This window comes from Paenibacillus sp. FSL K6-3182 (assembly GCF_037976325.1).
Lineage (GTDB): Bacteria > Bacillota > Bacilli > Paenibacillales > Paenibacillaceae > Pristimantibacillus.
The window spans coordinates 1,607,501-1,838,186 of the sequence record NZ_CP150265.1; the positions used below are offsets into that span (position 1 = coordinate 1,607,501).

Consider the following 230,686-nt stretch of genomic DNA (forward strand, 5'->3'; position numbering starts at 1 on the left):
GGTGCCTCGGTAGGGTGAATAGCCCGAGGGGGCCGCAGTGAAAAGGCCCAAGCGACTGTTTAGCAAAAACACAGGTCTGTGCGAAGCCGTAAGGCGAAGTATACGGGCTGACGCCTGCCCGGTGCTGGAAGGTTAAGGGGAGCGGTTAGGGGTAACCCGAAGCTGTGAACCGAAGCCCCAGTAAACGGCGGCCGTAACTATAACGGTCCTAAGGTAGCGAAATTCCTTGTCAGGTAAATTCTGACCCGCACGAATGGCGTAACGACTTGGGCGCTGTCTCAACGAGAGATCCGGTGAAATTTTAATACCTGTGAAGATGCAGGTTACCCGCGACAAGACGGAAAGACCCCATGGAGCTTTACTGTAACTTGATATTGAACTTTGGTACGATCTGTACAGGATAGGTGGGAGCCTTTGAAGCATGAGCGCCAGCTTGTGTGGAGGCAACGTTGGGATACCACCCTGATCGTATCGGAGTTCTAACCTAGAACCGTGAAACCGGTTCGGGGACCGTGTCAGGTGGACAGTTTGACTGGGGCGGTCGCCTCCTAAAATGTAACGGAGGCGCCCAAAGGTTCCCTCAGAATGGTTGGAAATCATTCGAAGAGTGCAAAGGCATAAGGGAGCTTGACTGCGAGACCTACAAGTCGAGCAGGTACGAAAGTAGGGCTTAGTGATCCGGTGGTACCGAATGGAAGGGCCATCGCTCAACGGATAAAAGCTACCCTGGGGATAACAGGCTTATCTCCCCCAAGAGTCCACATCGACGGGGAGGTTTGGCACCTCGATGTCGGCTCATCGCATCCTGGGGCTGAAGTAGGTCCCAAGGGTTGGGCTGTTCGCCCATTAAAGCGGTACGCGAGCTGGGTTCAGAACGTCGTGAGACAGTTCGGTCCCTATCTGTCGCGGGCGCAGGAAATTTGAGAGGAGCTGTCCTTAGTACGAGAGGACCGGGATGGACGTACCGCTGGTGTACCAGTTGTTCCGCCAGGAGCACCGCTGGGTAGCCAAGTACGGACGGGATAAGCGCTGAAAGCATCTAAGCGTGAAGCCCCCCTCAAGATGAGATTTCCCAGTATGTAAGACCCCTTGAAGACGACGAGGTTGATAGGTTCGGGGTGGAAGCACAGCAATGTGTGTAGCTGACGAATACTAATCGGTCGAGGGCTTATCCTAAACACGTTTACTGTGACCCATACATCCAGTAGACAGCAGCTAAAAAGGCTTCAGCAAGCCTAATCTTTCGTATCCAGTTTTCAGAGCGCAATTTGCTTTGAATGCTTAATATTCCCTGATAGCTCAGTTGGTAGAGCACTCGACTGTTAATCGAGTTGTCACAGGTTCGAGTCCTGTTCGGGGAGCCATTGTAGAGAGGTGTCCGAGTGGTCGAAGGAGCACGATTGGAAATCGTGTAGGCTCTAACCGGGTCTCGAGGGTTCGAATCCCTTCCTCTCTGCCAGCAAGGCCCGTTGGTCAAGTGGTTAAGACACCTCCCTTTCACGGAGGTAACAGGGGTTCGAGTCCCCTACGGGTCACCAACTTTTCTTTTAAAAAAAGATTGACAAAAAAGAATGACCTATGATAAGATATAAAGGTCGCTCAACATGGAGGATTAGCTCAGCTGGGAGAGCATCTGCCTTACAAGCAGAGGGTCGGCGGTTCGATCCCGTCATCCTCCACCAATTAATCTATAATAATGACGCGGGGTGGAGCAGCCCGGTAGCTCGTCGGGCTCATAACCCGAAGGCCGCAGGTTCAAATCCTGCCCCCGCAACCAAATTCTTTACCTTTCGGAACTTTCCGAGAACATGATGTGGAGCTGTGGTGTAGTGGCCCAACATGCCTGCCTGTCACGCAGGAGACCGCGGGTTCGAATCCCGTCAGCTCCGCCACTTAAAAAAACAACATCAGGCTCGGTAGCTCAGTCGGTAGAGCAGAGGACTGAAAATCCTCGTGTCGGCGGTTCGATTCCGTCCCGAGCCACCATTGATGCAGTACAAGCAACACAAGTGAATATGCCGTTGTAGCTCAACTGGTAGAGCAACTGACTTGTAATCAGTAGGTTGGGGGTTCAAGTCCTCTCGACGGCACCACATGGAGGATTAGTGAAGTGGCTAAACACGGCAGACTGTAAATCTGCTCTCTCTGAGTTCGGTGGTTCGAATCCATCATCCTCCACCATTTTTTTACCTTAGGGGCATAGTTTAAAGGTAGAACAAAGGTCTCCAAAACCTTTGGTGTGGGTTCAATTCCTGCTGCCCCTGCCAATAAAACATTTGAATATGGCGGTCGTGGCGAAGTGGTTAACGCATCGGTTTGTGGATCCGACACTCGGGGGTTCAATTCCCCTCGATCGCCCCATTAATTCAAAAATTAGCATCACGTATTTTGTTGGGGATTAGCCAAGCGGTAAGGCAACGGACTTTGACTCCGTCATTCTCAGGTTCGATCCCTGAATCCCCAGCCATTTATATGCGGAAGTGGCTCAGCGGTAGAGCATCGCCTTGCCAAGGCGAGGGTCGCGGGTTCGATTCCCGTCTTCCGCTCCATTTATTTGGCGCCATAGCCAAGTGGTAAGGCAGAGCTCTGCAAAAGCTCTACCCCCAGTTCGAGTCTGGGTGGCGCCTCCACAGATTTCTCTTTGCAACAAATATGTGCCCTTAGCTCAGCTGGATAGAGCGTTTGACTACGAATCAAAAGGCCAGGAGTTCGAATCTCTTAGGGCACGCCATCTTTACTGAAATGCCGATGTGGCGGAATGGCAGACGCGCGCGACTCAAAATCGTGAGGGAAACCGTGGAGGTTCGAGTCCTCTCATCGGCACCAACTTTACTAACACAAACTCTTAAGATCATTATGATCTTAAGAGTTTTTTTGTGTTTAATTTCATAATAGGTAAAATCGACCTAAAAATTGCCCCTTTACATCTGCTTAGACCTAGTGTACTATTTAACTAGAACACTAAGACGATGGAGGTAAGGAAATGATGAAATCATCTTCTGAAATAAAGGGAACAATCCCCGTACTTTCTTTAAAAAATGTATCCAAACGTATTGGAGGCAAAGCAATCGTAGATCGAATGTCATTTGATATTCACAAGGGAGAAATCGTAGGGTTGCTTGGGCCAAATGGTGCAGGCAAAACAACGACAATCCGAATGATTGTTGGTTTGATTCAAATGTCCGAGGGTGATGTGCTTATTCAAGGAAAAAGCATACGTAATGATTTTACAGGAGCCATTAGGCATATCGGAGCTATTATAGAAAATCCCGAGTTTTATCCATATATGACGGGGTATGATAATCTAAAGCAATATCAGAGAATGTCATCAGACATTACGGAAGAACGGATAAAAGCAGTTACGGAGCTGGTAGGTTTAGAGGCAGCAATGAACAAGAAAGTAAAAGCGTACTCTCTAGGAATGAGGCAGCGTCTAGGCATTGCACAAGCACTGTTAGACAATCCATCGTTATTAATACTGGATGAACCAACTAATGGCTTAGATCCAGCAGGCATTCGTGAAATGAGACAATATTTGCAAAGAATAGCAGTCCAAGAAGGGATATCGATTCTTGTATCGAGTCATCTGCTCTCAGAAATGGAGCTCATGTGCAGCAGAGTCGTTGTTATTCAAGAAGGTAAATATGTGACTCATCGTTCACTAAGTGATAAGGAAGAGCAATTCAAGCAATTATCCGTTGTTGTTCGTGTAGATGATATTGAGCGAGCAGGCAAGATTTCTACAAGTATAGATGGGGTTGAGGTTATTCAGCTTTTAAAAGATAGCAGCGAGCTTGTACTAGCGCTTCAGAATGAACTTATTCCTCAGGTTGTAAACAAGCTAGGGGAAGAAAATATTAAAATTTATCGAATCACTGAAACGAAGATATCACTGGAAGACGAGTTTTTGAAATGGACTGGGGGTAGTCGCATTGCTTAATTTTAACGGACTAGTATTAAACGAATGGTTGAAAATGTCAAAGAAACGCAGCTTCTTCATTGCATACGCAGTAATGCTCCTTACGATTGTAGGTTTCACCTATTTAATCTGGAAAATGTCTGGCGATCAATATCCAACTATGCTAGAATTTGCTGGATCGATTATGACAACAAATGGAGTCGGACAGATTGTAACGATTGTAGCAATTATTTTCACAGCTGGTATCGTTGCAAAGGAACATCAATTAGGAACCGTTAAGTTTTTGCTCATACGAGCTCATGGTAGAAGCAAAATTTTAGCATCAAAATATACAGCCGTTATATTGTTTGTTTGTTCGCTCATTATTTTCACAGTAGCTGCTGCTCTCGCGGCAGGAGGAATCGCATTTGGATTTGAAGCGACAGGGGAAGTATCCTGGTTGGATGTTGCGAAATCAATGTTATTTCAAACGGTTTATACAACCATCTATGTAACTTTAACGTTTATGTTCGGCATTTTAACTAGATCATCTGGAGCGACAATAGGCATAGGCATGACTGCTGTCTTATTGGAAGGCTTAATGAAAATGTTATTATCAAGCTACGATTTCTCTAAATATCTACTATTTATGAATACAGATCTATCGTTATTTACAGGTAATGAATCGTCATCTGGCGGAATGATATTCCCGAGTGTTGTGTGTGCAGCATATGTGTGTTTGTTTTTGGTCATTAGCTTTGTTACGTTTAAAAAACGGGATATTGCCTAACATGCAACGTTTTCGAGTGGGCAGTTGAGGGGAGAAGGACATATTGTGAGCATAGAATTTGATAATAATTTGCCAATCTACTTGCAGATCATGAATTATATTAAGAAAGAAATTGTCATTGGCAAGTTGAAGGCTGGGGATAAAATACCGGCGGTACGAGAACTTGCATTAGAACTACAAATCAACCCGAATACGATACAACGAACCTTTCAGGAGCTTGAGCGAGAACAAATCGTCGAAACGAAGCGTGGGCTTGGCCGATATGTCACTAGTGAGGAGTCGAAAATAATGGATATCAAAAAAGAAATGGCAGGAGATTTGCTCGGTCGCTTTATTCAAGGGATGCAGGAGCTGGGCTTTGCAAATAACGATATCGTAACGATCGTTTCACAAGCGGTAAAAGAAGAAGATAAAGAAAAGGAGTGATAGGACTGTGGAAAGCATTTTGAAGCTGACTGAGGTATCAAAGTCATTCGCCGGCAAGAAGGCGCTAGACCAAGTATCACTCACGTTGGCGCATGGCAAGATTGTTGGTCTGTTAGGCAGCAATGGCAGTGGCAAAAGCACATTGATGAAAATAGCTGCAGGACTCATTCATCCAGGTTCGGGCACGGTAACGGTTAACGGGCATCTTGTAAGCAACGAGACAAAAGCAATTACATCTTTTATGCCAGATCAACCTCTCACAGAGAGCTGGATGCGCGTAGAGGATGCAATAGATTTTTATAAGGATTTTTATGCCGATTTTGATCATAAGAAAGCCAATGAAATGCTTGCTTTCATGAATCTGAATAAACGGGATCGGGTAAGCGCGTTATCTAAAGGGATGAATGAACGTCTTCAGCTTACACTCGTATTATCACGAAATGCGAGGTTGTATTTGCTTGATGAGCCAATCGGAGGCGTAGATCCAGTAGCAAGAACGAAAATTTTGGATGCGATTGTTAACTACTATAACGAAGAAAGCAGCTTAATCATTTCAACCCATCTTGTACGCGATATTGAGCGGATCTTCGATGAAGTTGTTTTCATACGCGAGGGTAAGATTGTATTGCAGGATGAGGTAGAAAATATAAGACTGGCTCACGGTAAAAGCGTTGATGAAATGTTTAAGGCGGTGTTTGGGGAATGATTAAGCTGTTGAAATACGATTGGAAGCGAAGCAACGATGGTATCCTCAGCACGCTTGCAATCTTTATCATACTAGAAGCAGCGTTCAGTATTACGGGATTGACGCGCAACTGGAATGAAGGTCTAATTACTGCGTTTAGTATTTTCGGCTATGTAATGGTCTTTATCTTGTTGTTCATCCATTGCTGCCGGACGTTTGAACGAAACATTAAATCCTACAGCCGGCGCTTACTGCCGCTGCACCCCATCAATGGAATAGGTGCTGCTATCCTTTTAGGCTGGATCATCATGCTGCTCGTTTTGATTATTGCAGCTATTCATATCTCGATCTTCATAGCTTTTTCGGATATGGATATTCAATATTTCAAAGAACATGTTTCTTTAGAGAACGGCGCTTTATTCGGAATGGTAATAAGCTATATTTGGATGTACACATCCTTTATGCTCTCGATTCTATGTTCGATTACAGTGGCTCGCAGCTTCCGAATGAAGCATTCTACATGGATCGGGATTGTCTTTTTCTTTGGAGTACAAAGCATTGCTTACTGGTTAACGAGTCAGTTGTTTGACGAAAGAGAAGGTATGATGGGTATAATTTCAATCAATGTACCTCAAGCGAATAGCGGATCAGTAACCTTTGGTTCATCATTTAATGTGGATTTTTTATTCGGACCATTTTTACTGGAGTTAGCGTTTACTTTAGGTTACTTGTTTCTAATGATTTATTTGTTAAAAAAGAAAGTCGAGATTTAAAAAAGAATGACGTTGGCGCATGTGGGGTGAAAATCCTATATGCGCTTTTTTATGCTTTAAATAGATTTGAAAAAAGGATCAGCATATCTTTTTTAAGTGATTTCAAGAAAACGCTTTAAATGGTAATATGATTATGATTCAATCGATATTAGGGGGAAGCGGAGCGTGAGGTTCGGTAAATCGATTAGAACTCGTCTTATTATTGGGTTTATGGCAGTTATGCTGCCGGTAGTTATTTATATGCTCATTAACAACAGTTACTCACGTGAGATCATTCGAGAGAAAGTATCTGAGACCTATCGAAACACACTCGATATTTACGTGGGTCAAACGGATCAAAATCTATTGCAGATTAATGATTATCTTTATAAAATGTCTGTGCTTGATACCGACGTAGGTTTGCTGATGTCCTTTCCGATGGATAGTGACGGTTATACGTTAACGAAAATAAGAATTGATGGGAAGCTAAATCGCGACGTTGGTGTTTATAATCTGATTGATGCTGTATTTCTATATCACGATAAAGATATTATTTTTGGAACAAAAAGCGTATATAACGATACAAAAAAAATAATAAAAACGCATATGGATTCAATGACAAAGGAAGAAAATCTGCTTATGAATGATCAACATTTATGGGAGGTCAGAGCAGATGAGCGGATGCCAGGGAAGTTTTTTTTGATCAATTTCATTAAGGTGTCAGATGATTTATACGTCGGCGCAATCATTAAAGTGCAGGATATAAATAGAATGTTATCGATTCAATGGAGTGACGGTGATATCGGCCATAACGGCATTTATTTACGCGCTGGCGATCAACTTGTTCAGTCATTGACGGAAAACTTAGCGCCGCTGGAACTCAGCTATAAAATATCGAAGAAACCGTATGAATCGCTGACTGATCGAAATACAGGCGAAACCTATCTTGTTATGAACAGAATGAGTGAAATGGTGGATATTGCTTATCGAGTCGTTATACCAGAGCGGACGCTGCTGCGTAATTTATTATTTTTTAGAAATGCGACGTTATTTGCTCCGATTGGGTTTCTAGCGATTTTGCTTATTTATTTGTTCTTTATGAGGAATATGCTGTTTAAGCCGCTGCATGAGCTTATTCTAGGAATGAAGAAAATCTCTTTAGGAATGCTGGATGTTAGATTGAAGAAAAACAAATCGCTTGAATTTGAGTTTCTAGGAAACACCTTCAACATCATGGCTGAACAAATTAAAACCTTGAAAATCGATGTTTACGAGGAGCAGCTCCGTGTGAAGCAAGGAGAGCTTAAGCAGCTCCAAGCGCAAATTAATCCGCATTTCTATATGAACAGCTTAAATATTATTTATAATTTAGCAGCATTAGGCGATACGGAATCGGTGAAAAAGATGTCGCTGCATCTCGCTGATTATTTCCGATTTATTATGAAAGCCAATCGCGACACGATCACACTTAAGGAAGAACTAATGCATATCGAGAACTATATGACGATTCAAAAGATCAGGTTCCCTGAGAAGCTGCAATGTACCTATGAGGGAATCGATGACATTTTGCATTATCCAATTGCTGCATTAACCATTCAGCCTTTTGTAGAAAACTCCATCATTCATGGGTTCAAAAACAGGAGGCAGCTTTTCCAAATCAAAATATGTGCGGAAATGGACTCCGAGCATGGATTTACGTTATCGATCAGCGACAATGGTACGGGCTTTAGTCCTGAGGTGCTGGAGAAGCTGCAAAACAAAGAACCGCTGCAGGAAGGTGAATCGAGCAGCTTAGGCATCATGAATGTCATTCATAGACTACAGCTGCTGTATGGCGAGCGGACATCAATTACTTTCCGCAATCAAGCGGAGGGCACCGGAGCAATTGTCGTTATCGTATTTCCTAAGCTTACGGAGGGAGTGAAAGCAGTTGTATAACTTATTGGTTGTAGATGATGAGGAGATAGCAATTCGAGGCATCGTGAATGGCATAGACTGGTCAACGCTGCCGATTGCGAGCATTTATACGGCTATAGATGCGGAAGAGGCCCAGGCGTTGCTGACTGCGCATACGATTCACATTATGATATCTGATATTGATATGCCAAATCAAAGCGGTATCGAATTGCTAGAGTGGGCGAATGAGCATTCCCCTTCAAGTGTAACAATCTTTCTGACCGGTCATGCGGATTTTAAATATGCGCAGCAGGCGGTTCAGCTTGACTGCTTCGATTATTTGCTCAAGCCGATTGATCATAACGCTCTAAAAGCATGTGTGAATGAGGCGCTGGAAAAAGCTCGTGATTTGGAGCAGCTGGCAAAAATTCGCGGGACGTACAACTTATTTTATGAGCAGTGGAGCAAGCAGCAGCCTATATTAATTGAGCGGTTCTGGCAGGATATCATTCATTACCGTTTATCAGCGGCATCGCAGCAGCTCAATTTCTCATTGCAAACCTATGGGTTACCGCTTGAATCGGACAGCTTGATTCGTGTCGTGCTTATTAGCATCGAGCAGTGGCGGGAGGAATGGTCGGCCCGTGATGAGGAGATCATGACATACGGTATTAAGAATGCAGCTGGAGAGATCGTGCTTCAAGGTGAATCTGGCCATATTGTTCAAGATGGCAGCGGGATTTTATATGCAATATTTTATAGTGGAGCGTTTGGTGACAAGCAAGGCAATAATGATCTGCATGACAGATGCAAAACATTTATTGATCAATGCAAAACGATGCTGAATTGCTCGTTATCCTGTTATATAAGCGAAGCAGCGGAAGTGAAGCAGCTCCGTACTACAATACAAACGCTGCTTACCTTAGAGAGAAGCAACGTCAGCAATACTTGTGCGATTATAATGGAGCGTGATCATACACAGAAGCAAGGACTGAATACACTTCAGCAAGCCCCCTTCGCTGACTGGGCACTATTGCTGGAATCCGGCAAGCAGACGGAGTTGTCCTTGCGAATAGATGAATGCTTCGACCAGATGTTAGAGTTGAAAGTTGATTATACCCATATGGCATCGTTTTATTATGGATATATGAATATGGTGTTCCAATGGTTGAATAAAAAGTCGGTTCAAATGACGGACGTGTTTGTACATAGAGAATGGGAGGTAGGCGAGAACATTCTCAAATCATTGCCGCGCATGCGAACATGGACACAGCAATTGAGCCAGCAGATAACGGACTATGCCAACCAAAACGGCAAGGACGTGTCACAAGTTGTGGAGAAGGTTCAGCGTTACATGGAAGAGCATATGGGAGAGGAATTCAGCCGTGAGCAAGCGGCAGAGTCTGTTTATTTGAATCCAGCTTATTTATCTCGTTTGTTCCGAAGGGAAACGGGTTACTCGTTAACGGATTATTTGGTTCGAATGCGTATAGCTAAGGCGAGAATCGAGCTTGAAAAAACAAATAACCGAATAAGCGATGTTGCCATAAACGTAGGATATAGTAATTTCTCGCACTTTTCTAAGCTGTTTAAGAAAACGACCGGGCTTACACCGCAAGAGTATCGTAAAAAATTTCAGGATGTATGATTGAAAAGTCACTGTACCGTTAATATGGTCACGGCGCCGACAGATGTCGGCGTCTTTTTTTTATACAATTATACCTAGATGGAACACAAGAGTTTTAGAAAGAGGAGGGGGAAGGCGTTGGCGAAACATACGTCGGAAGCGATAACAACAGCTGCCTATATTCCGAAGAGTTCAATGAAAAAAATGTCTCAACTCCGTATTTTTCGCAAGTATTGGATGTTCTACCTAATGATGCTGCCAGCCATCGTATTGCTGCTGCTGAACAATTACATTCCGATGTTCGGAATCATAATTGCTTTCAAAAACATTAATTACGCAGATGGAATATTTGGAAGCGCCTGGAGCGGGTTGAGAAATTTTGAGTATTTGTTCAAAACGTCAGACGCTTGGATCATTACAAGGAATACGCTGCTGTACAACTCAGGTTTTATCGTATTGAACTTGGTATTCCCGCTCTCTTTTGCAATCATGCTTAATGAAATCAGAAGCCGTTTTCTCGCTAAGCTTCATCAAACGATTATGTTCCTGCCCTACTTTTTATCGATGGTCGTCATTAGTTATTTGGTCTATGGCTTCTTGAGCGATCAGCATGGGTATCTGAACACTTCGCTGCTGCCGGCGCTTGGACTTGAACAGGTTCAATGGTATTTCACGCAGGAGGTATGGCCTTACATTTTGCCTATCGTTAACACCTGGAAAAGCATGGGGTATTTTACCGTCATTTATATGGCAGCCATCATTGGCATAGATGATGAGTATTATGAAGCCGCAACTATAGACGGAGCAAGCAAGTGGAAGCAAATGACGAGTATTACGATCCCGCTCATCATGCCGATCATTACGATTATGACGCTGCTGCAGATCGGAAAAATATTTAACGCGGATTTCGGCTTGTTTTTCCAAGTGCCAAGAGAATCGGGTGTGTTATTCCCGGTAACAAATGTTATCGACACCTATGTTTATCGCACATTCCTAACGGTTGGTGATATTGGCTTATCCTCAGCGGCAGGATTGCTGCAATCTGTAATCGGCTTCGCATTAGTATTTTTCTCGAATTGGGTGGTCCGCCGAATTAACAAAGATAATGCGTTATTTTAGAGTCTTGCAATCGAAGTGTATTTACGAAAATTTTGTTTGGAGGTGATCCTATGGAAGCAGCTGAGATTGAGAAAATACCTTCCGGATCTAATATCAAAAACCAATTATCACTTCCGGCTTCTCTAGGCATCAATATATTTTTTATAGTGTATTCGTTGCTTTGTATCGTACCGCTCATTTTAATTATTATGGTTTCGATCTCCGATGAAAGTACAGTTGTCAGGGAAGGGTATCAATTTATTCCATCAAAGTTTGATTTGGCAGCGTACCAGTTCCTATTTAAGGATGCGACCCAAATTTTTCGATCCTATGGTATCTCTATCTTTGTAACGATTGTCGGAACATCACTTAGCTTAATGATCATGGCGCTGTACGCTTATCCAATATCCAGATCAGATTTTCCTCATGCCAAGTTTTTTACCTTCTTCGTGTTTTTTACGATGCTATTCTCAGGGGGCTTAGTTCCTTGGTATCTCGTATATGTTCAAATGCTCGATTTGAAGGATACGATAATGGCTCTTATTGTACCGCTTTTAGTTGCTGCGTTTTTTGTTCTAATCATTCGAACGTTTTTCCAAACGACCATTCCTGTTGCCATTCTGGAATCTGCAAAAATTGATGGAGCGGGAGAGCTGACGATCTTTTTCAAAATCGTTTTGCCGTTATCGCTTCCGGTACTTGCCACAGTAGCACTCTTCCAGACGTTAACGTATTGGAATGATTGGTTTCTCAGCCTTGTGTTCATAACGAAGGAATCGAACATTACTGTTCAATACCTCATGTATAAGACGATGCTGAACATTCAGTTTTTAGCTAATAACAGTACGGCGGCGGCAGCTATTATTGCGGCTGGAGGCACCTTTAAGTTTCCGAGCGAGACGGTTCGTATGGCAATGGTTGTTGTTGGAATCGGTCCTATCATTTTTGCATACCCGTTCTTTCAAAAATATTTTGTAAAAGGGCTGACTGTCGGCGCTGTAAAAGGTTGAGTTCATGACTATCAGCAATCATACGGCTGTAATCGGCAACGCCGATTTAGCATATAATCCAAATTTTTGAGGGAGGTCCACCCGCTATGAAGCAAGTTAAACAAAAAACATCGATGCTTCTTCTCATGCTGATGTCCATCGTACTGATTGTGTCCGCATGTTCAGGAAACAACGGGAAAAACAACGCAGAGCCAACAAAAGCGCCAGCTGCCGAAACGGATAAACCAGTCACTAAGGATGAAGAGCCGCCAGCATCAGATTTGAAGCCATATCAGATTTCTCTCGTATATCCTGGCACACCGCAAACGGATGAGAAAAAAGTAGAAGAAGCACTCAATAAGCTGCTTACTGAAAAAATCAACGCAACGATTGATCTCAGGCCGATTGATTGGGGTGCATGGGATGATAAAATCAATTTGATGGTTGCTTCGAGGGAAGAAGTGGACATCGTGTTCACGGCGCAATGGAATGGTCATGCTAAATATGTAGCCAAAGGCGCATTTCTGGATCTTGGTGACCTAATTGATAAATACGGTCAAGGCATTAAAGATTCATTAGATCCTGCGTTTCTGGAAGGGGCGAAAATTAGCGGCAAAAACTACGGTGTTCCAACGAACAAGGAACTAGCGGCTGCTGGTGGTATCGTCTACCGCAAAGATGTTACCGATGAGCTCGGCATTGATATGAGCAATGTGAAAACACCAGAAGATCTTGATGCTGTATATGCAGTCGTTAAGGAGAAAAAGCCGGAATTAATTCCGCTGTATACAACGGCAGGCGCTTTCAACTCGCACTTCTTCGCCAATTACGACTTCTTGGGCGATTCAACGATTCCTGGCGCCATTCTTAAAGATAAAGACGATACTAAAGTGATGCCTATGGAGCAGCTTGACCGCTACAAGCAATATTTAAATCTGACTCGTGACTATTTCAAGAAAGGCTACATTAACGCAGATGCTGCGACTACACAAGTTGCTTCAGCAGACGCTTGGAAGGCAGGCAATGTATTCTCTACGATTGAGCCAATGAAACCAGGCAAGGACGCAGAGATTGCAAGCGCTTCTAACCTGACTGGGAAGCTTGCTCAAATCATGATGACAGAAAAAACAGTCGCCACATCTGAAACTGCTGGTTCAATGCTAGGGATCTCTTCCACTTCTAAGGACCCAGACCGTGCGATGATGCTGATTAATTTGCTTCATACTGATAAGGAAATTAATAACTTGCTTAACTTCGGTATTGAAGGCGACCATTATACACGCAGTGGAGAAATCATAACAGCTACAGGAAATACAGCTAACTATAACCCAGGCTCGGCTTGGATGTTCGGCAGTCAGTTCTTGAACTATGTTTGGAATACAGAGGACCCAGATAAGTGGGCCAAATTTAAAGAGTTCAACCAAAATGCGAAGGTTTCTCCTGGCCTTGGTTTCGTATTCGACAGCGAACCAGTGAAATCAGAAGTTGGAGCATTGGCAAACGTAATCCGTCAATATCAAAGAGCGCTTGAAACAGGCTCGGTAGACGTCGATAAAACATTAGCTGAATATGATAAGAAATTGAAGGAAGCAGGCGTGGATAAAGTAGTTGCGGAGAAACAAAAGCAATTTGATGCGTTCCTAGCCAGCAAGTAAACAGCCTGTTGTTACGATCAATGAAACCCGCGCCTTCTAAAGGCGCGGGTTTTTCTTGCTTGCAATTTTTTGTGTATTCCTTACAATTAAGCTAACAAATGCAATTCATCCATGCAGTAGGGGGCTATACGGGTATGACTCGATCGATGTACCATTTGATGCGTGCAAGGATGCTCCTGCTGACCTGCTTCTTTCTAGTCATAGCTTGTTCAAATGAGTCAGGCACAGAACCGGCATGGAGCAACAGTGAAGCCAAGAGCCAACTTGAAATCAATAATGAAAGCGTTTCAATGATTTCAGGAGAAATGGATGAAGCTGATAACTCTGACATTCATCAACTAAAAGCGTATACGCTTAAGTTTGTATATACAGGTGCACCGCAGAAAGATGAAGAAGAAATAGAAACGGCCATGAATGACTACTTATTAACAAAAATAAATGCAAAAATAGATCTTATTCCAATTGACTGGGGACCATGGGACGATAAAGTCAATTTGATGATCGCATCACGTGAAAAGATTGATATTTTATTTACAGCGCAATGGAATAAACATGCGATTAATGTGTCAAAAGGTGCTTTTTTAGCCGTTGATGAGCTTCTAGATCAGTATGGCCAAGGCATTTTGCAATCGCTTGATCCTGTATTTCTGGCAGGCGCCAAGATTGAGGGACATAATTATGCCGTTCCAACAAACAAGGAGCTTGCTGCGCAGGGAGGCATTATCTATCGCGCGGATATAGCCGAAGAGCTTGGAATAGATATGACTAAAGTGAAAAGTATAGAAGACTTAGATGAGGTTTATCAGATTGTTCGAGAGAAAAAGCCGGAGATCACACCCCTTTATCTGAAGATGGGGGAATCGTTTAATACACATTATATTGGAAATTTTGATGCATTAGGAGATACATCCATTCCTGGGGTTATTTTAAAGGATGAAGAAAGCACTAAGGTTTTGCCTGCCTATGAAGTGGGACGCTATATAGATACACTGCACATTACACGCAAGTTTTTTCAAAAAGGGTACATTAATAAAGATGCGGCTACGAATCAGACGATGAACAGCGAGGCGCTGAGATCCGGCGATGTTTTTTCAATAACTGGTGCATTGAAGCCTGGCAAAAGTGAAGAGCTGGCAATTCAGACGGGGATGATTGGAAAGCTTGCACAGCTGCCGTTAAATGTGAAGACGATAGCAACGTCAGAGACCGCGGGCTCCATGCTGGCCATATCCTCGACCTCACAAGATCCAGCGCGAGCAATGATGTTTATTAATCTGCTGCATACAGATGTTTATTTAAACAATTTATTGAATTACGGGATTGAAGGCAAACATTATGTAAAGGTTAGTGCGAATGTGATCAGGCCGACGGAATATACGCAAAATTATAATCCAGGAACCACTTGGATGTTCGGCAATCAGTTTTTAAATTATGTATGGGAAAGTGAAGACCCAATGAAGTGGAATAGCTTCAAGCAATTTAACCAAGAGGCAAAAATTTCACCAGGTCTTGGCTTTGTATTTAATGGAGATACGGTAAGGGCTGAAGTAGCTGCGGTCGGCAATGTGGATAGGCAGTACCAAACTGCGCTTGAAACAGGATCTGTAGATGTTGATAAAGTACTGCCTGAGTATATCGAGAGGCTGAAAGCGGCAGGTATCGAGAAAATAATAGCGGAGAAGCAAAAGCAATTCGATCAATTTCTTGCAAGCAAATAAGCCTCAAAGCTTATAAGTTGTGCCGGCCATGCGCTTTCGTTGCTGGACCGGCACTTTTTAATGATAAGAAAACGGCTAGAGCGCGCTTCCGCCAAAAACAAAACGGTACTCCCAATGCGTATTGTCGATGTTGTCGATTCGTACGCCGCCGCTTTCCTTCGAATAAGTATCGAGCATTTTTCCATTGCCTAAATAAACGCCTACATGAGTGATCGTTTGTTTTGACTTTGTTAAACGCGAATAACCTGCCGTACTGCTGCCGTGATAGGACATAAAGAACATGAGGTCACCGCGCTTTAGGTTTTTCCAGTCAGTTTGAATCGCTGAATTTTTCTTAATATAAGCTGCTTGCAGAGCAGAGGTAGAAGGAAGCGTTACGCCCGCTGCTTTTTCAAATATGTGTTTGGTGAAATCTGAACAATCAAATGTTTTCGTTGTGCTTCGATTAGAGCCGAACTCATAGGGTGTCCCTAAGTATTTCATTCCTGTTGCAATTATTTTCTCCACCGATGATGATGCTGCATAGACATGTCCATTTGTTTGGAAAGGAATGGTCCCAGTATTTAATAATACGGTAGTCAAAAAGCCAGCTACAATGAGTTTCTTAATGGAATAGTTTTTCATTGGCAGCGTATACACCTCCTGTGTGATAATAACGTAACACAGGGATATTAGTAGTTTAAGCTGTAAAATATGGGTATTAACCCGTATTTGACCCTAGAGGCGGGCTGCCCACTCGACCTAAGTCTAGTGAGAAAACCGCCGAAAGTCCGTTTTATAAAAGGAGAAATTGATCTAAACTAAGTACATAAGCAAGAGCAACACACGTAAGGCAAGAAAAGAAAAATGAATAAATTCTAATAGTCGAAAGGAGTTGGAAATGGAGATGAATGGAAAAAGCGCTTTGGGCGTGTTGCTTGTCATCGTCGGCAGTATCGCGGTACTTAATTTTGTCGGAGTTCATTTCGGTGCAATATTCGGATTTTTGCTCCCGTTCATACTAATCGGATTGGGGGTTGTCGGTTGGTCGAACAATAAGAAATGGATTGGCGGAATACTTATTGCAATCGGCGGCATGATGATTTTCGGTAAACTCGGCGGTATCATCTTACTGCTTCTAGCAATCGGCTTAATCGTTGCTGGTGTGAGCCTCTTTAAGAAAGACAAACGCAGAGCATTCTAGTTGCTGCGAATCATTATAAAATGTAAAGATAGATGAAGCTGGTTTTGCACCGCAAAACGTTAAGGAGGACATTGAATGAGCATTATGAAGCGAGTTCGCGACATTACTGTCGCTACATTAAATGAACGGCTTGAGAAATCAGAGGATCCAGTACGGTTGATTGATCAATTCCTCTGGTCGACAAGAGAAGATATTATCCAAGCTGAGAAGTTGTATCAGCAGTATGCAGGACATAGCAATCACCTGAAAGCACAATGGCTGCAAGCTGAAGAGCAAAAGGAACGCCGTGAGAATCAAGCGTTGACAGCTCTGAAGGCTGGCGAGGAGCAAATGGCAAGAATCGCATTGCATGAGAAAGCTAGCTGCGAAGAGCGTTCAATTCAATATCGTGAGCTGTTCGAGCAAAGCCGTCAAAACACGCTTGATCTTGAAGAACAACTGCGCGAGATGCGCAGTGAATACCAATCGGTATATGACAAGCGTGAATATTATGCAGCACGTATGGAATCACTAAGGCTTCAACAAAGAATGAACGCTAGATATACGAGCGGCTTCGGTGATCAAGGCATTCAATCGGGTTCTGTGTTTAGAAAGCTGGAGGATCGTATAAGCGGTATGGAGCATGAAGCAAAGAGTCTTCGCGACATTCGCAAAATGGGTCAAGAATTCGTATCCGAAGCGGGCAACACATTGCAATCGGTTATTGAACGAGAGCTTGAGCAGCTGAAACGTAAGCTTGAGAAAGAGGGATGGTCGTCTTGAAAAAACTGTATCGATCTTCTCGAGACAAAAAATTATTCGGTCTTTGCGGTGGATTAGCAGAAATGTTAAATGTTGATGCGACGCTGCTGCGGATTCTACTTGTAGTCGTTACGATCTTCACAAGCGGAGCTGTTATTCTGATCTATATTATTGCAGGCTTGGTTGTTCCTAAAGAACCGCCGGTCTACTCCGGCTTTGGTCCAAACGGCTTTGGTAACGGAAACGTGAACGGTTATGGCGGAGGTTATAACCCTGGATTCGATCAACATACAAATTCGCCTTTCGGCGGTCCTTACAAAAACCCGCCGCAAGCGCCAGGCTCTTGGAGTGCACCGGCACCTTCATCCCAGCCTACAACATCGTCACAGTTCGATAGCATGATGGACGATTTGGAGAAAAAAGCACTACGTCGTGAAATTGAAGAATTGAAAGCCAAAATTGCTAAATACGAGAAGGGGGATTTTTAATATGGGAATTTTCAAACGCATGAAAGACATGACTAAGGCATCGGTAAATGAGGCATTGGACAAAATTGAAGATCCGATTATTATGTTAAATCAATACTTGCGTGACATGGAATCTGAAATTCATCAAGCTGAGGTTACAGTAGCTAAACAAATGGCGAATGAGCGCCGGATGAAGCAGCGCTTGGAAGAAACAGTACGCAGCGCGGCAGATCGTGAATCAAAAGCAGAAGCGGCTCTAAGAGCTGGACAAGAAGAACATACGCGCAAGCTGCTTGAAGAGAAGCTTTATTTTGATCAAAAGGTAACAGAATATACTGATTTGCACGCACAATCGAAGACTCAGGCTGAGGAATTGATGCAACAGCTGCACGCAATGAAAGAAGAGTTCTACCAGCTTCGCAACAAGCGCAATGAGCTTGCTTCCCGTGCACAAGTAGCAAAAGCTCAAAAGCAAATGGCGCAATTGACTACAAACAACACGATTGATAGCGGTTCGGCATCACGCGGCTTCTACCGGATGGAAGAGAAAATTATGCAGCTAGAGGCTGAAGCAGATGTTTTGCGCACGCCTTACTCCTATAACAGCTCTTCGAACAGCTTTAATGCAGCAGATGCTGAGAAAAAAAATAAAGTGGATGAGCAGCTGCAAGCACTTAAAAACAAACTAAACCCAACAACTTCATTAACAAAGGCTCCGACTGAAGAATAAGACTATAGGCTATGAAGGAAGCGGACCGTTTTGCGGTCTGCTCTTTCATATGTTTTTTGCTTCATCGTGGTTAAAATAGCGAAGAGAAGGAAGTGAGCCGTATGGAGCAAGGCAATAAGAGCGACCATTCGAATCATGCGGCCCGCAAGCGTCTGGTAACGGAAACGATATTGTGGCTGCTGATCATTGTCAGCTTGGTTGTTATCATATTGCAAGGAATCGGTTATGTTGATCTCTTCACGCTTCAAGGGAAATGGGCAATTATCGGACTAGCTTTCGTTGGCGCAGGTTTAGCGGCTGCTACATTAAACGGTTATTTGCAAAACTCCAAGCTAAAGGAATCGCTGAAGCGGCTGACCGAGCAGCAAAAGAAACGTCGATTTACGGTTACGCTAAGCAATGGGGAGACGACGGAAAACGAAATTTCAGAACAAGAGCAGGTTGATCCTAACTGGGCGAAGAAGGTTAAGTTCACCGCAGTAATCGAAGAGCGCCAACGGCTTGCGCGCGAGCTGCATGATGCAGTAAGCCAGCAGTTATTCGCCATATCGATGACAGCGACTGCTGTTAGTCGAACGATTGAGCGAGATTGGGAGCGAGCCAAACGTCAGGTTCAGCTTATTGAGGAAATGGCTGCCGTTGCTCAATCAGAAATGCGTGCGTTGCTGCTACATCTTCGGCCCGTCCACTTGGACGGAAAAAATCTGGGGCAGGCGCTTACTGTTCTAGTGGATGAGCTGAAGCAGAAAGTACCGATGAAGATTACACTTGAGGTTGATGATACGATCCTGCTTCCTCCTAATGCTGAGGATCATTTATTCCGCATCGCTCAGGAGGCATTATCGAATACGCTCAGGCATTCGAAAGCGGAAAGCATGGATATCAAATTGCTTCAATTCGGCAATCAAGTACACATGAGTCTAAAGGACAGCGGCGTTGGATTCGATCTTGAGGCGAAGAAGCAAACGTCCTATGGCTTACTGACTATGGAAGAGCGGGTAATTGAAATTGGCGGCTCCTTGCAGATGATTTCGAGACCTGGCGAGGGAACTGTTATTGAAATTTGGGTGCCCACTGATGTTTCATAAGAGAATGTAATATAATTAGAGATAATGATGAGCTTTACGAAAAAATGAGGGCGGTGTAAGGTGTGGAAGCAACCCAGCAATTGAGTCGGCCTATAAAGGTTCTGCTTGTAGATGATCATGAAATGGTGCGCATCGGACTTGCAGCGGTGCTTGATACCGAGGATGGAATTGAGGTTGTCGGTGAAGCGAGCAACGGCATGGACGGCATTCGATTAGCACAGGCATACAGACCGGACGTTGTACTTATGGATTTAGTTATGGATGGCATGGATGGTGTCGAGACGACAGCAAAACTGCTCGAGCTGTACCCGGAATGCAAGGTAATTGTATTGACGAGCTATTTGGATGATAGCAAGCTCTACCCTGTTATTGAAGCAGGCGCATTCAGTTATTTGCTGAAGACGTCCCGAGCGACCGAGATCGCGGATGCGATAAGGGCCGCTGCTCGCGGACAATCGGTACTGGAGTCCCAGGTAGCAGCTAAAATGATGAATCGCTTCCGGCAGCCAAAGCAGCAGGAGCAAGCTCCGCTGCATGATGAGCTGACTGAGCGCGAGATGGATGTATTGAAGCGGGTTGCACAGGGACGCTCCAATCAAGAAATTGCCGATGAGCTGTTCATTGGTGTGAAAACAGTAAAATTTCATATTACAAATATTTTTAATAAGCTTGATGTGGATGATCGCACGCAAGCAGCCATTTATGCACATAGACAAGGAATTGCCGAATAAGTGTAGGGCTATGGCTTAGCGGATATTGATAATACTTTTTGGTATAGCTGCTCGATATCATCTACATCGATTACTGGGATGGACTGGGGAACGATTGTTACAAGGTTGGCATCATTCCAAACCGCGGCTGCAAGAGGGTTGGGTACGCTGTTGAGCAGCTCGGAATCAACCGCAGTTCGAATCATAATGATTTTTGGGTATGAGGCATCTTTGAAACCTTCGATAAGAATAACGTCGGCCTCGGTCATTTGTAAAAGTAACAGCTGAAGCGGTTCAGCATGCTGTTTCAAAATTGCTGTGCGCTTTGAGGATGTGATAGCTGTTATATCAGCCCCTGCCTCTTGATGTCTCCATGTATCCGTTCCTGGTGTATCGATCTGAAAATCATGCGCGTCGCGTTTGATTGTCCCAACTTTATATCCTGCTTGTTTGAAGCGTTCTGTTAGCCGGCAAACCAATGTGGTTTTGCCGGTGTTTTTGTATCCAACGATTTGAACGATTAATGGCATAGGCTTCTCCTTCATGGCGCTTGATGACTGTAATTGCCAATAGTTTAACATACATTGTAAAATGGATGCTGAACAAGCTGCCGAATGTTAAAAGGCGGCGAGATGAGCGGAGGGTGAATATGACTGAGAGTGGCGAATCGAGCGGGAATATGGATATGGCTAATCGCGGTGAGGCGAGTGAGGGGATAGAGAAGGCTGATCGCGGTGAGGCGAATGAGGGGATAGAGAAGGCTGATCGCGGTGAAGCAAGCGAGGGCATAGATAAGACTGACCGCGGTGAGGCGAGTGAGAGGAAACAGATGAGCCGGTTCAAACGGCAGGCTGTGAAGGTGGAAGAAGCGCAGCAGCGGCTGCTTGCTGCTGCGGACGGGCTAGCCCTCGGCAGCGAGCTTGTGCCGCTGCGGGCTATCGGCGGCCGATGGCTTGCGCAGACGATAGCTGCGACAAGTGACTGGCCGCCCTTCGCGCGCTCGGGCCTCGACGGCTACGCCGTGCGCGCGGCAGATATCGCGTCAGCGTCGCCAGGTACGCCGGCGACGCTGCGCGTGGTTGATTCGGTTGCAGCGGGCGAGCTCGCCCTTGCGACCGTGCAGAAGGGCACTGCCGTGCGCATCATGACTGGCGCGGCTGTGCCTAAGGGGGCTGACGCGGTCGTCATGCTTGAGCAGACCGCGGAAGCAATGCTGGCCGATGGCTCGTCGGCGGTGCTGATTAAGCACGCCGCCGCGGCAGGCCAGCACATTGCGCCTCAAGGCGAGGAGTTTCGCCTTGGGGGCGCGTTGGCTTGTCCCGGTACGCTTGTGCGACCGGGACATGTTGCGCTGCTAGCCACCTTCGGCTATGCCGAGGTGGCGGTTGGCAAGCGCCCGCGCGTAGCGATCTTTGCGACCGGCAGCGAATTGCTGGCGGTCGAGGCTCCGCTGGCGCCGGGACAGATCCGCGACAGCAACAGCTATATGGTCGCTGCTATGGTGGAGCAGAGCGGCGGAGTAGCAGTTATGTGCGGATCATTGGAAGACAAGCCTGATGCCGTTGAGGCTGCTTTGGCGAGTGTATGGGATGATGTTGATTTGATTGTCACAACAGGCGGTGTATCTGTAGGGGACTTTGATGTCATGTCAGACATCATTAGGTCGATAAAGAACAATAGTGTATCTGGCAGCGAAGATGCAAACCGGGTGCTCTTTGACAAAGTTGCGATGAGACCGGGCAGTCCAACGTCAGCAGTAATGCTTAACGGCAAGCTGCTGCTCGCCTTGTCGGGCAATCCCGGTGCTTGTTTTGTCGGATTTGAATTATTCGTTCGTCCGGTGCTGCTGCGATTGCAGGGAGCAAGTGAAGCATTGCCTCGTAAAGTAAGAGCAAAACTGCGGACAGCTGTGAATAAGCCAAGTCCCCATGATCGTTTTGTGCGCACAACACTCATCAGCACGGAAGATGGAAGCTTGCATGCTGACCCGCTAGCCTACTCCAAATCGAGTATGATGGCTTCCATTGCGGATGCAGAAGGATTAGCAATCATTCCGTCAGGCTCGAGAGGAGCGGAAGCGGGTGATATGATTGAGGTCATTATTATCCCTTAACATAGAAGTTAGTGAAAATAAAGGTTTTTATTAAATAAAATGGGAGGATATAGTCGGTACGGAGCCGAATATATCACTTACATAGAATGGCAAGCAGCAGCTTTGCTAACGTAGCATGCCCTTTCGGATTTAACTTTAAAGGAATCGATTCAAGACTAATCCAACATATGGAATTGGTGAATAGGTTTGCATAGAACTGTAGTAAGCAGCGTAAGGAAGAGTTGATGTAAGAGGTGGCTGGAGCAGATCAACGGCCTTGTGCTGCTCGGCATAAGTAAGTGCATATTTTAAGCCAGTAAGCATACCTTCTGATCCAAGCATTAGCCTCTGCATACGGCTGGAAGAGTACGACAGCTTTTGTTTTTGCTCCATATGAATGGAAGTTGGCAGCTTGCTGATTTCGTTCTGAACAGAAAAAAGGCTAGCTGTTCGGTCTCTATTTTCTGAAGAAATGGTATAGGTAGAATCCGCAATCCACTTGCCGTCTGTTGTACTGCGTCGCAGTCCGATCTCCTCCGCTGCGGGATGCCTCAAAGCCAGCTCAATACTTTCCCACAGCTCTGGTTTCAAATCATCAGCATGTGCTCTGTAATGATCCTCCAACTGATTGAGCATCGTAGTAAGGCGATGCAAACTGCCTGCAATTGGCTTGTCCGTGTACAATTCGTTACTTAATTGCTTGTTAATCTGCTCGATGTCGTACTGCGCTTGTTTAGCCTTATTAAGCCAAGAAGCAGCACTGTTAGCAGCTTGCTGGAAATCACGTGTTAAGCTCTTGTTATATTCTGGGGCTTGCTGAGCTTCGCCATCCCGATAAGGATAATAAGCATAAGGGCTAATGGCTTGTACGGTGGAGTATGCGTAGGAACGTTCAATGCCTCGAATGGAACGTATCGATGTGCTCATTAGAAAACTCCTTTCTCACTCCATTGGTATGTTGTGTTAGCGTACTATACGGTGATTAAAAAGACTGGCGAAAGCTGTCAGCAGCATCAATAAAATAAATAAGCGGCGCATCTCTGCTGAGCTCGCCGCTTTGCCATTTACAGCAATAGAAACAAGAATGCGATTGAAGCCAAATCAAGAGCAAGCGCTTCGCCCCATGGATAATAAGGCCGTTCTCCATAATAGTAAGGATCATAAGGGTAAGCCTGCGTTTGAACTTGCGTTGAAGCGGATTTATGAGCCATCTCTTTTTTACCTTTACCGCCTTTTTTGTTTTTTGAAACTTGCGGCTTCGCATTTGCAGTCGCGGCTTCCGTTTCGCCGGAGCCTGCGTTTAAATGCAATCTGCCGCTCTCGCAGGAGCTAAGTATGCCAAAGTGGCGCATGCCGTCATTCATAATCACACATACTGGATACCCGCAAAAACGACTGACGACTTCTTCGTGCAATGGATAAATGCGTTCCATTTGCTGATGACACCTCCAAAGTGTAATTGGAATAAAGCGCTTGAGCGTGTTGTATTGGCATTTTGCTATGAGAGGTTAGACTCAAAGCATTTATTCCAGCATTCCTGCAACCAGTGTATTCACCTACAGGCAAACGTGTATGGATGTTTACCCATTTGGAAGAGGACAGGAGTGAATAATAATGTATATCCCGAAAAACACACCTCCCGCTCGCCACCGTATGTCTGCAAAGCAGCGAGCCAAACAAACGAAGGTTGGGATCATGCTAGCGATGCTCGTGATTTTGATATGTGCAGCATGGGCGATGTGGCAGGCAGACAGGGAACCAAAGGAATCAACTTCAGCGGAACAGCTTCTTCAGCATGATTTGGGAGAGCTGTGGTTATGGAGCGACGACCAAATGAAAAGCAGCTCTGAGGGAGCGCAGTGGTCGATTCGATGGAATGTAACGGGCAAGGAAGGAGCCATGGAGGAGCTTACTCAGCAAATGTTCTCAAAGGAACCGGGAAAGGCTAGCAGCATACTGGTGCAGAACCAGAATGAGGGCAAAACAGTCACTGGCGTTATCCCGTCATACGGCGGACAAATTTCAATTAGTCTCACGCAGATAGACAGCAATGGCGAGCAGCTTATGGTTATATTAGAAACTAAGCCAACAGAAATGACCAAAAAAAATAAGCTGCTGCAAGTGACAGCAGAAGTTTCCGCTCAGATCGCACGTATTTCCCCTGCGTTTACGACGAGTATGAAAGTACAAGGTTATACGAAAAATAGTCAAGCCATTGAGCGTTTGGTTAGGCTGACAGATGCCAAAGCAGTGGATCATTATGAAGATAAAGGCACGACCAGCGACATGTTTTATACCCGCATGCTGCATTCAGCCATCACTGTTGAAAATGGGAAAACAGCCAATCTTCAAATCGCTTTGCATAAAGAGACAAATTCAGATCAAACGGCATTGACGATCGGTGTGCCTGTCATTACGGGTGAATACAGTGCCAATGCGACGGAGAGCCCTTAGATGGGTATACTCTGATTAGAATTAGTAACGGATCTTATCAGTATTTTTTATGACATGTTGAATAGCGAATTAAAGTTGAATATGCTAAACTACATATCATGTAAAGTTGTATAAAAATACATAGGGAAAGAATGAGGCAAATGACATATAATAATAATCTTGAATCCGTCTCTGCAGAAGGTGCTGTATATTACCTCTTCGGAGCAACGGGCGATTTGGCTCGGCGCAAGCTGTTTCCAGCCCTTTTCAGTTTATATAAAGAAGGCAAGCTCACGGAAAACTTTGCCGTCGTTGGTCTAGCAAGACGTCCTCGTACGAATGAACAATTTCGTGCTGACCTTTATGAATCTATTGTAGAGTTTTGTCGTTACAAAGCGGACGATGCTGAGCTTTGGAATCGTTTTGCAGAACATTTCGTATATATGTCACTCGATATTAACGATGTAGAAGGCTTCCGAGAGCTTAGCAAATTGTCTGAGCAGCTTGATGTGAAGTTCAACATTCCCGGCAACCGTCTTTTTTACTTGGCCCTTGCGCCTTCACTTTTCGGTCCGGTATCATTCAATTTGCGCGACGGCGGATTGCTTGAATCAAATGGCTGGCATCGCGTCGTAATCGAGAAGCCATTTGGCTACGATCTTCCATCGGCTCAGAAGCTGAATGAACAGATTAACCAAGTGTTTAAGGAAGAAGAAATATACCGTATCGATCACTATCTAGGCAAGGAAATGGTTCAAAACATTCAAGTTATTCGTTTTGCTAATGCTTTTTTTGAGCCTTTGTGGAATAATAACCATATTGCCAATGTTCAAATTACATTATCCGAAACGGTTGGCGTTGAGGATCGCGGAGGCTATTACGACAAATCGGGAGCTTTGCGCGACATGGGTCAGAACCATATGCTGCAAATGCTTACGATGATTGCTATGGAGCCGCCAAGCCGCTTGCACGGAGAAGATATTCGTGACGAGAAGGTAAAGGTGCTTCGTTCACTGCGTAATTATACGTCCAGTGATGAGGTTCGCTCGCACGTCGTACGCGGTCAATACAGCGAAGGCAGCCATCATGGCAAAGAGCTTACGGGCTACCGCCAAGAGGATTCTGTTGGCGAGGACTCCACGACTGAAACTTATTTTGCTGCCAAAGTATTAGTGGACAACTTCCGCTGGGCTGGCGTGCCTTTCTATATTAGAACGGGCAAACGTCTACCTGTAAAAACAACGGAGGTCGTCATCGAGTTCAAATCGATGCCGCAAAATGTTCTATTTGCGCAGCGTCATGATTTGGCGCCGAATTTGCTCGTTATTCGCGTAAACCCGCTTGAGGGCATATATATTAAAGTAAACGCAAAGACACCTGGTCAAAACAATTCGGTACAGCCAGTTGCCATGGAGTTCTGCCAAAGCTGCCAAATCGGCTTAAATACGCCTGAAGCGTACGAACGCCTCATTCATGATGCGGCACGCGGCGACTCCACTTACTTCACGCGCTGGGATGAAGTATCCCAAGCTTGGGCTTTCGTAGATCGTATTGCGCAAGCTTGGCGTGAAGAGAAAAGTGATTTGAAGCTGTATCCAGCGGGATCATGGGGTCCAGAAGCTGCGGATGAAATGCTAAAAGAAGATGGTTTCCATTGGTGGCCGGTTAACGGACAAGAGGAAGATAACGTCATTTGGGTTTCGAACAGCGGAAAATAATCGCTGCCGCATACCTTACGTAATGAAGGGAAGACAAGCATGAGCCAATCGTTAAGTGAAGAAATTAAACAGGAAGTAGATAAGCGCCGTACATTCGCGATTATCTCTCACCCGGATGCAGGAAAAACGACCCTCACTGAGAAGCTCCTCCTATTCGGAGGAGCCATTCGGCTTGCAGGGTCAGTTAAGGCGCGCAAAGCGAGCCGTCATGCAACATCCGACTGGATGGAAATTGAGAAACAACGTGGTATCTCGGTAACGTCCAGCGTAATGCAGTTCGATTATCTAGGACATCGCGTTAACATTCTTGATACGCCTGGTCACCAAGATTTCAGTGAGGACACATATCGTACGCTTACCGCAGCCGACAGCGCCGTCATGCTTATTGACGTTGCCAAAGGTGTCGAGGCACAAACGATCAAGCTGTTCCAGGTTTGCCGCAAACGCGGCATTCCGATTTTTACTTTTATTAACAAGCTGGACCGTGAAGGGCAAAGTCCATTTGAATTAATGGAGGAGCTTGAGCGTGTCTTAGGCATTCGCGCTGTTCCAATGAACTGGCCAATCGGCATGGGACGTGAGCTTTGCGGTGTTTATGACCGAATGAAAACACAGGTCGAGCTTTTCCAAGGAAATGACCACTCGACAATCGAGGTTCGTCCCGTTAGCGATTATAATGATCCTGTCATTCGTGAGATGGCTGGAGATTATTTAACAGATCAGCTTATTGGTGATCTTGAGCTGCTGGATGTCGCTGGTGATCAATTTGATTTTGAGAAAGTGCAAGCGGGTGAACTGACGCCTCTTTTCTTCGGAAGCGCGGTTAATAACTTTGGCGTGCAAACTTTTCTAGAAAACTTCCTTCAGCTGGCTCCTAAGCCGACGTCGCGCAACAGCACGACAGGTCAGGTTGATCCGACGAATGAGAAATTTACGGGATATGTTTTCAAAATTCAAGCGAATATGAACCCAGCCCATCGTGACCGAATTGCTTTCCTTCGGATTTGCTCCGGCAAATTCGAGCGCGGAATGAGCGTTCGTCATGTGCGTAATGGCAAGGACATTAAGCTTGCGCAGCCTCAGCAGTTTCTAGCGCAAGACCGTGATATCGTGGATACGGCGTATCCGGGCGATATTATTGGTTTGTTTGATCCAGGCATTTTCCGAATCGGCGATTCATTATCACAAGGCGGAGAAGTTGTGTTCGATGAGCTACCAACGTTCTCGCCTGAAATTTTTGCTAAAGTAACCGTTAAAAATGCGTTGAAGCACAAGCAGTACCAAAAAGGCATTGATCAGCTTACGGAGGAAGGCACGATTCAAGTGTTCCACTCCACAGGCAACTTCGACGAGACAATTCTCGGCGTTGTTGGTCATTTGCAATTTGAGGTATTTGAGCATCGAATGAAAGCGGAGTACGGCGTAGATATTCAATTACACCGGATGCAGTTCCAATTTGCCCGCTGGATCGTTGATGATAATATTGACCCTAGCAAATTCCGAATCAATACGACGCTCGTAAAGGACAAGAAGGGCAACTATGTCGTCTTGTTCGAGAACGAATATGCGATGCGTACGGCAGTAGACAAGAATCCAACGTCTAAGTTTCTGGAAACTGCGCCTTAAGGGTAGGGATATAGGCACGTTTAAAGCATCCTCGGCCAATCGCGCAGCAGCGCTTGCGGCTGGGGATGCTTTTTATATCCATCTCCTTGAATTTCAGTGCTAAAACGAATCTTTACCCGTATAATAAATGGATAAAAAACGATAGGTGGCTAGTCATTCATGAAAACAATCATGTTCACCGGGGGAGGCTCAGCCGGACACGTTACCGTTAATATGGCCTTGATCCCGCATTTTTTGGAAGAGGGCTGGTCAGTCCAATATATCGGATCGGAGAGCGGTATTGAAAGGCAGCTTATCGCAACGATTCCAGAGGTTAAGTATTTTCCGATATCGACGGGAAAGCTGAGAAGGTACATGGATATTCAGAACATAAAGGACCCGTTCAAGGTAGTAAAGGGTCTTTATCAAGCTTATCGCCTCATTAAGCAAAATAAACCGAACGTCATCTTCTCCAAAGGCGGATTTGTATCTGTACCTGTCGTTATTGGCGCATGGCTAAACAAGGTGCCGCTGCTTATTCATGAATCCGATCTGACGCCAGGTCTCGCCAATCGGTTATCGATCCCTTTTGCTACAGGAGTATGTACGACTTTTCCTGAGACGGGCAGCATGCTGAAGGCTGATAAAAGCAGGCATGTAGGGGCAGTTATACGTGAGGAAGTGAAGCAGGGCAACGCGGATAGAGGCAGAACTTTTTGCGGATTTACCAAAAACAAGCCTGTCATCTTAATTATGGGTGGAAGCTTAGGTGCACGCAAAATTAATCAGGCAGTCAGACAGTCATTAACAAGCCTGACCAAAAGCTATCAAATCGTTCATCTCTGCGGTAAAAATCAAGTTGACCCGTCGCTTGCTATGCCTGGCTATAAGCAATTCGAATTTGTGAATGAGCAATTGCCGGATGTTTTGGCGATGACGGACCTTGTGATTTCACGAGCAGGCTCTAATTCCATATTTGAATTTTTATCCTTAAAGAAGCCGATGCTGCTTATTCCTCTAACACGGGAACAGAGCCGAGGCGATCAAATTTTGAATGCCCAGTCGTTTGAGAAATCGGGTTATGCCGAAGTATTGTATGAAGAGAAGCTGACGGCAAGCACGCTTGTTGAGAGTGTCGAGCGTTTGTACCAAAACCGTAAATCCTATATCGATAGGATGAACATGAGTGAGGAAGCAAATGCGCTGTCCGCTGTTTTTGAATGGATTAATGAAATAGCGAAGAAGTAAGTAACTGCAAGAGACAACGAGAAAAAACGATCTGGGACGCCGATGCAAGCGTTCTGGATCGTTTTTTTTGTAATGAGGGCAACGATAGAAAAATATGCAAAAAGTTTATTGACGCTAAAACGTTTTCATGCAATAATGTACGCGTGTACATTTAAATGAAATGACAACTTAGCATATTAGCTTTTCAGGAGGAAAATGATTATTAGCAGGAAAGAAGTTGCGAAACTAGCTGGTGTTTCAGAGGCGACTGTTTCGAGAGTGATGAACAGCGTCGGCCCTATCAAAGAGGAAACGCGTGAACGTGTATTACAAGCCGCGGCTGAGCTTGGATACGTACCGAATGCGCTTGCTCAGCAATTTGCTCGAAGGAAGAGCGGGAATATTGGCGTCATATTGCCATTCGTGCCAAAAGTTCATTTGTTTTCCACTTACTATTTTTCGGAAATATTAAGTGGAATCGGTGAAACAGCGAAGCGCTGCGGCTATGACCTGCTTCTTATTTTTAGAGAACCAGATGGGGAGAGAGATTACGCTAAACTATTTCGCATGCATAAGATTGATGCTTGCATCGTTTTAGGCTCACAAAATGTGCCTGAGGAAAGAGCCGCCCTTGCTGAGCTGAAGGCTGAAAACTTTCCTTTCTGCCTTGTGAATCAGCGGTTTGATGCGGAGCATTATCGTACTGTCGATGCTGACCATGTTTCAGGCAGCAAGGCGGCCGTATCGCATTTGTTGAGTCAGGGCAGCCGCAGAATTGCTTTTGTTAACGGTCCGCTGCAATATTCAAATAGTGCCGATAGGCAGGAAGGCTACAAAGCGGCTCTAATGGAAGCGGGACTTGCTTATGAGCTGAGTCTAATCTATCACGGTAATTACAGCCGAAAGAGCGGGGCGGAGCTCGCGGAGCAATTGGCGGAACAAATTAAAGAAGGCAATATCGATGCGGTATTTGCGGCTAATGATCGAATGGCAATCGGCCTGATGCAGCGCTTGCGGGAACTGGGAGTTGAAGCTGGCGAGCATTATGCGCTAGTTGGATATGATGACTCAGACGGCTCGCGCATCATTAGTCCAAGGCTTTCAACCGTTGCTGTTCCTTTCTATGAAATGGGTAAGCTTGCAGCTGCTAGATTGCTGGACCCGGATCAGAAAACGAAAACGACAGATTCACAAACAGATGTTTTACCAGTCAGCTTGATCACAAGAGAAACGTCAAGACTCAAGCGTTAAATCCTGAATACGAGTTTTTCTGCTCCATTCTATTTCAATTGCGGGACGCGATCTTATCGCTAGAGGCAGCATAAGGCGTTTACGCTTAAGAGAGGCGGATTATTATGGATAAAGTAAGAGTTGGCATGGTTGGTTATAAGTTTATGGGGAAGGCACATAGCAACGCATACCGCGCGCTTCCGATGTTTTTCCCGAATGCGATTAAGCCGGAGATGACGGCCATTTGTGGTCGCGATCCAGAAGGCGTTGAACAAGCACGGTCACAATTCGGCTGGGAAAGTGCTGAAACGGATTGGAATGCGCTCGTTAACCGCGAGGATATCGACTTAATCGATATTAATGCACCAAGTGATGCACATAAGGCTATCGCTCTAGCAGCAGCGGCAGCTGGCAAACATATCTTTTGTGAGAAGCCGCTGGCGCTTACGCTTGAAGACTCCCGTGAAATGCTTGATGCTACAGAAAAAGCAGGCGTGAAGCATATGGTAGGTTTTAACTATCGATTTGCACCTGCTGTACAGCTTGCCAAAAAATTGGTGTCAGATGGCAGGCTCGGTGAAATCTATCATTTCCGTGCTGTGTTTTTGCAAGATTGGATTATCGATCCGAGCTTCCCGCTCGTATGGCGTCTTCAGAAGGAAATTGCAGGCTCCGGCTCCCATGGTGATTTAGGAGCACATTTGATAGATATGGCGCGTTTTCTCGTTGGAGAATTCAATGAGGTTATCGGCATGAGCGAAACTTTCGTTAAAGAGCGACCGATTGCTTCAGCTATGACAGGCCTTAGCGCAAAGGGAAGCGAGGGTGGACCGCTCGGAGAAGTAACAGTGGATGATGCAACCATGTTTATGACACGCTTTGCTAACGGCGCGCTGGGCAGCTTTGAGGCGACTCGCTTCGCAGCCGGCCATCGCTGTACGAACGCTTTTGAAATTAACGGCAGTAAAGGAAGCATCAAGTTTGATTTTGAGCGGATGAATGAGCTTCAAGTTTATTTCACCGATGATGCTGAGGATGTTCAAGGCTTCCGCCGCGTACTTGCAACCGATCCATCGCATGCGTATATGGACGCTTGGTGGCCAGCTGGACATACCATTGGATACGAGCATACGTTTACACATGAAATGCATGAGCTGATGCAAGCTTTTGCTGAAGATCGTCAGCCCGTACCGAACTTTGTAGATGGCGTGAAATGCCAAGAGGTTCTGGAGGCGGTAGATCGTTCGATTGCAGAACGCCGCTGGGTAGCAATTAGCGAATTATCGTAAGCCATATAGGGTTATTAGTTAGGAGATTACTTAGCGCTTGGAGAGAGGCAGGAGAAGGTAATGAAAAAAGCACTAATCGTATGGGGCGGCTGGGATGGACATCAGCCGAAAGAAGTAGCAGAAATTTTTCGTGAGGTGCTTGCAGCTGAGGACTTTGAGGTTGAGGTGTCCGACACATTGGAAGCATTTGCGGATGCAGAAAAACTGTTGGGACTTGATCTTATCGTACCCGTATGGACGATGGCACGGATCGAGCAGAAGCTTGTCGATAATGTATCTGCAGCTGTTCAAAGCGGCGTAGGTTTGGCAGGATGCCATGGCGGAATGTGCGATGCGTTTCGTGAAAATGTAGACTGGCAGTTTATGACCGGCGGACAATGGGTAGCTCACCCAGGCAATGACGGTGTTGAATATACGGTTAATATTAATAATTCATCCAGTCAGCTGACAGAAGGCATTGAAGATTTTGTTGTCAGCTCTGAGCAATATTATTTGCATGTGGATCCGGCAGTTGAAGTGCTGGCGACAACACGTTTTCCGCTGACACCGGGACCGCATTCACTCAACAAGGCAGTTGATATGCCGGTTGTATGGACGAAGCGCTGGGGTGTTGGACGCGTATATTACAACTCGCTTGGTCATCAAGCTAATATTATAGAGATTGAAGCGGTGAAAGAGCTTATGAGACGCGGCTTCTTGTGGTGTGCGGAAGGTAAAGCAAATGCGCTGGCAGCAGGCAAAACAGCTTCTGCTTATAGCGGTATGGCAGATAATCAGTTGTAAATCGCAATTATAATAATCTTAGGATATGAGAAGAGGGACTAGAGATTATGGAAAAGATCAAAGCAGGCATTATAGGAACAGGCAATATTAGCGGCATCTATTTTGAAAACGGCAATCGTTTTGATGCCTTGCAGGTTGTAGCTTGCGCAGATTTAGATGTGGAGAGAGCCAAAGCAAAAGGCGAGCAGTTTGGCGTTCGCGGTTGTTCGGTTGAGGAGCTGCTTGCTGATCCGGAAGTTCAAATGATAATCAATTTGACGATCCCACAAGCGCATGCATCGGTATGCTTGCAAGCTCTTGAAGCAGGCAAACATGTTTATGTAGAGAAGCCGTTTGCAGTTACTCGTGAAGAGGCGCAGCAGGTACTTGAGCTTGCTGAGAAAAAAGGTCTTTACGTTGGAAGCGCGCCGGATACATTCCTTGGCGGCGGCATCCAAACGAGCATTAAGCTGCTTGAGGACGGCTGGATTGGTACGCCGATTGGCGCGACTGCATTCATGGTGTGCGGTGGGCATGAATCATGGCATCCGGCTCCAGAATTTTATTATCAAAAGGGCGGCGGCCCGATGTTTGATATGGGGCCATACTATTTAACCGCGCTTGTAGCGCTGCTTGGACCGATCACTCGTGTAACGGGTTCGGCACGTATCTCTTTCCCAGAGAGAACGATTACAAGCAAACCGAAATACGGTCAGCAGGTAGAGGTTGAAGTACCAACTCATATCGCTGGAGTGATGGACTTTGCATCTGGCCCAATTGGAACATTGCTCACGAGCTTTGATGTGAAAGGTGGCTCAACGCTTCCTCGTATCGAAATATACGGCAGCGCGGGCACACTTCTTGTCCCAGATCCTAACGGGTTTGGCGGACAAATTAAGATTTGGCGTGCGGGCTCAAATGAATGGTCAGATATTCCGCTCGCTTACGGATACACAGAGAACGCTCGTGGTGTCGGTGCAGCAGACATGGCCAAAGCAATTCAAACCGGTCGTAAGCATCGCGCTAATGGCGAGCTTGCTTATCATGTACTCGAAGCTATGCATGGCTTCCATGACGCGTCGGAACAAGGCGTACATTATGTTATGAAGAGCACTTGTGAGCGCCCAGCGCCATTGCCGCTTGGTTTGCAGCCTTTCTGCTTGGATTAATAAAGGTTGAAGAGCATTAACGGCTAGAATGTAAAGACATTAATAAACAACTTTAAAAAAGAGCTGTCCCAAAAGTAGATGTATCTACGATTGGAACAGCTCTTGCTTTTTTGATGAAACATAGTTCGGACGTTGTCCTCACTTTAACAATCTTATAGCTAACGAACCCAGCAGGTCTTATTCAAACTATTCGTAATGGATTTAAATTTTAACGAACTCCAGAATCGTTATTTTGAGAAAAATAGCTCGGAACACCATGTAAATCATGATATAACGTTTATCAGGTTCGTTAAAATGAAAGAAGAGTCGTTTTCTGCATAATAAGCATGATACGGTTCGTTAGAGAAATGATTAAGGTATTATGCAATGCCGGCGAGACCAATAATTGAATCCGCCGGGAATAGCCTTTGATGCGCTATTTTTTCATGCTCTCCAACATTTTGTCCAAAGTGAGCTATTGATCCATCGATCTGAATCCTTTTGAGACAGCTTCTTTCGAATGTTGGCTATTATTTTATCCAAGCGGCAACCTTGTCAGGATTTTGCTCAACCCATGCTTTGGCAGCTGCTTCTGGCGTCTCGCCTTCTTGGATTTTGATCATAACGGAAGCCATATCATCTGGCGTCCAATTAAACTGATCGAGGAATGCATAAGCTTCAGGCAGATCATCCTTTAGTCCTTGACGGGCGATTGTATGAATTTGTTCATCTCCGCCATATACATTTTTAGGATCTGCCAAATATTTCAGCTCCATCTTGGCGAACATCCAGTGCGGTGTCCAGCCTGTCACAACAATCGGCTCTTTGTTAGCATAAGCCTTCTCAAGCTGCTGAGTCATCGCTGCGGAGGAACTCTCAAGCAGCTTCCATTTATCTCGCAGATTATATTGATCTAATACTTTCTCTGTCGACATCATGAGACCAGCACCCGGCTCAATACCGATAATCGTATGATCTACTTCAGCGCCAACGGCATCGTTAAGCTCGTCAATGCTGTTAACATCCATATATTTAGGAACGACTAGACCAATTTTTGTTCCTTCCAGATTTGGTCCTAGATCATCAAATTTACCTTTATATTTTTCGATGTACGATGCATGTGTTGTAGGAAGCCATGCAGCTACCATCGCATCTGCACTGCCGTCAGAAATACCAGCCCACATAGGCCCTGCATCAACTTGCATCATATCAACTTTGTAATTGAGCTTCTGCTCAAGTACTTCCTTCACAACATACGTGCTCGCTATCTCAGAATCCCAAGCCACGTAAGCAAGCGTTACTTTTTTCTTTGCGCCTTCATTGTTCGAAGAGCATCCAGCGACTAAAGCCATGGTCATAACAGCAGCAACAATTACACTCATTTTATTAAATTTCAAAAAATCACTCCTTAAAGTTTGCGCAGCAAACTAACATCGAAAGCATACGCTTTAATTTTGCGCAGCAAAATACTTCGTAAGCATACGCTTAAAGTTTGCGCAGCAAACTAACATCGAAAGCATACGCTTTAATCTTGCGCAGCAAACTAGCATTGAGCATGCGCTTAACGTTTATAAATTAGTTTAAGTGGTTTTGCTTTTACGAATAATTTGTTGGGTCAGTCGGTCTAAAATAATGGCTAATATAACAATAGCAAGACCAGCTTCAAACCCAACGCCGGTATTTCCTTGCGTCACTGCACGATATACATAAGCACCTACACCTTGTGCACCAATCATGGATGCAATGACGACCATCGATAGTGACAACATAATGGTCTGGTTAATGCCGGCCATAATGGTTGGCATGGCAATAGGAAGCTGCAGCTTGAACAATTTTTGCGTTGGCGTAGATCCGAAGGCATCTGCTGCTTCTACTAATTCGGCAGGGACTTGGCGAATGCCAAGATTCGTTAATCGTATCGTTGGCGGGATTGCAAAAATAATCGAAGAGATCACGCCAGGAACAACACCCAAGGAGAAGAACGTTACAGCTGGAAGCAAATAAACGAAGGCTGGCATCGTCTGCATAAGATCAAGCAGTGGTGTAATGATTTTTTGGAAATTGGTGTAGCGAGCACACAAAATTCCAATAGGAACACCAATCAGCACGGATATGAAAGCTGCAGTCAAAACGAGCGCTAGTGTCTGCATCGTTTGGCTCCATAAGCCGAGATTTTCTATGATTAACAATCCGATAAGTGTGAATATTCCCATTTTCCACTTGCCGATAAGCCAAGCCAAAATAGTGAATATCAAAATAAGCACTAGCGCTGGAAACCAATTGAGAGCGACATCCAAGCCATTTACAGTTTCGCCGACAACTGTGCGTATTAATTTGAAAAAAGGGTCGAAATGAGCTTCAAACCAAGCTTCCAGCCATTCGATCCAGTCAGCTAATGGAATTTTAGGTAGATTCAATACGTTCACCAGCCTCTAATACGGAATTTCCAGCTAATGCGGCTAGAACCGCGCCCTTGATGACGATGCCTTTAAGGCGCCCGTTTGCATCAATAATGGAAATGGGGAATTTCGAATTACTCATTAATTCAAACAACTCATTAAGCAGCGTATCCGGCTGTGCGAATGGTGCATCTCGCTCCATTGCATCTTCAAGCTTTTGGCCGTTTTTAATTGCATTCGCTGCTTCTTCTGCCGTTATAACGCCAAGCAGGCGCATACCTTTGTCGACAACGTAAAGGCTCGATACTCCGCGGTCACGCATAAATTGCAAAGCAACACGCGGACCTTTCTCGATCGTTATCGTTTCAGGCTTAATCATGACATGTGATGCTGTAAATACTTTGGATAAATCAACGTCCTCGACGAAACGCTCAACATATTTGTTCGCTGGCTGCATCAATATTTCTTCAGGTGATCCAATTTGGACGATGCTTCCGTCCTTCATCAAAGCGATTTGATCACCGATCCGCAGTGCTTCGTTTAAGTCATGGGTAATGAAAACAATTGTTTTCTTCATTTTGGATTGAAGCTCAAGCAGTTCATCCTGCATATCCTTCCGAATTAAAGGATCGAGTGCGCCAAAGGCTTCATCCATAAGCAGAACATCCGGATCGTTAGCAAGTCCTCTTGCGAGCCCAACGCGCTGCTGCATACCGCCGCTTAATTGGTCAGGATAGCTGTCTGCCCATCCTTTCAATCCAACAAGCTCTAGCGAATGCATCGCCATTTCTCTGCGTTTTTTCTTATCGATGCCCTGAACCTCTAGTCCGTATTCAATGTTTTGAATAACGGTGCGATGCGGAAACAGTGCGAACTTCTGAAATACCATACCAACATTTTTTCTTCTAAATTGCCGCAGTTGCTCTGGTGACATCTTAAGCACATCTGTCCCGTTAAACAGGACTTGACCTAAAGTAGGTTCAATTAATCGATTGAGAAGACGTACAAGTGTCGACTTGCCGCTACCGGACAAGCCCATAATAACAAATATTTGTCCCTCTTCAATCGAGAAATTTGCTTGGTTCACCCCAACCGTAAGCTTTGTTTCTGCAAAAATTTTCTCTTTAGACCATCCTTTATCCAGCAGCGGGATCGCCTTTTTCGGATCTGTTCCGAAAATTTTGGTCAGCCTCTTGGCTTCTATAATCGCCATGTTGTGCCCCCTTTGGAATATTTCGACTCCCATAAGTTTAGTTGGTTATGTTTGTTATGGTCAAAAGGCGTGAGACTCTGTATACTACGTACAGTTATAACTTTACGAACTTTACATACTGTATACTCTGGATAACTCCCTTTTTCGTATCAAACGTGTTCTTTACATATGGATGGTCATTTGATTACAATAATTGATGTAAGAATGATAGGGGGAAAGACACTCCTCAGGAGGAACGACATGAATGAGCTTGCAGCATTAACAGATGAGCAGCTAACCAAGCTGCATAAAGCAAGGCGCCGCGTCATTGAATCAATTGGTGAAAACATGGATTTGTATGGCATTACGTTATCCATTGGTCATTTGTACGGCAATATGTACTTTAATCGTGAGCCAGTTACACTTGATGAGATGAGCCAGACGATGGGCATGAGCAAGACATCAATGAGTACTGGCATGCGTACGCTGCATGATCTGAAGATGATAAATAAAGTATGGGGTAAAGGCTCAAGAAAAGACTTATATGAAGTAGAGCCGAACTGGCATCAAAACTTTACGGACTACTTCTCCATTAAATGGAGAAAAGCTGTCGAGCAAAATATGAGTGCCCTAAACCGATCAATGAAGGAAATCGATGCTCTAAAGCTTCAATACGAAAGCGAACAAGCTTTCCTTGATGTGCTTGATAATGATACACAAAAGATTGATGAGGCTTTAAAATATTACAAATGGCTGGATCGTTTAATCGATTCTTTTGAAAATGGAGATATTTACAAGCTAATACCTCTTGAAGAATAAAATGAGAAACGAAAGGCAACGCTTCTTGCCTTTATTATGCTTCAAAGCCGCGAGGAATTATTCTTGCGGTTTTTTTGCTTGTTTCGAGCATAATATAGAAGCTTTGGAACTGTATAAAAGAGGAATTAATGTATTTTTTACAAATATCAAGGTTCTAACTCCTAGGTATGTTTTTCTAAGTAAAATATGGTAAAATCATTACAATCATTTTAGAGCGGGGGATGTATATATCGATGGATAATCGCTTAAGAGCTAGCACTGAGCCTATGATTATTACGAACGGAAAGATCGTTTTGCCTGGCCAAATGGCTGACGGGGCAATTGCTATTATCGATGGGCGAATAACTGCTGTGCTGCACGATGAATTGGCAATCAGCAATTGGATAAAGCTGCACCCCCAGTCTATAAACATAGATGCGAAGCAGCAATACATACTTCCAGGTCTCATTGACATTCATTGCGATGCGATTGAGAAAGAAGTGCAGCCGCGTCCCAATACATTGTTTCCTTTGGATATGGCATTGCTAGAGTTTGAACGGAAGCTGCCGGTGCATGGCATAACTACGATGTATCATTCATTATCACTTGGCGTAGGGCTTAGTTTACGAGGAGATCATTTGCTAACGGGGATGATTGAGCATATTAACAGCTACCGCAATAAACGATCGATGATTCGCAATCGTATACATTTGCGCTTTGAGGTATCACATTTGGCAGGTATGCCCATTATTGAAAGGTTTTTGAATGAGAAAGCGATTGATTATTTATCGTTTATGGATCATTCACCCGGGCAAGGCCAATATCGTGAGCCCGGCTCATTTGAGCGTTATGTAATGAAGAATCAGGGTGTAGGCGTTGTAGAGGTACGTGCAATTGTTGATAATCTCATTCAGCAAAGGCAACTGGTAAATGGTGATCATTTGAAGAATCTGAGCAAACTTGCAGCTGAAGCTGGCATAGCTGTTGCCTCACATGACGATGATTCGGTGGAGAAGGTAGATGAGTCGCTTGATTTTGGGGTTTCTGTCTGTGAGTTTCCAATTAATATGGTTACGGCAAAATATGCTTCTAAGCGAGGGCTTCATGTTTGTGTAGGTGCTCCTAATGTTGTTAGAGGCGCGTCTCATGACAACAATTTAAAGGCGGTCGACGCAATTGCTGCTGGTGCTGCCCATATTTTATGCTCAGACTATCATCCATCTTCTATGCTGGCAGCTGTGTTTAAGCTTGCAGATGAAGGGATTGCCGCTTTGCCAGCAGCGGTACGGATGGTCTCATTACATCCAGCGCAGGCATTGGGCGTGGATGGTGACATTGGTTCCATAGAGCTTGGCAAAGCAGCGGATTTAATTATTGTGGATCGTTATGATGGCCTGCCTTGGGTAACAGCTACCATTATCGGAGGCCAAATTGTTTATTCTGCAGCTGTGCGTTACTGAGACGGATTAGCATGCTCAGAATGATGAAGATGCCTATATAAGGAATCAACCATTCGCTCTTGCTCTAGCTCAGTGGATTGCTGCCAGATCATCTCAAACAGTACGCCTAGCCCCGGCAAAGCACGCTCATCCGCGCCAATTGAGTCTTCAATTACTTCCGATAGATCTTTCGCAGAGTTATCCTGCACACGCATAACGATTGCTTGACGCAGATCAATTTCTTTCAAACTAAACAGCCTCCTGCCCATTGGGATTTACTTATTTACTATGTCCAGTGCATGCTTCTTTCATCCGAATGAGCAAGCTATGGTATACTGTCTAAATAACTGCAGCAATCATCCGCGTAAGGAGGATTATGTATCGATGGCAAAGAAGCAATACGCAGTAATTGGAATGGGGCGTTTTGGCTCCAGCATTGCAAAAGCTTTGACAGATATGGGCTTTGAGGTATTAGCTATTGACTCGAACGAACAGCGAGTACAAGAAGTCGTTAATTTTGTAACTCATGCAGTATCCGCTGATTCAACGGATGAGGAAGCGCTTCGAGCGCTCGGTATTCGGAATTTTGATGTTGTCGTCGTTGCGATAGGACAAGACATTCAGTCCAGCATTTTGACGACGCTCATTTTGAAGGATTTAGGCGTAAAAACGTTAATCGTCAAAGCTCAAAACGAGCTTCATGGTAAAGTTGTAGGCAAAATTGGTGCCGATAAGGTCGTTTTTCCCGAACGGGATATGGGCCTGCGCGTTGCGCATCATCTTGTGTCGCCTAACATTCTCGATTATATCGAGATATCAGACGATTATAGCATCATTGAAATTAAAGCTCCCGAGCCAATGATTGGACAAAGCTTGAAGAAGCTCGATATAAGGGCGAAGTATAAATGTAATGTTATGGCTATCAAAACAGGCTCTACAATGAACATCGCTCCATATGCGGACGATTTAATTGGCAGGGACGATATTCTTGTTATTGTAGGTAAAAACTCAGATCTAACAAATTTAGAAATTGCATATTCGGAAGGTTAAATCAAACTATGAATGAAAATTTTGATTCTTTGCTATCATCTGTACAAAATGACAGAGTCAAGCAGTGGGCATCGCTGCTAGACAAAAAATACCGTGATCGCAGCGGCCAATTCCTAATTGAAGGCGTTCATCTCGTATTGGAAGCGCTGAGAGGAACAGCAAAAGTTACGACGATAGTTTATGATGCAGAACGCGGTATTCCCGCAGAGCTTAAGCTGGAGCGAGAAACGAATGATACGGAGGCAACACTCGGTTTAGAGTGGGTTCAAGCTTCACGATCGGTCATGTCAAAATGCACAGGAACGGATACGCCTCCACCTGTATTTGCTATTTTGTCAAAGCTGTCCGTACATAAAGAGGCATTATATCGCAAAAACGGGCTTGTCGTTGTGCTTGACGGCGTACGAGATCCTGGAAATGCGGGAACGATCATCCGCAGCGCGGATGCGGTTGGCGCAGATGCTGTTATTTTGGGCAAAGGCTGCGTGGACCTCTACAATCCGAAAACCGTAAGATCTACGATGGGTTCTTTATTCCATCTGCCTATTATAGAAGCGGATTTAAAAGAACTTCTGCCCGAAGCGAAAGAAAAAGGCATGAAGCTTATTGGGACAAGCCTACAAGCAGAGCATACCTGCTATGGCTACGACTGGACACAGTCAACATGGCTGCTGATGGGCAGCGAATCAGAAGGACTGTGTCCTGAAGTTCGCGCGCTCGTGGATGAATCGGTCATTATTCCGATGGTTGGACAAGCAGAGTCGTTAAATGTAGCGATGGCAGCAACGGTTTTGCTGTATGAAAGCTTGCGTCAGCGGGCTTATAACAAATAAATATCGAAATCAAAAAAAGGCTGTTACAAGGTTATTACCTTGTGACAGCCTCTCGTTTTTCACGCTAGCTTATTGGATAACTCCGCAAGCGATACGATTACCAGAATTTCCGGATGGATCGGTAACATAATCATCTTCTTTTTCATGGATGATAATGGATGTGCCGCCGTCCTTTAATAAGGAATTTGGTTTGCCTTTCAAGAGCGTCACATCGCTGCTTACGATATCAGCCTTCACTTTGCCATCGGCATCTACCGTAATATTGGGGAGGTCACCGTTATGGTAGCCTTTTGGATTGTTAAAGCCATGCTGCTTATTCACTGGATTGAAATGAGCTTCAGCCGTTTTGAAATCAGGAGTATCGCATTTGCCCACGCTGTGAAAGTGAATACCATGCTTGCCTGGAGCAAGCTTCTCCGCTTCAATGTGCAAATATACTTTGTCAGCTTTTTGGGTGAGCTGAGCTGATCCAATATGTTGGCCTTCGCTGTTAATTATAGTGACAAGTACTCCAGCAGGTTCAGCATTTGGATTTGGATGTGCTAATACAATTCCAAATGTTTGGGTCAGGAATAGCAAACAGACTAACATAGATATTTTTCTCATCGTATTCTCCCATTCATCTTGTTTTTGTTTTGACCGCATAGAAAACGGCAATATGCTTATAGTGTGCAAAACGATTACTTTTATACATAAAAATCCAGCTGGAGGAATGAGTATGAATATTAGAAGGTTCCTTGAAGAGGATATTAGTGAGGTTGTTTCCCTATTCTATGAAACGGTGCATGAAGTAAACAAACAACATTATTCAAAAGATCAGCTTAACGCTTGGGCTCCACAAGATGAGACAGACCAAAAAATCAAAGCTTGGAAGGAATCCATGGTTCGAAATATTACTTTTATCGCTGAGAACAGCGGTCAAATTGTAGGATTTGCTGACATGACCTATGGAGGGGAACTGGATCGAATGTATGTCCATAAGGATTATCAGAGAAGAGGCGTAGCTTCAGCCCTATTGAAAAAACTTGAAGCTGAAGCTGGTCGACTAGGGGTAAATGAGATAAAAACAGATGCGAGCATAACAGCAAAACCATTTTTTGAACGTCATGAGTACCGGGAAGTTGAGTCGCAAGTCGTGGAACGGAGAGGTGTGAAATTAAACAATTTTAAAATGATCAAAAAGCTTTAAAAATACTCATACGAAGAAGAATACTATGTAGCCGCTGTGTTTGTCGCTTCCTTCTGAATGCTATGAACACCCATCACAACTGCAATAAGCTCATAGTCTATACTTCCAGCAGAGGCTCCATTTGCATCCATAATCGTTGTTTCACCAGCATTAAAGAAGTTGTCTTTAAAATAAAGCTCCACTTGAATACCACCTTTCTGTTTAAGAATAAGAAATGTCCGGCTAGCCAAATATATTTTTTACAAACGGAGTTATGGGCATATCTATTAAATCACACATAGGAATCCACTTTGCGCCTAACGAGTCTTGACCATCGCCATCCGTTCTTAAATTAAATGTATCATCTACTAGTTTTACATCATAAATAATGCCGATATGGTGCATCTCTTCTAATTTATCCGCTTTAAATGGCCAGATCAGCGTATATGACATTGTCGTTTTGATGGTGCCAGTTAACGCTGTAATTCCTGTCTCTTCTTTAAACTCTCTAATGAGTGTTTGATAAGGCTCCTCTCCAAATTCAATCGACCCTCCTGGGAAATCCCACTTCCCTGTATGCGGCCCTCTGCCTTTTTTAATGAGCAATACTTTATCGTCTTTCTTCAAGATGCCGTACACCCCAAGATGTGTAAATCTATCCATATATAAGCCTCCTTCACAATGTCATCTTCGACATCATGTGCGCTTACTCCTTGTAAATACAAAATTTGGTTTGGCTATTGCAATAACACTTGCCCTTATGTTATTTTAAAAAGAATGAATGAAAGGGAGGTGAAGTAGGTGAATCACGAAATGGTCAATAACCGTATTAGCCAGCTGCCGATTGCTATGGCTGGCATTGTTCATACATTTTCCGCGAACGGGAGAGGTCTGTCCAATTATGCTCATACGATTAAACCATTCGCGAGAAGACGCCTACTTTAACCACTACGGATAGCTTTACCATCCGAAGGGTCGCAGGCTTGTTGCTGCGGCTCTTTTTTTGTTGTGTTTGAGAGTCAGGGTCTTCATCTAACAGGAGGCTCTTCACATGATTATTGTTAATATACAGGAAATAAAGAAATACCACGCTGCAAATCTGATATTTGATGGACTTACGCTGCAAATACAAGCAGGCGAGAAGATCGGGTTGATTGGCCGCAACGGAAGCGGAAAATCGACATTGCTTCGCCTAATTTCAGGTCATGATCAGGTAGATGAGGGAATGCTTACAGTACAGAAGGAGCTGGCAATCGGATATTTGCCGCAGACACCTGCCGAGTTTGATAAGCTGACCGTTTATGAAGTTTTGGCTTATGGCTATCAAGACTTAATGGCGTGCAAGCAACAGATGACGCAGATGGAAATAGAGATGTCGAGTCCGCAAATGCTTGCTGATTCAGCTGCTTTGGAGCGTTTGTTAAAAACATACTCGCTGGCTCAGGAAAGGTTCGAGAGAAGCGGCGGTTATGAGATGGATACGGCAATTGAGCAGGTCGCAACGGGCTTGCGTATCGACCGAGCTGTTTATTCACGAAGCTTTGGCAGCCTGTCCGGCGGTGAGAAAACGCGGATTGCACTTGCATCCCAGCTGATTGTCCGACCGGCTTTGCTGCTGCTTGATGAACCTACGAACCATCTGGATTTGCGGGGGATGGAGTGGCTGGAGCAATTTATTCAGCAATATGATGGCGCATGTGTCATCGTATCGCATGATCGTTATTTTCTTGATGAGGTGTGCTCCAAAATAATCGAGCTTGAGGACGGTACAGCACAAACCTTTCTTACAAACTATAGCGGATATGTGAAGGAGAAAGAGGAGCTTCTCTTGCTGCAGTTTGCGAATTTTCAAGAGCAGCAGAAGCAGATAAAGAAGATGAAGGAAACGATTAAGCGCTTGGAGGAATGGGGGCGTATCGGCGACAATGAGAAGTTTTTTAAACGCGCCGCTTCCATGCGCAAAGCTTTGGAAAAGCTGGAAATGATTAAACGACCGGTTCTTGATCCGAAGACCGCTGATTTCGAGCTTACAGCGCTTGATCGCTCTGGACGTAAGGCCATTACCTTTGAGAATGTAACTAAACAATTCGGTGATCGGGTTATTTTGGAAAAAGCTGAGGGCAGCTTGTTCTATGGTGAGAAGGTTGTGCTGGTCGGGGACAATGGGTCAGGCAAAACGACGCTGTTTAAGATGCTGCTTGGCGAGCTTCAACCAGATGATGGACAGCTAGTCTTAGGAGCCCGTCTTCATATCGGCTATTTGGCTCAAGAAGAGAAGGTTGACGATAAGCAGCTCAGCGTACTTGAATTTTTTAAAACGGAGGGCGGTTTAGAAGAAGGCGAGGCAAGGAATATACTGGCTAGCTATTTGTTTTACGGAACGGATGTATTTAAACCACTTCATTTGCTGTCAGGCGGGGAATGGTCACGCCTTCGCCTCGCGCTGCTTATTCGCAAAAAACCGAATTTATTGCTGTTGGATGAGCCAACGAATCATCTTGATGTCAGCTCCCGCGAGGCGCTGGAGGAAGCTTTGGAAAACTATGATGGAACGGTGCTGGCGATCTCGCATGATCGGTATTTTATCAATCGGCTGGCTAAACGAGTTTGGGAGCTTAATGAGGGAGCCATTCACACTTACTTGGGCAATTACGATGACTTTAAGTCAAAGCGGAAGCCTTATAAAACGAACGAGAACATTGTTACCATTAAAACGGAGCATGTTGTGCGAGATCCGAAGCAATTAGCTAACTATTCAAAGCCGAAACATGGTGGAAGAGTGGAGCGTACGAAGGAGCAGCTGGAACAAGAGATTGCGAGGCTTGAAGCAAGTCTGCTAGAGGGCAATATGGAAATGGAGCAAATCGCGACAATGGGTGATCCAGCTGCGCTTGAATCCATTTGGAATATGCAGGAGGAACGGCAAAAGCAGCTGGATCAGCTAATGGAAGTATGGTTGGAACTATAATTCATAAAATGCTGCTCAACTAAAGCGAATACAGATCAATATTTAATGTTTTATGCTGGATTTTAAGATAGCTGTACAGGACTTGATTCTGAAAAAGCCAACGGATTAGTCTTCCTAATCCGTTGGCTTTTTCTATATATTCTCATCTTTCTAATTTTAATAGACCCTTCCTAAATAAGATATGGTAAACTAAAAGTTGGAAACGTCAAGTCCGAGGGAGTGAAGTCATGGAACAGTTGATCGGGAAAAAAATGAAATATGATATTTTGAACGCTTATGGCGTTACGATTGTACCTGCTGACTCTGTTCTGACTCGTGAATCAATACAAATATTAATAAACCATCGGATAGATTTATCATCGATTGCCCTTGCTTATGAGGATAAGCCGATTCAGCAATCAAGCATTCAAATTGGTGAGCTTGTTCAGCAAACGGTGAATATCTCAAAAGAGCTCTTTGAATCGATATTAGTATCACGTAAGGTCCCGTTAATGGAGATTCGCAATGAGGTGCTGCCAGCTATTTTGCAGCTATCCAAAAATCAGGATATTTTCGAATTATTCGAAGCGGTGAAAGCCAAGGATGATTATGTATATGAGCATAACGTAGGAGTGGGCGTCATATCGACGCTTATCGGAAGATGGATGAATCTGGACAATTCAGAGCTTTCGATTTTGTCGCTTGCTGCTACCCTGCATGATGTTGGCAAAGTAAAGCTTCCGCTAGAGGTTTTAAACAAGCCGGGCAAGCTGAATGAGGTTGAATTCCAATTAATTAAGAAGCACACCATTTACGGTTATGAGCTGCTCAAGGGTACGACGGGCTTAAGCCTCCGAATCGCTCGTGTTGCGCTTCAGCATCATGAACGCGAGGACGGGAACGGCTATCCACTCGGACTGAAAAAGGAAAATATCGATTTATTCAGCTCTATCGTAGCAGTTGCGGATATTTTTCATGCGATGTCCTCCAAGCGTCCTTATCACGAGCCATTATCCTTTCATGAAATTGTTAATCAGATGACAGATGGGAAGTTTGGCGTTCTTAACCCGCAAATTATCTCGGTATTTATTGAAAACCTGATGAAGCGATTAGTCGGCAAACAAGTGCTTCTGACGGATGGCCGAGAAGGCGAGGTCGTGTACATCAATCCGCACAATATTGAGACGCCTCTTATCAAGCTGGCAGATTATTTCTTGGATTTAAGCCAGGAGAGAAATATACATATCAAATCTATTATCGCTTAAAATATACCATCCTAAGTGTTGCTAACCAACATCTGTTGACTAGCAGCATTTTTTTGTATGAAGTATGTGTATTTCTACGATTTTGCTCCATTGCCCTTTTTGAAAAGGGTAGATCTAGCCACTCTGTTTGGCTGTTTTTTTTGCTATAGTACAATTATTAACCGGAGGTGCCTGCATGCGATCGGGTCTTAGCAATCCTTTGACAAAATTGAACATAAAGCAGCAATTGATACTTTTGTTTCTCGTGATGGTGAGTCCGATTTTTCTACTGCATTGGTACGGCAATATGAAAGCAGAGCATTTGCTCAAAAACCATGTGACGAGCGCATATGTGGAGCTCATTAAACAAAACGATACCGTCATTAATCGTGACATGGATACGATCAGCAAAATAACGACGACGATTATTCAAAATCCAATTACGCAGCAGCTTGTCCCTACTGGGGCTGAGACGGTTATTGAGAGAGTACGGAAATACGATAAGGTCGACAAGCTGCTTGCGAGTAATTCGATTCCTCTTAATGGAGGAGAAGCCGTATATTATTCGCTGTATATTTATGACCCGAATGATTACTATTTTTTTGCACCGAAGCGTCAGTTGACACAAACCGGGGTTTATTTTTTCTCCGATGCAGAGAAGCCAAGCTGGTACGATGATGCGGTCAGTTATAAGAGTAAAGGGTACATGGAAATTATTGATTCAAATGTAGGGTTGTCGCAGATCAGCACGCTTGCTTATATTCGTGCCGTTAGCAATGTATCTATTGGAAACGGTATCATTGGCGTTTTGGTCGCAACAAAGATGGATATGAAAATTAGCGAATCGCTGAAATCCGTTTCATTGCCAGACGGCAAGATCATGTTTATGGATTGGTCGAACCGCGTGCTCGCAGCGACTGATTCAAGTCTGATGGGGAAGACGTATGTACTGCCGCCTGCAACAGAGATTAAAGATGGGATGGAAGCGGTGGGCACTTTTGATGTCATGACCTCTGATTACATCTATGTGGTCAATTATAACCGCAACTTGAACAATAAACTTGTCTATCAAATTCCGATCAGCTCGTTATTAAAGCAGCAAAGCGAGCTCAAGCATGTCATTCAGCTCATTTCTATTGCTTATATATTGTTCGGCTGCGTCGTTGTTGTTTATTTCTGGCGCTCGCTTATGACGCCGCTTCAGAAGCTGGCGCAATTTGTTCGCACCTATGAGCCAGGCAGGCTAGTACCGGAGACGCCGGGAAAAGGCCGGAATGACGAGGTCGGCGTACTCTTTGCTGCTTTGTATGACATGGCCCGCAGGCTGAATGTGCTTATTCATTATAAATATCATATGGACATCAAGCAGAAGGAGTCGCAGCTTCAGCTGCTTTACCAGCAAATTAATCCACATCTACTGTACAACACGCTTGAGAGTATTTACTGGAAGAGCTCGCTTGAAGGCAATACGGAATCGGCTGAAATGATTAAGGACTTATCGAAGCTGATGAAAATTGGCCTAAGCAGAGGGAGAGAGCTCATTCCGCTGGACGAGGAGCTTGAGCATGCATCCGCTTATGTCAGCTTGCAGCAGAAGCGGTACAAATATGAGTTTCAAGTGCATTGGAACATTTCCGATGCAGCAAGAATGATTATGATTCCGAAAATATCGCTGCAGCCGCTTATCGAAAATGCGATTATCCATGGCGTTAAATTTATGGGCGAGGATGGCGAAATCCAAATTTCGGCCGTAGTTGAGGGCGAGCGGGTTACGATCAAGGTGGAGGACAACGGACATAAGGAAGTTGATTATGCCTCAATTGAGCGTTTGTTAAGCAATGACAAGTCGGATCATAGTTTAGGTTATGGGATTCGTAACATTCAACAACGAATTCAGCTTCATTTTGGCAATGGATATGGAATGAGCTACAAGCGCGGGGACAACGGCGGTACGACGGTGACGATTATTTTGCCAACGAGCTATGATGAGACAAAGTGAGCATTGGAATGCAGACGGGGAGGAAGATAAATGTACAATATATTGATCGTAGATGACGAGCCTTTAATATGTGAGGGTTTATGCAGTTTATTGTCTGCTTCCGGCATTAGTTTAGCAAATGTTTATATGGCACACAGCGGATATGAAGCGCTCGATTATTTGAGAATTGAAGAAATTGACCTGCTGATCACAGATATTCAAATGGGTTCGATGAATGGAATTGAGCTAATGCATCAGGCTAAGCTGCTGAAGCCTTGGGTTCAGACGATCATCATTTCCGCTTATGAAACGTTTCAATATGCTCAAATGGCGATTCGACTCGGTGCAAAGGACTATATGATTAAACCGCTTAATAACGATCAATTTCTGGATTCCGTCCGAAATGTGCTGCTCAAAATGAATAAGCCTGCGGCAACGGAGGATCAGTTCTTATCCAAGCTGCAAGAGCATTTCCATATGGAGGAGCCGCTCCCGAAGCGAACGGAGCTGTTTAATCAGCTGCTGTCAAGCTCCGAGGAGACACCCGAGGAAATAGCGAAGAAGCTGTATGAGCGCTACGCAATCAAGCTGAACGGGCCTTATTATGCGGTCATTAAGCTGCGCCTGAATTTATCGGATAAGGATCGGCAGATCCAAAGTAGGGATGCACTGCTGCTGCAATATGCTGCATTGAACATTGCGAACGAGCTGCTTGATAAGGAATGGAATCATGTGGCCTTCTATTCCCCCAATCAGGAGATTAGTGTACTAATTCAATGGGACGAGAACGAGTTTGGAGAAGCTAGTGTCAACAAAATTAATCAATTGGATATGATCGGGCGCAGCCTCCATTACAACATTCATAAATTTATCGGGCTGCACTGTGTCATAGGCATTAGTCAAATTGTGCGGGGCATTGGTTTCGTGGGCATGCTCAGCGAACAAGCGCGCAAAGCGATCTTGTGGAACCATGAGCACCGTGATCATTATGTGTTTTATTACGGTGATTTTAATTGGAGCACCTATACGCAGGACCCTACTGCCGAAGAGCTAAGCGAACAGAATAGCCTCATTGTAGAGAAGTCGAAGGCATATATCGATCGCAACTTTGCTCAAAAGGGACTGACGCTGCATGAGGTCGCCCAAAAAAATCATGTCAGCCCGAATTACTTAAGCTATTTGTTCAAGAAGGATACGGGCTATAACTTATGGGAGTACGTAATAAAGCTTCGAATGGAGGAGAGTCGAAAGCTTATTTTGTTTACCGATTTGCGAAGATACGAGATTTCGGAGCGCGTCGGCTACGAATCTCCTGAGCATTTTAGCAAAATATTTAAAAAATATTATGGGATGAGCCCAAGCGAGCTTAAGAAGGACGACAAGAAATAAGATGAAGTAAAAATAGCTATCATTGTCTTAGATTTGCACATTACCAGTTAGCCGCCTTGCTTCTAGAATGGTATAGAGCAATAGAAAAGAAATGAGGGAAACTCAGATGGAACAATCCGTTGTAGTAGGCGAGCCGCTCGATAGCAAGGTGCAGAGAAAGGCTGGCAGGTGGAAAAGACATATTTCGGGCTATTTGTTTCTGCTGCCCGCAGCTATCATTTTTATTTTATTTTTGTGGGTGCCGATAACGAAAGGTATTATTTACAGCTTCTATACGATCGATTTTGTAAAGGGCAATACGTTCGTGGGGTTTGATAACTACAAGACGATTTTTAACGATCCTGATGTATGGATTGGTGTGAAAAATACGCTGTACTACATGTTTTTATGTATGGTTATCGGCTTTTGGGTTCCTATTCTGTTTGCAATCGCGATATCAGAGCTGCGTCGCTTTCAAGGCTTCGTTCGCGTGGCGGCATATTTGCCGAACGTCGTGCCTGCTGTTGTGTTATACGGCTTATGGAGATGGTTCTATGATCCGGTAGGTCCGATTAACGGATTGCTGACGGAAGCGGGGCTAGACCAAATAGCCTTCCTAACGAATAAAAGCTGGTCGATGATTTCGCTTGTCGTCATGGAAACATGGCAGCAGTTCGGTTCAGGCATGCTCATTTATTTGGCTGCTGTTCTTAGTATCCCGCGGGACTGGTATGAGGCAGCAGAAATTGATGGCGCAGGCATATTCCGCCGTATCTGGCATATTACGCTTCCGTCGATTCGCGGCTTGATTCTGCTTCTGTTCCTCTTGCAGTTGATTGCAACGACGCAAGGTTTCCAATCTCAGCTGGCCTTGCTTGACGGCGGTCCGAACAAAGCAACGCTCACTTACTCGCTGTTTATCGTCAAATATGCATTTACGAAGCTTGATTACGGGGTAGCTTCTGCACTGGGTGTACTTATGTTCGTCGTCCTTGGCGGTTTGGCACTTTTACAATTCAGGCTGAACAACAGGGGGGCGGGCAAGTGATGAAGAGCTTAGACAGAGGGATATTATCCAGTCACGATTTGCGCAGAAATAAAAACAAGGTAGGGTTTCTGCTTATTATCCTTGTCATAATTGCAATGGTTGCCTCGATGCTTTATCCCATTGCTACTGCATTGTTTAACGGTTTGAAAGCAAACACCGAAGTGAACTCGTTTCCGCCGCACTTTTTGCCATCGGAGTGGCATTTCGACAACTATCGAACAGGCTGGAATTTTATTAATCTGCCGCAGTTTTTGAAAAACACGCTTATGATTTTTGGCGGCAATATGATTATGACCATCGTCGTGCTCGGTTTAGCAGCCTTTAGCCTCTCCAAACTTAATGTTCCGTATCAGAAGGGAATCTACTTTTTTTTCATGATTACACTTTTCATACCGCCGAGCACTTATATCATTCCGAACTTTCTTAATCTGAAGGATCTTGGTTTGCTTAATACGTATGCGGCTTTCTGGCTGCCAGCCAGTGCGAGTGCATTCTATCTGCTGCTGCTTAAAAATTTCTTCGATGGTATCCATCATGAAATGATTGAAGCGGCTCGAATCGACGGTGCGTCAGACTGGAAATGCTTCAGCCTTATCGCGATTCCGCTTTCCATTCCTATTTTCTCCACGCTCGCAATATTTGTTTTCTCAACGGCATGGAACGATTGGTTCTGGCCTTCGCTTGTGATGCACAGCGATAAGAAATATCCGCTTGCGACAGCCGTATATAAATACGTCATCAGTGCGCAAAGGCTCAATCTGAACATTCGTTTCGCGATCCTTACGATGGTGATGCTGCCGCCGATTCTCGTGTTTCTGGCGTTCCAAAAGTTCATTATGCGCGGACTTCATCTTGGCGGGGTTAAGGGATAAGCAGTTCGTAGACATACACATGATCGGAATAAGAATACACCTCGCCCAAATGAAAACGTCTCCTTTATGATGAGGATGTAGTGAAAATACGAATGGTGAAGGGGAATATCGATGCTAAAGAAAAACGTGGCAGTGTTGATTTGTTTGGTCATGATATGCTCAATTCTTGCGGCTTGCAGCGGTGGCAGCAAGGAGACCAACGATCCAAAAGAAACCGATAAACCAACGAATGCAGCGACAAACAATGCAGGCAGCAAGGAAACAGATCCTCCGAAGGAAGATATTAAAGACAAGAAAATTACGATCAGCATTTATTATCCATTGCCAGATCAGGTTGAGAACCGCAAGCTGGAAGATGACAAAATCAAACGTTTTAACGAGGTTTATCCTAACGTGGAAATCGTAAAAAGCGACTGGCACTACAACCCAAGCGAAATCGGCATCAAAATGGCAGCAAACGAAGCGCCGACATTTTTCAACACTTGGGCAACAGAAGCTAAGTTTTTGCAGGAGCGCGGCTGGGTAGCCGACATTACGGAGCTGTGGGACAGTTATCCATTCAAGGATCAAATCAACCCTGTGCTGCAAAGCCAATTTATCATTGACGGCAAGGTGTTCGGGGTATCCCAGAAAGCCTATGTTACAACTACGGTTGTAAACAAGAAGCTGCTTGACGAGAAAGGTGTACCGATTCCATCGTATGACTGGACATGGGACGATATGTACAACACTGCGAAAGCAGTAGCTGATCCGAAGAAAGGCATTGCGGGTATTGCACCGATGGGCAAAGGTACAGAAGCAGGCTGGAACTGGACCAACTTCTTGTTTGAGGCAGGCGGCGATGTTCAGACGATCGCTGACGGCAAAGTAACAGCCGCCTTTAATTCTGCGGCAGGCTTGAAGGCGCTAGAGTTTTACAACAAGCTTAGATGGGAAGCAAATGCAATTCCGCAGGACTGGGCACTTGGATGGGGCGATGCTGTCGGCGCTTTCGGACAAAGCCGTACGGCTATGGTTATAGCGGGAGCTGAGGGTGTACTTGAGCAAGCACTCAACCAAGGCGGCTTGAAGCCAGAGGATGTACTGACATTCCCGATGCCGGCAGCAGAGAAAGGCGGCAAGCATACAGGCGTGCTTGGCGGCGATTACCTCGTGATCAATCCAAATGCAACGAAGGACGAACAAGAAATTGCTTTCCGCTATATTACATTCGATTACTTTACCGATAAAGGTCTAGAGTCTCTTGAAACCGATATCCAAAAACGCCAAACAGAAGGCAAATACTATATTCCGCCGCAAATGAACTACTACAGCCCTTCATCGGAATACGGTCAAAAAGCACAGGCTATATTTGATAAATACGATAACGTCTACAAATATAACGCTGAATCCGATTCTTTGCTTGACGGCAAACCTGAAGCGCAATACAACACGCAGGATTACTACGGCGAAGTAACGAATGTGCTGCAAGAGGTTTTCTCCAAAAAAGGTTCAGATCTTCAAGGCTTGCTCGACAAGTCTGCCAAGGTCGTGCAAGAGAAGTTTTTTGATTCTATTAAAGTCGAATAGCTAAACGGATTGATCGAAAGAAAGCCTCCCCAATTCATCTTTAAAGGGGAGGCTTTTTATTATTTTCTAGCTTTCTAAATCTTCTGTTTTTGTATGCACGCTGTCTTCTTCATTATCTCGAATGGTCTTTTGCAAAACGAGGCAAGAAACGATTAAGAAAGCACCGGCAATCGCGTAGTAGCCTTTGACATAAAGCGGCTCCTCTAGCGTGTAAATACCTATATATTGAGCGAGAATAGCAATGATAAAGCCAGCCCAAGCCATGAACGAAAAAGCGGGTGTATTGCGGCTTCTGTAGCCCGGGTTGTAGTCTTTGAGAAACTTATCCTCGTCATTGTCGCGCGCAACCTTCTGCAGAAGAAATGAAGTGATAATTAAAAGTATGCCGGTTACAGCGTAATACCCTTGCACAGACATTGGCTGTTTAAGCGTGTAAATACCGATGAATTCGAAGCCACATGCTATAAGAAAAGCTGCCCAAGCCATGAAGGTATATGTTGGGGTATTGCGGCGGCGATAAAAATTTGCTGGTTTGCGTACTTGCATCGTTTCCATTTTTTCCATTTGAGAAAGCCTCCCGAGTCGATTTGTTGTTCATGTCTTTAGTTTACATCATATTCCAAAACGTAAAAGTACCAACTTATTGTAGTACCAGGTACTAGTAAGAAAGGAATTGACAATGAGAATGGTTATCATTAGAATGCTTGTTAATATGCTCTGCAAGGAACCATACATAAAAGGCTGAACCATCATGATCAAGTAGTCGGCTTTTCTTCGGTCGATCTGTGAGCAGCACAAAGTAAACGCTAGAGGAGCTGAACTCGGAAAGTGGAGTGGAATGATCTTATTAGGCTTTGGAACCACGCCTCAATTAAGGTGTTGGATGTTCGTCACCATAGGATGAAACTTGGCGATAGGCTGCAATCCTACCGTCTTCCAGCAAGCGGATTCTTATATACGACTATTGGCAGCGCAAATGTATGTTTGGACGGTCATCTATATAAGGCGGAGCGATTTCATGTACTGCATGGGGGCAAAGGAATGTGCTTGGATATAGACAGGCTGGAGGAGAATTTTGATTATTACTTAATCTTCTATAAAGCACTTATTCCGCATCCTTGCAGGCAAGAGATTTTATCACTTATTGAAAATAACAACCCGTTCCATATGCAATATGGCTTCGCCCCGCAATACCCGATCCCACTGTTTCGAATGGTTAACGTAATGGCACAAGAGTGGCAAATATCGCATTCTTTGGAGAGGTTTCATGTCAATACGTTATTTCATCAATTTGTTTATGAGGTATTCATTCAGCTGCAAAAGCAAGATGTATCTCTATCGAAGCCCGACCTAGCAGCACAAGCGCTTCGTTATATTCATGATCATTATATGGAGCCGATTACGCTTGAGCAGTTGGCGCAGGCCTTAAGCTATAGCGCCAAAAACTTGTCCAAGGTGTTTAAAAAGGAAACAGGGCATAGTCTCATTGATTATGTCATTCAGGTGAGAATTGATCATGCGAAGGAGCTAATGAAAAATACGAGCGCGACCATTCAGGAAATTGCGGAAAGCGTTGGTTATTCCGATCGCTTATATTTTACACGGATATTCAAAAAGGTTGCTGGCGTTTCTCCAGGTAGGTTTAAGGACAGTTTGAAAAATACTAGAAGCGGCGCAGATCGTCTATATAGATCGAGCCGATCGTCCATTGTTCCAGGGAGGCTCCGGCGTTACAATGTGTATCGTTATGATAATCATTATCAATACAAAGGAGAGAATCAATTGCCCATGTACAAAGGATTGAAATTATCAATGGCAGCAACCCTGTTGTTTTGTTTTGCTTTATTTATGAGTGCATGTTCTACGGGGACGTTAAATACAAATACGGCAACCGTGGAATCAAAATTAACGACGAAGGGGGAAGCAGCTCCTTCCAATAAGCCGCAAACGGAAGCTCAGACTAGAGTAATCACAACGATAAAAGGTGATATCGAAATTCCTTCGCATCCCGAACGGATCGTTGTTGATCTGTACTTGGGCAGCTTTATTGCACTAAATGTTAAACCAATCGGAACGCCAGAATTGAATTTGAAAAATCCGTATTTTTCAGAGGCGCTTGCAGGTGTGGAGAATATTGGAGAATACGAGAGTGTATCGCTAGAGAAAATAATAGATTTGCAGCCGGATATGATCGTTACAGGAAATGAAGCAGCTTATGAGCAGTATAGCAAAATTGCTCCGACGATCGTTGTTCCTTATGGCGAACTAAAAAATACGCATGAAGAATTGACCTATTTCGGCAAATTGTTAGGGAAAGAGGCAGAAGCGGAAGCATGGTTAGCTGATTACGACCAGCGTATTGCAGCAGCCAAAGCAAAGGTTGAAAGTATTATTCCAAGCGATGCTGTGTTTTCAGTCATGCAGGATTGGGGAGGGAATACGGGCGTATTCGGCGATAATTTCGGCAGGGGCGGACAAGCAGTCTATCAAGCACTTGGACTTAAGCCGCCAGCTAAAGTAGCGGAGCAGCTGATGAAGGAGCAAATTGTTGAGGTTTCTGGAGAGAAGCTGTCTGACTTTGCAGGGGATTATATTATATTAACGTCTGATACGCTAACGCTAGCAGATTTGAAAACCGAGCCGATCTGGAAGCTGATTGATGCAGTTAAAAATGATCGTGTCTATATTTGGAGTAAGGAACGCTCATGGTATTTTGATCCGATTGCTACGCTATCACAGACAGAGGAACTAGCTAATTGGCTCGCAGGTGCGAAATAAACGAATCGTTGAAAGCATTGATAGAGATAACAAAAGTCAGTTTTGTACAAAAAAATGGTGACTTTTGTCCATTGTCACAATGTGGATGGTATCCTAAACTTTAATAAGTGATAGTGATAATCAATATCAAAAATAAATTGATCATGACTGACGTTTGGAGGCAAACGATGAACGAACAATTGGAACTCTATGATGTAACGATAATTGGTGGTGGCCCAGGTGGGTTATATACCACTTTCTATAGCGGCATGCGCGATTTAAAAACGAAATTAATTGAAGCGCAGGATCAACTCGGCGGGCGAATGCTCACTTATCCTGAGAAAATTATTTGGGATGTAGGCGGGGTAACACCGATTCGCTGCGAACAATTAATTGCGCAATTGATCCAACAAGCCAAAACCTTTGATCCGACGATCGTGCTCGGACAGCAAATTACGGACTATGAACGATTGGCTGATGGAACATTTATGCTGACTTCATTAACCGGCGAGAAGCATCATACAAGAACGGTCATTATGGCAATCGGTTACGGAATAAAAAAATTAGCGAAGCTGGAGATTGAAGGGGCTGACCGCTATGAGGTAACGAACTTGTACTATACCGTACAGGAGCTGGAAAAATTCCGCGATAAGCGAGTGCTCATTTCCGGCGGCGGCGATTCCGCAGTAGACTGGGCTAATGAGCTGGAATCCATTGCAGCCAGCGTAACGGTCGTGCATCGCCGCGACAGCTTCGGCGGGCATGAAAGAAATGTTTCCAGGATGAAACAATCCTCAGTAAATGTTCTTACGCCTTATCAAGTGCTTGCGCTTCATAGCAGTAATGGGGAAAGTATCGAGAAGGTAACGATTGCACATATGGAAACGGAGGAAAGGAAGCAGATTGAAGTCGATGCTGTCATCGTCAATCATGGAATGAAGAGTGATTTTGGGCCTATCCGTGATTGGGGTCTTGATATGGGAGTATGGAATGCAAACGTTGGGGAGCGGATGGCTACTAATATTCCGGGCATCTTCGGCGCAGGCGATTTCGCTAGCTTTGGCAGCAAGGTTGGACTTATTGCAGGAACGTTCACGGACGGCGTCTTGGCACTCAACAGCGCGAAGCTGTATATGGATCCGGAAGCTCCAGAGATGGCTTATGTTTCTTCTCATAACGAGCGTTTTAAGGAGAAAAATCGGGAGCTTGGCGTAGTAGAAGAAGAATAGTATACCATTCGATTAGAAGGCGAGTGCTTCACAGCAATCAGCAGATTACCCATATAAGTATAGAAACCCTCTGTCTAAGACAGGGGGTTTTTGCATGCCTCTACACTTCGTAATATAACACCTATTATTTCTAGAAATGCACATCGATATGTAAGCGATTCCAAATTATGATGAAAGAGAATGAAGGATTTACATAAGCGAGTGCTTTCGAGATGCGTTTGCACTTGTATACCTTTGGGGAGGTTTGTGCAATGAAACGTGCAAGGTCTATATTGGCATTCATGCTGGCGCTGCTGCTTATGCTTATGGCGGTTCCGGTCTATGCGGACGAGACGGCGGTAGTATCGGAAGGCGGGGGGCAGCCCGAGGCGGCTGTGTCATCCGTAACGGATTCAACCTATGTTCGCATCCAGAACAAATGGCAAAGCAATTATTTGTATGAGGATGAAAATGGTATCGTACGGTACGGCTTTCCAAGCTATGAAGATGAGTCCTCGCAATGGCTCATCGAGGAGCATGATGGCAATAAGCGAATTCAAAACCGTGCAACCGGACATTACATTACGGTTTCAGAGGTTGGGAAGCGGCGCGATGCACTGATCAGCCGCGAGATAACGGAGAGTACGCTTGCAGACCAATGGACCATTCATGCGTCCAGCCGCGAGGGTTATGTGGTCATTAAAAGTGCAACTGTGCCGGAGAATGCCAATCTCGTTATTCATCAAGAGGATTTGCTCGGCTTTGCGGAAGTAAGCAATGACATCAATATAACGTTCGAGAGTCCGCAGTGGGCGCTCGAGCCAGTGGAGTCTGCTGCTCCAATTCGTCTTGCAAACAAGTTCCGAGCAGGACAATATTTGTACGAGGGAGCCAATGGTTTCGTTGACTTTGGCGAGGTGCCTGCTGCGGATCGCAAATCTCATTGGGTGCTTGTCCCGGGAGCAACGCCGGATTCCTATCGGATTAAAAACCGTGCAACCGGTCATTACATTACGCAAGGAATAGACTATGAGCCTATTAAAGCTATCGGACTGGACAACACGAATAAAAGCGAGTGGCTGGTAGCTGACACAGCGGGTGGAGATTTTATCACCTTCCAGAACGTTGCAGCTTATCAGGCGGTCCCATCGACCATTTACGTATTGAATACGCAGTTTTCTGATGACAAACATGTACGCTCGAACAGTTGGTCCGTTCTGGATCGAGACAATGCACACTGGCGAATAGAGCTGGCACCGGATACGCAGCCATACCGTATCGTGAATTTTACAAATGAGAAGGTAGGTACTGCGTATTTGTATGAAGATGCTGGGCTGGCAAAGGTTGGTGCGCTGACAACACAAGCAGGCCAGAAATCATTTTATCAGTGGGTAAGGGAAGATTTTAACGGCAAAAAACGGCTGCGCAACTTAGCAACTGGTCATTATGTTACGCGTGCAGGAGTTAATGAGATCAGTGATCCGCTTAAGGTATCTTCACTAACGGAAAGCTCTGCAGAGGATCAATGGTCCTTTAGCAAATCAGCCATTTATGATGACTATCAAAGCATTCAGAGCTATGTTGGTCAAGGCGAACATTTGCATATTCAAGACAATACGGGCGCAGCCCAAGCAAGTGCAATTCAGCCAAATGAGAATGCGGCGCAATGGTTGTTTGAAGACCCAGCATTTAGCGGGGATGGCTCGCCGCAATATATTCGAATTCAGAATGAATGGCAAAATTTCTTCTTATATGAGGATGCAGCAGGACAGCTGAAATACGGCAATGTCTCTGAAGGCGATTATAAGGGACAATGGTTAGTTGAACGTTTTAACGGTCGCAAACGCATCCAGAATAGAGCAACAGGCCACTACATTAATTTGCAAAATATGAAGGATGGACGCATGGATGTGTCTGAGGTGGCTGATGACTGGACGAGTGCGATTTGGGTCATCGAAGATGCCGGCGGCTCAAAGCTCATTCACAGCTTGCAGGATGCTAATGATGTTATTGGACAACAAAAGTATATTAGCTTGCAAAATCTGACGAAATACGCGGAATACGGCGTAATTAATCCAGGATGGGGAAGCCCTAAATGGAAGTTTATACCTGTGACAGACGCGGCGTTAACGAATGTAAGACTTAAGAACAAGCAAACCGGCAGTTATTTGTATGAAATGACCGCTGAGGGTGATGATCAAGGCAAGGTTAAGTATGGTGATCTTCCAGAAACGGATCTTAGCTCAGTTTGGTATTTGGAGCGCACGGGCGATGGACCAACCTCGGTGCGGTTGAAAAACCTCAAGACTGGCCACTATGTGTCAATGGAGCACGTAGGCGGGGATGTTGAAAAGGATGCCCCGACACAGCAAATTATCGCACAAGGCGGCATTCACGAGAGCTGGGGCAGCGTGAAGTGGAACATGGAACCTGGATCTTCTGATAAATTTGTAGTGCTGCGGAGTGGTTGGGCTCGTCATTTTCTATATTCAGATGGTGAGGGATATACGAAAGTAAGTAAGCTTGTTACTGATTCGGATAGCGCACAATATGCAGTTGAGCCGCTAGCACTTCCAGCGAAACCTTTGCCAGAGGCTCCGATTCGTATAAAAAATAAGGCAAACGGCCAATTTTTATATGAAAACAATGGAGGAATTGTTCTATATGGCAACTTGGCAGAGAACAACGGCTACAGTCATTGGATTATAGAGTCAGAGGGCGGGAAACAAAGGTTGAAAAACCGTGCTACAGGACATTACATGACAATGACCGGGGATTATGCTTTTATTGAGAGCAAGCAAGCCATTCAAGGCGATGCGTTCTTAGAGTGGGCAGTTGAAAGCACTCCGAGCGGTGCGGAATATATGATTCGCAGCTTGAATGGGAAATACGATGATGAGCTCATTCATGTTCAAAATAATGCAGGCTACGCAGAGCGTGGATTGTACCCAGCATCATTTGGATCGGTGCAGTGGACGTTTGAGAATGCGCCGGAGCAATTCGAGACGCCGTCAATGGGCGAGGAGAAGACGAATGACACGGCTACCCCAACATTTGACGACACGAACTATATTCGTATTAAAGAAAAGTCAGGCACAGGTTATTTATATGAAAACAGCGGCAAGGTGCTCAGCGGCTCAGTGAGGGCAGATAACGCGAGCTCCCAATGGCTGCTTCAGGATTTCAACGGCCGGAGGCTGTTGAAAAACAAAGCTACCGGACATCTATTGACGCTACAAGCAGATGGTCTGGCGGCAATCGCGGGTGAGGCTATAGGCATTGATGCGTCACAATGGACGATTGAGGATCGTACTGGCTATAAACGGATGATAAATGCTTCGCAGAAAGACGGATTGCTGCTGCTAACGGCTGGCAAGCTGCAATACGGTACGCCGAGTCAAGCGGATGAGGCGCTTTGGCAGTTTGAGCCCGTTGCCTCCAATCAGCGATATGAAGCAGAGAACGCTTTTATGTCTGGCGGCATGAAGGTAAGTAAGGAGTTAACAGGCTTTAAAGGTGCAAGGTATGCTGGGAACTTCACAGAAACGGGAGATAAAATCAGCTTTACTGTTCATGCTGGGGCAGCAGGCAGCTATTTAACGGAGCTTCGTTCCTTGAACGTCACCGATGTGCCAAGCCAGCTTAGCCTGTATGTGAATGGCATACGGATCAAACAAGTGGCGTTTAATGCAGCTGGAGAAAAACAAAGCTGGTCCGAAGCGGTTATTGAAATGCAGCTGCGCAGCGGAATTAATACGATTACGCTGCAAAAGGATTCAACGGATTCGGGGCAAGTATGGCTGGATAGCCTTCTAGTCAGACAAAGCATCGGCATTGCTTACCGCGGAGCGACAGTTCCATACATTACCTATGAAGCGGAACATGGATTAACGAACGGTGAGCTGATTGGACCGTCGCGCAGCTATCGCGAAATCGCTTCTGAGGCATCGGGCAGGCAGGCGGTTAAGCTGGTAGATGAAGGTGATTATGTACAATTTACATTAGCAAAGGCGGCTAATTCACTTGTGCTGCGTTATGTCATCCCAGACAGCGCAGACGGGGCTGGACGAAACGAAACGTTGGGCCTGTACGTAAACGGAGAATTTAAGCAAAATTTAGAGCTTAGCTCGAAGCATGGCTGGGAGTACGGCAGCTATCCATGGTCTAATGATCCAAAGCAGGGCAATGCACATCGTTTCTTCGATGAAATACATGCTTTGATCGGTGATATACCCGCAGGAGCTACGATCCGTCTGCAGAAGGATGCGGAGAATGCGGCAGATTATTATGTCATTGACCTTGTCGATATGGAGCAGGTGGAAGGTCCGTTTGCAAAGCCTGATGGATTCCTGTCAGTTGCCGAATACGGAGCTGTACCTGGTGATGGCATTGATGATTCGGCAGCGTTCCATTCTGCAATGAATGCAGCCAAAGAACAAGGGAAAGGCGTATGGTTCCCTCAAGGGGTATTTGAGCTTAAGGCTGATGTGATTGAATTGGATCAAATCACTATTCGCGGCGCAGGGATGTGGTATACGTCACTGATCGGTGCGAGGTTTATTGGCAAAGGCGCTAATATTGGCGTATATGATCTACTCATCGACGGCGACCTGAATATCCGTGATGATGAAGCGTTGACCCATGCTTTTTATGGCGGCTTCGGCAAAGGCTCGGTCATTCAGAATGTTTGGGTAGAACATTCAAAAACAGGGCTATGGCTGTCCAAGGTAAGGGGCAGCGACGAAATAACGGATGGCCTGCATATGGTTGGCCTTCGTTTGCGCAATTTGATGGCCGACGGCATCAACTTCTCCGTGGGCACGAGCAATAGTGTGATGGAGCAATCGGATATCCGATATCCAGGCGACGATGGTTTGGCGATGTGGTCGGCGGAAGGACGCGCAAGCATCAACAATACGGCGCGTTTTAATACGGTGGCTTTGCCTTGGCTGGCCGATAACTTCGTTATTTTTGGCGGGCAAGACAATAAGCTTCAAGATAACATCGGTACAGATACAATTACGAACGGAGCGGGCATTGCCGTATCGACACGCTTTAATCCTGTGGCATTCAGCGGCACAACGGTAGTGGAGCGCAATACACTGGTTCGTACGGGCAGCGCTGACTCTGCGTACAACATTAACTTAGGTGCGATCTGGATTTTTGCTGGCGAGAAGGATTTGAACGGCGAAGTCATTGTACGGGACAACGTCGCACTGGACAGTACGTATGCCGGTTTAATTGTACACGGCGGCGGATTCAGCATTAATCATGTGAAGCTTCATAATATCGTGCTCGACGGAATGGGTACAAACGGAATAGATGTGACAAGCGGGGTGTCGGGCAATATTCAGGTGGATAATGTCATTGTGCGTGGCGAGCGGATAGCGACACTGGCAAGCTCAAATGATCAATTATCGTTCACCGAGCAAAATGAGGGTTTTGCCAATCGTCCGAAGCCATTCCGCATAGCTCTAGAGAATGGCGATAGAGGACCGCTGTCGTTGACTGTGGGTGATACAAAAGCCATAAAGGTGTTTGATCAAGCAGGCGTCGATGTCACAGCGGATGCGATCATATCGATTGCGCAAGCAGACATTGCGGCTATTAGTGAAGATAGACAGCTTCGCGCACTAAAGATCGGCCAAACGGCACTTACCGTGTCTCATGGCTCGCAAAGCAGAGTGTATACGGTGGAAGTGAAGGCGGCCGTTTTGCCAGAGGAAGGTAATGAAGGCAGCACTGGCGGTTCAGGCTCAGGTCAAGGTCAAATCGGCGGTGCGATTAATACAGCGCAAAATGACAGCAAGCTAAAGACAGATGCCGCAAGCAAGCTTGAGCGGATCATCTTCGCCAAAGGTACGTTAACATCAAATGGAGAACTCTCCTTCTCCGCACAAGCTCTTCTTGACGCGCTTAAGAGCAGTCCAAATGCGATTGTCGTCATGGAGCAGGGTACAGCTTCGTATGAATTCCCGCTGGAGCTTGCAAACGGCGTTCTGGAGGAGGCAAAGCTTGCGAATAACGGTAAGCTAATTGTAACTTTCTCAATCAAGCCGGTTAGTCAACAAGTGCTTGATAACATTCGGGCGAAAGCCAAAGCAGCAGGTTTTGAGCTTGCAGGTGATCCTGTTGATTTTATTATTTCCGTCTCGGATGGAAGCACATCAGCAGAAGTACACAGCCTTGGCGGCAAATATGTGAAGCGTACGATGACAATAGACCGTGAACTGGATGCCAAAACAGCAACAGCGCTCGTATTTGATCCGGCAACGGGAGCTTTCCGTTACGTTCCGGCTTTGTTCCGATCAGATGAAGGGAAAACAACTGTCACCATTTTGAGTACTAGCAACAGCAGCTACGTAGTCGCTTTAAATCCCAAAACTTTTGCAGACATTAGCAGCCACTGGGCAAAATCGAATATTGAGCTGCTCGCTTCCAAACAAATTGTGAGCGGTGCAACGGCGTCGAGCTTTGCTCCTAACCGTACAGTTACGCGCGCTGAATTTGCGGCAATGCTTGTAAGAGCGCTTTGCCTCCAAAATAGTGGAGGCAAGCAGGCGTCGGCGTTCAGCGATGTTGCGCCGGGCGCTTGGTATGCGGATGCGATTGCAACAGCTGCAAGATTTGAACTGATTAAAGGCTTCGAGGACGGAACCTTCCGTCCGAATACGACCATTACGCGCGAGCAAATGGCAGTAATGGCAGCAAGCGCATTAAAATTTGCGGAAGCAGCAGGAGCTAACGTCAAGAAAGCAGTTAATGAGGCTGCCAGCTTTAAAGACGAAGCAGCTATACATGGCTGGGCGCTTGATGCGGTGACTCAGGTTGCAGCAGCAGGAATATTGGAGGGCAAAGGAAATCAATCATTCCTGCCTCTAGATCTAGCAAGCCGCGCCGAAGCAGCAACGATGATCACACGGTTATTGCAGTTCGTAGAGCTGCTGGATAAGTAATATGCAATGAAAAACGGTGTCTACCTGTCCCGCGAGGGCTAACAGGGCGACACCGTTTTTTTTGTATAACCTAGCGTTTTCTAAGTAGAAAAAACTCGCATTCTTTTCGGTTATGATAGGCAATATCGCTTACCCCCGATTGGGTCACAATCGTGCTATCATCAAACCGCACAACCAGCGAGCTGGCATCGATGAGCTGATTGTCTTGAAACACGCGAATGCGCTGCTGCAGTTCGATAACCTCTTCAAAATCCTGATCGGTGCTGAGTCGTCGATTAATGGCCATATATACTCCTTTAATACGGAAAATGATTTCTTATAGTCTATCCCATGTTAGATCGTGTTGCAAAGTTGTCTTTGTTTCTCTTTGTCTCCTCAGGCAACCTATGTTACATTGTATTCACGAAAAACGAATTGTCAAAAAGGAGAAGGAGATACGAGTATGTCCATCCGCGTTCGGCTGCTATTGTCCTACAGCTGTATTCTTATCGTTACGATCGTATTGTTTCTTGCCGCTGCTCTGCTCTTTGTAGTAGCGATAACAGGCGATGTGCGAAGCGTAAAGGACTTTTACAATATTCATTATTCCGTTAATCCATTGTCTGAGCAGGAGGAAACGATTTTCCTTGATCTAAAGTATTTGGCGAAAAATGAACCCGACTCGCTTCTTGATCATACACTGCTCGATCAATATAATTACAAGCTTCGTTCGGTACAAGCGGAACTGGTTATAAGAAAAGGCGACGAGGCGATATATTCGTCTTTGTCCGTAAAACAGCCCCAATTCATCACGTTTTTGCCTGACTATGAGATGGAAAACAATGCAATCCGCAACACCCTGCAAATAGGGGACCATTTTTATGCTTATGCGAAATTTGATTTTCGTTTTCCAGATCAATCCAAGGGAAGCGTACTCGTTGTAAGGGAGCGCAGTCCATTTGCAGAGGTTGTTCGTACACTCTTGCCTATTATATTAGGCGTGCTGTTTATCGTGCTTTTGCTCATGAATATGCTGCTTTATTATTTTTTGACGCGTAGTATTATTAAGCCGCTTGATTTGCTTCGGAAGTCGACAGAGCGTATTAAGGAAGGCGATTTGGAGTTTGAGCTGCAAGCGGTAGGCAGCGATGAGATTGCAAGGTTAAGCGAAGCCTTTGAAGATATGAGAATGAAGCTGAAGCAATCGGTAGAGAAGCAGCTGCAATATGAGCAAAATCGCAAGGAGCTTGTCGCGAACATTACGCATGATCTGAAAACGCCGATTACTTCAATTAAAGCAAGCATCGAAGGCATTCGGGACGGTGTACCGGATACGAAGCAAAAGATGGAGCGTTATGTGAACACGATTTTGACGAAGGCCGAGCATATGGATCAACTGATTGACGAGCTATTTCTTTACTCGAAGCTTGATTTGAAGCAGCTGCCGTTTACATTTGAGGAAATCAGCTTGGGGCAATTCATAGAGGACTATGCCGAGGATTTGCAATTTGATTTGCAAGACAAAGGCGTTGCGCTGACGTGGGACATTGTTCATTCGGAATCTACCAATGTGCTTGCCGACCGAGATAAGCTGAAGCGGGTTCTAACCAACATTATGGACAACGCCATGAAATTTATGTTGGACGAGCCAAAGCAAATAGCGATATCGCTTAGTGTGGAGACTGATTTTGTTAGATTAATGATTAGCGACAGCGGCGCAGGAATATCGGAGGAAGCTCTCCCGTTTATTTTTGAACGTTTTTTCCGCGAGGATCTCTCACGCAGCCAGCAGACTGGTGGAAGCGGCCTAGGGCTTGCGATTACGAAACAAATTATCGAAGGGCATAACGGCAGCATTTATGCTGAGAGCAAGCTTGGAGCAGGAACTAACATGATCATCAAGCTGCCGCTCGCGAGGAGCATAGGAGGACGAACATGACGAGAATTCTCATTATTGAAGATGAAGTGTCGATAGCTGAGGTGGAAAAGGATTATTTTGAGCTGCATGGTTTTTCTGCGGACATATGCTTAACAGGAACAGAGGGGCTGCGCGCTGCTGTAGAAGGTGAATATGATTTGATCGTACTAGATTTGCAGCTGCCAGGCATGGATGGGTATGAGATTTGTCGTCAAATCCGTGCGGTAAAGGAGGTTCCTATCCTTATCGTATCTGCCAAAAAAGAAGAGATCGATAAAATTCGCGGGTTAAGCTTAGGGGCGGATGATTATATCACGAAGCCGTTTAGTCCAAGTGAGCTGGTCGCCCGGGCGAAAGCACATTTGCAGCGCTACAAGCGATTGATGGGAAACCGCGATACCAAAGCCTCAAATAAGATCCAAATACGCGGCTTGCAGATTGATACCTCCTCCCGGCGCGTGTACGTCAACGACCACGAGGTGCAGTTCACGACAAAGGAATTTGATCTGCTGTCCTTTCTAGCGTTGAACCCCAATCATGTATTCAGCAAGCAAGAGCTGTTTGAGCAGCTGTGGGGGATGGATTCACTTGGCGAGATTGCGACGGTAACCGTTCATATACGCAGGTTAAGAGAAAAAATAGAAGCGGATCCTTCGAATCCGCAATATATTGAAACCATTTGGGGCGCAGGGTATCGGCTAACGATTTAGGCGGATTAAATAGACTATTCCGGTACGCTATAGTTATTTAACCAGTGGAAGGCTTGCTCAGCATCGCTAAAAAATTGTACAGACGGTTTGGTATTGGTTTGCTGCAAGTGATTCAGAATTTCACCATCTTCCAATAGGAATGCGATGGCTTTGCTATGACTCAAAATGCTTTCATTAAAAAATTTATCTTTCCATGCTTTTTGAACCGAATAATGGTCGGGTGTATAGCCTTTTCGATCTACTAACAAACGGTAATTTCGCCCCTCTGCCATGAATGGCTGAAACGCCTGCTCGAAACCATTAAACCAGTCATTAACATCATCTGTGCTTATTTTTCCAATCAGACGAGTAACAATTAAATCTCCTGAAACGGTTGTGCTAATATTGCGTTCACTCAACTAGATTCATCTCCCTTAGTTACAATTATGTATATCGTTTCCATAATGTCAATAAGGCTGCAACTTGCTGAGGTCGTCTTCTTTTTTGACCAAGTTCTGCATAAGTATGGGTAATAAAGAGTGTGCAGCTTGGTGCGGGAGGGGATCGGATTGGCGAAATGGGGAAGGCGAGGCTGGCATTTTCGAGGATTTGGCGGCAGCCGTATGCAGCTTTGGTCTGGCCGTCCATTCTCTAAAGTAAAATCAGTCACTTGGGGCAGTCGAGGAAGCTCAGCTTCATCAAGGCCAGCACCAAAGAAATGGGGTTCGGGAGCTCGTACAAGTGCAAGCAGCGGAAAATGGGGCATTAGGCGTCCAGCCGTAAAATACAGCAGCAGCCGAAGCAGCGGCAATGGCGGATCAGGCGGCACTTGGGGCTCTCTCCCTGCTAAGCCTCGTATAAGACGCCGCACAATCTTTATTATAGCCCTGCTTGTCTTTATGGTTTTTTCGATCCAATCCTTCGTCTATATTGAGAAAAATTTACGGCCGCCGCTGATGAATATAGCGAAAATCAGAGTAAAGCAAATCGCCACGCAGGCTATCAATAAAGCGATAACCGAGCAGGTAGCGAGCCGATCGGACAGCAGCAACCTTATTGACTGGAAGATGAACAGCAATGGGAAAATATCTGGCTTCATGCTTAATTACGCGGAGCATATGAAGATCACCTCGCAAACGATAAACACCGTCCAAAACACCTTAAATGAAATGAAGGATATACCGGAGCATATCCCGATTGGGCATGCGCTGGGTAGTGCGATCATCTCCTCATATGGCCCAAGAGTTCCAGTGAAATTCGAGCCGGTTGGGGCTGTTAAGGTAGATCTTAGCACGCGTCAGAAGGATGCCGGCATCAATATGATTTTGGTTGAGGTATACATTCGCATAATAGCGGAGGTTACGATCATTATTCCGTTTGATACCGAGCCGGAGCTGGTCGAAACGGATATTCCGATTTCATATTTGCTAGTAGTCGGCGACGTGCCGATGTACTATTACGACAATACGGGCAAACCTGTAGGCGAGTCGGCTGCGCAGGCGCCAAACATCTCGGTTCCGCTCGGCGAAGGTGCGGGAGGCGGAGTTACATCCAGTCCACAAAACAACAATAATGGAGAGTCTTCAGGCACTGGAGCAACTAATGCAGGACCGTCAACAGAAGCAACGAACGAAGGCTCTAATCATTCTAAAGGTTCTAACCAAGGATCAAATAGTTCGGGAAATTCATCTTCTGAATAGCATACATATAAAAACGACTTTATTGTCTTCTGCAAAGAGGACGATAAAGTCGTTTTATATTTTTTGATTTAATTTCCGGAACGCATTCGTTTACGCTCTGCTTGCTCCCAGCGGCGCAGCATCGGATATGGATCAAACGACCATTCAATTAATCCGCGGTCGCTGTATACGCCATAATGCAGGTGAGGAGGAAACTTTCCCTGCGTCCCGGGTTTGCCGTAACCAGAGCTTCCTACCCATCCAACAACCTGTCCAGGCTTTACGACATCGCCTATATTAACGGTTTTGTCAAAGCCGGACAAATGTGCGTAATAGTGGTAAAAATTGTTTAGATCACGAATGCCAATTCTCCAGCCGCCGTAGGGATTCCAGCCCTGCACCTCAACAATGCCATAACAGGTGCTCCGAACAGGGACGCCATGCCTTACGAAAATGTCGGTACCTTCATGGGTACGCCTGCCGCCCCAGCTTCGCCCGGTTCCCCAGGTGCTGTTATAGGCATAATGAGTGCTGATTGGCAGCGGGAATGCATGCTCGAACAAATCAAGCTGGCCAAATGCTTCATAGATTCGGGCGAACTGCTGGATGCGCTGCACTGAACGATTATTTTGATAATACTCCCAAAGTCCGATTGCGAAATCATCATTGGAGATACCGTACGCGGCAACGCGGCTAACAAGTGAATAGAGAAGATCGATGTCGCTTGTTCGTTCCGCTTGTCCATTCCCGTCACCATCGCGGCCAATCCCGTTAAAAAAGTTGATCGATACCGGCGAGCTGTCATCCGTATTCGGATTGAGCGGGCCGACCCAGCGTTCCTGGTCGATAAACACGCCAACGGTGTTCCCAAGCATTGGACGAGCCTTTGGACGTGCTTTAGACATGGATCGCTCATACTGATCGATGGCTGCAATCCAGAACCAAGGCACTTCGGTAAATAAGCTTAATTTGTCATACAAGCCTCTTCTAACGGAAAAGGGATCGGTCTCAGCATCGACTGTTTGCTCATGGGCCTTATCAGTTTTTTGCTTGACAGCAGGAGCTGCTTTTACAGAACTGACGGGCGTGACAATGAACAGAGAAGCTGCGGTTATTGCTGCAACAATAGGAATAGTCAGTTTCAAACGTCTCACCCTTCCAAAAGCATGACGGTTATAACGTTATGTTTTGCAAATCATTGGTTTTTATACGAAACATGTTATCATATTTGAAATTTATAGTCCGTTGTACAGGCAATGTAAGGGTTTGGAGGATGATATCGACAATAAAGTCACATAAAAAATCACAATACTGTCACTAAAATTTATTTGAGTTCTAGTATTTCACCAAAATGAATTCTAATGTGTGTGGCGAAAAATATGGGGTGTTGCGTTCTTCTTTATGCTTGTCCTTCTTATAATTCGTTGCATGCGGATATAAATCATACGTTGTGTATAAGGATGACCATTAATTCGTGAGATTACAAAATTAGAATCAACACATTTAATACCTTGGCTGATTGCCGAATTTTTGGCTTCGATTTGTTTTAATTTATGTGCTTTGATTAGTGCAATCACACTTCCATCAATATCGAATGTCCTAGTGGAACCTTTTGTTTTAGATGGGGTTAACTTGTACTCGCGCATATTGCCCCTTGGAGTGTAGAGAGTTTTGTTAATACGTATATCATTAGTTTCAAAATTAATGTCATTCCATTGTAAGGCACATAATTCACCCGAACGCATACCTGAAAAAATGAATAAATAGAACATTTCAAGATCATTGAAACGACCAAATAATTTTACAACATTCAAAAACTCAGCAATTTCGTTTTTCTCTAAATATTTATTATCTAGACTTTCATTTTCTAAATCCTTCATTGTTTTTTTCTTTTTTGGTCCTCAACACGTTCTTTTGTTTCTTTTTTTGTGTCTGCTCTCCTGGATATTTGTCTTCTTTCACCAGTAATAGGATCGGGTGGTCCATCGGCAACACAAATCCATTTATAACCTTGTTTGTTTTTAGCTTTTACCTTTTACCTTAGTAAAAGAAGCCATAATAACTCTCCTTCTTTCTAAAATTAACTCCCCCGAATTAATCTCGCATTGCATAATTTCCTCAATATCTTGAATTCGCAATAATAGACGACGAATATCTTGTATCTCTATGTTTTCAGATTCCTTTTTAATTTTTGTATATATGTAATCCTTAAGTGTAGGTAAATGAATGTCGAGTGACTCTTGGTGACGGCTAAAGCGGTCACGGGACTAAAGTACCTGTGTAATTTAAATTGAATAATAAATTAGCTTTAGTTGAGATCCTAGCATTTGAGTGTGCGGATAACGGCGGTAAGTTTGATACAGCATTATGATCAGTACGATTATCGGAATTTGCATATTACGCATCCAAGATGCATGTTAAGCAAAAGAATTTACTGAAAAAAGAAGTTATCAAGCGTAGTGCAGATATTCGTTATATGCGTGACGCTGCAAATATTGGTGACACCGTCCGTGTGCCGATGCTTCGTGAAAATCCGCTCTTAGGTGGTTATATCCGTGATGGGCGGAAGCTTGTCGAAGGAGTGATCATTAATAAGGAATTAATAGCCCCAGCTGGCGATATACAATCCGCAGGACAGAAAACGGACAGATTCAAAAAGGCAATGGTCATATGATTAAAGAGATTGTTGTCAGAAGTTGCGATGTAATTCAGTGAATATTGATTACTATAGAACCCGTATTTAATGTACGGGACCTCTGGAATTAGATTGTCATTCTCTTAACGTTTGATGATAGCACAAATATAACATAACTTTCTTCTTCCTTTTATAAGCTTTAAGTTTTCACAATATGCACATTTCATAGGCACTCACCTCCTGAGTTATTATGTCCGAAGGTCGTTAAGGAGTATACAGGTAAGTTGAACGTTGAAGATTACGGGAGTAGCAAACTTGTTACATTAATCTCTAAGTAGTTTGAAAGGGAAATTTGTAGGAGGATTAAAAAACCTGCCCAATGGGCAGGTTGGGCAACTTATTTTTATGCGTTAACAGTCTCTGGTCTTTTAACTTGAAGTGGAGGAGGTATAAGCCAACCTTTTTCTTTGCTCAGTTCAAGTATTTTAACGCCAAGTGCTGTTTTAGTAAGATGATATTTCGCAAATAAAGCTCCAATATCTTCTCTAATAGACTGACCCATAACTTGGCTACAAGCAACTAGTCCAAGTGATGTGTCATTGGCAATTTTAGCAGCAATTTCGGGATCAGAGAATCTTGCGCCTACAGGGATGTCTTCGAGTTTAACAGGGGGTCTCTCAGGCATCATAGGTGCGGAAGCAATTCCGTTATCAGTAAGCAATGTATCACATTCTTTAATTTCCATCTTTGCTTGATCAATGAGAGCATCCAGTATTTTTTTTAAGTCTTTGTCTCCAGCGTGATTTAAGTATGCTTGGTAACAGGATACAGCGCCTTTTGCTACAGTTGAAGCCTGCCAAACACTAAATATTTCACCGTAGTGCATTGGTTCATCCTTTGGATTACCGCTTAAAATTCCCATTTGATTTGCTCCTTTTGATTCATTAATTTTTTGAACTGACTTAATATGCTTAACTACACAGAAATAATACGAATAAGGGTGAAATTCACAAAAATACTTGGAAACACTTCGAATTAGGCAGAAAAAATGAACGAAGCTATTTTGCACTCAAATGAACCCCCCATTAAATGCAGGGGTTCATGAAAAACGATTCTCTATTCTTGCTTAAGTACGTTCCCGATCTCGGCTTCTTAATCCGATTAAGCCCGTTAAGCCAAGCAAACCAAGCCAGCCCCAATTATTTCTTCTATCGTCTGTTGTCGCATTTGTCCGATAGTTGTTTGCATTCATACCCGTGTTATTTGCTCCATAGCCATCGCCATAGCCATTCATTTGATTAGTGGTTGTGTTGTTTGTTCCATAACTGTTCATGCGATTGTTATCTGTTGTCATCCTATCTACTTGATTTGATTGTTCCGCGAAGGCAGGGAAACACAGTGCGGATGATAGGATTGTAAAGGCAAATAGCAACGAGTAAATTTTTTTCATTTTCACTAATTCTCCTTGTATTCAAATTTATTACGTTTATAAGTTTCCCTTACTGAAAATAAAATATTCTGCTTTTATGTATCTCAATGAATATTGAAGTACTTAAAAAAATCCTCGGCTTATATAACCGAGGCAATGAGGATTATTTAACTGTTTAAAACAATTCACATTCCATTAGAAAGATTCGAGTGATGGGCAGCATTGAACATAGATGAAATTCATCAAATCCATGGCAGTTGTACCTAGGATAGGGGGGATTTCATTAAGAGTATATACTGGAGTGACAAAAGTTGTTACCGAGCCATAATAATAGCGCAAATGTAGCAGGTATGCTTAAGACCTTTTAGCTTTTTTAGATTTTCACAGTTTAAGCATTTCACGTCTCAAAACTCACCTCCGAGGTTATTATGCCCGTTGGTCAAAAATGTATTTTAGAAATGTATGAGTTTAGAAGTTGAATCGTTGAATACAGAAGTACATGGGAGGTGGATCGATGGGAGCACCGAGAATCTTGCACTATCCAGGTAGCCAGTGGAACATGGCTGGATGGATTATTGAGCATATGCCATCGCATTCTGTTTATCTGGAACCATTCTTTGGATCTGGCGCGGTTTTGTTTAACAAACAACCTTCTGGGTTGGAAACTATCAATGATATCGACGGTGATGTAATTAATCTCTTTAAAGTAATTCGAGATTACCAAGATCAAAATGCTGACGCAGTTCATTGGACACCGTACTCATGGCAAGAATATTTAGTTTCTCACAAGCTTTCTGAAAATGAAATTGAACGGGCGAGGCGATTCCTAGTTCGCTGCTGGCAGTCGATCAGGGTAAAGACTGGATCGATATCGGGTTGGAAGTGTAGAGGAACCGCAGATGATTCTTATCGGGTAAAGCAGTGGAACAATCTACCTGTAAAAATCATTGATGTGGCTGAGTGAATGAAAGACGTTCAGATTGAGAATAGACCAGCGCTGCAGGTCGTTAATAGATATAATCGATCAGACGTTTTGATTTACGCAGATCCACCATATTTGATGGATACACGAAATGGAAAGCTTTATGAAAACGAAATGTCCGATGAGGATCACACTGAACTTTTACATGCACTCTTGCAGCACTCTGGTCCAGCAATTTTATCAGGCTAAAATCATCCTCTTTATGAATCTATGCTTTCTGGCTGGATGCGTGAGGAGCAAAAACAAATTATCGAAAATGGATCCGCGCGAACCGAAGTTCTCTGGATCAACACAATAGTTGCTGAAGCAATTGGCGGACAACTGAAGCTTTTTTAATGGACAGGTTTGAATATTGAGGAACTTGGAGGGTGAATATGCAGCATAATCTTAAAACTTTGCCAAAATGGTACAAGGATGTCGTTAGTGGGGCGAAGACATTTGAGGTACGGCGAAAAGATCGTAATTTTAAAGTAGGAGATACACTGAGTTGCAGGAGTGGAGTCCGGAGACAGGGTATAGCGGCAATGCCGCCAAAGTCTATGTCTTTTATATTCTTGATGATTTCGAATATTTGAAAGACGGATATATCATAATGGGATTCGCATGAATAAAGAAATACATGGGAAGTGCGAGATATGATAGTATTTCTTGATTTATCCATAGCCAGTCAGGTATTAGCAACCGTAATGTATAGTTATTTGATTTTATCTAACTAATACCGACTGAATAAGGAATAAATATGAAAAGGGAAATAACCCGATGATTCAATAGATTAAGCTGGTTTACCTGTCAGACTATTTTCAAACATATCAATTATAACGAGGAAATGTTCTGCTTCTCGAAATACATGATCCGCCAATAAAGGATGAATGATACTTTTTATTCGGCAGGCTTCAATTAGGTCTCGAGCTGTTCTCTTAAAATCACGAAGCGATTTAACTGATACTCTATTTTGATCAAGAAATTGGTCAAGTAGCGGAACAGTTTGCGATTGAGGACGCATAGATTCCAAATCCTTTGCTTGAAATAGTAATGTATCAAATTCTTGACTAAAGTTATTTGCTTGTTCAACTAATTGCCGCTCGGATGGATCAAGCAAGTGACTAATGAATTTGGCGTGGTCAGCCATGATTCTTAGAAAGAAAACATTCTCGTCGATAATAGCGTCGGGCAGCGGCTCCAACCGACCTAAATTTAATTCCGACAAACGATTTCTGAAATAATTAGCTTCTCTACTCACATGATCAACTAACAATGGAAAGTTGTTTGCACCTGGAAGTTGGCACGTCAGTATTAAACCGAGCACTTTTCTTTTGAAAGCCCAAATATAAGATACAGCAGTATGCACCTCTTCATTAAATCTTTTAATTACAGAGGGATCTGTTCCAAATGTAAATGCATTTGATCTATTTTCGATTGCTTCAAAGACGGCATAGAATTGATTTGCTTCATTAATTAATTGGGTATCCTCACAACGGAAACCCAATTTAAGAAATAGAGAATGCTCTTTCATAATTCGAGACCAAAACCTAACTTCTTCTAAAGAACGAGCTACAAATGACTGATCTAACAATGGCAGCATCTCCCTTGTAATATTAATCATCAGAAGAAATGTATGTAAGGAGAACTTGTTCTATTCCTTAACCAGAATTACAAAAATGGCATTAGAAGATTAATACCTGGGCTAAATAAGGGATTTATTCTTTCAGAATGATGATTTCGTGAGTAAGTCAAAACAAAGACTGCAGGCAGTGCAAACAGCATTATTTTAATGAACATTCGCTGAATATTAAGTAGTTTGCGAGGTTATCGAATTGTATTTGAAAGAACTGAATTTATAAACACCGTCTGATTACTGAAATGAAAGCTATAATCACCAACAAAGTGAACAATACCAGGATAATAACGATATTAGAACCACCAACAAATTCACCCATCAAATATTCACCTCCCAATATTTAATACGCTATGCAGATTATATGCGATTGACAATTTGGGATTGGGCGTTTGCTCTGCAGTGATGAGTGACCAGATTGAATATTGAAGATTTTGATATGAATTATTAGAACGCAAAAGACCCATAGAATGGGCCTTCTGAATAGATCTTGTTCGAATAATTCTATATTTTGTAAGAAGGTAAAAGTTGAAATCGAGCTGCAAAATTAATAGTCTCAGCAGTTGCAGCCTATGTTGATACCTTCAACTCTTCTTTCATCTTTTCTTTCTTCTCTTCTTTCTTCTCTTCTCTCGTTGCGGCCGAGGACGCCACAACTACAAGCGATAATCACTAATAGAATGAAAAGCACCAGAATCGTACCAAGGCTATTGTGCATTATTCAATTCACCCCCTTGTGTTTTGACTACCATGTAGAATATGTATTGATAGAATTTAATGATTGGATGTTTGTTCCTGAATGATACTAGCCTTATTTAAAAGGATAGGACAATAAGTGCGAACGATTTACTGAGACAATGTTGAATGAATATTGAATAACTTTAAAGGTGATTTAATATGTCAGCTCCGTTAGGGCCAAAAGCAATGCAAATGATTAACGAAGCACTTAAACCAGTAATTAAATCAGGCAAGAGGATTGATAGGATTAAACTTGTGGTGTGTCCAATATCGCCAATCACCCAAACAGCAGTAGTAGATACAATGTATGGATTATTGTTAGTGGTAATTCGCGATATACGTAAGGTTGAGGCGATTAAACATTATTTAAGAATTCGTAATGAACGTGATTATGTATTGTTTATGATTGGTATTAACACTGGCTTCCGTATATCAGACATACGGTGGTTAACCGTTAAGGACGTTAAGGGAACACACATCGAAATCATTGAAGGCAAGACTAAAAAGATTAAGAAAATAAAGATTCGTAAAACACTCAGGAAGGCATTAGACGATTTTATAAAGGGCAAACAGGATTACGAATATTTGTTTACAGGTCGTAGTAAGAAACATACAGGTAATGCAGGTGAACCGATTGATAGCAGCACAGCATACAAAATATTAAGCAAGGCAGCTCGCGCTAATGGAGTAGAAGAGATTGGGACGTATTCCATGAGGAAAACGTTTGGTTATCATTTTTACCTTTAAACAAAGGACATAGCGTTACTAATGGAGCTCTTTAATCATAGTGAACAATCCATAACTTTACGTTACATTGGGATCAAACAAGCGTGAGCGGTTGGTGCATGACTTAGGTGCTGAGCTTATCTTCTGTGATGTTAGTAGAGAGGAATGTTTACGGCGATTAGAGTTGGATGAGGACAGGCGATACCGTCAGGATGAATGGTCAGAGTACATTAACAAATGGTTTGACAGTTATGTTTCATAATTCGAAGCAATTGTGAATTTCAAAAAACAGATAATATTTTTATTAGAGACGTTGATAATTGCCTAGCACATTCATTTGGTTACCTTAATAGAATGTTGTGAATCACATAATCAGTTATGGGTCACGTAATCATTAGGAGGTAAGCAACGTATGAAGATGAAAAAAGCTAGTATAGTGAAGAAAGCTAGATCTTGTAAAAAGGTACAGCGGCACGTTCACGAGTTTGAAGGAAGTACTAAACTTGCTGAAGAGGGCAATGATCGACATAATCATCGCTTTGCAGGAGTTACCGGACAAGCGATTCGAGTGGGAAAAAGTCATGTCCATGAAATTGATCTTACGAACACAGATTTCTTAAACCATTTTCATAAATTGAAAAAGATTGTAACTGGACCGGCCATTCCAGTCGGAAATGGCAAACACGTACATTTTGTAACAGGCCAAACGACATTAAATGATGGTCATGTTCACCAATTTAAATTCGCAACATTGATTCAAGCACCTCTAGTTTAACTAATAAATTATGCAGAAATAAATGAATGGTCATGAAGAAACTATTTTAAGCACAACATTCGACTTAAAATCAAAAAACATTATTACGTATTCTAATATAGACAACGAATTTAAGACGAAATCGCAGAAGGAATTGACAAAAACTATAATAAAATTAAATTATGTGATTCCGTAATTAATAAAGGGGAACAGAGAAGATGGATCTATGTTAAAAATCTAGGGAATATTATCAAAGTGCCATTTATGGATATAATGAAAGTAGAAAGCCCTGCTTAAATAGCAGGGCTTTTTATTTAGAATTAATCACAAGAAAATCACATTGTTTACGTTATCGAGTGAATGTGAACGGTAAAAATGTTCTTCGTATTTGTGAAGTTAAGAGGAACATATAGGATAAACGATTAAATATGAATTTAAATGAAAGTCTGTTTTTTGTGCGAAACATGTTATAATAAACGCATGAGTTTAGGAATTATAAATGAACTTGAAAGCAGGTAATCCCTAATGAAACAACAAGAAACACTCAAAAAGCCTGATTGGCTTCGAATAAAATTAGCGACAGACGGTAACTTTGCCGAAATTAAAAATATGATGCGCTCAAAAACGCTACATACGGTTTGTGAGGAAGCACGTTGCCCAAACATTTATGAATGCTGGTCGAATCGAACAGCCACATTTATGATATTGGGTGATATTTGCACGCGCGCTTGCCGTTTTTGTGCTGTTAAGACAGGTATGCCGACTGAACTGGATTTGGACGAACCAGAACGGGTAGCAGAGGCAGCAGAGCAAATGAATCTTCAGCACTGTGTTGTTACATCGGTTGCTCGCGATGATCTTAAGGATGGCGGCGCATCCATATTTGCAGCTACTGTACATGCGATTCGCAAACGTATGCCGTTTTGCCGAGTTGAAGTGCTTATTCCTGACTTCTTGGGAAATAAAGATGCGCTTCAAATTGTAATGGATGCAAATCCGGATATTCTAAATCATAACGTCGAAACGGTGGAGCGGCTTTCGGATCGTGTTCGTGCCAAAGCCAAATACAGCCGTACGATGGAGCTGTTGAAGCGTGCCAAAGAAATGAAGCCTAAGATTCCAACCAAATCGAGCATTATGCTTGGCGTGGGTGAGGAATGGGATGAAATTTTGCAGACTATGGATGATCTTCGCGCAAACGATGTGAATATTTTGACATTAGGTCAATACTTGCAGCCAACGCCAAAACATTTAAAGGTCGTACGTTATGTCCACCCAGACGAATTTGCAAAACTAAAAGAAGAAGGGCTGAAGCGCGGTTTTAGGCATGTAGAATCCGCACCATTAGTACGCAGCTCTTATCATGCACATGAGCAGACCGATTCGGCACACGCAGCAATGGCAGCGGAAGCCGAAGCGAGCCGTGAGATTTCTTCCGGTGCTTGCTCGAGCAGCTTGTAACTGACGCTCAAGATGAGGTGGAAAATATGGCTTTGATTCATATCGGCGGAAAATCTTATGAAATTGTGCTTGAAAATAGGAATGGCTGGAATCCTGAAGCGTTTCGTGATCGATATAGCGAAGTACTTGAGCGCTACGATTATATTGTTGGCGACTGGGGCTATAGTCAGCTGCGGCTGAAAGGTTTTTTTCGTGACAGCCATCAGAAAGCTACGAAGGAAAGCAATCTATCTGGCATGCCGGATTACATCAATGAGTATTGCAACTTTGGCTGCGCTTATTTTATTTTAGAAAAAACAAACAGTACCGTTCGTGAGCCAGACGACTATGACTTGGATGCAGACGATGAGCGTCCGCGTATAGAAGCAGCTGATCTTCTTGCAGCAGCTGCCGGTTTTGTGGATATTTCTGAAGGTCTTGAACATGATGAGGTTGCGAGTGCAAAGGAAGAAAGCGCCGCTCCAACACATGAAAGGCATACTCGCAATCACACAAGGGAAAATCGCCATAGAAGCTCCAATCGCAATAAAAACGAAGCGGATAAAGGCAACGACAGCGCGAATAGTGCTGGCGAAGGTAAAAATAGCAGCGAGCAGCAGCAGGGCAGCGGGAAACGTGAGCAGCAACAGCAGCGTAAAGGCGGCTATAAAGGCAATAACGATAACCGCTCCAAGAAACCGTTCCGCCTTGCAGCCAATGAAACTGCGGCTTCATCTGTAGAAACGAATCGACCAAACAAAAAAGACACAGAGCGCGTATAATACGCTCTGTGTCTTTTTTTTGGTTTTAGATGAATATAACAGATCTTATCGGACGTCGTAACCAAGGAATGCTTCACGTACTCGGTTCCAGAAAGGAAACGGCCGATATCGTGCAAAGCTTACTTTACGGCTGGATACACTGCAGCGGATGGAACGGATATCGCTGCTCATGATGCTGATATGATCAATTGCCAGCTGCAGCCGCTGCTCTTTCTTAGAGATAATATCACAGTGATGATGTTGCGGCAGCAGTACGGATGATCCAAGTGTACGATATACACGATTATTGATCGAAGCTATTTCCGCAATTTGCAGCGATTCTATCGATGGATGGACAATCGCTCCGCCTAAGCTTTTGTTATACGCGGTGCTTCCCGAAGGGGTCGAAATGACAATGCCGTCACCGCGGAACATTTCAAACATCTCATCATTTATATTGATTTGGGCGACGAGCGTTCCGTCAACGCCTTTTAGTGTGAATTCATTTAATGATAAGTAATGACGGGTCTCGCTTGGTGTCTCAACTTCAATCTCGGCAAGCGGATATCTAACGATTCGAGGTGTTTCCTCTGCCATCATTGCGACGAGATCTTCAAGCTCGTCTGCCTTCCAGTCGGCGTAAAATCCAAGATGGCCGGTGTGAATGCCAACAAATGCAACATTAGTAATTTGATCTACATATTTATGAAAAGCGAGGAGCAGTGTACCGTCCCCTCCGATGGAAATAACGATTTCCGGTGATTCATCATTCCGAGTGAAGCCTCGCTCCCCGGCTAATTTGTGAAATTTTTCTGCTAACGATTTAGATAGATCATCGCCTCGATCAATTACCGCATAATTCAAAAGTAAATCTCCTTCCGATCTCCATAGTACTTAAGATGATAAAGGAAATTGTGTTTAAATTCAATGAGCGGCTCTAATCATGGCCCAAGCCACCCCCATAACAAGTAAACGAGAGTCATTGCAATTAATCCATGAATCATTCTAGCTATAAAAAAAGGACGATAGCGCAAATCTGTTTTGCTGAGCAGGCTTGCTACTTGGGCATGGACTGATAAGCCGCCCCAAGAGAGCACCCAAGCAGCGATTGCAGCTTGATGCATAAGTCCTGTGCCAGCTGTACCTGCCGAACGAGAGCCTAAGGTAACCTCAAACAAACCGAATATCCCTGCGTCAGCAAGCGGCTTAGGCAGGCCGATTAAACCAAACAAAAATCGCAGAACTTCAGCCATCGCCTCGATAATACCTGCATGGGTCAGCATCTCCATTACGACGGAGAAAAAAACGACGAGTCCGCCAACGACGATCATTAGCCGCAGCGCCGATTGGATAGAATCCTGCAGCAGCCGTCCTAATCTGCGCCCATCCAGCAATCTAGCTTCATGCATCGCCTTGAGTGCTTCAGAGATCCGAGAGGGCCGTCGTTTTCTGAACCCATCCCTTGAAATCGCCGTTTTTTTGGTTCCAGATGAAGGGGCATGTCTATCGTGAAAACGCATGAGAAGACCGATAAGAAGACCGCCTCCGTAATGGGCAGCAGCGAGAATAGGAGCAATCGCTACATTTTGGAAGAAACCAACGGACACGGCACCAATTAGGAAAATAGGATCAGAAGTAGTCGTAAAGGCAACAAGCCGCTCACCCTCAGCTCGGTTGACGAGCCGCTGCTCAATGAGCTGTGCTGTAAGCTTTGCTCCTACCGGATAACCGGAAATGTAACCCATCGTCACTACAAAACCTCCGATGCCGGGAAGCCGGAATATAGGTCTCATGAGCGGATCAAGCAGCTTGCCGAAAAAATGTACAATACCGAAGCCGAGCAGCAATTCTGATATGACGAAGAAAGGGAACAACGCTGGGAATAGCACCTCCCACCAAATAGAAAGCCCGCGGAGCGAGGAGTGAAGGGTTTCTGTAGGAAAGACAGTCATTAAAAGCACGATTATAAATGCGCCAAGCGCGGTTATAGATAAGGGATGAATGATCGTTCGCAGCAGATAAACCGCCTCCTCAAATAATTAGAAAGGGGAGTCGAGCAGATGCCATAAGATGCTGTACAACCCCTCCTAAACGTATATGTAGGAATAAGGATATCCATCACTGGATATGCTTTAAAAATAAATAAGTTTGATAAAGAAAACGCTTGCAAAACGCTGGATTCCTGTTTTTTTTATGGTACAATGGAATTACCTTTGAAACGGTTGGAGTGATGGGTATGAGTATAATCGCTGGCATCTTGGTCTGTGCTTTCGTCTATGTCATTCGAGAATCTCTTACAGCACCAGGGGAAGAGGACTATGAAGGTTGATGGGTAATAAGCACTATATGATGAGCCCCGGATAAGCATGCCGCGGGCTTTTTTTTGTTAAGTCCGTACTTTTATTTGTGATATAATACTAAATACCTACACAATGGAGATGAATTTGACGATGAATAGGAATATAAGCCTTTATGAGGCTTTAGGTGGATCTGAGACTTTAAGGCTGATTGTTAACTCTTTTTATCCTAAGGTACAAGCTCATCCGTTAATTGGGCCTTTGTTCCCGCAAGATATTGATCCGGTTATAGAAAAACAATATTTATTTTTGACGCAATTTTTTGGCGGGCCTTCTTTATATTCTGATGAATATGGACATCCAATGATGAGAGCAAGACATATGCATTTTCCAATAACCCCTGAACATGCTGGCGCATGGCTTGACTGCATGCAAAGAGCATTGCAAGAGGTAGGCATAAATGACGAGCTGCAAGAGATCGTTATCAACAGACTATCCGGACCTGCACACCACTTTGTAAACACATCTGAAGAGGAGACGTGATTGTATGGAACCGCTCTACCTATCCAAAATCATATGCATTTGCTGTGAAAAGACTTTTATGACTTCGCGTGTTAGACCCAGCTTCAAAAGAGCAGCAAGAATGGATTCTGACTTTTGCGGATATTATAAAACGGACGTAAACCCTGATTTTTATGTTGTACGGGTTTGTCCTAATTGCGGCTTTGCCTCAACTGAGAACGGGATGGAGCGGTTGAATGATCGGCAAAAAAAGAAATATCATGATGAAATTGGAATGCATTGGAACAATCAAGATTATGGCGGGGAACGAGATCTGAAGAAGGCGATGGCCAGCTACAAGCTAGCACTTTTATCAGCCCAAGCTATTGACGAGAAGGATCGCGTGCTTGCTGGTATTTTGCATCACATTGCTTGGCTGTATCGTTATGAAGACAATCAGAAAGACGAGAAACGGTTTCTTACGTTTGCACTTCAAGCCTATATTCGTGTATATGAGGCAGAGGGTGTTGCGCTTAACAATGCGAAGCTAATGTTTTTAATAGGGGAGCTGAATCGTCGTATCGGAGAATTAAACGATGCTGTACGTTGGTTTTCCCGCGTGGTGAATGATAAAAAAATCGTGGATGCTGCAATGATTCGTGCGAGCCGCGAACAGTGGCAGCTTATACGCGAGGAGATGGAAGCCAGATCGAAACATGCATCCGGCAACACTTCTCCTGACGGCGGCACAGATTTATTGAAGCAGTCGGTCTCTTCTTCCGCTTAGCGGAGCGCCTTTTTTAGAACACGGTTTGTCAGCAAATAATCGCGGTCTGCATCAACAATAGTCACTTTATTATGGCAGCAAGGGAAAACGAGCAATCGTTTCGTACCGCCTTGTATGTCTTGGAGCTCTTCTGGTTTTACTGGAAGCAGCACGTTTTCTGCCTGGCAGAAGGGACAGCTCGATACATAAAGATCTCCCATAATAATGTCATAAGGCCAGGCTTTTTCGAACGGAATCATGATTTGTTTTCGCTCTCAGGTGTAGCGTTAGGCTTAGCAAGCTCGGCAAGCTTTTGCAATAATATATGGCGCGGCATATGCATTAAGTGCTCTATTGGGACGCCAAGCTGCTCGGAAAGCTTAACAGCTGTATCAGCAGAAATCTGCAACGGTTTAGACATGGTGTAATTCCTCCAATCTGGATATAATTAAGTTATACACTGCCGAGAAGGTTTGCGCAAATAAAAACGCGGCCGCATCTTGGCTTTTTTTATGGAAGAGAGGATGAGAGCAATGAATAAGGGATATCCGCAAAGTTGGGATTTAGAAGTTTTTTATGAGGGTGGCTCAAGCTCAGCAGCGTTCTTGCAGGAGCTGAAGGGCATGGATGAGGACATTGAGAAGCTTGATGCCGCACTTTTAACGGAAGCAAGCATTGGAGCTTCTGGAATTGCGACGATGACGGAGCTTCTGCAAAGCATCATCATTAGGCTGCGTGAAACAGAGTCGTTTGTTTCTTGCTTGTTGGCTCAGAATATGCGAGACACAGCCGCGAACTCACAAAGCGATCGCGTAAAGACGCTTGCTGCGAAGTTTCTAGGGGTGCTTACTCGCTTTGACAACGTACTGCGAGGTCTTGATGATAGTGAGTGGGAAAAGCTGCTGACGCACCCACAGCTCGCTGAGGTAGCGTTTAGCTTGACTGAACGCCGTGAGCTTGCGAAGCAAAAAATGGCTCCCGAGCTGGAAGCGCTGGCTGGAGATTTAGCGGTAGACGGTTACCATGGCTGGGGCGATTATTATAACGTCATTGTATCCAGAGCGAAATTTAACGATGTAGGAAAAGGCGGGGAGAAAAAAGTTTTATCCGCTGGTCAAATGCATAACCGCTTATCCGATGGAGACCGCGATGTTCGGAAGGCTGCATTCACAGAGTGGGAGCGGGAATGGGCAGAGCAGGCGGATTTATGTGCAGAGACGTTAAACCGAATTTCAGGCTTTCGTTTAAAGCTGTATGACAAGCGCGGCTGGGATTCGGTGCTGCAGGAGCCGCTGCAAATGAACCGGATGAGCGAAGCTACACTGCAAGCAATGTGGTCTGCAATCCAAGAAAGCAAACAGGTACTCGTTCGTTATTTAGATCGTAAAGCGAAGCTGCTCGGTGTGGAGAAGCTGGACTGGCATGATGTAGAAGCGCCAATCGGAGCTGCGACAAAAACAATTCCTTATGACGAAGCGGCAGCTTTTATAATCGAGCAGTTCAGGACGTTTAGTCCCGATCTGGCGGAATTCTCGGAGCTTGCCTTTAAAGATGGCTGGATTGAAGCTGAGGATCGTCCAGGGAAACGTCCAGGCGGCTTCTGCACCGCTTTTCCAAAGAGCGGTCAAACTCGTGTATTCATGACGTATTCAGGTACAGCTTCGAATATTTCGACGCTTGCGCATGAGCTGGGTCATGCTTACCACCAGCATGTCATGAACGATCTACCCGCGTTGTCGCAAGAATACGCAATGAATGTAGCTGAGACCGCTTCGACGTTTGCGGAGCTGATCGTTTCGGATCAAGCACTTAAAACAGCAACGGAGGACGAGGAGAAGCTTGGATTGCTTGAAGATAAAATTCAGCGGTCTGTTGCTTTTTTTATGAACATTCATGCGCGCTTTTTATTCGAAACTCGTTTCTATGCGCGTCGCAGCGAAGGTTTAGTATCCGTTGAAGAGCTTAATTCCTTAATGGAAGATGCACAGCGGGAAGCTTATTGCGATACGCTCGGTGAGGTGCATCCTCATTTCTGGGCATCGAAGCTGCATTTTTACTTAACGGATGTTCCTTTCTACAACTTCCCTTATACATTCGGCTATCTATTCAGCGCGGGTATTTATGCAAGGGCACTGAAGGAAGGTTCAGATTTCAAAGACAAGTATGTTGCATTGCTTCGTGACACTGGCCGCATGACCGTAGAGCAGCTTGCTAAAGAGCATCTTGGCGTAAATGTGGAAGAGATGGACTTCTGGCGCGAGGCGGTTGCATTGACAGCTGTTGATGTAGATCAGTTCATCGAAATGACAAACGAGTAAAGCGCTTCTTCAGAAGTGCTGTAGTAGCAATAGCATTAGCCGTAGGCATGGGAAACCATTGGTCTACGGCTTTTTTTATGGAATTGGGATGGATAGTATTCTAGCTACTGCAAAAACTTCTGCAAAAACAGGAGTGCATTTCTCTGATTTGTGGGAAGCGAGGCAGATTATATTATAATAAGATTATGTTCGACTATTGAGAAACATAGAGAGGCGGAATGGAATTGAAAGAGCAAGAAAACAAAAAAGTTGTCGGATTTATTGGAACGGGTATTATGGGCGCAAGCATGGCGGGCCATTTGCTTGATCACGGATATGAAGTGAATGTGTTCAACCGAACGAAGTCAAGAGCAGACCTCTTGGTATCAAAGGGTGCTGTTTGGCAGGATTCGCCGAAGTTGGTTGCGGAGCAATCGGATATTATTATTACGATGCTAGGTTATCCGGCCGACGTGGAAGAGGTTTATTTTGGAGCTGATGGTTTATTGCAAAATGCTAGGTCCAATGCGGTGCTTATTGATATGACTACCTCAAGCCCTGCCCTTGCCAAACGCATTGAAGCAGAGGCTGGCAACAGAGGGCTTAAGGCGCTGGATGCCCCAGTTTCTGGCGGCGATGTAGGTGCGAGGGAGGCTAGACTGTCAATCATGGTCGGAGGCTCGGAGCAAGCCTATAATGCGATATTGCCATTGTTTATGCTCATAGGTAAAAACATCGTTCATCAAGGTGAGGCAGGAGCGGGTCAATTTACTAAGATGTGTAATCAAATCGCGATTGCATCCAATATGATTGGTGTGAGTGAAGCTCTTGCCTATGCCAAAAAAGCGGGACTCGAGCCTAGCAAAGTATTGAAAAGCATTGAAGCCGGCGCTGCGGGAAGCTGGTCCTTATCCAATCTAGGACCTCGCATTATCAACGGAGATTTTGCTCCAGGCTTTTACGTAAAACATTTCGTGAAAGATATTAAAATCGCCATCGAGTCAGCTGATGAGATGGGTCTTCCTTTGCCAGGACTAGCATTAGCACGTTCTTTATATGAGCAACTTATTTCACTTGGTGAAGAAAATAGCGGTACACAAGCGTTATATAAAGTTATTTTTAAAGAGTAGGACGACCATATATTGTACATTATTTGTTAATATGATATATTATTTTTAAATAATAGTACTATATAATACAAGTATGACTCATATAGAGGACGGGGGAGAGTACGATTCAATTATCTTCGCGGCAATTGGAGCTTCTTGAGCTTGTGAAGAGGCATGCGCCGATTACCGGTGAGCAGTTGGCAGAATCTCTAGGTGTCAGCAGGCCCACACTGCGCTCGGACTTATCACTTCTCGTCATGCTTGGATTGCTTGATGCGAAGCCCAAAGTTGGTTATTTTCTAGGCAACACCTATCGCTCAAGCAGCGAGCCTTTGCAGCAATTGAACAATATGAAGGTGAGAGAAGTACAAGGTGTTCCCGTTAATGTTCCGGACTCGTTGTCCGTGCATGACGCTGTTATTACGTTATTTACTGAAAATGCAGATACTCTTCTAATCGTTAATGAGCAGAAACGTTTTGTTGGAATCGTAACACCGAAGGATTTGCTGAAAATAACGCTTGGCAACGCTGGTGCTGCATCTATTCCTATCAGTATGGTGATGACCCGTTATCCTAATATTGTGACGCTAATGCCCGACGAATCTGTGATGGAAGCGATTCGCAAAATGTCGCTTCATCAAGTAGATTGTTTACCAGTTATCGTTCCGCGAGAGGATCAGGTGACTGATCCAGAGGTTACTGGCTGGGTATCGAAGTCGAACATTATACGTCTTATGGCGGACATCGCGATGGATGGGAAATTGGGGGAGCCAGAGTTATGAAACAGCAGATCATTTATGTATGCTCCGATGCTGTTGGTGAAACGGCGGAAGCAGTTGCAAAGGCGACTTTACGTCAATTCTCCTCAGAACAAGTGAAAATAAAGCGTTACGGTCACATTAAATCCGAGGATGAAATTATCCGTATCGTGGCTGAGGCCGCTAGTACTGGCGGTTTTATAAGCTATACGCTCGTCCAGCCGGAGCTTCGGGAGCAAATGAAGGAAGAGGCTTTTAGAGCTGGAGTTAGAGCCGTTGATGTCATGGGACCGATGATGCAAGCATACGTTGATACGTTTGGGAGTTTCCCGAAGCGTGAGCCGGGGCTGCTGCACTCCATTGACGATGCTTACCATCGCCGGATGGATGCTATTGAGTTCGCTGTGAAATATGATGACGGCAAGGATGCTCGAGGTTTTGTACAAGCGCAGGTCGTCCTGATTGGCGTATCTCGAACGTCGAAGACGCCGCTGAGCATCTTTTTGTCCCATAAAGGAATTAAGACGGCTAACCTGCCGTTAATGCCCGAGGTTAATCCTCCCGAAGAATTGAAGCCTGCACCTGGCAGGCTCATTATAGGTTTAACGATGCAAGCTGAGCATCTTCTGGAGATCCGCTCTGAACGGCTTAAGACGCTGGGACTTCCGGCATCTGCGCAGTATGCGACAACCGAGCGCATTCAAGAAGAGCTTGATTATGCAGAGTCCGTCATGAAATCATTGAATTGTCCTGTTATAGATGTTACAAATCGTGCTATTGAAGAGACTGCAGGTATTATTACTGAATGGCTTAACAAATAAATGGCTATACCGATAGAGACAAAGGGGGATTCAACATGGATAAAACGTTTGTAATGGTTAAGCCAGATGGTTACGCGCGTGGTTTAGTAGGTCGTATTGTTGCTCGATTTGAAGAGAAGGGCTTTAAACTAGTAGATGCAAGGGTAATGCGCCTTTCAAGAGAGCAAGCCGAGACACATTATGAGCATTTGCGCTCAAAGGTGTTTTTTGACGAGTTGGTCGATTTTATCGTTTCGGGGCCTGTATTTGCTATGATATGGGAAGGCAAAGACGCTATTAAAAACGCAAGGAGTCTTATTGGTGCAACGAATCCATCTGAAGCCCTTGCAGGTACAATCCGCGGAGATTTTGCAATCGATGTAGCTAGCAATATTATTCATGGATCTGACTCTATCGAAAGCGCAGAGCGCGAGATCAAAAACTTTTTCCAATAGTCAACGGAATTGTAAGTTAAAGAAATAAGATAAACAGCAGAAAATTCCTTAGTTGACGAATGGAATATGGGTATGGTAAATTTTAAACAAAGTTAATGATCAAACACGGAAGCACCGTATAAGGACGCAGATATCTGCGCCTTCTACGGTGCTTTTTTTGTGTTTTCTAAGCGGAAGGAAGGTGAAAGGGCTGAACAAATATCAACTTGCTGTGGCGGTAAGGGAGCCGGAATACTTGAAGCGGCTGGCTGATTATATGCAAGGCAGCAAGCTTGGCGAGCAATGGCAGATTATCGCGTTCACGCACGCAGATTCTTGGAAGCTCTATGTGAAGCAAGGCTACAAGATTGACTTATTGGCTGCTCAGCCTGAGCTGCTTGCAGAAATGGATGCAGAGCAAGCGGGTATTCCTGTAATTGCTCTAGTGCTACAGCTGGGAGAGAGCAAGGAGAAGCATGAGCTTTTGCAATATCAACCCATTCCCCAGCTGCTGAAGCGTTTTTCGGAGATTCATTCCCAAGCGATAGGACATGCTGCCTCTTCGTCAGGCGCTTACGAGAGGCCGTCTGGCATGAATATTATATCTGTTTATTCGGCGTCGGGGGGAGTTGGGAAGACGGCTTTGGCGCTGCATTTGGTACATGCTGCAAGTGTGCATCAATGTCGTGCCTTTTATCTGAACCTTGAGCGGTGGAACTCTTCTGAAGCTTGGCTGCACAACCAGCAATATACAGATGGCCTCAGTGAAGGAGAGGTGAAAGAGGAGGGTTTGTCAGAACTGCTTTATGGACTCAAGGCACAGCCGGGGCAGTCGGTCAATTGGCTTATGGAGCATCGAAAACGGGATTCGCAGCTTAAGGGTGATTATTTAGCCCCATGCACCAATTTGGAGGATCGATTGACGCTTAATGAGGAAGATGCGGCCGGAATAGTGAGTACGATTGCTCGAAGCGGGCAGTATGATCTCATTGTCGTTGATTTGGAGGGCGGTCTGGATGAGCTGCACCTTGCTATTTTTGAACGATCAAATCATGTGCTTTGGGTTGCAAGCGATAATCCGTCTGTGAGGGATAAACAAAAAATGGCCCTGCGTTATGGAGCGCAAAAGTGGAGTGATCGCTTTAGCTCTTTGTCCAATAAATTCAAATGCGTAAAAAACCATGTGGTTAATCCGAAGCATACCGTTGATAACGAGATTGATGGCATGGCATGCGCCAAGGTGGGGCTGCCGGAGATTCCAGAATGGCGAGGAGCAAGCCATCTTGCTCTGCTGTCATCGCCGTTATACCGAGCAGCTGCAGATCAATTATTCAAGCAGCTTTATTTGGAAGGAGGCGGATCAATTGCTGAGCGATGAAACGGTGCTTGAGCTGCGCAACAAGGTACGAGCCAAAATTGATTTTAGCGGATCACTGTCAGATGAAAGCTTGATGAGAATAGCAGAAGAAATCGTTTTCGAATGGTGCGATCTTCATCCTCTTACCGCAACCGAGAAAGTGAAGCTTGTACGGAGGCTGTTCCATTCGTTTAGAGGTCTTGATATTTTGCAGCCGCTGATGGAGGATGCCTCCATTAGTGAAATTATGATCAATCATCATGCAGAAATATTTGTGGAGCGAAGAGGGAGAATGACACTTTTGCCGGTTTCTTTCGAAAGTAGAGAACGGCTCGAGGATCTAATCCAGACCGTTGTTGCGAGTGTGAATCGTGTCGTTAACGAGTCTACGCCGATTGTTGACGCCCGTCTGAAAGATGGCTCTAGGGTGCATGTCGTATTGCCGCCGGTTGCGCTCAAAGGACCATGCATGACCATTCGGAAGTTTCCTGATCAGCCTCTAACGATGGAGGAGCTAGTAGCATTCCACTCGCTCTCGCAGGAAGCGGCATCGTTTTTGAAAGAGCTTGTCGGGGCTCAATACAATATGTTTATAAGCGGCGGAACAGGAACAGGCAAAACAACTTTTTTAAATGCATTGTCGCAGTTTATCCAGCCGGATGAGCGGATTGTTACGATCGAGGACTCCGCTGAACTGCAAATTCGCTCCATCCCTAACCTAGTAGCGATGGAAACTCGCAATGCGAATACAGAGGGGAAAGGGGAGATTACGATTCGCGACCTCATACGTGCCTCGCTTCGGATGCGTCCTAATCGCATTATCGTCGGTGAGGTGCGGGGAGGAGAGGCTCTTGATATGCTGCAGGCATTAAATACCGGCCATGCCGGAAGCATGTCAACGGGCCATAGTAATGGCGCGAAGGATATGATGGCTCGGCTGGAGTCGATGGTGCTAAGTGCAGCAGAATTGCCCGTGCTCGTTATTCGCCAGCAAATCGCCTCAGCCATCGATATTGTTATCCATCTATCAAGATTCCGTGATCGCACCCGCAAAGTGACGGAGATATGCGAGGTCATTGGCGTTGAAGATGGAGAAATATTGCTTAATCCACTGTTTATTTTTGAGGAGGAGGGAGAGCGGAATGGCAGAGTGCTTGGCGGGCTAAAACGTACAGCGAATCCGGTAATGAGAATGGACAAATTGACGCTTGCTGGAAAAAGAATGGTCGAAGGAGTGGCGATATGAACAATTCAAGCGGCGTGAATAAAAGCAGCAGCCTTCATCGTCAGCATGGGGGACGGATAGAGAGAATGCTCTTATGGTGCGGCTGGGAAAGCGATGCGACGCTAGCGAATCTTCGAGCTGGCCGAACCCTTACCAATTATGAACAATACCCGCTTAATCGAAACCAGTTTATTGCTACGTCCTTAATCGCAGCTGTGATTTTCTATGGTGCTGTCTTCTTATTTTATCATTCTGTGTTCCTTTCATTTGCAGCGGCAAGCTTGGGTATACTCGCTCCTAGAATTAGACGAAAATTTCTTCTGGAACAGCGCAAGGAGAGACTGAAGCTGCAATTTAAAGAAGCTTTATTTTCACTGACTTCCTCGCTTGCAGCAGGGCGCTCTCTTGAAAATGCATTTTTATCTACTCACGATGATTTGAAGCTAATTTACCCTGATGCTCGAACGGAGCTGCTGCTGGAGTTTCAAATCATTCGCTTTCGTCTAGATAACGGCGAGCCCATAGAATACGCGCTGCGCAACTTTGCTAATCGTGCAGGAATTGATGAGATTACTCAGTTCGTCGATGCACTAGCTGCTTGCAAGCGCTCTGGAGGAGATTTGCTTGAGGTGATGAAACAAACCTCGATCATTATTGGAGAGAAACTTGAAATTGAGCAGGAAATTGCAGTTATGGTTGCTCAAAAAAAATTCGAAGGTCGAATTATGATGGCGGTGCCTTTTGTTTTTTTAGCGTTTTTAAGCCTAGCTGCACCCGACTATATGGCTCCTTTATATGGAGGAATCGGATATTTGCTATTGACGGGAGCGCTGCTGCTTTTGCTTCTCTGCTTTTGGTTGATGGCAAAGATGATGAGTATCCGAATGTAGGATGAAAGGGGACAAAGCATGCTCGCGGCAATTGCACCGGTTACTTTAACGGTGATTTGGGTGTACTTGGCAGGAAAAGGAGCATTGTATGCCATATGGCGTCAGCTAATGGGTAGAAAACAAACGAATGACCAAACGCGGCAGCAGCTAATGCAGCTAAGTTTGATTGACCCTTTTATGCGTGTGCTAGAACGGTTCAAGCTATTTGATACGCTGCATCTGCCTATGGGCAGCTACCATATGAAGCTCCTCTTATTGAAGGATAGCAGCTGGTCAATCGAGCGGACAAAAGGTGAAGCAACTGCTGCTCTAGGTACGGGATATGCTGCTTTAACAGGTTGTGCTTGGATGAGTTTACTTGGACAGGAGCCTACACTGTTAGTCATGGGAGTAGTATTCGGCATCGTGCTAACGATACGCCCTTTCGTAGATGCAAGGCGGCAAGTTGAGGAACGAAAGCAGCAAATCATTATGGAGCTCCCCGTTATGCTCAGCAAGTTAATGCTGCTGGTCGGTGCCGGTGAGACGGTACAGCAAGCGCTAGCAAGATGCTTGGAGGGGAAGGAGGCTGTGCAGCATCCTCTCTACAAGGAATGGGGAGAGACGGTGTCTATGCTTCGCAACGGTCAATCGTTCAGTACGGTAATGGAGCGGTTTAATAGAAGATGCGCGGTGCAGGAGGTTTCGATCTTCACAACGGTGCTCTTATTGAATTATCGCCGCGGAGGAGAGCATTTTATTCTTGCATTGCGAGAGCTCTCTTACACTTTATGGGAGAAGCGCAAGGCAATCGCTAGATCGCGCGGGGAGAAAGCCTCCTCAAAGCTTGTATTTCCGCTTGTAGGTATTTTGCTAGTACTTATGATTTTGGTAGCAGCACCCGCAGTACTGCTCATGTCTTAACTTAAATTAGAGAGGAAGATGAAGATGAGAAAAATAGGCCAATCACTGCGTTCATTTTGGAAAGAGGAAGATGGTTTAGGGACACTCGAAATTATTTTGATTATTGCGGTTGTCATCATTATTGCACTGTTGTTTAAAGACTGGATTATTGAGCTGATTGAGCGTTTGATGGGCAAAGCAGATGACGAGGCGGACAAAATTTTCAGTTAGCGGGTGAGGCTTTTGAACAGATTGCGAATAAATGCAGGGCTGCTTCGCTTGCTTAAGAAGGAGCAAGGCAGTTTTACGCTGGAGTCTACGATCGTATTTCCGATGCTGTTCGGGCTTATATTGTTGTTTATTTTGTTTGGAATGTACATGTACGAGAAGATCATTGTCTATTATGCAGCGTCTTCAACAGCAGAGCGTGCGGCCTTCAGCTGGGATAACAGTAATCGAGATGCAAGGAGCGGCATGCTCAATGAGCCAAGTTATGATGGTTTATATTGGCGTATTGGCGAGGATGGCGTGCTCAGCAGCTTGTTTGGACTGAGAGGAGAAAATGATGCAGCGAAAGTCGTGCTCCCACTTGCAGAGACGGGTGATGGAGAAAAGAATGCTTTAGCTATTCGGAAAATAGAGCAGTCTGCTAGATGGTTGGGACAAGCAGGCCTAACATACGAAGGAGAAATCAGCTATTCAAGCAGCATTCTGAGAAGAGTGATCAAAGTCAAACTGAAGGAGCCTTTATCGGCTGAATCCATTGAGAAAAGCTGGTTGAAGCGTGAACCCAAAAGTGCAGCCTCTTCCACGGTAGTTGATCCAACTGAGTTTATTCGGAGTGTTGATCTCGTACGCTATTATTCATCAAGGTTTGCAAATCGGGCTGGAGGAGCGGGGCAAGCAAAGTCTCAGGCCGGTCAAGTGCTGGATACTTATAAAGGTCAGGGGAAGGCGACAAAGCCATAATGTAGCGGAACAAATAAGGCTTGTAAGGTAACGATGGAGGTGCAAGGCAGCAGTGAGCATAAAAAAAGATTCGAAGCATCGTTATCGGCAGTTTGTTTGCAAGCTTTTCTTTCGAGAAAATGGGGCAGTGACCGTGTTTTCGGTTATTGTTTTATCCTCGCTGCTTTTGTTTTTCTCTTTGCTTATTGATTATGCCCGAATTGCGGCTCTGCATAAGTTAACAGAGGATGCTGTAAGGTCAAGCGTAAGATCTGTACTCTCTGCTTATGATGATGCTCTTTATGAGCGATATGGTCTATTTGGCCGTGGTGGTACAGACGGTCAAATCATATTCGAGGAAATGATGAAGGCGAATACAGAAACAGCAGATGACTCGGGTCGATCAGGGATGAAGCTGGTTCGCGCTAAGTCAGATGCTGCAGCACTGCACGCAGCGACGTTTCTAGGCAGCCATAATGTATTCTCAAGACAGGTGCTCGAAGAAATGAAGTATAAGGCGCCAGTAGATTTCACATTGGATCTCGCAGCAAGGTTTGTACCAATGGCAGGTGCAATGAAGGAGGCGTCGATTGCAATAAGTTTGCTGGAGAGTATGCGGAAGCTTTATGAGAAACGGGAAATTCATCTAGCGAATGTACTTCAATTGCAAAAGCAGATGGCCTCGACGATAAGTGGAAGCAGTATTTCTATGTTAATTCCTGTCCAGCCAGATGTAGTAGCAATAAAGGGTAATTCTGCTCTGAGCATTGCAGGGGAATACAGCTCATATGCGGCCAAAGTTATATATAATCAATCGTTAACTACTGGGCAGAAAATAATGTATACAGCTGAAATAGAAGCATACGAGGAGAAAGTGAGAGCTTTTGCTATGGAGTTGCGCAAAGTGAGCGATGACATGCATAGACAGCATGTGAAGCTTCAGGGAGAAGCAATACAGGAGCTGGAAGCTGCAAGAGCTTTAAATGACGATATGCTGAGAATTGTTCAACAAGCCAATCAACAGCCTCAGCATAGTGGATATGATACGGTGTCCAAGCATAAGGCAACGAATACTGAACAGCATCAGGTTCCCGCTGATGCTGCTTCCGACATTGAGCAGGTAAGGAAAGCTGCGGATGAGCTTGTAAAGACGGATGGATGGTTCACGGAGTACCGTCAGGAGGTGGAGGCGCAGGGCTCGTCTGATGCTTCAATCGATATGGAAGCAGGGGCATATCAGTCCAGCAGCCTTGCCTCTATAGTTAAGCCGGTTAAGAGCATAACTGCTGATACATTGCTTGAAAGCGTCACAAGCCTGCGTCTTGCTTATGGGGCATATGAACAGAAATATATTCGACCTGCTAGTATCATCGTTGATCGACAGAAAGCACTCGATCAGGGTCAGATCTCGAAACAGCTTAAACAGCAAAAGGAGCAAGCCGGTTCTCTCTGGAATCAGGCACGCAGCTTGCTGCATGGACTGACAAGTATTCCGCAAATGGAAGAACATCAAAAGGTGTTCGAACAGGTACAGCTTCGTTATAACGATAACCTATTATTCAATGAGCAGACTGATGAAGCAATAGAGATTGTCGACATGGAGAAGGCAAGTGATGCGCATATGGCAGCTGAGCAGTCTAATACGCTTATGGGTGGATTGTTCTCAGGTATGGCCGGGATGCTGGAGAAAACGAGAGATTCATTATACTTTGGTGAATACGTTATTCAACGCTTCACTTCTTTTGCTCCTCAGCATTTACGTTCAATGATGACTGGAGGAGAAATATCAGAGTTGTCACATGCCATATCATTTCATAATCAGGAAGCGGAATATATTATTTATGGCTTCAACAATCCAGTAGGGAATATAGCTGCTGCATATGGTGAATTATTTGCGGCTCGACTGGCTGTGAGAACGATGGAGGGGCTGCTTGAAAGCAAAACATTAGGCCATCCATTGCTTATCTTATCAGCTGCGCTTATTTATGGATTAGAGAAATCGATCGAGGATATGCTTGCTTTCACTGAACGAGGGTCTGCCCCACTTTCCAAATACATAAAAGTAGAGCTTTCATATACGGATTATTTACGTCTTTTTATACTGATGCATGGTGCCGATGATGGGGCAAGTCTGGCCCGGATGATTGCAGCCATCGAACTAAACAGAGGGACGATTCTCTCTGCAGTCCCGAGCGGAGTGACAGGAGAAGCAGCCGTTTCGATGGAGCTTTGGTTCATACCCGGATTAATTCGGACGCTGGGAGCAGTCGGACTTCTGGAAGGAAAGGTTGTAGGCAACCGTTATGAAACGACACAAACGAAGGGCTGGTCTTATTAAATGTCGACGCCTTAAGCAGGAACAAGGTTCGATAGTCGTAGAAGCTGCATTAGTTATGCCTATGGTTATTGTTGTGCTGCTAGTCTTCGTCATGCTCATTCGTTTATGTGCGGTACAGTTGGCACTGCATTCTGCTGCTTCTCAGACGGTAAGGCAAATGGCGGCACATATCTATCCAGTAGAACTTGCCTGGCAGCAGGCATCAGCCGTCGTTCCGCTGCCTTCCAAAGGAAATATTCCTTTATCTTCATGGAGTGAGATTGCCGCAGAAGCGGCTGAATGGCTGCCTTCACCCGCAGGAGCTTTGGTTTCATCTACATTGCGAGGAGATTTTCGTCCGATTCAAAATATGGCCGCTACTGAAATAGGCAGATCTGTTATTGAGCCGTTAATAAGTGAACTTTCTGATGCAGCCATTATTGATCCCCAGAAGATAAGGCTGAGCTGGTTATCGCTTCCGGATCTAACTAAAGAGCATGAGCCGTATTTAGCTATCGAGGTGGAATATGACTTTCCGTTAAAGCTGCCTTTTTACGGTAAACCGATTGTCCTTAAAGAGCAAGCCTCCGAACGTGTTTGGATAAGTGACGCCGCACCAGCAAGATATGGTGAAAACAAAAATGATCAAGAAAACATTCCGATACAAATCGTTTCTATTGAGCCAAATCCGCTCCGGCCTGGCAGGAAAGCTGCCGTTACAGTAAAAACGCTGCCGGGTGCTGCGATTTCTTTGGGTGTTACTTATAAAAGCGGCTCAAGTAAAGCGAAGCACCTTGGTGAGGCAAATGCCGATGCAGATGGTTATATCAAATGGACCTGGCATGTGTCCGGAAATACAACTCCTGGCACATGGGAGCTTAAAGCTTCAGAGGTGAATAAGGAAAACAATCAAGTATCGATGCATTTTGTCGTAGAGAAGAGCAGCGATAGAAAGTAAGGAAAGACTTAGCCGCCTTGGAGGAGAGTCGCCATGGAGTTTATTGTGACAGCTGTAGTTGCAGTGTTTTTAATGATCGCTCTTTATACGGATTTAAAGGCTCAAATTATACCGAATTGGCTGACCGTGACTTTTTTCTCCGCTGCATTTATTTATCATACTGGTATCAGCGGTTTGGAAGGAGCTGCAATTGCAGCAGTTGGCGCCTTAGCTGGATTTATTCCTTTGCTGCTGCTTCATCTTGCCCGAGGAATAGGTGCTGGCGACGTAAAGCTGTTTGGCGCATTAGGAGCTTGGGTAGGAGTATGGTTGGTGCTGCAGGTGATGTTTTATGCCATTTTATATGCTGGTGCAATTGGCGTGTGTCTTGTCATTGTAAATCGTGCATTCGGGAAAAGAATGGCTGCTGACGTAACCGCATTTGTCGTGCCAGTGGCAGGGTATAGGAAACTTCAGTGGCTGCAATGGGCGGAATCAGGCAAAAAATTTCCGTTTATGCTGGCGGTTGCACCCGCTGCTGTTACGGTATGGTCCATTTTCAGCTAAGTTTTCATGTTACAAGGGGGGAATTTGAGAAATGAAAAGCTTTCGGATTGATTTTGCTATGGATCAGTCGCATGAGATGATTATTGATCGAGAGAGCGGCTTGTATAGAAGCGAACTTGATGAAATTGAGCTTCATATGCTCCATAGCGAGCGAATTCCCTATCTGCTGCCTATTGATTGGTTCGAGCTGGATAGCAAGGTTACATTCCGATACAAGCTTTCAGGAATGAGAATGCTTTTGCACAGGCTGCAGCAACAGCAGCTCTCGATGGAGCAATACTACACGCTAATATTAGGCGTAGCGGATGCGTTATTCGAATGCAGACATTATATGCTGCGGCCAGAGGGCTGTCTGCTTGATGAACAATATATTTTTATTGGAGAGAAGCTTCATGATATCCGGCTTGCTTATATTCCAATAATGGAAGGGACTGCTGAACAAACAAAAGGAGCAGGCGATCTCTTGGCGTTAATTGTGCGTTTCACCTCTTATGTAGACCGCATTGATGGGGAAGGATTAAAGCGTGTGCTTCAGCATTTCGGCAAGAGATGGCCTCTTGAAGAGCTGCGGGCGACGCTGTTGGAACTCATAGGGGAAGCTTCATCTTCATCGAACCAGCGATACGAGGCAATAGAGAAGCCGGAGATGCAGCAAGCAGCAAAACCTGCTCCAATGCAAAAAAATCCACTATTAGATTGGCAGCAGCGATCTGAGTTGACGAATAGCGATGAAAAAGGGCAGGTTCAAATACCAAACCCTTCATTGCGTTCATACTCCGCCCCGATAATGGAAGAGTTTAAGGATCATGAATTATTTTCAAAACAGTATGCTGACCCTTTGGATAGGGAAGAGGATGAGCCGGAAACAAAGAAAAAATGGATCGGAACAGCAATTATTGTCGTAGCACTTGCATGTGTTTGGCGATTTGTTTATTTTGAAGCAGCTGGTAGGCAGAGCTTATTGATCAGCTCGGGCATTTCCTTGCTGTTACTAGCAGCCGTTATGCTAGTTTGGAAAAAGAAAACAAATGACGAAGCAGACTACGACGAATCGGAAAAAATGATAGAAGAGGCATCGTTTCACTCTGGACTATTTCCCGGGCTTAATCGTGCTCATGCAAATTTTGATTCTGTCGAGGCGCAAGCTATTAAACCGCCAGAGGATCAGAGCGAATTATTCGAGTCTCAGTCGGCGGCTGCTCTGCATGTTGTTGCAGCAAATCCCGTTTCTCATATAGCAGAACCAACAGTATTGCTAGGAAATAATCAGTCATTGGAGGGTTTAGGTGAATCGTCAGTATGGCTCCAAAGGAGATGGAAGAGTCAGGAGAACAGGATAGAATTACATGAAGGAAGCTTTAAAATTGGGCGTTCGGGAGAGCAGGTGAGTTATGCAGAGGGGGCAAGCGGTATATCGCGGCTTCATTTGGAAATTGAAATCTTAGCGGGTGAATATAAAGCGAAAGACTTAGGTTCCCGTAATGGGAGCCTGCTAAATGGACAAATGATGATCCCTTATAAAAGCTATAAGCTATCGATAGGAGATGTCATCCATCTTGCAGGCGAGCAAGGACCAGCGTATGTGCTGAAATCGGAATAAGAAACGAAGCTAACCTTGTCCTACAAGTTCTTCCATTGCACTATTTACCGTTGGATAAAGGAACACGAACCCGTTTTCAAGCGCTCTGCTTGGCAAAGCTCGCTGTCCGTCTAATAGAAGTGTGGACATTTCACCAAATAATGTTCGCATCACAAAAGCTGGAACCGGGAACCAATGAGGCCGGCCCATTGCTTTGCCAATGGCTCGACCAAATGAATCATTTGTTACAGGTTCAGGTGAAGAAGCATTGATGGGTCCTTCAATAAAGTTGTTGTCCAAAATAAATAGGATTAGCCGAATCATATCCTCGAGATGGATCCAAGACAACCATTGTTTGCCGCTGCCGATCTTACCTCCGCCGAACAAGCGATAAGGCATAGCCATTAAAGGAAAAGCGCCTTCCTTTTTGTCTAGAACAACGCCAACACGAAGCTTAACAAGCCGCTCAGCTGGTATGCTGTCTGCGGCCTGTTCCCATTTCTGAACGACTTCGGATAAAAAATCGGTAACTTTAGTTGGGCTTGATTCATCAAAAATACCGTCTGCTGATATGCCATACGCAGAAATGCCGGATGCATTAATGACAAGCGGCGGCTTGTGCTCGAGCGATTGTACAAGCTTTGAGATGCGGGCGGCTGCTGTTAGTCTTGAGTCCATGACACGCTTCTTGGCAGCTTGATTCCATCTTTGATTAATGGATTCACCTGTGAGATTGACTATGGCATCTATGCCTTCCAGCAAAGCAGGAGCAGCTTCGAGTTCATCCCAAGTTAATTGGTTAAACCCGTTGCGATTGGATTGATTTTTAGAACTAGTTCTGGAAATAATCCATACCTCATCATTTCTCTCAAGCAAAGCCTTGGTAAGCGCACTTCCGATAAACCCAGTTCCTCCAGCTATTGCAACCCGCATCCTCGTTCGCTCCTTCAATTCACCCATTACTTCGGTTCATTGATTACTTTATTTCTTCAATTTTAACTAACCAATTTTGTTTGAGGGTCGCTTCACCTTCAATGGCTTTTTCCGAATACTCAAATTTCACTTTTGCATCGTCCGGCAATGCTTCTAACGTGCTTTTTTGGTCATCTGTTACTTGAAGTGCAATTGCACCGGCAGCTGTTTCTATTTCTATAGAGTGCGAGTCGCTTAGACCGCTATAAATACCTTCATTCACTTTGTTTGGCGCTGCTGGATCCTCGATCGTACCGTTATTGTTTGTTGCAGTATCTGTCGGTTCCGGTGAAGAAAGATCAGGATCAATGACACCATTATCTTCTGGCAACTGAGTAATAACTGGTCCGTCGGTTGGACTGCCTTGCTGTTCGTTTCCTGCATTAGTATTGCCACCGCCACATGCGGATGTTGCGAGCATAACAGCGAGAAGAACGGCTCCTGCTGTAGCTGCTTTTTTGTTTCTTCTTCGCTTCGATGAGTTCATCATGAGAACCACCTCCTGTAATTAATAACGAAATAGATGAGTATTAGGTTACATTTTTATATATAACCATAAAATACGAGTATGAAGCATGTATATAAGGGGGGTATTAATTGATGATTAAATATAAATAAGTTTAAGCCGCACTGATGCGGCTTAAACTTATTTATTAAGTAGATGCTTATAGGGAGTATAGTCGATTCCTTGACGGTCAAGAAAAGTAACAAGACTACGGTAATCACGTTTAGGAGTTGCTCGTATGTAACCTTCGATACAATGCTCGCGCGTAACGGATGATGCGCCATGTTCAATCGCCACTTGACCAATCTTGGCTGCGATAGAATGTTTAGCTATATCACGAAAAGCGCTTGGCACTGGGGAAACAAGCTCGTCCAGCAAACTTTTGGAATCATCATTCCACATGCTGCGACTGCGATCTACCCAGTAGTTTTGCCAATCGAGCTTAGACTTGCCGTCTCGCATCGGAAGCACCTTGAGAAATTTTCGAAACATGAAAAATCCGCCAATCGACATAGCCGCAACCATGACGACCGCCCAAAAAACGATAAAATACATAAACCAGTCGGGGGCAACTTTCATACGTGTCTTTCACCTCAATAATGAATTATACCGTATTCCTAGATTTATTTCGACATTCCTTGTAAAATAAGGTTTGATCAACCGAAAGGGGCGTAATATTTATGTTGAAAATAGGTTCCCATGTATCATTTTCGGACAAGGGGCTGCTCACTGCAGCACAAGAAGCAGTATCGTATGGCTCAAGTACATTTATGATCTACACCGGCGCACCTCAGAATACAAGAAGGAAGCCGATCGATTCGTTATATATTGAAGAAGGAAAAGCGCTTATGGAGCAATCCGGTATTAATGAGATCGTGGTTCACGCGCCTTATATTGTGAATCTTGGCTCATATAAGGATTCTACGTACGAGCTTGCGGTTTCTTTTTTACAAGAAGAAATTCGCCGTACCGATTACATCGGTGTACGTAATATTGTTCTTCATCCAGGTGCCTATACGGACAAGGATGCAGAATATGGCATCGCTCGTATAGCTGAAGGCTTGAATGAAGTGCTTGCAGGCACAAAAGAAACGAATGTTAACATCGCTCTTGAGACGATGGCAGGCAAAGGCACAGAAATTGGCCGCAGCTTCGAAGAGCTTGCGGCGATTATTGACAAAGTTCAGGATAACGAACGGTTAACTGTTTGTATGGATACTTGCCACATGCATGATGCTGGTTACGACCTTGTTCATGATCTGGACGGCGTTCTTGAGCAGTTCGATCGTGTTGTTGGATTAAACCGCGTTGCCGTTGTTCACGTGAACGATAGCAAGAACTCACGCGGTGCTGGTAAAGACAGACATGCTCCAGTTGGCGCAGGTTGGCTTGGTCACGATGCCATTCAAAGAATCGTTGAACATGAGGGCCTTAAGGGGCGTCCATTTATACTGGAAACGCCTTGGATTGGCAAGGAAGACAAGACTGAACGTCCGATGTATGAAGCGGAGATCGCTTTGCTCAGTGGCAATGGCAGAGCTCGCTTAGGTGAAAGCTTCTTTGAAGATGTGGAGCGCCTGCATCATTTCTTCGGCAAGCAAGAAATTGATTCCAGAGGTTTTGTACTCTCTACTTGGGATTTGCTAAAAAATGATGCAAAAGCAAAAAAAGCAGACCCGCGCGAGCCGATGGAGCGTCTGTTCGATCTTGTAATGGCAGGCGAAGCATTGCCGGCAGGACTAACAGAAGAACAAATCAATCAGCGTATTACGGCTTGGTTTGGCGGCAAAGAGCTGCTTGCTAGACTTTAATTAAAGTTAACATTAATTCATATAGATCATTGCGAAAGGAAGTTTGAAGTCCATGTCATCACCATCCACCCCATCTGAAATAACCGTTGAAGCAGGTGGAAAGAGCGGGCGTGCGCGCATGCTTATTTCTTGTCCGGACCGCCCGGGCATCGTAGCTGCTGTTTCTCATTTCTTATATGAGCACGGGGCTAACATCGTTCAATCGGATCAATATACGATGGACCCGGAAGGCGGAATGTTTTTCATCCGATTTGAATTTGATCTAGTTGATCTGGACAAGGAGCTTCCACTTCTCATGGAGGACTTCACCAGAGTAGCCGATCGGTTTGATATGAAATGGCATACATTCCGTGCCAGCCGCAAGAAACGTCTTGCTGTATTCGTTTCGAAAGAGGATCACTGCTTGCTAGAGCTGCTTTGGCAGTGGAAGGCAGGGGATCTTGATGCCGATATTTCAATGGTTATAAGCAACCACCCTGATATGCGCGAACTGGTCGAATCCTTTGGCATTCCGTATTACCATATCCCAGTTACAGCGACTACAAAAGAAGAAGCCGAGCGCAAGCAAATGGAAGTTGTTGCAGATAAAGCGGATATCATTGTATTGGCGCGGTACATGCAAATCATTTCGCCTAAGTTCATTGAACAATTTCCAAATCGGATTATTAATATTCACCACTCATTCCTACCCGCTTTCGTTGGAGGCAAGCCTTATGCGCAGGCTTATACACGCGGCGTAAAAATTATCGGCGCGACAGCGCATTATGTAACAGAAGAATTAGACGGCGGGCCGATTATCGAGCAAGATGTTCAACGCGTCAGCCACCGTGACAACGTCGATGATTTGAAAAGAATCGGTCGGACAATTGAACGGGTCGTTCTCGCAAGAGCTGTGAAATGGCATATTGAAGATCGTGTAATCGTGCATAATAATAAAACTGTTGTATTCAACTAACTGTATTTTTATGCGAATTATCTATTTTTTTTGATGGAAAACGAGCATGCAGAGTGATACAATATTCAAAGTTATTGCGTACTGGTATGACGCTGTATCGTTGTTTTTAGAAACCATATAACGAGATGAAATTAGACAAGCTTAGACCATAGGAGGAAATTGTAATGTCAGTCTCACAAAAGTCGGTTGAACAGCTTTCTATCGATACGATCCGTACACTTGCGATCGATTCCATCGAGAAAGCGAAATCAGGTCACCCTGGTATGCCAATGGGCGCTGCTCCAATGGGCTATCAATTATTTGCAAAAAACATGAAGCATAATCCATCGAACCCTACTTGGGTAAACCGTGATCGTTTTGTTTTGTCTGCGGGTCATGGCTCTATGCTGCTTTACAGCTTGCTTCACCTCTCCGGTTATGATCTGCCGATGGAGGAATTGAAAAACTTCCGTCAATGGGGCTCCCTAACACCAGGACACCCTGAGTTTGGCCATACGGCTGGAGTTGATGCAACAACGGGTCCACTTGGACAAGGTATCGCTATGGCGGTTGGTATGGCAATTGCGGAAGCACAGCTGGGCGCTACTTACAATAAAGAAGGCCACGAGCTTATTAACCACTTCACATACTCCATTTGCGGCGACGGCGACTTGATGGAAGGCGTCTCTCATGAGGCTGCATCCTTCGCAGGCCACCTGCAGCTCGGCAAATTGGTCGTTCTATATGATTCCAACGATATTTCGCTTGATGGCGAATTGAGCCTTTCTTATTCCGAGAGCGTTCAAAAACGTTTTGAAGGCTACGGCTGGCAAGTGCTTCGCGTAGAAGATGGAAACGATCTAGATGCTTTGTCCAAAGCCGTTGCTGAGGGGCAAGCAGATCTATCCAAACCAACTTTGATCGAAGTAAAAACAGTAATCGGCTACGGCAGCCCGAACAAAGGCGGCAAAGGCGGACATGCTGGTCCTCACGGATCACCGCTTGGTGCTGATGAGACAAAATTAACGAAACAAGCTTACGGTTGGTCTGAAGAGCTTCAGTTCCACGTGCCTGACGAAGTTCGCGCTCACTTTGCAGATGTGAAAAGCAGCGGCGAGCAAGCAAATGCACAATGGGATGCAAGCTTCGCAGCTTATAAAGAAGCTTTCCCTGAGCTTGCAGCTCAGTTCGAGCTTGCTATCTCTGGCGCAATGCCTGAGGGCTGGGATGCTGACCTTCCTGTGTACACAACTGCGGACAACGCGGTATCAACTCGTGTAGCTTCAGGAAATGCACTTAACGGTCTTGCGAAAAACGTTCCGACTATTTTCGGCGGATCGGCTGACCTTGAAAGCTCAACAATGACTCATTTGAAAGGTTTGACACAATTCAAACCAGGCAGCTACGATGGCCGCAATCTTTATTATGGCGTACGTGAATTCGGTATGGCTGCTGCCATGAACGGTATTGCTCTTCACAGTGGTTTGAAAGTATTCGGCGGTACGTTCTTCGTATTCACAGATTACCTTCGTCCTGCTGTTCGTCTTGCTGCATTGATGAAGCTGCCTGTCGTTTATGTATTGACGCATGACAGTATCGCAGTTGGCGAAGACGGCCCTACACATGAGCCGATTGAACAGCTTGCTTCGATCCGCATCATTCCTGATCTAACGGTTATCCGTCCAGCTGATGGCAACGAGACTTCCGCTGCATGGGCTTATGCTGTTGAGAACACTGGCAACCCAGTAGCACTTGTGCTTACTCGCCAAAACCTGCCGATTCTTGAAGGTACAGTGAACGGTGTTCATGAAAACCTGCGCCGCGGCGCATACGTTGTATCTGATGCAGCAAATGGCAAGCCGCAAGCACAAATTCTTGCAACGGGCTCCGAGGTTCAACTTGCTGTAGCAGCTCAAAAAGCTCTTGCAGAAGAGGGCATTCAAGTACGTGTTGTCAGCATGCCAAGCTGGGATTTGTTCGAGAAGCAATCGAAGGAATACAAAAATTCCGTCATTCTTCCTGAAGTTAAAGCCCGCCTTGCGATTGAAATGGCTCATCCATTTGGCTGGGAGCGTTACACAGGAGATCAAGGCGATATTCTTGCTATCGACCGTTTCGGCGCATCAGCACCTGGCGATCGCGTAATCAAAGAGTATGGCTTTACGGTCGAAAACGTTGTTAGCAAAGTGAAAGCATTGCTGTAATAGCTTGTTCAATAGATCATCAAAGCTTTAGCATCCGATATATAAGGGAGATTACGTCTACGATGTCTCAATTCGAAAATGTATCGATCGTCAAGAAGGCAAATGTTTACTTCGACGGTAAAGTAACAAGCCGCGCTGTACTGTTCGCTGACGGCACCAAAAAAACACTTGGCATCATGCTGCCAGGTGACTATGAGTTTGGAACAGACTGCGTTGAAATCATGGAAATTTTGGCTGGCGATTTGAAGGTGCTACTGCCTGGTGAAACCGAGTGGCTGCACATTCAAGGCGAAGGCGAATTCACTGTGCCTGCGAACACAAAATTCAAGCTTCAGGTTGCTGAAGTTTCGGATTATTGCTGCTCGTATATTTACGAGTAAGCACTAAATATTGAAAAAAAGGCTTCTTCGCTTCGGCGAAGAAGCCTTTTTAATGCCTGTTCGCAGCATTGACTTATAATATTCGTTATTTCGTGACAAAACGTGTTCAAAGCGAATTGTTTTGAGGTGTAGAATCGGATAAAGTTAATTTATATGCACCGTATTCCATGACTGGAGGATTTTTTGGATGAAGGAAAGAAACTATACACCGCTCATATCGATCTTAACAATCGTCCTTGTCGGGCTGATAGCTGTTTTGTTTTTTCTGCCGGCGTACGAGGGAGAAATTCACTTTGACGTAACGATTTTGCCATTGCTGAATGCGATTTTTAACTGCTTTACTTTTATTGCACTCTGCATAGCGCTAACGGCGATTATGAAAAAAAATGTTCGGATGCACCGTGCGTTCATCGGCGCTGCATTTGTCTCCACAACGCTGTTCCTAGTTTCCTATGTAGCGTATCATTATTTAACAGAATCAACGAAATACGGAGGAGAAGGCGTTCTTCGCTCGATTTATTTCTTCATCCTCATTACACACATCCTGCTAGCGATTGTTGTCGTTCCTCTTGCCTTAATATCGGTTGTACGCGGGCTGCAGATGAACGTGGAGAAGCATCGTAAAATCGCAAGATGGACGATGCCGATTTGGCTGTATGTAAGTCTTACTGGCGTAATTGTTTACTTAATGATCTCGCCATATTATTAAGCAGTATTTCAAAGAAAAAGGGGTTGTCCACAGTGATTCATACACGCGGACAACCCCTTCTTAAATTAATCCCGTCCGCTAAGCTTGCGGCCGATCCATTGCTCGTAAGCTTGGCCTACGCTAGACATATCAAGCTGGCTAAGTCCCATTGCATCACCAATTTGGAATAGGCTCTTCGTTGCTTCCAGCAGAGGAGTCGGCACATGCAGACTGTCCGAGAGGGCAGAGGATAACCTTAAATCCTTTAACATCAGCTCGAGCGAAAATTGAACGTCGTAATTGCCTTCAAGCAGCTTTGGTCCCTTCATTTCAGCTGCCCTGCTCGCTGCACCGCCAGATTGAACGAGCTCGACGAACGAGCTGCCGTCAATGCCGCCGCTTGCTGCTATCGCCATGCCTTCTGCAAGTGCCACAACGTTGATGCCAACAATCGTATTGTGGGCGAGCTTGGCAATGGAGCCGCTGCCGCTTGGGCCCATTGGAATGACTTTACGTCCCATAGCGAGCAAAACGTCTTGGACTTCTTCAATCTTGCCTGCATCGCCGCCAGCCATAAATACGAGTGTACCGCCTTCAGCGGCTGGCTTGCTGCCTGTAACCGGCGCATCTAGGAATACTGCTCCAATAGTATCCGCCGCTGCGGCAAGCTCCTTAGCAAGCGTTGGAGATATCGTGCTGCTGTCAATTAGCGTAATGCCTGCGCGAGCACCTGCAAAAATACCGTTTTCACCAAAGTATACTTCACGGATTGCAGCATCATTACTAATCATTGTAATGACGATTTGTGCAGCACGCGCAACGTCAGCCGGTGATTCAAGCTCGGAGGCACCTAAGGCGAGCAAGGACTCTGCTTTGCCAGGAGTCCGATTATAAACGACAACTTCAAATCCTTTGCGCAATAAATTAGCAGCCATTCCCATTCCCATTACGCCTAACCCGATAAATCCGATCTTCTTCATAATCATATCCTCCACTTTGAATCGATTTTTGTTTAATTATACAGACACTTCATTAATTTTTCATCGTTTGTTGCTTGTTTTTATAAGGCAAATCCGATATTGTAGATGCTAAGTTGAAAAGCATTTTCAGGTGTAGAAGCCACATTGGTTTACAACATTCTAGGAGGTTTCCATTTACATGAGCAAAACAGTTCAGTTTGACTACAGCAAGGCTTTAGCATTCGTTGGCCAGCATGAAATCGATTATTTGACAGAATCCGTTCGTCTCGCACACGAGCAATTACATAACGGAACAGGTACAGGATCAGATTACCTTGGTTGGATCGATCTTCCGACTAACTACGATAAAGAAGAGTTCGCTCGCATTCAAAAGGCTGCTGAGAAGATCAAATCGGATTCCGAAGTTCTAATCGTTATCGGTATCGGTGGATCTTACCTTGGTGCACGTGCAGCTATTGAGGCGCTGTCGCACTCGTTCTATAATATTTTGCCAAAAGAACAACGTAAAACACCGCAAGTTTTGTTTGCCGGCAACAACATCAGCTCGACTTATGTAACTCACCTTTTGCAATTGGTTGAAGGCCGCGACTGGTCGATTAATGTAATTTCGAAGTCAGGCACGACAACTGAGCCTGCGATTGCATTCCGCGTATTCCGTGCTGCACTTGAGAAACAATACGGCAAAGAAGAAGCGCGCAAACGCATTTACGCAACGACAGACAGCGAGAAGGGCGCACTGAAGAAGCTTTCCTCTGAGGAAGGTTATGAATCGTTTATTATTCCTGACGATGTTGGCGGTCGCTACTCCGTGCTTACAGCAGTAGGCTTGCTGCCAATTGCAGCTGCAGGCATCAATATCGAATCCATTATGCAAGGTGCAGCAGACGCATCCAAAGAATACAGCAACCCTAATCTTGCAGAAAACGAAGCTTACCAATATGCAGCAGCACGCAACGCGCTGTACCGCAAAGGTAAAGTGACTGAAATTCTCGTTAACTACGAGCCATCGCTTCACTTCGTTTCCGAGTGGTGGAAACAACTGTTTGGCGAAAGCGAAGGCAAAGACTTTAAAGGAATCTTCCCAGCAGCTGTAGATTTCTCGACAGATCTGCACTCGATGGGTCAGTTTATCCAAGAGGGTAACCGCAATATTTTTGAAACTGTTATTCAAGTTCAAGAAGTGTCTGAGCATATCGCTATCGAACACGATGCAGCGGATCTTGATGGCCTCAACTTCTTGACCGGCAAAACGATGGATTTCGTTAACAAGAAGGCTTTTGAAGGAACGCTTCTTGCTCATACGGATGGACAAGTTCCGAACTTTATCGTCAACATCAAAGACATGACGCCATACACATTCGGCTATCTTGTGTATTTCTTCGAAAAAGCATGCGGAATCAGCGGTTACCTGATGGGTGTTAATCCATTTGACCAACCGGGTGTTGAAGCATACAAAAAGAACATGTTCGCTTTGCTTGGCAAACCGGGCTTCGAGAAAGAAAAAGCCGAGCTGGAAGCAAGGCTGTAATCAACCGGCTTGAACGGTATACGGGAGTCATAGCCTATGCTTGAGAAGTATAGAACAGTCAGGTCGCAGGCTTGCGCAGAGATCGTCATCAAAAAATCGCGTTTCATCGGGTTTGCGAAGCCAGTGGAATCCGAAGAGGAAGCTGTTGCCTTCATCAATGAGATTAAGCAGCTGCATAAGCAGGCGACCCATAACTGCTCGGCTTATATGGTGGGTGAGCGAGACCAGTTCCAGAAGGCATCGGATGATGGAGAGCCAAGCGGTACAGCAGGCAAGCCGATTCTCGAGGTTATCAAGCATAAGGGGCTTAAAAATGTCGCTGTCGTTGTGACGCGATATTTTGGAGGCATTATGCTCGGAGCAGGCGGTCTCGTTAGAGCTTATACGGATGGTGCTGTAGCTGGCATTGAAGCAGCAGATGAAATCGTCAATGTGCTTCACCGCGAAGTATTTGTTGATGTGGACTACACTTGGTATGGCAAGCTGGAAAATGAGCTGCATACGAAAGGTACACGCGTTGGCGGGACGGATTTTACCGATCGTGTCATCGTGCGCTGCCTGCCGGAAGAGCCTAAAGCAGATGCTTTTATCGCTTGGGTAACCGATCTAACACAAGGACAAGCGATCCTCTCCGAAGGAGAAAAGGTCTATTATATTGAAGGCGAATAAGAAGAAGAGGAGTATCGGCTTAGGCTGATACTCCTCTTCTTTGTACTCAGAGGCATGCGTAACGAACAATCATAAGAAAAAGCTATAAAAGCAATAAGAATTTCCAAATTTATTATTGACTTAATCCCAGTTTGGATGCTACATTATCAATACCTAGTATCTTAATAGGAATTGTGTTTTTAATTGTTTTGCTACACCTACGGCACGAGCCGATGGTCTGGAGGTAAAGTCACAGTGAATGCTTTGTTTCGTGGTAAAGGGTGGAGTTTTGGTTTTCGAAGCACCATAATGCTTTATTTTGTCATCTTAATTATTTTACCAATCGTTGGCATTTACACGCAATCATTTTCGCTTGGATGGACCCCTTTCTGGGAAAGCGTATCCGATCCACTGGCTTGGAAAGCGGTGCTGCTTACAGTAAAGTTGGCGGTTATCGCAACGATACTCAATATGTTTTTGGGGACGATGATCGGATGGGTGCTTATTCGTTACCGTTTTCCCGGACGTCGTTTGCTTAACAGTCTAGTTGACCTGCCGTTTGCATTACCTACAGCAGTAGGCGGACTAATGATCTTGCTTCTGCTAGGGCCTAATAGTTTAGTAGGCGGCCTAGCCCAAAAGATTGGCATCGAAATCGTGTTCCATGAGCCGGCAATTGTTGTCGCTATGCTGTTCGTTACCTTTCCTTTTGTTATTCGTGCCATTCAGCCTTTGCTTGAGGAAATGGATAAATCAGAGGAAGAAGCAGCCTATACGCTAGGCGCAACGCGCGCGAAAACGTTTTTTAGCGTTATTTTTCCTACGATGCTGCCAGGAATTTTGAGCGGCGCTATGCTGGCTTTCTCCCGCGGAATTGCGGAGTTTGGCGCAGTTGTGCTCGTTGCAGGCAATATTCCAGGCAAGACGTTAATTGCCTCCGTTTATATTTTTGGAGAAATTGAAAGCAGTAATCCGCAGGGAGCCGCCGCTGTATCGGTGCTGCTGCTCACGCTGTCCTTCCTCATCTTATGGACGGTCAACCTCATTCAAGGCAGGAGGGGCGACCTATGATGAGAAGATTGTGGATTACATTAACTTATATTATTTTTGGATTGCTGCTCATCGCGCCATTGATCAAAATCTTTACAGGCTCTTGGGCAGATGGCTGGAGCGGCTTTGTAGAAGGCATTACTAGGCCGCAGTCGCTGCATGCTCTTATGATGACGGGAATTATCGTTGTTGTCGTTACAGCCTTAAATACGTTGTTTGGCATTATGCTAGCGATGTATCTCGTCCGGGCCGAATGGATTGGGAAAAGGATGAAGCGGCTGCTTAACAGCTTAGTCGATTTGCCCTTTGCGGTATCACCAGTTATCGGCGGTTTAATGATCGTTCTTATTTTGGGACCTAATACAATTATCGGTGCATTGTTTGAGGATGCGGGCTTCAAAATCGTCTATGCGCTGCCAGGGATGATCTTAGCGACATTGTTCGTCACATTCCCGCTAATGGTACGCGAGGTTATGCCCGTGCTGCAGGAGATTGGAGCACAGCAGGAGGAAGCGGCATCAACGCTCGGCGCTTATTCCTGGTACACGTTCTGGAAAGTAACTTGGCCATCGATTCGGTGGGGGGTTATCTACGGCGTAGTATTGACTGTTGCACGGTCACTGGGTGAATTCGGAGCTGTACTCGTCGTCTCCGGCAATATTATGAATAAAACACAAACAGCCACTACACTCGTTTATCAAGATGTTGAAAATTTTAACGTTGTTGCCGCCAATGGCGTGGCTCTAGTTCTTGCGGCATTTTCAGTTGGACTGCTGCTGCTAATGGAATGGGCGAAAAAACGAAAGGAAGTGCATTAAGCCATGCATATTGAAGTACGGAACTTAAATAAAAACTTTGGCGATTTTCATGCAGTGAAGGATGTTAGCTTTGAAATCGAAAAAGGTCATCTGATCGGCTTGCTCGGACCGAGCGGCGGTGGTAAAACGTCCATACTTCGAATGCTGGCGGGGCTCGAGTCTCCTTCCTCAGGCGATATTCTGTTCCACGGCAAACGTGTGAATGATCTTCCGCCGCAGGAGCGCGGCATCGGTTTCGTATTTCAAAACTATGCGCTCTTTAAGCATATGACCGTATATGACAATATCGCATTTGGCTTAAAGGTGAAGAAGCAATCGAAGGAGCAAATTCGCGAGCGCGTTATGTACTTGGTAGAGCTTACGGGGCTAAAGGGTTTCGAGCATCGTTACGCCCATCAGCTGTCAGGAGGCCAACGCCAACGTGTTGCTTTCGCTAGAGCGCTCGCGCCTGAGCCGCAGCTGCTGCTCCTCGATGAGCCGTTTGCTGCTATCGATGCGAAGATCCGGACCGAGCTTCGCACATGGCTTAAAGAAATGATTGAGCGTGTCGGCATCACATCGATTTTCGTTACGCATGATCAAGAGGAAGCGATTGAAGTTGCCGATGAGATCATGATTATAAGCAAAGGCAAGCTAGAGCAAAAAGGCAGCCCATGGGACATTTACAAAAATCCAGAAACACCGTTTGTAGCAAGCTTTATTGGCGAATCTACTATTGTAGACAATATCGCGGAGCTTAAAGGTTTTGAGGATGCAGCGAGCCGTCCGGGCACCAAAGCGCTTATCCGGCCTGAATATATCGAGATTGGCAAACCGGGCGAGATCAAGCTGGCTTCAGCTACGCTTGCCGGTAAAGTAAAACAGCTGCATTTCCGCGGCAGCGAGTGGATGGTTGAGCTGCTTGTTGGCGATACGAAGCTGATTACGTACCGTTCGCTGGAGCAAGAAGTGCTCCATCCCGGAGATGAGGTAAGGGTACTCGTCCATCGGGCTTATTTATTCAATGACAACGAAAGCTGGATTGCGGAAAATAAGTTGAAGGTTGACCCCATGCCTATTCATATTTAACCAATATGCTACGTAGAAAGAGTTGTATGCGAATATGAAAATCAATCTGGTAACAAGTCAGCGCATACTCGTGCTGCTGCTTGCTGCGGTTATGCTGATCGTATCGGCAGGCTGCAGTAAAGAGGAGCAAACGAGTAACCATGCGGCTGGGTCTACCGTACAGGACGGCGATGTTACACTTGTAATCGGTGCGTATTCGGTAGTGAAGGATGCTTTCGCGGATTTGCTGCCTGCATTCCAAAAATATTGGCTGCAGGAGACAGGGCAAAAGGTCGTATTTCAGGAATCGTATGAGGCTTCAGGAACGCAGGCAAGGGCGATCGCTGGAGGTTTTGAAGCCGACGTTGCCGTGTTAGCTATGGAAGGTGATCTCGACAAAATAGCGAAGGCGGGTTTCATTACGCATGACTGGAAGGCACAGAGCAATAATGGTATGATCACGAACTCCATCGTAGTATTGGGGACTCGTACCGGTAATCCGCTCGGAATTAAGGATTGGAATGACTTAACACGCGAGGGTGTGAAGGTGCTGTATCCGAATCCGAAAACTTCCGGCGGCGCTCAGTGGGACATTAATGCCGTATATGGCGCTGGCCTTAAGCAGTCAGAGGAGCAGACGGGTACAAAGGATGCCGAATATGCGAAGCATTTTCTAAAAGCAGTCCATGCCAATGTGGAATCGCTTGATAAGAGCGGTCGCGCATCGATGGCAGCCTTCGAATATGGTGTAGGAGATGTCATCGTCACTTACGAGAATGAGTTGCTCGCTCGAATTAAGAAAGGCGTTAAGTATGACATCGTTGTTCCAAAAGACACGATATTGATCGAGAATCCAGCAGCGATCGTGGATAAAAATGCAGATAAGCATGGCGTTCGTAAGGTAGCCGAGGCTTTTATTGCCTTTTTGCAAACGGAGCAGGCGCAGCGCCTTTTTGTGGATCATGGATTCCGCTCCGTAGACAAGAAGGTAGCTGAGGATACGAAAGACCGTTATGTGGTGCCGGAAGGATTGTTTGACATTTCATACCTAGGCGGCTGGTCTGAGGTTAGAGAAAACCTTTATTCCAAAAAAGGTGTCTGGTATCAAGTGCTCGCTGATCTTTAATACGATGTGTGAGGAAAGTTCTTAATAAACCTCTGTGCTCTATGTCTCTCGTTTAAACGAGAGACATAGAGCACAGAGGTTTTTTTGATGAAAGCATGATGCTGCCATCGACAAAACGAAATATGAGCGATTTGTTTACGATTGTTAAAATAAGTCTAAAAGATGCTGGGGAGCAGGCATAGTTTCCGGGCTTCTTTTTGTGCGTAAAGGCACTTCATGGGCCGAACGTACTAAAAATGATACTCCGCTGCGAATGATGTAGAACCGAGAGAAGCAAGGGCAAGGGGGAGAAATGATGAAGACGAATAAAACGTCGAATAAGAAAATGAAAAGGATAAAATACATTTTGATCATAGGTACAGCTTTGTTGATCATCGTTGCTTTGGGCGGATGGGGGGCATTTCGTTTCCTGATCGGCAAGCAGGATATTGGACAGCTTGAGGTGCCGCTGCCGGCAGCTACGATTTTGTATGATCAGCACGGAACGGAAGCCACCCGTATTTCTTTCAATAAAATTGATGAGATTGCCTATGAAGACATACCAAAACATATGGTTGATGCCGTTGTTGCGGTAGAGGACAGACGTTACTTCGAGCACGAAGGAATGGATATGCGGGCAATTAGCCGAGCGATTTGGACAAATATTACATCAGGCGGGACAGTACAGGGCGGAAGCACGATAACACAGCAGCTCGCGAAAAATGTCTTTTTGTCGCAGGAGAGAACCTGGTCGCGGAAGTGGGATGAGCTGCTTTTGGCGAAAAAGATTGAGGAAAGCTACAGCAAAGAGGATATTATGGAGAAGTACCTCAACCAGATCTACTATGGTGATGGAGCATGGGGAATCGATAGAGCGGCGCATACGTATTTTGGCAAGCAGCCAAATCAGCTTAGCGTAGCGGAGGCAGCGCTGCTTGCTGGTCTAATCAAGGCGCCATCCGCCCTAACTCCTTATAAACATCTAGAAAAAGCGATTGATCGAAGAAATGTGGTTCTTCAGCTTATGAAGGATCAAGCACTAATTAGCGAGGATATATATAATAAGGCCATTCATGAGCCTGTGAAATTACTGAGCGCAAAGCCTAATCGAGTAGATGATATCAACTATCCTTATTATGTGGACCAGATCATTCGTGAGGCGATGACGCAATATGGGTTATCGGAAAATGAAGTGCTGCAGGGCGGACTTCGAATCTATACCGCTTTGGATACGAAAATGCAGCAGTCGGCGGAACAGGTATATGCGAAGGAATCTCTATTCCCAAATAGTGCTGCAGACCAGCTCATTCAAAGCGGTGCTGTTCTGATTGATCCGCGTGACGGCGGAATTCGGGCGATGGTTGGCGGCAGAGGGGAGCAGCCATTTCGCGGCTTTAACCGAGCGACGCAGCTAAGCCGTCAGCCAGGCTCAACGATCAAGCCCATCGCGGTATACACGCCTGCGCTGGAGCTTGGCTATAAGCCAAGCGATGATCTTGTTGATGAACCGATCAATATTAACGGCTATGAGCCAAAAAACGCAGACGGCTCCTTTCATGGCAGAGTGTCACTTTATGAAGCGCTTATTAACTCTTACAACATACCAGCTGTGAAGCTGCTTAACGAAATGGGTATTGAAAAAGGAATGGATGCGGCGGCACGTTTCGGCATTCCTCTGACAGATGAGGATCGCTCGCTGGGGCTTGCGCTCGGCGGTCTTCATGAGGGTGTATCGCCGCTTCAGATGGCCGAAGCTTTTGGCGTATTCGCAAGTGACGGCGTTCGTAATCATGCGCATACCATTACTCGCATCGAATCGGCAGACGGCAGCGTACTGGCTGAATTCAAGCAGAGTGAAGGCAGTGTGAAAGTAACGGAGCCAGAAATTGCCCGAACAATGACAGCTATGTTAGAGGGAGTCATAAAGGATGGGACGGGTGCTGCTGCAATGCTTGAAGGCCGCCCAGTTGCAGGGAAATCTGGAACGACACAAATGTTAGGCACGACAGGCTACGGCGCAAAGGACAATTGGTTCGTTGGCTACACTCCGCAGCTTGTAGGCGCGGTGTGGCTTGGGTACGATCAAAGTGACAGCAGCCATTATTTGTCGACGAGCTCAAAGGCTGCGGCTGTTGTCTTTCAAGCTTTATTCGCAGATGCATTAAAGGATGAGCCGGTTATACCTTTTCCTAAGGCACCAGATCTTTTGCCGAAGAAGAAGGATAAGGAAAAAGAAAAAAATAATATATCGAACAAAGATGATGATTCTGATAAGAAACGGGATTGGAAAAAGGACAGGGAAGAAAGAAAAAAACAGAAGGAAAAAGAAAAAGAACAAGAAAAAGAGAGAAAGAAAGAGAGGCACAAGGATAAAGATAAGGATAAGGATAAAAACTGAGGAATAGGGCGTGATAATGTAAAAGGGAATTGGTGGAATAATAACACCAACTAAGGAGGATCAAGTTATTAATAATAGAAGTTTATTCAGGAAAAATGCAATTGTCGGACAACCATTGTATAATGAATAGGCTATTAACTATTTTTTCTATGGTTAATTAATTTTCGAATGAAAAAGGGGAGTATTATCCTATGTCAACAATGAATGTATTTGTTACAAACTGGTTGAATCATCGTAAAGTATTGCTTGCTATGCTTGATACTGTACAAAATGAAAACCTCCAATATAAGCCTTGGGAAAAGGCAATGTCGTTGTCAACTCTTGTTCTCCATATCAATGGATCAATGGACATGTTCGCACAAACGGTAAAAAACGGTTTGTTCACGCCTCCTTCAACAGCTAAACAAGCTGAAACGATTGAAGAGCTGAAAGCGATCGTAGCAGCGGATACCGCTTCAACGAAAGCATTGCTAGAATCTTTAACGGATGAGCAATTAGAAAAAGAGATCGACTTCCATGGCATGAAAATGGCTGGAATCGTTTTGCTCGAGAATGGCAAGGATCATGAAATTCATCATAAAGGTCAATTGTTCATTTATCTGCGCTTGCTGGGCGTCGAAACATTGCCTTTTTTCGTAAGCAGATAATAGGAATTGTATTATAAGGGGAGGAGTTCATACATCAGGCCTTTGGTCTCATGAAGCAACTCCTCCTTTTTATTAACTCCTCCTATCTGGCAACTCCTATCAAATTTATAGAATAGGAATGAAGAGACGATGATCAGAATAAACAGTTCAGAATTGAACGCTGCTTTTCAAGCATTTATTGGCAAGGAAGTTTATATTCATAGTGAAGCGACCTCTTTCGTCTTTGTCCGAAATTTCAAGGTTAGCCTCACTGAAGCTCATATTGCTGGGGAGGGTTCATACCGGATAGCTCTTCGCTTTGATGAGCTTGGCTGGCTGCGTACAGAAGCACTCACCCATTATGAAGCAACGGTGGATGGGAAGCTATTACTGGCGGGTTACGATGATAAAGGCAGAATGAACGTTGCTCTGCAGCTTGGAAAGGAGCCGTTTCCGGAATGAGTGAAAAAGCAGTTAAAAAGCTATTAGCTGTGTTTGCGCATCCTGATGATGAGTCTTTTATTTGCGGAGGAACATTGGCAAAGTATGCAAGCATGGGAGTTGAAATTACTCTCGTAAGTGCGACAAAAGGCGAAATGGGACGTCGAATGGGAAATCCGCCTTATGTGAATCGAGAGACTATGCCTGATATTCGGGAAAAAGAGCTGCGGAACGCTTGCGAGGCACTTGGCATACAAAATCTTATTTTTTTTGGTATCCGTGACAAGATGGTTGAATTTTACGATTCAGAGAGCCTCATCTCAAAAATAGGCGTACTCATGGATGAGATCAATCCGGATGTAGTCCTTACTTTCCATGAAGTTTTAGGCGGACATCCTGATCACTGTGCAATTGGAAAAGCAACAACTACCGCTTTCCACCGCAGCAAGCAGCCAGGGTCGCTCTATTTCATCAGTTTCGGCGATATGATGAATGCTCCGGAACGATTTGGTTACACGAAGCAGGACATTGTCAAAATAGATGTTCGTCATAAGTTAGAAGCTAAGCTTGCTGCGTTTCGTGCGCATCGCTGTCAAACCGAAATGGACGAATGGGTATGGGAAGCAGACAGCGCGGCATTGGCGCATTTTGGCAAGTATGAGTATTTTATAAAAGGAAATCAAACAATGATCTCAAAAACTGCGGATGATCTTTTTTAAAAAACGTACATACGAAACAGGCAGTCTCCAAGCAGCTTAATCTGCTGAAAGACTGCCTGTTTTTATTTTGTTTAAAACATTGGAAATACATATCGAACAAGAAAGTAGAGAGCCCCGAAGAAGATGATAATGTAGGCAGCGTATTTAATGAATGTAGACGCCACTAAACTTGAATCTGATTTCTTTTCAACATGTCTTTCTTCAATCTCTAAATTTTGTTGCCTTGTCGTCATTTGAATCACTCCCTCAGTGAGTTTGATAATATTGAATACCCTGCTGTGGTAATGATGAATCAATAGCATGCAGAAAATTGTTTATATATCGATGTTTTTCGATCATTTCTTGGGAAATAGTCGAGATAGGTAAATGGTAACCTAATCATTTTGTACCATTGAATCTGTCATGAGGAAGATGGATAATAACGGAAATGGCATTTCTTTTTTTACAGCGAGTAAAAGGGGTTTACCCTTTTTTTGAGAATTGAGGTTCTTTTTTACGAAGTTCTGAATATCTTAGTTAACGAAGCCCTATTGTTGCAGGTACACCTTTATTTTGCAAAACAATAGAATAGGGCAACAGGAGGCATATAAGTTGAACGAAGCAAGGAAGCCTTTACAGCTAAGTACACAGATGAGCCATAGCCACAGGGACATCCTACTTGAAATTGAGGAAACGATTGCGGAATTGGAAATCTACTTGGAGACAAACCCGGATGATGAGATCGCTTTGGTGCAATATGAGCAGTTTTTGAATAAACGCGAGGATTTCACTTATTTTTTGGCGGAGCCGTATGGGAAATCATCTCAATCTGTCATGCAGGCGTAATCAAATAGAGCAAGGATGTCAATAACATGGACATGCATGGCTCGGAAGAGCTGCTTGATTGAAGCTAGGCTATGGGGAAATTAAGATTAGATCTGGCAATAGGAGTCAAAAGCATGCCAAGGAGCGAACAGCTGCCCTTGGCATTTTTTTATTTTGATCAGCGTATGATGAGACGAATGTACGTAGGATTTTATTCGATATTTTTATCTTTAGCATGGGAATCAAAAGAGGATGTCTGATGGGGGGATGGGGAAATAACCACACAATTAAATAAATAAAAGTTTAGCGAAAATACTAATTGAAAATGATTTTCATTCGCTGTATAATGAGAAACGGTATCAATATAATGATACTAATTATCATTATCATACAGGAGGAAATAAAGTGAAACTAGCAGGATGGAAGATTGGTATTATGACTTTATTATTAGCGACTACGGTAGCATGCGGAAACAATGTAAATAAGCCAGAACAGGTGACTGGAAACACAGAAACAGAGCAGCCAAGCCCGGCTGCAACGGAAACTCCTGTGTCTGATTCAAAAATAGAAGTAGATGAAACAAAAGCAGCGGAACTGATTGCACAGTTCAATAACCAAGTGCCATCATCAACGGTAACCATATCAGTAGCTATTGCTGAGCTTTTAAATGAGCTTGGAATTGAGACAGCAGGTGTTCCAACGACGAAGAACAAATTGCCAGAAGCTTTCGTTAACCTGCCTCGCATCGGCTCATCTCATCAGCCGGATCTAGAGCAAATTGCGAAGCTGCAGCCTGGTGTCATTCTTGGACCAAGCTCTATTAAGGATAGTTTGGATAAGTCCTTTAAACCAGCGAATTTACCTACAGCTTATTTACCTGCGGACTCCTTAGACGAGTTGAAACTCAGCACGGTAGTTCTAGGTCGAGTGTACGGGAAAGAAGATAAAGCGAATGAAGTATTGCGGAAGCTGAGCGAACAAGAAGCGGAAGCTGTTAAGCTTTCCGAAGGCAAAGATGCTCCAAGCGTAATGGTTCTATTCGGTTCTGCTGAATCATTAATGTTCATGAACGATAGTACTTTTGTAGGCAGCTTGGCGAAGAAGCTAGGAGCAAAAAACGTATTATCAGAAGTATTGAAAAAAGAAGATGCTTATGTACCACTTGATATGGAAAGCATCGTAACGGCTAATCCAGATATTATTTTACTAGTTGCTCATGGTGATCCTTCTGCTGTTACGAAGCAGCTTGAAGATGATGTGAAGAAGAACGGAGCTTGGGAGAAGCTGAACGCATTCAAAAACGGCAAGCTGATTGCACTTGATTATAGCTTATATGGAGTAGCTTCGTTAGTAAATGCACCAAATGCATACCAAGATATGGCGAAAATTTTGTATAACTAATGAAAGGGAGCTTAGAGGTGACGGATAATAAAAAAATGAGAACGGCCACGCTTCTAGCTCTCTCATTTTTGTTGTTGATTGTGGCTATTTTGTTCTCAGTTGCGCTTGGTAGTGCAAGATTCGATCTAGCTTCTACTTTTCAAGCGATACTTGGCAATGGGAATGAAGCGGCAAATTCTGTGCTTTGGGATATTCGAATCCCTAGAGTATTTCTTGCTTTGATTATCGGCGCGAACCTTGCTGCATCAGGAGCTTTGCTGCAAGCGGTTATGCTAAATCCACTGGCAGACCCGGGGCTAACTGGTGTTTCTTCCGGGGCAGCGGTTACCGTATTATTCATTATGCTAGTCATGCCTAGCTATTCATCGTTTATTCCGTTAGCTGCAATTATTGGCGGCGGTATTGCTGCCGGAATGGTTTATACTTGGGCATGGAACAAGCAAACAGGTTTTACACCTGTTCGTATCATTCTTTCGGGTGTTGCCGTAAATGCGGTATTTGGAGGAATGATCGGCCTGCTCTCTATCAAATACAGCGATAAGCTGCCTGGCGCACTTGCATGGATGAACGGAAGTTTGGCAGGCAAAGGAATGGGCGATGTGCTCATGATATTGCCCTATTCGATTATTGGATGGATTGCGGCGATTCTATGTATTCGGCAAGCGAATATATTACGTTTAGGCGAGCAAGTAGCACATAACTTGGGGCAAAACCTTAATCGGAGCCGCTTGATTTTGTCTTTTGTGGCGGTGTACTTAGCTGCTGTTTCAGTGTCGACAGTAGGTCTTGTTGGGTTTATTGGTTTAATCGTGCCACATATGGCTCGTTTATTAATTGGCACAAATTATCGCCACACGTTGCCGCTTAGCTTAATACTTGGGGCACTGCTTCTCTTAGTCGCAGATACGATTGGGCGGACTGCCTTCGGGTCTGTAGGGGTGCCTGCAGGTATCGTCATGGCATTGGCAGGAGGTCCGTACTTCCTCTATTTGATGCGAAAAGGAGGGGTCTAAGTTGTTAAAGGTCCAATCGTTGAATATTCGTTACGCGGATCGTACAATAGTGAGCGACTTTTCTCTTGATGTGAATGAGGGAGAAGTGGTGTCCATTATTGGACCGAACGGCTCGGGAAAGTCGACTATTTTGAAGGCTGTATCTCGAATGATTCCTTGCGAAAGCGGACGCGTCTGTATTGCCAATCAAGAGATTCGCTCGCTTAGTACGAAGCAAGTATCGCAAATGCTGTGCATGCTTTGTCAGAAGAACGTCAGTCCTTCAGACATGACAGTAGAGGAATTGGTTGGTTATGGGCGAATTCCTCATAAGAAATGGTATGAGCGTCTGGATGCCGAAGATTATAAGGTCGTACATTGGGCGCTTGAACAAACGGGCATGATGGAGTTTAAAGACAGGCTGATTGTATCCCTCTCTGGTGGAGAAGCACAGAAGGCATGGCTTGCTATGGCGCTCGCTCAAAGACCTAAGGTGCTTCTACTCGATGAGCCGACTACTTATTTGGACATCGCACATCAACTGGAAGTGCTTGAACTTGTGCGACGACTAAATCGAGAATTGAAGCTGACGGTTATAATGGTGCTGCATGATTTGAACCATGCATCCGCTTATAGCGATAGGGTTTGTGTGATTAAGAATGGGGATAAACATGTATTTGGCAAGCCGAAGGATGTTTTTACGATGGAGCTGATTCGTAGTGTCTACGGTGTGGAAACAGAAATTCAGCAAATGCCCGAAAACGCTAGTCCACGAATTCACGTATTAAAAAAAGTCTTATAAAAAGCGAGGGATGACGAATGAAGGCGATGGATATTGAAATGATTAAGGTGAATTATTTAAACTTTACGGAAAGCTTGAAATCTGTCGTGCTCGGTACAATTGACGATGAGGGAAAACCTTTTGTTTCCTATGCTCCCTTTGTGAAGTTCAACGGAAAGCTCTACATTTATATTAGCAGAATCGCTCATCATTTCCGGTACATGGAAGCCAATCCATCAGTGGACGTTATGCTGCTGGAGGATGAGTCACAGACTACAAATTTATTTGCTAGGCAGCGCGCGCGCTTCGTGTGTAGTGCCGTTAATATCGGCAATGAAGGGCATATTGAGATATTTGAACGGTTTGAGCAAACCTTTGGCAAAAACATGATTGGCATGCTTCGCGGCCTTGATTTCTCTTTGTTTGAGCTGACGGCTTCGGAAGGCCGTTATGTAGCAGGCTTTGGCCAGGCTTACGATATCGACTTGTCAGGCGAGAAATTTGAGCATGTAGCAAGAGATGGGCATGCACAAGCGAAGAAAGCTTAATAAGAGCAGAGGAGCGGACTCTATTATGACGATCACAACAGTACTGCCTATTTGGCGTGCTATTCAAGAAAGATTCCATAAAACGGTCAAAGCATTGCCGGATCAGGATTTGTCTTTACAGCTTGGAGCATCCTCCATTGGCTATATGCTTCGACATAACGCTGAGGTTGAATATATGTTCGCAGACTGGTTCTTCGGGAAAAAGATGCCGGAGGGATTGCAGATCTCGACAAGCAGAGGTGCTGCTGGGAGCAAAGCAACCTATGATAATCTACAGGAGCTTATTGAGCTGCTTGAATCCTCCAACAATCATCTTATGGATGCAATGAAAGAGCTTCCAGAGGAGAAATGGCATCAAATCGTGGACTGTCCGATCGGCCCCTCCACGCCGCTTGAGGCTGTTGGCCGTTTGATGTATCATACCGGCATTCATGCAGGCCAAATCTCGCTTATTCAAAAATGCGCTCCTAAAGAGGAGCCAGCTACTTAGGGATACGATTGAAGTCTCAGAGACCACTCTCTGGGGCTTTTTTTTATGAAATAACAGTCAAATATAAATGTCGGATCATGACGGAAAATACGGATTAAGAGCAAAGGTCGCAGGTGATTTCGGTAAATGATGCCGCAATTTAAGGGGGAAGAATCGATTATATTGAACTCTCTCTGAAAATTACGGATCACATGGAGCGATTAGACAGTTTGGAAAACAAGATATTCTATCATTTGATTTACTCTTTGCCTTATTTGCAGTACCACTTATAATATATACATAACATCTTAATTAGGATTGCTAGGCTATTGCTAAAACTAGATTTAACAAGGAGTTGCTATCATGATATTAGAGGTTGCTTCATTGCAGGTTAAGGCAGGGCTGTCCGAACAATTTGAAAGCAATTTCAAAGCCGCATCAAAAATTATCTCAAGCATGAACGGTTACGTCAGTCATGAACTTCAGAAATGCTTAGAAGAGGATAATAAATATATATTGCTTGTACGATGGGAAACGCTGGAGGATCATACCGTTGGCTTTCGCGGATCGGCGGAATATTTGGAGTGGAAGAGTCTTCTGCATCATTTTTATGATCCATTTCCAGCGGTGGAGCATTATACGAATGTGGATATTAGCTAGAGTGAATGGTAAGAGCCATCACTGAAAATAAATATAGAGGTGAGAAGCATTCAAGATTTTATTCCGTTACATCTTTGCTTCGATGGTGTAGGTCAAGAGGTCGAGATACTGGACGTTGTACAACTGGGTGATGACCTGTATCGCATTGAGGAGAATCCTGTATTTACTGAAAATGTTGCCTTTGGAGACGTTATTCGCGTGAGAGCATTCAAGGATGTATCCATGTACATAGAAACGATAGAGAAATCAACGTTCACCAGGCATAATTGGCTGCTAAGCAAAGAAGTTATTTATTCATTAGAGCTTAAACTATTAAAAAATAAAATTCGAGAGTGCCAAGGCAAGTCGCAGCAAGTGTTTGGCGGTATTTTTATTGTAAATTTACCTGCTCATTCAGAAATTGATATAAACCATGAGGTGCAAAAGGTAATCAAAGCAGTTGGGAAGTAAAGTTTAAACGATAAAGCAGCAGAGAAGGAGGAGTTATAGATGGAGCTTGGGCTAAAAGGAAAAATCGCACTCATTACAGGCGGGAGCAAAGGAATTGGACTTGCAACAGCATTGCTGCTGGCAGAGGAAGGTGCTGAGGTAGCCATTGTTGCACGGGAGGAGCAGTCTCTGCGCAGCGCGGCAGCACTTATAAAGGAACGAACAGGCAAAGAAGCGTTGGCAATCAGCGCGGATGTAAGTCGGCCGGAAGATGCCGCAAGAGCGGTTGAGCAAACGGCAGCACACTTTGGCGGTGTCAACATTCTTGTGAATAACGCAGGGGTTTCTGCGGCGCAGCCTTTTGAGAAGGTGGAGACTGATGCATGGACAGCGGACCTCGATTTGAAGCTGCTCGGAGCGGTTCATTTTGCGCGTGCGGTACTTCCCTATATGCGTAAAGCAGGTGGAGGAGCTATCGTCAACGTGACAGCTATAGGCGGGAAAACGCCAGGTGCTTCCTCTCTCCCAACCTCTGTTAGCCGCGCGGCAGGCCTTGCACTGACCAAAGCGATGAGCAAGGATCTGGCTGTGGATCAAATTCGTGTAAATGCAGTTTGCATCGGGCTGATTCGCAGCGCACAAATCGAGCGGATGTGGCAAGCTGCGAGCCCTGAGCTTAGCTGGGATGAATTCTCAGCGGACAAGCGCCATGGGATACCTTTGGGTCGAATTGGCAGGGCGTCGGAAGCAGCAAATGTTATCGGTTTTCTCGTTTCGGAAGCCGCATCTTTCGTAACGGGTACGTCTGTAAATATTGATGGCGGCATTTCTGCGGTGCTGTAGTCTGTCTGCTGAAATAAGAAACGAAAGAAGCTCCTTACAGATTGCCGTATTGAACGGTTCTGTTTGGAGCTATTATTATTACTAATTTTTTATTTCTTTTGTTGGAATCGTTGGTTGAAGCGGTCAACTCGTCCGCCTTTATCGGTATTGCGTTGTTTGCCTGTATAAAAAGGATGCGAAGCGGAGCTTGTATCTACGCGAATGACAGGGTAGCTATTACCATCTTCCCATTCCATTTTTTCATTGGACGATTTGGTTGAGCCCGTCAAAAATTTGTAGCCGCTGCTCACATCAAAAAATAATACTTGATGGTAAACGGGATGGATGCCACTTTTCATTTTGTTCTCTCCTTCTATTTGTAATTATTACGAATAACTATTTTGTATCATACTCGAAATACGATTTTTGTGTCAAGGAGTATGGTTAAACACTTATTAATATATGGTATTTGCTAATTTCGCAAAAGTATACTACCATTAAATTATAATCATTCTAAAAGTAAGCCTTTACATAAAGTGGAATGCATTCATGTACTGGCTTTTCAATAAAAGGAGGTAGCTTTGCATGTTAAACATCACAGCAGAAACGGATCGAATAAATCGACATTTGATGGCGAACGGATATAAACTGACAACTCAGCGTGAGATTATATTGCGAGTGCTGCTTGAGAACGAAATGGATCACTTGAGTGCAGAAGGTGTCTTCATGCTCGTAAAGCAGAAAAACTCTGATATCGGTCTAGCGACTGTATATCGGACACTCGAACTGCTCGCTGAGCTTCATGTTGTTGAGAAAATGAATTTCGGGGATGGTGTAGCCCGCTATGATCTTCGCGGTGAGGATCATGAGCATATGCATCATCATCTAATATGCGATGAATGCGGCTCACTGACAGAAATTAAAGAGGATTGGCTGCTCGAGCTAGAGCAGCGAATTGAACGGGAGTATGGCTTTAAAGTGACGGATCATCGGCTTGATTTTACAGGCAACTATAAGTCATGCAGCAAGGGTCAATGCAAACGGAGAAATAAAGCTGTATCTTAACTTCATAAAAGTTATAAGAAGGGCTTCTCCACTATGTGGGAGAGGCTCTTTTTTGTTTGGTTATGCGGTCGTTGCATGTCTAGCCATCATCGAAATTTTCAAAAATGTTTCAAAACATTATTGTATAATATAAGAATGCTCTCGCAGATAAACATCTTACATAGAATAGAGGGGATTTAATGGAGCATGTTCATGGAACCTATGATAGTTTATTAGTTATTTTCTCTTATATTATAGCAGTCATGGCTTCATATACAGCACTGGATCTTGCAGGAAGAGTGAGCACCTCCAAAGGAAGCACAAAGCTAAGCTGGCTTATGTTTGGAGCGGCTTCTAAGGGGATGGGAATCTGGTCAATGCATTTTGTCGGCATGCTCGCGTTAAAGCTTCCTTTCCCTATAAAATATGATTTGGTTATCGTGCTTATCTCGGTAATTGCAGCGATTGGAGCGGCTTTTACTGCGCTGTATGTTGTCGGTCGTAGTGAACTTTCGAGATCGCAATTGCTAGCTGGCGGATTGTTGCTTGCCACAGGCATTACGATCATGCACTATGTTGGCATGTCTGCAATGCTTATACATATAACCTATAATCCGATTATCGTTATGCTCTCTATTCTTATTGCGTTTGTCGCATCCATTGCAGCTCTTTGGCTATCGTTTTATTTCCGTAAGGATAGACGACAGAAAGGACAATGGTGGAAAAAGCTTGGAAGCGGCGCTATTATGGGAGCTGCGATAGTTGGCATGCATTATACGGGAATGGTCGCAGCTAATTTTCATTCCAGCAATAAGACTGCTTTGTTTTTTGGCGTTATTTTGGATCAAACGTGGCTGGCCTACATTATTGCGTTAGGTATATTTTTTACACTTGGATTATCCTTGTTTGGGATCTATATATCGAAGCGATTTGCCCATAAGGACTCAGAAATTGAACAAAATGAAAAATGGTACAAGTCCTTATATGAAAATAGCCAGGATGGCATCGTGTCTGTTGATTTGCATTACCGTGTGACTAGCCATAATACGAATGCTTTGAAGATAACAGGTTTCAGCAGCAAGCAGGTTATGCATCAATCGATATCCACGTTAAGCGGGATTATTGTTCATGAGGATCAAGAACGTGTGAAACAAATGTTTCAAAGATCCTTTGCGGGGGAGACTGTGAATCACGAAACCACCATCATCCGTGCTGACGGCATGAGAATTGAGCTCAACGTAGCTAATGTACCGGTTGTTGTGGATGGTGAAGTCGTAGGCAGCTATATTATTTTTAAAGATATAACCGCTGAGAAGCGGGCGCAGCTGAAAGTCAATCATTTAGCCTTTCATGATGAATTGACAGGTTTGCCGAATCGTCGCAAATTTAATCAAGCGATTGCTGAGACCATTGAACAGAGCAGTACAAGCGATTCGCATTTTGCTGTAATGGTACTCGATATCGACCGTTTTAAAATTATAAATGATTCACTCGGGCATATGGTCGGTGATCAGTTTTTGCAGGAAGTTAGCGGACGCATTCAACAAGCTATTGCAGGGCAAGACGTTATGCTTGCTCGCATAGGCGGAGACGAGTTTACGCTGCTGTGCCGCAATTATGAAACGCAAGACACGATTAAGCGGTTAGCGGAACAGATCATCAGCTGCATCCAAGCGCCGTATCGATTAAAGGACAGTGATTTTTATGTGTCCGCAAGTATCGGAATTGCCCTGTTCCCTAGCCATGGACAGGATGCTGTACAGCTGCTTAAAAATGCCGATACAGCGATGTATGAGGTGAAGAAAAAAGGTAAAAACGATTATCAATTTTTCACTGGCGAGCTCGACCGAGTGCTGCAAGAAAAAATCGAATTAGAGGGCGATCTTCGAAAAGCGATTGAACGAGGGGAGCTGCTGCTCCATTACCAGCCGCAAATCCGAACAGAGGATCGTGCGATGATTGGGATGGAGGCGCTAGTACGCTGGCAGCATCCAACTAGGGGGCTTCTAAGTCCAGACGTCTTTATACCGCTTGCGGAGGAGACCGGTCTCATTTATGAAATGGGAACATGGGTACTGCGCGAAGCCTGCAAACAAATGCGGATGTGGCATGTACAGGGAGGGCCGCTTATCCCTATATCCGTCAACTTGTCTTCGCAACAATTCCATCAGCCTAAACTTGCGGATTATATTATGGCTATACTGCAGGAAACGGGATTGGAGCCGAAATATTTAGAGCTGGAAATAACAGAGAGCATGATGATGGACGCTGCATTGTCCAGCAGCATTTTGAATCAATTGAATGAATATGGTATTCGCATTAGCTTAGATGATTTTGGAACAGGCTACAGCTCGCTCAGTTATTTGAAAATGTTCCCGATTCAAAAAGTTAAAATAGATCGCTCCTTCATCCGTGATATTACAAATAACAGTGATGATAGAGCGATCGTTTCAACCATCATTGCGATGGCTATGCATTTGAACATGGAAGTTATTGCGGAGGGAATTGAAACGAAGGATCAGCTGGATATTTTAACGGACAATTCATGCAGAAAGATTCAGGGCTATTATTTTAGCAAGCCGTTGTCTGCAAGTGCTGTGGAAGAACGTTTTTTTGTGCCAGCGCGATAAGCAAGCTTAAAAAAAGAAGCTGTTTCTAAAAGGTGATTACCTTCCAGAGACAGCTTCTTAATTTTGTTCTTCCACTACTTTGCTTAAGCAATTTCGGCAGATGCAGGCTTTGTTTTTGAGCTCTTCAGGAACGGCCTCTAGAAGCGTGCTGGGAAATGATTTCTGGAAGCACCAGCAATCTTTCGCTGCATTGTTTTCTTCCATGGCACAATCGTTTGGCCCATTGCAAAGGGGACAATTCATGAATGCAGTCGCCTCCTTGCTTGTTATTCAGTGACGTTAAGCACAAATTTCTCAATAACGTGGCGAACGCCTTCCTCGTTATTTGACAACGTTACATAGTCTGCAATGTCCTTCAGAGATTGAATGGCGTTGCCCATTGCTACACCAAGTCCGGCAGCGATAATCATTTCATTATCATTCCATGCATCGCCAAGGGCGATTGTTTGGTCCATTGTACAGCCAAGATGCTCGGCCATAAATTTCAGTGCATGCCCTTTAGTGCCTTCCTTATGCATGAACTCTAAATAGTGCGCTTTGGATTTAGTAATATGCACGCGATCACCGATTAGAGGCTTAAGCTGCTCAGCGATTTCATCGAGGCGAGCCGGATCATCGATAATAAGCATTTTGTTCATCGGAAAGTCGAGCAATTTGTTGAAGTCAGGCTCTATTTTGTAAGGGATATTGGCAAGCTTAGAATAAGCTTTGATTTTGTCATTGTCATGAGTGCTGTAAAGCTCATCGTCAACGTAAAGCTGCAGGTGCAAGCCGTTCTCTTCAGCGAAAGCGTGAAGCTCTTTAGCCGCATCAATCGGTACGTTTCTTTCATACAGGACTTGTCCATCAAGCAGTGTTTTGACGAGTGCCCCTTGATAGGTAATAATAGGAACATTGAGTTCAATTTGCTTAGCAATTTTTTGAGCGGAAGCAAACATGCGGCCTGTTGCCAGTGTAACCGTTACACCTTGGGCAATAGCAGCTTCCATGGCACGCTTCGTGCCTTCCGTTACGGTTAGGTCATCCGTTAATAACGTGTCGTCAACATCAATCGCGATAAGTTTATACATACTAGCGGTAAAGCTCCTCTCCAGCTCTCTATATTTAAATATAAGAAGTTATAAGTTCTACATGTATAACTAGGCTTATATTTCGCTGCGAAACGATTGCAGACGCCGCCAAAGACGGCGTTGGCCGTTTGCGCTTTGATTAGGTTGATTGTAGCTAAAATGATCCAGACATTCAAGACTAGGCTTATGCTTTCGAAGTAAGTTTTACTTCGTAAAACTAGGTTTATGCTTACGAAGTAAGTTTTACTTCGTAAAACTTTTGAGGAGATGAACAGATGAACTATTTTACATCAGCGGCAGCAAAACAAAGATTTCTGACTCTCTGCGTCATGGGAGCTGTATTATTTACTGCTCTTGGCTTTGCAATAGGGTTTTTCTGGATGGGGAATCAGTATCCGATGATCAAGGAGCCGACCTTTAAGCAATTTACGGTTTCATACAACAAAATTATGAATGACTATTTAAACGGAGCTGAGCCGAAGAAGCTGATTAATGGCGCAATTGCAGGCATGGTTAGCTCGCTTGAGGACCCGTATTCCCGATATTTGGCTGAGGAAAAGGGCAGTGCCTATACCCAGTCCTATGAGGGCGAAATATATGGAATTGGTGCTGAATTGCGCGAAGAGGAAGGCATGTTCATCATTACCGGGCTCACGAAGGGAGCTCCAGCCGAGCGAGGAGGCTTACTGACGGGCGATATCATTCTCTCGGTAGATAATCAGAAGCTGGCTGGAAAGACGTTTGAGGAGCTGCTTGGCCTTGTTAGAGGCAAGGAAGGAACATCAGTTTCGCTGCAGATTCAGCGCCCGAATCAAGTTGAGCCGATAACATTAAAGCTGAAGCGGGAAGCTATTCCAGTGCATACGGTAACGTCTGAGCTTCTTGAAGGCGGTATCGGGCATGTTACGATTAGCCGTTTCGCTGAGAAAACTGCGGATGAATTTGAAGCTGCAATTACGGAGCTGCAGGCGAAGCAGCCGCTTAAAGGATTGCTGCTGGATATGCGATCCAATCCCGGGGGATTGCTGCAGCCAACTATTAAGATTGCGAGCAAGCTTATACCAAAAAACAAGGTTATTTTGAATGTCGTGTACAAAAATGAGCGGCAAACGATTTCGTATAAGTCTGATCAGAAGAAGGAATGGAAAGTGCCGATTGTAGTACTCGTGAATGGACAATCTGCAAGCGCGAGCGAGGTGCTGACGGCTGCGTTAAAGGAATCAGCGGGAGCAACAGTTGTCGGTGAAAAAACGTATGGCAAAGGTGTTGTACAAGCTTTTAATCAGTTTAAGGACGGTTCTGTCTTAAGCTTAACGGAAGCGCAGTGGAAGACGCCGGGCGGCACTTGGATTAACAAAACAGGCGTTTCACCGGATTTTGCAGTAGCCCTTCCCGAATATACGAAACTAAGACCGCTTGCGATTGGTACACATATGAAGATAGGCAGCTATGGCGAGGATGTAAAGACGCTGCAGATGATGCTGAAGGAGCTCGGTTATTCTCTTACAGGACAAGAAGGCATGTTCGATAAACAAACAGCAGCAGCATTAACTAAGTTCCAAAAAGCCGAGAAGCTGGAGGCTACGGGCAGTTTCAATGACAAAACGGGGTATAAGCTGCTGGAGCGTCTACGCGAGAAGCTTGGACGCGAGGACAGTCAGCTGATTAAAGGGTTAGAGGTTCTCAAAAACGGCAGTTGACAACGGGGATGATAATCATTATCATTAAATAGGAAGCAAATCCTTCGTTGCGCTGCGGGGTGTATCTTATGAAGAAGATTAAGTATTGCAAACGGAATCTCAAGAACGGTTTGGAGCCGGTTTATAAGGCGATGAAAAATCGATATCCGGATATTAAGCAGAAAAAAAGTGATTGCCTTGGCGATTGCAAAACCTGCAAGCTAGAGTGCTTCGTCGTGGTCAAGTCGAAGACGGTTAGCGCGCCGTCCGCAGAGAAGCTCTATAAGCGATTGAAAAAAATGATCGGGTAGCTTAAATTTCAATAAATTAACAAGAACGGCATTTGCCGTTCTTTATTTTTATGTTAGAATAAGTACAATCTAGGAAAGCTGAGGTGCATAAGCATGAATGATGGATTAGCAGAAGCATTAAATGAACAGATGAATTTTGAATTTTATTCAGCGCATGTGTATCTGGCAATGGCGGCTTACTGTTCAGGTGAAAGTCTTGATGGTTTCGCTAACTTCTTCATTGTACAGGCTGAGGAAGAACGGTTTCATGCAATGAAAATATACAAGTTTCTGAATGACCGTGGTCGTCGTGCTACGCTGTCTGCTCTTGGAGAGCCGAATAACGAATACTCTTCCATTTTGGACACTTTCGAGCAAGGTTACGGACATGAGCAGCAAAATACAAAACGTTTCTATAATTTATCTGACCTTGCGATCAACGATCGCGAGCATGCAACGATCAACTTCCTCAAATGGTTTATCGATGAGCAGGTTGAAGAAGAGGCGTTGTTTGATAACATTATCCATAAGCTGAAACGCATCGACAAGGATAGCAATGCATTCTATATGCTTGATGCTGAGTTCGCTGGACGTTCCTTCACTCCTCCAGCAGTTTAAGCTGGACACCGCAATAATGAATAATAAGGGGATGTGCCGGAAGTAGAGAAATCTACTTTCGATACATCCCCTTTTTTCGATTGAGTGGTTATTCAGCCTTTAAGCAATTGCTCCACTATTCGATTGGCTGCTGCTGCGGTAGAAATCCCATGTTCGTCAGCTGCTTGAAATACGTTCATCAGTGTACCATTTATTTTCTCAACCTTCTGCTGTGCTGTCGCAGCATCCCCGCCAATAAGCTCAACAGAGGTTACGATGATGCCGCCTGCGTTAATCACATAATCTGGTGCATACAAAATGCCAAGCTCATGAAGCTTCTCGCCATGGCGGCTTTCGGCTAATTGATTGTTCGCTGCCCCAGCAACAATGCTGCAGTCTAGCTGGCCTAATGTAAAATCATTTAGGATGCCACCTAAGGCACATGGCGAGAAGACATCGCAAGGTATGCGCATAATGACGTTTGGCTTGCAAGGAATTGCCCCAAACTCCTCGACAACCTTCTTCACTCGTTTTGAATCAACGTCCGTTACAACGAGCTCTGCGCCCGCATGCTTTAAATAGCGGCATAGCTGATAGCCTACTTTTCCTAATCCTTGAACGGCAATGATTTTTTGCTGCATATTTTCGGAACCGTAAACCGTTTTGAGAGAGGCCTGAATGCCAAGGAAAACGCCGTATGCGGTCATTTTAGCTGTGAAATCATTTACTGCACCGAGCGATCCTGATACATCAGTTACATAGGGTGTCTCGAGGCGAACCCAGTCCATATCCGAAACATCTGTACCCAGATCCATACCGGTAATATAGCTTCCTTGCAGGTTTTGAATATGCTGGCCTAGCGCCCGAAACAATATTTCCCGCGAGCTTTGACCGGGTTGGCTTAGAATGACAGCTTTGCCGCCGCCAAATGGCAAACCTGAGATCGCTGATTTATAGGTCATTCCCTGCGCTAACCGCAGCGCATCGAGGACAGCAGCTTCATCGCTGGCATATTGCCAAAACCGGCAACCGCCGAGGGAAGGACCAAGCTTTGTGCTGTCTATTGCAATAATTGCCTTTAAACCGATAGAACGATCCTGGAGGAAGATGAGCTGCTCATAGCTTTGATTCCATACATCCAAGTGGATTCCTCCTTTGAGGTCTGCTTGTCGCGCTTCTTGTATGTAGTGTATTCATTGCTGCTATCATGAGCTACGTCATGTGTCTCAAGCCGCACCAATAAAGCGGGCAAAATTAATCATAGTAATTCTCTACCAGATCGGGCACAAATAATTTGTTATAGTGGAATGGAATAGATTCATCATTTGCAAACAGCTAGGATGGTTTCAAGATATAAAATAGATAATGAAAAAGGATGAGATACCCTTGCAATTATTTCCTGTAGCATACTCGCTATTATCAACCGAAGCTTTATTGTCGCATATTAAAGCCCACTATGGCATTCATGAACCCGCTCGTCTGCACTATTTTCTGAGAGGGATGAACGATACTTATATTTTAGAGACGGAGCAAGGCAAATACATATTTAGAGTGTACCGAGCCGACCGGAGAAACCAATCAGAGATTGCTTTTGAATTAGATTTATTAAACGATCTTCATGCAAAAGGGATAAGCGTGTCCGTACCGATTGAGAAAAATGACGGCACATTTATTAATGAGTTTTTGGTCCCTGAGGGTATGAAGTACGGAGTAATGTTTAGTTTTGCTGATGGTCAAGAAAAGCGTATGCAGCATCCAGAAGACAGTCGTCTATTTGGCGCATCCGTTGCTCAAATTCATCAAGCTGCTGACGATTTCACCTCTGAGCACACAAGGGGAGAGCTCGATTTGGAGCATTTGATAGACAAACCGCTTCGCATAATTAAGAAACATATGGAAAATCGGAAAGAGGATTATCAATTTCTATATGAGCTGGTTATGCGCTTAAAAGATCAGCTTAACATTCATCTGAAAGCAGGGCTGGACTTTGGAATTTGTCATGGGGATTTGCATGGCAATACGAATGTCGCTTTTACGGAGAATGGGACATTGACGCATTATGATTTTGATATTTGCGGTTATGGCTGGCGAGCTTATGACATTGCAGAATTTAGACTGGCAAGAGAAATTCATAGCAGGCACGATAAAGATGAGGTTGAACGTCTTTGGGATGCATTTATTTGCGGATACAGAGAAATCAGATCTATAGGCGAAAATGATATTCAAGCTGTTCCGATATTCGTAGCGCTTAGGCAGCTTTGGCTCTTTAGCTTATGCTTCAGTGAATCTGAGTTGATCGGAGCAGCTGATTTTGATGACGGATTTATCGACAGCAAGATGGAGTATTTTAGAAATTTAGTGTAGATGTCACAAAAAAACTCATCTTATCGTTATATGTGCAAACATGCACAGGAGCTGATGGAGATGAAAGAGAAAAAGGAAATAACATGTGTCATTATTGGCGGCGGTTATGCAGGCATTAACGCCCTCAAGACAATACGAAAAACATTGCAGCCGGAATTAGGAGCTGGGAAGCTCCGTTTAATTCTGATTGATAAGCAGCCATACCATCTTCGGAAGGTATTGCTGTTCAAGCCGGCTGTTAATGATGATAATATTGTTGTTCCTTTTGGCAGCTTGTTTCCGGATGGCGTGGAATTTATTCAAGGAATGGTAATGACCATAGAAAAAAGGGATAAGCGGTTATTGTATCAAGATGAGAGCGGGCAGGAGCAGCATTTAAAATACGATATTCTCATTTTGGCAGCTGGAAGCGTTATTCGTCAGCCCGATGCCGATCAGGGCGGTATTGCCTTGACTGGACTCGCAAGCGCAGCTCATATTCGAGAGCTTTGGCATGAAAACTTGAGAAAAGCGGTAAAGGAAACAAGCCGTGCGGAGCGTCAAAGATGGATGACTGTTGCCGTTGCAGGGGCGGGGATAAGCGGAATCGAATCATCTGCTGAGCTTGTCTATGCTTTGCGTAAGGAAGCAAGTGCACTCGGACTTGATCCGTCAGAGGTGATTCTCTACTTGCTAAATGCGCAGGATAGATTATTTCAGGAGGGACCGGCAAAGGTTGGCATGAAGCTGGAGCGCTTGCTTAAGGGCAGCGGAGTGACCGTTCTGCATGGACGCAAAGCTATTCGTGAGAGGGAAGGGGATCTTCTCTTATCGGATGGTGAGATTTTAAAGGTCGGCTTATGTATTTGGACGCTTGGCTTGCTGCCTAATCCGATGCTCAGAAGCATGGGGCTGCCGCTTACCGCACATGGTCGAGTCATTGTGGACGCTAATTACCGTGTGAAAGAAGCACCTGGGATATACAGCATTGGCGACTGTGCTCAAATTGTTGACCCTGTGAGCGGGCTAACGGATGGGATGACGTGCAAGGAAGCGACTGCACAAGCAGATAGGCTGGGGAAGGTCATAACGGCAGATGTAATGGGTCATTCTGCACCTGTTCACAAGAGCTATATTGATTTTTTCTGTTTTGGTCTCGGGCCAGAGCGGGGAATGGTATGGACAAGGCAATGGGGCCTCGACATTGTCATAACGGGGAAGCTTGGATGGAAGGTACGGAAAATGACTTGGGATTATGCGAGTCTCATAAAATGATAAAAGCAGCATTTGTTATGAAACGAGGGATGGTGAAATGAAAGAGCTTTACCTGCAATATAAAGCGCTTTTGTTCAAAATCGCATACCAGCTTACGGGTTCGGCTGCTGACGCTGAGGATATCGTGCAGGATGTTTTCGTGAAGGCATATGATATAGATCCAGAGAGCATAGCCGAGCCGAAAGCTTATTTGTGCAAAATGGCGACAAACCGCAGCTTGGATTTGCTAAAGTCTGCCCGAAAGCAGCGAGAGCGGTACGTTGGGCCGTGGCTCCCAGAACCCATTATTACAGAAGAGACGGATGCACTGGATGCCGTTATTCACCACGATTTGTTGTCTTATGCAATGCTGGTTTTGCTTGAACGGTTAACCCCCTCGGAGCGTGCCGTATTTGTGCTTCGTGAAGCGCTGGGCTTCGATTATTCGGATATTGCAAAGCTAATAGAAAAAAGCGAAGTCAATTGTCGAAAGCTGCTGAGCCGTGCGCGAGACAAAATGGGGATTTCCGAGGCTGAACCTGTTCATGCGCAGCCTGCAGGTGAAGAATGGGTTCGTCGTTTTGTATTGGAGCTTGCGGAGGGCAATGTGAAGGAGGTCCTTTCTCTGCTTGCAGAGGAGGTTGTACTCCTTTCAGATGGCGGAGGTAAAGTGTCTGCTGCTATTCATCCTATTAAAACACGCGAAAACGTTTCTCGGTTTCTATTCGGTTTGGTTCAAAAAGGACCACTTGCTGATGGCAGTGTGAAAGCCGAGCTTAGAATTCTGAACGGTCAGACGGGACTTGTTTTACGATCAGATAAAGGAATCGAGGGGGTTACTCTTTTCCATGTGGTGCAGGGGGGCGCACTCCATCTATACATTGTAAGAAATCCGGATAAGCTGAAACTGTTGAAATTGTATACTGGCGGATCATCATGAGGGAGGTGTCTTCATTTGAAGTTAATTGACGAGACCGTTGTAAAATTAGCAGAAGCCTTTCAACTGCCTGAACGCATATTTAAAATAGATGATTTGCCATGGGTTCCTTTTGATAAAAATCATACCTGTTATTTCAAACCTTTACGTTTTGATCTGAGCACGGGAACATGGATTTATTTATTCAAAATAAAAAGCAATCAAGTGTTAGGCAAGCATAGGCATACCGGCGGATCTGTGATCGGGTATAACATTCAAGGGAAATGGCGATATGAGGGGCGCGATTGGGCAGCCACCCCGGGAACCTTTATTTATGAGCCGCCCGGAGATATTCATACGCTCACAACGGAAGACGAGGAAGTGCTGACGCTCTTTATATTAGGGGGAGCGCTCCAATACTTCGATGACAACGATGAGATTACCGGACAAGATGATATTTTCACTGTACTACAGAAGTATAAGGATTTTTGCGCACAAAATAATATACAGGAAAATCATGAGTTGATTTATTAATGCTGAGAGTAAAAATAGGAGAGATTATTGTGATGACACAACATGCAAAACACATCATTGAGGGAAATTCGGTATTATTGCGTCCAGCAAAGGAGTCCGATATAGAGGCTTATTTAACTTTTTTACAAGATACGGAGATGAACCTGCTGACAGGGTCACAAAAAGCTTTTACACGTGAGGAAATCGAAGCTTGGATTCGCAAAATTAGCGTCATAAACGAAGACCGATTTGATTCCATGATTATATTGAAGGAAACAGGAGAGCTGCTCGGCGAGGTTGTACTAAATGATATGGATACGATCAATCGCAGCGCGAATATACGTATCGGTATTCAAGGGACGCAGCATCGCGGCAAAGGTTATGGTACAGAAGCGCTGCTTCTCATGCTTAGATACGGCTTTCAAAAGTTGAATTTGCACCGAATCCATCTCGGCGTTTACGCTTTTAATCCGCGCGCCATCCATGTATATGAGAAGATCGGATTTCACCGCGAGGGAGTAGAGAGGGACGCTTTGTTTATGGATGGGAAGTTTCATGATCTCATTACAATGTCTATATTAGAGGATGAGTTCGACGCGCTATATGGAGCATAAAACAAACAAATAAAGCGCCAATCGAGGACACGGTTCATTCCATGTACGGGATTGGCGCTTTTTTTTGTAGCTACATCTCGTTAGAATGGAGCGCAAGGAAGGAGTCAACGAGCTCAGGGTCAAAATGCAGCCCGCGCTGTTCACTAATATATTCCAGCGCCCGTTCTTCGGACCATTTTTCTTTGTAGGGACGAGTGCTGGTCAATGCATCATAAACATCAACGACGCTGACGATACGTGCTTCAATAGGAATGTTTTCTCCGACAAGCTGATGCGGGTAGCCGGTGCCGTCCCATTTTTCATGATGGTATAAAATAATATTTTTACCCATTTCGAGCTCAAGCTTAAATAAATCATCTGTAAGCTCAGCATAAATTTTATCAATGATATCAACGCCAATTTGGGTGTGCATCTCAACAATGTTTCGTTCGTAATAAGCGAGAGGACCCGGCTTATATAGAATGCCCTCCGGAATTCCTGATTTGCCGATATCGTGCAAAATGCTCGCATGCGAAATGCGGTTCACTGCTTCCTCCGTCCAGCATAATTGCATGCGTTCATTATGGAAGTGAGTGAGCCGTTCCGTTAAATCCCGCACACGGACGAGATGCTGCTCGATGCCCGGATCACGAATTTCACAAGAAATGGCGAGCACCTTAAGCATCGAGCTTTGAATGGAGCCGATGCGCTCCTCTGGTAAATAGAAGCCGCTCTTTAACTTCTCCAGCTCACGAAAAATACCGATATAATAGGTTACCCCTTCGATTTGCAGAGGTGTTATGGTAATGGAGGAATGCCAAATGCTGCTGTCTCTTCGCCGATTTGTTAGTACGCCTGACCATGGCAAGCCTTGTTTAAGAGCTTGCTTCATCTGATCATGCGTTTCCTTTGGTGTATAGGATGTTCGCAGGATGCCAGCCTTTTTCCCTGCTATATCTTGTGATGAGTAGCCCGTAACCTTCTCGTAGGACGGATTGACTGCAAGAATATGATGTTCTATATCTGTGATGATCACAGCATCAGCTAGTTTAAGGTAATGGACTAGGTGTTCATTCATGTTGCAAATCGTTTCTCCTCACTTCTTTTTCTTCGGCAATATCTTTGTGCCTTGCTCCATTGGAGACTGGCATAATGGGCAAGCACGAGTCTCTGATTGTGAATCCTCGTACGTAATAATACGCTGCCATACCTCGCAGGAATCGCTAGTACATAACCATGCAAGAGCAGATTCTGTATCACCGTCCTCTTCTTCACCAGACATAAAGGCAGAGCGGATGAACCTTGATAGTTCAGCTGGTTTTCCCCGGTACAGAGCAGGGGAGCTGATATACAACTCCTCTTGGGCTCTAGTAACAGCAACATAGGCGAGTCTTCTTTCTTCCTCCAGCGCTTCTGCCAGTGCGTTGTCGCCTGTTTGAATGGAGCTCCGGTCACTATGCTTATCCGCAGCTAATGCAGAGCTATGCGGTAAAATGCCTTCTGAGGCACCGATGACGAATACAACAGGAAATTCAAGTCCTTTGGATCTATGAATGGACATCAAAGATATCGCACTGCGGTTATGATTATGCTTCTGAAGCTGCTGCACGGCAGCATGCTTGTCCGTAATATCATCAATGTAGGCCAGAAAAGCTTCGATGGTATCATATGTGCTCGCCGCAGACTCGAACTCATCAAGCACTTCCTTTAGACCTTCCTTATGCTCCGTCATTTCATGACGCTTGCTCGTTTCAAGAAATTGGTCATAAAAGGATTGGCGAAGCTGCATAATAGCTTCAGCAGGCTTTAATTCGGCCAGCGCTTTAATAAGCTTGATGCGTTCTTTGATTTTGTCTTTCTGAAATTCTTTGATCTGCGGAAATTCAAGCAGATGTATGAGCGGCCATTTCTTAGCACGCTGCTTATCTTGGTTCCATATGAATGCCATAGCCTGTTCCCGATTGACATAAAGCGAGGGCAGCAAAATTTCCATCGCATCGAAATTGCGGCGATCCATTGCAAGCCTCAGATGGGCAACTAGCGGCTTTATTGCCCACTGGTCATAAAAGAGCTGGCCGTCGCCGAAGTCGATAAATGGAAGCTCTTTTGTAAGAAGCAGCTCGACGAGTGCCCTGCTGCTGCTCGCAGTACGGAATAAAACAGCAAAATCGCCAAAGGAGCGATTGCCTTGAGCAATTTGCATGCTAATCGTGTCCGTAATGAGCTTTGCCTCGTCTTGCGTCGTCTTGAGCCGTGCATAGGAGGGGCTAACTCCTTTGGGCTTGACAGCAAAGAGCGATTTCTCTTTGCGGAGCTTATTATATTGAATGATAGCATTGCCAAGTCCGACGATCGTGCTCGTTGAGCGGTAGTTAATATCCAGTACATAAGTTGCGGCACCTGGATATTGATGCTCGAAGTTCAATATATAATCGTTTTTTGCACCGTTGAAGGAATAGATCGTCTGATCGTCATCGCCGACGACCATAAGATTGCGATGCTTGTCGGCAAGCATTTGGACGAGCACGTATTGCACCTGATTCGTATCTTGGAATTCATCGATCATGATGTACTGAAAGCGCTGCTGAAGGGTAGCAAGCAGCGCCTTGTCGTCCCTCAGAAGCTTGTACGCTTCAAGCAGCAGATCATCGTAATCGAATTTATCCATCTCTTTCTTCCACTGCTCATAACGGGTGAAAAGCAGCTTTAGCTCTCTTTCCTCCGTTGTAGAAGCGGGAAGGTCTTCGATGTTGATCATCTGCAGCTTAATGGCGGAGAGCTGTGCAAGAATGGTTTCGGGCTCATATTCGTTTTGCAGCAAAAGCTCCCGCATCAGACGTTTGAAAAAAATATGCTTTTGTCCGGTTTCACCCAAAATGCCTTGGCGATAGCCGCGCCCTCGCAGCAGTTGAAGGCAGAAGGAATGAAAGGTACGAGCCTCTACGCCGCTTGCTGCTTGCGGATTAAGCACAGGAAGAGCGCGAATTCGGCTTCGCATTTCATCGGCTGCTTTTTTGGAAAAAGTCATTAATAAAATATGCTGCGGCAAGGCGCCTTGCACAGCAAGCAGATAAGCTGTTCGGCATACGAGTACCGACGTCTTGCCCGATCCTGCTCCTGCCAGCGTTAGCGCTGCTCCTTTGTTATGGCGAACTGCGGCAATTTGAGGCCTATTGAGCGATATGCCGAATTGCTCTAAAGATCGGAAGAAGCCGGCATCCTTCTGGCTTGGATCAACAAGCTGAAGGCTCGTTTCGGCTTCTGCTTGCTCGGCAAAAGGAACCTGACTGTTCCGAATGCCTATGGGAAATGTATAATAGACATGACTCACTACTTCATCACCTTTAAGAATAATATTCACTTATTATAACAGAACATTAAAAGAATGAGGGATGACATCATGATTGAACAAGCTGTGAAAGAAGACTTAAAAGAAGTAATGCCGCTGCTGCTATCTGCGATCGGCCATATTGCCTACACATTGGCAGGAACTGAGGATGATTCTGAAGTAGAGCGCATCCTTGGCGATTTTTATGTTCGCGAGGACAATCGGATTAGCTATAAGCATGTACTTGTCGATAGGAGAGAAGATGGCATTGCAGGAATGCTTCTTAGCTATTCAGGCGATGGAGCTGCAGAGCTGGATGTGCCATTTGTTACACGTCCTGGGCGAGATGAAGGTGTGCGTGCGGATGAAACGATTGCCGTTGAGGCACAAGAAGGTGACTTTTACTTGGATTCCATCGCAGTCGCCGCACGTTATCAGGGGCAGGGCATAGCTAAGGCGCTAATTAGCGCTTTTGAACAGAAGGGTGAAGAGGCTGGATGCAGCAGGCTGTCGCTGATTGTAGAGCCAGAAAATACGAGAGCTTATGCGATTTACAAAAAGCTTGGTTTTACTGAGGATGGTACGATTTTAGTGAGCGGAAGTCCTTATATCCGAATGGTGAAAATGAAGTAATTGTTCAATAAGTTAATTATGGAATAAAAAGGGTTTGTGCGGTAAGATGAGAGAGTTATATGTAATTTATAATAGACTTTCATCGTAACCGGGGGCGTTTTATTTATGGCTATGGCAAGCTTCAAATCGAAATTAGCTTACAGCTCGGGAAATTTATCAGTCAACTTAATTGCACAGGCCTTCGCATCCTACATCGTTTTTTATTATGTGGATGTGCTTGGAGTAAAACCGACTTTAATCAGTCTGGCCATGGTGATTCACGGCATCGTCAATGCGGTGCTAAACCCGTTGTTCGGACACATTTCCGACCGTACGAGCTCCCGTTTTGGCAGGCGCATTCCGTACATGCTGTTTGGCATGGTACCGCTGGTGGCCTTGTTTACTGCGATTTGGTTTCCAGTTGGCACCGGATCAGCGCTGTTCTGGTACTTCTTAACGATCGTGCTCCTCTATGACATTATGTTCGTTATGGTTGTATTGAACTATTCTGCACTTTTCCCTGAAATGTTTACAACCATGAAAGAGCGGGCAACGGTGTCCTCATGGCGTCAAATGTTCGGTATCTTGGGGATGATTATTGGTGTGGCTCTTCCTCCCCTCGTTTATGCGAATATGGGCTGGGGACCGATGGGAGCGATTTTTGCCGGGATCGCGCTTATTTTCTTTATAGTTATGGTATCGGCGAGCAAGGAGAAAATGGTTGTTTCGCGTGAAGAGGTCGGTTTCGTTCAATCCTTGAAATTCACATTCTCGAATAAGGCGTTTGTTTTATTCGTTATCGGCAGCTTTTTCGTCCAGTTTACCTTTGCCATGCTGCCCGCGGCGATCCCTTTCTTCACCAAATACGTTCTCGGAGCTGAAGATAGCAGCAATACGATTTTGCTTGGCGCTATTTTTGTCGCTGCCATCCCGTGCGTCTACATATGGGGGAAATTACTGCAGAGATGGGGCCCGCGCAAGACCGTTATGATTGCCGTTAGTATTTACGCATTTGCAACGATTCCATTTTTATTCGTATCCAGCGTTGCAACTGCGGCCATGGCGGCGGTCGTGATCGGCATCGGTTTAGCGGGTTTGCTCGTTTTGCTGGATGTTCTGTTGTCTGAGATTATTGATGAGGATGAGAAGCAGACAAACGTACGCAGAGAGGGCATGTACTTTGGGATGAACGGCTTTATCGTCAAATGGGGAATTTCACTGCAGGCTGTTGTTCTGGGTGTTGTGCTGGAGGCTACCGGTTATGTGAAGGACGCGGTTCAAGCGGAAGCGGCTGTATGGGGCATTCGTTCAATGCTCAGCTTCATTCCGTTCATAGCTTTGCTTGTAGCTCTTCTATTTTTCTATTTATACCCTATTCGTCCTACGAATATGATTACAAAAAGCGGAGCGGTGACCCATAGTAATGACTAGTTTTATAGATTGGGTAAAAAAGAACCCATTATTGCTGCTTCTGTTTCTAGTTGGGGCTGCGGTGAGAGTGGTATATGCGGGCGCCGTACCAGGCGGCTTGAATCAGGATGAGGCATCGATCGGCTATGAGGCTTATTCTATTCTGCATTATGGCATTGATCGCAATGGCATATCGCTGCCGGTTCATCTTATTGCATGGGGAAGCGGTCAGAACGCGCTTTATGCTTACCTGTCTATGCCTTTTATCTATTTATTCGGACTAAATGAACTGTCAGTTCGAATGGTTAGCATCTTATTTGGCCTACTGAGCATGGTGCTATTCTATCGGATTGCAAATCAGCTATTTAAAAGAAAGCATGCAGCTGCGGCTGCAGCTTTTTTTATCGTCATATGCCCTTGGCATATTATGATGTCACGATGGGCGCTGGAGTCGAATATTTTTCCTACTCTAGTGCTGATCGCAGTGTTTTTTTTGTTCAAAGCGCTGCAGCAGCCGAAATGGCTGATTGGCTTTACATTAACACTAGCCGCTTCACTTTATGCTTATGGAACGGCTTATTTTTTTGTACCTGTTTTTGGAGTAGGCGTATTGGCTCTGCTCGTTGTTAAAAAGATGTTCAAGCTTCGAGTTCTGCTTTGGAATTGCGCGGTTCTCGTTATATTAGCAGCACCTATCGGACTGTTTCTTCTTATTAATCGATATGGCATGGCGACCATACAATTTCTGTTTTCTATTCCTAAGCTAACTGTTCCTCGTGTAGAGCAAATCTCTACCGCATTTGGAGGTCATATTTTTTCAACAGTTGCGGACAATTTTAAATCATTTTTGCAAATGTATTTGACTCAAAATGATGGTTTGCTGTGGAATGCCATGCCTAAATTTGGGTATATGTATCCGTTAGCATTACCGCTGATCGGAATTGGCATCTTATATGGTGTAATGAAACTGATTAATAATTTCCGCATAGAGACAGCAGTCATTACTATCTGGTTCGGAACGGCAATTCTAATGACATTGATTACAGATGTGAATATCAATCGTATTAATATTATTTTTTATCCTACGGTATACTTGGCAGTTGCAGGATTTATGTGGCTGCACAAGCGGATTAAGTATTCTTTCCCTATCGTTATAGCCGCATTCTCCATTTTCTTTGTTTTCTTCTGTGCTAACTATTTCACTATTTATGCGAAGCAAATAAGCCCGCTTTTCTATGAGTCCTTTGGAGAAGCTGTACAGTACGCATCGGATGAAACGGAAGGCAATATTTATGTGACGGATCAAGTGATGATGCCTTATATTTATGTATTGTTTTATGAACAAATTGATCCGAAGCAGTTTATAAGCACAGTCGACTATATCAATCCGGGTGAGCCCTTTCAGTTTGTTCGGGCATTCGGCAGATACCATTTTGGGCAGCCAGAGCTAAGGCCAAATGAGGAAGCGGCTTATATTTTCAAAAATAGCGACTCTATTCCGGGTGAGGATTCAGGCTATAAGATTAAAAGATTTAAACATTATACGGTCATGAGCGGTACAGGAACAGTGGTGGCTCTGAAGGTTCATGAATCATTTCAGAACGGCGGCTTTGAGGAAGGGCAGCAGTATTGGTCATTTACTTCCGGCACGGGGATAGGCTCAAACCGTCCTTACAGCGGTTCCAGCTTAATGTATGTTGACCCAGGCAACGGTCGTGTCGTTTCCCAGACCTTCTCGGCTGCTGATGACGGTGACTATATTCTTTCTGCTAAAGTGAGTACGAGCGCTGCTGGTGGAATGATTGGGGTTTCCATCAATGGAGCAAAGGTTGAAGATCTTTCGATTAACGCACAAGAGCAATATGTAGAAGTTAAGCTGCCTGCAGTATCCGTGAACATGGGGGACACCGTTTCTATCTATTTTACCGGAGGGGCGGGCTGGTTAAATGTCGATGATGTGGCGTGGAGCAAGCAATAGTGACCGTATTATTCTGCAAGCTAGAGTAATGTTGGTTATTTTGATTCTTCTATTTGTTATTGTCTTAATAGGCTGCTCAAATAAGCAAATGGGAATGAAGGAAACAATCACCGCGTATTACGACCACATGCTTAATGGAAAGATGGAGGAGTCTCAAAACCTTTTGGATTGGGACTCCGGGGAGTGGGACATTGTTGATTATTACGTTACAATGCCTCTCATGAATAAAGACTATGGTCTGATTTCGTTAGAAACTTTTGAAATTAGTTCATCCAAGAATGATGATGCTTCAGGAGAAGCCGTAGTTAAAATTACTTATAAGGATAAAGCTGATAAAAATCGAATTGAAATCAACACGTTAGAGTTACATACAGATTCCAACGATAACTGGAAAATAACGTCCATCACACGAAAGATGGAATGAGGTTATTCCGATACGGCTTCACCGTTAATATAATAGCTGTCCTCACGATAGGCATGAAACACGATTTCAATTTCAGATAGGCCAATCTGGCTGACGTATTTGGTAACTGCCTGTGCAAATCGATTTCTTACTTGCTGTCCCCGCTCGAACCAGCCGACCTCGATAAATGCAAACCCTTGATCATCTGTCTCACTGCCAAAAACGCTGGTCGTATTCAGACAAGCCATTGTAAAATTATCGGTACCGCACTCGCAAATAGCGGCAAGCTCAGCAGCAAGCGGTGCCGAAACAGATTTTAACTGCTCGGACGGTACTCCGCGGAATAATAAATGTGGCATTACACTGTTCCTCCTGCATAGATAGATTAAATATCCATAGTAGTATAACAAAAAAAAGCATCAGCCGCTTTATACTAGGGAATGCCGCCTGATTCACAATCAGTGGGCATTCCTGTATAACGACTGGTGCTTGTTTGTTTGCTGCTGCTTACTCCGTCACATGAAACGGCTTAAGAAACAGCTTAGGAATTTCAGTTTCAAACTTGACCAGCTTGCCGGTTATCGGATGCGTGAAGGACAATACGCGGGCATGCAAGCCAAGGCGGCCAATGATGCGTGTGCGTGCGCCGTATTTTTTGTCGCCAACAACGGGATGGCCGATGTCTTCCATATGAACGCGAATTTGATTTTTTCGGCCTGTCTCGAGATTCACTTCGAGTAGCGAGAAGTTTTTATTGGAACGAAGCACCTTATAATGGGTAACGGCGTGCAGACCATCGTTCGGATAGGAGCTGGAATACATTTTGAGCGTTTTGCTTTCCTTCAGCCACGAACTGATTGTACCTTGCTCCTTCTTAACCAATCCTTCTACAAGCGCGATATAGCTGCGTTCTTGAACCGAATCCTGCCAGCTGTTTTGCAGCTGCTGCTGAACCGCCTCGCTCTTTGCAAACATCATGACACCTGACGTATCACGATCCAGACGATGCACAACGTAAATCCGGTTTTTCGTATTTTCGACCCGTACATGCGCCATAAGCTGACGATAGGCGGTCACTTCATTTTCTGGCGCAGAATCAGATGATATGGACAGAAGCCCCGATTCCTTCTTTATAACGATAATATGCTCATCCTCAAAAAGGATCGCGAGCCCTTCCAACGGTATTTTATCCTGCGGCCGGTCTCTGCCTACCGTAACGGTTTGACCGGGCTGAAGCGGATAGTTGTAAGCGGTCGTTGATTTTCCGCCTACAGATACTTGTCCGTTCGCTAATATGGATTTCACTACATTGCGTCCAGCACCTGAAATATTTTTTATGAGAAAGGGAAGCAGTTCCATCGGTTCGTTAACCGGGTAGGATTTGCTCTTATCTGCTTGTGATTGAGGAGCTCCGCGCTTTTTTCCCCTATGCATGCCAAAAAACCTCCTAGATTCAATGCTCCTACTATACCATGAGTATGGGCTTCAGTTCTAATCTTCTGTTTGGCAGTTTAACAACGCTCTATGAATCTCGATCTAATAGACAAAGAGTTAAGAGGAGTGGTAGGATTAATGATAGATTTACCAAATGGTGAAAAAGGAAAAGTTTGGAGGAAATGATCGCGTGAAAACAAAAATTATAAAGACTATGCTAAGTCCTATGCTCATTGCCGGGTTATTGCTTGCCCCTTTGTCAACTCTTGGCGTAGATTCTGTAGCGGCAGCCAGCGCTGCAAGCAAGACGGTTGCCGTATCGACGCAACAACTGCAGGTGTTTGTAGATGGCAAGAAATTAGCTCTATCAGCCGGCGCGTTTGCAGAGAAAGGCGTCACATTCGTTCCGATGCGCGATATTTTTACAGCACTGGGCGCTACCGTAACTTGGGAAGGCAAGACGGAGACGATTATTGGACGTAAAGGCAATCGTTCTATTTCTCTTAAAGTAGGCATGAAGCAAGCGGTCATTAACGGTAAAACAGTGAAGCTCGATTCACCTGCTGTCGTTCGCAAAGGCGTTACGTTTGTACCCGTTCGGTTCATCTCGGAAGCTCTTAACGCAAATGTGAAATGGGATAAAGCCGCTAACGCGGTTCGAATCACATCGCAAGAGGCTGCCGAGCAAGCAGAATACAACGAGTGGCTTGAGCAGCAGAAAAACATTCCTAGACTTACTCCTAAAGAAATCGTAGATAAATATGATGAGAGCGTTGTTCTCATTATGACCAATCGCGCTCAAGGCAGCGGCGTTGTTATTGGTGATAACCTGATTCTTACTAATTATCATGTTATCGGAGATGCAGCCTCTGCTACTATGCTGGATGTTTATGGTGATGAGCTGAAGATTACAGGCGTCGTTCATTATGATAAGGCAGCAGATCTAGCTATTGTTAAAACAGAAAAATCAATTGACATTCCGGCGGTCGTTCTAGGTTACGGGTTAAACTCGTATAAAGGCGGCAAAGTCGTTGCCATTGGAAGTCCGCTTGGACTGCAAAATACAGTTTCAGACGGTCTGATTAGCAACATCACCTATGAAGACGGTATCCGATACATTCAGACAAGTGCTCCTATCGATCACGGCAGCTCAGGCGGGGCATTGTTTAATGAGTTCGGAGATCTTATTGGTATCACCACGCTTGGATACTCTGGGACGAGCGCGGATTTGAATTTTGCTGTATCCGTTATTCATGCTGCTAGTTTGAATAGCGAAGTGACAGAGGAGAAAATAAAAAACGCCAAGTTTTTACCTTCAAGCTTGCCGGATACGCTCGTTGGCGCTCCTTTGGCTGATATCGAGAAGGTGCTGAAAGATCAATTCTCTTCTGTATCTACTACAGAAGGCGAGGCTAAGTTTACGAAGTGGGAAGCCAAACGTGATTCCGCTGGCTGGCTCGTACTGACAGCAGATATTGATCCTAGGTTTTATATGTTATACGGGGCGTCGATGTCTCAGGAGCTCAGGCTTTGGGCAATTAATCTAGGGAATGAGTTCCATAAGATGCTGCCGGATGAGAAAATTCAAGTGCTCATTTCCTTCGAGCGCGATTATGGTTTCGAGCCGCGCGGCTTTGAATCGGGCGAGGTCACAGCACTTGGCGGCGACAAATGGCGTGTTCGTTATCCAATTATCGATATGCAGCTCAAAAATGAACTTTATATTAAAGTAAGAGTGTAAAAAAATGGAGGCATCTGCTGCTGCGATCTGCGGCAAGGGATGCCTCTTCTTTTTTTTGATTTTTTTCTGTACAATAGAAGGCATCTTGCTATAAGCACTGAAGGCTTTCGCAAACGTGCTTTATAGGCAAATGCTTAAGTTAGAGAGGTTATTACTTATGAAAGTGGTACTGTCCACATTAAATGCCAAGTTTATACACACATCACTGGCGCTGCGCTGTTTGAAGGCGTTTAGCGGCGATCGATTCGATATTGAAATTGCAGAGTACACCATCAAAGATCCAGTGATGAACATCGTGTCTGATATTTTTTCGAGAAAACCTGATGTAGTCGGATTCTCCTGCTACATTTGGAACATCGAAGAAACGATTACGGTTATTAATATGCTGCGCAAAATCATGCCTGAAATCAAAATTATTTTAGGCGGTCCTGAGGTCAGCTATGATATGGACTATTGGATGGAGCGTGTGCAAGAGGTTGATTTTATCGTGGTGGGCGAAGGCGAAGAGACCTTCCATCATTTGCTTACTGAGATTGAAGGCGATGGCAAATACCATATGGTATTTGGAATTACGTATCGGAAGCAGCGCGAGGATCGCGTCGAGGTGCTGATTAATCCGCCGCGTCCCAAGCTGAATCTGAATGAGCTGCCATCCCCGCATCGCTTTGAGGAGGATATTCCTCATTTGGGAAGCCGTGTCGTTTATTTTGAGACAAGCCGAGGCTGCCCGTTCAGCTGCCAGTTTTGCCTATCCAGTATCGAGGTTGGCGTTCGTTATTATGATATGGAGCGGACGAAAGTGGATATTTTGTATTTGATCGAAAAAGGCGCCAAGCTTATTAAATTCGTCGATCGAACATTTAATATTAAACGGGATTACGCGCTTGAAATTTTTGAGTTTTTGATCAAAAACCATCAGGGCTGTGTTTTTCAATTTGAAATAACAGCAGATATCATGAGACCTGAGGTGCTTGATTATTTGGCTGAAAATGCTCCTCCAGGCATATTCCGCTTTGAAATTGGCGTACAATCTACAAATGATCCAACAAATGAAGCGGTTCAGCGTCGTCAGAACTGGATGAAGCTGGTGCGTACCGTTATGAAAGTGAAAAATTCTCAAAAAATCGATCAGCATCTTGATTTGATTGCCGGTCTGCCGCTTGAAAACTATGATACGTTCCGCGGAACGTTTAATGATGTATTCGAGCTGCGTCCCGAGGAGCTGCAGCTAGGCTTTCTCAAAATGCTGCGCGGTACGGGTCTCCGCCGTGAAGCAGATAAATGGGGCTATATTTATATGGACAGATCGCCTTATGAAATGCTAGGCAATGATCTGATGCCATTTGGCGATATCGTTCGCATTAAGCGGGTAGAGGATGTATTGGAGAAATATTGGAATGCGCACCGAATGGATCATACGCTGCTTTATTTAGTTGATCGTGTGTTTCCATCGCCATTCGACTTCTTCCAGGCGTTCGGCGATTTCTGGGAACGAAGCGGCTGGCAAAAGATCGGCCATCAGCTGGAGGATCTGTTCTCGCGGCTCTCGGCATTTCTTGGATCGCTGCCTATCTCAGCAGAGAAGAACTTCGAGCATGTGCCAGCACTGCAAGAGGATACGAAGAGAGTTTCTGCTTCACCAGAAGAGATACTCGCAATAGCAGGCGAACGCCTAGATAAGGACGTTGTGCTGGGGCTAATGAAATACGATTATTTCCTTAATCATAATTATAAGCCTCGCAAAATCTGGTGGGAGTTTACGATGGACAAGTCGCTGTGGAGCGGCTGGATGCGCCACTTAGCGGATCGCCCAGAGGATGTATCTCCTGAATTCGCAGCACTGCGATTTGGCGAGAAGGAGCTTCACAAACATGCGGTTATTGAGAAGCTGCCGTTTGATCTTGCAGCATTCCTTGCTACAGGAGAGGTTGATCGCGAGCATCATACCCTGCTTGTAGTTCTATATGCACTTGAAGCGGGCAGCAGCAAACCGAAGCCGCGTCCTTTCACTTTAAAGATTAAAGCTGGTCAAGAAGCGATGATTAAGTAGTCCTGATTGAAATGAAAAGAACCTCCAAACCCATGAAGCAAACGGGTTTGGAGGTTCTTTGTTATTGGTTTGAAAATATGAAATTAAACAGAAGCAGGTACAATGCTGCGAAGTACAGTCATGCTGCCGGAGAGCTCATAGTCGCCAAGGTTAGCTGGAAGGAGGAAGCACTCGCCAGCTTTAACGGATTGCTCGCCATCTGCCCATTTCACTTGTCCCTCACCATCGGCAACTACAAGGATAACGAAGCTATCAAGCGATGTGGACAGCTTCCAAGGCGCGGCTACGATACCTTTCTCCACGATGAAGTAAGGAGAAGAAGCGATGGTCAGCCACTGGCCAGCTACTGCGCTGTCTGTTTTCATCCGCTCAGCGCCTGCGCCTTCATAGGCAATGACATTAAGGGAATCTTCGATATGAAGCTCGCGGAGCTGACCATCAAGCCCAAGGCGATTGTAGTCATGCAAGCGATAAGTAGTGTCGGAGTTTTGTTGAATCTCAGCGACAACAACGCCAGAGCAGAGAGCATGAACGGTTCCTGCGGGAATGTAAAATGCATCACCGGCTTCAACAGTTACTTCTTGAAGCGCGTCCATAATGCGGCCTTCTGTGATTGCTGCTTCCATCTCCGCACGGTCAATGCCGTCTTTTAGGCCATAGATAATTTTTGCGCCTGGCTTAGCGTCGAGGATGTACCACATTTCTGTTTTGCCAAGTTCGCCTTCAGGCAGCCCTTCGTATGCATCCGTTGGATGGACTTGAATGGATAGGTCATCATTGCAATCTAGCAGCTTGATAAGGAGCGGGAAACGTCCGTTTTTCTCGGAAAAGCCTTGTGAGCCAAACCATACAGGTCCGTAAGTTTCACGAATTTGGTCAAGTCCAACGCCAGCAAGCTCGCCGTTCATTACTTTTGTAATGCCGTTAGGGTGATCACTGATCATCCAGCCTTCGCCAATTGAGCCTTCAGGCATTTCAAGGCCAAAACCTTCGAGTGCGCGTCCTCCCCAAATGCGTTCTTTCATTTCTGCTTTAAATTGTAATGGATAAGGTTTTACTGTCATTATTTATCTCTCCCATATCGGTAGTATGTCGTTCTACTTCAGTTAAAAATAACATTCAGAGCAATTGGCTTTAAAGAGCTGTAAGGTGAGCGCGTTGCAAAAGATTAACGAGCAGTTGGACGTTTCTCGGCCGCTATAAGGTAAGGGGCTGCCTTTCGCTGAGTCTGCCTGTAAATAACGGTCTGCGCTAGGTTTTGAGGCAGCTGCTCTGCCCATAATTCCACGGAGGCGGCTTCCTCAGCACCGCCAGGATGTCCTGGATACAATACGCAGGTCACGATACCTCCAGGACGCAGCAGCATGATAGCTGCATCGAGCGCAGCCAGTGTTGTTGCAGGCTCGGTTATGATCGTGAGATCATCGCTTCCCGGCAAATAACCGAGATTGAACATTACGGCTGAGACTTGTCCGATAATAGAAGGATCAACAGTCTCAGCCATACTTGCGTGATTGCTCAGCACAAGTTTAATATCGGGAAGCTTATTATTATTTTGAAGGGAAGAAAGGCGCTCTTGCGTGCGATCAAGCGCCTCCTGCTGGATATCAAAGGCATATACGGTGCCGTTAGGTCCAACAAGCTCGGCAAGCGCAAGTGTATCTACACCGCCGCCGGCAGTAGCATCAATGACAATGTCACCCGGTGAGGTACGCTCGTTGATCCATTTGTGAGCCATGCTTAGGACTGATAGAAAACCCATATCTCGCTAAACCTCCTGCTGCCATAACTTGCCTTGCCACGTATTGCGGCGCTTCAACTCGTCGTCGAAGGCATTCAGCACTGACCATTTATTCATGCTCCACATCGGACCAATCAACAGGTCACGCGGCGCATCTCCCGTAAGGCGATGCACGATCATTTCCGGCGGCAGAAACTCAAGTGTATCAACAATTAATTTCACATATTCATCCTGCTCAAGAAATTGAAGCAGACCAGCCTCGTACTGACGTACCATCGGCGTCTTGCGCATGAGATGAAGCAAATGAATTTTAATGCCTTGCACGTCCATCTTGGCGACGGCGCGACCTGTATCAAGCATCATTTCATGCGTTTCCTGAGGAAGACCGTAAATGATATGCGCACATACGCGAATGCCGCGTTCCCGAAGACGCTTAACAGCATCGAGATAGCAGGCCGTATCATGTGCCCGGTTGATGAGCTCTGAAGTAGATTCGTGCACGGTTTGAAGTCCCATCTCCACCCAAAGGTAGGTTCGTTCATTCAGCTCAGCCAAATAATCGACTACATCATCGGGCAAGCAATCAGGACGTGTTGCAATGGACAAACCAACAACGCCAGGCTGCTGCAAAATGACTTCATAATATTCCCTCAGCTCTTCAACGGGCGCATACGTATTTGTATAAGCTTGGAAATATCCAATATACTGCGCATTTTGCCATTTCTGATGCTGACGGTCCCGTATTTTATTGAATTGTGTAACGAGGTCGTCCCGCCTGCTGCCCGCGAAATCACCAGAGCCGCGAGCGCTGCAAAATGTACAGCCGCCCTTTGCAATGGACCCGTCACGGTTTGGGCAAGTGAAGCCGGCATCAAGCGTAACCTTGAATACCTTGCCTCCCAACTGCTCATGCATTTCATAATTCCATGTATGAAATCGTTTATCGCCCCAAAGCAGTGGCTGCTGCTGTTGCGATGTTGATAATTTAATCATCGTTTTCCCCTTCATTCAAGACCTACACCCTATATTTTAGCGAAAAACGAGTGGAAAAGCCACGTTTGTCATGTGAATAGATATTGAATGTTCGGAAAACGCTTTAATTGGAAATATTTTTTGAAATGGGTGTTTTTAGACTTGCGTAACCTTACATGAAGTGTTATATTAAAAGTGCGACAAAACAACAAATAAACCTAACATAGCCCATATGCACCTGCATTCATGAAACGTCGATTAAATGGAAATACTCTTACTAATAAATCGATGAGGTGATTAGAGATGAATAATGTAACCAAAATCCCGCACGGCGACGATACTGTAACTGTTGAGCTGACTGTAAAAGAATTGATGGCGCTTACAGGCGTCCGCTTTCACAATAATCATGGTGTAGAAATTTCCGCTCGCAAGAAGTTGAATGAAGTATTAGTGGGAACATACGAGCGTGAGCAAAAAGAGAACGCTCCGATTCCGTATCAGCTTTTGCTGTAACGACTATACATCCAATGACACGATAAGCAAGCCGCATCGCCGATAATTGGCTGCGGCTTTTTTCTATCCTCTTTACAATGCTCAATTTCTTGGGCACAATAAGGACTAGTCTATTCGTTGCATCGTCTACGATAAATGGAGGAATCACTGCATATGCGTTTAAGAGGAAGAAAAGGTATTCGTGAAAGTTTAGAGGGTCAGCCGGAGCTAGTCGTGCTTGATGCTGCGCCGCACAAAGGCAAGTGGCGTGAGTTTTTTGGCAACGACCAGCCTATATATGTAGAGCTTGGCATGGGCAAGGGTCGTTTTATTAGTCAAATGAGTGCGCGCTACCCGCACATCAATTTTATTGGTGTCGACATGTATGATGAGCTTCTTCGCCGCGCAAGCGAGAAGGCACGCATCGTATGGGAGCAAAAAGGGGAGTCTCATCCGCCCAATCTTGCGCTGCTTCGCGCTAATATTGAAGGAATCGAGACGATGTTTGCTCCGGGTGAGCTTGAGCGCGTCCATCTGAATTTTAGCGATCCATGGCCAAAGGCTAAGCATGCGCGCAGAAGACTAACGCATCCAAGACTTGTTGCGAAGTATATTGAACTGCTCAACGAGCGCGGCGAGATCCACTTTAAGACGGATTCACAATCTCTGTTTGAGTTTTCATTGAACAGCTTCGCGGAAATGGAGCTTATCATGCGCAATATTTCGCTTCATTTACACAAAGAAGGCCCTCGAGAGGACCTTGTGTTTACGGAATATGAGATGAAGTTTATGGAAAAAGGACAAAATATTTATCGTGTTGAAGCGGTTATCGGCTCCGAGGCTATTCGGAAGCATCGTGAAGCGAAACATGAGAAGTCGCTTAAAGAGGAAGCTGAGGCATCAGAATCCGTATCGAATGATTCGGATGACGAGGATAATTAATTTAGTCCTACTGCAGACGATACCCAAGAATAATTGACTGCCAAAGCTGTTATCGTTCCGATCAGTGCGCCAGCTGCAACATCAGATGGGTAATGCAGCCCTAGATACATTCTTGACCATCCAACGGATAGTCCAATTATTAACGCAAGCGGCACCAGCAGAGTCATCCATATCCCGCTAGTCAGCAATATAGGGACTAGCCATGCAAAGATCGCTGTTGTGTGTCCGGATGGAAATGAAGAATCGACAAGCGGCTTATGACATGTATTTACATCAGGCAGCGCTTGATAAGGTCGAAGCCGTTTGAATTTACGCTTTACAATTGCTACTGGCAAATGGCTTATGACGACCGCAGTCAAGCATTGCCACCCAGTAAGGCTCCAAGGAGCAGGTGCAAGTAATGCATATAGAAGGGCGGTTGCGAGCGTAAAGGTTGCGCCGCCCATATGTGTGACCGTGCTTAACCATTTCCCCAGAATTCGATGTCTTTTTCTCCCTGAAGGTCTCCGGTTTGCCCAAATTAATAATCTTTGCTCACTCGTTTTCAGCCAGCCTATCATTCGTTCCATCGCTGTCATCCTCCTAACGGTGGCTTACTTCTATAACATTTATCAATTCCAGACTTAATTTTAGCATGTTTTTGTTCGCTGAGCGTAAACTATTTCTTGTCCCTATATTAAGGATAAGTAAGTATTATAGCACTAACTTGCTTTTCATGGGTGCTGCCTGATGAGAATGCGCTGTCATTCGTCTATCGGTATCCTATTTCCACTCCAAATACAGGGAATAAATATTGATTTCAAATTACTGTTTAATAATGTGCATTTGATGGTAAAACTGTAATGGACAAATTCCACGCGGTTGTGACAGGGTCTGTCGAAACCGCAAAAGATGTCGGAACGGAACTTTCTCGTTCACTTGTTCGTCACATAGACCTATTTCGATTTAAGAAACATTTTCACACATTTTAACGTAAATAAGGACGTTAGTGCTAAAAACTTAGCAATTGGTTGAAAATAAGGCTGAGTCGTCGTAAAAGGAGGTAATGTATTCATCCGTGTGCAATGCAAGCGTTTTTCTGCCGAGATTAAGCGCAATGAAGACTAATTCAACTTTTGACAAAGAAGTTGTTTCTGTGGAGAATCAATTAAGGTCCGAGAGTGTTTGCAGAGAAACACTCATACAAAGAGAAAATATATAATAAAAAGCTTACGGCAGCCACGGGTGGATGCTGAAAAAAAGCAAAAAAAATGGGGTCTAAAGGGGTAATGCCGCATGTTCAATACGATTATGTTTGTGGTTCAAATTCTATTTGCGTTGCTAGGTGTGTATCAGCTGTTTTTAACGTTTTTCGGATGGCGGCGTAAAAAAGAAGATCTTTCTCATGCACCGAAAAAGACATTCGCATTGCTGATAGCAGCTCATAACGAAGAGCAGGTTGTTGGCGCACTGATTGAAAACTTGCAAAAAATGAAATATCCACGGGAGCTTTATGATATTTTTGTAATTTGCGATAATTGCACCGATGGTACAGTCGATGTTGTAAATAGTTATGATGGAGTATATGCATGTGTTCGTGAAAATCCAAATCAACGCGGCAAGGGCTTTGCGGTTGAGTGGATGCTTAAAGAGCTGTGGGCTATGCCAAAGAGCTACGACGGCGTAGCAATCTTTGATGCCGATAACCTTGTAGCGACTGATTTCTTGCAGTACATGAACAATGATTTGAGCAATGGATTCCGAGTTATTCAAGGTTACCTGGATACAAAAAATCCAAATGATTCTTGGGTCAGCTCAGCAAATGCAATTAACTACTGGTTCTGCAACCGGCTTTGGCAGCTTCCGCGTACAAATCTTGGCCTTGCCAACTTTCTAGGTGGAACAGGCATGTGCTTTGATTCAAAGCTGCTTCAGGAAATGGGCTGGGGAGCTACAAGCTTGGTTGAAGATTTAGAATTTACAGTCCGCTGCATTAAACGCGGAATTTATCCGAAGTTCAACTTTGAGGCAAAGGTGTTCGACGAGAAGCCGATTACGTTCCAAGCATCAGCTCGCCAAAGGCTTCGCTGGATGCAAGGACACTTTGATGTTACTCGTAAACATATGCTTCCTCTGCTTTGGCAGGGAATCAAGGATCGCAGCATGACGAAGATTGATGCGGCCCTTTATGTGTTCAATGCTTATAATTATTTGGCTGGATTTTTTATTGCAGCGATCATTTGGGGAGACATCCTGCTGTCAGGCGGAGATAACGTCACCTCCGTGTACAACCTGCTTCCAATTTGGCTGAGCATTCCGTACATGGCATATATTTTTGTGCAAATACCTTTATCCATGTATATGGCTAAAGTTTCGTGGAAGCTATATTTGCGGATTCCGACCTTTCTATTGTTCACCTTGTCATGGTGGCCGATAACGGTGCATGCATTCTTCACGCAAAACAACAAAAAGTGGAGTCATACCCAGCATACACGTGTCATCCGTCTTGAAGAAGTTCAAAGCAAACAAGTGTAATCGCTTGTTGACAAGGCTTTGTAGGCCATGGTATAGTAACACGGTAACATTTACAACTAACTTAATACGCACAAGCAGAAGCACCCGCTTCTCACCTTTCGGCTCAGGCTGGCTGGTTCGCGATAATCGATTAGTCATTCCATCATTTCAACTGAAGTGATGCTCTGACATACATGTACGGTTATGAGATGCGGGTTCGAGCGAACCCGCATTTTTTTATTGCGTGGAGACATGAACAAACCATTTTTGGAGGTGGCACGTTATTAGCAGAGAACATCAAATCAATGATGAAATCCGGGCCAGAGAAGTGCGTTTAGTAGGTGCTGAAGGCGAGCAAATCGGTATTAAATCCATTCGCGATGCTATGCAGCTTGCTATCGAGTTGAATTTGGACCTGGTGAACGTCGCACCGACGGCTAAACCGCCGGTATGCCGCATCATGGACTACGGAAAATTCCGTTATGAGCAGCAGAAGAAAGAAAAAGAAGCACGCAAAAACCAAAAGATTGTTGATCTTAAAGAAGTTTGGTTCCGTGCTAACATTGATGAAAATGACTACCAAACGAAGTTTCGTAACGTTGTTAAGTTTCTCAATGAAGGCGATAAAGTGAAAGCATCCGTAAGATTCCGCGGTCGTGAGATTGCTCATGCATCTCTAGGCCAAAAGATTTTGGATCGTCTTTCAAAAGAGGTTGCCGAATTATGCAGCGTTGAGCGCGCTCCTAAGCTGGAAGGCCGGAGCATGATTATGATTTTGGCACCCAAAACCAACAGCTAACAACTGATGAAGAACTTTAAGGAGGATAACTGATATGCCTAAGATGAAAACTCACAGCAGTCTGAAAGACCGCTTTAAAATTACTGGAACTGGTAAAGTAAAACGTTACAAAGCTTACCGTAACCACTTGCTTTCACACAAATCCGGTCGTCAAAAACGCGTACTTGCTGGCCAACCGCTTATGGCTGCTGGCGACGTTCGTCGTTTGAAACAAGGCCTTTCTAACTTGTAATAATAAGCTACACCAAATAAGCTAATTCAACCTACAGGAGGTTTCCACTCATGGCAAGAGTTAAAGGCGGTTTTGTCCGCACTCGTCGTCGCAAAAGAATTCTAAAGCTAGCTAAAGGTTATTTCGGTTCGAAACATCGTCTGTTTAAAACAGCGAAGGAGCAAGTTGGTAAGTCCCTAATGTACGCTTACCGTGACCGTCGCAACAAAAAACGTGACATCCGCAGACTGTGGATCGTTCGTATTAACGCGGCAGCTCGTATTAACGGACTTTCGTACAACAAATTCATGCACGGCTTGAAACTTGCGGGCGTAGAAGTAAACCGCAAAATCCTTGCTGACCTTGCAGTTAACGATATGACTTCGTTCAACTCGCTTGCTGGCATTGCAAAAGAAAAAATTAACGCTTAGGCGTTGACCTCATATAAGGGCTGTCCAAGTCATCTAATCGATGATTTTTGGACAGCCTTTTTTGCGGTTTTTTTTTTGCGAAAATGAACCGACATGCGCACATTTATTGGAGCAGAGGACAAATAAACAGACGGATGCCACCCTCCGCGAATATGCTGTAGGACAACGGGAAGGGAGGGATTTCGCATGCGTAACGTTTCCAAGCAGCAAGTACGGAAACTGGTCGGCAAATCCATTTATGCAGTACGTCCTGACGGCTCTGTCGTCACTGGCAAGCTCGTTCGGGTACACCAAAATAAACTGATCGTCGCTCCACTCGAAAAAGACAAAGGCAAGCTCGTGCAAACGAAAGCAATTTTGCCTCTCGTATTGTTTGACCTTCTTGCCATCGGCACGCTTCCTTTATGGGGCGGCGGCTTTGGTGGTGGCTACGGCGGCGGCAACTGCTGCAACAACAATTTTAACCAATACGGTAATGGCAACTATGGTGGCTATGGTGGCAATGCTGGTTATAACGGTAATGCTGGCTACGGCGGTTATGGAAACCAGGGCTACAACGGTTTTTAATGGCAATTAAGTAATCATAGCGGGGTGAGCGGTTTAAGTAATTCGTAGCAGCGCAGCTCAGGATAGTATTGGACGGTATAGTAACCAAGCTTACTATAGAGTTGATGTGCTTTACCATTAACCTGATCGACAAACAGCCTGGCAACTTTGCAATTCTGCGTTTTGCCGTAAGCTTCGCTATGAGCTATTAATTTTCTGCCCCAGTGTCTATTCCGGTGATCAGGATGCGTGACCATCATATCTAAATAAAGCACCTCACCCATCACTTCAAAATGGATGAAGGAGACTGGAGGGCTTTTTTTAGATAAGGATGCTACAAAAGTAACACCGCGACGGAAACGCTTTGGGAGCTCTCGAATCGTTTGCGCATCATGTTGGTGTACCGTATGGGATAAGGGAATAAGCTCATTGCGAATGAGGCGAACCACTTCGGCTTGATCATACCTTGGCTCATAAATACGAATCATGCTCATCATTCCATTTCTACCGCGCCAAATGGATCTGGGACGCAGCATGAATTTGCCGCATTAGGGCTAAACTAGTATATGTAGCGCGCTAAAGGATTGCGCCGAATACATTTTACAACAAGAGTTGTTTATGGTTCTTGACGAACTGAGATTCACGGCATATAATAAGGAAAGTCTTATCTACCACGTACTGGTATTCGTACCATGTGGTAAATACAAAATCAGCATTGATGAGGACGAAGTGCTTAGGGCCCTTTTGAACAGAGAGCGGATGGATTAGCTGCAACCATCGCCAAAATCCCTTTTCTACGAGCTCACCTCGGAGCTGTTTCCTTGAAAAGCAACCATGTGTTGCCTATTAGGGGGAATCGCAGGGCAAGCGTTACAGTGCCATTGGTAGAACGTATATGCATGACGTTCTTACTTGTAGAGGTTATACATCGGGAGATGTGTAACGAATTTGGGTGGTACCACGGAAGATATACCTTTCGTCCCTCGTTGCTTCGTATTGGAGCATGAGGAACGAGAGGTTTTTTTGTTTTTTCTGAGAGGAGGATGACTGATGATAACGCAAGGTGCAACACTGAAGTCAAAAGAGGAAATGAAGGAAAGAATTTCGAAACCTGAGGTTATTTCTGGTTCGGAAATTTTGCTAAGAAGTCTATTGCTTGAGGGTGTAGATTGTGTGTTCGGCTATCCAGGTGGAGCAGTGTTGTACATTTATGACGCGATGCACGGAAACCCCGATTTCAATCATTTACTAACACGGCATGAGCAAGGCGCGATTCACGCGGCAGACGGTTACGCCCGCGCAAGCGGCAAAGTAGGCGTATGTATCGCTACATCAGGTCCTGGTGCAACAAACCTCGTGACGGGAATTGCAACTGCATATATGGATTCCGTACCACTAGTTGTTATTACTGGTAATGTCATCTCCAGCCTGATTGGCAGCGATGCATTCCAAGAAGCAGACATTACGGGAATCACAATGCCAATCACTAAACACAGCTACTTGGTTCGCGACGTTGAGGATTTGCCTCGTATTATTCACGAAGCATTCCATATTGCCAATACCGGGCGCAAAGGTCCAGTATTGATCGATATTCCGAAGGACATCTCAGCGGCTAAGACATTGTTCAAGCCAGTAACAGAAGTTAGCATCCGTGGTTACAATCCAACGGTCACGCCTAACAAGAATCAAGTGGATAAACTGATTAAGGCGATTGAGCAAGCGGAGCGCCCGCTTATACTAGCAGGCGGCGGAGTCGTTTACTCTGGCGGACATGAAGAGCTGTTCGAATTCGTTACTAAAACGCAAATACCAATTACAACAACATTGCTTGGTTTGGGAGCTTTCCCAAGCGGCAATGATTTATTCCTAGGCATGCCAGGCATGCATGGCACATATACGGCAAATAAATCGATTCAAAGCGCAGACTTGCTAATTAATATTGGCGCTCGTTTCGATGACCGCGTAACCGGCAAGCTTGCGGGCTTTGCTCCACTGGCGAAAATCGTACACATCGATATCGATCCAGCGGAAATCGGCAAAAACGTACCAACAGACATCCCGATTGTCGGCGATGTGAAGACTGTTCTTGAGATTGTAAATAAGCTCGCGAAACGCGCAGATAAAGCGGATGATTGGCGTGCGAAGCTCAAAGCTTCATGTGAGCAATATCCGTTCAGCTATACGGATTCTGACGTTGAGCTTAAGCCGCAGTGGGTTGTAGAGCTGATCCATGAGACAACGAATGGAGATGCGATTGTAACAACTGACGTTGGTCAACATCAAATGTGGGCTGCTCAGTATTACAAGTTCAACAAGCCTCGTTCATGGGTTACTTCCGGAGGGCTAGGCACAATGGGCTTCGGATTCCCTTCTGCTATCGGCGCTCAAATGGCGAATCCGGATCGCGTAGTCGTTTCCATTAATGGGGACGGCGGGATGCAAATGTGTGCGCAAGAGCTTGCGATTTGCGCAATTAACAACATTCCGGTTAAGGTAGTAATTATCAATAATCAGGTGCTCGGTATGGTAAGACAGTGGCAGGAGCTTATCTATGACAACCGCTACAGTCATATTGATCTCTCAGGCAGCCCAGACTTTGTGAAGCTGTCAGAAGCTTACGGAGTTAAAGGCTTCCGCGCAACGAACAAAGAAGAAGCGCGTGCCGCATGGGAAGAAGCATTACGCCATCCTGGTCCGGCTGTTGTTGAGTTCGTCGTTCGGAAAGAAGAGAACGTGTACCCAATGGTAGCGCAAGGAAGCACCATCGACGAAATGATCATGGGGGATGCGGAATGAAAAAACACACGATCGCAGTAATCGTTAACGATCAGCCCGGCGTTCTACAGCGCGTATCTGGTTTGTTCGGACGCCGCGGCTTCAACATTGAAAGCATAACGGTTGGTTCCAGTGAAGAAGCAGGCTTGTCGCGTATGGTCATCGTCACTTCTGGTGATGATCATACGCTCGAGCAAGTAACGAAGCAGCTTTATAAGCTGATTGACGTTATTAAGGTCATTGATCTTAGCTCAAATCCAATGGTTGGCCGCGAGCTTGCACTCATTAAAGTGAATGCAGAGCCAGCATCTCGTCCGGAAATTTTAGGTGTTGTTGAAACTTTCCGCGCAGCGGTTGTGGACATTGGCACTCATTCGCTTATGGTACAAGTAGTAGGGGACACTGAAAAAATCGATGCTATGGTTGAATTGCTTAAACCGTATGGCATTCGTGAACTGTCGCGCACAGGAGTAACAGCATTAAACAGAGGCAATTCCAAGTAATAAGAGTTCATCATTCAACATCCCGCTTTGAGCGGGAGTTTAAGGGGAGAACCGCTGCTTAAGGGTCATTCTCTGCTTAAACACCCGCTCAAAAGGGTTAAACTAAAGGAGGCAATTATTAATATGGCAGTTACAATGTACTATGAAAAAGACGCTGATCAAGGCGTACTACAAGGTAAAACAATTGCAGTTATCGGTTACGGCAGCCAAGGTCACGCTCAAGCACAAAATCTTCGCGACAGCGGCTTGAAAGTTGTTATTGGTCTTCGTCCTGGTAAATCCGCAGACGTTGCTAAAAAAGATGGTTTCGAAGTACTTACAGTTGCTGAAGCAACTAAAGTGGCTGACGTTGTTCAAATTTTGCTTCCTGATGAAACACAAGCGAAAGTGTACAATGATGAAATCGCTCCTAACTTGAAAAAAGGCGCGGCTCTTATGTTCTCCCACGGCTTCAACATTCACTACGGACAAATCGTTCCAAACAAAGATACAGATGTATTCTTGGTAGCTCCGAAATCTCCTGGTCACATGGTTCGCCGTACGTACCAAGAAGGCTTTGGCGTTCCTGGACTAATCGCTATTGAGCAAGATGCTACTGGCAATGCTAAAGCTATCGGTCTTGCATATGCTAAAGGTATCGGCTGTACTCGTGCAGGCGTTATCGAAACTTCTTTCAAAGAAGAAACAGAAACAGATTTGTTCGGTGAGCAAGCTGTTCTTTGCGGTGGTGCTACTGCACTAGTTAAAGCTGGTTTTGAAACGCTTGTTGAAGCTGGCTACGCTCCAGAAATGGCTTACTTCGAGTGCTTGCACGAGCTTAAATTGATCGTTGATATGATGTATGAAGGCGGAATGGCGTCCATGCGCGATTCTATCTCCAACACAGCTGAATACGGCGATTATGTAACTGGTCCTCGCATTGTTACTGAAGAAACGAAAAAAGAAATGAAACGTGTATTGGAAGATATCCAATCCGGTCGTTTTGCTCGTGACTTCATCTTGGAAAACCAATCGAACCGTGCAATGCTTACAGCTACTCGCCGTAATGAAGCTGCTCACCCGATTGAAAAAACAGGCGCACAGCTTCGTGAATTGATGCACTGGATCAAGAAGTAATAAAAGATAGAATGTAGGAAAATATCCCGGTTCGCCGGATCGTTTGACGATGAGCACGTAGTATCGCCATGTGGTCCGAGCGCACCGGGATCATTTTGTTCACGGAGGTGCATTGCACAAATGCGGAAAATATATGTTTTCGATACAACGCTTCGTGATGGAGAGCAATCTCCTGGGGTTAACCTGAACACGAAGGAAAAGGTAGAGATTGCCCTTCAGCTTGAAAGGCTGGGAGTGGACCGCATGGAAGCTGGCTTCCCTGCTGCGTCTCCGGGAGACCTTGCTGCAGTTAATGCGGTAGCACGAGCAGTTAAAAATGCTACAGTTATCGGACTCTCTCGCTCGCGTGAGCAGGATATCGATGCTGTTCGTGAAGCGCTTATCGGCGCACAGGATCCGTGCATTCACGTATTTCTTGCTACAAGTCCGATTCACCGCAAGCATAAGCTGCGGATGGAGAAGGAGCAGGTGCTTGAAACGGCAGAGCGTGCCATTCGGTATGCAAAGCAATATTTTGACAAAGTTGAATTCTCAGCAGAGGATGCAGGACGTACAGAGCTGGACTTTCTGTGTCAGGTCGTTGAGATGGCCATTAAAGCGGGAGCAACGGTCGTAAACATTCCGGACACGGTCGGTTATATGAATCCGCAAGAATTCGGGAACATCTTCAAGGTGTTGAAGGAAAATGTACCGAATATCGAAAAAATTCAGCTGAGCGCACATTGTCACAATGATCTCGGCATGGCGACTGCAAATTCGCTGGCAGCGATCTTGAATGGTGCAGATCAAGTTGAGGGTACGATCAATGGTATTGGGGAGCGCGCTGGTAACACAGCGATCGAAGAGATTGCAATGGCGCTTGCTACGCGCCCGGACTACTTCGGAGCTCAAACGACGCTGAACCTGAAAGAAATTGCCAAGACGAGCCGCCTTGTCAGCAAGCTGACGGGCATGGTCGTTCCAGGCAACAAAGCAATTGTTGGTGCCAATGCATTCGCGCATGAATCTGGTATTCATCAGGATGGCATGCTGAAAGAAAAAACGACGTATGAAATCATTTCACCGGATACGATCGGACTGAAGGAATCCAAGCTGGTGCTTGGCAAGCATTCAGGACGCCATGCGTTCCGTGAGAAGCTGATCGACCTAGGTTATGAGCTTGAGGACGAAGCGGTTAATGCGGCATTTGCTAAATTTAAAGATTTGGCAGATCGCAAGAAAACCGTAAGTGATGAGGATATTCTTGCTCTGCTTGAAGAGAAGCTAATTGATACGCCGGAAGTATTTAAATTAGAAATGATTCAAGTCAGTTATGGCAATCAATCTACGCCAAGCGCATCCGTTCGGATTCGTAAAGCGGAGGGTGAGATCATAGATGAAGCGGCAATCGGCAACGGTTCCGTAGACGCCATCTATAACGCGATCGATAAGGTGACACAGGAAGTCGTGGAGCTTGAAGATTATTCGATCAAATCCGTATCGCAAGGCAAGGATGCGCAAGGTGAGGTTCATGTTGTACTAAAGCAGGATGATGTTTCTGCTCAAGGACGTGGACTTAGCACGGACATTCTTGAAGCTAGCGCGCGAGCATACATCGATGCACTTAATCGACTGATCGAGAAGCGCAAGACGCCAGGTCGCCGCGATAAGATGAGTCTAATCTAAAAAGAAAGCAGTTCGCCAGAGTATAACCTTTGGGCGGACTGTTTTTTTGTTCTTTGATAGATATAGCTTCAAAAAAGGGATAATCAAAGACCCTATAGTTACAGCCTATAGAGTAAATAGATTTTATATCTTGGTAATCAACTCGTTTTTATGGTACAAATGATAATAGAATGAGAATGAATGTGTAGACTTGCATTTTTCAACAGGATTCGCCAAGCCAAAACGCCTTTGGCGTCCTTTGGACGCTGAAGTAGCTTTGACGGTGAAATATAAGCCCTTTATAAGCTAACAAACTTATAAATTCTTATATTTTTGAAAACGTTGAATGGACAAGTTTAACTTAAAACGAGGAGTGTTACATTATTATGTCAGAAGTTAAGAAAATTGCAGTTATTGCCGGCGACGGTATCGGCCCCGAGGTAGTTGGCGAAGCTCTTAAAGTGCTCAAAAAAACCGAAGAGCTTTACGGCTACAAATTCGAAACAGAACACGGCTTGTTCGGCGGTATTGCAATCGACGAGAAAGGCACACCATTGCCGCAAGAAACACTTGACCTTTGCAAAGGTGCAGACGCGGTATTGCTTGGCGCAGTAGGCGGACCAAAATGGGACAACAACTCCAAGGAGCTTCGTCCAGAAACAGGCTTGCTAGGCATTCGCAAAGCACTTGGCCTTTTCTCAAACATTCGTCCAGCTACCGTATTCGATTGCTTGAAAGAAGCTTCAACTTTGAAGCCAGAAGTGCTTGAAGGCACGGATCTCATCGTTGTTCGTGAATTGACTGGCGGTATTTACTTTGGCGAGAAATTCCGTCGTGAAGGCGCTGGCGGCGAAGAAGCGGTTGATACATGCGTATACAACGTGCAAGAAATCGAGCGCATCGTTCGTCAAGCATTCGATATCGCTATGACTCGCGGCAAACGTCTTGCTTCTGTTGATAAAGCAAACGTACTAGAAACATCCCGTCTATGGCGCGAAGTGGTAAACCGGATTGCTCCTGAATACCCAGAGGTAGAGCTAGAGCACGTGCTTGTTGACAACTGTGCAATGCAATTGCTTCGTCGTCCTTCGAGCTTTGATGTCATCGTAACAGAAAATATGTTCGGCGACATTCTTAGTGATGAAGCTGCAATGCTGACTGGCTCAATCGGAATGCTCTCATCTGCATCGCTTGGCGAAGGCAGCTTCGGCTTGTATGAGCCGGTACATGGCTCAGCACCTGACATCGCGGGTCAAGGCATCTCCAACCCAATTGCAACAATTCTTTCCGTAGCGCTTATGTTCCGCCTTACATTTGGTTACCACGAAGCTGCTGCAGCAATTGAAGCAGCGGTGAAAGAAGTTCTTGATGCAGGCCACCGTACAGGTGATATTGCTGTTGATAAGAGCACAGCAATCGGCACAACAGAAATGGGCGATTTGATCGTAGCTGCTCTTAGAAAATAACATCTAGATTGTAATCATTATAAATAAATATTGATTATAATATTGACTTGTTTATAAACTAGTGATACTATTTACTAGGTAAGTCACACAGACGAAGTGACATAAACAATAAAATTTATGGATAGGTCAAGGAGGTTTTCTATTATGGCAGAGCGTTTGGTAGGCCGTCAGGCCCCTGATTTTTCAATGGAAACGGCAACAGGTGATGGTAAAGATTTCGGTACAGCTTCACTTGCAGATTATAAAGGAAAATGGTTGGTATTGTTCTTCTACCCACTAGATTTCACATTCGTATGTCCAACTGAAATTACTGCACTCAGCATGGCTGCAGCTGAATTCAAAAGCTTGAACACAGAAATTCTTGGTGTCAGCATTGATAGCAAACATAGTCACCGTGCATGGATCAACACGCCGGTTAACGATAATGGTCTAGGTCAACTAGAATTCCCTCTTGCTGCTGATATTACGAAAAGCGTAGCTCGTGACTACGGTGTATTGATTGAAGAAGAAGGTATCGCTCTTCGCGGTCTATTCATCATCAATCCAGAAGGCGAAGTACAATATCAAGTTGTTAACCACAACAACGTTGGCCGCAGCGTAGACGAAACTCTTCGCGTATTGCAAGCTTTGCAATCCGGTGGTCTTTGCCCAATCAACTGGAAACCAGGTCAACAAACATTGGTATCGAAATAATATATTTCGAATAGCAGTAAAAACAAAACCCGTGCCATTTAATGGTACGGGTTTTGTTTTTGTCTACATAGCGATACGGATAATGTGAGGAGAAAGCAGGAATTTCGTCCATGCAGAGCGAATATGGTATACTTAGCAACAGATAATAAAAAATGATAGGTTTGTTAACGCAAACTTTAGATGATGGTTGTTAAGATAGGTTTACTACGTAAACCTAAGTTGATGCTTACGAAGATAGGTTTACTACGTAAACCTAAGATGATGCTTACGAAGATAGGTTTGCTGCGCAAACCTAAGTTGATGCTTACGAAGATAGGTTTGCTACGCAAACCTCTAAGGAGGAGTCGTCAATGAGTTTTTGCTGTGGAGCTAGTATGATTGGAACAAAAGGTACACTTAAGCATATTCGGACGCATATTCACAATGTGCCCATTATGTTTTGTCCTGTCTGTCACCGTGTAGATATTCATTATTTAATCGAAAATGAATATGAGATACTAGCCGAATATGCACATGGCGACGGTGCTGCTGAAGTTGATTTTCAGGAGTACGTAGAGCAAGAAGGCAAGGCGCTGCTTGAGAATTGTGTTAACCATGAGAATGAGGATCCAATGGATGTTGTCCACAGTCAAATCGATATGGCGCTTGATTTGCTAAGCTTTGCCAAGCAAATTGAGGATACGGAATGGCAGCTTGTTCTTAAGAAGCGTCTAGGGATGCTCAACAATAGAAGGAATAAGCTCCGTCAACGCCGTACTTCCGTTTAGTTTTTTAAACATGAATGGTGAGCCCTCCTTCACGGGGGCTTTTCTTTTTTTGAAAATATAAAAATGTATCATTTTGTAATTTTTTAAGTTCGTTTGTTTCTCAATCAACGGTTCTCTGGCGATATAAAGGACACTAAAGATGCTTTTTAATGTAAATTAAGATTTTCTCAGAATGTACCCCCCGAAACCGGGCAGACAGAAACGAATCATACTAATAGTGAGGTGGAGCGGTTGTTACTTGTTTTGTTCAAACGCTTTCTGCGGAAGTCTGTTTCTGCCAAAGTAGCAGAGGATGAGCAGAAGCTCACTCCAGAACAATGGGTTGCTCAAATTCGTGAAGGTGACGAGCTGCTGCGTGAGCAGTTCATAGCAGACTATAAGCCTTATATAATCAAAGTTACAAGTCGATTTTGTAAACGGTATATCGATCCGAGTCGAGATGATGAATTCAGCATAGCGCTGCTCGCATTTAATGAAGCCATCAATCAATTTTCCAGCAGTGCTGGAAAATCATTTCTCGGATTTGCTGAAACCGTCATTCGTCGTCGGCTTATTGACCATGTCCGAAAAGAACAGAGGCATTCTCAGGTTGTGCCTTACAGTATGTTCGACTCAGAGGATGAGGAGCAGCCTCAATATAATTCAGTCGAGACAAGACAAGCGATGACTGCATTTGAAATGAAGCGCACAGAGGACGAGAGAAGGCTTGAGATTACTGAGCTTAATCAAGAGCTTTTGCGATTTGGCATTTCCTTTGCAGAATTGGTAGACAATTCTCCCAAGCATACCGATTCAAGAAAGCTGTTGATTGGTATCGCGCAAACGCTTGTAAGTGAAACGGACTTATTAGATTCTTTAAGGCAAACGAATAAGCTGGCTGTAAAAGAGCTGACCGAAATGTGCGGTGTTTCTCGCAAAACGGTGGAAAGAAATCGAAAATACATTATTGCTATCGCACTAATCATTTCTGGAACATACCCTTACATGCATGATTATTTACATATATCCGATGAGCACATCGTTGAGAATAAGGAGGCAAGCAAATGAAACGTGGAGTCGTTATGAGCATTCATAAGCAGTATGCAGTTGTGATGACGGCAGACGGTCAATTTTTGCAGGCCCCTATTCAGGGAACTACACAAATCGGAGAAGAAGTCACATTCGAAGAAGAGTTTAAGAAGCGCGTCATCCAGAGGCCGATTTATTGGTATGGAAGTGCTGCCGCCCTTATTCTGATTCTCTTTGTTCCACTTTTATTTTTCATGCAAAGAGACTCACAATCCGTAGTTGCTTACGTGAGCATGGATATTAATCCAAGCGTAGAGCTGGGCGTCGATGAAAACGAGAAGGTACGTGAGCTTCGCGCACTTAATGAAGATGGAGAAGTCATTATTAAAGGTCTCAAATACGCAGGTATTCATGTGGAAGAGGTTGCTGCTTCAATATTGGAGAGGGCTAAAGGCTCACATTACCTGGATACGCCAAACAAAGATATTTTTATTACGAGTGTTTTATTAGACGACAATTTTGCGAGTAAAGGCGATTTTGAGAATATTTTGACGGGAAAAGTCGACGAGAAACTGAGAATGCTGCTCGCTCAGCTTGAGGCAGAAGCAGCAAGCGCTACAATTACAACGTTGTCGCTGCCTAATGAGGTGCGTGAGGAAGCAGCTATAAATGGTATTTCTTCAGGCAAGATGGCCGTATATTTAATGGCAAAGGATGAAGGCTACAGTATCGAATTGGAGCAATTGAAAAAGCAATCCATCGATCAGGCAACAGCGTCTATCGGCGGCGTGAAGACGATTGTAAGCAATGCGGGAGATACGAGCAAAGAAAAGCTCAAGAAGCTGGTAGCACTGGAAAAAGAGGATAAGGTTAAGCAGCAAAAGGAAGAAACAAAGACGAAACCGAAACCGATTAAACCGACTACGACTCCAACTGCAAACAAGCCAGTAAAAGTGGAAAAACCAACTAAACCTGTCGTTAGCGGAGTAAATAAAGGAAACGCAACTAATAAGCCCAATAAAAACGGGACATGGGGCAACAAGCCGGTAATTACGCCAGGGAAACCAACTAAGCCAGTTCAGCCTACAAAGCCGAGCGGCGGTAAAAACGATCATAAAGATGACGACAAAAATAATAACAATCATAATCATGATCGAAATAATGATGATTATGATGATGATGACAATGATCGAAATCGAGATCGCAATACTAATCGCAATAATAACGTAAACAGTCAACAAGGCAAACAAGAAAATGATAATTGGAAAAATCGATATGATGATAAAAAAGATAAGGAATGGAAGCACGATTGGGATAGATGGTATAAAGGTCGGGGGAGCAACAATAATGATTAGACTTCCGATATAAAAATGAACAAATAGCAGGAAATGAATGCAGTAGGCTAAAGTCCTAGATGACTTTCGGGCAGACTTTTTTCCTATTTACGGTGCATAATTCGACAGGATTTCCGATTGACAGCGATTGTAAACTCGCCCTATGATTAGTAGTAACTGTAACCGTTATTTATAGATGTTGCCGGGGAGGAGTACAAGATGTTGGCCATTCGAAAGCGCTATTTCCCGGCGCTTGCCGAGTATATTCGGAGTGGTAAGGAAGTATCATTATTCCATGCTAACGAGCTTGGCAAGGAGCTTTACGGAATAAACCCTGAAGAAATTATTGCCGTACATGAGGAATGCATACAGTCTTTGGCTGCAAATGTTGACTCGGAGGAGGCTGTGCGATTATATAATCGTTCCTTTGTTTTTTTAATGGAGATTATGGTTGCTTGCCGATTTCGTTTGCAGCCAGAGAGATCAACGGAGCAAAAATTCACTGAAATGCGAGAGATGCTTTTCAGGTCCAACCGCTCCTTTGAACGAGTCAAAAATAAGTATGAAAATGTTTTGCAGCACATGGACAGCGGAATTGCTTTGTTTGATAGTGATGGAATTTTATCGTTTATTAATGTGCAAATGGCCAAGCTGCTCGACATCCCTCGGAAAACATTAATTGGTTGTACGATAAAGGAAATATTAAGACATCGGCGGCTTACTAGCAGCACGAAGCGAACAGTTCTTAGACTCTACAAAGAAATGTTTCTCATGCATAGCAAGTATTATGAGTTCCAACACAAAGATGGTAAACATTTATTGGTAACGGTTACATACGGTGATCAGTTAGACGGTGATTTTTTAATTAGCGTGAAGGATGTTTCTGAATATAAGCAAATTGAGCAGACGGCATTGCAAAACGACAAGCTTGCCATGCTCGGGAAAATTGCTGCTGCAATTGCACATGAAATTCGTAATCCGTTGACAAGCATTCGCGGCTTTATTCAGCTATTGCGGCCATATTTACTGGAAGTGGGCAAAGAAGAATACGCTCGTATTATTTTAACGGAAATCGACCGGGCAAATGATATCATTTATGAATTTCTAAATTCGTCCAAGCCATCAGCACCAATGAAACAATTGGTGTCTATCGATCATTTAATAAAAGAGGTTGTGCTTCTGACCGAAAGTGAAGCTTTGATGCGGAATTGCGAAATTAAAGCGGAGTGTTACTGCTCAGAGCATCTCGTCTCGATTGATGTTAAACAAGTGAAGCAGGTTATTTTGAACATTATTAAAAATTCACTCGATGCGATTGAAGAAGTTCAGAGCGAGCGTAGAGGCCTTATTGATATTATTACGCGTGGAAATGGACAATTTGCCGAAATTATTATTAAGGATAATGGAAAAGGCATGGACAAAGCAACGATGAGCAGATTGTTTGACCCCTTCTTTACGACGAAGCAGTCGGGTACAGGGTTAGGCTTATCAGTAAGCTACAGAATTGTTCGCAATCATAATGGTACGATTAGAGTGGATAGTCAATTAGGGGTAGGGACTGAATTTATTCTGACACTGCCATTAGCTTAATGTTCACTGCAAATGGATTGGCTTAGCTGAATTGAATCGGATGCTCTCCCCCAATCGTGGGCGGGGAGTATTTTGCTTTTTCATATCATGATAGCTAAGTGACAAGTCTGCAATTATAAACATGGCAAAGAGGAGAACGCTTAGGTATAATGAGTTTGAAAAAAGCGATTGAAACGATTCAAATGAAATGGATTCGGTTAGGTAAATCCATTTGGAGAGCGAGGGAATAATAATGAGTATTCAATTTACATACGGAGTTCGCGGTACAGAGCAAGCAAATTTAGATGCGGTTATTCGTTTTGTCAGTAAAAAAGAGTTGACGCAATCAGAAGCAGTTACCCCGATCGTACAGCCGCAAATCGATGAAGCGCTTAGAGGACGTTATGCTAAAGGATTGTTTAAAGCGGATTCGGAGCAAACGGAGATTGTGCCGACGCTTGGATTGTATCCTGCGTCTCATATCGTGTTTGTTGGCCTTGATCAGGATGGCGGAGCTACGAGCCTGCGGCTTGCAGCAGCGGCTGCAGCCAAAGCATTGAAAAAATTACAGGCGGTAAATGTGCAAGTACTACTGTCTGATGCACTTGTTGAAGGGCAAGTTGAAAACCTTGGAGCAGAGTCTACTGCACAAGCGCTGACTGAGGGCTTGCTGCTCGCACTTCATGATCGACAGCCGTTAAAACGGGAAAAAGCGGAGCGATTTTCGCTGAAAGAGGTTGCACTCGTACCACAGGGAGCAGCTGCATCAGCGGAGGAAGCCGCTTTATGGACACAAGGGATAACAAAAGGCCGATTGTATGTTGAAGGGGTCATTTTGGCGAGAGACCTTACGAATCTGCCTGGTAATGATCTTACGCCAGAACGGTTGGCGTATCATGCAGAGGAATTAGCGCGTGAGCTTGATTTGGAAATAGAAGTCATTGACGAGTGGAGCGCGGCTGAGCAGCGGATGGGCGGTCTATTAGGCGTTGGACAAGGCAGCATAAATCCACCGCGTATGATCGTTATTCACTATAAAGGCAATCCAAATTCAGAAGAGGCATGGGGACTAATCGGAAAAGGAATTACGTTTGATACGGGCGGTATTTCCTTGAAGAGAGCGGAAGGCATGCAGGATATGATTTCCGATATGGGCGGCGCAGCTGCTGTGCTGGGTGCTATTCGCGTCATTGGAGAGCTGAAACCAGCAATCAACGTTATCGCAGTCATTCCGACAGCTGAGAATATGCCTTCGGACCGAGCGATTAAACCTGGAGATGTGCTGCGCATGATGAGCGGCCATACCGTTGAAATTGTGAATACCGATGCTGAAGGCAGATTAGTGCTGGCAGATGGACTTACGACCGCAATTACAAGGGGAGCAACGAAGCTGATCGATGTGGCAACGTTAACTGGTGCCGTATCCGTAGCCTTGGGCACGCACGCAACAGGCGCTATTACAAACAATGACGAGCTCTACAAACAGGTGCAGCTTGCGTCAGAGAGAGCTGGCGAACGAATCTGGCAGCTTCCTTCTTATCCGGAATATAAGCGGCAGATTAGAAGCGATGCAGCAGATTTGAAAAATAGCGGCGGAAGATATGCCGGTACGATAACCGGCGGATTGTTCATTGGACATTTTGCCGAAGGATTGCCGTGGGTGCATCTCGATATTGCCGGAACTGCATGGCTGGATTCGAGCAGAGGCTGGGAGCCTAAGGGAGCTACCGGTGTCATGGTTAGAACTTTAGTTGAATTGATTGTACAGCAAGAATAAGCATTGAGATGTGATGATTTGGAGGTTCGCCGCGCATGGCGTACCTCCTTTATTTGCGAAGTAATACGTGGACTAAAATGGAGGGCTGACATATGACCTATGAAGAGATAATGAAGGAATTAGAGCGGCTAGGCAATGAGCAAACAAAAATGACCTTCATTCGTCATGGAGCGATGGAGCCGCTCTTTGGTGTGAAAATCGGTGATTTGAAGAAGCTTGTTAAATATGTGAAAAAAGACGAAGAGCTAGCGCTAAAGCTGTTTGCGTCCAGTAATAGCGATGCGATGTATTTGGCGGGACTTTCAGTTAATCCAAAAACGATTGCTAAAGAGACGCTGCAGCAATGGGTCAAACAAGCTTATTGGTACATGGCAGCAGAATATACGGTAGCAGGTGTCGCAGCGGAAAGCCCTTTTGCCCATGAGCTGGCATTAGAATGGATAGACTCCTCGGAAGAAATGGTGTCAACGTGCGGCTGGAGCACTTATGCGAATTACATCTCTATTACACCGGACGAGCAGCTGGATTTTGATGAAATTCGCTTTTTGTTAAACAGAATAAAGAAAACTATTCATACGGAGCAAAATCGTGTTCGTTATACGATGAACACCTTCGTTATGATTGTCGGTATTTATGTCTCGGAGCTGCGTGAAGAAGCAGAGGCCGTTGCAGCATTCATCGGCAAGGTACATGTAGATGTCGGAAATACAGCGTGCAAGGTCCCGTTAGCTAGTGATTACATCCAAAAAACAGTTTCTTTGGGCAAAGCAGGCGTTAAGAAAAAAACATGTATCTGCTAACTGTTAATGCCCTATGGTATATAATGAACAATTCATTTTCAAAAAAGGCTATTTTTGGTTTGGCTCAATGAGTTAAACTTGAGATAGCTTATTTTATTTATGCCTCAAAGAACAATTTCTTTGTGTGTCGGAACGAAAATACATAGTGGAATAGGGGTATACTTATATGCATGCAATAAATAGAAGGAAAAATGATTTATTAGCTTATCGGCCATCCGTAACGATGGATGTTGAAGAGTTAAATCAATACTGGGAAAATGTATTAAACAGCTATGCAGAGAGGCCGCTTGATGTGAGGAGACAAACGGTTGAAACTCCAATCACAACGGTGAGAACGGAGCGTTTAACTTTTAAAGGCGGAGATGATACGCCTATTCACGGGTTATACATCGTGCCTCAGCAAGGATTAATCGGTGCGAAGCTGCCTTGTGTCGTTATTTTTCAGGGTTATACAGGCGACAAGGGACTACCAGAGCGTTATGCTGCATGGCTGCTGCTGGGTTATGCCGTCTTTGCAGTTGATGCTAGAGGGCAAGGTGGCGAAACAGGCAACTTGTTAACCTCTGATGAAGGTTTCGTCAAAGGCTGGGTTTCACAGGGAATAACGAATACCGAGCGCAGCTACTACCAGGCGATTACAATGGATGCGGTTAGAGCGGTGGATACAGCTGCCCTACAGGATGAGGTGGACGAGTCGCGGATTGCGGTTGTTGGCGCTAGTCAGGGGGGCGGATTGTCATTGCTTGCTGCAGCGCTGAACTCCAAGGTAAGCGCGGTCGTTGCCGATATTCCGAACATGTGCCATATGGATTTTGGCCTAATGAATTCGACGAGCTCGCTTACGGAAATTGCTCAGTACATTAAAAGGTATCCTGATCGGCTCAACGCAGTGTTGTCTACGCTAGCTCATTTTGACCTGTTGAATTTGGCTGAACGCATTAAGGCGCCTGTGTTGATGTCGGTTGGCTGGAAAGATACCGTGTGTATGCCAGAGACCATCTACGCCGTATACAATCGGATACGATCGCTTAAGCAGCTAAATGATTATCCATTTTCAGGTCATGAGGTAAGCGAATACCAGAACCGAGAATCGATTTTGTTTTTACAGGAAGCGCTGAAAAACGGCCTAAAGCCTTCAATTGATGCAATCGAGCAGCAAGATCAGAATTAATGCTCAATTAGTTGTCCAAAAGAGACAATCAATGCTTCAAATGGATGATATCGATGCCAATATGGTTATGGATGGAGAGCGTACTATGTACTAGAATATATATGAGCTTTAAAACTGTGTCCCTGACACATGTTCATTTTTCTTACTTTTCCCTTTATATGTTAAGGGATTAGTGTTTGCTTGATTATTATTGAAAACGATTTAGGCAAGTGCAAGTTGGCGAGCATGTATGGCGAGCATCGCCTTAGAAAATAATAGGATGGCAATGAATAGAGAGGGTGGAATTTTCTGCAATGAGCAACCATGATGAGCGAAATTATTCGCCTTGGCAAAGCTACTATGGCCCCAACCTTGGGTATGTGCAGGAGCAATACGAGCGTTTCTTAACTGATCCAGACTCCGTGGAGTCTACAGTTCGTGAGCTTTTTGTACGTTTCGGGGAACCTCCGGCTACACTACAAGGAGAAGCTCCGAGCATTACGGCTAAGCCAAGCGAGCAAAAGGCTGCATCACATGCAGCAGCACCTGGTCCGATTGATTCAAATATGTTGAAAAAGGTTGTCGCTGCGCATCAGCTAATGCTGAACATTCGCAGATACGGCCATTTAGCTGCAGATATTGATCCGCTCGGCTTCAGCCCTGCTGCTGATACAAAGCTGCTTGAGCCAGAAACTTTCGGACTTACGCAAGCGGATTTAACTTCTATTCCAGCATCACTTATTTGGGATAATGCGCCAGCATCAATCTCGAATGGCTGGGAAGCAATCAACCGCTTGAGAGAGATTTATACCCGTTCAGCGGCGTATGAATTTACACATATTCATGATGAGAGTGAACGCAATTGGCTTAACAAACAGGCGGAGTCGGGAAGCTTCCCAGCACCGCTGTCTGCAAGAGAACGTTCAGCGCTGCTTGAGCGTCTAATGGAAGTTGAGTATTTCGAGAACTTCTTGCACCGGACATTCGTTGGACAAAAACGTTTCTCTATCGAGGGCGTAGATATGCTCGTGCCAGTGCTTGATGAAATCGTCCGCTCCGTAGCGCATGATGGAGCAAACCATATCCTTATGGGCATGGCGCATCGCGGTCGTCTCAACGTACTGACGCATGTACTTGGCAAGCCTTATGAGAAAATATTTTCTGAATTTCACCATGCTCCGAATAAAGAGCTTATTCCGTCTGAAGGATCAATGGGCCTTAATTATGGCTGGACCGGCGACGTAAAATATCATCTAGGTGCTGACAGAGCTGTGAAGGAAGGCGAAACGATTCGTGCGAATCTTACCCTTGCGAACAACCCGAGCCACTTGGAATTTGTTAATCCAGTAGTTGAAGGCTTCACACGCGCTGCTCAAGAAGATCGCAGCAAGCGGGGAATGCCTACACAAGATCCAGCGAAAGCAGTGACGATTGCCGTTCACGGCGACGCGGCTTTCATTGGTGAAGGAATTGTTGCGGAAACGCTCAATTTCAACAAGCTGCAAGGTTATCACAATGGCGGTACGATTCATATTATCGCAAATAATCGCCTCGGCTTTACGACGAACAGCATTGATTCACGTTCGACGCATTACGCAAGTGATCTTGCGAAAGGCTTCGACATTCCAATCGTACACGTAAATGCGGATGAGCCGGAAGCTTGCTTGGCAGCAGTACGCCTCGCTTGTGAATACCGTCTCCGCTACAATAAAGGTTTTGTTATTGATTTGATTGGTTACCGTCGTTTCGGCCATAATGAAATGGACGATCCAGAAGTAACACAACCGCTGATGTATGCAAAGGTTCGCAATCATCCGACCGTAAGCGTGCTTTACAGCGAACAGTTGAAGGGTGAGAAGGCGATTACGGAAGCGCAGGTTGAAGAATTGCGTCAACGTACGAACGGCAAGCTGCAAGCAGCCTATGATGCAATGAAAGCGAAGGAAGGCGAGCCGAAGCTTCGCGGTGAGCAAAACAAAACAACGCTACCTACAGGCGAAGAAGTACGCACTGCAGTTCCGCTTGAGACGCTTCGTGAAATCAACCTGGAGCTGCTTAACCGTCCAGAAGGCTTCACCGAATATACGAAGCTTCAACGTATTTTGCAGCGCAGAGCTTCAGCTTTGAACGATGGGGAAAAGGTTGACTGGGCACATGCCGAGACGCTTGCATTCGCAACGATTCTTGCAGACGGTACACCTATTCGTCTAAGCGGTCAGGATTCGGAGCGCGGAACGTTTGCACATCGTCACATCATGCTTAATGATAATGCGACGGCAGCTAAGTTCTCGCCGCTGCACATTTTGCCGCAAGCGAAAGCATCCTTTGCTGTTCATAACAGCCCATTGTCGGAAACGGCAGTACTCGGCTTTGAATATGGCTACAACGTATTTGCGCCTGAAACCTTTGTTATCTGGGAAGCGCAATATGGTGACTTTGCCAACGTTGCCCAAGTTATTTTTGACCAATTCATCTCAGCTGGCCGTGCGAAATGGTCGCAAAAATCAGGCATTACGATTCTGCTGCCGCATGGCTATGAAGGCCAAGGACCGGAGCATTCAAGCGCTAGACTTGAACGTTTCCTTCAGCTTTCAGCTGATAACAACTGGACCGTTGCGAACCTTTCAACGTCCGCTCAATATTTCCACTTGCTGCGCAAGCAAGCAGCGTCGCTTGGCACGGAGCATGTTCGTCCGCTCGTTCTAATGGCGCCTAAGAGCTTGATCCGAAACCCTCGTGTTGCGTCGCATGGTGTTGCGTTCAGCGAAGGCTCATTCAAGCCGGTGCTTCCGCAATTCAAGCTGACAGAGCCGAAGGAACAGAAGGATAAAGTAAAACGTTTGCTTCTTTGCACAGGTAAAGTAGCTATCGATATTGAAGAGGCGCTTGCATCGACAAATGCTGAAGATTATGAATGGCTGCGCGTTGCAAGAGTAGAGCAGTTGTATCCGTTCCCTCATGCAGAAATCGAACGCATTGTGAAGCAATTCGACAAGCTTGAAGAAATCGTATGGGTACAAGAAGAACCGCAAAACATGGGGTCATGGAGCTTCATGGAACCGCGTCTTCGCGCGTTAGCTCCTAAGAAAGCAGCTGTTCGCTACGTTGGCAGACCTGATCGCTCAAGTACTGCAAGCGGACACCAAGAAGTACATGCCGCAGAACAAAAATGGATTATTTCGACAGCATTGAACGGCAAACCAGTTGAAACAAGTTTGATTAGGGGGTAGTGACTAATGGCTGAAATTATTGTACCGGAACTAGGCGAGTCCATTTCTGAGGGCACAATTACCAAATGGTTCGTGAAGGAAGGCGACTCCGTCAATCAGGGAGATGTCCTACTAGAGCTTGAAACCGATAAGGTTAACATAGAAATTAGCGCTGACAATAGCGGTGTTGTATCTCGCATCGCTAAACAAGACGGAGAAGTTGTACTTGTAGGTGAAGCGATCGGTTCGATTGGAGAAGCAGCGGGCGGCGCAGCCGCACCTGCTGCTCCGGCAGCTGAGCCAGCTCCTGTTGCTGCTCCTGCCGCAGTAGCTGCACCAGCTGCTGCTCCAGCAGCGCCTGTTGCCTCTTCTGCAAATGAAAGTGCAGCAACGATTAATGCATCGCCAGCTGCTCGTAAACGTGCTCGTGAGCAAGGCATTGATCTTTCAGCGCAAGGACAAGCTCCTGCTGCTGCACCTGCACCAGCGGTTGCCACTCCGGTTAAATCTGCTCCGCTAACACAATCAGAACCTGCTAACGCAGGCAAAGATGTGAAGCCGACTGAACGCAAACGGATGTCTCGTCGCCGGGTTACGATTGCTAACCGCCTAGTTGAAGCACAACGCACAGCAGCGATGCTGACGACTTTCAATGAAGTGGATATGACTGCGATTCTTGATTTGCGCAAACGCCGCAAGCAAGCTTTCTTCGAGAAAAATGATGTAAACCTAGGTTTTATGTCATTCTTTACGAAAGCTGTAGTTGGTGCGCTTAAAGCATTCCCGCTGCTTAATGCTGAAATTGACGGCGAAGATATTGTTACGAAAAAATTCTATGATATCGGCATTGCAGTATCTGCAAAAGAAGGTCTTGTCGTTCCGGTCGTTCGTGACGCGGACCGTCTAAGCTTCGCTGAAATCGAGAAAAATATCGTTGAGCTTGCTGGTAAAGCAAGATCAAACACACTTGCCATTTCTGATTTGCAAGGCGGAAGCTTCACTATTACGAATGGCGGCGTATTTGGCTCCTTGCTGTCCACGCCAATTCTTAATGCACCGCAAGTTGGTATTCTCGGCATGCACAAAATTCAAATTCGTCCAGTAGCAATCGATGATGTTCGTATGGAAAACCGTCCGATGATGTATCTTGCATTGTCTTACGATCACCGTATCGTAGATGGCAGCGAAGCTGTTCGCTTCCTCGTAACCGTCAAAGCGCTTCTTGAAGATCCAGAATCACTTCTTCTCGAAGGCTAAATATAAAGCATCACATTAGAGACTGTCCTTTAAGTAGAGTGATCTACTCAAAGGACAGTCTCTTTTTTTTTTGCGATTAAGATGGCCGTTTTATTATGTTATGAAAAAAGATGTCGAAAAAAGATCTGAATATCGATTACAATAAACATAATATTGAACATGGAACCGGGCGTATTATCGGCTACAATTAAGATTTAAGAAGTATTCAATGGAGAGAGGCTGCATAATAGATGCGAGAATCCTTTACTAATCTCACAATGCTCCAGCGGTTCATCGCATTGTTTATTGCACTAGTCGTTATACCTGTTATTTTTATGGATTGGGTTGTCTCGCGCAATGTCGCAGAAATTACGGAACGGCAAGTGGGTTCGACGCTGGTGAAGTGGGTGGAATCGAGTCATGTAACGATTGATCGAACAATCATGCATATGGAAGAGACAATGAATTCGATCATGATGACCAAGGAAATTCAGGAAATGCTTAATATCCCGTTGTCTTCATCCTACGAGCGTTTTAGACGATTCACGTCTCTGGATGAGATGCTGCTCAAACAAACATCTCCTAAAATAGCGTATTCTTTTTTTATGCCGGATTCTGAAAGCCTTTACTCTTTTGTGCCTTCTTTGGATATGCAGACGCGAGGCATCTACTTCTCTACAAATGTGGATGCGCTTCCATGGTATAAGGAGGCTTATCGTGCACAGGGACGGGGAGTGCTGAAGGTACTGCATCAATTCGGAGATAATCCGTCCGATCTGGAGACGCTTGTTATGGTTAAACAAATGAACAGCATAACGAATGGGCGATCACCAGAAGCTGGGTACTTGATCGCGTCGGGACTTGAACGTGTGCTGGCAAGTGATCTTGATCCTGATAATGTGGCGAAGGATGGCGAATTATTGATTTTAAATGAAGATAATACGATCATCTCAACAACAAGCAACTACTCCATCGGAAAGATCCTCCCGTTGCCGGACTACGTATCGAATTCCAAAGGTGGATATATGCCATTCATCAACAATTGATTTTTTCACAAAAGGCATGTCCATGATCTCGATCGTTATTATGGAAACGTGGCAAAACTTTGGCGGAGCGGTGCTCATCTATTTGGCTTCAATCGTCGGCATACCGCGGGATCTGTATGAAGCTGCCGAAATCAACGGTGCAAGCGTATGGCAACGAATTAAGTTTATTACACTGCCTAATTTGCGCTCATTGCTGTTCCTGATGTTTTTACTTCAAATCATTAACACCTCGCAAAGCTTCCAAGCACAACTGGCTATGACTGCCGGAGGTCCGGACAACGCGACTTTAACTTATATGCTGCTTATGAACAGAAATGCATTTACTTATTTGGATTTTGGCAAAGCAACAGCAATGGGTACGATGATGTTCGCCGTTATGATGGTGCTCTCCTTCTTCTACCTGAAAGTGCAGAATAGGAGTGAAAAAGGATGAAAAATACCGAGCGTTCCATAATCTCGTCATTTGATTTCAAACGTTGGCAAGTAAAGCTTGGTTACGCTGTGATGGTGCTTCTCTTGCAACAGGTATTTTCAGATATGTGGTCTACTCCGGCTCTACGATTCAGTGGAACGTGAAGTTTGCGGTGCTCTCCATTACGATGGTTCCGCGGTTAATATTTTTCCTTATTTTCCAGCGTTACATTATGGGTGGACTTAATGTAGCTGGGGTGAAAGGTTAACATTTTATCAGCTAGAGTTTAGTGGCACGGCTTTATGAATGAGTAGAAAAACGGATTAAATGATTCTCTTATAGACATTGCCGCTAATCGATACACTTGCTGGCGGCAATGTTTTTTTGTATTTTAAAATCGAAGCGGAGCAGGAAGAAGGCTGGGGATGTTGAAAGTAATCAACAGGATGAAGCTGCTTGTTGAAATGAGATGAGATGAGGGGATTGAAATCGTCGAGGTTAACGAACAATTGAGGGAAAGCGAAGAGAGATATCGGCATTTAGTTCATATGCTTCCTGACGGGCTTATTGTTGTGTTAGAAGGTAATATTGTATTTGCTAACCATGCAATGCTAACCATGCTGGGCATTAGCAATTTCGATGATATTATTGGAGACCCCATAAACAAATTCATACATCCTGAATATTTAGAGCGGTTTCCAGCTATGATCAACTATTTAATTATAGAGGCTAATCCTTCTACGTTTACCTACTTCGAGCTGCTTCGTATGGATCAGCAAGCGATAGAGGTTGAAATGAGAGCAGTAGCTGTGAAATTTGATGGTAAAAATGCTGTCCAGCTTATTATTCATGATATAACCAAGCAGAAGCGAATGGAAGCCTCCTTGCATGAGAAGGATTATTTATATAAAAGCTTGATGGAAAATGTCGTAGCTGGTGTCTTTGTAGGACAATGCAATAAGATTGTTTATGCCAATCCTTATTTGGCGGAGATGTATGGCTACACATTAGAGGAGATGTATGAACTCAATTCAAGCGATTTGGTGTCAATGGATGAAATCAATCGTCACAAAAACGAGATAATGCATGGATCGGCGATTGGATTAAATCAATTTCCGCTTAAGTGTAAAGGCAGAAAAAAAGACGGCAGCATCATTTATTTGGAAGGCAACAGCTCCATCATTATGTTCAATGGACAGCTGTCCTTGCTCGGCACGATCCAAGATGTAACCTTTAAACGAGAAAAGGAAAATCTGCTAAGGGACAATGCGAACCTTTATCAGAAAATTATTAAGTTTGTTCCCGAGCCCATCGTTATTAGCGATCAAGGAATCGTTCTATATGCAAACAAATTAGCCCTGCATGCACTTGGGATTGAACCTGGAAAAGAGGTCATTGGAAGAAGTGTATTCGAATTTATTCATCCCAGCCATCATGCTTCTTCATTGGAGCAGATGGATTTAATCATGTCGTCGGATGAACCGACGTCATTTGTGGAACGAATCCTTGTACGTCCGGACGGACAGTTATTGGATGTAGAAATATCAAGCATTCGGATAAATAATTATTTAGGCAAGGATGTCATGCTCAGTGTGATTCGTGATTTGACCGACCGCAAACGCTCGGAGGAGGTTCTTATTCGTTCGGAGAAGCTGTCGGCAATTGGTCAGCTTGCCGCAGGAGTAGCGCATGAAATTCGAAATCCATTAACAGCGCTAAAGGGCTTTACACAACTTTTGAGCAGTAAATACCCGGAGAACCCGCATTATTTTTCAATTATGGCCAATGAAATTGACCGTATTACTTTAATCGTAAATGAGTTTATGACGTTAGCGAAGCCGCATTTCGCGAACTATCGCAGCGAGCCTCTAGAGCCGATACTGCGAAGTGTATTATCTTTGCTGGAAACACAAGCTATTCTTATAAATGTGGAGTTGAAGGTTTGTTTTGACCATACAAGGCCGAGTATATTTTGCAATGTGGACCAGCTTAAGCAGGTTTTTTTGAATATTATTAAAAACGCATTAGAAGCGATGCCGCAGGGCGGCGAAGTTGTTGTGACGGTTGCAAGCTTGGAGGATGGCTTCGTTCATATCCGAATTATAGATGGCGGTCCAGGTATACCGGAGGAGCTTATTTCAAAAATCGGCGAACCTTTTCTGACAACGAAAGAAAAAGGGACTGGGCTTGGCATAATGATCAGCAACCGCATTATTGAAGCGCACAAGGGTACGCTTCAAATTAGCAGTGTGATGAACGAAGGAACAGTCGTGGAAATTATGCTGCCTGTTGAGGATCAGCTTACGATAGGCCTAGGATGAGCTATAGGCGTTATCGACTGATGTCGCCAACAATCTTTTGCGTTTATGGTGAAGTGTGAAATAAATGACGGAAGATAAGGCAATTATAATGGCACAAAGTACATACATAACACTGTACCCGTAGCTTGAAGCCAAGGAGCCAAGCGTGTAGGAACCAATGCCATATCCAAGGTCGAACAGCAAATAAAATGTTGCTGTAGCGAGCCCTCTGCGATGTGCCGGAGCAGCAAGCACGGCTATGGTCTGAAAGCAAGGCAGCAGGGCGCCGTATCCGAGACCAATGACAGCACCGGAAACAAGCAGAATAACTGGCGAGCTTGCTTGGCTAAGCAGCAGCATGCCGATGGCAAATATAACGATGCTGGGATATACAATGACATGTTCTCCTACACGGTCAAGCAATTTACCGACAAGCGGACGAGGCAATACAATCATAATGCCGAAGCACACAAAGAAATAGCTGGCATATTGATCAATAGCCTGTTCATGAGCATAAACCGACATAAACGTTACGAGCCCGCTGTAGGCGAACGCGACTACAAACCCGCTAAGTGAAATGGGCACAGCTTTCTTCTCTACAAGATCGCGCCAATGCAGCTTGCTCTTCGTTTTTATGATCGGTTGATCAGCTTTGGCAGCGGCAGATTTCTTGGCTGTTGAAGCGCCTAGGATGAAGGAGATGAGCGCGCACACCGCGCATAATGCGAACATCGCTGTAAAGCCGCCATGCGTTGTTATCGTTAAGCCAACGAAAGGTCCGATGACCATCGCGAGGCTCATAAATAAGCTGAAGTAACTTATTCCCTCTCCTTTGCGATGCTCGGGTATGATTCCGATTGCAGTCGTATTCGTAGAGGTAGTTGCGATAGCGAACGTGCCGCCATGAAAAAAACGAACCAGCAGCAGCATCGCGTAGCCAAAAACACCTAAGTATGCAATCGAAAACAATAGAAACAGCAGCAACGAAATAATAACGATCTTCCGTTCCCCATAACGGGTCATCAATTGGCCAGCGAAGGGTCGAAGCAGTACTGAGGCGATAACAAAAACAGTCATCGATAATCCGGCCTGCGTATCAGATCCTCCAAGTCCATTGGTTACATAAACGGACAATGCTGTTGCTAATGTATAAAAAGCAAAAAATAGAAAAAAGCTACTTAAACATATTTTAATGAAGTCGGCGCTCCATAATTTATTCGTATTCATTATAGGTTCCCCTCTCAGATGTTCGCCGATCATTCACTCGTCTTTGTGTTTGATTCGTGGTTCAGTTCTGCGTTTTTAGTTATTTTGGCGATAAATTTTTTGAATGATTGAATTTCGTCTTCCGAAATATCGGTCAACAGCTGTGCAACAAATTTTTCTTCGATAGGTGCCAGTTCATTAGAACATGTTCTGCCATTAGCGGTTAAATAAAGCAGCTGCGATCGGCGGTCATTCGGATTGGCGACACGTCGGACAAGCTCTTTTCGTTCAAGCTGGTCAACAAGCCGTGTAATGTTGGCTGGGTCCTTGTCGGAGCGCTGTGCCAAATCTTTATGAGTCATGCCATCGTGCTCATCAAGATACATGAGCAGCGACCACTGTTCAGGCGTAACGTCATAATCTTGAAAAAGCTGATGCAGCCGAAGGTTTAGTTTACGGCCTGTATTGCTGAGCATATAGCCTACTGATTGTATAATTTCCATTGCTTTCACCTGCTATTTTCATTTAGTTGTTATGACAATAATACGCTTATCAACTAAATGGGTCAAGAGCTTCAATCCACAAATTTGGAATGAAGCGGTTTACAATTGATCGGAAGAGACATGATTTTGCTTGCGATATTGTTCGGGTGTAAGGTCGGTATGCAGCTTGAAAGCGCGGCTGAAATGAGAGGGATGCTTAAAACCAACATCATAACCAATGTCGGTAATGGGGTGAATGGTGTTGATAAGCTCGATTTTGGCCTGATAGATTCTACGCTGCATGAGAAACTGGAAGATTGTAAATCCAGTAACCTCTTTGAATGTTTTAGCCAAATAATATTTGCTTAAGTGCAGCTCTGCTTGAATCGCCTCTAGCGTAATATCATCATTATAATGGCACTCCAAATAGGAGATGATTGCTTGAACATGGCGTTCTTTGGAGGTTGGAAAGGTTGGTTTATCCTTCAGCGGCTTCTGGCAAAGCTGATTGATCTGAATAAGAAAATCAAGCATTAAAGCTTGAAATCGCTGAATGGAGAAGCTGTCCTGAAGTACGTAAAGCTGTTCAAGCTTATGAAGACTAGCTTCTATTTCCGCTTTCTCATTGCCCCTCAGCTGCAAACGTATATTTTGAAGCTTCTCGAAGGGCTCGAGCAGGTCCGCTGCAAATGAAGGCTGAATAAATTGCTTGAAGTAATACGGATCAAAATGTAGGATCGACCGGTGGTAAACTGCGCTTGGATCCACATGTGCCCGGTGCAGTGTCATCCCGTGCATAAGCAGCAAGTCGCCAGGCTCCAGAACATAGATGCGGTCATTAATAAGATAGTTTACTTTGCCGCCATGGAAATAATAGATTTCGTAATGAAAGTGACTATGATAGGGAATATGAGCATTAAAATCAGAGCTGGTTCCCATTGTGAACGGTAATTTGATTTGTTGCTGCTTGCTCATCCTTTCGCCTCCACTCATAAATACCATCATTATACACCAACCACAGTCAAATAAAAGCGTAAACAAGTTAATGCGAATGAAGCCCACTGCATCCCAAAATGCTACCATATAGGCAGGCAAAACGATTGTGAAAGCAGCTGCTATTATAACATTGTAAATAAAGGGGCGGTATTCGGATGCAGATCGTTCGTTTGGGAATTATCGGACTAGGAAATATGGGCAAGGGTCATATTGGCTACTTATTAAAAGGTGAAGTCAGTGGAGTTGAAATAACCGCAGTTAGTGATTGTGTACAAGCAAATCTTGCGTGGGCAAAAGAAAAGCTTGGCGATCAAGTCGGATTATATGAGGATCCTTATGAAATGATGGACTCTGGACTTGTTGACGGAGTGCTCATTGCGACGCCGCATTTCTCCCATCCAGAGCTTTCTATTGCTTGCTTTAAGCGTGGTCTGCATGTGCTTTGCGAGAAGCCGGCAGGTGTTTATACGAAGCAGGTTCGCGAGATGAATGACGCAGCCAGCCAAACAAATGTGAAATTCAGCATGATGTATAACCAACGGACAAACCCGATATACGTGAAGCTGAAAGAATTGATAGATAACGGTGAGCTAGGTGAAATAAGAAGAACCAATTGGATTATAACCAATTGGTATCGCTCTCAAAGCTATTATGATTCCGGTACTTGGCGTGCAACTTGGGCTGGTGAAGGCGGCGGAGTGCTGCTAAACCAAGATCCGCATCAACTCGATTTGTGGCAATGGACGATCAGTATGATGCCAAAGCGCGTCCGTGCTTTCTGCTACTTCGGCAAGCATCGTGACATCGAGGTTGAGGATGATGTAACCGCATTCGTAGAGTACGAGAACGGAGCTACTGGAGTGTTCGTGACTACGACTGGCGAAGCGCCAGGCACGAACAGACTGGAAGTGAGCGGTGATCGCGGTAAAATTGTAATTGAAAATAACCAATTAACATTCTGGCGTCTAACCGTTCCTGAGCCGGAATTCAACAAGCAGTTCAAAGGCGGCTTCGGTCAGCCGGAATGTTGGAAATGTGAAATTCCGATTCATGGCAGCAACCCTGATCATAAAGGCATTACACAAAACTGGGTGAATGCGATTCTCTTCAATGAACCATTGATTGCTCCAGGTGAGGAAGGCATCAAAGGGCTTATGCTCTCGAATGCGATGCTGCTATCGACATGGACGGATGGCTGGGTAGATTTGCCGATTGATGAGGAGTTGTTCTATAAGCATCTGCAAGAGAAAATCGCAAGCTCAGCCTATCAGAAGGAGGACTAGATCGATGAGTAATGCAGATGGCATGAAATATGCGCCAAAGGGAAAGCCGAATAGAGTAGTTGAGGATGGGCAATTCGTAATCGCCGCTGTTAGTCTTGATCACGGTCATATTTATGGCATGTGCAACGGACTTGTGGAAGCGGGCGCCACTTTAAAATGGGTATACGACGCTGACCACGCTAAGGTTGAAGCATTTATCCGTCAATATCCGCAGGTGCGGGCAGCGGAGTCGGAAGAGCAGGTGCTCTCCGATGATGAGGTGCAGCTGGTTGTAGCTGCAGCGGTAACATCGGAGCGCGGACCGCTAGGCGTTCGCGTCATGCAGAGCGGCAAACATTATTTTACCGATAAAGCGCCATTTACAACGCTTGAACAGCTCGCGGACGCTCGCGCTGCATACGCAGATACAGGAAAAAAATACGCAGTATATTACAGCGAGAGATTGCATGTGGAATGCGCAGTTTATGCGGGTCAATTGATCGAACAAGGTGCAATTGGACGTGTTGTTCAAGTCATTGGACTAGGGCCGCATCGTTTGAACGCTGCCTCCCGCCCGTCATGGTTTTTTGAGAAGGAAAAGTATGGCGGCATCATTTGTGATATCGGATCGCATCAAATTGAACAATTTCTATATTTTACAGGCAATCAGAATGCCAATGTTGTAAACAGCAAGGTGGCCAACTATGCCAATAAGGAGTATCCAGAACTTGAGGATTTTGGAGATATGACGCTTGTTGGCGAGAATGGGGCAACCGGCTACTTCCGTGTCGATTGGCTAACACCAAGCGGTCTTGGAACATGGGGCGACGGTCGTACTATGATTCTCGGAACTGAAGGCTACATTGAGATGAGGAAGTACATTGATATCGCTAAAGATAAGGACGGAGACCAGCTTTATTTAGTAAATGCAGATGGCGAGCAGCATATTCAGCTTCGCGGCAAAGTCGGCTTCCCTTATTTTGGCCAGCTCATTCTCGATTGCTTGAACGGTACTGAGCTTGCTATGACGCAGGAGCATGCATTCAAAGCTGCTGAGCTGTCGCTTCTTGCTCAGAAGCATGCGACAAAAGTGGAGTAGAAATGTTTGCTGCTAATAGGTAGTTGCTTTTTTGCTCGTACTCAGTATAAAATATGTGAGAATTAATAAATGGAAGGAGTGGGAATATGAGGATCAAGCGCAGGGTTACGTTTATCAATTGTATTTTTCATATTCCCATTTCACTTTTACACTAAAGCATCTATTGCTTTAGTGTTTTTTTTTATCCTATGGAGGTGTAACGGCGAATGAGGTACAAGAGAGTTCTTATTAAGCTTAGCGGCGGGGCAGTTGCAGGAAATGCTGAATTCGGTTTTGAGCCTGAACGGTTAAATTACATTGCGAATGAAATTATATCGGTGGTCCGTTTAGGTGTTGAGGTGTCGCTCGTTATTGGCGGGGGGAATATATTTCGCGGCAATATGGCAGAAAGCTGGGGAATCGAAAGGGCGGAAGCAGACAACATCGGCACACTTGCAACCGTCATTAATAGTTTGATGCTTCGCGGGGTTCTGAAAGCTAAAACAGACAAAGAAGTACGCGTCATGACAGCGATACCGATTACTTCGGTCGCCGAGCCATACATCAGACTGCGTGCAATCCACCATTTGGAGCAAGGCTATATCGTCATATTTGCCGGAGGCAACGGTCAACCCTACGTGACAACGGATTATCCTTCGGTACAAAGGGCCATTGAAGTGAATAGCGAGGCGCTTCTGGTTGCAAAACAAGGCGTAGATGGCATTTTTAATGCCGATCCTAAATACGATGCCGATGCGAAGCGGTTCAAATCTCTTCATTACAATGATGTTTTGCAATATAATTTGAAGGTAATGGATCAGTCAGCCTTTATATTGGCTAGAGACTATCATTTGCCTATGCATGTGTTCAACTTCGACAAGCCCGGATCCATGAAAGAAATTTGTGAAGGCGGAAACAATGGAACCATCATTAGTGGTGAATCTGTTCTTGCCTACTAATAACTGTTGAAATAAAAAGGACTGCTTATAAAGGTACTCCCGTTTAATGAAAGCCGGGAAATGTACTTTTTAAGCAGTCCTTTGATGTTTTTAGGAGTCGGGAATTTTATAAAGACCTTATTCAACATCATAACAGAGCTGTAATTATAAGTCTATATTTTTGAATGATAATATGTAAAAATTTGATTATCTTGGATGGGAGGTACAGCATGAACCTACAATCATTATTTTCTGAACCTATTATGTCACAGTCCACTCTGGGTGGCTTTGCTAGTGACGTGTTTCTAGTCATCACGGAAGCAGGGGAATACGTTGTTCGATCATCCGGCGTAGATGAGACCGTTGATGCTCCTTTTGTATGGGCATGCAGCAATTTGTTCGGGAAACAATTAAGCGAGACGTTTGATATGGAGATTATTAATCAATATCTTTCACGATTGACAAGCAATATCGCTATTCCCAGTGTGCTTGGCAAGGCCGTGATCGATGGAAGACAAGTGATTTCGGTTGAAAAAATAAACGGAATTCCATTGTCATTTCAAAATAAATCCGCGATGCTGATGGAGGATTTCGGCAGGTCGATTGCGGAGATCCATTCCCATAAAGTTAAGGAATGGGGTTCTCTAAATGGATCAGTTCGGCATGCATTGGCTGATTTCCCTCAGAAGCTAGCAGATGCATTAAGGGTGTTGGCCGCTCGTTATTACAAGGAAAATACGGCAATCTATGAATCTCTTAATTACTACTGTTCATTAGCTGAAAATATGCCGGTACCGGAGTATGCCGCATGCATCATGCTCGATATGGATCCGAGACAGTTTCTATCAAATGGAGAACGTGTTAGCGCAATCGTTGATACAGAAGCGTATGTGCTTGGTCCTCGTGAAATGGATTTAATAGCGATTGAATGTTCATTGGATGAAGCGGGAGCTCATTATTTCCGCAAAGGTTATGCTGAAGTGCTGCCTTTCCCTGATTTATTACAGGTGCGTGAATTGTACCGATATTTCTTCTGCTTACTCGAAATTAAGGGGCCGGCTTTTGACTATCACAAATGGATGTCCTTTCCTCAACTATTCGGGAACTTTAGGAACGCAGAAGGGTCTTCTTAATTAGAGAGGTGATGAGGTGGAGCTCGAATATGTGAAGTATTTGGCAAAAGGATTTGAAACGGATGCCGTATTGATTGATTTGATGAATGCACATGGCAACGACGTTTGGAATTTTGCATTCTTTTTAATTCGGAATGCCGATGCGGCAGATGACATTTGTCAGGATGTTTTTTTGACAGTATATGAGAAGCTGCATACATTTCGAGGCGAAGCCAGTATGAAGAGCTGGCTGCTTGCCATTACACGAAACAAAACGTATAAGTACAAAAGAAGTGCTTATTTTTCTAAGGTCATTGTGATGGATTTCGTAACAAGAAGGGAAACATCCAGATCAGCGGAAGCAGAAGTTTTTGACCTTATGGAAACCAAATATATTTGGAACACCGTTATGAAGCTTCCGCTGCGCTACCGAGAAGTCCTCATACTGGAAATTCATTATCAATTATCCATGCAAGAAATGGCAAGTTTGCTGCAAATAGCGGAAGGGACGGTTAAATCGAGGCTGCACCGCGCACGCAAAAAAATGACAAGTTTACTGCAAAGTGATTCAAAAGGAGGAAACATCATATGAAGGAGCCAGAACAGTGGGAAGAAGCGCTTAGCCGCTCCCCGTTTGTGAATCCTCGCTTCACTGAGCAATTGAAGGAGAAAATTGTTTATAGGGCCAATGATAAACCGAAGAAAAAGTCTTATATTGCTCGTCTGGGAGCACTGAGTGCAATCGCAGCCGTCCTTGTCTATATTCTGTTTGTCACAGATTTGAGCAAGCTGTTTACGAGCCCTTCACAAATCGTCGGAACAAATGGAAGCGGCAGGGTAGCGGAGATTCGAACGGAATACAGGAAGAACGGCCAAATGATATTTCAAATATTTCCTGAAGAGAATGTGGTTGCAGGTGTCATGCAAGGCTATGTTCTCCATTTCACGCAGCCCATTGATGTTTTTCTTGGCAAAAACATTTCTATTGAAGGTTATCATGCGCAATCGGGAAAACGGTTGACCGTTATGTCCCCTGTGACCATTACAGAGCCGAGCTCAGGGTATGAGACGTTGGAACGTTTTACAACCAGCTTTAGCCTGCCGCTGGGCGGAACATGGACATTCGAGGTCAAGCTGAATGAACAATTTTACGGTGACTTTGTTTTGGCAGTGCAGGAGCCTTCGCCATGGATAAGCACATCTACGTTCAAATTGCCTTATACAGGCAACGATGGAATGCCTCACAACTATGTGCTTGCTGGCGAGAAAGACAAGGTTGGATTTCTTGTAGGCCCTTATCAAAATGAGCAAGGATTGATCCTCGACGAGCAGCCGATTGTTGCGGGGAAAGGAAATAAGTACATGTGGTATTTCTGGGGGAGCAAGAAGGAACTCACGGGCAGCTTTAACGTTATGGGCGTAAAAGAAGGCACCACGCAGGAGATTGAAGTTTTCTCTGCGCGCAGTGTGGGCTCTCCGCTGAATGGGGCAGACGCTGTTATTCCATCATCGATGGTACTGCCCGAAGCCGGCATGTGGCGGCTAAACGTATACATTCAAGATAAGTTATTTAGCAGTATTACTATTCAGGTGGAATCGGCGAGCTGATATTCATTATTTTAAAACGAGAAGGCTGCCATTAGGCAGCCTTTTTAGTAAACTATTTACATAAGAACGTATGTGCGGTAAATTATGGGTATGAGATCTATGCCAGAATGGAGTGCATGCATGAAAGCGTTCATAGAGATAGAAGGAGCAAGGCTGCATAACCTCAAGGATATCGATGTTCGTATTCCAAGAAATAAGCTGACAGTCATAACAGGCGTATCGGGAAGCGGCAAATCGAGTCTTGCTTTCGATACGTTATATGAAGAAGGAAAGCGGCGCTATCTATTGTTCTCGGGTACGCAGTATATGGTTGATGCGGTATCTTCTTTTGATAAAATAACGGGTTTGTCCCCTGCGGTAGCAATTGAGCAGCGTATCGTCCGGCAATCCAATCCTAGAAGTACAGTAGGCACGCGGACAAAAATCGGGAATTTACTTGCCATTTTGTTTGCAACGTATGGCAAACGTGATCCTGCCTACAATGACGGGCTGCCGCTCTCCATGGAGTTGTTTCAGAGGAACTCACCTAAGGGAATGTGTGTGAAGTGTCTTGGTACGGGAAGCCATCAGATGATTCAAGAAGAAGCGATTCTTAATCCGGAAACACAAATAAAAAACGTGTTTGATGGTTTTTTGGTCAAGCATCGTTTTCATAGAGGAAACTTCAAAAAGTTTTGTGAAATATACAAGATTGATATAAATGACAAAATCGGTGTTTTGCCGGATGATGTTTTTCATTCCTTTAAGTATGGCTGCCGCAAGAGTGGATTTGCAGGTGCAGTTGTTGTTTTTACAGATATGATGAAACATATGGCCAGCAAAGTGAAGAGACATGGCAGCAAAGACAAAGAAGTGAATTTATGGGGGATTAATGCGGATTCGATCCCATGCCCCAAATGTAAAGGCACAGGTCTTGGCCTTCAGGCGATTCATACCACAATTGGTGAGAAAACGATTAAAGAGCTCGAGGATATGTACATCAACGAACTGCTTGGTTTTTTGCAAAAGCAGCAAGCCAATGTATCAAGCAAAAATTTGCTGGATGAAATGGTCATGAAACTTAAGTGTATGGTCGATGTAGGGCTTCATCATCTTTCTTTATCGCGTCCAGTTCCTACGCTCTCAGGCGGTGAAATCCAGCGTCTGTTTCTGGCGTCTTTTATTATTGCGGATATGGATTCTATTATTTTTATATTCGATGAGCCTACAATCGGATTGCATGAAGTAGAGAAGGAGATGCTGATAAGCATCATTCAAGGCTTAGTGGAGCGAGGAAACACAGTCGTTGCTGTAGAGCATGATCATAAATTTATGCAAGCTGCCGATTACATTGTCGATCTTGGACCCGAAGCGGGAGTTCAAGGAGGAGAGCTCATTTTCCAAGGCAGCTACCTTGATTTTATGGCTTGTGAACGATCGCGAACAGCCCCTTATTTGAATGGCACCAAAACCTTGCATGTCAAAACACAATATAAGTTAGCCGATCCAAGCAAAGTACTTAGCCTGGAGCATGCGAGCCTACATAATCTTCGGGATGTCTCCGTGACGATACCTCTTGGACTGATGGTGGGAATAGCGGGAGTATCGGGCAGCGGCAAATCCAGCTTAATCCAGCACACACTAGTACCAAAGCTTAAGCAATCACTCCAAAGCAAGTTCATATATGACAACGATGATACAGAGCATGTGCTGCAAGACGAGGTGACGTTACTTGGATTCGAGCAGATTAAAAAATGTATAGTGGTGGACCAGAAGCCCATTGGAAGGAGCAAAACCTCTTGTCCAGCAACCTATACGGGTATATTTGATCGAATCAGGACTTTGTTCAGCAAAACACCTGATGCGGTGGAAAAAGGATATACAGCCGGTCTGTTTACCGTTAATTCTGAAGGAGGCTGTAGAGGCTGCAAGGGCGAAGGTTTTAAAAACCATTATGTTGGCTTCGGCAACTTCATAGAGGTAGAGTGCGATATGTGCGGGGCAACCGGATTTGTTGAAGAGGCTCTAAGTGTAAGGCTTGAGGGAAAGAACATTAAGGAAATTATGATGATGAGTGTCGCAGAGGCCGGCATTTTTTTTGGAAAAGAACAATCTTTGGCTTATGACAAAATGATATCGGCCACGCTCAGTACGCTCGAAAGTGTAGGGATGAGTTATATTACGCTCGGCCAAAAGACGCCATCTATTTCAGGCGGTGAAGCGCAGCGGATTAAGCTTGCCAAGGAGCTGTGCAGGCAAAGCGGGAAAAATAATGTATATATTTTGGATGAACCGACGACAGGCCTTTCTTTCTCAGATACGGAGCGGCTGATGACATTGCTGCAGCAGCTCGCAGATGCTGGCAATACAGTTATCATTACAGAGCATGATCCAGCTGTGCTCGCCAATTGTGATTATATTATCGAAATGGGACCTGGTGGCGGAAGTGACGGGGGAGCTATTATCGCGGAGGGTATGCCGATTGAACTAATGTCGAACCGTCATTCCATCATCGGGAAATATATAAAGCAGGTGTTGAAATGAGCTTTGAATGGCAGTTGTCCACTCCCGAGGCGGAGGGAATGGATGCTAAACTTCTAGAGCAGATAGATGATTATGTGAAGCAAAAGCGATATAGACTCATAAACAGCGTGATCATTGTGAAAAATGGGAAACTGGTTTATGAACGTTACTTCAATAAGTGTAATGAAAATACGAGGCATTCTATTAAATCAGTATGGAAGAGTATTTTAGCCATCGCTGTAGGCATCTGTTTGGACAAAGGCTTGATTAATAATCTAGATGAACCGATAGGCAATTATTTGCCCGCCTTTGCTGGTCATAACCATCATTATCATAAGCTGATTACGATTCGGCATTTGCTAACAATGTCATCAGGCATTTACTGGAATGGCGGTGTTCATTACCATTGTCCGATGATGCAGCAAATGATGCGTACGAATGACTGGCTATCGCATATCGCTGATATTGACATGCACAGTGTTCCTGGCATGAATTTTCAGTATAAGGAATGGGATGTCATGTTGTTATCAGCGGTCATAGGCAAAGCCTATGGAAGCACATCCTACGATCTCATTTATCATGAAATGTATAAACCGCTCGATATCGCCAGTGGAATTTGGCCGAGCAGTCCATGCGGTTTCTCCTATACGGTAATGAAGGGTGAAGAACAATCGGATTTGTCTGCTAGAGATATGGCTAAGGTAGGTTTGCTATTTTTAGGAGATGGCAGTATTAATGGCAAACAGATTGTTTCTCCAGCGTTTGTGAAGCAAGCGATAACCCCATCCTATCCGTCCTATGGTTTTTTGTGGTGGCTGTCTCAAGCTGGATATGGATGTCGCGGATTTGGCGGGCAAGAGGTGAATGTCATTCCTGAGCATCAATTTGTATCCGTCATACAAGCGACACCCACACCATCGAGCAAATCGTATCCGGATATTCATGACTTGTTTCTTAGCCAAGCGATTAAATAAAAGCTGCTTATGATCTGAACATTAACGGAGGATAAACCTATGAATACGGTCATTTATATGGTTAGACACGCAGAATCGCCTTTTGAATTTGGACAAGAACGAACGCGCGGGCTTTCGGAGGAGGGTTTCTTAGAAGCAAAACGTGTTGCAGAGGTGCTGGGCGATGTCGATATTCATTTTATGGCATCCAGCTCCTACACCAGAGCGGTGCAGACGATTGAGCTTTTAGCAAAGCGGAAAGCGATGACGATTGTAGAGTATGAAGAACTGGTGGAAAGAGCGATAAAGGGTTTGGATTATAAGGCTACTTGGGACGTTCTGTATGAAGCGATAAGGAAATCTTTTATCGATATCGATTTTGCTTTGGAGGGCGGCGAAACGACTCGAAGCGTACAACAAAGAGCGATACCCGTCATAGAGAGAATACTGGAGGAGCACCGAGGTAAAAACATTGTTTTGGGTACACATGGAAATATAATGACGATCATTATGAACCATTATGATAATAAGTTTGGATTTGATTTTTGGAATACGACCTCGAAGCCAGATATTTATAAATTAACATTTAATCTGAATAAGCTTGAGCATGTGGAAAGGATATGGACTTAAGTAAGGCGACGAGAATCCATTGAAACCAATGGTCATCCTGCAAAGGATGGCCTTTTTGTATGCTATCATTCCAACGAGATCGTTCATTACATATATAGGATCATGTATTATTTTTTTGCAACAGACCAGATATTTAGTGTTATACTCGCTATTAAATTAACAACTAATGCGGAAATTCATCAGTAAATGAGTGAAAGCGACCGCATGAAGATGGAGCGTGAGCGGATTGAAAATACTAATTGTAGACGATGAGCCAAGGCATCTCAGAGGAATGGCTAAATTAGTTAGTGCGATGCGGCCAAAAGCTGAAATATTAGTAGCGAAGGATGGGGCAGCTGCTATCGCTATCATTCAACAGGATCAACCGCAAATTGTACTGACGGATATCCAGATGCCTAATATGGATGGATTGACTTTATTGAAATGGCTTGAGGATAAGGAACATCGACCGAAGGTAGTTATGGTATCGGCTTATAATTTATTTGAATATGCGCAAACTGCTCTGCGTCATGGCGCTTATGACTACTTGTTGAAGCCGATTGATATAGATAAAGTGGAGGATATTTTGGGGCGGCTTGATGCACAACTAGCGGCGGAGTCCATGCAGAGTGAAGCTTCCGAAAAACTGCAGCATCGGCTTAAGTTAACCTCCTCTGCCTACCAGAACAATCTGCTTTTGTCATGGTTAAGCGGCAATCTATCAGCAGCGGAGCAAGTGGAGCTTGAAGCGCTCGAAATTGTGCAAGGAAGCGGTACAGTTATCTTTTCTGAACTCACCATTCATCTTGACGAGGATAAGAGCCTCTATACACCTGCGTTGATGCAGCAGCTGGAGCATTTAGGGTCCTGCTACGGTCAAGCCAGTACCTTCTCTATTAATTCGCTTCGAGAAGACGTATTCCAAGCGATTACCATAGTGCGTACGCCGAGCCCATTCCTTAGACGCGATGAGATTCGATTGGCATTTAGCGAAACAAACAAGGAGTGGCTGCCGTATGGCCGGCTTGTTCATGGCATGGGGACGAGCTGTTTATCTTTAGTAGAGCAGCTGCCGCATTCTTACCGAACGGCTCAAACTGCATGTGAGTATAATTTCCATGATTGCTGGCAAGGGGTCCTATTTCATGATGAGCTGAACCACTCCAGCAAGTCCTTTCACTTAGATGGGGAGCGGCTTTTTGAAGCGTTGCAGGATAACGATCCAATGGCTGCCATCATGCTGTGCCGATCTGCCTTTCAAGAACTGGCAGGCGAGGGCCACACGGAGCCGCAGCTTATTAAAGAGTGTGCCTCACTCACACTTATGAAGCTTAAAAGCAGAACAAGAGATGTTGTCGAAAGAAACTTTGGAAGCGTCCTCACGAATACTGTCGTAACGGAAATACCTGCATGCGATAGTTATGGTGAGCTGCTGGCGCTCTTGGAGTCTCAAATTCGTGATCTGCACCAAGCGTTACGGAACATGAAGCAAGGGAAAAACGAGATTATTATGGAACAGTGCTTGAGCTGGATACAAGAGAATTATATGGAGGATTTGACACTAGAGATGGCAGCTGAACAGTTTGCCTTTAATCCGTCTTATTTCAGCACATTGATTAAAAGCCGTACCGGAAAGTCTTTTTCTGACCATATTACCGAGGCTCGGATGCGACGGGCAAAACAATTGCTCAGAGATGGCCATTTGAAAATTTATGATATAGCTGCGCAATGCGGCTATCGCGATACGAAGTATTTTTGCCGAGTGTTCAAGAAGCAGAATGGTCTATCGCCGGAAGCTTATAAGCACAAATCCCTTACAACGAATAGAGACGAGATATGAATATGACATTTCGATCACGGTTGTTCATCAGCTATATCATTCTAATTGCTTTGCCGTTCCTTGTGTTAAGCACTTTATTTTATCGAACAAGCCTTAAGGTTGTGACGGAGCAAGCGCAAAAAAATGTTTATGAGATCGTCAAAAAAAATAATGAAGTCATCGATACGAAGCTCAAAGTTGTCGATCAGAACAGTTTGGCCTTGTTCGTAGACAAGGATCTGTTTCAAATTTTCAGTCAGCTGAATCCAGCAAAGGCTGAGGAGCTGCTGGCAGCTGATCGACGCGTATCTACTATTCTCAGCAAATACTTTTCACAAAACAATGATGTGTACGCCTATCAGCTTTGGACTTCTTACTTCACCTTCGGCAATTCGCAAAATATGCCGCAAGGAGATCCTACACTTTCAACTATTTACAAGCAAGCTGTGCATGCGGGTGGAAAAATGATTTGGTATCCTACCTATGATTTTACGGAGATGTTTGATCAGTCTTATCTTTCCAAGAGCATGATCGATTATCGCTATTTATATTCAGCCACGCGTTTGCTCAATTTCTCACATATGGAAGACAGTACATTAATTAAGCTGAATCCGAATGTGGAGCGTCCAGTGCTTACGATAAGCTTCAAATCAACCGTACTGGATGCCCTGTTTGAGAAGAGCATACCAGTCGGTTCCCGCTATATGGTATTAGATTCGAACGACATGGTAGTTGCCGGCAGTGATGTGTCACAAGTGACAAAAAGCTTCAACGAGAATTGGGTGGATTCATTCCGCATGACGGGAAGCGGTACTCAGCGAATGAAGCTGAACGGCGAGAATATGATCATATGCTTTGACCGCTCAACCGTAACCGGATGGTTGTCGATCGTAATAACGCCAGAGTCTGCATTGGTAAGCAACCTTGTGCCTGTTATTCGAACCTCAACGATTGTGTTAGCTGCTATATTGAGCGGAATTGCATTTTTATTTGCCTATTTTATATTAAGCCGCATCACAGGTCCGATTAAGAAGCTGCTCGGAGCGATGAGATCCGTTGGCGAAGGCGATTTTCAAACCCGCGTGGAAGTCAGCACGAATGACGAATTCGGCATCTTGATGCAGCGATTTAACCGGATGAATGATCGGATTCACCTGCTCGTCAAAGAAAACTATGAGATTAAGCTAAAGGAAAAGGAAGCAGAAATTCATGCGCTCAATATGCAGATGAATCCTCATTTTCTGTATAACACGCTCAATATTATGAATTGGACAGCGATTGAAAATAATCAGAAGGAGTTAAGCAAGATGCTCGTCTGTTTGTCCAATATGCTGCATTATACTTCTCGGAAGGAATGGGGCGCCGTTCATCTGTCAGAGGAAATCGAATGGATGAAAAACTACTTTTATATTATGTCTGCGCGGTTCGAAGGCAAGTTTACCGTTAACTATGAAATTGATCCGATCCTTTATGATCATAAGCTGCCTAGGCTGCTGTTTCAGCCGTTTGTTGAGAATGCTATTTTGCACGGGTTTAATCAGATGGAAGAGGGGGGCGTTATCCTCATTCACGGCTGGGCAGAGGAGGGAAAACGTTTTTTTGAGATTAATGATAATGGACGAGGAATAAGCGAAGAGATGATCAAGGTGATTTTGTACAAACAATCTTCTTCGGTCGGCATTAAAAACACGATCTCCCGTATACAGATGGCATACGGTGATGAATACGGCATCGAGATTCGGTCCGTGCCAGGATCAGGTGCCAGCATTCTGATAAGACTGCCGCTCGATACCTAATAATAGTCCACCATTCCAATAATACTCGGGTTTTGAAAGCGTTATCTATCGATTACAATAAAACCATCATAGACTGCAGCTATGAGCCAATGAGATGGATAAATGAAAGGGGCTCGTTACGAATATGAGAAGACAATGGAAATCGGTTTCCGTTCTCTTAGTTGTGCTGCTTATGGCAATCAGCGTATTATCGGCTTGCACGAAGTCTGATTCGGGTAACAAAAATTCTCAGGCTAGGGCGACGAATGGCTCAAGCAACACCGAAAATACAGGCAGCGGTGAAAATGTATCCAAAGATCCGATCAAACTGCGTCTTACCGCTTGGGGCGCACCTGATGAGATCGCAGCATTTAAGAAAGCAGTCGCTAGTTTTGAGGCTAAGCATACAAATATTAAAGTTGATTTCCAAGCCATTTCAGCGGATTACGATACGAAATTAACGACCATGGTAGCCGGCAACGATGAGCCGGACATTGCCATGATGGAGTCCAGCACGATCGCTTTTCCTTTAGCGGAAGAAGGCAAGTTCGTTAACCTTCAGGATTTCCTTGATAAGGATACGGAGTTGACTGTGGATAGACTCGTTCCTAACATTATGTATTCCTCGGAGCCAGGCAATGTAGTCGGTATTGCGCCTGGCCCAGAATCTTTTGCTTTATTTTATAACGAAGATGTATTTAAGGATGCAGGCTTAACACCTCCGCCAGCCAAAGCTTCTGAAGCGTGGACATGGGATCAGTTCGTAGAGGTTACGAAGAAACTTACGATTGACAACAAAGGCAAGAATGCGACAGAAGAAGGCTTTGATCCTAAAAATATTAAACAATTCGGAGTCAACGTACCAACTTGGTGGGGCGCATACAGCAACTTCATCTATTCGAATGGCGGAGACTTCTTGTCTGAGGACGGCAAAACCTTTGCTCTGAACCAGCCAGAAGCTGTAGAAGCTATTCAGAAGATTTCCGATCTTATTAATGTTCATCATGTAGCGCCGTCACCTGTTCAAGCGAAAAATATACCAGGCACCAACGTTGCGTTGCAAACCAAAAAAGTAGCGATGGCATTTGATGGTCAATGGGCAAGCACAAGCTTGGCACAATCCAATTTCAATTTTAACGTTGGCGTGCTCCCCGTTATGAAACAGCCGATGACGACTGTCGTTTCTGGCATGTTCTCGATGTTTAAATCAACAAAACATCCGGAGGAAGCATGGGAGCTTTTGAAGGCACTGATTGATCCTGAAGCTTCAATCGAGCTGCTAACTGCCGGCACTTGGATGCCATCTCATAAAGAGTGGTACACGGATGAATCTTACCTAACCAGATGGACTGAAAACCTGCCTTCTCGCCCATCGGGCTACAAGGATGCGGTCGTTGAGATGGTATTGAGCAACAGCCATGCAACACCAACCGCTTATGTGAAAAACTTTAATAAAATTATGGATATCGTTAATCCAGCACTTGATAAAGTTTGGTTAGGTCAGCAAACCGCTCAAGAGGCAATGGATTCTATCGCTGCGAAAGCACAAGCACAGGTTCAAGGACGCCGTGACGTACAATAACCATTTAAAGAAAGAACTATAGTCGGATTGACGGCGTTCTTCCTGAAGACCGCCGTCTTCTTAGGATAGGAGGCAAGTATGGGCATGGATATTCCTGCGCAAACCATTCCAGCAGTCAGTAAAAAAAGTCGCATAAGAGAGCGTAAGGCATTATTCTACGGGTTATTGTTTACAGCTCCTGCCATACTAGGCTTCATCATATTTACGCTTGGTCCTATGATTGCTAGTTTGGTGCTCAGTTTAACCGATTACAGCGTGTTCAAGGATACAACCTCATTTATTGGATTCGATAATTACGCCAAGCTGTTCTCAGGTGAAGATGATTTATTTTATAAATCACTAGGCGTTACCTTCTATTTTGTTATTTTGCGGGTACCTGCCGTTATCATCATCTCTTTTCTGTTGGCGCTGCTCCTTAATATGAATGTAAAGGGTAGATCGTTGTTCCGCACCATTATTTATTTGCCAAGTATCGTTCCAGCGGTTGCATCGTCCATGATATGGCTGTGGCTGCTTAATCCAGACCTTGGTTTAGTTAATACGGTGCTCGCATGGCTTCATTTGCCGACAAGCAACTGGTTGTTTGGGGAGAGCAGTGTTATTCCATCTGTTGTCTTAACGACGCTTTGGGGAATAGGCGGCACGGTCATTATTTTTCTAGCGGGGCTTTCGGGTATTCCGAAGCAGTACTATGAAGCCATTGATGTCGACGGCGGAGGTTGGATGCATAAGCTGCGCCATATTACGATCCCGATGGTAACGCCAACAATCTTCTTTAATACCATCATGACGATTATCGGTTCTTTCCAGGTGTTTAGCGAAGCCTACATTTTGACACAGGGCGGGCCGAATAATAAAAGTTTATTTTTCGTGTTTTATTTGTGGAGTACAGCATTCCGTGATACAGAGATGGGTTATGCATCTGCCCTGGCATGGATTCTATTTATCATTATTTTGTTCTTTACGTTTATCGTATTCAAAACCTCGAAATCTTGGGTTTACTACGAGGGGGAAAAATCATGAGAGAGTCCAAGCTCAAGCTGACAGCAGGTTATGCGGCCCTTATTATTATTTCAGTTATGTTTATTATTCCGTTCGTTTGGCTGATTCGAAGCTCAGTGATGGATTTATCGCAAATTTTCGTTATGCCGCCGGAATGGATTCCAAATCCTTTTAAATGGGACAACTACGAGAGAGCGCTTACCGTGCTGCCTTTCGGACAATTTTTCAAGAATACGCTTATTATAGTTTTCAGCGTTATTATCGGAACTGTGCTGACGAGTACGATCGCAGCTTTTGGTTTCTCTCGTATTCAGTGGAAAGGCAGAGACACGATTTTTGCAATCCTCATGACCAGCATGATGCTGCCTGCTGCAGTTACGTTAATTCCGAGCTTTCTTGGATGGAAAACGCTGGGGTTCTATGATACGTTCTATCCGCTTATCGTACCAGCGTTCTTTGGCGGAGGTATCTTTAATATCTTCCTGCTGCGCCAATTCTACATGACGATTCCGCGTGACTTTGACGAGGCTGCTTTTGTGGACGGGGCTAATTATTTTCAAATTTACTGGCGTATTCTTATGCCGCTTAGCCGTTCGGCTGTTATCGTCGTTGCGCTATTTACCTTCTTAGGTTCATGGAATGACTTTATGGGACCGCTTATCTATTTGAAGAGTGACAGCCGCTTTACGCTAGCACTTGGCTTGCAAATGTTTCAAGGCAGCTATACGGCGCAATGGGATTTGCTCATGGCGGCATCAGCAACTGTCGTTATGCCCTGCGTACTCGTATTTTTAATCGGCCAGCGTTATTTTCTGGAAGGCATTACGTTAACGGGATTGAAAGGATAACAATTAGCGATGAAAGGATGGTTAGACGTGACATTAAGTGAAACGAAGGTTATAAAAGGCTGGAAAAACGTGCCCTTTACGAAAGTTGAGATCGATGATGCTTTCTGGAGGCCGCGGCTGGAAGTTATCAAAAATATTACGATGAAGGCATGTTTAGTCAAATGCGAGGAGACAGGCCGAATTGACAATTTTGCAATAGCAGGCGGACTGCTGGAAGGCAAATTTGAAGGGATGTATTACAACGACTCCGATGTGTATAAGGTGCTTGAAGGTGCCGCTTATGCACTTATGACGGATCGTGATCCAGTACTGGAAGCAGAGATCGATCGGATTATTGAGCTCATAGCTGCGGCGCAGGAAGCGGATGGATATTTAAGTACTTATTACACGCTTGAAGCGCCTGATCTCAAGTGGTCGGATATGGAAAAACACGAGATGTATAATGGTGGTCATCTGATTGAAGCAGCGGTTGCTTATTTCGAAGCGACAGGAAAGCGGAAGCTGCTGGATGTAGCATGCAAAATGGCTGATCATTATGATCGCGTATTTGGCCCTGGCAAGCGGCACTGGGTGGAAGGGCATGAGGAAATTGAGCTTGCGCTTGTGAAGCTTTACCGCACGACCAGCGAGGATCGTTATTGGAAGCTGGCGCTTTGGCTGCTTGAAGAACGTGGTCATGGTCATGGTAAAGGTGCCATTTGGGACAAAGAGGAATGGGGCCCTGCGTACTGCCAGGATGATGTACCTGTTCGCGATATTGAGAAGGTAACAGGACATGCTGTACGAGCGATGTATTTGTACACCGCGATGGCTGATGTCGTGCATGCTTCCGGTGATCAGACGTATATTGATGTGCTGCACCGCGTTTGGTCGCATACGGTTGAAAGGAATATGTATGTGACCGGCGGCATCGGGCCATCTCAGCATAATGAAGGCTTTACACATGATTACGATCTACCAAATGAATCGGCTTACTGCGAGACCTGTGCGGCGATCGCTATGGTTTTTTGGAATCACCGGATGAACTTGTTGTTTGGCGATGCCAAATATGCTGATGTTGTAGAGCGGGAAATGTACAATGGCGCTTTAGCGGGAATCTCGTTGTCTGGCGACAAATTTTTCTACGTCAATCCGCTTGCATCAAAGGGCGAGCATCATCGAGTCGATTGGTTTGGCACTTCTTGCTGCCCGACTAACCTAGTTAGATTTTTACCATCCATTGGACAATATGCTTATGCTGCTACGGATGCTGGAGTAGTCGTCAATCAATACATGAACGGGGAAACTGCTTTGGAAATAAAAGGCGGGACAACCGTCAAACTTAAGCAGACAACCGCGTATCCTTGGGATGGAAAAATCGAAGTTGCGGTAATCTTGGATCAAGCGGAAACGTTCGATATCCGGCTTCGTGTTCCTGGCTGGTGCAGAGGATATAAGCTATCGCTTCTAGGGGAGCAGCCGCAGCCATCGGAAGGAAAGATCGAAAATGGTTATCTCGTATTGAATCGCTGCTGGACACAGGGAGACTCCATTGTATTAGAGCTGGATATGCCAGTTGAAGTTATTCGGTCACGGCCGGAGGTGGAAGCTAACATTGGAAGAATTGCTCTGCAGCGCGGACCTGTGGTGTACTGCATAGAGCAGACTGATAATATGGAGTTATCCTACGATGAATTTTCTCTTGCAGCACATGACCCGCTATTCATTGAGCACCGAGCAGAATGGCTTGGCGGCGTGACTGTTCTGAAAGGAAAAGTGGCTGAAGGCAGCGCTTGTTTATTTATTCCTTATTATGCATGGGATAACCGAGATGCGGGCTTCATGCAGGTATGGATTCGTGAAAAAGAAGATCGTCACTTATATCGTTATTAAGCAGAATGCTTTAAAATGAAATAGATAGATAAGCAAAAATCCGAGAGACAAGACGCTTTTTTATAAAGTGTCTATCTTTCGGTTTTTTGTTCAGGAAGCAGTTAAAGGGAGACATAATAAATGAATGTCGTAAACGCAACATTAGAAGATCTAAATGGATGGTTAGAGCTGGCTGCTGAGGTGGAGTACCTCTTTGGCCCAATGGTAGATGATCCAAACTTTGTTCTGGCACTAGAGAGAAATATACATCAAAATCGCGCGTTCTGCGTGCGGGAATATGATGGTTCGCCAGGGTGCAGCCTGTTAGGGGGACTATTGCTTTCTACATCTAACGCCCCAAGCTACAAAATCGGCTGGTTGTCTGTCTCCGCTAAAGCAAGAAATAAAGGCGTGGCATCGGCATTGCTGAATCATGTTCTAACGCTTGTAGATGTTCCTTCAGAAATAGCAGTCATAACATTTGGCGATGATATTCCAGACGGGATGCCTGCAAGGCGCCTTTATGAAAAATTTGGTTTCCTTCCCTTGGAGGAATCGATTCCAAACGGTCCCGAAGGCGGTTCAAGGCAAAAGTTTCAATTGACGATTGCTCATCGGTAATGATGATTTCTTTAGTTGTCTAACCGTTATTACAAATCGTTGTGTACCGTTTTACCTGGATAAAACATAGCGCTCTCTACTTTCTCGTTTTCTTTCGCAGAGATGGAAGCTGCTATTAATTTAAATACTTTGGTTTTACTTCCCAAAGATGATTCGTATTTTTCCAAATGCGATTTGGACAACGGTTGCTTATAGTAGCCAGGCACATATTTGTCCAGCATGCTTTGCATAGCTTTTGAAGCCTCGTCTATTTCATTAACAAACTGTATTTTCCCAGAAACCATAACGCTCATATAAGAGGTATCGGTATGAGCAGGCACGGGGTCAGTTAATGTTCCATATTCTTCGCTTACGGTAAAACAAGCTTCTGGATTTTGCTCGATATAGGAGATTTTCCGCCCGTCAGCAGCACCGTGAAAATAAACAGTGTCGTTCAGCCAAGTGAAATTTAACGGAACAACGTAAGGGATTCCATCGGCAGATAGGCCAAGGAATCCTGTTTTTGCGTTTAATAAAAAGGATTGAATCTTGCCCTGATCAGTACACTCTCTTTTCTGTAATCTTACAGGAAACATATTTAGGCACACCCTTTGTCTTTATGATAATGTAATAGTAATGAACAATTGTCCCTGTGAAAAGGGGCAGATTCCGAATATTTCATGGGGTCAGGTGCTGCATATGATTGAGATTACTCCTTTACTCGATAAGCAGGGAAAACATCCTTTATACTCGCAGCTGTATACGTATATTAAGGATCAAATTGAATCTGGATTAATGGCTGAAGGTACTAAGCTTCCATCGATTCGTGAGTTGGCACACTATTTGAAGATTAGCAAAAACACTGTAGAAGCTGCTTATCAGCAGCTGCTTGCAGAAGGGTATGTGGATAGTAAAAGTCGGAATGGGATAAGAGTGCTGCCGCTAGAGGATGTGAATACCAATCGAGATTCAGTTCAAGTGGGCTCCACTAAGGATATTAATTGGAAAAGGTATCGGTATGATTTTAACTATGGTGATATTGAATGGCATCGTTTCCCGATGAAGATATGGAAAAAATGTTTGTCGGATGGTTTAAATGGTGACCCTTATCGAATATTGGGTTATGGACATCCACAAGGAGAAGAGGAGCTTAGGGAAGAAATTGCAAAATACGTATTTCAATCTCGCGGAGTATCGTGCAGCTCCAATCAAATTATCATTTGTTCCGGAACACAACCTGCCGTTAGCATGTTATTACAGTTTTTCTCTCTAGGGGGGCAAAACATAGCTATGGAAGAACCCGGCTATAATGGCGTTCGAACGATTTTTAAAAATCATGGCTGCAAAATTACGCCCATTTTGGTCGATTCTGATGGCTTGAACATAGAAGAGCTGCAATTAAGCAATGCCAACGCAGTGTATGTGACACCATCACATCAATTTCCATTAGGCATGGTGATGTCAGTACAGAAACGAATGAAGCTGCTTCAGTGGGCAAACCAAAACGACGCTGTCATTATCGAGGATGATTACGATAGTGAGTTTCGATATGTTGGCCAGCCGATTCCCTCTCTTAAAGCATTGGACTCAAGAGAACGTGTCGTTTATATGGGGACATTTTCGAAATCGTTTTTACCTGCGGCCCGATTAAGCTATATCGTCTTGCCAACAAACATGCTAGAAAAGCGGGATGAGATATTTTCTGTTTACAGTCAGCCTGCATCACCTATCATTCAGCAGGCCGTGTTTTTGTTTATGAATCGCGGACATTTTGCTGGACATATACGCAAAATGAGAAGACTGTATCAAGCGAAGCATAAAGCTTTAGTTACTGCGATATCACTGTATATGGGAGATCGTGTAAGTATCATTGGGAGCAAATCAGGACTGCATTTGCTGCTTGATGTTAAGGACAGAGAAAGCGGCCAGCTGATCGAACGGGCAGCAGAAAATGGGGTGAAGGTGTATTCTCCGAATGTACATTGGATGGATAGTGAGCGCTGTCCGGCATCACTTGTATGGCTCGGATTTGGCGGAATGAGCGAGGATGATATTGAAGAAGGCATTCGTTTGCTAAGCCATGCTTGGTTTGGCTCAGCATAAGAGATTTATTCTAATTGCATGTGCTATAATTTTACTGAAAATACAAGATTAAACTAATAACCGTTGAAATAAGGAAGGTGTGATTAGTAGAATGGCTCAGGTGAAAGTTTTTGGACTTAAGGATCAATTAAATCCGATAAAACAACAATTATCAGAAGTTATTCATTCCTGTGTAGTGGATGTATTTAAGATGCCGCTCGATAAGAAGTTTCATCGTTTTTTCGCAATGGAGAAAGAAGATTTTTATTACGCTCCTGGACGGACCGAGGCGTATACGATTATCGAAATAAGCGTATTTGAAGGTCGTTCCATCGATTCCAAAAAACAGCTTATTCGTTCGCTCTTTGATCACATTCAAGCACAATTGCATATTTCTCCTGAAGATATCGAAATAACAATTTTTGAAACTCCAAAATATAACTGGGGCATTCGCGGCCTGCCAGGGGATGAACTGCAGCTCTCCTATAATGTTAATGTGTAGTGCAGAGAGAGTCCAAATATAGAAAGCCGATGAATCCAAAGCAAAGGGGTCATCGGCTTTTTTTGTGTAATGATCATACACTTAGCGAGGTGCGAGGATATGAATAATTTCACAAAGGAACGAGATGGATAGATGCAACTAATATCTCCCAATTACGTCTTTAACATTGCATAAATTCAATTGGGGGGCATTAAAATGAAACGTTTATGCTCAGTTTTACTCCTATTTGCAGTTATCGCAAGTGGTTGCAGCAAGGGGACGAGTGCAGGGATAAACACGGTTGATCAGCATCAACCAACAAATGGTATCGTTATAGAATCAAACAATATGCCTAAAGAAATGCCGAGTGATTTTGATTTCATGGTGCGTTACGGATACAGCGAAATAAACAAAAATGAAATTAATACTTTCTTAGATACAGCTACAAAGGATTTAGTGATGAACGGGACTGCATCTGCAAAAATTGCGTTTACGACAGAAGAGATGCGCAGCATTTATGAGAAAATGAGAGAAATAAATATAATGGGAACAAAAAACTTAAAGCCTGCTGCTATAGGGTGTGAACGGACTCCTTACGGGGAAGACAGCTGGGAGGTTAGTATAAACGGGGAATCCAAGACATTTACTTGGACCGAGAAATATTGCGAGTTAACAAAGGATGCAAAACAATTGCTGGAACTGCGACAGTTCATTCATCAAATCGTTGCAGGGAAGGAAGCCTATCAGAAACTGCCAGAAGCAGAAGGCGGATATGACTGAAGGATAGAGAGAATGAACTTGAATAAAGTAGGGGGGCTCGTTTGTGTGCATTCGTGCAAAAAAGATTTATTGTACAGAAGCTTGGATTTGAAAAAGGGAATTACAAACAAATCTATATGGAGAATGTACGTGTGGAACTATAATCATAAAAAGAAGGAAAAGATGCAAATTTTCAAGCTATTGGAGCCGAACAGCAATAAACTAGTCGTGTTAAATGATAATACGGATATAGATTGTATTCGGATGGGGGAAATAATACATTCAACTTTATAAAATAGCAGGATATCAGATATTCCGAACAAAATTAATTAATGCTCAATTAAGTTTGTTTTTTATGGAAAAACGATAAATGGGACAAAAAGCATGGTTGTTTAATTGTAATAAATACGATCTTGACGAGTTAGCAAGATATCGTTATACTCATTAAGCGTAATGATTACTATTAATTGAATTCGCTTTTTTTATTTGCTATATAATCGTAATTATTACGTTTAATCGAAAGCTTAAATTAATTGGAGGTGCCAATGATGACTGTTAAAAAACTGCCTGTAACTGTATTGAGCGGATATTTGGGCGCTGGCAAGACGACGATTATGAATCATATCCTACATAATCGCGATGGCTTGAAAGTTGCTGTTATCGTAAATGATTTGAGTGAATTGAATATAGACGCTAGTCTTATTAAAGATGGGGGCGGCTTGTCACGGACAGAAGAAAAGCTTGTCGAAATGTCCAATGGCTGTATTTGCTGCACGCTAAGGGAAGATTTGCTTAAGGAAGTAGAGAGCTTAGCGAAAGAAAATCGCTTTGATTATATTCTGATTGAATCAACTGGTGTTGGTGAGCCTGTTCCCGTAGCTCAGACCTTCTCCTATATCGATGAAGAGCAAGGGATTGATTTAACACAATATTGCAGGCTGGATTGTATGGTAACGGTCGTTGATGCTTATCGCTTCTGGCATGATTACGCATCAGGTGAAACATTGCTTGATCGCAGTCAAGCCGTTGGCGAAGACGATATACGCGAGGTAGTTGATTTGTTGATTGATCAGATCGAGTTTTGCGATGTGCTTATTTTGAACAAATGTGATCTTGTTGATGATGAGGAATTGGCGGAACTAGAAGGGGTTCTCCGGACCATGCAGCCGCGCGCCAAGTTTATTCGTACTTCCAAAGGCGAAGTTAATCCGAAAGAAATTTTGAATACGTCGTTGTTTAATTTTGACGAAGCTAGTCGTTCAGCAGGGTGGATAAAGGAATTGGAAGCTCCATCACATACACCGGAAACGGAAGAGTACGGTATATCCTCCTTCGTATACGAACGTGCGAAGCCATTTCATCCGCAGCGTCTTAAAGCTTGGATGGAGCGCTGGCCAGAGGAAGTCGTTCGAGCCAAAGGTATTGTATGGCTTGCGACTCGTAGCGCGTATGCCCAAAGCTTGAGCCAAGCAGGGCCTTCCATACAGTTTGGACCGGCTGGTTTATGGGCTGCTGCATTGCCGGATGCGGAACGAGAAGAATTACTGCTCGAAGACCCAGAGCTCGCAAACGTATGGCACGAGGAATATGGTGATCGTGTTAATAAGTTTGTACTTATCGGCATCGCGATGAATCGTAAGCAGCTGACCGATTCGCTCGACCACTGCCTGCTGAGAGACGAGGAGCTGCCGCTTGACTGGAACGTGTTTCTTGATGAATTTCCGAATGCGATGAATGATCAGATGTACTGATATTTCGGCTGTCAGTGTTGTTTTTATATAAGAAGCAGCCTCAGGGAAACCTTTGAGGCTGCTTCTATTTTAATATCTTTAAAGCAGCTTGCAATTATAAATTGACAGCGCTTCGGAACATTGGTACCATATTTTCATAAACGCGTGTTTACGGAAAGAGGGACTAGGATTGAGCAAGGAAATTAACAGTACGGAAATTGCTAAGCTAGCAGGTGTTTCCAGAAGCACGGTCAGCCGTGTTATTAACAATTATGCGAATGTTCCTGAGAAGACAAAGCAAAAGGTATTGAAGGTTATTCAGCAATACAATTATTACCCTAATCTATCCGCGCAGGTGCTGGCAGGCAAACGCACGCGAACGATTGGTTTGTTTATGGCCGATTCCGGGCGAGTATCCGGCGACAGCATTTCAAGCTTGCTGCTTGCCCGGGTTATTGAAAACGCTTCTTCGCATGGATATTATGTGCTGACTCATATCGTTCACGATATGAAAGATCAGAATGAGGCTCGTACAATTAAGGAGAGCTTCTATCAGCGCAGAATCGATGGTGGCGTGTTCATTGGAGCAGCTAATCATGAACCGCTTATTGAAGAGCTTATAGCCGAAGGATTTATGGTGGCAATCGTAGATCAGCACTTGCCAGGACGGACCGAATCCAATCGTATTGTGTTCAACTTTGACAACGAAACGGGTGTAGGGCAAGCGATTGATTATTTAGTCAGCTTGGGACATGAGCGAATTGGCATGATTAACGGAGATATGAATAGATACTCCGGACCATCCAAGTGGCGCGGCTTTCAAGCAGCAATGGCAAGGCATCAATTACCGCTCGTGCAGCAGTGGATGCTGCCGGGAGATTTTAACGAATCAAGCGGCTACATGGCCATTAAGGAATTTATGAAATCCAAGATGGAATTGCCGACAGCGATATTTGCGGCAAACGACAGCGTTGCATTCGGAGCTATTCGAGCATTGAAGGAATCCGGTATTCGTGTACCGCAGGATGTATCGATCGTAGGTTTTGATGACCATATATTGAGTGCACATTCCAGCCCGGCATTAACGACGATTCGGGTTGATTTTGCAGACATGATGGACAAATTAACGAAAACCTTGATCTCCAGCATTGAGAATGGTTCGGGCGACTATCAGCCGGTTGCGGCAAGCACGGAACTTGTTGTCCGTGATTCCTGCCAAAGGGCAAGAGAAGATTCATAGTTAAGACCAGGACCTACGTAGTTAGAGGTCGTTATGGTTTGCATAATGGCTTCTAAAGTTAGGTTTGAACTGCACATTATTTTTTACTTTCAAATGAACGCGCGTTCACGTTTTGTAGTTTTGTGAGAGGGGGAATGCGGATGTAGGTGAAGGAATTTCAATGAATTGGAGTATCCGGATATTGAATAGTGATTACACGGCTTTTACAGCACTTATAACGATAAAATCAACCTACAGGGGGAAACTGGCATGGATAAAAACTTGATTGGAACACGTACAGTAACTCAAATTGGATTATTAGTTCATGATATTGATACAACCTCGCAGGCGTATGCCGATTTTTTTGGAATAGAAAAGCCGAATTGGTTTTGGACTGACACGGTAGATAAAGCACAAACGGAATACAATGGGGAGTCGTCCGTGGCTCGCGCTAAGCTTGCTTTTTTTGATATGGGTTCCTTGCAGCTTGAGCTTATCGAGCCGGATGAACATCCAAGTACGTGGAGAGAGCATCTCGACAAGCATGGTGAAGGCCCGCATCACATCGCGTTTGTCGTTGACGGCATGAAAGAAATTGTAGCATCCATGGAGAAAAACGGAATGGCATTGGTTCAAAAGGGAGAGTATACCGGCGGACGATACGCTTATATGGATACTTTTAAAAATTTGAAGATCATGCTGGAGCTGCTGGAAAACGATAAAAAGTAAATGATGCGATAACAAGCTTCCCAATATAGGTGATGAATGAATAGGAGGAATGAGCAGTATGAACATATTAATTACAGGCGCCAATCGAGGTCTTGGCTTAGCGATTGCTAGTGAAGCATGCGAACGAGGGCATTATGTGTTAGCTGGGGTTCGCAGTCCGGGATCATCCGCAGAGGGCTTGCAAGAGCTGCTCGCAAAATTTCCGGATCAAGTAACGATCCTGCCGCTTGATGTTACGGATGAGAATTCGGTTCGCTACGCTTCCGAGCAAGCAGAAAACCGAGTTCGCAGTCTGGATGCGGTTATAAACAGTGCAGCGATATTGCTGGGACGGGATCAGAAGCTGGAGCAGCTCGACTTGGAGCAAGTAGAGCAATCGTTCCAGACTAATCTTTTTGGGCCGATCGTTGTGCTCAAGCATTTTTTGCCTATGCTTCGTAAAGGAGAGCGGCAAAGCATCATTAATATTAGCTCGGAAGCAGGAAGCTTTACAGGCGCTTATGGGGGCGACTACTCGTATGCGTTGTCTAAGTCTGCTCTGAACATGTTCTCAGCTCAGCTGCGGAACGAGCTTGCACCGCAAGGATTTGTTGTTCATGCGCTTCATCCCGGCTGGATCAGAACAGATATGGGAGGCGAGCAAGCGCCTGGAGATGCGACAGTATCTGCAGCTGGCATCTTGAACATCGTCGAGGGGAAAACGGAAGCAGATGCACTTTTTATTGATCATAACGGCGCTCCTATGAATCTGTAAGGCAGAACAAAATAAAATTGGCGGTGGCTGATGAGCATACGCAGACGTACTTTGTATGTCATAGGCGGAATCATTACTCTTTTGTTAGTTGTGACGATATCATTTCGACTGTTATCAGGGTCAGAAGGCGGGAATACATTGAATAAGCAGCAGGAACAAGGAAATGCTCCAATAAACAATGCTGAATTGCCAATTGCAACGGAACCTGACTCGCAGCCAGAAATTAAGCAAGGAACACAAGTCAAGGTGGATCAGGTTGGCTATGGAACAGCGCATGCGAAGTTTGCCATCGTAGAGGGTGAGTTGCCAAGCGGAGCGGAATTCTCGTTAGTAGACAGCAATGGCAACACGATGTTTACGGGCAGCTTATCTGAGCCGCTTGCGGATGCAGCATCGCAAAAGACAATAAGAAGAGCGGATTTCTCCAGCTTCCAAACGGCTGGAGAATATAAACTGCTGGTCGCTGGGGCGGGCAGTTCTTATCCTTTTGTCATTGGAGATACTCCATATGATGATGCGCTCGCTACGCTGCTCAGATCTTATACATTGCAGCGTTCGGGCGTAACGATCGACGATCCAATTACGAAGTTGAAGCAGACAGCGGGACATTTACAAGATGCGCAAGCGGAGATCTTCTTTGATGATGGAGTATCGCATAAAGGTGATCTCATTGATGTATCCGGCGGTTGGTACGATGCTGGCGACTATGGAAAGTACATACCTCCTGCAGCTGTTACAGTTGCTCAGCTGCTGCTCGCCTATGACCTCAATCCAGAAGCATTTCCTGCGGGACAACTTAAGCTTCCTGAAGGGTTAAAGACTGCGAATTCCTCGCTTCCTGATATTTTGGAAGAGGTGCGTTATGAGCTGGAATGGATGCTGCGCATGCAGCGTGCAGACGGTGCGGTTTATCATAAAGTGAGCGGCTCCGCTTGGACTGGATTTGTTACGCCAGATACGGATACACAAACTCGTTATGTATATGGTTTGTCGACGTATGGCACCGCTCAATTTGCGGGTGCAACAGCGCTGGCGGCTCGAATATATAAACCCTTCGACGAGAAATTTTCTAATCGTTTGTTAGCTGCGGCTGAGAAAGCACAGAGCTACTTGAGCGCAAACGAAGCCGCTGTTTTCCGGCAGGATCCGATGCAGGATAACGGCTCTGGCGGATATGGCAAGCAAACCGATGCAGAAGAGAGGATGTGGGCACTTGCTGAGCTGTTTCGCACTACGGGAAATAGCAGCTATAGCGACGTGCTTACTAGTCGGTTTGATTATTTGTTGAAGAGCTCCCCACAGGCGGTCAACTGGGCGAATGCCCAGCTGCTTGGTCAATGGGCGTACTATCGTGCGGAGAAAGCGGATGAGCAGTGGAAGGAGCTTATTCGTACAGCAGTAATTGATCGAGCGAAGGAGCTTGTTGCAAGATCCGAAGCAGACGGCTATTTCAACCTATTGAACGCAGAGGAATACACGTGGGCATCGGTGAAATCCGGAGCTGCTTATGGCTGTATCCTTCTGATTGCAAACCTAATGAAGCCTGAAGAAGCTAGCTTCAGAGCTACTGCGCTTGAGCAGCTACATCATGTATTTGGCCGAAGTGCAACGGGGTTTAGTTATGTGACGGGAATAGGCAGTCAATTCCCGCTGGAGCCTCATCACCGCATTAATGCAGCTACTGGAGTATTGATTCCAGGCTTAGTCGTTGGAGGTCCGAATCGTTACGGCGGAGATCCTGATATGGATGCGGTCAAGGATAGGCTCGCACCTGCCATGGCTTATTTGGATGTAAGAGGTTCTTATTCGAGCAATGAATACGCGATTGATTATAATGCTCCTGTCATTTTATTGGCCTCTTTTTTCGCTAAGGAGTAATTCAATAGGAGAACAAAAAAAGGAACTTCCTGCAAGGTCTGTATAGACCATGCGAGGCAGTTCCTTTTGTGTAGCTTATAGATATACGGCTTTACCGGTTTTGGATGATTCATAAATCGCTTCAAGAATTTGAGAAACGACAAAAGCTTGCTCTGGTGTAACAACAGGCTCAGTGTCCTCTTCAATAGCTTTCAGCCACATTCTCATTTCGAGATCAGCATCGCTTTCTGTTTTGCCATCGTAGAAAGCAACTCCGCCTGCATTCAGATCAACCTTTGTTGCAAATAGACGGCTATGCTTCTCGCCATTAATGCGAAGGCCATCCTTCATGTCCGCGCCGCCTTCAGTACCAGACAACGTACATTTTGCTTCGTCAACTTCAAGTGTATTAAGTGCCCAGCTGGATTCAAGCACGATTGTAGCGCCGTTTTCCATAACGATCATACCAAATGCGGAATCCTCAACCGTGAACTTCGCAGGATCCCAAGGGCCCCATGCATTAGCAGCGTTCTCACGTTGCGAAAGCTTGTGGTAAGAAGTACCAAGCACTACTTTTGGCTTGTAGTTGTCAAGCATCCAAAGCGTCAAATCAAGTGCGTGAGTACCGATATCGATAAGCGGTCCGCCGCCTTGTTTTTCTTCGTCAAGGAAAACGCCCCAAGTTGGAACTGCACGGCGACGAACAGCATGCGCTTTCGCGTAGTAGATGTCACCAAGCTCACCAGCTTCACACAATTTTTTCAAGTGTTGGCTGTCTGGACGGAAACGGTTGTTGTAGCCAACAGTAAGTTTCTTGCCAGTGCGGCGAGCAGCGTCAACCATACGTTGTGCATCGTGAGCTGTTTTGGCCATAGGCTTTTCAGTCATAACATGTTTGCCAGCTTCAAGCGCAGCAATGGCAATGTTCGCATGTGAATCGTTTGGCGTACATACGTGAACAACTTCAATGGAAGAATCGTTCAACAGCTCCGTGTAATCCGTGTATACTTTCGCGTCTTCTGCGCCGTATTGAGCAGCTGCGTCAATCGCACGTTGTTCAACGATATCGCAAAATGCAACGATTTCAACGTTTTTAAGTTTCTTCAAGCTAGGTAGATGTTTACCGTTTGCAATTCCGCCACAGCCAATAATAGCAAGTTTGTATACTTTAGACATGTTATAAAGCCTCCTAGTAGTATAATGATTTTTTTTATTGAGAAACGGTTTGACGAGCATTTCTGCGATATTCGGAAGGAGTGACGCCGAATTTCTTGCGAAATACAGCGTGTAAATAGTTGCCGCCGGCAAAGCCGGATAACTTAGCTATTTTCTCCACCGAATGCGAACTCTCGAGCAGCTCACGGCATACGACAGCTAGCCGAATGTCTTCAAGAATACGGCTGAATGTATGTCCGTGATGGAGCTCCTTGAATAATCGCTGAATTTGCCGAGAGCTTAAATTAAGCTTGTCCGCAACGTCCTCAAGCGTGATGAAGCCGTCATAGTTGGCGTAAATATACTCCAAGGCGAGTCGATAACGATAAGCCTTCATATCCCGCGTTGGAAAATGCTTCTGTTCACTTGCTGTTTCATAAGCGCGAACCGCTCGCATTAAAATCTGGATAACTGTCTGCTTAATGGTAGTATAGCTGCCGACAAAATTATCGTTGCAAGCTTGATATGCTTCAAGAAAGCGAGGCATCGCTTGATGAAGATCCATTGTTGGATACAATGGAAGTGCCTTGAGCTTCTCGATACAATTTCGCGCTTCAGCAGCTTCCCAGTCGTCATAGGAATGAACATCCTCGCCGTTATTCTGCTCGGTGCGATCAATGATATCGACATGCAGACAAAGCTCATCCATCGCTTCAAGCGGGTCTGCTTCTTGATAATGCATGATCTCAGGTCCAGTTAAATATAGCATGCCAGGTTTTAACGCATACTCCTGGTCGCTAATAATGACCTTTCCTTTGCCCTGCGGTATGAAGTGAAATTCATATTCCGCGTGCTTATGAAATCCAATCATTCTGCCGGGAGGAAATTGCGTCAGATGGAAGCGCAGTACATGGATGTCGTAGGGTCCCCATCTGATGCACAGCTCCAGGCGTTCAAGCGCATCCTGGCGTTCATGCATGACCTCATACGGAAAGTTAGGCATGCCGATCACTCCTTGGAGTCGTTCAAATTATGTGTGTAGTATTACTCGCTCAGCTCATCGATGCGGATTGCACGGTGCTCATTAGCAGAACGGTTTGAAGCTTCCATCAGCTTTGTTAAGTCAATGGCAAGGCTTACATTTTCGTCAGCGGACGTGTTTTTCTCGATGTGCTGTACCCATTGGTCAAATGCACTTTCTCTGTTCGGCGGAATTACTTGTGCCGTCCATTGCTCAGATGATTGTGCTCCTGGTGTAGAAGTGCGAAGCAGCAGCTGGCTCTCAGGATTGCCATACAATAGCGTTCCTTCAGTTCCATGCACCTCAAGCGTAAATGGTGAATGATTGTTAACGAAGCCGGCCTCTACGATTCCGATTGCTCCAGATGGCGCGTTCAATATCGCAACAGCGTTATCTTCTACTTCTTTGCCAGTCACATAACCAAAGTGAGCAGAAACCTCTTTTGGCATTTCATTCAAGAAAAGTCTAGTCAAATACATTGGGTGACAGCCCAAATCGATTAAAGCGCCGCCGCCGCATTGCTCTAGGTTGTAGAAGTGTTCAGGCAGCCAGTTCGCTGTTGCTCCGTTATGTGAGAGACGAGCACGAACGAGTGTGATTTTTCCAAGTACGCCTTGTGACAAAATATCGCGAATCGCCAGTGTATAGCCGTCATTTAGACGAGGAAGCGATACAGTTAATTTTACATTATTTTTAGCTACTTCATCTAGTATAACATTTACTTCTTTAAGAGTTGGGGCAATAACTTTCTCTGTGAAAATATGCTTGCCGGCTTTAGCCGCTGCTACGATAACCTCTTGGTGTCTGAAAGTTGGAGCGTCAACAATAACGGCGTCAATATCATCGCGACTCAACATTTCATTAAGATCGGAATGAAAAGTAACGCCAAGCTTCTCGGCAGCTGCTTGACCGCGTTCTGCGATTTCGTCCCATACAGCAACGATTTCCGTACCAGGGTGCTCCTGAGCTTGTTTCGTATAATCCCATGCGTGTACATGCCAATAACTGATTTTACCAATTCGAATCATAGGTTCATCTCTCCCTGGGCATCTATTAGCGAATTTGCATTGCATATATAAATTTATGACAACAGCTATAATTTAACACAGTTTTATGCTTATTTTTAGTGTAATTTAATGACCATATTTGTATGAAATTACGACAAAAATTTGTTTCACTTAAATTCTCTTACCTATATTGCTTCCGATATTGACGCGGGGATAGGCGGGTTATCTTTTTAAAGGTTTTACCGAAGTGGGAGAAGTTATCAAAGCCAACCGCAGCGGCAATATCGGTAATGCTCCTATCGGACTCGCGAAGCAGACGCTGGGCATCCTTCATGCGGGTCAGAATGATGTAATCGGAGAAGGTAAAACCTGTAAGCTCCTTGAACATGCGGCTTAAATAATAGGGACTGATGAAAAAATGTTTTGCGACCTCGTCAAGCCGCAGCGTCTCCCCAAAGTGAGTGTTAATGTAGCAGATAACCTCTGAAATTTTGGCATGCATGGGAGTAGCATGATGCAGAGGCACTGGCTCATGCTGCTGAATATGTCTAGCGGCAGTCAGCAGAAGCTCCGTTACAGCAAACGCAGGAAACAGCTCGAAGCCAGCGGGCTGCTGTCTGATCTCTGAGAGCGTTCTGCTCATTAATTGTGCTGTCGCCAGCTGCTCTTGCATTGGCATACGAATAATATGGGATTGCTGTTCAAATGGCGTCAATAAGAAGCTGGCATGGGCTCCTGCCAATTTGCTCAACATGGCATCATCAAAGTGTATGATAATTCGTTCATGAGCGGCATCGCCGGATTGCATCGTTTTGTGCAGCTCATGCTTCGAAATAAAGACGAGGTCGCCTTGCTCAACGGAATAGGAACGGTCACGTATAAAATAAATCCGCTGCCCTGACAGCATATAGTAAATTTCATAATAGTCGTGGTAGTGATTGTATTCCATCGTGTAGGGTGCTGTCCGCTTCGTATACTCAATGTATAGGTCGGATATAGAGCCAAAGCTGTAGATGTCGGGCTGAATGCTCATTAGGGATGTACTCCTTTTGATTTTATCGCAAAATAAGCGGTGTTTGATCGAAATAGAGCAGGATATGCAGAGAATTATATCACTATCATGCAGTAATATGAAGGTAATTGGAATCGAGGAGGAATAATGAGTATGGCAAAAAAACGGTATGTATTGGTAGGCAGCGGCGGCAGGGCAGAATTTTTCTACGGTGCTCTTGCAACCGATTTCAGAGAAACGTCGCAGCTGCTCGCTTTTTGTGATATTAACCAAACTCGGATGGACTATGCGAATCGCATATTAGTTGATAAATATAACCATGAGGCTGTAAAAACGTACAAGTCAAATGAATTTGAACAAATGATTGAGCAGGAGAAGCCGGATGCGGTCATCGTTACGAGCATGGATCGGACGCATCATACGTACATTATTCGTGCGCTGGAGCTTGGCTGTGATGTTGTAACCGAGAAGCCCATGACGGTGGATGAGAAAAAATGCCAGCAAATTTTGGATGCGGTTGAACGGACGGGGCGCAATGTGCGTGTAACGTTCAACTATCGGTATGCGCCGCATCATACGAAGGCTAGAGAGCTGATTGCTAATGGTACAATCGGCAAAGTAACCTCCGTTCACTTCGAGTGGCTGCTGAATACGCAGCATGGCGCAGATTATTTCCGCAGATGGCATCGCAACAAGCAGAACAGCGGCGGTTTGCTGGTGCACAAATCGACGCATCACTTTGATCTCGTGAACTTCTGGATCGGCTCGCAGCCGGAGTCGGTATTTGCCTTTGGTGATCTCTTGTTCTATGGTCGCGAAAATGCAGAGCAGCGCGGGGAGACGCAATTTTATGAGCGCGCAACGGGAAATCCACTGGCTGAAAATGATCCATTTGCGCTGCATTTGGACAAAAATGATCATTTGAAAGCGATGTATTTGGACGCGGAGCATGAGGACGGCTACCGCCGCGATCAAAGCGTGTTCGGTGACGGCATTAATATTGAAGATACGATGGGCGTGCTTGTCCGCTACAAAAACAATGCGATCTTAACCTACTCCTTAAACGCATATTTGCCATGGGAAGGCTACCGCATTGCATTTAATGGAACAAAGGGACGCATCGAGATGAATATCGTGGAACAATCGTATGTGAATTCCGGCGGCGAGAAATCCGATGAGGGCGCGCTGAAAGAGCAGTCGATTAAAGTATTTCCAATGTTTGCTGCTCCTTACGAGGTTGAGGTAGAGGAAGGCGTTGGCGGTCATGGCGGCGGCGATCCGGTATTGCTGAACGATCTATTTGGAACGCCTGTAGAGGACCCATTCCATAGGGCGGCGAATCATATTGATGGAGCAAGATCGATTCTAACAGGCATTGCAGCAAACCGTTCAATCCAGACGGGACTCGCAGTACAAATTGATGAGCTTGTGAAATTTCATAATTAGGTTGCGGAGGAGGAAGCTGGAATGAGGCCATTTATGGACGATCATTTTTTGTTGTCAAACGAAACGGCGATTAAGCTGTATCATGATTTTGCAAAGGACATGCCGATCATTGATTACCATTGCCATTTGAGTCCGCAGCAAATTTTTGAGAATAAAAGCTTTGAGAACATTACGGAGGCATGGCTGTACGGTGACCACTACAAGTGGCGGGCAATGCGTGCGAATGGAGTAGAGGAGCGTTTTGTAACAGGCGGCGAGGGAGTAACCGATTACGAGCGCTTTGAAGCATGGGCCAAAACAGTTCCACAAACGATCGGCAATCCGCTGTACCAATGGTCGCATTTGGAGCTTCGTCGTTATTTTGGCATTTATGAGCTTATTAATGAGAAAAATGCGCCGTCCATATGGGAACAGGTTAACGCGAAGCTCGCGACAGGCCAATTTAAAGCGCGTGATTTGGTCAACATGTCCAAGGTTGAGGTCATCTGCACGACAGATGATCCTGTTGATTCGCTGGAGTATCATATCGCGATCAAAGCTTTAGATGATTTTAACGTACAGGTGCTGCCTTCCTTCAGGCCTGACAAAGCGCTGGAAATCAATCGTCCTACTTTTCTAGAATGGGTTGGCAAGCTTGAAGAGGCGGCTGCAACGACGATCGACAGCTATGACGCGCTGCTTGATGCGCTTGAGGCAAGAGTAAAGTTTTTCGCTGAGGTGGGCTGCAAAGTATCTGACCATGCGCTGGACTACGTTGCGTATGCAGAGACAACGAAGGCTGATGCTGCCGCTATTTTTGCCAAAGCTTTGAACAAGGAAACGGTCTCCCTAGAAGAAGAGAAGCAATACAAAACGTTCACGCTGCTCTTCTTGGGACGTTTGTATGCCGAGCGCGGCTGGGCGATGCAGTTCCATATCAATGCGGCTAGAAACAACAGCTCGCGCATGTTTGGCAAGCTCGGACCGGATACGGGTTTTGATTCGATCAATGATAGCGACGTAGCTTACCCGCTAACGAGGCTGCTTGATGCGCTGGATATGGACGACGCGCTTCCGAAAACAATCGTGTATTCGCTAAATGCCAAGGACAATGATGTACTGGGATCCATTATTGGAAGCTTCCAAGGGGGCGGGGTGCCTGGGAAAATTCAACTTGGCTCTGCATGGTGGTTCAACGATACAAAAAATGGTATGCTTGATCAAATGAATACGCATGCCAATCAAGGACTGCTTAGCCGCTTTGTTGGCATGCTGACCGATTCTCGCAGCTTCCTCTCGTACACCAGACATGAATATTTCCGGCGTTTGCTCTGCAATTTGCTAGGTGAATGGGTCGAGAATGGCGAGGCGCCGGAAGATATGGAGCTGCTGGGGCAAATGGTTCAAAATATTTCTTATCGCAACGCTAAAGCTTACTTCGGCTTCTAGCGTGCTTGAAACGTTCTACAATTCCGCTAGCTCAGCGGGGGCTGTGGGACGTTTTTTTGTATCCAAGCGATAAGCAGCCATCAAAAATTTGAGCATCTGCGGTCCGGCTATATTCGCGGCAATTCCGAATAGCTCGGAATGCACTGCTTTTCGGCATAGCAAATAAAATGCCGCGCCGCCGATGAGCTCAAAGGCAATGAACTCCTTCCATTTCCAGGCGGGAACAATGTATATTTCAAATTCTTCTTTTTTGGCAGCTCGTGTACGCAAAATGGGAGCCCTCCTGCTAATTAGGCGCATTACAACCGTAACTAGATTATGCGGAGCAGCTTATCCATCATTCGCAATGATTTCAATAAGTATAATAGGAGTGATTGTATTGAAGAAAACAGCCTTCGTAACCGGAGCAGATCGAGGAGTAGGCTTGGCCCTCGTGAAATGCTTGCTTGAGCTGGAATATGACGTTTTTGCTGGACAATATGCGGACTATGTACCGCAGCTTGATGAGTTAAAAGAAGCACATGCAGATCGGCTGCAGGTGCTGCAGCTGGACATATCAAGTGATGAGAGTGTGGCGAGGGCGTTCGCGGCAACAGCTGCAAGGACGGATCAGCTGGACCTATTAATCAATAACGGAGCGATATTGGGAGATATTACAGCAACGGTGCTGGATCCGCTTCATTACGCGGAGATGCTTGATGTTTTTAATGTGAATACTATAGGCAGCTTGCGGATGAGTCAGACCTTTATGCCGCTCCTGCTCAAGGGAGAATCAAAGTTTCTGCTCAATATTTCGTCGGAGGCGGGCAGCATAAGTGATTGCTACCGGGACAGCTGGTATGCGTATTGTATGTCAAAGGCAGCGCTGAACATGCAATCCAAGCTGATCCATAATGGCATTAAGCAGCTGGGAGGCCGTGTACTGGTTGTGCACCCAGGTTGGGTGCAGACGTATATGCAGGGCAAGTTAGATGCTGCAGCAACGCTTACGCCTGAGCAATCGGCGTCCTCTATTCTAAAGCTAGTTGAAGCCCGCATAAGCTTGGATGCTGCGGCAGCAGATTGTGAATACGTGGATTATGCAGGCAATGTGCTGAATTGGTAGAAGCTAGAGACGCGGATTCGATTGTGCAGCTGAGGCTAGCGCAAGAGCTCACTTCAATAAACCAGCCGATTCAGCATTCGCTGGATCAGCTGGCTCGTTACGAATGAGTCATTATTTAGCAGCAAGCAGTTGACGGAAAGAGCGGCGCAGGATGAATATCATGAGATCGATATCCTTCTGCGTTACAATTAATGGAGGAACGAGGCGAATGGTAGATGAATTCAGTGCATTGATAAGCAGTCCCTCACGCATACAAATCGCAGCAAGCTCATCAGCGGTGTTCTCAGGTACGTCAAATGCGAGCAGAAGTCCTTTGCCGCGAATATTCGCAATCGGAAATTCGTGAGAAAGATCACGAAGGCTGCCTTCTAGAAATTGGCCTTGTACCTTAGCGTTGTTTGCCAAGTTTTGCTCCAGCAGTTCCTGAAGCACGGCATTACCTGCGGCCATGGCAAGCGGGGCTCCTGTGTAGGTTCCACCTTGATCTCCCGGCTCAAATAAATCATATTTACTTTTTGTCAGCATTGCCGCTAACGGAAAGCCAGCACCAATGCCTTTGCCTAAGGTGATGACATCAGGCATAATACCGTAATGCTCATAAGCGAACAGCTTGCCTGTTCTGCCCATCCCCGTCTGTATTTCATCAAATATTAACAGCATGCCGTACATATCGCATATTTTACGCAATCCGAACAAATACGCTTCATCTACGGAATGAACGCCGCCTTCCCCTTGCACGAGCTCGACCATAATTGCACAGGTGTTGTTCGTAACCGCAGCAAAGCAAGCATCAAGGTCATTAATAGGTACATGTTTAAAGCCCTCGACCTTTGGAGCGTATAGATCCTTCCACTTTGCTTTCCCAGTTGCAGACATCATAGCTAGCGAGCGTCCGTGGAAGCTGTTCGTTAACGTAATAATCTCATATGCTCCATTCAAATTAACAGAGCCATGTTTTCTTGCCAGCTTAATTGCACTTTCATTCGCCTCAGCACCGCTGCTTACAAAAAAAGCTTTATCCATACCGCTGACGCTGGTCAGCATCTCGGCGAATTCAATCATTGGTTTATTATAGTAACCGGGGCTTGCATGAACAAGCGTTGAAGCCTGACGTGACAATGCCTCCTGCAATACAGCAGGGGAATGCCCCAAGCTTGCAACCGCCCAGCCGCCGACAAAATCCAAGTAACGATTTCCATCCGTATCCCACAAAAACATACCCTTGCCTTTTTCCATCACGACGCTGGGACGGTGCGCCGTAAAAAGAACCGATTTCTCCGCCGTTTCTAATAATGCCTTTGTTGCTGACTTTTCCATCTGAATCATTTACGAGCCTCCCGGTTATTCATTGTATTGCATAAATATACAACATTAAGAATAAAGATTCAACCACTTTGCTTGAATTTTCTTAAAGACAAAAGAATGTTGAGAAGAGGACAACAAAAACGCAAACAAAGAGGAGAGATCACGATGTGGAATGGTGATTCTTATTTAACGAAGCTATATGACGAAGCCATTGCTCGGCATCAACAGCTTCGAACTCTGCAGCTCCGAAATGAACGCAGGCCGAAGCTGAAATCAGCGCTGCGAGAGTTGGTAGGCCAGTTCGAGCCTAATCCCGCACATATACCGAAGGTGCTTGAGCGCGTTCAATGCGATGGATATGTTCGCGAACGCGTGGAGCTGTCGGCTACGCCAGAGCTGACCTTTGCTGCGTATGTGCTTATTCCGATTGATGTGCAGGGGCCGCAGCCGAGTGTGCTGGCACTGCATGGTCATGGTTATGGGAGCAGGCAAATTGTTGGTTTGCGGCAGGATGGATCACAAGATGATGAAAATCCGGGCAGCCATCAGCATTTTGCCGTTCAGCTCGTGAAACGGGGCATGGTCGTGATCGCACCAGACGTCATCGGCTTCGGCGAGCGCAGGCTCCATGCCGATCTTGCGCTTAATCCAGATACGCCAAGCTCGTGCTACCGGCTGTCAACGCAGCTGATGATGCTTGGCAAGACATTGACCGGCCTGCGCGTATCAGAAGCGTTAAAAGCATTTCATTATTTGTCTACGCGCAAAGAGGTGGATGCTGATCGGATTGGCCTCATGGGTTTTTCCGGCGGAGGTTTAATTGGGTTTGTGACGGCTGTGCTGGAAGCGCGCATAAATGCAACGGTATTGACTGGCTTCGCGAGCACAGTTAAAGACAGCATCTTTGCTGTTCATCATTGCATTGATAATTACACGCCAAGTTTACTCGTTCACGCGGAGCTGCCGGAATTGATCGGATTAATTGCTCCGCGTCCATTATTTCTTGAATCTGGAGAAAATGATCCGATTTTTCCGCTGGCAGGCTTTCGGAAGGCGGAAGCAGAGATTCAGGCCATTTATGAGGCGGACGGAGCTGGTGACAGGCTTTTAACGGACGTATTTCCGGGCAAGCATGAAATAAGCGGCCGACTGGCTTACGATTGGTTGAAGCAAACGTTATCGCCTTAAATTACGTCGTATATTGCTTGCGAAATTTCGTAGGCGGCAGCCCGATTTGCTGCGTAAAGCAATTGGAGAAGTATGGAACATTTTCAAATCCAACATATTGCGCGATTTCTGCGATCGGCCATTCTGTTTTGAGCAGCAGCAGCTTGGCTTGCTCAAGCCGATATTTGGATAAATAGTCGATAGGTGTCATGCCATACACCTGCTTCATGCAGCGGGTAATGTAGTTATAGTGAAAATTGAGAGCTTCAGCCATCGTTTTGCTTGAAATTTCAAATCGATAATTATTTTTTATATAAGCCTCTGCTTTCTCAGCTAGAGTGACAATGGGGCTTGTATAGCTGTCATTTTGCCGCAGATCCATCATGCGCAGCAGCTCCTCGAATGTCTGCTGCTGCGTCCAGAATGCACTCGACTGACGCTCTCCTCCAGCTTTGTTCAGCGTACGCATTAAGCGAAACGCTTGCTCTGGATAGGGGAGCGTCCATGCTTTCTGCAGGTGAAGGGAGTAAGGAGAAGTTAAGAAACGATTGTAATGCTCTTCTTGGTTAATGCCTGAGTGATCGAGCTCCGTTTGCTGCCATTCCCCCACCGCTTGAAAATGAACCCAGTAAAAGCGTGTTTTTTCCTCGGAAGGTTTTACGGAATAGTGATAGCGGTCAGGCAGCAGAAGCAAGGTTTGCCCGTCTGTTAATTGCCATTTCCGCTCATCCTCGCCTATAAATAAGCAGCCACGTTCTACGATAAGAAGATCAAATACGCCTAGCTGCTTCCGGCTCGGATGCTGATCGCCCCGTTCGTGATTCGTAACGCCGCTCTCTAAGTAATAGGGAAGCGGAGGGGCTGCAAAATAAATATGCTCTGATGCTGCTATCATAATCAATTACACTCCCTGCTTGTGTGAAATTTTATAAGTATTTAGTTATTTTCGTTTGTATTTAAGTTTTATTTTAACCCATAAAATAGAGATCAGCAGTATGAAAGTTATTCATATCGGAAGAGGGGTTTTAATAAATGGAGCAAATCGCAAGCAGGGACCATGCTAAACCCGTATCACTTAAGCAGATCAATATTCAAGATTCATTTTGGAATTATTATATTAATCTAGTTAGGGATGTTGTTGTACCCTATCAATGGGATGCTATAAATGATCAAGTAGAGGGAGCCGAACGAAGCGGAGCGGTTCGTAATTTTAAAATTGCGGCAGGTTTAGAAAAAGGGGATTTTTACGGCTTCGTATTTCAAGATACCGATGTAGCCAAATGGCTGGAGGCGGTCGCTTATTTGCTTGAGACAAAGCCAGATGCTGGTCTAGAGCAAATTGCTGACGAAATGATCGACATTATTGAAAAGGCGCAGCAGCCTGACGGTTATTTGAATACCTTCTATACGATTAAAGAGCCGGGCAAGAAGTGGACAAACTTGACGGAGTGCCATGAGCTTTATACCGCAGGCCATATGATCGAGGCTGGAGTAGCTTACTATAAAGCAAGAGGCAAGAAGAAGCTGCTTGATATTGTGTGCCGCATTGCAGATGATATTGCTGTCGTGTTTGGTGATGGACCTGGGCAAATTGCAGGCTATGACGGCCATCAAGAGATTGAGCTGGCGCTTGTGAAATTATATGAGACAACGGGTGATCGCAAATATTTGGAGCTAAGCAGCTACTTTATTGATAAGCGCGGCCAGCAGCCCAGCTTCTTCGAAGCAGAGGCTGACCGCAGGGGCAGAACTTCGCATTGGAGCAATAATAAAATTCATATCGAAGCGGATTATTTCCAAGCGCATTTGCCAGTACGTGAACAGGAAGCGGCGACTGGTCATGCGGTACGTGTCGTTTATATGCTTGCGGGTATGGCGGACGTTGCACGCGAAACGGGCGACGAGTCTTTGCTTGAGGCATGCCGCAGATTGTGGGACAACATAGCCTCCAAGCAGATGTACATTACTGGCGGTATTGGATCAATGGCGCAGGACGAAGCTTTTTCATTCGATTACGATCTGCCAAATGATACGGTATATTCAGAAACCTGCGCATCAATCGGCCTCATTTTCTTCGCTCATCGCATGCTTCAGCTCGAGCCTAACAGCCGCTATGCGGATGTCATGGAACGTGCTTTGTACAATACTGTTATTGCAGGCATGTCGCGCGACGGCAGACATTTCTTCTACGTGAATCCGCTGGAGGTAACGCCTGATGTATGTGAAGGAAGAAACAAAAACTTTAACCATGTGAAGCCTGTCCGCCAAGAGTGGTTCGGCTGTGCATGCTGTCCGCCTAATATTGCTCGCTTGCTTGCCTCGCTTGGCGAATATTTGTATTCCACAAAAGGTAATACCATTTATTCGCATTTGTATATCGGCGGGGAAATGGAGCTTTCATTAGGTGATACAAAAATCAAGCTTCATCAGCAATCAAATATGCCTTGGGCAGGCTCAGCACGCTTTGAGGTGACACTCGGCGAGCCGGCAGTATTCACTTTGGCGCTGCGTATACCAGACTGGTCTTCCAATGCAGCGATACTCATAAACGGAGAAGCCTATTCCATTACGAATCAAATCGTGGACGGCTATGCGCGAATTGATCGGGAGTGGAAGTCCGGCGACGTTGTGGAGCTTGCACTCGATATGCCTATATTACGAGTAAGAAGCCATCCGCTAGTGAAGCAAAATGCTGGAAAGGTAGCGCTGCAGCGCGGGCCGCTCGTCTATTGCCTAGAGGAAGCGGACAACGGGAAGCAGCTTCAGCAGCTGCTTCTGCCGCAGGATGCCAAGCTAGAGGAAACGTTTGAACAAAGTCTGATTGGCGGCATCCAAGTGATTAAGGCGCAGGCGCTGAAGCTTCAATTCGAGGATTGGGGCACTCAGCTTTACCGCACCAACGCAGATGCAGCTCTTGAGCAGACGGATGTTACGTTTATTCCCTATTACGCATGGGCGAATCGCGGCAAAGGCGAGATGGCGGTATGGGTGAAGGAACGTATATAGACAACTTGGAATTCCAGCATTTTTGAACGGAAAATAAGAACATAACTTGTCATTGCTAACCGAAAATTATTCGGGAGTAATCGCTTATCGCTCCCTGAAAAAACTCGATAGCTTACGAAACAGCGGACGCTTATGACATGAACAACACGAAGATTACCCATGAAGTCATCAGACAAGCTGGGGTCGATTATATCAAATGGATTCTGTACAACACGAAAGTGCCGGACTACGACATCCGTCTGGCGTACATGTCGACTCCGACCAAAGACAGCTACAAGGCCAAAGGTCTAGACAAGAAGATCGAGGAAGTAAACGCGAAAGCGAAAGAGCA

The 230,686-nt window shown here is 44.8% G+C and carries 213 protein-coding genes, 16 tRNA genes, 1 rRNA gene, 4 pseudogenes and 1 other annotated feature (2 of these 235 cut by a window edge); of the genes and pseudogenes, 182 read left to right on the forward strand and 52 right to left on the reverse strand.

Annotated elements, in window-relative coordinates; genetic code table 11:
* The 28 genes from MHH56_RS06855 to MHH56_RS06990 form a co-directional block, all read left to right on the forward strand.
* A 23S ribosomal RNA gene (locus MHH56_RS06855) occupies window positions 1-1,176 on the forward strand; it begins 1,757 nt to the left of the window's first position.
* 112 nt (window positions 1,177-1,288) lie between these two features.
* Window positions 1,289-1,364, forward strand: a tRNA-Asn gene (locus MHH56_RS06860).
* A gap of 4 nt (window positions 1,365-1,368) precedes the next feature.
* Window positions 1,369-1,459 (forward strand) — tRNA-Ser (locus MHH56_RS06865).
* Window positions 1,460-1,463: 4 nt separating this feature from the next.
* Window positions 1,464-1,538 (forward strand) — tRNA-Glu (locus MHH56_RS06870).
* Window positions 1,539-1,606: 68 nt separating this feature from the next.
* Window positions 1,607-1,682 (forward strand) — tRNA-Val (locus tag MHH56_RS06875).
* 18 nt (window positions 1,683-1,700) lie between these two features.
* A tRNA-Met gene (locus tag MHH56_RS06880) sits at window positions 1,701-1,777 on the forward strand.
* A 38-nt stretch (window positions 1,778-1,815) separates the two neighbouring features.
* Window positions 1,816-1,892, forward strand: a tRNA-Asp gene (locus MHH56_RS06885).
* An 18-nt stretch (window positions 1,893-1,910) separates the two neighbouring features.
* A tRNA-Phe gene (locus MHH56_RS06890) sits at window positions 1,911-1,986 on the forward strand.
* A 31-nt stretch (window positions 1,987-2,017) separates the two neighbouring features.
* Window positions 2,018-2,093, forward strand: a tRNA-Thr gene (locus MHH56_RS06895).
* A 3-nt stretch (window positions 2,094-2,096) separates the two neighbouring features.
* Window positions 2,097-2,181 (forward strand) — tRNA-Tyr (locus tag MHH56_RS06900).
* A 12-nt stretch (window positions 2,182-2,193) separates the two neighbouring features.
* A tRNA-Trp gene (locus tag MHH56_RS06905) sits at window positions 2,194-2,267 on the forward strand.
* A gap of 18 nt (window positions 2,268-2,285) precedes the next feature.
* A tRNA-His gene (locus tag MHH56_RS06910) sits at window positions 2,286-2,361 on the forward strand.
* A gap of 31 nt (window positions 2,362-2,392) precedes the next feature.
* Window positions 2,393-2,467: transfer RNA gene (locus MHH56_RS06915), tRNA-Gln, on the forward strand.
* 7 nt (window positions 2,468-2,474) lie between these two features.
* Window positions 2,475-2,549, forward strand: a tRNA-Gly gene (locus MHH56_RS06920).
* Window positions 2,550-2,556: 7 nt separating this feature from the next.
* A tRNA-Cys gene (locus MHH56_RS06925) sits at window positions 2,557-2,630 on the forward strand.
* Window positions 2,631-2,654: 24 nt separating this feature from the next.
* A tRNA-Arg gene (locus MHH56_RS06930) sits at window positions 2,655-2,731 on the forward strand.
* Between the two features lie 13 nt (window positions 2,732-2,744).
* Window positions 2,745-2,826: transfer RNA gene (locus MHH56_RS06935), tRNA-Leu, on the forward strand.
* Between the two features lie 157 nt (window positions 2,827-2,983).
* Window positions 2,984-3,940: an ABC transporter ATP-binding protein gene (locus MHH56_RS06940; RefSeq protein ID WP_339207448.1), complete on the forward strand. Its 957-nt coding sequence runs from the start codon at window positions 2,984-2,986 to the stop codon at window positions 3,938-3,940.
* Complete coding sequence (locus MHH56_RS06945; protein ID WP_339207449.1) at window positions 3,933-4,688, forward strand: ABC transporter permease; 756 nt, start codon at window positions 3,933-3,935, stop codon at window positions 4,686-4,688. Before MHH56_RS06940 ends, MHH56_RS06945 begins: the two co-directional genes overlap by 8 nt.
* Before the next feature lie 45 nt (window positions 4,689-4,733).
* Entirely contained in the window at window positions 4,734-5,114 is a 381-nt protein-coding gene (locus tag MHH56_RS06950; protein WP_339207450.1) for a GntR family transcriptional regulator, read from the forward strand.
* Between the two features lie 7 nt (window positions 5,115-5,121).
* On the forward strand, window positions 5,122-5,820 hold the full coding sequence (locus MHH56_RS06955) for an ABC transporter ATP-binding protein (RefSeq protein ID WP_339207452.1): 699 nt from the start codon (window positions 5,122-5,124) through the stop codon (window positions 5,818-5,820).
* Window positions 5,817-6,572, forward strand: coding sequence for a hypothetical protein (locus MHH56_RS06960; protein WP_339207453.1), 756 nt, complete (start codon window positions 5,817-5,819; stop codon window positions 6,570-6,572). Before MHH56_RS06955 ends, MHH56_RS06960 begins: the two co-directional genes overlap by 4 nt.
* 165 nt (window positions 6,573-6,737) lie before the next feature.
* Complete coding sequence (locus MHH56_RS06965; RefSeq protein WP_339207454.1) at window positions 6,738-8,489, forward strand: histidine kinase; 1,752 nt, start codon at window positions 6,738-6,740, stop codon at window positions 8,487-8,489.
* Window positions 8,482-10,095, forward strand: coding sequence for a helix-turn-helix domain-containing protein (locus MHH56_RS06970; RefSeq protein WP_339207455.1), 1,614 nt, complete (start codon window positions 8,482-8,484; stop codon window positions 10,093-10,095). Before MHH56_RS06965 ends, MHH56_RS06970 begins: the two co-directional genes overlap by 8 nt.
* Window positions 10,096-10,269: 174 nt before the next feature.
* Entirely contained in the window at window positions 10,270-11,193 is a 924-nt protein-coding gene (locus MHH56_RS06975; RefSeq protein ID WP_076271054.1) for an ABC transporter permease subunit, read from the forward strand.
* Between the two features lie 50 nt (window positions 11,194-11,243).
* Window positions 11,244-12,182, forward strand: coding sequence for a carbohydrate ABC transporter permease (locus MHH56_RS06980; RefSeq protein ID WP_076270979.1), 939 nt, complete (start codon window positions 11,244-11,246; stop codon window positions 12,180-12,182).
* Window positions 12,183-12,268: 86 nt separating this feature from the next.
* Window positions 12,269-13,816, forward strand: coding sequence for an ABC transporter substrate-binding protein (locus MHH56_RS06985; protein ID WP_339207456.1), 1,548 nt, complete (start codon window positions 12,269-12,271; stop codon window positions 13,814-13,816).
* 134 nt (window positions 13,817-13,950) lie between these two features.
* Complete coding sequence (locus tag MHH56_RS06990; protein WP_339207457.1) at window positions 13,951-15,534, forward strand: ABC transporter substrate-binding protein; 1,584 nt, start codon at window positions 13,951-13,953, stop codon at window positions 15,532-15,534.
* A 75-nt stretch (window positions 15,535-15,609) separates the two neighbouring features.
* Here the strand turns inward: MHH56_RS06990 and MHH56_RS06995 are convergent, their stop codons facing one another.
* On the reverse strand, window positions 15,610-16,158 hold the full coding sequence (locus tag MHH56_RS06995; RefSeq protein WP_339207458.1) for an NlpC/P60 family protein: 549 nt from the start codon (window positions 16,156-16,158) through the stop codon (window positions 15,610-15,612).
* Between the two features lie 262 nt (window positions 16,159-16,420).
* Here MHH56_RS06995 and MHH56_RS07000 point away from each other — a divergent pair, with 262 nt between their 5' ends.
* The 6 genes from MHH56_RS07000 to MHH56_RS07025 all read left to right on the forward strand — a co-directional run bounded on the left by MHH56_RS07000 (window position 16,421) and on the right by MHH56_RS07025 (window position 20,474).
* A complete protein-coding gene (locus MHH56_RS07000; protein WP_076271055.1) occupies window positions 16,421-16,717 on the forward strand; it encodes a hypothetical protein in 297 nt (98 codons plus the stop codon).
* A 75-nt stretch (window positions 16,718-16,792) separates the two neighbouring features.
* Entirely contained in the window at window positions 16,793-17,479 is a 687-nt protein-coding gene (locus tag MHH56_RS07005; protein WP_076270983.1) for a PspA/IM30 family protein, read from the forward strand.
* Window positions 17,467-17,946: a PspC domain-containing protein gene (locus tag MHH56_RS07010; RefSeq protein WP_339207460.1), complete on the forward strand. Its 480-nt coding sequence runs from the start codon at window positions 17,467-17,469 to the stop codon at window positions 17,944-17,946. Before MHH56_RS07005 ends, MHH56_RS07010 begins: the two co-directional genes overlap by 13 nt.
* A gap of 1 nt (window position 17,947) precedes the next feature.
* Window positions 17,948-18,655: a PspA/IM30 family protein gene (locus tag MHH56_RS07015; protein ID WP_076270985.1), complete on the forward strand. Its 708-nt coding sequence runs from the start codon at window positions 17,948-17,950 to the stop codon at window positions 18,653-18,655.
* 101 nt (window positions 18,656-18,756) lie between these two features.
* Window positions 18,757-19,743, forward strand: coding sequence for a sensor histidine kinase (locus MHH56_RS07020; RefSeq protein WP_076270986.1), 987 nt, complete (start codon window positions 18,757-18,759; stop codon window positions 19,741-19,743).
* Between the two features lie 80 nt (window positions 19,744-19,823).
* Window positions 19,824-20,474 carry a response regulator transcription factor gene (locus MHH56_RS07025; RefSeq protein WP_076271056.1) on the forward strand — a complete coding sequence of 217 codons (651 nt, stop codon included), beginning with the start codon at window positions 19,824-19,826 and terminating at the stop codon, window positions 20,472-20,474.
* An 8-nt stretch (window positions 20,475-20,482) separates the two neighbouring features.
* Here the strand turns inward: MHH56_RS07025 and mobB are convergent, their stop codons facing one another.
* Window positions 20,483-20,983: a molybdopterin-guanine dinucleotide biosynthesis protein B gene (gene mobB, locus MHH56_RS07030; protein WP_339207461.1), complete on the reverse strand. Its 501-nt coding sequence runs from the start codon at window positions 20,981-20,983 to the stop codon at window positions 20,483-20,485.
* A 119-nt stretch (window positions 20,984-21,102) separates the two neighbouring features.
* On the opposite strand from mobB, the gene glp reads away from it, so the two are divergent.
* Window positions 21,103-22,566: a gephyrin-like molybdotransferase Glp gene (glp, locus tag MHH56_RS07035; RefSeq protein ID WP_339207462.1), complete on the forward strand. Its 1,464-nt coding sequence runs from the start codon at window positions 21,103-21,105 to the stop codon at window positions 22,564-22,566.
* A 135-nt stretch (window positions 22,567-22,701) separates the two neighbouring features.
* Here the strand turns inward: glp and MHH56_RS07040 are convergent, their stop codons facing one another.
* Both MHH56_RS07040 and MHH56_RS07045 read right to left on the reverse strand, forming a co-directional pair.
* Window positions 22,702-23,472, reverse strand: coding sequence for a hypothetical protein (locus tag MHH56_RS07040; RefSeq protein WP_339207463.1), 771 nt, complete (start codon window positions 23,470-23,472; stop codon window positions 22,702-22,704).
* A gap of 137 nt (window positions 23,473-23,609) precedes the next feature.
* A complete protein-coding gene (locus tag MHH56_RS07045; protein WP_339207464.1) occupies window positions 23,610-23,978 on the reverse strand; it encodes a hypothetical protein in 369 nt (122 codons plus the stop codon).
* Between the two features lie 181 nt (window positions 23,979-24,159).
* Here MHH56_RS07045 and MHH56_RS07050 point away from each other — a divergent pair, with 181 nt between their 5' ends.
* From MHH56_RS07050 to MHH56_RS07085, 8 genes are all read left to right on the forward strand, one after another.
* Complete coding sequence (locus MHH56_RS07050; protein WP_339207465.1) at window positions 24,160-24,999, forward strand: YwmB family TATA-box binding protein; 840 nt, start codon at window positions 24,160-24,162, stop codon at window positions 24,997-24,999.
* Window positions 25,000-25,139: 140 nt separating this feature from the next.
* On the forward strand, window positions 25,140-26,696 hold the full coding sequence (gene zwf, locus MHH56_RS07055) for a glucose-6-phosphate dehydrogenase (RefSeq protein WP_339207466.1): 1,557 nt from the start codon (window positions 25,140-25,142) through the stop codon (window positions 26,694-26,696).
* Window positions 26,697-26,735: 39 nt separating this feature from the next.
* Window positions 26,736-28,322, forward strand: coding sequence for a peptide chain release factor 3 (locus tag MHH56_RS07060; RefSeq protein WP_076270992.1), 1,587 nt, complete (start codon window positions 26,736-26,738; stop codon window positions 28,320-28,322).
* Between the two features lie 159 nt (window positions 28,323-28,481).
* Window positions 28,482-29,549, forward strand: a complete 1,068-nt coding sequence (locus MHH56_RS07065) for an undecaprenyldiphospho-muramoylpentapeptide beta-N-acetylglucosaminyltransferase (protein WP_339207467.1) — start codon at window positions 28,482-28,484, stop codon at window positions 29,547-29,549.
* Window positions 29,550-29,744: 195 nt separating this feature from the next.
* The gene (locus tag MHH56_RS07070) at window positions 29,745-30,779 is read left to right on the forward strand and encodes a LacI family DNA-binding transcriptional regulator (RefSeq protein ID WP_339207468.1); all 1,035 of its coding nucleotides are present in this window, start codon (window positions 29,745-29,747) and stop codon (window positions 30,777-30,779) included.
* A 104-nt stretch (window positions 30,780-30,883) separates the two neighbouring features.
* Window positions 30,884-32,047: a Gfo/Idh/MocA family oxidoreductase gene (locus MHH56_RS07075; protein WP_339207469.1), complete on the forward strand. Its 1,164-nt coding sequence runs from the start codon at window positions 30,884-30,886 to the stop codon at window positions 32,045-32,047.
* 60 nt (window positions 32,048-32,107) lie between these two features.
* Window positions 32,108-32,830 (forward strand): ThuA domain-containing protein, encoded by a 723-nt coding sequence (locus MHH56_RS07080; protein ID WP_076270996.1) that lies wholly within the window; start codon window positions 32,108-32,110, stop codon window positions 32,828-32,830.
* Between the two features lie 47 nt (window positions 32,831-32,877).
* Window positions 32,878-33,978 carry a Gfo/Idh/MocA family oxidoreductase gene (locus MHH56_RS07085; RefSeq protein WP_179089922.1) on the forward strand — a complete coding sequence of 367 codons (1,101 nt, stop codon included), beginning with the start codon at window positions 32,878-32,880 and terminating at the stop codon, window positions 33,976-33,978.
* Window positions 33,979-34,487: 509 nt separating this feature from the next.
* On the opposite strand, the gene MHH56_RS07090 is transcribed toward MHH56_RS07085, so the two are convergent.
* From MHH56_RS07090 to MHH56_RS07100, 3 genes are all read right to left on the reverse strand, one after another.
* On the reverse strand, window positions 34,488-35,354 hold the full coding sequence (locus MHH56_RS07090; RefSeq protein WP_339207470.1) for a glycine betaine ABC transporter substrate-binding protein: 867 nt from the start codon (window positions 35,352-35,354) through the stop codon (window positions 34,488-34,490).
* A gap of 183 nt (window positions 35,355-35,537) precedes the next feature.
* Window positions 35,538-36,374 (reverse strand): proline/glycine betaine ABC transporter permease, encoded by an 837-nt coding sequence (locus MHH56_RS07095; protein ID WP_076270998.1) that lies wholly within the window; start codon window positions 36,372-36,374, stop codon window positions 35,538-35,540.
* Window positions 36,361-37,569, reverse strand: a complete 1,209-nt coding sequence (locus MHH56_RS07100) for a glycine betaine/L-proline ABC transporter ATP-binding protein (RefSeq protein WP_339207471.1) — start codon at window positions 37,567-37,569, stop codon at window positions 36,361-36,363. Before MHH56_RS07100 ends, MHH56_RS07095 begins: the two co-directional genes overlap by 14 nt.
* 240 nt (window positions 37,570-37,809) lie before the next feature.
* Here MHH56_RS07100 and MHH56_RS07105 point away from each other — a divergent pair, with 240 nt between their 5' ends.
* A complete protein-coding gene (locus tag MHH56_RS07105; RefSeq protein WP_339207472.1) occupies window positions 37,810-38,367 on the forward strand; it encodes a GbsR/MarR family transcriptional regulator in 558 nt (185 codons plus the stop codon).
* Window positions 38,368-38,600: 233 nt separating this feature from the next.
* A complete protein-coding gene (locus tag MHH56_RS07110; protein WP_339207473.1) occupies window positions 38,601-39,806 on the forward strand; it encodes an alpha-D-ribose 1-methylphosphonate 5-triphosphate diphosphatase in 1,206 nt (401 codons plus the stop codon).
* Here the strand turns inward: MHH56_RS07110 and sspI are convergent.
* The gene (gene sspI / locus MHH56_RS07115; RefSeq protein WP_144376885.1) at window positions 39,800-40,033 is read right to left on the reverse strand and encodes a small acid-soluble spore protein SspI; all 234 of its coding nucleotides are present in this window, start codon (window positions 40,031-40,033) and stop codon (window positions 39,800-39,802) included. The genes MHH56_RS07110 and sspI overlap by 7 nt on opposite strands.
* A gap of 79 nt (window positions 40,034-40,112) precedes the next feature.
* Between sspI and MHH56_RS07120 the strand changes: the two genes are divergently transcribed.
* Window positions 40,113-40,835 carry a TrkA family potassium uptake protein gene (locus MHH56_RS07120; protein ID WP_076271060.1) on the forward strand — a complete coding sequence of 241 codons (723 nt, stop codon included), beginning with the start codon at window positions 40,113-40,115 and terminating at the stop codon, window positions 40,833-40,835.
* A gap of 8 nt (window positions 40,836-40,843) precedes the next feature.
* Window positions 40,844-41,668 (forward strand): RNA methyltransferase, encoded by an 825-nt coding sequence (locus tag MHH56_RS07125; RefSeq protein WP_339207474.1) that lies wholly within the window; start codon window positions 40,844-40,846, stop codon window positions 41,666-41,668.
* A gap of 69 nt (window positions 41,669-41,737) precedes the next feature.
* On the opposite strand, the gene MHH56_RS07130 is transcribed toward MHH56_RS07125, so the two are convergent.
* Window positions 41,738-42,274: a superoxide dismutase family protein gene (locus tag MHH56_RS07130; RefSeq protein WP_076271003.1), complete on the reverse strand. Its 537-nt coding sequence runs from the start codon at window positions 42,272-42,274 to the stop codon at window positions 41,738-41,740.
* A 112-nt stretch (window positions 42,275-42,386) separates the two neighbouring features.
* Here MHH56_RS07130 and MHH56_RS07135 point away from each other — a divergent pair, with 112 nt between their 5' ends.
* A complete protein-coding gene (locus tag MHH56_RS07135) occupies window positions 42,387-42,857 on the forward strand; it encodes a GNAT family N-acetyltransferase (protein ID WP_339207475.1) in 471 nt (156 codons plus the stop codon).
* 23 nt (window positions 42,858-42,880) lie between these two features.
* On the opposite strand, the gene MHH56_RS07140 is transcribed toward MHH56_RS07135, so the two are convergent.
* Together MHH56_RS07140 and MHH56_RS07145 are read right to left on the reverse strand one after the other, a co-directional pair.
* Window positions 42,881-43,039 carry a hypothetical protein gene (locus MHH56_RS07140; protein WP_339207476.1) on the reverse strand — a complete coding sequence of 53 codons (159 nt, stop codon included), beginning with the start codon at window positions 43,037-43,039 and terminating at the stop codon, window positions 42,881-42,883.
* A gap of 40 nt (window positions 43,040-43,079) precedes the next feature.
* Window positions 43,080-43,499, reverse strand: coding sequence for an NUDIX hydrolase (locus MHH56_RS07145; RefSeq protein ID WP_339207477.1), 420 nt, complete (start codon window positions 43,497-43,499; stop codon window positions 43,080-43,082).
* Between the two features lie 138 nt (window positions 43,500-43,637).
* Between MHH56_RS07145 and MHH56_RS07150 the strand changes: the two genes are divergently transcribed.
* The 8 genes from MHH56_RS07150 (at window position 43,638) to MHH56_RS07185 (ending at window position 53,862) form a co-directional block, all read left to right on the forward strand.
* Window positions 43,638-43,781 carry a hypothetical protein gene (locus MHH56_RS07150; RefSeq protein ID WP_179089924.1) on the forward strand — a complete coding sequence of 48 codons (144 nt, stop codon included), beginning with the start codon at window positions 43,638-43,640 and terminating at the stop codon, window positions 43,779-43,781.
* A gap of 106 nt (window positions 43,782-43,887) precedes the next feature.
* The gene (locus MHH56_RS07155; RefSeq protein WP_339207478.1) at window positions 43,888-45,804 is read left to right on the forward strand and encodes an ABC-F family ATP-binding cassette domain-containing protein; all 1,917 of its coding nucleotides are present in this window, start codon (window positions 43,888-43,890) and stop codon (window positions 45,802-45,804) included.
* Between the two features lie 227 nt (window positions 45,805-46,031).
* On the forward strand, window positions 46,032-47,048 hold the full coding sequence (locus MHH56_RS07160) for an HD-GYP domain-containing protein (RefSeq protein ID WP_076271007.1): 1,017 nt from the start codon (window positions 46,032-46,034) through the stop codon (window positions 47,046-47,048).
* Window positions 47,049-47,223: 175 nt separating this feature from the next.
* Window positions 47,224-49,026: a histidine kinase gene (locus MHH56_RS07165; protein WP_339207479.1), complete on the forward strand. Its 1,803-nt coding sequence runs from the start codon at window positions 47,224-47,226 to the stop codon at window positions 49,024-49,026.
* Between the two features lie 30 nt (window positions 49,027-49,056).
* Entirely contained in the window at window positions 49,057-50,394 is a 1,338-nt protein-coding gene (locus tag MHH56_RS07170) for a response regulator (RefSeq protein WP_339207480.1), read from the forward strand.
* Between the two features lie 106 nt (window positions 50,395-50,500).
* Complete coding sequence (locus MHH56_RS07175; RefSeq protein WP_339207481.1) at window positions 50,501-51,421, forward strand: sugar ABC transporter permease; 921 nt, start codon at window positions 50,501-50,503, stop codon at window positions 51,419-51,421.
* Window positions 51,421-52,293, forward strand: coding sequence for a carbohydrate ABC transporter permease (locus MHH56_RS07180; protein ID WP_076271011.1), 873 nt, complete (start codon window positions 51,421-51,423; stop codon window positions 52,291-52,293). The genes MHH56_RS07175 and MHH56_RS07180 overlap by 1 nt, the downstream gene beginning before the upstream one ends.
* Before the next feature lie 111 nt (window positions 52,294-52,404).
* Entirely contained in the window at window positions 52,405-53,862 is a 1,458-nt protein-coding gene (locus MHH56_RS07185) for an extracellular solute-binding protein (protein ID WP_339207482.1), read from the forward strand.
* Between the two features lie 66 nt (window positions 53,863-53,928).
* Here the strand turns inward: MHH56_RS07185 and MHH56_RS07190 are convergent, their stop codons facing one another.
* Both MHH56_RS07190 and MHH56_RS07195 read right to left on the reverse strand, forming a co-directional pair.
* Complete coding sequence (locus MHH56_RS07190; RefSeq protein WP_256711064.1) at window positions 53,929-54,126, reverse strand: YiaA/YiaB family inner membrane protein; 198 nt, start codon at window positions 54,124-54,126, stop codon at window positions 53,929-53,931.
* 60 nt (window positions 54,127-54,186) lie between these two features.
* Window positions 54,187-54,408 (reverse strand): annotated as a pseudogene (locus tag MHH56_RS07195) (YiaA/YiaB family inner membrane protein); the annotation flags it as partial.
* A 282-nt stretch (window positions 54,409-54,690) separates the two neighbouring features.
* On the opposite strand from MHH56_RS07195, the gene MHH56_RS07200 reads away from it, so the two are divergent.
* From MHH56_RS07200 to MHH56_RS07210, 3 genes are all read left to right on the forward strand, one after another.
* Window positions 54,691-56,640 carry an AraC family transcriptional regulator gene (locus MHH56_RS07200; protein WP_339207483.1) on the forward strand — a complete coding sequence of 650 codons (1,950 nt, stop codon included), beginning with the start codon at window positions 54,691-54,693 and terminating at the stop codon, window positions 56,638-56,640.
* Between the two features lie 167 nt (window positions 56,641-56,807).
* Complete coding sequence (locus MHH56_RS07205; protein WP_339207484.1) at window positions 56,808-57,848, forward strand: NAD(P)/FAD-dependent oxidoreductase; 1,041 nt, start codon at window positions 56,808-56,810, stop codon at window positions 57,846-57,848.
* Window positions 57,849-58,099: 251 nt separating this feature from the next.
* Window positions 58,100-64,783 carry an S-layer homology domain-containing protein gene (locus MHH56_RS07210; RefSeq protein WP_339207485.1) on the forward strand — a complete coding sequence of 2,228 codons (6,684 nt, stop codon included), beginning with the start codon at window positions 58,100-58,102 and terminating at the stop codon, window positions 64,781-64,783.
* A 70-nt stretch (window positions 64,784-64,853) separates the two neighbouring features.
* Here the strand turns inward: MHH56_RS07210 and MHH56_RS07215 are convergent, their stop codons facing one another.
* Window positions 64,854-65,069: a hypothetical protein gene (locus MHH56_RS07215; protein ID WP_339207486.1), complete on the reverse strand. Its 216-nt coding sequence runs from the start codon at window positions 65,067-65,069 to the stop codon at window positions 64,854-64,856.
* A 156-nt stretch (window positions 65,070-65,225) separates the two neighbouring features.
* On the opposite strand from MHH56_RS07215, the gene MHH56_RS07220 reads away from it, so the two are divergent.
* Window positions 65,226-66,701: a HAMP domain-containing sensor histidine kinase gene (locus tag MHH56_RS07220; RefSeq protein ID WP_339207487.1), complete on the forward strand. Its 1,476-nt coding sequence runs from the start codon at window positions 65,226-65,228 to the stop codon at window positions 66,699-66,701.
* The gene (locus MHH56_RS07225) at window positions 66,698-67,390 is read left to right on the forward strand and encodes a response regulator transcription factor (RefSeq protein WP_339207488.1); all 693 of its coding nucleotides are present in this window, start codon (window positions 66,698-66,700) and stop codon (window positions 67,388-67,390) included. The genes MHH56_RS07220 and MHH56_RS07225 overlap by 4 nt, the downstream gene beginning before the upstream one ends.
* A gap of 14 nt (window positions 67,391-67,404) precedes the next feature.
* Here the strand turns inward: MHH56_RS07225 and MHH56_RS07230 are convergent, their stop codons facing one another.
* A complete protein-coding gene (locus MHH56_RS07230) occupies window positions 67,405-67,788 on the reverse strand; it encodes an STAS/SEC14 domain-containing protein (RefSeq protein ID WP_339207489.1) in 384 nt (127 codons plus the stop codon).
* Window positions 67,789-67,938: 150 nt separating this feature from the next.
* Here MHH56_RS07230 and yunB point away from each other — a divergent pair, with 150 nt between their 5' ends.
* Window positions 67,939-69,069, forward strand: coding sequence for a sporulation protein YunB (gene yunB, locus MHH56_RS07235; protein WP_339207490.1), 1,131 nt, complete (start codon window positions 67,939-67,941; stop codon window positions 69,067-69,069).
* 68 nt (window positions 69,070-69,137) lie between these two features.
* On the opposite strand, the gene MHH56_RS07240 is transcribed toward yunB, so the two are convergent.
* The gene (locus MHH56_RS07240; protein WP_339207491.1) at window positions 69,138-70,193 is read right to left on the reverse strand and encodes a M23 family metallopeptidase; all 1,056 of its coding nucleotides are present in this window, start codon (window positions 70,191-70,193) and stop codon (window positions 69,138-69,140) included.
* A 213-nt stretch (window positions 70,194-70,406) separates the two neighbouring features.
* The gene (locus MHH56_RS07245; protein WP_339207492.1) at window positions 70,407-70,928 is read right to left on the reverse strand and encodes a site-specific integrase; all 522 of its coding nucleotides are present in this window, start codon (window positions 70,926-70,928) and stop codon (window positions 70,407-70,409) included.
* 530 nt (window positions 70,929-71,458) lie between these two features.
* On the opposite strand from MHH56_RS07245, the gene MHH56_RS07250 reads away from it, so the two are divergent.
* A complete protein-coding gene (locus MHH56_RS07250) occupies window positions 71,459-71,722 on the forward strand; it encodes a hypothetical protein (protein ID WP_339207493.1) in 264 nt (87 codons plus the stop codon).
* A 364-nt stretch (window positions 71,723-72,086) separates the two neighbouring features.
* On the opposite strand, the gene MHH56_RS07255 is transcribed toward MHH56_RS07250, so the two are convergent.
* Complete coding sequence (locus MHH56_RS07255; protein ID WP_339209525.1) at window positions 72,087-72,605, reverse strand: DUF3231 family protein; 519 nt, start codon at window positions 72,603-72,605, stop codon at window positions 72,087-72,089.
* A 204-nt stretch (window positions 72,606-72,809) separates the two neighbouring features.
* Window positions 72,810-73,133 (reverse strand): WGxxGxxG family protein, encoded by a 324-nt coding sequence (locus tag MHH56_RS07260; protein WP_339207494.1) that lies wholly within the window; start codon window positions 73,131-73,133, stop codon window positions 72,810-72,812.
* A 493-nt stretch (window positions 73,134-73,626) separates the two neighbouring features.
* Here MHH56_RS07260 and MHH56_RS07265 point away from each other — a divergent pair.
* Window positions 73,627-74,283 (forward strand): annotated as a pseudogene (locus MHH56_RS07265) (DNA adenine methylase).
* A 185-nt stretch (window positions 74,284-74,468) separates the two neighbouring features.
* Window positions 74,469-74,701: pseudogene (locus tag MHH56_RS07270) on the forward strand (DUF3850 domain-containing protein).
* 165 nt (window positions 74,702-74,866) lie between these two features.
* Here MHH56_RS07270 and MHH56_RS07275 read toward each other — a convergent pair.
* Window positions 74,867-75,697: a DUF2935 domain-containing protein gene (locus MHH56_RS07275; protein ID WP_339207495.1), complete on the reverse strand. Its 831-nt coding sequence runs from the start codon at window positions 75,695-75,697 to the stop codon at window positions 74,867-74,869.
* Between the two features lie 1,053 nt (window positions 75,698-76,750).
* Here MHH56_RS07275 and MHH56_RS07280 point away from each other — a divergent pair.
* The 4 genes and pseudogenes from MHH56_RS07280 (at window position 76,751) to MHH56_RS07295 (ending at window position 80,149) form a co-directional block, all read left to right on the forward strand.
* Window positions 76,751-77,281 (forward strand): annotated as a pseudogene (locus MHH56_RS07280) (tyrosine-type recombinase/integrase).
* A gap of 304 nt (window positions 77,282-77,585) precedes the next feature.
* Window positions 77,586-77,948, forward strand: a complete 363-nt coding sequence (locus tag MHH56_RS07285) for a YmaF family protein (protein WP_339207496.1) — start codon at window positions 77,586-77,588, stop codon at window positions 77,946-77,948.
* Window positions 77,949-78,452: 504 nt separating this feature from the next.
* On the forward strand, window positions 78,453-79,388 hold the full coding sequence (gene lipA / locus MHH56_RS07290) for a lipoyl synthase (RefSeq protein ID WP_076271021.1): 936 nt from the start codon (window positions 78,453-78,455) through the stop codon (window positions 79,386-79,388).
* A gap of 26 nt (window positions 79,389-79,414) precedes the next feature.
* Window positions 79,415-80,149: a YutD-like domain-containing protein gene (locus MHH56_RS07295; protein WP_339207497.1), complete on the forward strand. Its 735-nt coding sequence runs from the start codon at window positions 79,415-79,417 to the stop codon at window positions 80,147-80,149.
* Window positions 80,150-80,194: 45 nt separating this feature from the next.
* On the opposite strand, the gene MHH56_RS07300 is transcribed toward MHH56_RS07295, so the two are convergent.
* Together MHH56_RS07300 and ylbJ are read right to left on the reverse strand one after the other, a co-directional pair.
* Complete coding sequence (locus MHH56_RS07300) at window positions 80,195-80,992, reverse strand: NAD kinase (protein WP_339207498.1); 798 nt, start codon at window positions 80,990-80,992, stop codon at window positions 80,195-80,197.
* 77 nt (window positions 80,993-81,069) lie between these two features.
* Window positions 81,070-82,146, reverse strand: a complete 1,077-nt coding sequence (gene ylbJ, locus MHH56_RS07305) for a sporulation integral membrane protein YlbJ (RefSeq protein ID WP_339209526.1) — start codon at window positions 82,144-82,146, stop codon at window positions 81,070-81,072.
* A 432-nt stretch (window positions 82,147-82,578) separates the two neighbouring features.
* On the opposite strand from ylbJ, the gene MHH56_RS07310 reads away from it, so the two are divergent.
* Together MHH56_RS07310 and MHH56_RS07315 are read left to right on the forward strand one after the other, a co-directional pair.
* The gene (locus MHH56_RS07310; protein ID WP_076271024.1) at window positions 82,579-82,968 is read left to right on the forward strand and encodes a globin; all 390 of its coding nucleotides are present in this window, start codon (window positions 82,579-82,581) and stop codon (window positions 82,966-82,968) included.
* A gap of 4 nt (window positions 82,969-82,972) precedes the next feature.
* On the forward strand, window positions 82,973-83,713 hold the full coding sequence (locus MHH56_RS07315) for a DUF2225 domain-containing protein (RefSeq protein WP_339207499.1): 741 nt from the start codon (window positions 82,973-82,975) through the stop codon (window positions 83,711-83,713).
* Here the strand turns inward: MHH56_RS07315 and MHH56_RS07320 are convergent.
* Both MHH56_RS07320 and MHH56_RS07325 read right to left on the reverse strand, forming a co-directional pair.
* The gene (locus MHH56_RS07320) at window positions 83,710-83,952 is read right to left on the reverse strand and encodes a hypothetical protein (RefSeq protein ID WP_339207500.1); all 243 of its coding nucleotides are present in this window, start codon (window positions 83,950-83,952) and stop codon (window positions 83,710-83,712) included. The genes MHH56_RS07315 and MHH56_RS07320 overlap by 4 nt on opposite strands.
* Complete coding sequence (locus MHH56_RS07325; protein WP_339207501.1) at window positions 83,949-84,113, reverse strand: YycC family protein; 165 nt, start codon at window positions 84,111-84,113, stop codon at window positions 83,949-83,951. The genes MHH56_RS07320 and MHH56_RS07325 overlap by 4 nt, the downstream gene beginning before the upstream one ends.
* Window positions 84,114-84,225: 112 nt before the next feature.
* Here MHH56_RS07325 and MHH56_RS07330 point away from each other — a divergent pair, with 112 nt between their 5' ends.
* The 15 genes from MHH56_RS07330 (at window position 84,226) to MHH56_RS07400 (ending at window position 99,813) form a co-directional block, all read left to right on the forward strand.
* Window positions 84,226-86,010: a M3 family oligoendopeptidase gene (locus tag MHH56_RS07330; protein WP_339207502.1), complete on the forward strand. Its 1,785-nt coding sequence runs from the start codon at window positions 84,226-84,228 to the stop codon at window positions 86,008-86,010.
* A gap of 218 nt (window positions 86,011-86,228) precedes the next feature.
* Complete coding sequence (locus tag MHH56_RS07335) at window positions 86,229-87,119, forward strand: NAD(P)-dependent oxidoreductase (RefSeq protein WP_339207503.1); 891 nt, start codon at window positions 86,229-86,231, stop codon at window positions 87,117-87,119.
* Window positions 87,120-87,244: 125 nt separating this feature from the next.
* On the forward strand, window positions 87,245-87,880 hold the full coding sequence (locus tag MHH56_RS07340; protein WP_339207504.1) for a CBS domain-containing protein: 636 nt from the start codon (window positions 87,245-87,247) through the stop codon (window positions 87,878-87,880).
* Window positions 87,877-88,677, forward strand: a complete 801-nt coding sequence (locus MHH56_RS07345; protein WP_076271031.1) for a pyruvate, water dikinase regulatory protein — start codon at window positions 87,877-87,879, stop codon at window positions 88,675-88,677. The genes MHH56_RS07340 and MHH56_RS07345 overlap by 4 nt, the downstream gene beginning before the upstream one ends.
* 35 nt (window positions 88,678-88,712) lie before the next feature.
* Complete coding sequence (gene ndk, locus MHH56_RS07350) at window positions 88,713-89,111, forward strand: nucleoside-diphosphate kinase (protein WP_076271032.1); 399 nt, start codon at window positions 88,713-88,715, stop codon at window positions 89,109-89,111.
* Between the two features lie 181 nt (window positions 89,112-89,292).
* Window positions 89,293-90,468, forward strand: coding sequence for a hypothetical protein (locus tag MHH56_RS07355; protein WP_339207505.1), 1,176 nt, complete (start codon window positions 89,293-89,295; stop codon window positions 90,466-90,468).
* On the forward strand, window positions 90,455-91,693 hold the full coding sequence (locus MHH56_RS07360) for a CpaF family protein (RefSeq protein WP_339207506.1): 1,239 nt from the start codon (window positions 90,455-90,457) through the stop codon (window positions 91,691-91,693). Before MHH56_RS07355 ends, MHH56_RS07360 begins: the two co-directional genes overlap by 14 nt.
* Complete coding sequence (locus tag MHH56_RS07365; protein WP_339207507.1) at window positions 91,690-92,562, forward strand: type II secretion system F family protein; 873 nt, start codon at window positions 91,690-91,692, stop codon at window positions 92,560-92,562. The genes MHH56_RS07360 and MHH56_RS07365 overlap by 4 nt, the downstream gene beginning before the upstream one ends.
* Before the next feature lie 18 nt (window positions 92,563-92,580).
* Window positions 92,581-93,465 (forward strand): type II secretion system F family protein, encoded by an 885-nt coding sequence (locus MHH56_RS07370; RefSeq protein ID WP_339207508.1) that lies wholly within the window; start codon window positions 92,581-92,583, stop codon window positions 93,463-93,465.
* Window positions 93,466-93,489: 24 nt separating this feature from the next.
* On the forward strand, window positions 93,490-93,675 hold the full coding sequence (locus MHH56_RS07375; protein ID WP_076271034.1) for a Flp1 family type IVb pilin: 186 nt from the start codon (window positions 93,490-93,492) through the stop codon (window positions 93,673-93,675).
* A 12-nt stretch (window positions 93,676-93,687) separates the two neighbouring features.
* Window positions 93,688-94,413, forward strand: a complete 726-nt coding sequence (locus MHH56_RS07380) for a TadE/TadG family type IV pilus assembly protein (RefSeq protein ID WP_339207509.1) — start codon at window positions 93,688-93,690, stop codon at window positions 94,411-94,413.
* A 52-nt stretch (window positions 94,414-94,465) separates the two neighbouring features.
* Entirely contained in the window at window positions 94,466-96,730 is a 2,265-nt protein-coding gene (locus MHH56_RS07385) for a hypothetical protein (RefSeq protein ID WP_339207510.1), read from the forward strand.
* A gap of 55 nt (window positions 96,731-96,785) precedes the next feature.
* Window positions 96,786-97,667: a hypothetical protein gene (locus MHH56_RS07390; RefSeq protein WP_339207511.1), complete on the forward strand. Its 882-nt coding sequence runs from the start codon at window positions 96,786-96,788 to the stop codon at window positions 97,665-97,667.
* Between the two features lie 33 nt (window positions 97,668-97,700).
* Window positions 97,701-98,213, forward strand: coding sequence for an A24 family peptidase (locus tag MHH56_RS07395; protein ID WP_339207512.1), 513 nt, complete (start codon window positions 97,701-97,703; stop codon window positions 98,211-98,213).
* 31 nt (window positions 98,214-98,244) lie between these two features.
* The gene (locus MHH56_RS07400; protein WP_339207513.1) at window positions 98,245-99,813 is read left to right on the forward strand and encodes a DUF6382 domain-containing protein; all 1,569 of its coding nucleotides are present in this window, start codon (window positions 98,245-98,247) and stop codon (window positions 99,811-99,813) included.
* Window positions 99,814-99,822: 9 nt separating this feature from the next.
* Here the strand turns inward: MHH56_RS07400 and MHH56_RS07405 are convergent, their stop codons facing one another.
* The 3 genes from MHH56_RS07405 to MHH56_RS07415 all read right to left on the reverse strand — a co-directional run bounded on the left by MHH56_RS07405 (window position 99,823) and on the right by MHH56_RS07415 (window position 101,848).
* Window positions 99,823-100,725 carry a TIGR01777 family oxidoreductase gene (locus MHH56_RS07405; protein WP_339207514.1) on the reverse strand — a complete coding sequence of 301 codons (903 nt, stop codon included), beginning with the start codon at window positions 100,723-100,725 and terminating at the stop codon, window positions 99,823-99,825.
* A 43-nt stretch (window positions 100,726-100,768) separates the two neighbouring features.
* Window positions 100,769-101,254 carry a hypothetical protein gene (locus MHH56_RS07410; protein WP_339207515.1) on the reverse strand — a complete coding sequence of 162 codons (486 nt, stop codon included), beginning with the start codon at window positions 101,252-101,254 and terminating at the stop codon, window positions 100,769-100,771.
* 156 nt (window positions 101,255-101,410) lie between these two features.
* Window positions 101,411-101,848, reverse strand: coding sequence for a DUF2621 domain-containing protein (locus MHH56_RS07415; protein ID WP_076271042.1), 438 nt, complete (start codon window positions 101,846-101,848; stop codon window positions 101,411-101,413).
* 101 nt (window positions 101,849-101,949) lie between these two features.
* On the opposite strand from MHH56_RS07415, the gene MHH56_RS07420 reads away from it, so the two are divergent.
* The 5 genes from MHH56_RS07420 (at window position 101,950) to MHH56_RS07440 (ending at window position 107,307) form a co-directional block, all read left to right on the forward strand.
* Window positions 101,950-103,080, forward strand: a complete 1,131-nt coding sequence (locus MHH56_RS07420; protein WP_339207516.1) for a deoxyribonuclease IV — start codon at window positions 101,950-101,952, stop codon at window positions 103,078-103,080.
* Between the two features lie 52 nt (window positions 103,081-103,132).
* A complete protein-coding gene (gene purU, locus MHH56_RS07425; RefSeq protein WP_339207517.1) occupies window positions 103,133-104,035 on the forward strand; it encodes a formyltetrahydrofolate deformylase in 903 nt (300 codons plus the stop codon).
* Window positions 104,036-104,199: 164 nt separating this feature from the next.
* Window positions 104,200-106,218 carry a transketolase gene (gene tkt / locus MHH56_RS07430; protein ID WP_339207518.1) on the forward strand — a complete coding sequence of 673 codons (2,019 nt, stop codon included), beginning with the start codon at window positions 104,200-104,202 and terminating at the stop codon, window positions 106,216-106,218.
* A 62-nt stretch (window positions 106,219-106,280) separates the two neighbouring features.
* Window positions 106,281-106,598, forward strand: coding sequence for a pyrimidine/purine nucleoside phosphorylase (locus MHH56_RS07435; RefSeq protein WP_076271046.1), 318 nt, complete (start codon window positions 106,281-106,283; stop codon window positions 106,596-106,598).
* A gap of 187 nt (window positions 106,599-106,785) precedes the next feature.
* Window positions 106,786-107,307 carry a DUF420 domain-containing protein gene (locus tag MHH56_RS07440; RefSeq protein WP_339207520.1) on the forward strand — a complete coding sequence of 174 codons (522 nt, stop codon included), beginning with the start codon at window positions 106,786-106,788 and terminating at the stop codon, window positions 107,305-107,307.
* Between the two features lie 65 nt (window positions 107,308-107,372).
* Here MHH56_RS07440 and MHH56_RS07445 read toward each other — a convergent pair whose 3' ends face one another.
* On the reverse strand, window positions 107,373-108,272 hold the full coding sequence (locus MHH56_RS07445) for an NAD(P)-dependent oxidoreductase (protein WP_339207521.1): 900 nt from the start codon (window positions 108,270-108,272) through the stop codon (window positions 107,373-107,375).
* Window positions 108,273-108,444: 172 nt separating this feature from the next.
* Here MHH56_RS07445 and MHH56_RS07450 point away from each other — a divergent pair, with 172 nt between their 5' ends.
* The 19 genes from MHH56_RS07450 (at window position 108,445) to MHH56_RS07540 (ending at window position 125,573) form a co-directional block, all read left to right on the forward strand.
* Window positions 108,445-109,794 carry a glucose-6-phosphate isomerase gene (locus MHH56_RS07450; RefSeq protein ID WP_076271049.1) on the forward strand — a complete coding sequence of 450 codons (1,350 nt, stop codon included), beginning with the start codon at window positions 108,445-108,447 and terminating at the stop codon, window positions 109,792-109,794.
* 36 nt (window positions 109,795-109,830) lie between these two features.
* Window positions 109,831-110,463: a YigZ family protein gene (locus MHH56_RS07455; RefSeq protein ID WP_339207522.1), complete on the forward strand. Its 633-nt coding sequence runs from the start codon at window positions 109,831-109,833 to the stop codon at window positions 110,461-110,463.
* Between the two features lie 234 nt (window positions 110,464-110,697).
* Window positions 110,698-111,513 carry a sulfate ABC transporter permease subunit CysT gene (gene cysT, locus MHH56_RS07460; protein ID WP_339207524.1) on the forward strand — a complete coding sequence of 272 codons (816 nt, stop codon included), beginning with the start codon at window positions 110,698-110,700 and terminating at the stop codon, window positions 111,511-111,513.
* Window positions 111,513-112,310 (forward strand): sulfate ABC transporter permease subunit, encoded by a 798-nt coding sequence (locus MHH56_RS07465; protein ID WP_076271067.1) that lies wholly within the window; start codon window positions 111,513-111,515, stop codon window positions 112,308-112,310. The genes cysT and MHH56_RS07465 overlap by 1 nt, the downstream gene beginning before the upstream one ends.
* Window positions 112,311-112,313: 3 nt before the next feature.
* On the forward strand, window positions 112,314-113,378 hold the full coding sequence (locus MHH56_RS07470) for an ABC transporter ATP-binding protein (protein ID WP_076271051.1): 1,065 nt from the start codon (window positions 112,314-112,316) through the stop codon (window positions 113,376-113,378).
* Window positions 113,379-113,412: 34 nt separating this feature from the next.
* Window positions 113,413-114,483, forward strand: a complete 1,071-nt coding sequence (locus tag MHH56_RS07475) for a sulfate ABC transporter substrate-binding protein (RefSeq protein ID WP_339207525.1) — start codon at window positions 113,413-113,415, stop codon at window positions 114,481-114,483.
* Window positions 114,484-114,808: 325 nt separating this feature from the next.
* On the forward strand, window positions 114,809-116,860 hold the full coding sequence (locus MHH56_RS07480) for a PBP1A family penicillin-binding protein (RefSeq protein WP_339207526.1): 2,052 nt from the start codon (window positions 114,809-114,811) through the stop codon (window positions 116,858-116,860).
* A gap of 191 nt (window positions 116,861-117,051) precedes the next feature.
* Complete coding sequence (locus tag MHH56_RS07485; RefSeq protein ID WP_339207527.1) at window positions 117,052-117,507, forward strand: DinB family protein; 456 nt, start codon at window positions 117,052-117,054, stop codon at window positions 117,505-117,507.
* Window positions 117,508-117,636: 129 nt separating this feature from the next.
* Complete coding sequence (locus tag MHH56_RS07490) at window positions 117,637-117,948, forward strand: DUF1806 family protein (protein WP_339207528.1); 312 nt, start codon at window positions 117,637-117,639, stop codon at window positions 117,946-117,948.
* The gene (locus tag MHH56_RS07495) at window positions 117,945-118,646 is read left to right on the forward strand and encodes a PIG-L family deacetylase (protein ID WP_339207529.1); all 702 of its coding nucleotides are present in this window, start codon (window positions 117,945-117,947) and stop codon (window positions 118,644-118,646) included. The genes MHH56_RS07490 and MHH56_RS07495 overlap by 4 nt, the downstream gene beginning before the upstream one ends.
* A 591-nt stretch (window positions 118,647-119,237) precedes the next feature.
* A complete protein-coding gene (locus MHH56_RS07500; RefSeq protein WP_339207530.1) occupies window positions 119,238-119,471 on the forward strand; it encodes a hypothetical protein in 234 nt (77 codons plus the stop codon).
* 384 nt (window positions 119,472-119,855) lie between these two features.
* Window positions 119,856-120,851, forward strand: a complete 996-nt coding sequence (locus MHH56_RS07505; protein ID WP_339207531.1) for an ABC transporter substrate-binding protein — start codon at window positions 119,856-119,858, stop codon at window positions 120,849-120,851.
* 35 nt (window positions 120,852-120,886) lie between these two features.
* Complete coding sequence (locus MHH56_RS07510) at window positions 120,887-121,864, forward strand: iron ABC transporter permease (RefSeq protein ID WP_339209528.1); 978 nt, start codon at window positions 120,887-120,889, stop codon at window positions 121,862-121,864.
* 1 nt (window position 121,865) lies between these two features.
* A complete protein-coding gene (locus tag MHH56_RS07515; protein WP_339207532.1) occupies window positions 121,866-122,645 on the forward strand; it encodes an ABC transporter ATP-binding protein in 780 nt (259 codons plus the stop codon).
* Between the two features lie 17 nt (window positions 122,646-122,662).
* Window positions 122,663-123,172, forward strand: a complete 510-nt coding sequence (locus MHH56_RS07520; RefSeq protein WP_339207533.1) for a pyridoxamine 5'-phosphate oxidase family protein — start codon at window positions 122,663-122,665, stop codon at window positions 123,170-123,172.
* Between the two features lie 25 nt (window positions 123,173-123,197).
* Entirely contained in the window at window positions 123,198-123,662 is a 465-nt protein-coding gene (locus tag MHH56_RS07525; RefSeq protein WP_339207534.1) for a DinB family protein, read from the forward strand.
* Window positions 123,663-124,004: 342 nt separating this feature from the next.
* Complete coding sequence (locus tag MHH56_RS07530; RefSeq protein ID WP_076268044.1) at window positions 124,005-124,301, forward strand: antibiotic biosynthesis monooxygenase; 297 nt, start codon at window positions 124,005-124,007, stop codon at window positions 124,299-124,301.
* Between the two features lie 39 nt (window positions 124,302-124,340).
* Window positions 124,341-124,751 (forward strand): DUF4265 domain-containing protein, encoded by a 411-nt coding sequence (locus tag MHH56_RS07535; RefSeq protein ID WP_076268043.1) that lies wholly within the window; start codon window positions 124,341-124,343, stop codon window positions 124,749-124,751.
* Window positions 124,752-124,790: 39 nt separating this feature from the next.
* Window positions 124,791-125,573 (forward strand): SDR family oxidoreductase, encoded by a 783-nt coding sequence (locus tag MHH56_RS07540; protein WP_339207535.1) that lies wholly within the window; start codon window positions 124,791-124,793, stop codon window positions 125,571-125,573.
* 89 nt (window positions 125,574-125,662) lie between these two features.
* Here the strand turns inward: MHH56_RS07540 and MHH56_RS07545 are convergent, their stop codons facing one another.
* Complete coding sequence (locus MHH56_RS07545) at window positions 125,663-125,911, reverse strand: type B 50S ribosomal protein L31 (RefSeq protein WP_076268041.1); 249 nt, start codon at window positions 125,909-125,911, stop codon at window positions 125,663-125,665.
* A 226-nt stretch (window positions 125,912-126,137) separates the two neighbouring features.
* Here MHH56_RS07545 and MHH56_RS07550 point away from each other — a divergent pair, with 226 nt between their 5' ends.
* Window positions 126,138-126,617 (forward strand): transcriptional repressor, encoded by a 480-nt coding sequence (locus MHH56_RS07550; RefSeq protein ID WP_339207536.1) that lies wholly within the window; start codon window positions 126,138-126,140, stop codon window positions 126,615-126,617.
* Between the two features lie 179 nt (window positions 126,618-126,796).
* Window positions 126,797-129,226: an EAL domain-containing protein gene (locus MHH56_RS07555; protein WP_339207537.1), complete on the forward strand. Its 2,430-nt coding sequence runs from the start codon at window positions 126,797-126,799 to the stop codon at window positions 129,224-129,226.
* Window positions 129,227-129,492: 266 nt separating this feature from the next.
* Here MHH56_RS07555 and MHH56_RS07560 read toward each other — a convergent pair whose 3' ends face one another.
* A complete protein-coding gene (locus MHH56_RS07560; RefSeq protein ID WP_076268037.1) occupies window positions 129,493-130,296 on the reverse strand; it encodes a Cof-type HAD-IIB family hydrolase in 804 nt (267 codons plus the stop codon).
* A gap of 275 nt (window positions 130,297-130,571) precedes the next feature.
* Between MHH56_RS07560 and MHH56_RS07565 the strand changes: the two genes are divergently transcribed.
* The 3 genes from MHH56_RS07565 (at window position 130,572) to MHH56_RS07575 (ending at window position 132,883) form a co-directional block, all read left to right on the forward strand.
* Window positions 130,572-131,996 (forward strand): S41 family peptidase, encoded by a 1,425-nt coding sequence (locus MHH56_RS07565; protein WP_339207538.1) that lies wholly within the window; start codon window positions 130,572-130,574, stop codon window positions 131,994-131,996.
* A 68-nt stretch (window positions 131,997-132,064) separates the two neighbouring features.
* A complete protein-coding gene (locus tag MHH56_RS07570; protein WP_076268035.1) occupies window positions 132,065-132,286 on the forward strand; it encodes a DUF1450 domain-containing protein in 222 nt (73 codons plus the stop codon).
* Between the two features lie 93 nt (window positions 132,287-132,379).
* Window positions 132,380-132,883: a ferritin gene (locus MHH56_RS07575; RefSeq protein ID WP_076268034.1), complete on the forward strand. Its 504-nt coding sequence runs from the start codon at window positions 132,380-132,382 to the stop codon at window positions 132,881-132,883.
* A gap of 92 nt (window positions 132,884-132,975) precedes the next feature.
* Here MHH56_RS07575 and MHH56_RS07580 read toward each other — a convergent pair whose 3' ends face one another.
* Complete coding sequence (locus MHH56_RS07580; RefSeq protein ID WP_339207539.1) at window positions 132,976-134,004, reverse strand: Glu/Leu/Phe/Val dehydrogenase dimerization domain-containing protein; 1,029 nt, start codon at window positions 134,002-134,004, stop codon at window positions 132,976-132,978.
* 223 nt (window positions 134,005-134,227) lie between these two features.
* Here MHH56_RS07580 and MHH56_RS07585 point away from each other — a divergent pair, with 223 nt between their 5' ends.
* From MHH56_RS07585 to MHH56_RS07605, 5 genes are read left to right on the forward strand one after another with little or no spacing between them, the layout of a single operon-like run.
* Window positions 134,228-135,226: a phosphotransferase gene (locus tag MHH56_RS07585; protein ID WP_339207541.1), complete on the forward strand. Its 999-nt coding sequence runs from the start codon at window positions 134,228-134,230 to the stop codon at window positions 135,224-135,226.
* A 60-nt stretch (window positions 135,227-135,286) separates the two neighbouring features.
* Window positions 135,287-136,480 carry an FAD-dependent oxidoreductase gene (locus MHH56_RS07590; protein WP_339207542.1) on the forward strand — a complete coding sequence of 398 codons (1,194 nt, stop codon included), beginning with the start codon at window positions 135,287-135,289 and terminating at the stop codon, window positions 136,478-136,480.
* Window positions 136,481-136,517: 37 nt separating this feature from the next.
* Entirely contained in the window at window positions 136,518-137,399 is an 882-nt protein-coding gene (gene sigJ, locus MHH56_RS07595; RefSeq protein WP_339207543.1) for an RNA polymerase sigma factor SigJ, read from the forward strand.
* 15 nt (window positions 137,400-137,414) lie between these two features.
* Window positions 137,415-137,909, forward strand: coding sequence for a 2,4'-dihydroxyacetophenone dioxygenase family protein (locus MHH56_RS07600; RefSeq protein ID WP_339207544.1), 495 nt, complete (start codon window positions 137,415-137,417; stop codon window positions 137,907-137,909).
* Between the two features lie 32 nt (window positions 137,910-137,941).
* The gene (locus tag MHH56_RS07605) at window positions 137,942-138,502 is read left to right on the forward strand and encodes a GNAT family protein (protein WP_339209529.1); all 561 of its coding nucleotides are present in this window, start codon (window positions 137,942-137,944) and stop codon (window positions 138,500-138,502) included.
* A 70-nt stretch (window positions 138,503-138,572) separates the two neighbouring features.
* Here the strand turns inward: MHH56_RS07605 and MHH56_RS07610 are convergent, their stop codons facing one another.
* Both MHH56_RS07610 and MHH56_RS07615 read right to left on the reverse strand, forming a co-directional pair.
* The gene (locus tag MHH56_RS07610) at window positions 138,573-139,559 is read right to left on the reverse strand and encodes an HD domain-containing phosphohydrolase (RefSeq protein ID WP_339207545.1); all 987 of its coding nucleotides are present in this window, start codon (window positions 139,557-139,559) and stop codon (window positions 138,573-138,575) included.
* Window positions 139,560-139,577: 18 nt separating this feature from the next.
* Window positions 139,578-141,812, reverse strand: a complete 2,235-nt coding sequence (locus MHH56_RS07615; RefSeq protein WP_339207546.1) for a UvrD-helicase domain-containing protein — start codon at window positions 141,810-141,812, stop codon at window positions 139,578-139,580.
* A 69-nt stretch (window positions 141,813-141,881) separates the two neighbouring features.
* Here MHH56_RS07615 and MHH56_RS07620 point away from each other — a divergent pair, with 69 nt between their 5' ends.
* From MHH56_RS07620 to MHH56_RS07635, 4 genes are all read left to right on the forward strand, one after another.
* Window positions 141,882-142,442 (forward strand): GNAT family N-acetyltransferase, encoded by a 561-nt coding sequence (locus MHH56_RS07620; RefSeq protein ID WP_339207547.1) that lies wholly within the window; start codon window positions 141,882-141,884, stop codon window positions 142,440-142,442.
* A gap of 105 nt (window positions 142,443-142,547) precedes the next feature.
* Entirely contained in the window at window positions 142,548-143,852 is a 1,305-nt protein-coding gene (locus MHH56_RS07625; RefSeq protein ID WP_339207548.1) for an MFS transporter, read from the forward strand.
* Window positions 143,845-145,809, forward strand: a complete 1,965-nt coding sequence (locus MHH56_RS07630) for a glycosyltransferase family 39 protein (protein WP_339207550.1) — start codon at window positions 143,845-143,847, stop codon at window positions 145,807-145,809. Before MHH56_RS07625 ends, MHH56_RS07630 begins: the two co-directional genes overlap by 8 nt.
* Window positions 145,778-146,233, forward strand: a complete 456-nt coding sequence (locus MHH56_RS07635) for a hypothetical protein (RefSeq protein ID WP_339207552.1) — start codon at window positions 145,778-145,780, stop codon at window positions 146,231-146,233. Before MHH56_RS07630 ends, MHH56_RS07635 begins: the two co-directional genes overlap by 32 nt.
* Window positions 146,234-146,235: 2 nt before the next feature.
* On the opposite strand, the gene MHH56_RS07640 is transcribed toward MHH56_RS07635, so the two are convergent.
* Together MHH56_RS07640 and MHH56_RS07645 are read right to left on the reverse strand one after the other, a co-directional pair.
* Complete coding sequence (locus MHH56_RS07640; RefSeq protein WP_339207553.1) at window positions 146,236-146,571, reverse strand: DUF1904 family protein; 336 nt, start codon at window positions 146,569-146,571, stop codon at window positions 146,236-146,238.
* A 148-nt stretch (window positions 146,572-146,719) separates the two neighbouring features.
* Window positions 146,720-147,646 (reverse strand): RluA family pseudouridine synthase, encoded by a 927-nt coding sequence (locus tag MHH56_RS07645; protein WP_083681946.1) that lies wholly within the window; start codon window positions 147,644-147,646, stop codon window positions 146,720-146,722.
* A gap of 190 nt (window positions 147,647-147,836) precedes the next feature.
* Between MHH56_RS07645 and MHH56_RS07650 the strand changes: the two genes are divergently transcribed.
* Window positions 147,837-149,387 (forward strand): stalk domain-containing protein, encoded by a 1,551-nt coding sequence (locus MHH56_RS07650; RefSeq protein WP_339207554.1) that lies wholly within the window; start codon window positions 147,837-147,839, stop codon window positions 149,385-149,387.
* A 157-nt stretch (window positions 149,388-149,544) separates the two neighbouring features.
* Complete coding sequence (locus MHH56_RS07655) at window positions 149,545-151,437, forward strand: B12-binding domain-containing radical SAM protein (RefSeq protein WP_339207555.1); 1,893 nt, start codon at window positions 149,545-149,547, stop codon at window positions 151,435-151,437.
* Between the two features lie 83 nt (window positions 151,438-151,520).
* Here MHH56_RS07655 and MHH56_RS07660 read toward each other — a convergent pair whose 3' ends face one another.
* The 3 genes from MHH56_RS07660 to MHH56_RS07670 form a co-directional block, all read right to left on the reverse strand.
* Window positions 151,521-152,501 (reverse strand): type I phosphomannose isomerase catalytic subunit, encoded by a 981-nt coding sequence (locus tag MHH56_RS07660; RefSeq protein WP_339207556.1) that lies wholly within the window; start codon window positions 152,499-152,501, stop codon window positions 151,521-151,523.
* A gap of 104 nt (window positions 152,502-152,605) precedes the next feature.
* Window positions 152,606-153,199: a class I SAM-dependent methyltransferase gene (locus tag MHH56_RS07665; RefSeq protein WP_339207557.1), complete on the reverse strand. Its 594-nt coding sequence runs from the start codon at window positions 153,197-153,199 to the stop codon at window positions 152,606-152,608.
* A gap of 6 nt (window positions 153,200-153,205) precedes the next feature.
* Window positions 153,206-154,171, reverse strand: a complete 966-nt coding sequence (locus tag MHH56_RS07670; RefSeq protein WP_339207558.1) for a TIGR01212 family radical SAM protein — start codon at window positions 154,169-154,171, stop codon at window positions 153,206-153,208.
* 282 nt (window positions 154,172-154,453) lie between these two features.
* Between MHH56_RS07670 and MHH56_RS07675 the strand changes: the two genes are divergently transcribed.
* Together MHH56_RS07675 and trmB are read left to right on the forward strand one after the other, a co-directional pair.
* On the forward strand, window positions 154,454-154,663 hold the full coding sequence (locus MHH56_RS07675; protein ID WP_076268017.1) for a hypothetical protein: 210 nt from the start codon (window positions 154,454-154,456) through the stop codon (window positions 154,661-154,663).
* 153 nt (window positions 154,664-154,816) lie between these two features.
* Window positions 154,817-155,584 (forward strand): tRNA (guanosine(46)-N7)-methyltransferase TrmB, encoded by a 768-nt coding sequence (gene trmB, locus MHH56_RS07680; protein ID WP_076268016.1) that lies wholly within the window; start codon window positions 154,817-154,819, stop codon window positions 155,582-155,584.
* Here trmB and MHH56_RS07685 read toward each other — a convergent pair.
* The gene (locus MHH56_RS07685) at window positions 155,581-156,153 is read right to left on the reverse strand and encodes a phosphatase PAP2 family protein (RefSeq protein WP_076268015.1); all 573 of its coding nucleotides are present in this window, start codon (window positions 156,151-156,153) and stop codon (window positions 155,581-155,583) included. The genes trmB and MHH56_RS07685 overlap by 4 nt on opposite strands.
* Before the next feature lie 706 nt (window positions 156,154-156,859).
* On the opposite strand from MHH56_RS07685, the gene MHH56_RS07690 reads away from it, so the two are divergent.
* From MHH56_RS07690 to MHH56_RS07710, 5 genes are all read left to right on the forward strand, one after another.
* Window positions 156,860-158,098: a glycosyltransferase family 2 protein gene (locus MHH56_RS07690; RefSeq protein ID WP_076268014.1), complete on the forward strand. Its 1,239-nt coding sequence runs from the start codon at window positions 156,860-156,862 to the stop codon at window positions 158,096-158,098.
* Between the two features lie 66 nt (window positions 158,099-158,164).
* Window positions 158,165-158,322: a sequence feature (ribosomal protein L20 leader region), on the forward strand.
* 56 nt (window positions 158,323-158,378) lie between these two features.
* Window positions 158,379-158,876: a translation initiation factor IF-3 gene (infC, locus tag MHH56_RS07695; protein WP_144376751.1), complete on the forward strand. Its 498-nt coding sequence runs from the start codon at window positions 158,379-158,381 to the stop codon at window positions 158,874-158,876.
* A gap of 34 nt (window positions 158,877-158,910) precedes the next feature.
* Window positions 158,911-159,108 carry a 50S ribosomal protein L35 gene (gene rpmI / locus MHH56_RS07700; RefSeq protein ID WP_053374531.1) on the forward strand — a complete coding sequence of 66 codons (198 nt, stop codon included), beginning with the start codon at window positions 158,911-158,913 and terminating at the stop codon, window positions 159,106-159,108.
* A gap of 50 nt (window positions 159,109-159,158) precedes the next feature.
* Window positions 159,159-159,518, forward strand: coding sequence for a 50S ribosomal protein L20 (gene rplT / locus MHH56_RS07705; RefSeq protein WP_054028358.1), 360 nt, complete (start codon window positions 159,159-159,161; stop codon window positions 159,516-159,518).
* Window positions 159,519-159,704: 186 nt separating this feature from the next.
* A complete protein-coding gene (locus MHH56_RS07710; RefSeq protein WP_339207559.1) occupies window positions 159,705-160,085 on the forward strand; it encodes a hypothetical protein in 381 nt (126 codons plus the stop codon).
* A 14-nt stretch (window positions 160,086-160,099) separates the two neighbouring features.
* Here the strand turns inward: MHH56_RS07710 and MHH56_RS07715 are convergent, their stop codons facing one another.
* Complete coding sequence (locus tag MHH56_RS07715; protein WP_339207560.1) at window positions 160,100-160,600, reverse strand: GNAT family N-acetyltransferase; 501 nt, start codon at window positions 160,598-160,600, stop codon at window positions 160,100-160,102.
* 514 nt (window positions 160,601-161,114) lie between these two features.
* Between MHH56_RS07715 and ilvB the strand changes: the two genes are divergently transcribed.
* The 18 genes from ilvB to MHH56_RS07805 all read left to right on the forward strand — a co-directional run bounded on the left by ilvB (window position 161,115) and on the right by MHH56_RS07805 (window position 182,837).
* Window positions 161,115-162,860, forward strand: a complete 1,746-nt coding sequence (gene ilvB / locus MHH56_RS07720; RefSeq protein WP_339207561.1) for a biosynthetic-type acetolactate synthase large subunit — start codon at window positions 161,115-161,117, stop codon at window positions 162,858-162,860.
* Complete coding sequence (gene ilvN, locus MHH56_RS07725) at window positions 162,857-163,342, forward strand: acetolactate synthase small subunit (RefSeq protein WP_076268009.1); 486 nt, start codon at window positions 162,857-162,859, stop codon at window positions 163,340-163,342. Before ilvB ends, ilvN begins: the two co-directional genes overlap by 4 nt.
* 123 nt (window positions 163,343-163,465) lie before the next feature.
* Window positions 163,466-164,458 (forward strand): ketol-acid reductoisomerase, encoded by a 993-nt coding sequence (gene ilvC / locus MHH56_RS07730; protein WP_076268008.1) that lies wholly within the window; start codon window positions 163,466-163,468, stop codon window positions 164,456-164,458.
* 120 nt (window positions 164,459-164,578) lie between these two features.
* Window positions 164,579-166,123 carry a 2-isopropylmalate synthase gene (locus tag MHH56_RS07735; protein ID WP_339207562.1) on the forward strand — a complete coding sequence of 515 codons (1,545 nt, stop codon included), beginning with the start codon at window positions 164,579-164,581 and terminating at the stop codon, window positions 166,121-166,123.
* Between the two features lie 365 nt (window positions 166,124-166,488).
* A complete protein-coding gene (gene leuB, locus MHH56_RS07740; protein WP_339207563.1) occupies window positions 166,489-167,568 on the forward strand; it encodes a 3-isopropylmalate dehydrogenase in 1,080 nt (359 codons plus the stop codon).
* A gap of 144 nt (window positions 167,569-167,712) precedes the next feature.
* Window positions 167,713-168,261 carry a peroxiredoxin gene (locus MHH56_RS07745; RefSeq protein ID WP_076268005.1) on the forward strand — a complete coding sequence of 183 codons (549 nt, stop codon included), beginning with the start codon at window positions 167,713-167,715 and terminating at the stop codon, window positions 168,259-168,261.
* A gap of 350 nt (window positions 168,262-168,611) precedes the next feature.
* Window positions 168,612-169,028 (forward strand): hypothetical protein, encoded by a 417-nt coding sequence (locus MHH56_RS07750; RefSeq protein ID WP_076268004.1) that lies wholly within the window; start codon window positions 168,612-168,614, stop codon window positions 169,026-169,028.
* Window positions 169,029-169,259: 231 nt separating this feature from the next.
* Window positions 169,260-170,075 carry an RNA polymerase sigma factor SigI gene (gene sigI, locus MHH56_RS07755; RefSeq protein ID WP_339207564.1) on the forward strand — a complete coding sequence of 272 codons (816 nt, stop codon included), beginning with the start codon at window positions 169,260-169,262 and terminating at the stop codon, window positions 170,073-170,075.
* Entirely contained in the window at window positions 170,072-171,391 is a 1,320-nt protein-coding gene (locus MHH56_RS07760) for an anti-sigma factor domain-containing protein (RefSeq protein ID WP_339207565.1), read from the forward strand. The genes sigI and MHH56_RS07760 overlap by 4 nt, the downstream gene beginning before the upstream one ends.
* A gap of 198 nt (window positions 171,392-171,589) precedes the next feature.
* Window positions 171,590-172,960 (forward strand): ATP-binding protein, encoded by a 1,371-nt coding sequence (locus MHH56_RS07765; protein ID WP_076268001.1) that lies wholly within the window; start codon window positions 171,590-171,592, stop codon window positions 172,958-172,960.
* Between the two features lie 232 nt (window positions 172,961-173,192).
* Window positions 173,193-174,716 (forward strand): leucyl aminopeptidase, encoded by a 1,524-nt coding sequence (locus MHH56_RS07770; protein ID WP_339207567.1) that lies wholly within the window; start codon window positions 173,193-173,195, stop codon window positions 174,714-174,716.
* A 92-nt stretch (window positions 174,717-174,808) separates the two neighbouring features.
* Window positions 174,809-175,516: a DNA alkylation repair protein gene (locus MHH56_RS07775; protein ID WP_339207568.1), complete on the forward strand. Its 708-nt coding sequence runs from the start codon at window positions 174,809-174,811 to the stop codon at window positions 175,514-175,516.
* A gap of 166 nt (window positions 175,517-175,682) precedes the next feature.
* Window positions 175,683-176,687: an alpha/beta fold hydrolase gene (locus tag MHH56_RS07780; RefSeq protein WP_339207569.1), complete on the forward strand. Its 1,005-nt coding sequence runs from the start codon at window positions 175,683-175,685 to the stop codon at window positions 176,685-176,687.
* Between the two features lie 293 nt (window positions 176,688-176,980).
* The gene (locus MHH56_RS07785) at window positions 176,981-179,896 is read left to right on the forward strand and encodes a 2-oxoglutarate dehydrogenase E1 component (protein WP_339207570.1); all 2,916 of its coding nucleotides are present in this window, start codon (window positions 176,981-176,983) and stop codon (window positions 179,894-179,896) included.
* Between the two features lie 6 nt (window positions 179,897-179,902).
* On the forward strand, window positions 179,903-181,132 hold the full coding sequence (gene odhB / locus MHH56_RS07790) for a 2-oxoglutarate dehydrogenase complex dihydrolipoyllysine-residue succinyltransferase (protein WP_339207571.1): 1,230 nt from the start codon (window positions 179,903-179,905) through the stop codon (window positions 181,130-181,132).
* A gap of 230 nt (window positions 181,133-181,362) precedes the next feature.
* Window positions 181,363-182,157 carry a hypothetical protein gene (locus MHH56_RS07795; RefSeq protein ID WP_339207572.1) on the forward strand — a complete coding sequence of 265 codons (795 nt, stop codon included), beginning with the start codon at window positions 181,363-181,365 and terminating at the stop codon, window positions 182,155-182,157.
* Window positions 182,158-182,179: 22 nt separating this feature from the next.
* Entirely contained in the window at window positions 182,180-182,590 is a 411-nt protein-coding gene (locus MHH56_RS07800; protein WP_339207573.1) for a sugar ABC transporter permease, read from the forward strand.
* A 43-nt stretch (window positions 182,591-182,633) separates the two neighbouring features.
* Complete coding sequence (locus MHH56_RS07805) at window positions 182,634-182,837, forward strand: hypothetical protein (RefSeq protein WP_339207574.1); 204 nt, start codon at window positions 182,634-182,636, stop codon at window positions 182,835-182,837.
* 55 nt (window positions 182,838-182,892) lie between these two features.
* On the opposite strand, the gene MHH56_RS07810 is transcribed toward MHH56_RS07805, so the two are convergent.
* Window positions 182,893-183,108, reverse strand: a complete 216-nt coding sequence (locus MHH56_RS07810) for a hypothetical protein (RefSeq protein ID WP_339207575.1) — start codon at window positions 183,106-183,108, stop codon at window positions 182,893-182,895.
* 9 nt (window positions 183,109-183,117) lie between these two features.
* Between MHH56_RS07810 and MHH56_RS07815 the strand changes: the two genes are divergently transcribed.
* Entirely contained in the window at window positions 183,118-184,890 is a 1,773-nt protein-coding gene (locus tag MHH56_RS07815) for a PAS domain S-box protein (RefSeq protein WP_339207576.1), read from the forward strand.
* Here MHH56_RS07815 and MHH56_RS07820 read toward each other — a convergent pair.
* The 3 genes from MHH56_RS07820 to MHH56_RS07830 form a co-directional block, all read right to left on the reverse strand.
* Window positions 184,882-186,096, reverse strand: coding sequence for an MFS transporter (locus tag MHH56_RS07820; RefSeq protein WP_339207577.1), 1,215 nt, complete (start codon window positions 186,094-186,096; stop codon window positions 184,882-184,884). The genes MHH56_RS07815 and MHH56_RS07820 overlap by 9 nt on opposite strands.
* Window positions 186,097-186,125: 29 nt before the next feature.
* Window positions 186,126-186,578, reverse strand: coding sequence for a MarR family transcriptional regulator (locus MHH56_RS07825; protein ID WP_339207578.1), 453 nt, complete (start codon window positions 186,576-186,578; stop codon window positions 186,126-186,128).
* 99 nt (window positions 186,579-186,677) lie between these two features.
* On the reverse strand, window positions 186,678-187,532 hold the full coding sequence (locus tag MHH56_RS07830) for an AraC family transcriptional regulator (protein ID WP_339207579.1): 855 nt from the start codon (window positions 187,530-187,532) through the stop codon (window positions 186,678-186,680).
* A 176-nt stretch (window positions 187,533-187,708) separates the two neighbouring features.
* Between MHH56_RS07830 and MHH56_RS07835 the strand changes: the two genes are divergently transcribed.
* From MHH56_RS07835 to MHH56_RS07910, 16 genes are all read left to right on the forward strand, one after another.
* Window positions 187,709-188,836 (forward strand): Gfo/Idh/MocA family oxidoreductase, encoded by a 1,128-nt coding sequence (locus MHH56_RS07835; protein WP_339207580.1) that lies wholly within the window; start codon window positions 187,709-187,711, stop codon window positions 188,834-188,836.
* Window positions 188,837-188,840: 4 nt separating this feature from the next.
* On the forward strand, window positions 188,841-189,914 hold the full coding sequence (locus MHH56_RS07840; protein WP_339207581.1) for a Gfo/Idh/MocA family oxidoreductase: 1,074 nt from the start codon (window positions 188,841-188,843) through the stop codon (window positions 189,912-189,914).
* Between the two features lie 206 nt (window positions 189,915-190,120).
* Window positions 190,121-190,852 carry a UMP kinase gene (gene pyrH / locus MHH56_RS07845; protein ID WP_339207582.1) on the forward strand — a complete coding sequence of 244 codons (732 nt, stop codon included), beginning with the start codon at window positions 190,121-190,123 and terminating at the stop codon, window positions 190,850-190,852.
* Window positions 190,853-191,061: 209 nt separating this feature from the next.
* Window positions 191,062-191,964 carry a phosphotransferase gene (locus tag MHH56_RS07850; protein ID WP_339207583.1) on the forward strand — a complete coding sequence of 301 codons (903 nt, stop codon included), beginning with the start codon at window positions 191,062-191,064 and terminating at the stop codon, window positions 191,962-191,964.
* A 16-nt stretch (window positions 191,965-191,980) separates the two neighbouring features.
* Entirely contained in the window at window positions 191,981-192,535 is a 555-nt protein-coding gene (locus MHH56_RS07855) for a sigma-70 family RNA polymerase sigma factor (protein ID WP_339207584.1), read from the forward strand.
* On the forward strand, window positions 192,532-193,551 hold the full coding sequence (locus MHH56_RS07860) for a DUF4871 domain-containing protein (protein WP_339207586.1): 1,020 nt from the start codon (window positions 192,532-192,534) through the stop codon (window positions 193,549-193,551). Before MHH56_RS07855 ends, MHH56_RS07860 begins: the two co-directional genes overlap by 4 nt.
* A gap of 120 nt (window positions 193,552-193,671) precedes the next feature.
* Window positions 193,672-196,074, forward strand: a complete 2,403-nt coding sequence (locus tag MHH56_RS07865) for a hypothetical protein (RefSeq protein WP_339207587.1) — start codon at window positions 193,672-193,674, stop codon at window positions 196,072-196,074.
* The gene (locus tag MHH56_RS07870) at window positions 196,071-197,027 is read left to right on the forward strand and encodes a serine hydrolase (RefSeq protein WP_339207588.1); all 957 of its coding nucleotides are present in this window, start codon (window positions 196,071-196,073) and stop codon (window positions 197,025-197,027) included. Before MHH56_RS07865 ends, MHH56_RS07870 begins: the two co-directional genes overlap by 4 nt.
* Before the next feature lie 39 nt (window positions 197,028-197,066).
* Window positions 197,067-197,636 carry a histidine phosphatase family protein gene (locus MHH56_RS07875; protein WP_339207590.1) on the forward strand — a complete coding sequence of 190 codons (570 nt, stop codon included), beginning with the start codon at window positions 197,067-197,069 and terminating at the stop codon, window positions 197,634-197,636.
* Between the two features lie 226 nt (window positions 197,637-197,862).
* Window positions 197,863-199,455, forward strand: coding sequence for a response regulator (locus MHH56_RS07880; protein ID WP_339207591.1), 1,593 nt, complete (start codon window positions 197,863-197,865; stop codon window positions 199,453-199,455).
* 2 nt (window positions 199,456-199,457) lie between these two features.
* Complete coding sequence (locus MHH56_RS07885) at window positions 199,458-201,230, forward strand: sensor histidine kinase (RefSeq protein WP_339207592.1); 1,773 nt, start codon at window positions 199,458-199,460, stop codon at window positions 201,228-201,230.
* 124 nt (window positions 201,231-201,354) lie between these two features.
* The gene (locus MHH56_RS07890) at window positions 201,355-202,791 is read left to right on the forward strand and encodes a sugar ABC transporter substrate-binding protein (RefSeq protein ID WP_339207593.1); all 1,437 of its coding nucleotides are present in this window, start codon (window positions 201,355-201,357) and stop codon (window positions 202,789-202,791) included.
* Window positions 202,792-202,875: 84 nt separating this feature from the next.
* On the forward strand, window positions 202,876-203,814 hold the full coding sequence (locus MHH56_RS07895) for a sugar ABC transporter permease (protein ID WP_076268074.1): 939 nt from the start codon (window positions 202,876-202,878) through the stop codon (window positions 203,812-203,814).
* Window positions 203,811-204,641 carry a carbohydrate ABC transporter permease gene (locus MHH56_RS07900; RefSeq protein WP_076267977.1) on the forward strand — a complete coding sequence of 277 codons (831 nt, stop codon included), beginning with the start codon at window positions 203,811-203,813 and terminating at the stop codon, window positions 204,639-204,641. Before MHH56_RS07895 ends, MHH56_RS07900 begins: the two co-directional genes overlap by 4 nt.
* A 9-nt stretch (window positions 204,642-204,650) precedes the next feature.
* Complete coding sequence (locus MHH56_RS07905) at window positions 204,651-206,513, forward strand: beta-L-arabinofuranosidase domain-containing protein (RefSeq protein ID WP_339207594.1); 1,863 nt, start codon at window positions 204,651-204,653, stop codon at window positions 206,511-206,513.
* 120 nt (window positions 206,514-206,633) lie between these two features.
* Window positions 206,634-207,113: a GNAT family N-acetyltransferase gene (locus tag MHH56_RS07910; protein WP_339207595.1), complete on the forward strand. Its 480-nt coding sequence runs from the start codon at window positions 206,634-206,636 to the stop codon at window positions 207,111-207,113.
* Window positions 207,114-207,142: 29 nt separating this feature from the next.
* Here the strand turns inward: MHH56_RS07910 and MHH56_RS07915 are convergent, their stop codons facing one another.
* Entirely contained in the window at window positions 207,143-207,688 is a 546-nt protein-coding gene (locus tag MHH56_RS07915; protein WP_339207596.1) for a pyridoxamine 5'-phosphate oxidase family protein, read from the reverse strand.
* A gap of 103 nt (window positions 207,689-207,791) precedes the next feature.
* On the opposite strand from MHH56_RS07915, the gene MHH56_RS07920 reads away from it, so the two are divergent.
* The 8 genes from MHH56_RS07920 (at window position 207,792) to MHH56_RS07955 (ending at window position 216,724) form a co-directional block, all read left to right on the forward strand.
* The gene (locus MHH56_RS07920) at window positions 207,792-209,195 is read left to right on the forward strand and encodes a PLP-dependent aminotransferase family protein (RefSeq protein WP_339207597.1); all 1,404 of its coding nucleotides are present in this window, start codon (window positions 207,792-207,794) and stop codon (window positions 209,193-209,195) included.
* A gap of 91 nt (window positions 209,196-209,286) precedes the next feature.
* A complete protein-coding gene (locus MHH56_RS07925) occupies window positions 209,287-209,676 on the forward strand; it encodes a tautomerase family protein (protein ID WP_339207598.1) in 390 nt (129 codons plus the stop codon).
* Between the two features lie 195 nt (window positions 209,677-209,871).
* Complete coding sequence (locus MHH56_RS07930; protein WP_339207599.1) at window positions 209,872-210,435, forward strand: hypothetical protein; 564 nt, start codon at window positions 209,872-209,874, stop codon at window positions 210,433-210,435.
* 527 nt (window positions 210,436-210,962) lie between these two features.
* Window positions 210,963-212,165 (forward strand): GTP-binding protein, encoded by a 1,203-nt coding sequence (locus tag MHH56_RS07935; RefSeq protein ID WP_339209531.1) that lies wholly within the window; start codon window positions 210,963-210,965, stop codon window positions 212,163-212,165.
* A 169-nt stretch (window positions 212,166-212,334) separates the two neighbouring features.
* The gene (locus MHH56_RS07940) at window positions 212,335-213,384 is read left to right on the forward strand and encodes a LacI family DNA-binding transcriptional regulator (RefSeq protein WP_076267969.1); all 1,050 of its coding nucleotides are present in this window, start codon (window positions 212,335-212,337) and stop codon (window positions 213,382-213,384) included.
* A gap of 249 nt (window positions 213,385-213,633) precedes the next feature.
* Window positions 213,634-214,092 (forward strand): VOC family protein, encoded by a 459-nt coding sequence (locus MHH56_RS07945; RefSeq protein ID WP_339207600.1) that lies wholly within the window; start codon window positions 213,634-213,636, stop codon window positions 214,090-214,092.
* 58 nt (window positions 214,093-214,150) lie between these two features.
* The gene (locus MHH56_RS07950) at window positions 214,151-214,846 is read left to right on the forward strand and encodes an SDR family oxidoreductase (protein ID WP_339207601.1); all 696 of its coding nucleotides are present in this window, start codon (window positions 214,151-214,153) and stop codon (window positions 214,844-214,846) included.
* 30 nt (window positions 214,847-214,876) lie between these two features.
* The gene (locus MHH56_RS07955; protein WP_339207602.1) at window positions 214,877-216,724 is read left to right on the forward strand and encodes a glycoside hydrolase family 9 protein; all 1,848 of its coding nucleotides are present in this window, start codon (window positions 214,877-214,879) and stop codon (window positions 216,722-216,724) included.
* Between the two features lie 75 nt (window positions 216,725-216,799).
* Here the strand turns inward: MHH56_RS07955 and MHH56_RS07960 are convergent, their stop codons facing one another.
* The 4 genes from MHH56_RS07960 to MHH56_RS07975 form a co-directional block, all read right to left on the reverse strand.
* Window positions 216,800-217,879, reverse strand: coding sequence for a Gfo/Idh/MocA family oxidoreductase (locus tag MHH56_RS07960; RefSeq protein ID WP_339207603.1), 1,080 nt, complete (start codon window positions 217,877-217,879; stop codon window positions 216,800-216,802).
* Window positions 217,880-217,913: 34 nt separating this feature from the next.
* Window positions 217,914-218,861: an AraC family transcriptional regulator gene (locus tag MHH56_RS07965; protein WP_076267964.1), complete on the reverse strand. Its 948-nt coding sequence runs from the start codon at window positions 218,859-218,861 to the stop codon at window positions 217,914-217,916.
* A gap of 41 nt (window positions 218,862-218,902) precedes the next feature.
* Entirely contained in the window at window positions 218,903-219,907 is a 1,005-nt protein-coding gene (locus MHH56_RS07970; RefSeq protein WP_339207604.1) for a Gfo/Idh/MocA family oxidoreductase, read from the reverse strand.
* A gap of 160 nt (window positions 219,908-220,067) precedes the next feature.
* Window positions 220,068-220,919 (reverse strand): AraC family transcriptional regulator, encoded by an 852-nt coding sequence (locus MHH56_RS07975; protein WP_339207605.1) that lies wholly within the window; start codon window positions 220,917-220,919, stop codon window positions 220,068-220,070.
* Window positions 220,920-221,051: 132 nt separating this feature from the next.
* On the opposite strand from MHH56_RS07975, the gene MHH56_RS07980 reads away from it, so the two are divergent.
* Window positions 221,052-222,344, forward strand: coding sequence for a Gfo/Idh/MocA family oxidoreductase (locus tag MHH56_RS07980; RefSeq protein WP_339207606.1), 1,293 nt, complete (start codon window positions 221,052-221,054; stop codon window positions 222,342-222,344).
* Between the two features lie 21 nt (window positions 222,345-222,365).
* A complete protein-coding gene (gene uxaC / locus MHH56_RS07985; RefSeq protein WP_339207607.1) occupies window positions 222,366-223,772 on the forward strand; it encodes a glucuronate isomerase in 1,407 nt (468 codons plus the stop codon).
* 15 nt (window positions 223,773-223,787) lie between these two features.
* Here uxaC and MHH56_RS07990 read toward each other — a convergent pair whose 3' ends face one another.
* On the reverse strand, window positions 223,788-224,042 hold the full coding sequence (locus MHH56_RS07990) for a hypothetical protein (RefSeq protein WP_339207608.1): 255 nt from the start codon (window positions 224,040-224,042) through the stop codon (window positions 223,788-223,790).
* 100 nt (window positions 224,043-224,142) lie between these two features.
* Here MHH56_RS07990 and MHH56_RS07995 point away from each other — a divergent pair, with 100 nt between their 5' ends.
* Window positions 224,143-224,877: an SDR family NAD(P)-dependent oxidoreductase gene (locus MHH56_RS07995; protein WP_339207609.1), complete on the forward strand. Its 735-nt coding sequence runs from the start codon at window positions 224,143-224,145 to the stop codon at window positions 224,875-224,877.
* A gap of 111 nt (window positions 224,878-224,988) precedes the next feature.
* Here MHH56_RS07995 and MHH56_RS08000 read toward each other — a convergent pair whose 3' ends face one another.
* Window positions 224,989-226,203, reverse strand: coding sequence for an acetylornithine/succinylornithine family transaminase (locus tag MHH56_RS08000; protein WP_339207610.1), 1,215 nt, complete (start codon window positions 226,201-226,203; stop codon window positions 224,989-224,991).
* 144 nt (window positions 226,204-226,347) lie between these two features.
* On the opposite strand from MHH56_RS08000, the gene MHH56_RS08005 reads away from it, so the two are divergent.
* Window positions 226,348-227,370 (forward strand): alpha/beta hydrolase family protein, encoded by a 1,023-nt coding sequence (locus MHH56_RS08005; RefSeq protein WP_339207611.1) that lies wholly within the window; start codon window positions 226,348-226,350, stop codon window positions 227,368-227,370.
* Between the two features lies 1 nt (window position 227,371).
* On the opposite strand, the gene MHH56_RS08010 is transcribed toward MHH56_RS08005, so the two are convergent.
* On the reverse strand, window positions 227,372-228,244 hold the full coding sequence (locus MHH56_RS08010; RefSeq protein WP_339207612.1) for an AraC family transcriptional regulator: 873 nt from the start codon (window positions 228,242-228,244) through the stop codon (window positions 227,372-227,374).
* Between the two features lie 137 nt (window positions 228,245-228,381).
* Here MHH56_RS08010 and MHH56_RS08015 point away from each other — a divergent pair, with 137 nt between their 5' ends.
* The gene (locus MHH56_RS08015) at window positions 228,382-230,355 is read left to right on the forward strand and encodes a beta-L-arabinofuranosidase domain-containing protein (protein ID WP_339207613.1); all 1,974 of its coding nucleotides are present in this window, start codon (window positions 228,382-228,384) and stop codon (window positions 230,353-230,355) included.
* A gap of 137 nt (window positions 230,356-230,492) precedes the next feature.
* On the forward strand, window positions 230,493-230,686 hold the 5' portion of the coding sequence (locus tag MHH56_RS08020; protein ID WP_339207614.1) for a hypothetical protein. Its footprint extends 13 nt past the window's final position; only the first 194 of its 207 coding nucleotides appear in the window; its start codon is at window positions 230,493-230,495; its stop codon lies beyond the right edge, outside the window.

What these genes read in the sequence shown, in the direction of transcription:
- MHH56_RS06940 (WP_339207448.1), top strand. Translation starts at nt 2,984, where the DNA reads ATGATGAAATCATCTTCTGAAATAAAGGGAACAATCCCCGTACTTTCT.
- MHH56_RS06960 (WP_339207453.1), top strand. Translation starts at nt 5,817, where the DNA reads ATGATTAAGCTGTTGAAATACGATTGGAAGCGAAGCAACGATGGTATC.
- MHH56_RS06975 (WP_076271054.1), top strand. Translation starts at nt 10,270, where the DNA reads ATGAAAAAAATGTCTCAACTCCGTATTTTTCGCAAGTATTGGATGTTC.
- MHH56_RS06980 (WP_076270979.1), top strand. Translation starts at nt 11,244, where the DNA reads ATGGAAGCAGCTGAGATTGAGAAAATACCTTCCGGATCTAATATCAAA.
- MHH56_RS06985 (WP_339207456.1), top strand. Translation starts at nt 12,269, where the DNA reads ATGAAGCAAGTTAAACAAAAAACATCGATGCTTCTTCTCATGCTGATG.
- MHH56_RS06990 (WP_339207457.1), top strand. Translation starts at nt 13,951, where the DNA reads ATGACTCGATCGATGTACCATTTGATGCGTGCAAGGATGCTCCTGCTG.
- MHH56_RS06995 (WP_339207458.1), bottom strand. Translation starts at nt 16,158, where the DNA reads ATGAAAAACTATTCCATTAAGAAACTCATTGTAGCTGGCTTTTTGACT.
- MHH56_RS07000 (WP_076271055.1), top strand. Translation starts at nt 16,421, where the DNA reads ATGAATGGAAAAAGCGCTTTGGGCGTGTTGCTTGTCATCGTCGGCAGT.
- MHH56_RS07005 (WP_076270983.1), top strand. Translation starts at nt 16,793, where the DNA reads ATGAGCATTATGAAGCGAGTTCGCGACATTACTGTCGCTACATTAAAT.
- MHH56_RS07010 (WP_339207460.1), top strand. Translation starts at nt 17,467, where the DNA reads ATGGTCGTCTTGAAAAAACTGTATCGATCTTCTCGAGACAAAAAATTA.
- MHH56_RS07015 (WP_076270985.1), top strand. Translation starts at nt 17,948, where the DNA reads ATGGGAATTTTCAAACGCATGAAAGACATGACTAAGGCATCGGTAAAT.
- MHH56_RS07020 (WP_076270986.1), top strand. Translation starts at nt 18,757, where the DNA reads ATGGAGCAAGGCAATAAGAGCGACCATTCGAATCATGCGGCCCGCAAG.
- mobB (WP_339207461.1), bottom strand. Translation starts at nt 20,983, where the DNA reads ATGCCATTAATCGTTCAAATCGTTGGATACAAAAACACCGGCAAAACC.
- glp (WP_339207462.1), top strand. Translation starts at nt 21,103, where the DNA reads ATGACTGAGAGTGGCGAATCGAGCGGGAATATGGATATGGCTAATCGC.
- MHH56_RS07040 (WP_339207463.1), bottom strand. Translation starts at nt 23,472, where the DNA reads ATGAGCACATCGATACGTTCCATTCGAGGCATTGAACGTTCCTACGCA.
- MHH56_RS07045 (WP_339207464.1), bottom strand. Translation starts at nt 23,978, where the DNA reads ATGGAACGCATTTATCCATTGCACGAAGAAGTCGTCAGTCGTTTTTGC.
- MHH56_RS07050 (WP_339207465.1), top strand. Translation starts at nt 24,160, where the DNA reads ATGTATATCCCGAAAAACACACCTCCCGCTCGCCACCGTATGTCTGCA.
- zwf (WP_339207466.1), top strand. Translation starts at nt 25,140, where the DNA reads ATGACATATAATAATAATCTTGAATCCGTCTCTGCAGAAGGTGCTGTA.
- MHH56_RS07060 (WP_076270992.1), top strand. Translation starts at nt 26,736, where the DNA reads ATGAGCCAATCGTTAAGTGAAGAAATTAAACAGGAAGTAGATAAGCGC.
- MHH56_RS07065 (WP_339207467.1), top strand. Translation starts at nt 28,482, where the DNA reads ATGAAAACAATCATGTTCACCGGGGGAGGCTCAGCCGGACACGTTACC.
- MHH56_RS07070 (WP_339207468.1), top strand. Translation starts at nt 29,745, where the DNA reads ATGATTATTAGCAGGAAAGAAGTTGCGAAACTAGCTGGTGTTTCAGAG.
- MHH56_RS07075 (WP_339207469.1), top strand. Translation starts at nt 30,884, where the DNA reads ATGGATAAAGTAAGAGTTGGCATGGTTGGTTATAAGTTTATGGGGAAG.
- MHH56_RS07080 (WP_076270996.1), top strand. Translation starts at nt 32,108, where the DNA reads ATGAAAAAAGCACTAATCGTATGGGGCGGCTGGGATGGACATCAGCCG.
- MHH56_RS07085 (WP_179089922.1), top strand. Translation starts at nt 32,878, where the DNA reads ATGGAAAAGATCAAAGCAGGCATTATAGGAACAGGCAATATTAGCGGC.
- MHH56_RS07100 (WP_339207471.1), bottom strand. Translation starts at nt 37,569, where the DNA reads ATGGCGATTATAGAAGCCAAGAGGCTGACCAAAATTTTCGGAACAGAT.
- MHH56_RS07105 (WP_339207472.1), top strand. Translation starts at nt 37,810, where the DNA reads ATGAATGAGCTTGCAGCATTAACAGATGAGCAGCTAACCAAGCTGCAT.
- MHH56_RS07110 (WP_339207473.1), top strand. Translation starts at nt 38,601, where the DNA reads ATGGATAATCGCTTAAGAGCTAGCACTGAGCCTATGATTATTACGAAC.
- MHH56_RS07120 (WP_076271060.1), top strand. Translation starts at nt 40,113, where the DNA reads ATGGTATACTGTCTAAATAACTGCAGCAATCATCCGCGTAAGGAGGAT.
- MHH56_RS07125 (WP_339207474.1), top strand. Translation starts at nt 40,844, where the DNA reads ATGAATGAAAATTTTGATTCTTTGCTATCATCTGTACAAAATGACAGA.
- MHH56_RS07130 (WP_076271003.1), bottom strand. Translation starts at nt 42,274, where the DNA reads ATGAGAAAAATATCTATGTTAGTCTGTTTGCTATTCCTGACCCAAACA.
- MHH56_RS07135 (WP_339207475.1), top strand. Translation starts at nt 42,387, where the DNA reads ATGAATATTAGAAGGTTCCTTGAAGAGGATATTAGTGAGGTTGTTTCC.
- MHH56_RS07145 (WP_339207477.1), bottom strand. Translation starts at nt 43,499, where the DNA reads ATGGATAGATTTACACATCTTGGGGTGTACGGCATCTTGAAGAAAGAC.
- MHH56_RS07155 (WP_339207478.1), top strand. Translation starts at nt 43,888, where the DNA reads ATGATTATTGTTAATATACAGGAAATAAAGAAATACCACGCTGCAAAT.
- MHH56_RS07160 (WP_076271007.1), top strand. Translation starts at nt 46,032, where the DNA reads ATGGAACAGTTGATCGGGAAAAAAATGAAATATGATATTTTGAACGCT.
- MHH56_RS07165 (WP_339207479.1), top strand. Translation starts at nt 47,224, where the DNA reads ATGCGATCGGGTCTTAGCAATCCTTTGACAAAATTGAACATAAAGCAG.
- MHH56_RS07170 (WP_339207480.1), top strand. Translation starts at nt 49,057, where the DNA reads ATGTACAATATATTGATCGTAGATGACGAGCCTTTAATATGTGAGGGT.
- MHH56_RS07175 (WP_339207481.1), top strand. Translation starts at nt 50,501, where the DNA reads ATGGAACAATCCGTTGTAGTAGGCGAGCCGCTCGATAGCAAGGTGCAG.
- MHH56_RS07180 (WP_076271011.1), top strand. Translation starts at nt 51,421, where the DNA reads ATGAAGAGCTTAGACAGAGGGATATTATCCAGTCACGATTTGCGCAGA.
- MHH56_RS07185 (WP_339207482.1), top strand. Translation starts at nt 52,405, where the DNA reads ATGCTAAAGAAAAACGTGGCAGTGTTGATTTGTTTGGTCATGATATGC.
- MHH56_RS07190 (WP_256711064.1), bottom strand. Translation starts at nt 54,126, where the DNA reads ATGGCTTGGGCTGGCTTTATCATTGCTATTCTCGCTCAATATATAGGT.
- MHH56_RS07205 (WP_339207484.1), top strand. Translation starts at nt 56,808, where the DNA reads ATGAACGAACAATTGGAACTCTATGATGTAACGATAATTGGTGGTGGC.
- MHH56_RS07210 (WP_339207485.1), top strand. Translation starts at nt 58,100, where the DNA reads ATGAAACGTGCAAGGTCTATATTGGCATTCATGCTGGCGCTGCTGCTT.
- MHH56_RS07215 (WP_339207486.1), bottom strand. Translation starts at nt 65,069, where the DNA reads ATGGCCATTAATCGACGACTCAGCACCGATCAGGATTTTGAAGAGGTT.
- MHH56_RS07220 (WP_339207487.1), top strand. Translation starts at nt 65,226, where the DNA reads ATGTCCATCCGCGTTCGGCTGCTATTGTCCTACAGCTGTATTCTTATC.
- MHH56_RS07225 (WP_339207488.1), top strand. Translation starts at nt 66,698, where the DNA reads ATGACGAGAATTCTCATTATTGAAGATGAAGTGTCGATAGCTGAGGTG.
- MHH56_RS07245 (WP_339207492.1), bottom strand. Translation starts at nt 70,928, where the DNA reads ATGAAGGATTTAGAAAATGAAAGTCTAGATAATAAATATTTAGAGAAA.
- MHH56_RS07250 (WP_339207493.1), top strand. Translation starts at nt 71,459, where the DNA reads ATGCATGTTAAGCAAAAGAATTTACTGAAAAAAGAAGTTATCAAGCGT.
- MHH56_RS07255 (WP_339209525.1), bottom strand. Translation starts at nt 72,605, where the DNA reads ATGGGAATTTTAAGCGGTAATCCAAAGGATGAACCAATGCACTACGGT.
- MHH56_RS07260 (WP_339207494.1), bottom strand. Translation starts at nt 73,133, where the DNA reads ATGAAAAAAATTTACTCGTTGCTATTTGCCTTTACAATCCTATCATCC.
- MHH56_RS07275 (WP_339207495.1), bottom strand. Translation starts at nt 75,697, where the DNA reads ATGATTAATATTACAAGGGAGATGCTGCCATTGTTAGATCAGTCATTT.
- MHH56_RS07285 (WP_339207496.1), top strand. Translation starts at nt 77,586, where the DNA reads ATGAAGATGAAAAAAGCTAGTATAGTGAAGAAAGCTAGATCTTGTAAA.
- lipA (WP_076271021.1), top strand. Translation starts at nt 78,453, where the DNA reads ATGAAACAACAAGAAACACTCAAAAAGCCTGATTGGCTTCGAATAAAA.
- MHH56_RS07295 (WP_339207497.1), top strand. Translation starts at nt 79,415, where the DNA reads ATGGCTTTGATTCATATCGGCGGAAAATCTTATGAAATTGTGCTTGAA.
- MHH56_RS07310 (WP_076271024.1), top strand. Translation starts at nt 82,579, where the DNA reads ATGAATAGGAATATAAGCCTTTATGAGGCTTTAGGTGGATCTGAGACT.
- MHH56_RS07315 (WP_339207499.1), top strand. Translation starts at nt 82,973, where the DNA reads ATGGAACCGCTCTACCTATCCAAAATCATATGCATTTGCTGTGAAAAG.
- MHH56_RS07320 (WP_339207500.1), bottom strand. Translation starts at nt 83,952, where the DNA reads ATGATTCCGTTCGAAAAAGCCTGGCCTTATGACATTATTATGGGAGAT.
- MHH56_RS07325 (WP_339207501.1), bottom strand. Translation starts at nt 84,113, where the DNA reads ATGTCTAAACCGTTGCAGATTTCTGCTGATACAGCTGTTAAGCTTTCC.
- MHH56_RS07330 (WP_339207502.1), top strand. Translation starts at nt 84,226, where the DNA reads ATGAATAAGGGATATCCGCAAAGTTGGGATTTAGAAGTTTTTTATGAG.
- MHH56_RS07335 (WP_339207503.1), top strand. Translation starts at nt 86,229, where the DNA reads ATGGAATTGAAAGAGCAAGAAAACAAAAAAGTTGTCGGATTTATTGGA.
- MHH56_RS07345 (WP_076271031.1), top strand. Translation starts at nt 87,877, where the DNA reads ATGAAACAGCAGATCATTTATGTATGCTCCGATGCTGTTGGTGAAACG.
- ndk (WP_076271032.1), top strand. Translation starts at nt 88,713, where the DNA reads ATGGATAAAACGTTTGTAATGGTTAAGCCAGATGGTTACGCGCGTGGT.
- MHH56_RS07365 (WP_339207507.1), top strand. Translation starts at nt 91,690, where the DNA reads ATGAACAATTCAAGCGGCGTGAATAAAAGCAGCAGCCTTCATCGTCAG.
- MHH56_RS07370 (WP_339207508.1), top strand. Translation starts at nt 92,581, where the DNA reads ATGCTCGCGGCAATTGCACCGGTTACTTTAACGGTGATTTGGGTGTAC.
- MHH56_RS07375 (WP_076271034.1), top strand. Translation starts at nt 93,490, where the DNA reads ATGAGAAAAATAGGCCAATCACTGCGTTCATTTTGGAAAGAGGAAGAT.
- MHH56_RS07390 (WP_339207511.1), top strand. Translation starts at nt 96,786, where the DNA reads ATGCCTATGGTTATTGTTGTGCTGCTAGTCTTCGTCATGCTCATTCGT.
- MHH56_RS07395 (WP_339207512.1), top strand. Translation starts at nt 97,701, where the DNA reads ATGGAGTTTATTGTGACAGCTGTAGTTGCAGTGTTTTTAATGATCGCT.
- MHH56_RS07400 (WP_339207513.1), top strand. Translation starts at nt 98,245, where the DNA reads ATGAAAAGCTTTCGGATTGATTTTGCTATGGATCAGTCGCATGAGATG.
- MHH56_RS07405 (WP_339207514.1), bottom strand. Translation starts at nt 100,725, where the DNA reads ATGCGGGTTGCAATAGCTGGAGGAACTGGGTTTATCGGAAGTGCGCTT.
- MHH56_RS07410 (WP_339207515.1), bottom strand. Translation starts at nt 101,254, where the DNA reads ATGATGAACTCATCGAAGCGAAGAAGAAACAAAAAAGCAGCTACAGCA.
- MHH56_RS07415 (WP_076271042.1), bottom strand. Translation starts at nt 101,848, where the DNA reads ATGAAAGTTGCCCCCGACTGGTTTATGTATTTTATCGTTTTTTGGGCG.
- MHH56_RS07420 (WP_339207516.1), top strand. Translation starts at nt 101,950, where the DNA reads ATGTTGAAAATAGGTTCCCATGTATCATTTTCGGACAAGGGGCTGCTC.
- purU (WP_339207517.1), top strand. Translation starts at nt 103,133, where the DNA reads ATGTCATCACCATCCACCCCATCTGAAATAACCGTTGAAGCAGGTGGA.
- tkt (WP_339207518.1), top strand. Translation starts at nt 104,200, where the DNA reads ATGTCAGTCTCACAAAAGTCGGTTGAACAGCTTTCTATCGATACGATC.
- MHH56_RS07435 (WP_076271046.1), top strand. Translation starts at nt 106,281, where the DNA reads ATGTCTCAATTCGAAAATGTATCGATCGTCAAGAAGGCAAATGTTTAC.
- MHH56_RS07440 (WP_339207520.1), top strand. Translation starts at nt 106,786, where the DNA reads ATGAAGGAAAGAAACTATACACCGCTCATATCGATCTTAACAATCGTC.
- MHH56_RS07445 (WP_339207521.1), bottom strand. Translation starts at nt 108,272, where the DNA reads ATGATTATGAAGAAGATCGGATTTATCGGGTTAGGCGTAATGGGAATG.
- MHH56_RS07450 (WP_076271049.1), top strand. Translation starts at nt 108,445, where the DNA reads ATGAGCAAAACAGTTCAGTTTGACTACAGCAAGGCTTTAGCATTCGTT.
- MHH56_RS07455 (WP_339207522.1), top strand. Translation starts at nt 109,831, where the DNA reads ATGCTTGAGAAGTATAGAACAGTCAGGTCGCAGGCTTGCGCAGAGATC.
- MHH56_RS07465 (WP_076271067.1), top strand. Translation starts at nt 111,513, where the DNA reads ATGAGAAGATTGTGGATTACATTAACTTATATTATTTTTGGATTGCTG.
- MHH56_RS07470 (WP_076271051.1), top strand. Translation starts at nt 112,314, where the DNA reads ATGCATATTGAAGTACGGAACTTAAATAAAAACTTTGGCGATTTTCAT.
- MHH56_RS07475 (WP_339207525.1), top strand. Translation starts at nt 113,413, where the DNA reads ATGAAAATCAATCTGGTAACAAGTCAGCGCATACTCGTGCTGCTGCTT.
- MHH56_RS07480 (WP_339207526.1), top strand. Translation starts at nt 114,809, where the DNA reads ATGAAAAGGATAAAATACATTTTGATCATAGGTACAGCTTTGTTGATC.
- MHH56_RS07485 (WP_339207527.1), top strand. Translation starts at nt 117,052, where the DNA reads ATGTCAACAATGAATGTATTTGTTACAAACTGGTTGAATCATCGTAAA.
- MHH56_RS07490 (WP_339207528.1), top strand. Translation starts at nt 117,637, where the DNA reads ATGATCAGAATAAACAGTTCAGAATTGAACGCTGCTTTTCAAGCATTT.
- MHH56_RS07495 (WP_339207529.1), top strand. Translation starts at nt 117,945, where the DNA reads ATGAGTGAAAAAGCAGTTAAAAAGCTATTAGCTGTGTTTGCGCATCCT.
- MHH56_RS07510 (WP_339209528.1), top strand. Translation starts at nt 120,887, where the DNA reads ATGAGAACGGCCACGCTTCTAGCTCTCTCATTTTTGTTGTTGATTGTG.
- MHH56_RS07520 (WP_339207533.1), top strand. Translation starts at nt 122,663, where the DNA reads ATGAAGGCGATGGATATTGAAATGATTAAGGTGAATTATTTAAACTTT.
- MHH56_RS07525 (WP_339207534.1), top strand. Translation starts at nt 123,198, where the DNA reads ATGACGATCACAACAGTACTGCCTATTTGGCGTGCTATTCAAGAAAGA.
- MHH56_RS07530 (WP_076268044.1), top strand. Translation starts at nt 124,005, where the DNA reads ATGATATTAGAGGTTGCTTCATTGCAGGTTAAGGCAGGGCTGTCCGAA.
- MHH56_RS07540 (WP_339207535.1), top strand. Translation starts at nt 124,791, where the DNA reads ATGGAGCTTGGGCTAAAAGGAAAAATCGCACTCATTACAGGCGGGAGC.
- MHH56_RS07545 (WP_076268041.1), bottom strand. Translation starts at nt 125,911, where the DNA reads ATGAAAAGTGGCATCCATCCCGTTTACCATCAAGTATTATTTTTTGAT.
- MHH56_RS07550 (WP_339207536.1), top strand. Translation starts at nt 126,138, where the DNA reads ATGTTAAACATCACAGCAGAAACGGATCGAATAAATCGACATTTGATG.
- MHH56_RS07555 (WP_339207537.1), top strand. Translation starts at nt 126,797, where the DNA reads ATGGAGCATGTTCATGGAACCTATGATAGTTTATTAGTTATTTTCTCT.
- MHH56_RS07560 (WP_076268037.1), bottom strand. Translation starts at nt 130,296, where the DNA reads ATGTATAAACTTATCGCGATTGATGTTGACGACACGTTATTAACGGAT.
- MHH56_RS07565 (WP_339207538.1), top strand. Translation starts at nt 130,572, where the DNA reads ATGAACTATTTTACATCAGCGGCAGCAAAACAAAGATTTCTGACTCTC.
- MHH56_RS07570 (WP_076268035.1), top strand. Translation starts at nt 132,065, where the DNA reads ATGAAGAAGATTAAGTATTGCAAACGGAATCTCAAGAACGGTTTGGAG.
- MHH56_RS07575 (WP_076268034.1), top strand. Translation starts at nt 132,380, where the DNA reads ATGAATGATGGATTAGCAGAAGCATTAAATGAACAGATGAATTTTGAA.
- MHH56_RS07585 (WP_339207541.1), top strand. Translation starts at nt 134,228, where the DNA reads ATGAAAAAGGATGAGATACCCTTGCAATTATTTCCTGTAGCATACTCG.
- MHH56_RS07590 (WP_339207542.1), top strand. Translation starts at nt 135,287, where the DNA reads ATGAAAGAGAAAAAGGAAATAACATGTGTCATTATTGGCGGCGGTTAT.
- sigJ (WP_339207543.1), top strand. Translation starts at nt 136,518, where the DNA reads ATGAAAGAGCTTTACCTGCAATATAAAGCGCTTTTGTTCAAAATCGCA.
- MHH56_RS07605 (WP_339209529.1), top strand. Translation starts at nt 137,942, where the DNA reads ATGACACAACATGCAAAACACATCATTGAGGGAAATTCGGTATTATTG.
- MHH56_RS07610 (WP_339207545.1), bottom strand. Translation starts at nt 139,559, where the DNA reads ATGAATGAACACCTAGTCCATTACCTTAAACTAGCTGATGCTGTGATC.
- MHH56_RS07620 (WP_339207547.1), top strand. Translation starts at nt 141,882, where the DNA reads ATGATTGAACAAGCTGTGAAAGAAGACTTAAAAGAAGTAATGCCGCTG.
- MHH56_RS07625 (WP_339207548.1), top strand. Translation starts at nt 142,548, where the DNA reads ATGGCTATGGCAAGCTTCAAATCGAAATTAGCTTACAGCTCGGGAAAT.
- MHH56_RS07630 (WP_339207550.1), top strand. Translation starts at nt 143,845, where the DNA reads ATGACTAGTTTTATAGATTGGGTAAAAAAGAACCCATTATTGCTGCTT.
- MHH56_RS07635 (WP_339207552.1), top strand. Translation starts at nt 145,778, where the DNA reads ATGTCGATGATGTGGCGTGGAGCAAGCAATAGTGACCGTATTATTCTG.
- MHH56_RS07640 (WP_339207553.1), bottom strand. Translation starts at nt 146,571, where the DNA reads ATGCCACATTTATTATTCCGCGGAGTACCGTCCGAGCAGTTAAAATCT.
- MHH56_RS07645 (WP_083681946.1), bottom strand. Translation starts at nt 147,646, where the DNA reads ATGCATAGGGGAAAAAAGCGCGGAGCTCCTCAATCACAAGCAGATAAG.
- MHH56_RS07655 (WP_339207555.1), top strand. Translation starts at nt 149,545, where the DNA reads ATGAAAGTGGTACTGTCCACATTAAATGCCAAGTTTATACACACATCA.
- MHH56_RS07660 (WP_339207556.1), bottom strand. Translation starts at nt 152,501, where the DNA reads ATGACAGTAAAACCTTATCCATTACAATTTAAAGCAGAAATGAAAGAA.
- MHH56_RS07665 (WP_339207557.1), bottom strand. Translation starts at nt 153,199, where the DNA reads ATGGGTTTTCTATCAGTCCTAAGCATGGCTCACAAATGGATCAACGAG.
- MHH56_RS07670 (WP_339207558.1), bottom strand. Translation starts at nt 154,171, where the DNA reads ATGATTAAATTATCAACATCGCAACAGCAGCAGCCACTGCTTTGGGGC.
- MHH56_RS07675 (WP_076268017.1), top strand. Translation starts at nt 154,454, where the DNA reads ATGAATAATGTAACCAAAATCCCGCACGGCGACGATACTGTAACTGTT.
- trmB (WP_076268016.1), top strand. Translation starts at nt 154,817, where the DNA reads ATGCGTTTAAGAGGAAGAAAAGGTATTCGTGAAAGTTTAGAGGGTCAG.
- MHH56_RS07685 (WP_076268015.1), bottom strand. Translation starts at nt 156,153, where the DNA reads ATGGAACGAATGATAGGCTGGCTGAAAACGAGTGAGCAAAGATTATTA.
- MHH56_RS07690 (WP_076268014.1), top strand. Translation starts at nt 156,860, where the DNA reads ATGTTCAATACGATTATGTTTGTGGTTCAAATTCTATTTGCGTTGCTA.
- rpmI (WP_053374531.1), top strand. Translation starts at nt 158,911, where the DNA reads ATGCCTAAGATGAAAACTCACAGCAGTCTGAAAGACCGCTTTAAAATT.
- rplT (WP_054028358.1), top strand. Translation starts at nt 159,159, where the DNA reads ATGGCAAGAGTTAAAGGCGGTTTTGTCCGCACTCGTCGTCGCAAAAGA.
- MHH56_RS07710 (WP_339207559.1), top strand. Translation starts at nt 159,705, where the DNA reads ATGCGTAACGTTTCCAAGCAGCAAGTACGGAAACTGGTCGGCAAATCC.
- MHH56_RS07715 (WP_339207560.1), bottom strand. Translation starts at nt 160,600, where the DNA reads ATGCTGCGTCCCAGATCCATTTGGCGCGGTAGAAATGGAATGATGAGC.
- ilvB (WP_339207561.1), top strand. Translation starts at nt 161,115, where the DNA reads ATGATAACGCAAGGTGCAACACTGAAGTCAAAAGAGGAAATGAAGGAA.
- ilvN (WP_076268009.1), top strand. Translation starts at nt 162,857, where the DNA reads ATGAAAAAACACACGATCGCAGTAATCGTTAACGATCAGCCCGGCGTT.
- ilvC (WP_076268008.1), top strand. Translation starts at nt 163,466, where the DNA reads ATGGCAGTTACAATGTACTATGAAAAAGACGCTGATCAAGGCGTACTA.
- MHH56_RS07735 (WP_339207562.1), top strand. Translation starts at nt 164,579, where the DNA reads ATGCGGAAAATATATGTTTTCGATACAACGCTTCGTGATGGAGAGCAA.
- leuB (WP_339207563.1), top strand. Translation starts at nt 166,489, where the DNA reads ATGTCAGAAGTTAAGAAAATTGCAGTTATTGCCGGCGACGGTATCGGC.
- MHH56_RS07745 (WP_076268005.1), top strand. Translation starts at nt 167,713, where the DNA reads ATGGCAGAGCGTTTGGTAGGCCGTCAGGCCCCTGATTTTTCAATGGAA.
- MHH56_RS07750 (WP_076268004.1), top strand. Translation starts at nt 168,612, where the DNA reads ATGAGTTTTTGCTGTGGAGCTAGTATGATTGGAACAAAAGGTACACTT.
- MHH56_RS07760 (WP_339207565.1), top strand. Translation starts at nt 170,072, where the DNA reads ATGAAACGTGGAGTCGTTATGAGCATTCATAAGCAGTATGCAGTTGTG.
- MHH56_RS07765 (WP_076268001.1), top strand. Translation starts at nt 171,590, where the DNA reads ATGTTGGCCATTCGAAAGCGCTATTTCCCGGCGCTTGCCGAGTATATT.
- MHH56_RS07770 (WP_339207567.1), top strand. Translation starts at nt 173,193, where the DNA reads ATGAGTATTCAATTTACATACGGAGTTCGCGGTACAGAGCAAGCAAAT.
- MHH56_RS07775 (WP_339207568.1), top strand. Translation starts at nt 174,809, where the DNA reads ATGACCTATGAAGAGATAATGAAGGAATTAGAGCGGCTAGGCAATGAG.
- MHH56_RS07780 (WP_339207569.1), top strand. Translation starts at nt 175,683, where the DNA reads ATGCATGCAATAAATAGAAGGAAAAATGATTTATTAGCTTATCGGCCA.
- MHH56_RS07785 (WP_339207570.1), top strand. Translation starts at nt 176,981, where the DNA reads ATGAGCAACCATGATGAGCGAAATTATTCGCCTTGGCAAAGCTACTAT.
- odhB (WP_339207571.1), top strand. Translation starts at nt 179,903, where the DNA reads ATGGCTGAAATTATTGTACCGGAACTAGGCGAGTCCATTTCTGAGGGC.
- MHH56_RS07795 (WP_339207572.1), top strand. Translation starts at nt 181,363, where the DNA reads ATGCGAGAATCCTTTACTAATCTCACAATGCTCCAGCGGTTCATCGCA.
- MHH56_RS07800 (WP_339207573.1), top strand. Translation starts at nt 182,180, where the DNA reads ATGATCTCGATCGTTATTATGGAAACGTGGCAAAACTTTGGCGGAGCG.
- MHH56_RS07810 (WP_339207575.1), bottom strand. Translation starts at nt 183,108, where the DNA reads ATGCCGATATCTCTCTTCGCTTTCCCTCAATTGTTCGTTAACCTCGAC.
- MHH56_RS07815 (WP_339207576.1), top strand. Translation starts at nt 183,118, where the DNA reads ATGCTTCCTGACGGGCTTATTGTTGTGTTAGAAGGTAATATTGTATTT.
- MHH56_RS07820 (WP_339207577.1), bottom strand. Translation starts at nt 186,096, where the DNA reads ATGAATACGAATAAATTATGGAGCGCCGACTTCATTAAAATATGTTTA.
- MHH56_RS07825 (WP_339207578.1), bottom strand. Translation starts at nt 186,578, where the DNA reads ATGGAAATTATACAATCAGTAGGCTATATGCTCAGCAATACAGGCCGT.
- MHH56_RS07830 (WP_339207579.1), bottom strand. Translation starts at nt 187,532, where the DNA reads ATGAGCAAGCAGCAACAAATCAAATTACCGTTCACAATGGGAACCAGC.
- MHH56_RS07835 (WP_339207580.1), top strand. Translation starts at nt 187,709, where the DNA reads ATGCAGATCGTTCGTTTGGGAATTATCGGACTAGGAAATATGGGCAAG.
- MHH56_RS07840 (WP_339207581.1), top strand. Translation starts at nt 188,841, where the DNA reads ATGAGTAATGCAGATGGCATGAAATATGCGCCAAAGGGAAAGCCGAAT.
- pyrH (WP_339207582.1), top strand. Translation starts at nt 190,121, where the DNA reads ATGAGGTACAAGAGAGTTCTTATTAAGCTTAGCGGCGGGGCAGTTGCA.
- MHH56_RS07850 (WP_339207583.1), top strand. Translation starts at nt 191,062, where the DNA reads ATGAACCTACAATCATTATTTTCTGAACCTATTATGTCACAGTCCACT.
- MHH56_RS07860 (WP_339207586.1), top strand. Translation starts at nt 192,532, where the DNA reads ATGAAGGAGCCAGAACAGTGGGAAGAAGCGCTTAGCCGCTCCCCGTTT.
- MHH56_RS07865 (WP_339207587.1), top strand. Translation starts at nt 193,672, where the DNA reads ATGAAAGCGTTCATAGAGATAGAAGGAGCAAGGCTGCATAACCTCAAG.
- MHH56_RS07870 (WP_339207588.1), top strand. Translation starts at nt 196,071, where the DNA reads ATGAGCTTTGAATGGCAGTTGTCCACTCCCGAGGCGGAGGGAATGGAT.
- MHH56_RS07875 (WP_339207590.1), top strand. Translation starts at nt 197,067, where the DNA reads ATGAATACGGTCATTTATATGGTTAGACACGCAGAATCGCCTTTTGAA.
- MHH56_RS07885 (WP_339207592.1), top strand. Translation starts at nt 199,458, where the DNA reads ATGACATTTCGATCACGGTTGTTCATCAGCTATATCATTCTAATTGCT.
- MHH56_RS07890 (WP_339207593.1), top strand. Translation starts at nt 201,355, where the DNA reads ATGAGAAGACAATGGAAATCGGTTTCCGTTCTCTTAGTTGTGCTGCTT.
- MHH56_RS07895 (WP_076268074.1), top strand. Translation starts at nt 202,876, where the DNA reads ATGGATATTCCTGCGCAAACCATTCCAGCAGTCAGTAAAAAAAGTCGC.
- MHH56_RS07900 (WP_076267977.1), top strand. Translation starts at nt 203,811, where the DNA reads ATGAGAGAGTCCAAGCTCAAGCTGACAGCAGGTTATGCGGCCCTTATT.
- MHH56_RS07905 (WP_339207594.1), top strand. Translation starts at nt 204,651, where the DNA reads ATGAAAGGATGGTTAGACGTGACATTAAGTGAAACGAAGGTTATAAAA.
- MHH56_RS07910 (WP_339207595.1), top strand. Translation starts at nt 206,634, where the DNA reads ATGAATGTCGTAAACGCAACATTAGAAGATCTAAATGGATGGTTAGAG.
- MHH56_RS07915 (WP_339207596.1), bottom strand. Translation starts at nt 207,688, where the DNA reads ATGTTTCCTGTAAGATTACAGAAAAGAGAGTGTACTGATCAGGGCAAG.
- MHH56_RS07920 (WP_339207597.1), top strand. Translation starts at nt 207,792, where the DNA reads ATGATTGAGATTACTCCTTTACTCGATAAGCAGGGAAAACATCCTTTA.
- MHH56_RS07925 (WP_339207598.1), top strand. Translation starts at nt 209,287, where the DNA reads ATGGCTCAGGTGAAAGTTTTTGGACTTAAGGATCAATTAAATCCGATA.
- MHH56_RS07930 (WP_339207599.1), top strand. Translation starts at nt 209,872, where the DNA reads ATGAAACGTTTATGCTCAGTTTTACTCCTATTTGCAGTTATCGCAAGT.
- MHH56_RS07935 (WP_339209531.1), top strand. Translation starts at nt 210,963, where the DNA reads ATGACTGTTAAAAAACTGCCTGTAACTGTATTGAGCGGATATTTGGGC.
- MHH56_RS07945 (WP_339207600.1), top strand. Translation starts at nt 213,634, where the DNA reads ATGGATAAAAACTTGATTGGAACACGTACAGTAACTCAAATTGGATTA.
- MHH56_RS07950 (WP_339207601.1), top strand. Translation starts at nt 214,151, where the DNA reads ATGAACATATTAATTACAGGCGCCAATCGAGGTCTTGGCTTAGCGATT.
- MHH56_RS07955 (WP_339207602.1), top strand. Translation starts at nt 214,877, where the DNA reads ATGAGCATACGCAGACGTACTTTGTATGTCATAGGCGGAATCATTACT.
- MHH56_RS07960 (WP_339207603.1), bottom strand. Translation starts at nt 217,879, where the DNA reads ATGTCTAAAGTATACAAACTTGCTATTATTGGCTGTGGCGGAATTGCA.
- MHH56_RS07965 (WP_076267964.1), bottom strand. Translation starts at nt 218,861, where the DNA reads ATGCCTAACTTTCCGTATGAGGTCATGCATGAACGCCAGGATGCGCTT.
- MHH56_RS07970 (WP_339207604.1), bottom strand. Translation starts at nt 219,907, where the DNA reads ATGATTCGAATTGGTAAAATCAGTTATTGGCATGTACACGCATGGGAT.
- MHH56_RS07975 (WP_339207605.1), bottom strand. Translation starts at nt 220,919, where the DNA reads ATGAGCATTCAGCCCGACATCTACAGCTTTGGCTCTATATCCGACCTA.
- MHH56_RS07980 (WP_339207606.1), top strand. Translation starts at nt 221,052, where the DNA reads ATGGCAAAAAAACGGTATGTATTGGTAGGCAGCGGCGGCAGGGCAGAA.
- uxaC (WP_339207607.1), top strand. Translation starts at nt 222,366, where the DNA reads ATGAGGCCATTTATGGACGATCATTTTTTGTTGTCAAACGAAACGGCG.
- MHH56_RS08000 (WP_339207610.1), bottom strand. Translation starts at nt 226,203, where the DNA reads ATGATTCAGATGGAAAAGTCAGCAACAAAGGCATTATTAGAAACGGCG.
- MHH56_RS08005 (WP_339207611.1), top strand. Translation starts at nt 226,348, where the DNA reads ATGTGGAATGGTGATTCTTATTTAACGAAGCTATATGACGAAGCCATT.
- MHH56_RS08010 (WP_339207612.1), bottom strand. Translation starts at nt 228,244, where the DNA reads ATGATAGCAGCATCAGAGCATATTTATTTTGCAGCCCCTCCGCTTCCC.
- MHH56_RS08015 (WP_339207613.1), top strand. Translation starts at nt 228,382, where the DNA reads ATGGAGCAAATCGCAAGCAGGGACCATGCTAAACCCGTATCACTTAAG.